The sequence below is a fragment of the Streptomyces sp. NPDC034049 genome, assembly GCF_055575575.1.
This window is the reverse complement of sequence record NZ_JBVISJ010000001.1, coordinates 341,388-567,708: the sequence shown is the minus strand read 5'-3', so window position 1 is coordinate 567,708 and position 226,321 is coordinate 341,388. Positions and strand designations below refer to the sequence as shown.

The window sequence follows — 226,321 nt, the reverse complement described above, 5'->3', positions numbered from 1 at the left end:
CGTGCGCGGCGGCGGCCAGCTCACGCACCGGCCAGATCTCGCCGGTGACGTTGGAGGCTCCGGTGACGCACACCAGCGCCGGCCCGTGCGGGTCGCGCTCGGCGAGGGCGGTCTCCAGGGCGGCCACGGCCTCCTGCGGCGAACGCGGCGCGTCCAGGTACGTCACCCGCGCGTCGCGCCAGGGCAGCAGCGAGGCATGGTGCTCGGTCTCGAAGACGAAGACCTGGCAGTCGGCGGGGAGGGCGGCGGCCAGCAGGTTCAGCGAGTCGGTGGTCGACCGGGTGAACACGACCTGGTCGTCGGCCCGGCAGTCGAGGAACTCCGCGACGGTCCGGCGGGCGTTCTCGAAGAGGTCGGTCGACAGCTGGGAGAGGTAGCCGGCGCCACGGTGGACGCTGCCGTAGTAGGGGGCGTAGGCCGCCACGTCGTCCCAGACGCGCTGGAGGGCGGGGGCGCTGGCCGCGTAGTCGAGCGCGGCGTAGGTGACCTCGCCGCCGGTGACGAGCGGGACGGTGACATCCCGGCCCAGAACGGGCAGCGGGGTGCAAATGGACTGGGCGGCGGCAAGGGTGGAGACAGACATGGGGAACTCCCGTGAGGAGGCATGCGGAAAGAAGGCATGCGGAGGAGGAGAAAGCAGAGAAAGGGGTGCGCGGAGGCGGGGCTCGGCGGCCCTATCGCATTCGCTTGCTCACGGAAGACTCCCTCGAAGCCGCGCTTGCCGTAGACCTCGCTGCCTACGGCCCGGTCTTCACCCGGGGCACCCCGCCACGGAAGGAGGGTTGCCGGACAGCCAGCCGGGGCTATGGGCTGTCACTCATGACCTGAACCCGAACGTACGTGAAGTGATCGCCGCGCCGCAACTCGTGTCCGGACTGCGGGATGGGGCGCGTGAGGGGTTGGGGGTGCTTGTTTCGTCGGCGGGTGCGGGTCGGTGGGGGCTTCTCGCGCAGTTCCCCGCGCCCCTAAAAGACCAGGCCCCTGCGGGCCTGAAAAGCGAGGGGGCTGTAGGCCTGAAAGGCGAGGGGGCCGTAGGCCTGAAAGGCGAGGGGGCTGCCGGATGAAAAGCGCGGGGCGCAGCCCCGGCTTTTCAGGGGCGCGGGAAACTGCGCGAGAAGCCCCACCGGAGCCGCACCCGACAACTCACCCGCGCCCACCCGACGGAACTACCGGTTCGTCGCCGCGACCCACCGCTCGAGAACTCCCCGCGCCGCCCCGGAGTCGATCGATTCGGCCGCGCGCTCCATCCCGCCCCGCAACTGCTCCGCCAGCGAGGCGGACGACGGCTCCAACGCCACCAGCGCCGCCGCCGAGTTCAACAGCACCGCGTCCCGCACGGGTCCGGTCTCCCCGCCCAGCAACCGTCGCGCGACATCCGCGTTGAAGGACGCGTCGGCCCCCCGCAGCGCCTCCACCGGCACCAGCTCCAACCCCACGTCACGCGGGTCGAAGCTCTCCTCGGTCACCTTGCCGTCCCGTACGACCCACACGCGCGAGGTCGCCGTGGTGGTCAGCTCGTCCAGCCCGTCGTCGCCGCGGAAGACCAGCGAGGAGTTGCCGCGCTCGGCGAAGACGCCGGCCATGATCGGTGCCATACGGGGATCCGCGACGCCGACCGCCTGGGCCCGTACCTTCGCGGGGTTGGCCAGCGGACCGAGCGCGTTGAAGACGGTCCTGATGCCCAACTGTCCACGCGCGGCGGCCACATGACGCAGCGCCGGATGGAACTTCACCGCGAAGCAGAAGGTGATCCCGGCCTCCTCGGCGACCTCGGCGACCCGCTGCGGCGTCAGCTCCAGATTGACGCCGAGCTTCTCCAGCACATCGGACGCCCCGGACGCCGACGACGCGGCCCGGTTGCCGTGCTTGACGACCTTCGCGCCCGTACCGGCGACGACGATCGACGACATCGTGGAGATGTTGACCGTCTTGGCGCCGTCCCCGCCCGTACCGACGATGTCGACGGTCCTCCCGGACACCTCGATCACCTTGGCGTGCTCGTACAGCGCCTCGACGAGACCGGTGATCTCCTCGACGGTCTCCCCCTTGGCCCGCAGGGCCACCACGAACCCGGCGATCTGCGCGTCCGTCGCCTCGCCGCGCATGATCTGGTCCATCGCCCAGAAGGTGGCACCGGAGTCCTGGTCCTGCCCGGAGAGCAGCGCGTTCAGGACGACGGGCCAGGAACGGCCCGCCGCGGTGTCGCCTCCAGCGGGGGTCACAGCGCTCATAGCCGCTCCTGGGTGTCGTAGCGCGCGAGATGCCGCGCGATCCGCGAGATCAACGATGTTCTCCCACCCTATCCAGGTCGGGGCACGGCGAAGGGCCCCCGTCCGAAGATCGGACGGGGGCCCTTCGACCGTGGTGTGGCGAAGCGAAGCGATCAGTGGTGGCCGTGGCCGCTCGTGATCTCCTTGTACTCCTCGACGGTGGGCTTGGCGATCTGGCTGTCCTCGCCGTAGTAGCCCTTGCTCAGCTTGACGCGGACCTTCTCCAGGCGCGAGACCTTGCGGGCGACACCGTTCTCGTCGACCGCGGGGCCGATCTCGGCCGGCTTGTACTGCTCGTGCGCCGTGAGCGTGTGCAGCTGCTCCTGGCTGAGCGGCTCGTGGACCTCGATGAACTCACCGTGCGGCAGGCGCTTGATGATGCCGGTCTCGCGACCGTGCAGGATCTTGTCCTTGTCCCGGCGCTGCAGGCCGAGGCAGATGCGCTTGGTGACGACGAACGCGACGACCGGGGCCACGAAGAACGCGATCCGGACGAACCAGGTGATCGAGTTGATCGACAGGTGGAAGTGGGTCGCCCAGAGGTCGTTTCCACCACCGATCAGCAGGACCATGTACCAGGTGATCCACGCGACACCGAAGGCCGTACGGGTCGGGGCGTTGCGCGGGCGGTCCAGGATGTGGTGCTCGCGCTTGTCGCCGGTGACCCAGGACTCGATGAACGGGTAGACCGCGATCGCGACCAGGACCAGCGGGAAGATCACCAGCGGGATGAAGACGCCCAGCACGAGCGTGTGACCCCAGAAGTTGATCTCCCAGCCCGGCATGACACGGATCAGACCCTCGGAGAAGCCCATGTACCAGTCGGGCTGTGCGCCGGTGGAGACCTGGTCGGGCCGGTAGGGGCCCATGGTCCAGATCGGGTTGATCGTGGCGATCGCCGAGATGATCGCGATGACGCCGAAGACCAGGAAGAAGAAGCCGCCGGCCTTCGCCATGTACACGGGGAGCAGCGGCATGCCGACGACGTTGTTGTTCGTCTTGCCGGGGCCCGCGTACTGCGTGTGCTTGTGGTAGAAGACCAGGATCAGGTGCGCCACCACCAGGCCGAGCATGATGCCCGGCAGCAGCAGGATGTGGACCGAGTAGAAGCGGGCCACGAAGTCGCCGCCCGGGAACTCTCCGCCGAAGAGGAAGAACGACAGGTACGTGCCGACGATCGGCACGGACAGGACCGCGCCCTCCATGAAGCGGACACCGGTGCCGGAGAGCAGGTCGTCCGGGAGCGAGTAACCGGTGAAGCCGGTGAACATGCCGAGGACGAACAGCAGGAAGCCGAACAGCCAGTTGACCTCACGCGGCTTGCGGAACGCACCCGTGAAGAACACGCGCATCATGTGCACGAACATGCCGGCGAGGAAGACCAACGCGGCCCAGTGGTGGATCTGCCGGATCAGCAGACCACCGCGCACCTCGAAGGAGATGTGCATGGTCGAGTTGAACGCCTCGGACATCAGCTGGCCCTGCAACGGGACGTAGCTGCCGTGGTACTCCACCTCGTTCATCGACGGGTGGAAGAACAACGTCAGGTACACACCCGTGAGGATGATGATGATGAAGCTGTACAGGCAGATCTCACCCAGCATGAACGACCAGTGGTCGGGGAAGATCTTGCGCATGTTGGCCTTGGCCAGGGAGTAGATCCCGAGCCGGCCGTCGGCCCAGTCGGCGACGCGCTCGCCGGCCGGGGCCTTGTCACGCTTGCCGCGTGCGTCGGTGCTGGTCGTAGTGCTCATCCGCGCTCCCAGAAGGCAGGACCGACGGGCTCTTCGAAGTCGCTGACCGCTTCGAGGTAGCCGTCTTCACCGACGGTGATCCTCAGCTGCGGAAGGGCGTGACCCGCGGGGCCGAAGATGACCCGGCCGCCGTCGGCGAGGTCGAAGGTGGACTGGTGGCAGGGGCAGAGCACGTGGTGCGTCTGCTGCTCGTACAGGGAGATCGGGCAACCGACGTGGGTGCAGATCTTCGAGAACGCCACGATGCCCTCGTGGGACCACTCCAGCTCGCGCTTGTCCTTGATGTCGTCCGGCTGGATCCGGACGATCATCAGGGCGTCCTTGGCGATGTTCTTCTGGAAGTCGTGGTCGTGCTCGTCCAGGCCGTCCGGCATGGCGAAGGTCAGCGACCCGACCGCGACGTCCGAGGGGCGCAGCGGCTCGTTGGTGTTCATGTTGACGAGCTTCTTGCCCTTGGCCCAGGTGGTGTGCCGCAGCTTGGTGCCGGGCGCGGGGCCGAGGCCGCCGAGCAGGAAGACACCGGAGAGCGGGAACAGGGTCAGCGCGCCGAACATGGTGTTGCGGATCAGCTTGCGGCGACCGAGCGCGGACTCCTTGGCACCCTGCTTGAAGTCGGCCAGCACCTTGGCCTTGACCTCGGGCGAGGCCTCGATCGGGTGACGCTCGTCGGCGACCTCCACGTCCGACATCAGCGTGCGGGCCCAGTGGACCGCGCCGGCGCCGATGCAGAACAGCGACAGGCCCAGCGTCACGCCCAGCGCGAAGTTCAGCGCGCTGATGTGGCCGATCGGCCAGACGTAGATCGACTTGTCGACGTCGATCACCAGGTACGAGGCGATGAAGGCGACGGTGGCCAGCATCGACACCGTGAACAGCAGGGCGACCGTGCGCTCGGACCGCTTGGCGGCCCGCTCGTCGATGTCCTGGACCCGGTGCTCGTGGGGCGGCAGGCCGGGGTCCGCGAAGGGGTTCTCCTCGTCCGCGACCTTCACCGCGCCGTGCGCGTCCTGCTCGGTGGGCAGGTTCTCTTCTGGAATCTCTTGGCTACTCATGACTTCTTGGCCTTTGCGGTCCGAGCGGCGACCCAGACGGCGACGGCGATCAGCGCGCCGAGCCCGAACACCCAGCCGAAGAGGCCTTCGCTGACCGGGCCGAGCCCGCCGAGGCTGAGGCCACCGGGCTCAACGGTGTCGTCGCTGTTGACCGCGTCGAGGTACGCGATGATGTCCTTCTTGTTCTCCTCCGACAGCGTGGTGTCGGGGAAGGACGGCATGTTCTGCGGGCCCGTCTGCATGGCCTCGTAGATGTGCTTCGGGTCGACACCCTCAAGGGACGGCGCGTACTTGCCCTCGGACAGCGCACCACCCTTGCCGGTGAAGTTGTGGCACTGAGCGCAGTTGGTCCGGAAGAGTTCGCCACCCTCGGCGATGTCCGCGCCCTCGGGGTTGTACTCGTTCTCGGTCGGGATCTCGGGGCCGGCGCCCAGGGAGGAGATGTACGCCGCGAGCTGGTCGATCTCGGCCTGCGAGTAGACGACCGGCTTCTTCGGGATCTGCGCGCCCGGCTGCTGGGCCGGCATACGGCCGGTGCCGACCTGGAAGTCGACCGCCGCCGCGCCCACACCCACCAGGCTGGGACCGTCGGAGGTGCCCTGACCGCCGGTGCCGTGGCAACTCGCGCAGCCGACGGCGTAGAGCTTCTTGCCCTCCTCGATGGTGAGGGTCTGCGCGGTTTCTTCGGCCACCGCCTTGTCCGCGGGCGCGAAGGCGGTGTACAGCCCCGCGCAGGCCGCCAGCGCGATGGTTAGGACGACGAGCGCCGCCAGCGGATGGCGTCGTCGTGCGGAGAGCTTTTTCACGGATTACCCCGGTGTCAGGATCTTCTGCGTCGGTGCTTCTGGAAGGGTCGTTCTCGGTTCGAGGCAGGCGTACGGTCCGCCCGGCCCGGTCGCCCGGTCTACTTGATCATGTAGATCGTGGCGAAGAGGCCGATCCAGACGACGTCGACGAAGTGCCAGTAGTAGGACACGACGATGGCCGCGGTCGCCTGCTCGTGGGTGAACCTCTTGGCCGCGTAGGTGCGTCCGAGGACCAGCAGGAAGGCGATGAGACCGCCCGTCACGTGCAGGCCGTGGAAGCCGGTGGTCAGGTAGAACACCGAGCCGTACGGGTCGGACGAGAGCGACAGGCCCTCGTGCTTGACCAGCTCGGTGTACTCGAAGACCTGACCGCCGATGAAGATCGCACCCATCACGAACGTGACGATGAACCACATCCGGAGCTTCTTCACGTCCCCGCGCTCGGCGGCGAACACACCGAGCTGGCAGGTGAGCGAGGAGAGCACCAGGATCGTGGTGTTCGTCGCCGAGAACGGGAAGTTCAGGGTGCTGGCCTTCTCGTGCCAGAACTCCGGACCGGTCACCGATCGCAGGGTGAAGTACATCGCGAAGAGGGCCGCGAAGAACATCAACTCGGAACTCAACCAGATGATGGTTCCGACGCTGGTGAGGTTCGGCCGGTTGACCGACGGGTGCGCGTGCCCGGTTTCTACTGTCGTTGCTGTCGCCACGACCGACATTATGTCGGTCGCTTATCCCGCCCTCACTCCGGGGGGTGCCGTTCGGAGTGTTGCTGCCTTCCGTACCGGTGCTGACGTGGTGTTCGAGGGAGTAGCATCCGCGCATCGGGCCTGTCCTTAAGACGCTGACGTCACGGAGGAACAATGCAGCCGACCGCCACGGTGCTGGTCTACAGCGACGACTCAGGCACCCGCGAACAAGTTCGGTTGGCGACGGGACGCCGTCCGGCACCGGATGTCCCCCAGGTGGAGTTCGTGGAGTGCGCGACCCCCGCCGCCGTCGTCAAGGAGCTGGACAAGGGCGGGATCGACGTCTGCGTCCTCGACGGCGAGGCCGTGCCCATGGGGGGCATGGGGGTGTGCCGGCAGATCAAGGACGAGATCTTCGAGTGCCCGCCCGCGCTGGTGCTGATCGGACGGCCGCAGGACGCGTGGCTCGCCACGTGGAGCCGGGCGGACGCGGCGGTGACCCTGCCGGTGGAGCCGGTGGAGTTCGCGGCGGCCCTGGCCTCCCTGCTCCGCAGCAGGCGGGCGCTGAGCGCCTAGCTAAACGGACTCCGGCCTCAGGCGCGCCTGCACCTGGGGCCCGGGGACCTCCTGGGTGCCGCCCACCAGGGCGCTGCCCTCGCGCCAGTTCTTCCAGTCGAGGTTCCAGTCGCCGTAGCCGTTGCCGAAGGGGGCCATGGTGTCGCCGGCCGAGTTGACGACCTCGACGATGTCGCCCTCGTTGATGGTGTCGTAGAACCACTGGGCGTTGGCCATGCTCATGCCGGTGCAGCCGTGGCTGACGTTGGCGTAACCCTGGGAGCCGGTGGACCAGGGGGCGGCGTGGACGTACTCGCCGCTGTTGGTGACCCTGACGGAGTGGTGCACGGTCAGGTCGTAGAAGTCCGACGCGCCTATGCTGGCGCTGGTCATGCGAACGGTGCCTTCCTTGGCCAGCACCACTTTGACCCCGTTGCGGGTGTCGTAGCCGGGCATGCCGGTGGTGACGGGTATCTGCTTGATCACCTCGTCGTTCTTGTAGACGGTCATCCGGTGCGCGGCGGCGTCCGTGACGGCGACTATCTTGGCGCCGGTCGTCAGCTCGATGGGCTCGGCCTTCCCGCCCCAGAGCCGGTCGCCTATCTTGAGGCCCTCCAGGTTGCTGTGCACCCGGACGGTGGCCTCGGCGGGCCAGTACTCCTTGGGCCGGTAGTGCAGCTTCTTGTCGTCCACCCAGTGCCAGGCGCCCTCCGCGGCGGGGGTGGAGTCCACCTTGAGCGCCCGTTCGACGACGGCCCGGGCGGCCTTGTCCTTGACCGGCCGGCTGAGCTCGGCGGTGACGGGCTGGCCGACGCCGTACCTGCCCTCCTTCGGTCCGAAGGTGACGTTCAGGCGCTTCTTGGTGAGCGGGCGGCCTGTGTCGAAGGCGACGGTCTCGCGGCCGGGGGCGCCGTCCTCGTCCTCGGTGCTCACGTGGACCGTGTAGCGGGCGTTGGCGGCGAGGGGTGAGGTGGAGTGCCAGCGATCCCCGTCGGCGGAGAGTTCGCCCGCCACATAGCGTCCTGCGGCGTCCACGGCGGTGACGTCGGTGATGCGTCCGTCGTCCTCGGCGGTGACTTCCAGCGGCTTGTCCGGGTCGGCCTTCTCGCCGTCGCCGGTGGGGGTGTTGAAGGAGACGTGGTCGGCCGCGTCGTAGGGCGTGCCCGAGAGGGGGTGGCCGCCGGACCCGCAGGCGGCGACGCCCGCTCCCAGGGAGACCACCAGCAGGGTGCAGCCGACGACTATGCGGTTACGGGGTGATGTGCTCATGGGTTCAACGTAGGAACGGCGGTCGTGCGCGGCGCGCCGGGTGACCCGTGTGGGCTACGTACGCCATGGCGAAAGGGGGAAGCCCGGACCTCCTGTCGGAGTGTCCGGGCTTCCGTGCGCGCGGTGCGTGCTAGGGGCGCGTGCTACTGGTTCTGGTTCTCGCCGCGGTAGTACTCGAAGACCCAGCCCCACAGACCGATCAGGATGATCGGGGTGGAGAAGTACAGCAGCCACCAGCCGAAGACGACGCCCATGAAGGCGAGCGCGCCACCCACGCCGAGGGCGAGGGGCTGCCAGCTGTGCGGGCTGAAGAAGCCCAGCTCACCGGCGTCGTCCGCGACGTCGGCCTCCTTGTCGTCCTGCGCGCCCACGTCGACCCGCCGGGCCGTGAAGGCCAGGTAGTAGCCGACCATGATGCACAGGCCGAAGGCCAGGAAGAGCGCCGTGGTGCCGGCCGGCTCCTTCGACCACACGCCATAGACGATCGCCATGGCGAGGACGAAGACGCTCAGCCAGATGAACATCTTGCCTTGGACCTTCACTTGCCGGCCTCCTTGCCGCTGGCAGCGAGCTCGCCTGCCGCCGGGCCGCCGTGCGCGAGCTGCTCGAGCGCGGCGATCTCCGGGTGGTGCAGGTCGAACGCCGGGGATTCACTGCGGATCCGCGGCAGGGTGAGGAAGTTGTGCCGCGGCGGCGGGCAGGAGGTCGCCCACTCCAGGGAGCGGCCGTAGCCCCACGGGTCGTCGACGCCGACGGGCTTGCCGTACTTGGCGGTCTTCCAGACGTTGTAGAGGAACGGCAGGATCGACAGACCGAGCACGAACGAGGCGATCGTGGAGATCGTGTTCAGCGCGGTGAATCCGTCGGCCGCGAGGTAGTCCGCGTACCGGCGCGGCATGCCCTCGGCGCCCAGCCAGTGCTGGACGAGGAAGGTGCCGTGGAAGCCGATGAACAGCGTCCAGAAGGTGATCTTGCCGAGGCGCTCGTCGAGCATCTTGCCCGTCATCTTCGGCCACCAGAAGTGGAAGCCGGAGAACATCGCGAACACCACGGTGCCGAAGACGACGTAGTGGAAGTGCGCCACCACGAAGTACGAGTCGGAGACGTGGAAGTCCATCGGGGGCGAGGCCAGGATGACACCCGTCAGACCACCGAAGGTGAAGGTGATCAGGAAGCCGGTGGCCCAGAGCATCGGTGTCTCGAAGGACAGCGAGCCCTTCCACATCGTGCCGATCCAGTTGAAGAACTTCACACCGGTCGGTACGGCGATGAGGAACGTCATGAAGGAGAAGAACGGCAGCAGCACACCGCCGGTGACGTACATGTGGTGCGCCCACACCGTCACGGAGAGGCCGGCGATCGCGATGGTCGCGCCGATCAGGCCCATGTAACCGAACATCGGCTTGCGGGAGAAGACCGGGATGACCTCGGAGATGATGCCGAAGAACGGTAGCGCGATGATGTACACCTCTGGATGGCCGAAGAACCAGAAGAGGTGTTGCCAGAGCAGGGCGCCGCCGTTGGCCGCGTCGAAGACGTGCGCACCGAACTTGCGGTCCGCCTCCAGGGCGAACAGCGCGGCCGCGAGGACCGGGAAGGCGAGCAGGACCAGGACACCGGTCAGCAGCACGTTCCAGGTGAAGATCGGCATGCGGAACATCGTCATGCCGGGCGCGCGCATGCAGATGATCGTGGTGATGAAGTTGACCGAGCCGAGGATCGTGCCGAAGCCGGAGAAGGCCAGACCCATGATCCACATGTCGGCGCCGATGCCCGGGCTGCGGACCGCGTCCGACAGCGGGCTGTAGGCGAACCAGCCGAAGTCGGCCGCGCCCTGCGGGGTGAGGAAGCCACCGACCGCGATCAGCGAGCCGAAGAGGTACAGCCAGTACGCGAACATGTTCAGCCGCGGGAACGCCACGTCGGGCGCGCCGATCTGCAGCGGCATGATCCAGTTGGCGAATCCGGCGAACAGCGGCGTCGCGAACATCAGCAGCATGATCGTGCCGTGCATCGTGAACGCCTGGTTGAACTGCTCGTTCGACATGATCTGCGTACCCGGGCGGGCGAGCTCGGCGCGCATCAAGAGCGCCATGACGCCGCCGATGCAGAAGAACGCGAACGACGTGACCAGGTAGAGCGTGCCGATCGTCTTGTGGTCGGTGGTCGTCAGCCACTTGACGATCACCTCACCACGCCGCTGGCGCCGGACGGGCAGCTCGTCCTGGTAATGGGACCCAGCTGCCTCGGCACCCTGAGGTTCGTTGAGGATGCTCACAGTACGTTCGACTCCCGGTTCTTCTCGTGCTGCGTCTGCTCGATACCGGCCGGGACGTAACCGGTCTGTCCCTTCTCCACGAGCGACTTGAGGTGCTCCTCGTAGCGCTCCTGGGAGACGACCTTCACGTTGAAGAGCATCCGCGAGTGGTCCACGCCGCAGAGTTCGGCGCACTTGCCCAGGAAGGTGCCCTCCTGGTTGGGGGTCACCTGGAAGGCGTTGGTGTGGCCCGGGATGACGTCCTGCTTCATCAGGAACGGCACCACCCAGAAGGAGTGGATGACGTCACGCGAGGTGAGGACGAAGCGGACCGTCTTGCCCTCGGGGAGCCAGAGGGTGGGGCCGGGGTTGCCGGTCTGCGGGTTCTTGTCACCAGGGATGCCGCAGGTGTAGACGCCGCCGGCGTTCGCCGGGAAGTCCTTCTTGTACCGGTCCGGGATCGCGGCCAGGTTCTCGTCGGTGGCCGCGTCGCCGGTGGAGCCTTCGACGTTCTCGATGTAGTTGAAGCACCAGCTCCACTGGAAGCCGACCACGTTGACCGTGAGGTCGGGCTTCTTCGACGTGTCGAGAAGCTTCGACTCGTCGCGGGCGGTGAAGTAGAAGAGCACCGAGACGATGATCAGCGGGACGACCGTGTACAGCGCCTCGATGGGCATGTTGTACCGGGTCTGTGGGGGAACTTCGACCTTGGTGCGGCTGCGCCGGTGGAAGAAAGCACTCCACAGGATCAGGCCCCACACCAGCACGCCCGTGGCGAGCGCGGCCGCCCACGACCCCTGCCACAGGGAGAGGATCCGCGGAGCCTCTTCCGTGGTCGGGGTGGGCATACCCAGGCGGGGGAAGTCCTCCCATGTGCAACCGGTGGCGGTCGCCAGGACCAGGCCTGCGGTCATTGCCTGCAGCAGCTTCCGCCGCATCGGGCGCCGCGGCGAGCGGTCGGAGCCGTTGGGACTCACGTAGCGCCTTCCCGAGAGTCTCGCCCGCGCGGTATGGCTGCGGCCTTCTCGCTGGTCGGTCGCCGCCCTGCGACGGGCAGGGGTTTGGATGTTTATGCGGACCAAACCCTACTGGACGCGTTTTGGGGTCGCGCGGGGAGGGGGGGCCAACTCGCCGGGGGTCACGCCGGGCGCCTAATAGCTCGGGGGTTCGGGTGATTTGGCGGGTGCGCGCGCGTTGTGGCCGTTCGCGCAGTTCCCCGTGCCCCTGTGTCCTCGGCCCGAGGCTTTAGCGTTGACCCGTGGCCTACTTCGACTCCGCTTCCTCCGCTCCCCTTCATCCCGTCGCGCGGCAGGCGCTGATGGCTTCGCTGGACGAAGGGTGGGCCGATCCCGCGCGGTTGTACCGGGAGGGGCGGCGGGCGCGGCTGCTGCTGGACGCGGCCCGGGAGGCCGCCGCCGAGGCGGTCGGGTGCCGGGTGGACGAGTTGGTCTTCACCTCGTCGGGGACGCGGGCCGTGCACACCGGGATCGCGGGGGTGCTGGCCGGCCGGCGGCGGGTGGGGCGCCACCTGATCGTGTCGTCCGTCGAACACTCTTCGGCGCTGCACGCGGCGGACGCGCACGAGACCGCGGGCGGGACGGTCACCCAAGTGGCGGTCGACCGCACCGGGTCGGTCGCGCCGTCCGGCTACGCCGAGGCCCTGCGCCCCGACACCGCGCTCGCCTGCCTCCAGTCCGCCAACCACGAGGTGGGGACCGAGCAGCCGGTGGCCGAGGTGGCGGCCGTATGCCGGGAGGCCGGGGTGCCGCTGCTGGTGGACGCGGCGCAGTCGCTCGGCTGGGGGCGGGTGAACGGGGACTGGTCGGTGTTGACCGCCAGTGCCCACAAATGGGGCGGGCCGTCCGGCGTCGGACTGCTCGTGGTCCGCAAGGGAGTGCGGTTCGCGGCGCAAGGGCCCGCCGACGAGCGGGAGTCGGGGCGCGCCGCCGGCTTCGAGAACATCCCGGCGATCGTGGCGGCCGCCGCCTCGCTGCGGGCCGTACGGGCGGAGGCCGCCGAGGAGGCCGTACGGCTGCGGGAGTTGACCGAGCGGATCCGGGCTCGGGTGCCGGCGCTGGTGCCGGACGTGGAGGTGGTGGGTGACCCGGAGCGCCGGCTGCCCGGAGTGGTCACCTTCTCCTGTCTCTATGTCGACGGGGAGACATTGCTCCACGAACTGGACCGCGAGGGCTTCTCCGTCTCCTCCGGGTCCTCCTGTACGAGCAGCACGCTGACGCCGAGCCATGTGCTGCGGGCGATGGGGGTGCTGAGCGAGGGGAACGTCCGGGTGTCGCTGCCGGCGGGGGCGGCGGCCGAGGACGTCGAGCGGTTCCTGTCCGTGCTGCCGGGGGCGGTCGCGGCGGTCCGGGAGAAGCTGGGGGCGCCGGTGAGCACCACCGTGTCGGCCGTGCGGGAGGACACCCTCGTGGTGGACGCGCTCGGCAGGCGGTGCCCGATCCCCGTCATCGAGCTGGCCAAGGTGATCGGGGACGTCCCGGTCGGCGGCACCGTCCGCGTCCTCTCGGACGACGAGGCGGCCCGCCTGGACATCCCTGCGTGGTGCGAGATGCGGGGCCAGGAGTACGTGGGGGAAGAGCCGGTGGAACGGGGTTCGGCGTATGTGGTGCGTCGGGTGAGCTAGCGGACGACGCGCCCCTGAGGTGAGGCCTTCGGCCTCACCTCAGGGGCGCGGGGAACTGCGCGACCAGCCACGTCGAACCCGCATCCGGCAACGCACCGAACCCGGCGGACGAGTGGTCGCGGCGCGTCAACCGCCGAGGTGCTTCTTCACTTCCGCCGCCGCCTCGTCCCCGTACGCCTTCTCGAACCGGTCCATGAAGTGCGCCCGCCGCAGCTGGTACTCCTGCGTCCCCACCGTCTCGATCACGAGGGTGGCGAGCATGCAGCCGACCTGCGCCGCCCGCTCCAGCGGGACACCCCAGGCCAGCCCGGAGAGGAAGCCCGCGCGGAACGCGTCGCCGACGCCCGTGGGCTCGGCCTTGCGCTCCTCCTCGGGGCAGCCGACCTCGATGGGGTCCTCGCCGGCCCGCTCGACGCGGACGCCGCGCGAGCCCAGCGTGGTCACGCGGTGGCCCACCTTCGCGAGGATCTCCTCGTCCGACCAGCCGGTCTTGGACTCGATGAGGCCCTTCTCGTACTCGTTGGAGAAGAGGTACGTGGCGCCGTCCAGCAGTATCCGGATCTCGTCGCCGTCCATGCGGGCGATCTGCTGGGAGAAGTCCGCCGCGAACGGGATGTTCCGGGAGCGGCACTCCTCGGTGTGGCGGAGCATCGCCTCCGGGTCGTCCGCGCCGATGAGGACGAGGTCGAGGCCGCCGACCCGGTCGGCGACCGTCTTCAGCTCGATGAGGCGGGCCTCGCTCATCGCACCGGTGTAGAAGGAGCCGATCTGGTTGTGGTCGGCGTCCGTGGTGCAGACGAAGCGGGCCGTGTGCAGCGTCTCGGAGATGCGCACGGAGGCGGTGTCCACCCCGTGCCGGTCGAGCCACGCGCGGTACTCGTCGAAGTCGGCACCGGCGGCGCCCACCAGGATCGGCCGCGTGCCGAGCTGCCCCATGCCGAACGCGATGTTGGCGCCGACACCGCCTCGGCGTACGTCGAGCTGGTCGACGAGGAAGGAGAGGGAGACCGTGTGCAGCTGGTCCGCGACGAGTTGGTCGGCGAAGCGGCCCGGGAAGGTCATCAGATGGTCGGTGGCGATGGAGCCGGAGACTGCGATACGCACGGCGAGGACACACTCCTGCGAAGGGAGGGGGATTGACAGTTCACGCTACCGGGTCGCCCGCACACGCTGAAGCAGGCGAAACTACCCGATAGTAGGTCTTTCTTCGTGGGGTTTCCGGTGCGTACGGTGCCGTTATGACGAACCCCAAGATCCACGGCACCGTCCCGTTCGACCCGGACGGCGGCCTCGCGGCGCTGCGTGGCGACTGCGCCCGCATGGTTCCGCACTGGGCGGCCCCCGCGAAGGTCATTACGGCTCCGGTGTCTCCTTCGCTCATTCACGGGGTGACGGTGCCTGCGACGTCCGCGCGGCTGGTGGACGCGATGCCGGAGTACGGCGACTGAGGGAACCGTCGGCTCCTCCGCCGCGTCCCATCGCTGTCCCCCGTATAGGGGAGGCGGCGTACGACGTGCCGAAGGAGCGATGCGGTGAACCCCGAGCGACCCGACACCCCCGAGAACCCGGACGAGGGCCCCGAGCCCGAGGCCGCCGAGGAGTTCGGGGCTGCCGGGGACGACGTCACCGAGGCGGACGGGCCCGATGCGGCCGACGTCACCGAGGCGAACGGGACCGATGAGGCCGAAGGGACCGATGAGGCCGCGGTGACGGCTGACTCCGAGGCCGCGCCCGCGCCCCCGCCTGCGCCTGCACCTGCACCTGCACCTGCACCTGCGGCGAGTGACGGGGTCGACCATGGCGAAGCCGCCGACGGCGACGGCGGTGACCCCGGTGGTGGCGCCGAGGTCGTGGCCGGTGGCGGTGCCGAGCGGCCGGGCCGGCGGCGCTCCCGGGTGGTCGTCGCGTCCGTGGCCGCCGCCGTGCTGGTGGTCGGGGGTGGCGGGGCGCTGCTCGCCTCGTCCTCGTCCGGTGGGTCCGGCGGGGCCGGCGGCGGATCCGGCTCGCCCGGCGGTGACGGCACTCCCCCGCCGCTCGCGCTCGACGGGTACCCCGGCGGTGGTTCGAACGGCATCGCGCCCGGTGAACCCGACCCCCACGGGGTGACGTACCGCGCGGACGGCGAGCTGCCCGACGGCCCCGGCTCCGCCGCGGTCCACACGGTCCGGGGCGACGTCACGGCAACGGAGGTCGCCCGGCTGGCGAAGGCGCTCGGCATCGAGGGCGCGCCGACCGCCGAGGGCGAGACCTGGCAGGTCGGGGCGGCCGGGGACGGTTCGGGTCCGGTGCTGCGGGTGAACAGGCAGGCGCCCGGGAGCTGGACGTTCAACCGGTACACGCCCGTCACCGACAACTGCCAGAAGGTCGACGTCTGCACGTCGGGCACCGCCGAGAGCGGGGACCCGGTGAGCGAGGCGGTCGCCAGGAAGGCGGCGGCACCCGTCCTCAAGGCCGTCGGCCAGGACGACGCCAAGCTCGACGCCGGTCAGCTCATGGGCGCCGTACGCGTCGTGAACGCCGATCCCGAGGTGGGCGGACTGCCCACGTACGGCTGGTCGACCGGCATCCAGGTCGGCGCCGACGGCCGGGTGGTCGGCGGCAGCGGCAACCTGAAGTCGCCGGTGAAGAGCGACACGTACCCCGTCGTCGACGCGGAACGGGCGCTGGAGCTGATGAACGGCTCGGGCCAGGGTGTCGGCACCGAACGCGGCGGCATCGGCGGCTGCACCGGTCCCGTACCGCTGGCGGGCGAGAACGGCACGGCCGGCGAGAACGGGACGGCCGGGGAGAACGGGACGGTCGTGGACAGCGGGACGGTCGTGGCGGACGAGACGCCGTGCGAGCGGATGACCGGGTCGCCCGAGCGGGAGACGATCACCGTCGAGGGCGCGGTGTTCGGGCTCGCGTCGCATCCGGTGGCCGGCCGCCCGGCGCTGGTGCCGTCGTGGATGTTCGAGGTGCGGCCCACGGGCGGCGGCGACAGCTACACGGTGACGCATCCGGCGGTCGACCCGGCGTTCCTGGCCGCCCCCGAGCCCCGCTCGGAGCCGACCGAGCGGCCCGGCGGGCCCGGTGACACCCCGCCGACCGGTCCGTCCTCGCACGAGGTGGAGGTGCAGGGCTACACGGTCGACGGGGACGAGCTGACCGTGTCCTTCTGGGGCGGCGTGTGCAGTGACTACTCGGCCTCGGTGAGCGAGAAGTCGGGCGAGGTGAAGGTGACCGTGACCGACACCCCGTGGGAGGGCAAGGTCTGCATCATGATCGCCAAGGTGGTGGAGCGGACGGTGACGCTGGACGAGCCGCTGGGCGACCGGAAGGTGGTCGGGTCGGACGGCAAGGCGATCCCGGAGGGCGGCATCGCGGAGCTGAAGCCCCGGTAGGGCAGGTGGTACGACGAAGGCGGCGACCCCTCGGAGGGGGTCGCCGCCTTCGTCGTACCACTGGCGCGCGAGGCGCCACCGCGCGGGCGGGGCTCAGCTGAAGGAGTCGCCGCAGGCGCAGGAACCCGTCGCGTTCGGGTTGTCGATCGTGAAGCCCTGCTTCTCGATGGTGTCGACGAAGTCGATGGTGGCGCCGCCCAGGTACGGGGCGCTCATGCGGTCGGTGACGACCTTCACACCGTCGAAGTCCTTCTCCACGTCGCCGTCGAGCGAGCGCTCGTCGAAGAAGAGCTGGTAGCGCAGGCCGGAGCAGCCGCCGGGCTGAACGGCGACGCGCAGCGCCAGGTCGTCACGGCCTTCCTGGTCGAGCAGGGCCTTGACCTTGGCCGCGGCGGCGTCGGTCACGATGATGCCGTCGGTGACGGTGCCGGTCTCGTCCGATACGGACATCTACATCTCTCCCGGGTTGTACGGAGACTGCTTGCCGACGATTGCAACCGCCGGAGCCCCGGATTCATTCCGGGCCGCGCGGAATTCGTGCGCGTCTCTCTTCATGCTCGCACATGGCCGGTGGAACCTGTCCCGAACTCCGCGCCGGGATTCATGTCACATAGACGCTATGGCCGTCGTCAACGTGACGTGAAGCGGTTATGATAGATAACGTCAATTCGACGAAAAGGATAGCCCGGATGTCCCGCCGACCCTCCCCCGGGCGGCGAGCCGCAGAACAGAAAGGGTGCGTGTCGTGACCACCGCCCAGACCCAGGAGCTCGACGTACAGCCGACGCCCCTCGCCCTGCTGCTGCTCGGCCGCGAGGCCGACCCGAGGAGCGAGCGCGGTGTCGAGTGCCCGGGTGATCTCCCCTCCCCGTCCGACCCCGACCTCGTCGAGCGCGCCCGCGCGGCCAAGGAGAAGCTCGGGGACAAGGTCTTCGTGCTCGGCCACCACTACCAGCGCGACGAGGTCATCCAGTTCGCGGACGTCACCGGCGACTCCTTCAAGCTGGCCCGCGACGCCGCGGCCCGCCCCGAGGCCGAGTACATCGTGTTCTGCGGTGTGCACTTCATGGCCGAGTCGGCGGACATCCTCACCGGCGACGAGCAGAAGGTCGTCCTGCCGGACCTGGCCGCCGGGTGCTCCATGGCCGACATGGCCACCGCCGAGCAGGTCGCCGAGTGCTGGGACGCGCTGACCGAGGCCGGCATAGCCGAGCAGGTCGTGCCCGTCTCGTACATGAACTCCTCCGCCGACATCAAGGCCTTCACCGGCAAGCACGGCGGCACGATCTGCACCTCCTCGAACGCGAAGCGGGCCCTGGACTGGGCCTTCGAGCAGGGCGAGAAGGTCCTGTTCCTGCCGGACCAGCACCTGGGGCGCAACACCGCCGTGCGGGACATGGGCATGTCGCTCGACGACTGTGTCGTCTACAACCCGCACAAGCCGAACGGCGGCCTGACCGTCGAACAGCTGCGGGCGGCGAAGATGATCCTGTGGCGCGGCCACTGCTCGGTGCACGGCCGCTTCAGCCTGCAGTCCGTGAACGACGTGCGGGAGCGGATCCCGGGCGTCAACGTGCTGGTCCACCCCGAGTGCAAGCACGAGGTCGTGGCGGCGGCGGACTACGTCGGGTCGACCGAGTACATCATCAAGGCCCTGGAGGCCGCGCCCGCCGGTTCCAAGTGGGCGATCGGCACCGAGCTGAACCTCGTGCGGCGGTTGGCGAACCGTTTCGCGCCCGAGGGCAAGGAGATCGTGTTCCTCGACCGCACGGTCTGCTTCTGCTCCACGATGAACCGCATCGACCTGCCCCACCTGGTGTGGACCCTGGAGTCCCTCGCCGAGGGCACCCTCGTCAACCGCATCGAGGTGGACAAGGAGACCGAGGCGTTCGCGAAGCTGGCGCTGGAGCGGATGCTGGCACTGCCGTAGCCCTCTCGCGGCCGTGCCCCTGGGGACGGCCGTCCCGCACGGAGCAGGCGCTCACCCCGACTCGGCGGGTTCCCGGTCGGGGTGGGCGGGGTCGAGGGAGAAGAGCGTGCCGTCGGCGACGGCCACCACCAGCGCTCCCTCCTGGGGGCTCGCCCAGGGAGTGCCCTGGATGGACCAGGTCGGCGTGGTCCGGGGCAGCGTCTCCCACAGCAGGGTGCCCTTGACCCTGTCGAGCGCCGCGACCCTGCCGGTGTCGCTGACCAGGTAGAGGGTGCTCGTCGCGGCGTCGTACGCGGGCGCGCCCGGCCGTTCCAGACTGGTCCTGGTCCGCCACAGCAGCTCGCCCGTGTGCGGTGACACGGCGGTCACCTGGCCGCCGGACCGGGTGAACACCAGCACGCCGTCCGCCAAGGCCACCCGGCCCCGTCCGTCTTCGCCCGTCTTCGTCACCACACGGGTCCCGGTCTCCAGGTCCACGAGCAGGGTCCTGTCGTACGCCGGGTCGCTGCCGGGGCCCGCGTCGGTGCGCTCGGTGTCCTCCGTGACCAGGACCAGATCTCCCTGCCGCACGCCCAGGAGGACGCTCTCCAGCGGCACCTTCACGGTTCTCGCCGAGCCGTCGACGCGGTCCACCACGAGGACCCGGGACTCCGCGTTCGCCGCCTTGGCGTCCCGGGTCACCGGACGGCAGTGCGCGTACGTGCCCGCTCCGGCCGTCGTGAACACGCAGTGGTGGCCGGCGGGCATCGGCAGGGACCAGCGCTCGGCGCCCGTGCGCGCCGAACGGGCCGTGACCGTCCGGCCGTCGGGTTCGGCGGTGACGACGAGGTCGCCGATCACGGCCGGGTCGAGGTCCGTGCTGCCCACCCGGCGCGTCCACAGCCGCTCACCGGTGTCCGCGTCGAGGGCGACGAGATCGACCGGGTCCACCACGGGTTCACCGCTGAAGACGGTCTGCTGCACGAGGACGGTGCCGTCCCGGACACCGAGGATCCCGGCGTAGTACCGGTCCCGCACGGTGGTCGTCGGCGCGATGCTCGCGCGCCAGATGGTCCTGCCGGTCCGGCCGTCGACGCGGACCGGGAGAACGCCCGAGCCCCCGCAGTAGACGTCCTTCCCGTGCACCTGGCAGGAGGGGGCGCCGCCGTTGTTGCCGTCCTCCGCGGGCAGCGCCCGGCGCGCGCCCGCCGCCGCCGTCGCGAACAGCGTCGTCTGCCAGGGCTTCCAGCCGCTGGGCGGTGGCGTCCAGCGGGAGGTCGGGGACGGCGCGGGTGTCGCCGCGTCGCCGCCGCGCGCCTGACCGGGGCCCAGCAGGTAGGCGGTCAGCCCGAGGACCAGCGCGCCGACGGTGCCGGTCGCGGCGAGCAGGGCGCGGAGACGGCGGCGGGTGGGGGGCGGGGTCGGCGCCGGGTCCGCGCCGGTCTCCAGGTGGGTCTCCGTGGCGACGGCAGCGGCGTCCTCGCGCCGGGTGACCGCCGGCAGGGACCCCGGCTCCGGCTCCGGCAGGACGGCCTCGAACTCCCGCGCCAGTTCGTCGAGTCCGGGCCGGTCGGCGGCCTTCTTGGCGAGACAGCGCGTCAGTACGGCGCCCAGCCGCGGGTCCACCCCGTCCAGCAGCGGTTCGTCGTTCATCACCCGGTAGGCCGTCAGATAGGGGCTGTCCGCGTCGAAGGGGCCCCGCCCGGTGAGGGCATACACCAGCAGCGTGCCCAGTGAGAACACGTCCGAGGCGGGGCCCGCCGTACGGGCGTCGGTGAGCTGTTCCGGGGACATGAACGGCGGGGTGCCGATCATCTGGCCGGTCTCGGTCAGGGAGAGGTTCTCCGCGGCGCGCGAGATGCCGAAGTCGATGACCCGGGGGCCGTCGTCCGCCATCAGCACATTGGCCGGCTTCAGGTCCCGGTGCACCACACCGGCCCGGTGGATCTCCCGCAGCGCCTCCACCAGCCCCAGGGCCAGGGGGCGCAGTTCGGTGTCACGGAGCGGGCCGTGGTCGCGGATCCGCTGGGCGAGCGAGCGGCCGGGCACGTACTGGGTCGCCATCCAGGGGCGCTCCGCCTCCGGATCGGCGTCCACGACCGCCGCGGTGAAGGCGCCGCTGACCTTGCGGACGGCCTCGATCTCCTGGCGGAACCGGCTGCGGAAGACGGAGTCCTGCGCGTACTGGGCGTGCACCACCTTCACGGCGACCTCGCGGCCGGAGCGGGATCTCGCCCGGTAGACGACACCCATGCCGCCGGTGCCGAGCCGGTCGACCACTTTGTACCCGCCGACCGATCTGGGGTCGTCGCTGCGCAGCGGCACGCCCTGGTCCCTCCCCCCGACAAGCAGCCCGACTAACGGTGAGAGGCACAGGATACGTATGGGCGACGCGCGGCGGCCGGGCCGCGGACCCCATGGTTCCGCGACCCGGCCGTCTGGACCTCACGGGGTGTCAGACCCCGGCGGGCTCCGGCTTCTCCGCCTCCGAGCCGGACTCCGGCTTCGTCGGCCCGGATGCCTTGCCCGCCCGCTTCAGGGCCTTCTTCTTCGCCCGGCGCTCCTTGCGGATCTCGATCATCGTGTAGAGGGTCGGGACCAGCAGGAGCGTCAGCAGCGTCGACGTGATCAGACCGCCGATGACGACCACGGCCAGCGGCTGGGCGATGAAGCCGCCCTCACCGGTGATGCCGAGCGCCATGGGCAGCAGCGCGAAGATCGTCGCCAGTGCCGTCATCAGAATCGGGCGGAGGCGGTGGCGACCGCCCTCGATGACCGCCTCGACGGTGCCGTAGCCCTGGCGGCGGTACTGGTTGATCAGGTCGATCAGCACGATCGCGTTGGTCACCACGATGCCGATCAGCATCAGCATGCCGATCATCGCGGGGACACCCATCGGCGTGCCGGTGACGATCAGCAGGCCGATCGCGCCGGTGGCGGCGAACGGGATGGAGACCAGCAGGATCAGCGGCTGGACCAGGGACCGGAAGGTCGCCACCAGCAGCATGAAGACGATCGCGATGGCCGCGAGCATCGCGAGGCCGAGGGAGGCGAAGGCCTCGTCCTGGTCCTCGGAGACACCGCCGATGGACGCGGTGGCGCCCTCGGGCAGCTTCAGGGCGTTCAGCTTGGCGGTGAGGTCGGCGCTGACGGCTCCGGTGTTGTCGCCCTTGGGCTTCGCCGTGATCGTCGCGGCCCGCTGGCCGTCGATCCGGGTCATGGAGACCGGGCCGTCCACCAGTTCGACGTCCGCGATGTCGGCGAGCTTCACCGGGCCCAGCGGCAGGTCCCGCAGCTCCTCGACGGTCTCGGCGGGCTTCGCCGACCTGATGACGATGTCCCGCTCGGTGTCGTCGAGGATCGCCCGGCCGCTGGTCGTGCCGCGGACGGCCTGCGCGACGGCGGCGCCGAGGGTCTGGTCGTCGAAGCCGGCCGCGGCCGCCTTGTCGGTGGCCCGCACCGAGATACGCGGCACGCTCTGCGCGAGGTCGCTGGTGACGTCCGAGACGTTGTCCATCGTCGAGACCGCGTCACGGACCTGCTCGGCGGCCTTGCGCAGGACGCCGCCGTCGGCGGCCTTGACGACCACGCTGAGGTCCTGGCTGCCGAAGGCGTCGCCGACCGCGACGGTCGTCGTACCGATCCCGGAGAGCCCGGCGAGGCCCTTCTCGATCGTGGCCTGGACGCCCGCGGCGTCGGCCGAGTCGTCCAGCATCACGCTGTACGAGGCCTGGTTGGTGTCGGTGCCCCCGCCGAACGCGGCCATGAAGCCGGAGGAGCCGACGGTGACCTGGTAGTCCTTGACGCCCTTCGTGCCGGCGAGCAGCTTCTCGACCTTCTTCGTCTGCTCGTCGGTCGCCGCGAGGCTGGTGCCGGGCTTCAACTCCTGCTTGAGGCTGAGGACTTCCTGGTCGCCGGGGTCGAAGAAGTTCGTCTTCAGCAGCGGGGCCATGCCGAACGTGCCGATCAGGACGACGGCCGCGATGACGAGGCTGGTCACCCGGCGGCGGGTGGCGAAGCGCAGGACGGGGACGTAGAAGCGCTGCAGACGGCTCCTCGCCTCCTTCTCCTCGGCCTTGCGGCGCGCCTCGTCGGCGTCCGCGGGCGTGCCCTTCGGCGCGCGCAGGAACCAGTACGACAGCACCGGGACCACGGTCAGCGAGACCACGAGGGAGGCCAGCAGCGCCGCCGTCACGGTCAGCGAGAAGCTGCCGAACAGCTCGCCGACCATGCCGCCGGTGAGGCCGATCGGGAGGAAGACCGCGACGGTCGTCAGGGTGGAGGAGGTGACCGCGCCGGCGACCTCGCGGACCGCCTTGAGGATGGCCTCCTCGCGCTCCTCGCCGTAGCCGAGGTGCCGCTTGATGTTCTCCAGCACCACGATCGAGTCGTCGACGACCCGGCCGATGGCGATGGTCAGCGCGCCGAGGGTGAGCATGTTGAGGGAGAGGTCCCGGGTCCACAGCACGATCAGCGCCAGGACCACCGACAGCGGGATGGAGACCGCGGTGACGAGGGTCGAGCGGATCGACGCGAGGAAGACCAGGATGACCAGGACCGCGAAGACCAGACCGAGGGCGCCCTCGGTGGTCAGTCCGTCGATGGACTTGGAGACCGCCGGGCCCTGGTCGCTGACCACGGTGACGGTGGCGCCGGAGCCCAGGTCGCGGCGCATGTCCGCCAGCTTGTCCTCGACGGCCTCGGAGATCGCGACCGCGCTGCCGTTCCGGTCCATGGTGACCATGACCGCGAGGCTCGGCTCACCGTTCGTGCGGGTGACGGAGTCGGCCTTGGCCTGCTCCTCCTTGACCGTGGCGACGTCGGCGAGGCGTACGGGCTTCTTCGTGCCCTCGCCGCGCACCATCAGGTCCTCGATCTGCTCCAGCGAGGTGTAGCCGCCGCCGACCTGGACGGTGCGGTTGGCGCCGTCCTCGTCGAAGGAGCCCGCGGGGACGGTGACGCCGCCGGCCTGGAGGGCCTGCGAGAGGGCCATCGTGGTCAGGCCCGCCTTCGCCAGCTTCGCGTCGTCGGGGGTGACGGTGACCTGGAGGTCCCGTACGCCGTCGACGGTGACCTGGCCGACGCCGTCGATGCCCTCCAGCGTGGGCACCACGGTCCGGTCGAGCCGGTCGGCGAGGGCCTGCTGGTCCTCGCCGGAGGAGACGGCGAGGACGACGGTCGGCATGTCGTCCGTCGAGCCCGCGATCACCTGCGGGTCCACGTCGTCCGGCAGCTGCGCCCGGACCCGGTTGACGGCCTGCTGCACGTCGGCGACGAGCTGGTCGGTGCCGGGGCCGTAGTCGAAGGACGCCATGATCAGGGCGTTGCCCTCACTGGCGGTGGAGGTGACGCCCGTGATGCCGTCGACGCCTTCGAGGCTGTCCTCGATGGGCTCGACGACCTGCTTCTCGACCACGTCCGGGGACGCGCCCTGGTAGGGAGCGAGCACGGACACCATGGGCAGTTCGATGGTGGGCAGCAGCTGCTGCTTGAGCTGGGGTATCGCGATCGCCCCGAAGACGAGCGCGATGATCGACATCAGACCGACGAGGGCCCGTTGTGCGAGGCTGAACCGGGACAGCCAGGACATGGGTCAGGGTCTCTCTTCTGTGGCGTGAGCGGGTGACGAACGCCCATGCCACATGCGGCGTGCTTCCCCCCATGTGTCGCCCGTGTGAAGCGGATGTGAGCGCTCACCTCATACCTTGGGCCATCGGGACCCCTGTTCCCTCGCTCCCCAGGGCCATTTCCTTATGCCGCGCATACTCCGAGTGGAGTAGTCCCCGGTGGCTGTCAGTCCACCCTCGGTCGTACCAGGCCCGACTCGTACGCGAAGACCACCAGCTGGGCCCGGTCCCGGGCGCCGAGCTTCGCCATGGCCCGGTTGACATGGGTCTTCACGGTCAACGGGCTCACCTCCAGCCGCTCGGCGATCTCGTCGTTGGAGAGCCCGCCGGCGACCTGGACGAGCACCTCGCGCTCGCGGCCGGTCAGGGTGGCGAGCCGCTCCGAGCGGGCGGCGGCTCCGCCCTCGCCGTCGGCCGAGTCGTCCGGCTGGGCGAGGAACCGGGCGATCAGGCCCTTGGTGGCGGTGGGCGACAACAGCGCCTCGCCGCCGGCGGCCACCCGGATCGCGTTCAGCAGTTCGTCCGGCTCGGAGCCCTTCCCGAGGAAGCCGGAGGCCCCGGCGCGCAGCGACTGCACGACGTAGTCGTCGACCTCGAAGGTGGTGAGGATGACGACACGGACCTGGGCGAGCGTCGGATCGGCGCTGATCATGCGGGTGGCGGCGAGGCCGTCCGTGCCGGGCATCCGGATGTCCATCAGCACGACGTCGGCCCGCTCCTCCTTCGCGAGCCGCACCGCCTCCGCCCCGTCGGAGGCCTCCCCGACCACCTCCATGTCCGCCTCCGAGTCGACGAGCACCCGGAACGCGCTGCGCAGCAGCGCCTGGTCGTCGGCGAGCAGGACACGGATCGTCATACGGGGTCCCCCGGTGCGCTGGTCACGGTCGTACGGCCGCCGCCCCGACCGTGCGGCTCACGGTCGTACGGCTTCCGCGGTGGTCGTTCGGGTCGTGAGCGGCAGGATCGCATGGACCCGGAAGCCGCCGCCGTAGCGGGGGCCGGTGGTGAGGGTGCCGTCGAGCGCGGCGACGCGTTCGCGCATACCGAGCAGCCCGTGCCCGCCCCCCTCGGGGGTCTCGGGGTTCCCGTCGTCCGCCGTCGTCCGTCCGGTGCCGTTGTCGAGGACGGTGATCTCCACGTTCGGGCCGACGCGTACGACGCTGACCTCGGCCTTGGCCGCCTCGCCGGCGTGTTTGTGCACATTGGTGAGGGCTTCCTGGATGACGCGGTACGCGACGAGGTCGACGGCGGCCGGGAGGCTCACGCACTCGTCGGCGCGGACCACCTCGACCGCGAGGCCCGCGCTGTGGAAGGTGCCCACGAGTTCGTCGAGCCGGACCAGGCCGGGGGCGGGTTCGGTGGGCGCCTCGGGGTCGCCGGACTGGCGCAGCAGACCGACCGTGGCGCGCAGTTCCCCGAGCGCGGAGCGGCTGGCCTCGCGGACGTGGGCGAGGGCCTCCTTGGCCTGGTCGGGCCGCTTGTCCATGACGTGGGCGGCGACCCCGGCCTGCACATTGACGAGGGCGATGTGGTGGGCGACGACATCGTGCAGGTCACGGGCGATGCGCAGGCGTTCCTCGGCGACCCGGCGGCGGGCCTCCTCCTCGCGTGTCCGCTCCGCGCGTTCGGCGCGCTCCCTGATGGCGTGCACGAAGGCGCGGCGGCTGCGGACCGCGTCCCCGGCGGTGGCGGCCATGCCGGTCCAGGCGAAGATGCCGATGTTCTCCTGGGCGTACCAGGGCAGCGGCCCGGCGAGCATGGCCGTGCCCGTCAGCACGGTCATCGTGAGCAGGCCGACGCGCCAGGTGGTGGGGCGGTCGGTGGCGGAGGCGACCGTGTAGAGGGCGATGACGGCGGACATCGCGACGGGGGCGCGCGGGTCACCGGTCACCAGTTCGGCGACGGTGAGCGCGCAGGTCGCCGCCAGCACGGCCATGGGGGCGCGGCGGCGGGCGACGAGGACGGCGGCGGCCGGCACCATCAGCGCGATGCCGAGGGCGTCGGGGGTGCGGGCGCCCCACTTCTCGCCGTGGGCGGCGTGGGGGTCGACGAAGGCGCCGGCGACCATCGCGACGAGGACGCCGAGGGCGAGGGCGGCGTCCAGCGCGAGGGGGTGCGCGGTCAGCCAGGTCCTGGCCCGGTGGAGGGTGCTCACGACTGTTTACGGTACGGGGCGGTCGGTGGCGGCGGAACGGGTGGTGGGGAACCGGGGGTGGGGGTGCCTTCGGGGTGGGCAGGGCATTGGTCGCCCCGCCGCCCCTACCCGTCCCATCCGTACAAGGGGCTGCGCCCCCTTGACCCCCAGGCGTCCGTCCGGTGGGGGCGTCTCGCGCAGTTCCCCGCGCCCCTGAAAGAGGCCTGCGGCCCTTCGGGCGGTCCAGCTGCCCTCAGCCCGGGATCAGGCCGTCGTCGCTCAGCATCTGTTGGACCTCTTCCAGCGTCGCGTCCGGCGCCGGGAGGATCAGTTCGGACGGTTCCAGGGAGTCGTCGGGCAGGGGGGTGCCCAGTTCGCGGACCTTGTCCAGGAGGGCGTGGAGGGTGTGGCGGAAGCCCGGGCCGTCGCCCACCTCCATTTCCGCCAGGAGTACGTCGTCCAGCTTGTTCAGCTCGGCGAAGTGGACGTCGTCCAGCCTCACCTGCCCCTCCCCCATGATCCGTACGATCATGTCGCCCTCCTCGGGACGAGAGACGCCTGGTCGGCTACTTGTCGAAGCGCGGGGTGTCCTGGCGCTGGGACTGCTGCTGCGGCGCCGACTGGCCGGTGCCGCCCTCGATGGCCTGCTGCTGTGCGGACGGGCCGCCCGCCAGCTCCGCCTTCATGCGCTGGAGCTCCAGCTCGACGTCCGTACCGCCGGAGAGGCGGTCCAGCTCGGCCTGGATGTCGTCCTTGTGCATCCCGGAGGGGTCGTCGAGGGCGCCGGAGGCGAGCAGCTCGTCGATGGCGCCGGCGCGGGCCTGGAGCTGGGCCGTCTTGTCCTCGGCGCGCTGTATGGCGAGACCGACGTCGCCCATCTCCTCGGAGATGCCGGAGAACGCCTCGCCGATCCGGGTCTGGGCCTGGGCGGCGGTGTACGTGGCCTTGATCGTCTCCTTCTTCGTACGGAAGGCGTCGACCTTGGCCTGCAGGCGCTGGGCGGCGAGGGTGAGCTTCTCCTCCTCGCCCTGGAGGGTGGAGTGCTGCGTCTCCAGGTCCGTCACCTGCTGCTGGAGCGCGGCACGGCGCGAGAGGGCCTCGCGGGCCAGGTCCTCGCGGCCGAGCGCGAGCGCCTTGCGGCCCTGGTCCTCCAGCTTCGAGGACTGGGACTGGAGCTGGTTGAGCTGAAGCTCCAGGCGCTTGCGGGAGGTGGCGACGTCGGCCACACCCCGTCGCACCTTCTGGAGCAGCTCCAGCTGCTTCTGATACGAGTAATCGAGGGTTTCGCGCGGGTCCTCGGCCCGGTCAAGGGCCTTGTTCGCCTTCGCGCGGAAGATCATCCCCATACGCTTCATGACACCGCTCATGGGCTTCGCGCGCCCCCTTCTGACGGACTCCAGCTCACAGGTCTGCGACAGAACCCACAGTACGGGCCCTGCATCCATTACCGCACTGTTCGGGGACGGATGCGGTCATCCCCAAGGACGACTGTGTACGGCGCCGCTCCGGCGTAGGGAGTAGGTGTTCCCCGGGGTCATGTACGGGCCGACCCCCGGTACCGCCTCAGCCACACCACGGACGAATCGTCGCCTCGCTCCCCCTTTTCCGATTTTCTCCGGCTTTACGGGTCTCCCCGTCCACTGTCGCCCCAGCTCTGTCTCCAGTACGGACGCCGGGTGTTGCCGGATCGTTCCCCACTCGGCTGGGGTCCATGCCCCGGCACCCCGTACCCTTGGGCTTTGTGTTCCGAAGCCGCGCCAAGAGCGAGAAGGAATCGGCCGCCGACAAGGCGCCGGTGACCGACTCCAAGCAGACCCGTCACCCGCAGGCCCCCAAGGGGCGCCCCACCCCGAAACGGAGTGTGGCCCAGGGGCAGCGCCGTAGCGTCGCCAATACGCCGACGACCCGCAAGGAGGCCGCCAGGCGCTCCCGCGACGAGCGCCGTACCGCGATGGAGAAGCAGCGCCAGGCGCTGGCGACCGGTGACGAGCGGTATCTGCCGGCGCGGGACAAGGGCCCGGTCCGCAGGTTCGCCCGTGACTACGTGGACTCGCGATTCCACATCGCGGAGTTCTTCCTGCCGCTGGCCGTCATCATCCTCGTGCTGAGCATGGTGCAGGTGCCCTCGCTGCAGAACATCGCGCTTCTGCTGTGGCTGTTCGTGATCGTGCTGATCGTGGTCGACTCGATCAGCCTCGGGTTCCGTCTCAAGAAGCAGCTGAACGCGCGCTTCCCCGACGCGAACAAGAAGGGCGCCGTGGCCTACGCCCTCATGCGCACGCTCCAGATGCGTCGCCTCCGGCTGCCCAAGCCGCAGGTCAAGCGCGGAGAGCGGCCCTGAGCACGACCCCTTTCTCCGAAGGTGCCGCGCAGGCATGGCTGAACCGACTGGGCACCCTGCGTGAGGTCGTACGACAGGAGCTGGTCTCCCGTCAGGTCGACGAGCAGATAGCCGGACGCTTCCCCGTGGGGCAGCGGCTCCGGGTGCTCGACGTGGGCATGGGGCAGGGCACACAGGCACTGCGGCTGGCCCGTGCCGGGCACGCGGTGACCGGGATCGAGCGGGAGCCGAAGCTGATCGCCGTGGCCCGGGAGGCGGTCGCCGCCGAGCCCGAGGGCATTCGCGGGCGGATGCGGATCGTCGAGGGCGACGGCCGGGACACCGGGGTGCACTTCCTGCCGGGCAGTTTCGACGTGGTGCTCTGTCACGGGGTCCTTATGTACGTCGAGGAGCCCGACGCGCTGCTGGCCGGGCTGGCGCGGATGCTGGCGCCGGGCGGGCTGCTGTCGCTGCTCGTGCGCAACGGCGACGCGCTCGCGATGCGGGCGGGGCTCGCCGGGGACTGGGCCGGGGCGCTGGCCGCGTTCGACACCACCGCGTACCGGAATCGGCTCGGGCTGGAGGTGCGGGCGGATCGGCTGGGGACGTTGACGGACACGCTCGCGGGGATCGGGGCGCCGTTGCGCGCGTGGTACGGGGTGCGGGTGTTCACGGATCTGGCCGCGGATGACGCGGGGGTGCCGGAGGGGGTGGGGGATCTTGATGTGCTGCTCGCGGCGGAGGAGCGGGCCGGGCGGACGGATCCCTATCGGCAGGTGGCGGCGTTGTTGCACCTGTGTGGTGTGCGCGGCTGAGCCTTTCTCGCCCCCGCCGCCCCTACCCGTCCCATCCACCAGGGGCTGCGCCCCTTCGACCCCCAGGCGTCCCTTCGGTGGGGGCGTCTCGCGCAGTTCCCCGCGCCCCTGAAAAAGCAGGGGCTGCGCCCCGTGCTTTTTCGGGCCGGAAGGCCGGAGGCCTTTCAGGGGCGCGGGGAACTGCGCGAGAAGCCCCACCCACCCGCACCCGTCGACGCACCCGCACCCCCGAGTTCTGCCGCGGGGATCGGGGCGGAGCCCCGGACAGGAGACCCCGCCCACCGCGGAGCGCTACGCGTCCTGCGCGTGCAGGCTCATCGGGCCGTAGATCTCCGTCGTGTCCTCGAAGAGGCGGACCTGGTCGGCGCCGCCCTCCAGGAGCGCTTTCCAGTGTTCTCCGATCCACGACTCGGCATCCCCCTGGGTCGTGAACTCCTCGGGCTGGACCGCGGGCTGGACCTCCGTCCCGTCGGCCTTCTCGAAACGCCACGTCCATGCCGCCATGTGAGCCTCCGTAAGTACCGGCCCGGCACCGCACTCGGCGCCGAGCAAGATCCGGTTCCCCCCTGAGCCTAGTCGGACGCGCAAGACCTGCGGGTGTTCATCGGGACGCGGGAAAATCGTCGGTGTGGAACTGACATTGCTCGGCACCGGCGCCCCCGCGGGACTCCCCCGCCCCGACTGTCCGTGCGCGGTGTGCGCGACCGCGCTCGGTGAGGCCGCGCGCGGGGCGACCGCGCTGCTCGTGGACGGCACACTGCTGCTCGACCTCACGCCCGGCGCGGCCCTCGCGGCCGCGCGCGCCGGGCGCACGCTCACCGGAGTGCGGCAGGTACTGCTGTCGCACCCGCACGACGGGCCCGCCGTGGAGGTGCCGGCGGGCCTGCCGCAGCCGGTGCGGGTGCCGGACGGGCGGGAGTTGGCGCTGCTGACCGGGCACCGGGTGCGGGCCCGGGCCCTGGACGCGCCCGGCACCGGGTACGCGGTGACCGGTCCGGGCGGACAGCGGCTGCTGTATCTGCCGCCGGGGGGCGCGCCCGCCGGCATGGAGGGGCCCTCGGAGCCGTACGACATGGTCGTCCTCGATGTGCTGGGGCGGCCGGACGCGCTGGCGCGGCTGCGCGCGGTGGGGGCGGTGGCTCCGACGACCGATGTGGTCGCCGTGCACATCGACCACGACGTGCCGGCGGACGGCGAGTTGCCCCGTCGGCTCGCGGCGGCGGGCGCGCGGACCGTGCCGGACGGGACGACGCTGGCGGTGGGCGCCTCCGAGGACGGGCCCGACGTGCCGCGCCGCACGCTGGTGCTCGGCGGGGCGCGCTCGGGGAAGTCGGTGGAGGCGGAGCGGCGGCTGGAGGCGTTCCCGGACGTGCTGTACGTGGCGACCGGTGGGACGCGCGGCGGCGACGGCGAGTGGGCCGAGCGGGTCGCCGCCCACCGTGAGCGGCGACCCGGTTCCTGGCGCACGGTCGAGACCTGCGACCTCGTCCCGCTGCTGAAGGACGACGACGGGGCACCGCTGCTCATCGACTGTCTCTCGCTGTGGCTGACGGACGCCATGGACGCGGTGGGGGCGTGGGACGACGCGGAGTGGGCCGGCGGCGGGGAGCGCGCGCTCCGGGCGCGTGTCACCGAACTCACCGACGCCGTACGGCACACGCGCCGCACGCTGGTCGCCGTCTCCAACGAGGTCGGCTCCGGCATCGTCCCCGCCACCGCGTCCGGCCGCCGCTACCGCGATGAACTCGGCCGTCTGAACGCGGCCTTCGCGAACGAGTGCGAGCACGTGCTGCTGGTGGTGGCGGGGCAGGCCCTGACGCTACGGGGTTGAGGGGTCCGCCGGTTCGGCCTCCGGCGCTCGGGGGGTTGCGGGGGCGTCCGGGGGCGCGGCGCGGCGCGCGAGGATGCGGTGCGCGCGGGGCGGGAGAGGGGTGCATGGGCGGGCCGTGAGGATCTCGAAGCCGAGGGAGCGCAGTTCGGCGAGCAGGTTGCGCAGGGGCACGAGGTGCAGGGGACGGGGGCGGTCGTGCGGCTTCCACAGGCGGCGGTTCCTGCCGGGCAGCGCGCCGAACGGGCGGGCCGGGTCCGGGACTTCGAGGAGAAGATGGCCGCCGGGGCGCAGCACCGCGCGGGCGGCGCGCAGCTCCTCGCGGGGATCCGCGGTGTGTTCGAGGTGGTGGAACATGCTCACCACGTCGTAGCGGGCGCGCAGCCGCGCGGTGATCGCGGGGTCGGTGAGCAGGCCCCGGTACGCCTCCTCCACCCGCCCGGCCTCCCACGCCCGGTCGACGCGCGGGGTCGGGTCGAGGCCGTCGAAGGAGGTGTACGGGTGGATCTCGCGCGCGACCTCCGGGAAGTGGCCGTGGCCGGTGCCGACGTCGAGCCAGCCCTCCGGTTCGGGGTACGGCAGCAGCGCGCGGGCGGCCCCCCGCAGGTGTCGGCGGCGTCGTCGTCCGACGGCGTCGGCGCCGAGGCCGTCCTCGCCGGTGTGCCGGTGATACCGGAGCAGCAGTCCGTCCGCCGTGGGGCGGGGGTTCTGGAAGGAGTGCGCGCAGTCCCGGCACTCGTCCACCACGAACGTGCCCGGCGTGCGCCGTTGACCCTCCGGCGCGCGCACCCGCGTACGCAACTGCCGCGAGCCGCACCACGGACAGTCGTCCCGGCGCGGTTCGTGGAAGGGGTCGACTCCCTCGGGTGGGCCGGGCTCCGGCCGCGGGGTGGGGGGCATGGCGGCTCCTGGGGACGAGGTGGGAACATTCGCCCCAAAAAGGTACGTACGTGAGCCTGGTCCCCGGCGCAATGACGTGCCGGTGGCGCGGTGGGACGTTCGTGCGTCGCGGGGTCACGGTGTGGCGCCGTCGTGTTCGATCCCTGCCGGTACTGTTCGGCGAATGAGCTCGCTTAATCTCGACGACTTCACCGATCTGATCGAGCGCCCCGACGGTGGGGTGCGCCGCGACGCCGAGGCGCGGCGGGAGAGGCAGATCGTGCCGCCCGGGGCGCTGGGCCGCCTCGACGAACTGGGTGAGTGGCTGGCGGCGGCACAGTCGGCCGTTCCGGTGCGGCCGATCGAACGGCCCCGGGTGCTGCTGTTCGCGGGTGACCACGGGATCGCCGAACTCGGCGTCTCCGCACGGGCCGCGGGTACCGCGGACCAGCTGGTGCGGGGTGTCCTGGACGGCGGCAGCCCGGTGGCGGTGCTGGCCCGGCAGCTCGGCGTACCGGTCCGCGTGGTGGACCTCGCGCTCGACTGCGACCCGGAGGCGTTGCCCGCCGAGGTCGTACGGCACCGGGTGCGGCGCGGGTCCGGCCGTATCGACGTCGAGGACGCGCTGACGGCGGAGGAGGCGGAGGCCGCGTTCCGGGTGGGCGTCGCCCTCGCGGACGAGGAGGCGGACTCCGGGACCGACCTCGTCGTCCTCGGTGATGTGAGTGTCGGAGGGACCACGGCGGCGGCGGTCCTGGTCGCGGCGCTGTGCGGGACCGACGCGTCCGTCGTGACCGGGCGGGGCGGGCGGGCGATCGACGACCTGGCGTGGATGCGCAAGTGCGCGGCCGTGCGGGACGCCCTGCGGCGGGCCCGGCCGGTGCTCGGGGACCAGTTGCAGTTGCTGGCGGCCGTGGGCGGGGCGGATCTGGCCGCCATGACCGGGTTCCTGTTGCAGAGCGCGGTGCGGAAGACGCCGGTGATCCTGGACGGTGTGGTGTCGGCGGCGTGTGCGCTGGTCGCCCAGCGGGTGGCGTTCCGGGCGCCGGACTGGTGGCTGGCCGGACAGAACAGCGGGGAGCCGGCGCAGGCGAAGGCGCTGGACCGGATGGCGATCGAACCGCTGCTCGACCATGGGGTGAAGGTCGGGGAGGGGGCGGGGGCGCTGCTGGCGCTGCCGTTGGTGCGGGCCGCGGCGGGGTGGGCGGCGGAGCTTCCCGAGGGCGAGGGCGCGGGGGAACCGGCGAAGTCGGGCACCGAGGAGAAGAACCTCGGGGAGGAGTACGACGCGACCTAGGTCCGGGGTCGGGGGGTGCGTTGTCGGGTGCGGGTGCGTGGGGCTTCTCGCGCAGTTCCCGCGCCCTGAGAAGCAGGGGCCGCACCCCGAGCTTTTCATCCCCTCACCCACCCGCACCCGACACCGAACCCGGAGAGAGCGGGATCACTCGGGCGGCGCTCAACTTCCTTCTTCTTCGGTCGGTCTTCGGACGTGGCGGTGGCCTCACCGCACGTACCGGAGTCGCACGGAGCACGGCGTGGGGATGAACCAGACGCAGACGGGCCGGGCCCTCGGATGGGCCCGCGCCGAGTGGGGGCTGCTGTACGCCACCGTGCGCCCGCCCCTCGTCCGCCGCCGGCTGCGGGCGGTCCCCATGACGGCCGCCGCCGTCTGCCTCGCGGCCGCCGTCCACCTCACGCACCGGCAGTCCTGGGGCTACCGGCTCGTCGAGCACACCGGCGCCGTACGGGCGGAGGACCCGCTGTGGACGGCGTTGGCGCGGACGCCGCTCTCCCTGTTCGTACCGGCGCTGGACCTGCCGGTGTGGGGCGCGCTGGCGCAGATACTGATCGTCTTCGGCATCGCGGAGATCTCGCTGGGGCGGCGGCGGACCCTGGCGATCGCGTACCTGGCCACCCTGGCCGGCACGCTGTACGCGCGCGTGGGCGTCGCGCTCGGCCCGGACGTCCCCCTGCTGGGCCTGCCCGCGTCGGACGCGCGCGTCGTGGACACCGGACCGTCGGCGGCCGTGGTCGGGCTCGCGGTGTACGTCGGATGGCGGTACCGGGCGTACGTCACGGCGGGCGCGGTGGTCGTGGCGATGGCCGTCGAGGTGCTGGTGAAGGAGAACCTGGCGGGCAAGGAGCATCTGGCGGCCATCGCGGCGGTGCTGGTGGTGTGCGCGGCGACCGCCGCCCGTCAGCGGCGCTCCGCGGTCGCGTCCGGGGTCGCGTCCGATGTCGCGTCCGGCGTGCCGCCGATCCAGTCCTGGAGGCGGCGGCTGGGGATCGCCCAGCGGCGGTCGTGGCGGTAGGAACGCTTCCAGGCCCGAGCGCGGGTGCGCGGTCTGCGGCGGTAGAAGCGGCGGGCCCAGGCGGAGGTGGGGCGGGCCAGTCGGACGGCGCCGACGACGGCGACGATCGGGATGACGACGCCGAAGATCGCGGTGCGGGCCTTGCCCTTGGCGAGGGCGACCAGCGCGATGAGGAAGTTCGTCCCCATGCTGACCATGACGGCTCCCCGGTCCTGGAGTTCCTCCTCGTCGAGGTCGTTGACGCCGAAGGGCAGGAAGCCGACCAGCATCAGCCCCACCAGGGCGGCCGTCAGCACGACCACCTCGACGCTCTTGCGGCCGGCCTCGCTCCAGTACACGTCGTCCAGGTGCAGGATCAGCGCGAACTCGTCCAGCACCAGACCCGCGCCCATACCGAACAGCACGGCGGAGATCAGCGCGCCGGAACCGTGCCCGTCACTGGCCACCGAGCCGAAGCCGCCGACGACGGTGAGCACGACACCGGGGACGACATGGTGGATGTGGACGCCGCCACTGCCGCTGATGTTGCGGAACGGCCCCTTGCCCGCGCGGATGAGACGGGTGACGATCCGGGTGATCAGGAACGTCAGGACGAACGCGGCGAGTGCGAGCAGCAGGGGCAGTTTGCCCGGCTCGATGACGTTCCGTTCCCACCAGTGACCCATATGCGAACTTTATCCAGGACTGCTCCAGGCCGCCGCCGAGCCGGTCCGCCGCGGCGGGTAGCCTGCGCCGGTGTCCACGCCACCCGAGCCCTCCGTCCCGCCCGGTCCGACGCTCGCCGACGGTCTGCGTTTCGCCTTCGGCACCCTGACCGTGCTGCCGGTGACCGTGCGCCGCTGGGACCGTGAGGCGGCGCGCGCCGGGATGCTGTGCGCGCCCGTCGCCGGGCTGGTCGTCGGCCTGGGCGCGGCCCTGCTCGGCGGTCTCCTGCTGCTCCTGGGTGCCGGGCCGCTGCTGGCCGCCGTGGCCTCCGTCGCCGTACCGGCCGCCCTCACCCGGGGCCTCCACCTGGACGGGCTCGCCGACACCGCCGACGGCCTCGGCAGCGGCAGGCCCGCCGAGGACGCCCTGCGAATCATGAAGCGGTCGGACATCGGGCCGTTCGGGGTCGTCACCCTCGTTCTCGTCCTGCTGGCCCAGGTCGCCGCGCTCACCGAGGCGTACGGGGAGTCGTGGGCGCTGGGCGCGCTCGCGGCGGCCGTCGGCGCGACCGCCGCCCGGCTGGCCCTGACCCTGGCCGCGCGGGCCGGTGTGCCCGCCGCCCGGCCGGAGGGGCTTGGGGCGGCCGTGGCCGGGGCCGTTCCGGTGCGCGGCGCGCTGCTCGCGGCCGCCCTGACCGGATGCGCGGCGGCGGGCGCGGGGGCGCTGTTCGGGCCGTACGGCATCGGGCGTACGGTCCTCGCGGTCGTTCTCGCCTGCGGGGCCGCCGAGCTGCTGCTGCGCCACTGCGTACGGCGGTTCGGGGGCGTCACCGGGGATGTGTTCGGCGCTCTCGCGGAGACGGCGACCACGGCGGCGCTGGTGGCGTTCACCCTGGGCTGAGCCGGCCGCCCGCCTCCTCCGCGCCTCCCGGGGGGGTCAGCAGGCCTCGCGCCAGGCCCCCAGCTCCCACTTCTTCAGCAGCGAGCTGAGCTCCAGACGGCGGGCCTCGGGGCAGAAGTCGCCCGTCTCCCTCTCGTACTCGACGTGGAAGACGGCCTTGCCGGCCTCGATGAACGGCGTGAGGTCCTCGCACTCGTCGTACTGGGCGCACTGCTCGTTGACCGCGAAGTCGAAGTCGTCGACGAGTTCGGGTATCTGGTCGAGGTCGTTCTTCAGGCCGACCGCGAGGCCCCGTTCGTGGGCGAGGCGGGCGACGAGGCGGTTGTAGCGGAGCTGGTCGGCGGCCGTGAGGGGGAAGCCGGTCCGGTTGCGGTAGCCGTCCATGTTGTCGGGCTCGACCGCGTCGAAGCCCTTCTCCGCGCACATGTCGATACGGGCGGCCACCAGGGGTTCGAGGACGTCGGTCGCGCGGATGTCGAGCCAGCGTTCGCCCTCCCAGCCGTTGCCCCTGCCTATGACGGACTTCGGGAACTCGTCGGCGTCCGGACGCCAGTCCTCCCAGGCGCCGGTGGAGAGATAGCAGATGACCTTGCGGCCGTCGTCGTGCAGTTCGGCGACCGTGTCGGCCGACTGGTCGAAGCCGTCGATGTCGTACACGGGGACGTCGACGGAGGTGTCCAGGCGCCCGCTGAGCTGCCACTGCCACGCCGTTCCCGGCTCCGGTCGCCAGCGGGCGGCCTCGCCCGTCCCGCGTCCGGTGCCCGGCCCGTCGTCGGGGGCGCTCGTGCACCCCGCGACCAGCAGGAGGAGGGGCAGCAGGGCGCTGCGGGCGAGGGCGCGGCTCATCGTCGGGGCTCCAAGGCGTGCGGCAACGTACCCCAGGGATGATCCCCCACTCCGGGCACCGCGCAGTGCACGGTGGCGCCCCGGGCGTGGGCGACGCCCGCGACGTCGATGCCCGGCGGCACCCCGTGCACCAGATGGCACACCCGCGCCCCGAGACCGGCGCTGCCGCCGGGCCAGGGCTCGGGCGGCTGGTCCCGGTACGTCTCCCAGCCGCCCTCGAAGGTGACGACGAGGTCGGCGATCCGCGCGTACGCGGGGTGCGGCGGGGTGCCGGGGTTGAGCGCGAGGGTGGCGGTCCCGGCGCCCCAGACGGCCGCGGCGAGCCGTCGGTAGTGGTCGAACGCGCCGAGTTCCGCGGCCACTTGGTCGAGGAAGGCCCCGTCGGTGCCGTACCAGGCGTGGTAGCGGGTCAGCTCCCGTACGACGTCGGTGACGGGTCTGCGGCCGTAGGCGGTGTCGGCGTACCCGAGGAGGCGTACGCCGGCCGCCCGCAGCCGGCCCGCGACCCGGATGAACGCCGGGTCGGGGCCGTCGCCGGGCCCGTTCGCCGGGTTGAGGACGACGCCGTAGAGGAGGGGCGCGGCGTCGACGAGGGCGTCCCATTCGGCGGGGCGGTCGCGGGGGTGCTCGTAGTAGGGGACGAGGAAGGAGGGGCGGGAGGGGTGGGTCGCCGGGGCCGGCTCCGGGCGCGCTGTCGCGTGTGCGGTCATCGGTGCGCCGTCGCCCTTCCCAGCAGGCCGCAGACCAGGCCCCCTTGGAGGGCGGCGGCGACGCCGTACACGAGCAGGCCGGTGCCGTGGGGGTCGCCCGGGTGCGTCGCCAGGGCCAGGGTCTGGGCGGCGGCGGTGGCGCAGCAGACGACGGCGGCGCCCGGGACCGCGCCGAAGGACTGGAGCAGCAGGCCGGTCCAGAGCACCGCGCCCAGCAGGAGCAGACCGGCGAGATGCAGGCCGTCGAGGTCCGGGGCCTGCGGCCACAGGTGGGCGGTGGCGTGGGCCAGGACCAGCAGGGTGGCGAGGTAGCCGGCCAGGCACTGGACCAGGGTCACGGAGGCGGCCCGCCAGAAGGCGCCCGGTGTGCTGGTGGAGCGCAGTCCGGCGAGGCCTCCGCTGCGGAAGCGGTACAGCAGCCATTCGGCGGGGCCCATGCTGAGGGTGAGCGCCACGGCGGCGGGCGCGGCGGCGGTGCCGCCGCCGTGGGCGAGGACCTCGCCGAGCGTCGCGTACAGCACGAGCACACCGGTGCCGAGTCCGAAGAGGGCGTACGGGAGGGAGGCGGCGAGCCTGGGCGTGGCCGGGCCCCGCCCCGGGATCCCGGCGGGCCCGCCGGGCGCGCCCAGGAGAGCGGCGCCGAGTCCGGGCTCCCACAGGGCGGGCGCCACTTCGTGGACGGCGAGGAGCACGACCGCCACCAGGGAGGCGGTCAGCAGGGTGAGCCCGGCCCAGTCGGGCACCGGCCGGACCAACGCGAACAGCGCTCCCGCGGTCATGGGCGACAGACAGTGCAGCAGGGCCCGTTCGCGGCCGAGGACGAGCAGGACGGTCGCCGCGCCCAGGTAGCAGGCCTCGCCGGCGGCGAAGGCCACCGCGCCCGGGTCGCCCCCGCCGGCCGCCAGGCAGGCGACCGTCGTGCAGAGCAGGGCGCCCACCGGGGCCGCGCGGGCCAGGCAGCGGCGGCAGGCGTCGCGGTCGCCCCACGCCAGCCAGGAGTACGCCCGGTGGGCGAGCCCCTGGTTCCACATCCAGCCGCACAGGGCGCCGGCCAGCAGCGGGACCGTACCGGCGGGCAGGCCGAAGGCGTCGCGGGGGCCTGTCAGGAGGGGCGCGCCGAGGACGTAGGCGAGGCCGGGGAGGGCGAAGACGACGCCTCTGAGGAGGCAGCCGAGCAGGCCGATGCGCCAGGGGTCGGGCGCGGGTCCGGCCGGTTCGGGGTGGGCGCGTTCGACGCGTTCGTACAACTCCTCGGCGAGGGCGAAGGAGTTGCGGCATCCGTAGCGTGCGCGGGTCCGGTCGTCGGAGATGCCGTCGGACTCCAGCAGGGCGGCGATCTCGTCCGGATGGACGGCGGCGGCGATGAACTCCCGGTGCTGTTCGGCCAGTCGGTCGATGGGATCCGGCTCGGCCCGGCGCGGGCGGGGGACGGCGGGCAGCCGGGCCGGCCGGGCGCCCGGGGGCGGGGTCGGGTGGCCGCTCACCGGTCGGTTCCGTCCGTCGTGCCGCCGGTCCGGTACCAGGGGTCGCGCAGTTCGGCGGTCCAGTCGGCGACCGTCGCCGGCGCGGGCGCGTAGACGATGTCGTCCCGGCCCGCGAGTTCCTGGTAGATCAGGCGGAAGGCGTCCACGGAGCGGCGCAGGGTGAACCGGTCGATCACCCGTCGGCGTGCCGACTCCCCCAGTGCGCGGCGGCGTTCGTCGTCGAGGAGGAGACCGAGCGCGGCGTCGGCCATCGTCTCCGGGTCGCGGGGCGGCACGACGATCCCGGTGTCGCCGACCGCCTCGCGGACCCCTCCGACATCGGTCGACACGGTCGTACGGCCGCAGGACATGGCCTCGATCAGGGAGTACGGGAAGCCCTCCGAGATCGAGGACAGCATCACGACGTGCCCGGCGGCGTAGGCCCGCCACACCTCGCCGATGCGGCCCTCGAAGGTGAGCCCGCCGGTGACGCCCAGTTCGGCGGCGAGCTTGTCCAACTCGGTGCGGTACGCCTCGCCGCCCGGTGGCACGGGCCCGAACAGCCGGAGTCTGGTGCCGGGGAGTTCGGCGCGGACCAGGGCGTAGGCGTGCAGCAGCGTCTCCAGGTCCTTGATGGGGTCGACGCGTCCGCACCAGGTGAGGGTGGGCACCTCGGGTTCGGGGCCGGCGTGCGGGAAGGCGGCCGGGTCGACACCGTTGTAGACCGTGCGGATCCGGGCGGTGTCGGCGCCTCCGCGCTCCTCCCAGCGGCGGTTGTAGCGGTTGCAGGGGGTGATGAGGTCGGCGGCGCGGTAGCCGAGCCTGGTCAGCTCGCGGTGGAAGCCGAGCATGAAGGCCTTCACGGGCCAGCGCTGGTCGGCGGCGCGGTGGCCGAGGTAGCGCTCGCGCAGATAGATGCCGTGCTCGGTGAGGAGGAACGGTACGCCGTCCAGTTCCCGGGCGGCGAGCGCGGGCAGGGTGGCGAGGCCGCCGCTGACCGCGTGGGCCACACAGTCCTCGGGGATCCGGGCGCAGAGCGGCCGCAGGGAGTGTTCCAGCAGATCGGTCGCGGTGAGCGCGTCGTGGACCGTGGGGTGCGCGGCGGCCGTCGGAAGGTGGGGCATGGTCCAGATCCACATCAGCGAGCGGAGCGCGGACTCGGTGCGCAGGGCCGCCGACAGGCGTCCGTCGCGGGCGAGTCGGGCCAGCTCGTACAGGGCCTCCTCGAAGCCCCGGGGTGCGCCGGGGTCGAGGACGGAGAGCAGCAGCCGCTCGTAGGAGTCGGTGAAGCGGCGGCGGGCCGCGCCGTACGGGGCGCGGGCGCGGCCGGGGCGCGGGCCCCAGGTCGGTACGGAGGTGTGCCGGTACACGTTCGGCGGCAGGTCCCAGGTCACGGGTTCGCGGCCGGTTCCGGTGAGCGACACGAGGTGGAACTCGACGTCGGGCATGCCGCGGACGAGCTGGTCGCACCAGGTGCTGACCCCGCCGTGGACATGTGGATAGGTGCCTTCGGTGAGCATGGTGACGTGGCGGCCGTTGCGCATGGCTGTGCCGCTCCCCCCGTTGCTGTTGTGCGGATGATGTGCGGGGAACCGCGGGCCCGGCCCCCGGCTGCGGGTCGGTGGGGGCTGGTCGCGCCCCGCGGCGGAGCCGCATGTCCGATACGGCCCCGCGCCCCTTTCGGGGCGCTCTACGGGAGCTTGAGTTTCAGGGCGGACCGCAGCGGTGCCGGCGTGGTCCAGGCCGAGCGGGCTCCCGCGTACGGGGTGCCGAACGTGGTGGTACCGAGCGGGAGTTGCGTGACGGTCCCCTTCGGTGCCGTCACCGGGATCTCGGTCCCGGACGGTGCCTTCACGGTCACCGTCGTGCCGATCCGGTACGCCGTGACCGTGCCGTTCGCCACCGCCGTCTGCCAGGCGGCCCGGCGCTGGAGCTCGGTGCCGATCGCGGCCTGCCGGGGGTTCTCCAGCGGGGTGTCGGAGGAGAAGAGGGACCGGTAGTCGGCGAGCAGCCGGTCCAGGACCGGGTAGAGCAGCCGCTCCTCGGCCAGGTTGGACTGGTGCGCGTAGTGCGGTCGCGGGTCGTTGCCGACGGCGTGCAGCAGGGCCGTGCGGACCTCCTGCGGGACGATGTGCGTCGGGTACCCCGTGGCCGGGTCCAGCGGCGCGGCCAGACAGGTGGAGGACGCGTTGTTCTCGCACAGCCCGCTGCCGCCGTCGGCGGCCGAGGTGTAGACCCAGTTGTACTCGTCGACCATCTCCGCGGCCGTGCCCACGTTGTAGTAGACGTTCATCGGGTGGCGCGGCACGGTCAGCGCGGCGCCGACCGGACGCTGCGCCGGTTCGCGGGAGTTGTCGGAGGCGATCCATCTGACACCGTTGTCGGCGAGGGCGCCCGCGAGGTGGGGGTTGTCGTCCGGCTGCTGCGGCAGTGTCCGCAGGCCCGAGTGTTCGCCCGTCACCAGTTCGTCGCGCCGCACGGGCAGTCCGCGCGCGACGGCCCAGGCGTGGTTGTCGCGGATCTGCGCGGCGACGGCGGCGCGGCTCAGATAGCGGGTGGTGCCGTCGGGGTTCTTGGCACAGCTCCACGGGACGGTCGAGGTGTCCTGGACGCAGCCGAGGTACTGGTGGGTATAGGTGTGGTTGATCCAGCGGTACGCGTCCCGGTCGGCGAGCAGCCGGTCGGCGAGGGCGTCGGTGCCGCCGTGCGCCTCCTTCCACTCCTCGCCGCTGCCGCCGTTGTAGACCAGGTCGAGGGTGAGGCCGCTGGACCGCTGCCACTGCTCGGCGTACTCGGCGTCGGCGGCGGTCATCCGGATGGGCACGCTCTGTGTGCCGTCCCCACCCCCGCAGTCGAAGCCGCCGGGCGTGCAGTCGTGCTCGGTGTCCCAGCGGCTGTCGGGTGCGAAGACGTCGTCGATGTGGACGCCGAAGTAGTTCCGGCTCCGCCCGAGGTGCACGCCGTCCGTCAGCCACTCGACGATGCCCCGGGCCAGCACCCGGAACTGCCGCTGGTGCTGGTTGTAGGCGAAGGTGACGACCAGTTCGCGGCGCCCGTCGTGGGCGTACTCCCCGACCAGGCTGCCTCGGCCCGCGCCGCCCGGCACCGGGAGGTCGACATAGCTGGTGTAGCCGGGGCGGGGCCGGGCGACGAAGCCGTAACTCTCCTGTGTGGAGGCGGAGTTGTCCTCGAAGGCGAACTGCCCGTCGAGATAGCCGAAGCGGCCCGCACGGCCGGCGTCGGTGACCGTGACCTCGCGGCCGTCGAGGGAGCCGGCCCAGCCGCCCTCGCTGGAGTAGTCGAGCCCGACCCCGGGGTGCGCCCAGGTGTAGGCGTCGACCTGCGGGATCCCGTACGTCCGCTCGTACGTCTCCAGGGCGGTCTGCTCGGCCGAACCCGGGCCGAACGGGGCCTCGTTGGACAGGACCACGCCCTGGAACCTGGCGCGCGGGGTGCCGCCGGCCGTGTCGCTCAGGAAGGCGGCGTCGATCGTCGGGCGGTTCGCGTCGCCCAGGTTCACGAGGGTGTACGGGACGCCGGTGCTCCTCAGCTCCGCGGTGACGGCCCGGACGGGGCTGTCGCCGTTGTCCACCACCAGCACCCGCAGATCGACGCGGGCCGCGGCGGCGGCCGACGCTCCCGGTGTACCGAGGCCCGCCACCAGCAGGCCGGTCGTCGCCGCGACGGCGGCGGCGCTCCTCCAACCGGTCCGTCCGGGCACGTTGTGCGCCATGTTCGCCCCTTCCCCCGAAGAGATCCCCCGGGGCCGGACTGAACGGCCGCACCGAGGGGAATCTGTGGAAATGATGCAGGCCGATGAGCTGATCACTCATCGGGCGGGACGAGTGTCACCCAGGTCAGGGCACATGAGGGCATGAAAATGACCATGAAGCCACATAGGGGTGAACGTCCGCAGGGGTGATCGAAATCGACGGCCGACGCTACGCGCGCAGACCGCCGACGCCACGCGCGAGGACGATGGATGTACGCGCCAGGAGCCGCGACAAGGGATCCCCCTATGCCTCAGTCATGGGGATCTCCCTGCACGTCGGCGACGGAAAGTCGGGGAGGCTGGTCGCAGCGGACGCCATGCGGACGGCGCGGCGCAACCGGCCGACGCCCCAGGTCCGATGGGCCGAACAAGGGCCTAGGCTCGTTCCCGGCACGTCGACCCATCCGTTCGACCACCGAAACTCAACCGGAAGCGAGATTTCACCACCGTGACTGCTCTCACTCTCAGCACCGCCGCCGCGTCGGGCCTCCGGGCCGACGCGATCGTGGTCGGGGTCGCGAAGGGCCCTGCATCCCGGTCCGGGGACCTGGTCGTAGCGCCGGGTGCCGAGACCGTGGACAAGGCGTACGACGGCAAGCTGGCCGGCCTCCTCGAGACCCTCGGCGCCGCCGGCGCCGAGGGCGAGGTGACGAAGCTGCCCGCGCCGTCCGGCTTCAAGGCGCCGCTCGTGGTGGCGGTGGGCCTGGGCGCGGTGCCCGAGAAGGACGGCGCGTTCGGCGCGGAGACGCTGCGCCGCGCGGCCGGTGCGGCGGCCCGCGCCCTGACCGGTACGAAGAAGGCCGCGTTCGCGCTGCCCGTCGCCGACGCCGTCGCCGTGGGCGCCGTCGCCGAGGGCGCGCTGCTCGGCGCGTACTCCTTCGACGCCTACAAGGAGCAGGGCAAGGAGGCCAAGGCGAAGAACGGCAAGGGGCCGCTCGCCGATGTCGTCCTGCTCGGCGCCAAGCCCCGCGACCGGGCCCACAAGGCGGCCGTCGAGCGCGCCGTCGCGGTGACCGAGGAGCTGAACCGCGCCCGCGACCTCATCAACACCCCGCCGAACGACCTCGACCCGGAGGCCTTCGCCGCCGTCGCGCAGACCGCGGCCAAGGAGCACGGCATCAAGGTGACCGTCCTCGACGAGAAGGCACTCGCCAAGGGCGGCTACGGCGGCATCCTCGGCGTCGGCGCCGGCTCCGCCGCCACGCCCCGGCTGGTGCAGCTGTCGTACACCAGCTCCAAGGCGAAGAAGCACCTGGCGTTCGTCGGCAAGGGCATCACCTACGACTCGGGCGGCATCTCGCTGAAGCCCGCCGGGCACAACGAGACGATGAAGTGCGACATGAGCGGTGCCGCCGCCGTGTTCGCCGCTGTCGTCGCCGCCGCCCGGCTCAAGCTGGAGGTCAACGTCACGGGTTGGCTCGCCCTCGCCGAGAACATGCCGTCCGGCTCCGCCACCCGCCCGGGTGATGTGCTGCGCATGTACAGCGGCAAGACGGTGGAGGTGCTCAACACCGACGCCGAGGGCCGGCTGGTGCTGGCCGACGCGCTCGCCAAGGCGTCCGAGGACAAGCCGGACGCGATCGTCGACGTGGCGACGCTGACCGGCGCGATGATGCTGGCGCTGGGCAACCGGACGTTCGGGATCATGGCCAACGACGACGCGTTCCGCTCCGCGGTGCACGAGGCCGCCGAGGAGTCCGGGGAGCCGGCGTGGCCGATGCCGCTGCCGGACCACCTGCGCAAGGGAATGGACTCGCCGACCGCCGACATCGCGAACATGGGCGAGCGGTACGGCGGTGGCCTGGTGGCCGGCCTGTTCCTGAAGGAGTTCGTGGGCGAGGGGATCACCTGGGCGCACCTGGACATCGCGGGGCCGGCGTTCAACGAGGGCGGGCCCTTCGGGTACACGCCGAAGGGGGGCACCGGGACCGCGGTGCGGACCCTGGTGCGGCTCGCCGAGCGGGCTGCCTCCGGCGACCTGGGGTGACGATCGCCCAGGAGCTCGGCACCTGAGGGGCGCGGGCGACTGCGGGCCGTCCGTGGCTGGTCGCGCAGTTCCCCGCGCCCCTTCAGGGCCCGGCCTCGTCACATCTGAGCGTGTGGTGTCTCACACCCCGGCCCGGCGTCTCGTTCGCCCGCGACAAGTGCGAAGATGGGGCTCGGCAGGACAGGGCCCCCACCACAGGGCCGAAGAAGAGCGGCCGGACACCAGCCGCCGCGCGGGTCTCGGACGACCGGCGTACGGCGCACATGCATGGAGGACGTGACGTGGCGAACGACGCCAGCACCGTTTTCGACCTAGTGATCCTCGGCGGTGGTAGCGGTGGTTACGCCGCGGCCCTGCGCGGGGCTCAGCTGGGCCTGGACGTCGCCCTGATCGAGAAGGACAAGGTCGGCGGCACCTGCCTGCACCGGGGATGCATTCCCACGAAGGCCCTGCTCCACGCGGGCGAGATCGCCGACCAGGCCCGCGAGAGCGAGCAGTTCGGTGTGAAGGCCACCTTCGAGGGCATCGACATCGCCGGGGTGCACAAGTACAAGGACGGCGTGATCTCCGGCCTCTACAAGGGTCTGCAGGGTCTCGTCGCCTCCCGCAAGGTCACCTACATCGAGGGTGAGGGCCGTCTGTCCTCCCCGACCTCCGTCGATGTGAACGGCCAGCGCGTCCAGGGCCGTCACGTCCTGCTGGCGACCGGCTCCGTGCCGAAGTCGCTGCCGGGCCTGGAGATCGACGGCAACCGCATCATCTCCTCGGACCACGCCCTCGTCCTGGACCGTGTGCCCAAGTCCGCGATCATCCTGGGCGGCGGCGTCATCGGCGTCGAGTTCGCCTCCGCGTGGAAGTCCTTCGGCTCCGACGTCACCGTCATCGAGGGCCTGAAGCACCTGGTCCCCGTCGAGGACGAGAACTCCTCCAAGCTCCTCGAGCGCGCCTTCCGCAAGCGCGGCATCAAGTTCAACCTGGGCACCTTCTTCTCGAAGGCCGAGTACACCCAGGACGGTGTCAAGGTCACCCTCGCCGACGGCAAGGAGTTCGAGGCCGAGGTGCTGCTGGTGGCCGTCGGCCGCGGCCCCGTCTCCGCCGGTCTCGGCTACGAGGAGCAGGGCGTCGCGATGGACCGCGGCTACGTCCTGGTCGACGAGTACATGCGCACCAACGTCCCCACCGTCTCCGCCGTGGGTGACCTGGTCCCGACGCTCCAGCTCGCGCACGTCGGCTTCGCCGAGGGCATCCTGGTGGCGGAGCGTCTGGCCGGACTGAAGACCGTTCCGATCGACTACGACGGTGTCCCCCGGGTGACGTACTGCCACCCCGAGGTCGCCTCCGTGGGCATCACCGAGGCCAAGGCCAAGGAGATCTACGGTGCGGACAAGGTCGTCGCTCTGAAGTACAACCTCGCGGGCAACGGCAAGAGCAAGATCCTGAACACCTCGGGCGAGATCAAGCTCGTCCAGGTCAAGGACGGTGCCGTGGTCGGCGTCCACATGGTCGGCGACCGCATGGGCGAGCAGGTGGGCGAGGCCCAGCTGATCTACAACTGGGAAGCCCTCCCCGCCGAGGTCGCCCAGCTGATCCACGCCCACCCGACGCAGAACGAGGCGCTCGGCGAGGCCCACCTGGCCCTCGCGGGCAAGCCGCTGCACTCGCACGACTGACCCCTCGGTCGACGAAGCGACGATCCAGACTTCCGCAATCGTTAAGGAGCAACAGAAACCATGGCGGTTTCCGTAACCCTTCCGGCGCTCGGCGAGAGCGTCACCGAGGGCACTGTCACCCGCTGGCTGAAGGCCGAGGGTGAGCGCGTAGAGGCCGACGAGCCGCTGCTCGAGGTCTCGACCGACAAGGTCGACACCGAGATCCCCTCCCCCGCCGCGGGCATCCTGGCCTCCATCAAGGTCGCCGAGGACGAGACCGTCGAGGTCGGTGCCGAGCTGGCGCTGATCGACGACGGCACGGGCGCGCCCGCCGCCGCCCCCGCCCCGGCCGCCGAGGAGGCTCCGGCCCCGGCCCCCGAGCCCGCCGCGGCCGCGCCCTCCACCGAGCAGGAGGCCCCCGCGCCGGCCCCGACCGCCGAGGCGGCCACCGGCGGCGGCTCCGCCGAGGGCACCGACGTGGTCCTCCCGGCGCTCGGCGAGTCCGTCACCGAGGGCACCGTCACCCGCTGGCTGAAGGAGGTCGGCGACTCCGTCGAGGCCGACGAGCCGCTGCTCGAGGTCTCCACGGACAAGGTCGACACCGAGATCCCCGCGCCCACCTCCGGTGTGCTGCTGGAGATCACGGTCGCCGAGGACGAGACGGCCGAGGTCGGCGCCAAGCTGGCCGTCATCGGCGCCCCGGGTGCCGCTCCGGCGGCCGCCCCGGCCGCACCGGCTCCGGCGCCCGCCGCCGCTGCCCCGGCCGCCCCCGCGCCCGCCCCGGCCGCCCCCGCGGCTCCGGCCCCCGCGCCGGCCGCCCCCGCCGCACCGGCTCCGGCGCCCGCCGCCGCCGCGCCGGCCGCGCCGGCTCCCGCGCCCGCTCCGGTCACCCCGGCCCCGGCCGCCGCGCCGGCCGCGTCGGCGGCCACCAAGGCCACCGACGAGGGCGCCTACGTCACCCCGCTGGTGCGCAAGCTCGCCGCCGAGAACGGTGTCGACCTGGGCTCCGTCAAGGGCACCGGCGTCGGCGGTCGTATCCGCAAGCAGGACGTCATCGCCGCCGCCGAGGCCGCGAAGGCCGCCGCCGCTGCCCCGGCTCCGGCCGCCGCCGCCCCGGCCGCCGCCCCGAAGAAGGCGCCGAGCCTGGAGGCCTCCCCCCTCCGTGGCCAGACCGTCAAGATGCCGCGCATCCGCAAGGTCATCGGCGACAACATGGTCAAGGCGCTGCACGAGCAGGCGCAGCTGTCGTCGGTCGTCGAGGTCGACGTCACGCGTCTGATGAAGCTGCGTGCCCGGGCGAAGGACTCCTTCGCGGCCCGCGAGGGCGTCAAGCTCTCCCCGATGCCGTTCTTCGTCAAGGCCGCGGCCCAGGCGCTGAAGGCGCACGCGCCGATCAACGCCAAGATCAACGAGGGCGAAGGCACGATCACCTACTTCGACACCGAGAACGTCGGTATCGCGGTGGACTCCGAGAAGGGCCTGATGACCCCGGTCATCAAGCACGCGGGCGACCTCAACATCGCCGGTATCGCGAAGGCCACGGCGGAGCTGGCCGGCAAGGTCCGCGCCAACAAGATCACGCCCGACGAGCTGTCCGGCGCGACCTTCACGATCTCCAACACGGGTTCGCGCGGCGCGCTCTTCGACACGATCATCGTGCCGCCGGGCCAGGTCGCGATCCTCGGCATCGGTGCCACGGTCAAGCGCCCGGCGGTCATCGAGACCGAGGAGGGCACGGTCATCGGCGTCCGCGACATGACGTACCTGACCCTCTCCTACGACCACCGTCTGGTCGACGGCGCCGACGCGGCCCGTTACCTGACGGCCGTCAAGGCGATCCTGGAAGCAGGCGAGTTCGAGGTCGAGCTCGGTCTGTGACCTCTCTGACCAGGGGCTTCTGAACAGAGGCCGCTGATCTCGGTACGACGGTGCCCCGTCCGGAGTCCTCCGGGCGGGGCACCGGTGCGTCGGCGCCGACCGCGGCCGGGCGGGGAACCGCCGTCGAGCGTGGCCGGTACCGGTCTTTACAAACCGGCCTCCAGGGGGCGTGTAAGTCTCGTCTCACCTGCGCGAAAGCACCCCCGTGCGCCTCTCCACCGGAGGGCCGCGGCTTTATTGTCTAGAGGTCAACGCCCTTGGGGTTCTGTCCCCCGCCGAAGGAGCCCGCATGACCACCGCGCCCGTCGTCCACTCGCTGCGCGAACAGATCCGCGAGCACATCGTGGAGGGGATCGTGAGCGGGCGGTGGAAGCCGGGCGAGCGGATCGTGGAGCGGCGGATCGCGACGGAGCTGGAGGTCAGCCAGACGCCCGTGCGGGAGGCGCTGCGCGAGCTGGAGTCGCTGCGGTTGATCGAATCCGCGCCGAACAAGGGCGTACGCGTGCGGAACCTGACGGCGGCCGACCTGGAGGAGAGCTACCCGGTCCGGGCGGGCCTGGAGGCGATCGCGGCGGAGCTGGCGGCGGAGCGGCTGGCGGAGGACTGCTCGGCGCTGGAGCCGCATGTGGCCGCGCTGTACGAGGCGGACCGGAACGCGGACGGTACGTCCCAGGTGCGGCACACGGTGGCGTTCCACCGTGAGCTGGTGCGGGCGGCGGGGAACTCGGTGCTGCTGCACACGTGGGAGGGGCTGGGGATCGAGGTCTTCACGGCGCTCTCGATCCGGTGGCTGGGGACGGTTCAGCAGTCCTATGCGGAGGAGCACGAGGAGCTGGTGGCGGCGTTCCGTCGACGTGACCCTCGGATCGCGGACCTGGTGAAGGCGCATGTACTGGGCTGCGCCCCGCACACTGACGACGAGCCGGAGTAAGGGCGCGACGAGCCGGAGTAAGGGCGCCCAGTAGCTCGGGGGTGCGGTTGGAGGCTGCGGGTGCGTGGGGCTTCTCGCGCAGTTCCCCGCGCCCCTGAAAAGCAGGGGCTGCGCCCCATGCTTTTCAGGCCCGCAGGGCCTGGTCGTTGTCTTTCAGGGGCGCGGGGAACTGCGCGAGAAGGCCCACGCGCCGGCAGCCGCCCACGCACCGCACCCCCCACCCCTTGAGCGAACACCCGCTCAAACGCCGCCCCACCTGCACAAACCCGGGATCACCACGGCACCCGGTGTCTCCGCCGGAGGCACCCCGTGCCGACTTTCTCGTGATCAAGATATTTTGCCCGCAACCCTTTGATCGATCATCGATCAGCGGGTTACAGTCGCCGACGGGCTTCCACCGAAGCCCCAGCCCTGTCCTGCCAAAGACCAAGGGCACCCCCGAACCCTTACCGATGAGGGAACCCCCTTCGACTGAGGAAGGCGGCGCAATGACCGACTCCCACGCCATCCAGCCGAGCGCGCTCGACCAGCTCCCCGACCGGGACCCGGAGGAGACCGCCGAATGGCAGGCCTCGCTGGACGCCGTCACCAAGGCGGCCGGCCCGCACCGCGCGGCGTACCTGATGCGCCGCACCCTGGAGCGTGCGGAGGGCAACGGCATCGCGCTGCCCAAGCTGCTCGAGACGGACTACGTCAACACCATCCCCACCGCCGCCGAGCCGGGCATCCCCGGTGACGAGGCGATGGAGCGTCGTATCACCGCGTGGAACCGCTGGAACGCGGCCGCGATGGTCACCCGTGGCTCCAAGTACGGCGTCGGCGGCCACATCGCCACCTTCGCCTCCGCCGCCTGGCTCTACGAGACGGGCTTCAACCACTTCTTCAAGGGCAAGGAGGCCGACGGCTCGGGCGACCAGCTCTACATCCAGGGCCACGCCTCCCCCGGCATCTACGCCCGCGCCTTCCTCGACGGCCGGCTGAACGAGTCCCACCTGGACAACTTCCGCCGTGAGTCGGGCGGCGACGGCCTCCCGTCGTACCCGCACCCGCGCCGTCTGCCCTGGCTGTGGGAGTTCCCGACGGTGAGCATGGGCCTCGGCCCCCTCTCCGCCATCTACCAGGCGCGCTTCAACCGCTATCTCACCAGCCGCGGCATCAAGGACGTCTCGAACTCCCACGTCTGGGCGTTCCTCGGCGACGGCGAGATGGACGAGCCGGAGTCGACGGCCGCACTCGCGCTGGCGAGCCGTGAGGGTCTCGACAACCTGACCTTCGTCATCAACTGCAACCTGCAGCGCCTCGACGGCCCGGTCCGCGCCAACTTCAAGATCGTGCAGGAGCTGGAGGCCCAGTTCCGGGGCGCCGGCTGGAACGTCGTCAAGACGCTCTGGGGCTCCGCCTGGGACGAGCTGTTCCAGCTCGACACGACCGGCGCGCTCGTCCGCCGCCTCCGCGAGGTACCGGACGCGCAGGTGCAGACGTACCAGACCCGCGACGCCGCCTACATCCGCCAGGACTTCTTCGGCAAGGACCCGGCGCTCGTCGAGATGGCGAAGCTGCTCAGCGACGACAAGATCCTGGAGTGCTTCCACCTCTCGCGCGGTGGTCACGAGGCGCGCAAGGTGTACGCCGCGTACAAGGCGGCCGTCGAGTTCAAGGGCGCGCCGACCGTCATCCTGGCCCAGACCGTCAAGGGCTTCACGCTCGGCGAGGGCTTCGCGTCGAAGAACGCCAACCACCAGATGAAGAAGCTGTCGACGGACGAGTTCAAGCAGATGCGTGATCTGCTCGAACTCCCCATCAAGGACAGCGACTTCGTCGACGGGGTCGTGCCCTACGGCCACCCGGGCGCCGACTCCCCCGAAGTCCGCTACCTCCAGGAGCGCCGCGCCGCCCTCGGCGGTCCCGCCCCGGCCCGCCGTACGCACGCGCTGGCCCCGCTGCCGGCCGCCGCCGACAAGACCTTCGCCTCCTTCGACAAGGGCTCCGGCTCGCAGAACGTGGCGACGACCATGGCCTTCGTCCGCCTGGTCAAGGACCTGGTCCGCGACAAGCAGACCGGGCGGCGCTGGGTGCCGATCGTCCCCGACGAGGCGCGCACCTTCGGTATGGAGTCGCTCTTCCCGTCCCTCGGGATCTACTCCCCCAAGGGCCAGACGTACGAGCCGGTCGACCGCGACCAGCTGATGTACTACAAGGAGGCCAAGGACGGCCAGATCCTCAACGAGGGGATCACCGAGGCCGGTTCCATGGCCGACTTCATCGCCGCCTCGACGTCGTACGCGACGCACGGCGAGGCGATGATCCCGTTCTACATCTTCTACTCGATGTTCGGCTGGCAGCGCACGGCCGACCAGATGTGGCAGCTCGGCGACCAGCTCGGCCGCGGCTTCCTGGTCGGCGCGACGGCCGGTCGTACGACCCTGACGGGCGAGGGCCTCCAGCACGCCGACGGCCACTCGCCGGTGATCGCGGCGACCAACCCGGCGGCGCTGACGTACGACCCGGCGTTCGCCTACGAGGTCGCGACGATCGTCAAGGACGGTCTGCGCCGGATGTACGGCGAGGCCGCGCCGGACGAGGACCCGAACGTCTTCTACTACCTGACCGTCTACAACGAGCCGCTGCCGCAGCCCGCGAAGCCGGCCGCGGCCGGGGTGGACGAGGGCATCGTCAAGGGCCTGTACCGCTTCAACACGGCCGAGTCGGCGGGGCTGTCCCCGGTGGCGAACGCGCCGCGTGTGCAGCTGCTCGGCTCCGGTACGGCGATCCACTGGGCCCTTCAGGCGCAGAAGCTGCTCGCGGAGGAGTGGGGTGTGGCGGCCGACGTCTGGTCCGCGACGTCCTGGAGCGAGCTGCGGCGGGACGCGCTGGAGGCCGACGCGGCGCTGCTGCGCGGGGAGGAGCGGGTGCCGTTCGTGCGGCAGGCGCTGCAGGGGGCGGAGGGGCCGGTGCTGGCGGTCTCCGACTACATGCGGCAGGTTCCCGACCAGATCGCGCAGTGGGTGGAGCAGGACTACTCGTCGCTGGGGGCGGACGGGTTCGGGCTGTCCGACACGCGTGAGGCGGCTCGTCGGCACTTCGGGGTCGACGCGCAGTCGATCGTGGTGGCGGTGCTGGCGCAGCTCGCGCGCCGTGGAGAGGTCAAGGCCACGGCGGTGAAGGAGGCGCGGGAGCGGTACGGGTTGTAGGGGGCGGGCGCCGCCTTATGGCTCGGGGGGCGCGGGTTCGTCGGCGGGTGCGGCTCCGGTGGGGGCTTCTCGCGCCGCTCCCCGCGCCCCTGAAAAGCAGGGGCTGCGCCCCGTGCTTTTCATCGAAGGGCCGAAGGTTCCTTCAGGGGCGCGGGGAACTGTGCGAGAAGCCCCCACCCACCCGCGCCCGAAGAACGCACCCGACAACCCACCCCCTTTTGTCACCCGGACCGGCATCATGGCCGCATGCGTGCTGCCCGGCTGATCAAGATGGTGTTGTTGCTTCAGTCCCGGCCCTCCATGACCGCCGCCGAACTCGCGCGGGAGCTGGAGGTGTCCGAGCGGACGGTGACGAGGGACGCCCAGGCGCTGTCGGAGGCGGGGGTCCCGGTCTACGCGGACCGGGGGCGGGCCGGGGGCTATCGCCTGATCGGCGGATACCGCACCCGGCTGACGGGACTGGCCCGCACCGAGGCCGAGGCGTTGTTCCTCAGCGGTGTGCCGGGCGCGCTGCGGGAGATGGGGTTGGAGGACGCGGCCTCCGCCGCCCGGCTGAAGGTGTCGGCCGCCCTTCTCCCCTCCCTGCGTGACGCGTCCCGCACGGCCTCCCAGCGGTTCCACCTCGACGCGCCGAGCTGGTTCAAGGAGCCGAAGACACCCGAGCTGCTGCCCACCGTGGCGGACGCGGTCTGGGACGACCGCCGGATCGTCGCGCGGTACCGCAAGCGTCACACCGAGGTCGAGCGCGCCCTGGAGCCGTACGGTCTCGTGCTCAAGGCGGGCGTCTGGTACCTGTGCGCCCGTGTTCCCGACGCGGAACCGCCCTCCGGCCCCGGCGCCCGGCCGGGTGCGGGGGTCTTCCGTACCTACCGCATCGATCGCTTCACCGGCGTCGACACCGTCGACGAGCGCTTCACCCGTGACGAGGCGTTCGATCTGCCGGCCCACTGGGACGAGCAGGCGGAACGATTCGCCAGGTCGATCCTGCGCGCCGAGGTCGTCGTGCGGCTGTCGGCGGAGGGAGTGCGGAGGCTGCCGCACGTCGTGGATCCCGTCTCGGCCCGCGACGCGTTGAGCGCCGTGGCCGACACCCCCGACGAGCACGGCCGGGTGACCGTGGCCCTCCGCGTGGAGTCGGAGGACGTGGCGTACACCCAGCTCACCGCGTTGGGAGCGGAGGTCGAGGTGCTGGCTCCCTCCGCGCTGCGGGAGCGCTTCGCGGACGACGCGCGCCGGCTGGCCGAGCTGTACGAGGCTTCGTGACCCAAGAATGGGTCGTTCTCCACGTGCGTCCCACCCGCCCAGGCCCGATGCTGGACCAGTGATGGACGAGACGGAGTTCTGGGAGTTGGTGGACACGGCCCGCGAGGACGCCGAGGGCGATCCCGAGGACCAGGCCGACCTGCTCGTGGAACGGCTCGGCCGGCTGGACCCGGAAGCGGTCCTGGACTTCGCCCGGCACTTCGAGTCCCGCTACAACCGCGCGTACACCTGGGATCTCTGGGGCGCCGCCACGGTGTTGCTGGGCGGTGCCAGTGACGACGCGTTCGACTTCTTCCGGTGCTGGCTGATCGGCCAGGGCCGGGAGGTGTTCGAGGGGGCGGTGCACGACCCCGACGCGCTCGCCGATCTGCTGGACGACTTCGACGAGGAGATCGACGGGGACGCCGAGGAGCTGGGGTACGCCGCGGACGAGGCGTACGAGCAGCTCACGGGTGTGGTCGCCCCGGACCTCGGCATCCCGCCCCCGCCCGGCGAACCCGAGGGGACCCCGCTCGACTTCGAGGACGACTCCGCGCTCGCGGAACGCTGCCCGAAGCTCTGGGAGCGCTTCCGGCCCTAGGCCGGCCGGGGACCCTCGGGGTCAGACGCGCAGTCCGCGGTGCGGCGTGCGTGGCAGGTAGGCGTACTGCTCGGTGGTGTACGGGCCGCCGTGGTGGCGTCGCTCCTTGCCCGGGGCCGGGTGTTCGGGGGCCGAGGCCCCGTGCGGGGGCGCTGAGTTGGCGCGTTCCAGCGCGGACGCGGTGACGGCGGACGGGCCGAGCACGACGACGACGGTCGCGCAGGCCACCGTCCATGGGCTCCGCAGGGCCGAGGCCCAGGACTTCTTCGCGTCACGGGACGTGTTCTTCGTACGGCTGCCGATCATTTTCCCCACCTCCGGTCGGTGTGACGACCATGAAGGTAGGGCGCGGATCTGGGAGAACTCTGTGAGGCGGGGGCGCGCTGTCTGTGAACCTGATGAGCGATCGGGCGAACAGAGGGGTCAGGGGCGGCCCTGGAGGCGGGCCGCCAGTTCACGGATCGCGGGGAGGCGCTCGGCGAGGGCCTCCCCGGGGCAGCTGGTCATGTAGCCGTCGCTGTGACCCGCGAGGGTGGGCAGCAGGACCGTGGTGCCGGCGGCGTAGCGGCTGAGGCTGTTGCTGGAGGTGAGCCGGACGCTGCCCCGGGGGTCGATGTCGGAGAGTCCCAGCTTCCAGGCGGCGAGCGCGGCGATCGCGTCGGTCATGGCCTGCGGGACGGGGACGCCCGCGGTGAAGGTGCCGAGCGCGGCGATACCGGAGGTGCGGTGGTTGAAGCCCTGGGTGTGGGCGCCGACGACGGGGCGGTCGACGCCGCCCGCGCGGCCCTCGTAGATGGTGCCGCAGCGGTCGACGAGGAAGTTGTAGCCGATGTCGTCCCAGTGCTTGGCGTCGGTCTGGCCGGTGTAGAGGCCGCGGATGATGCGGGGCGCGTCGGCGCAGTCGTAGCCGTTCGGGGAGTCCGTGTGGTGGATGAAGACGGCGGCGACCTCGTCGTCGTAGCGGGCGGCCGGCCGGCTGGGCGCTTCCTTCTCCAGCCAGCGGGCCCTGGGCACGATGGGGGGCCGGGGCGCCCGGTGCGGCGGCGCGGGCTCGGCCGCGGCGGGCCCGTCGGTGCGCCCGGCCGAACGGTCCGCGCCGATCGCGTACAGCACCAGGGCGAGGACGGTCGCCAGCACGGGCAGACAGGCCAGCAGCATCAGGACGGGCCGGGGCAGGTCCACACGCTCCCGGGCCAGGCGCATCCGCTCCCGCACCCGGCGCGCACGCTCGCGGGCCGGTCGCGCACGCTCGCGGGCCGGTCGCGTGCGGTCGTGGGCCGGTCGCGTGCGGTCGTGGGCCGCGCCCGGGGCCGGGCCCGTGCCGTCGGCGGCCGGGCCAATGCCGTCGTGGGACCGGCGCGGCCGCCGCCGGGACGGGTCCGGGGCGCGCGGGGTCCGTGTGCGGCGGCGCCCCGCACGGAGCAGCCGCCGTATTCGCGCCCCCCGCGACATCCGGAACACACGCATGGCCCCAGAGTCACCCGGATGTACGCCGGCCGCGATGTGGAGTGGGCCACCCGGTGGAAGCGGAAGGAACCAACGCCGTGGTCCGGGGCGTTTTCACTCTTCGGGGCACACGCGGCACGGTGGTGGCCGGTTCGCGCGGCCCCACCCGGGGTGCGGTGCGCTCACAGCTGATCACTGCACCCGTGCCGCGCGTACTACAGGGTCCCTAGAGAGAGGCGGTCGGAGTGGACGTGCTCGACATCCTGCTGATGCTGGTGATCCTGGCCTACGCGGCGTCCGGTTACCGTCGCGGCCTGGTCGCGGGATGTGTGTCCCTCGCCGGTTTCGTGGGCGGCGCGGCGATCGGTGTCTGGGTGCTGCCCTGGATGATGGAGCTGGTGGAGGCGGGCACCCCGGCGGCGACGGTCACGGCGGTGCTGACGGTCCTGGTCCCGGGAGTGATCGGGCACGAGCTGGCCGGCCGGCTGGCGCTGCGGCTGCGCCGGGAGATCGACCGCAGTCCGCTGCGGGTGGCCGACGGTGTCGGCGGGGCCGCGGCCAACACGGTCGCCGTGCTGATCGTGGCGTGGGTGGCCGCGAGCGTCCTCGCAGCCTCCTCGTCGGCGGTGGTGACCAACTCGATCCGTAACTCCGCGCTGCTCGGCGCCGTGCAGAACACCATGCCGGAGACCACCCCGGCCTGGTTCTCCGACGCCACCTCGGCGCTCACCGAGGCCGGCTTCCCGCAGGTCTTCAACCCCTTCGAGAACGAGGCGACGGCCGAGGTGGCCAAACCCTCCGGCGACAGCGTCACCGCGGCCGCGACCGGCGCCGCCAAGCGCAGCACGGTGAAGATCGAGGGCGTGGCGGGCACCCAGGGCCGCGAGGGCAGCGGCTTCGCGTACGCCACCGAGCACGTGATGACCAACGCCCACGTGGTGGCCGGCATCGACGAGCCGAGCGTGCGGGTGGGCGGTGTGGGCAAGGCGTACGAGGCGAAGGTGGTGCTGTTCGATCCGGACAAGGACGTGGCGGTCCTGTACGTCCCTGGTCTGAGGGCCCCGCTGCTGCGCTTCGACGACAGCGCAGGGCGCGGTGACGCGGCGGTGGTGGCCGGTTATCCGGAGGACGGCGGCCTGGACCTCCAGGCGGCCACGGTCGCCAGCCGTATCGACGCGACCGGCCGGAACATCTACAACACCGACTCGGTGACCCGCGACATCTACTCCATCCGCTCCACCGTGCGCCCCGGCAACTCCGGCGGCCCGCTCCTGACCACCGACGGCCGGGTCTTCGGCGTCGTCTTCGCCCGTTCCACCTCGGACGCGGAGACGGGTTACGTGCTCACCGTGGACGAGGTCCTCCCCGACGCGGAGCGCGCCGCGAACGCGACGGCGGCGGTGGACACGGGCGAGCTCGTGACCTCGTGACGCGGTCACGTCTGAGCGGGGCTGTTCAGAGCCGACGGCCCATCAGCACGTCGTCCACGTAGGCCCCGTCGATCAGGAACTCCTCCGGCAGGACGCCTTCCACGACGAAGCCCTCGGACTCGTAGAGCTTCCTGGCGGGGGTGTTGTGGCCGAGGACCCGCAGGGTGAGCCGGCGGGCGCCGCGTCGGCGGGCCTCGTCCTGCGCGGCGCGCAGCAGGGCACGGGCGACCCCCGAGCCCCGCGCCTCGTCCGCGACGGCCAGACCCTGGATCTGGCGGACATGGGCGTGGCAGGCGAGTCGGGAGGGCAGGGCGAGGCGGATGTACCCGACGACGTCGCCGCCGATCTCGGCCACCAGATGGTCGTGGGGGCCGTAACGCTCGTTGAAGAACGGCTCGTGCGGCTGTGTGGGTCGTTCCTGGACGGAGTGCAGGGTGGACCAGGTCTCGCGGTCGAGACGACCGAGCGTGTCCTCGTCGTCCGAGGTCGCGAGGCGTATGTGCGGAACGGGCATGGCGGTCACTGTACGACCGTGGCACGGCGGCCGGGCGGCCGGTTCGCGCCGGTGCGGTCGCCCCGGTCCCACGCCCGCGCCGTCCGCCGGGCAGGATGGTGGGCATGACCGATGAATCGCCCGTTCCGCCCGGTTCTCGTATCGCGATCGCCGGTGCGTCCGGCCTGATCGGTTCGGCTCTGGACCGTTCCCTCACCGCCGACGGCTACGAGGTGCTCCGGCTCGTGCGACGGGAGCCCCGGGCCCGGGGCGAGGTGCGCTGGGACCCGGACGCGGGCCGGGTCGACAGGGCGGGGCTCGCGGGGTGCGCGGCCGTCGTGAACCTGGCCGGCGCGGGGGTCGCGTCCCGCCGCTGGACGGACGCGTACAAGGCGACGATCCGCGAGAGCCGGGTACGCGGCACCCGGACGCTCGCCGAGGCCGCCGCCGCCCTCGACACCCCGCCGAGCGTGTTCGTCAACGGCAGTGCGATCGGGTTCTACGGCTACACGGGTGACCGGGTGGTGGACGAGTCGGCGGAGCCGGGGGCGGAGTTCCTGTCCGCGCTGTGCGTGGAGTGGGAGGGGGCGGCCGGGGTCGCGCGGGAGGCCGGGATCCGTACGGCGTTCGCCCGTACGGGGCTGGTGGTGGCCCGGGGCGGGGGTGCCTGGGGTCCGCTGTTCCCGCTGTTCAAGGCCGGGTTGGGCGGGCGGATGGGGGACGGCCGCCAGTACTGGAGCTTCATCTCCCTGCACGACGAGGTCGCGGCGCTGCGGCACCTGCTCTTCACGCCGTCCCTGTCCGGGCCGTTCAACCTGACGGCGCCGACCCCGCGCACCAACCGGGAGATCACGGCGGCGATGGGGCGCGTGCTGCGCCGGCCCACCCTGTTCACGGTGCCGGCGCCCGCGCTGCGGCTCGCCCTCGGGGGCGTCGCCGGTGATGTCCTGGGCAGCACGCGGGCGGTTCCGAAGCGGTTGCTGGAGTCGGGCTTCACGTTCACGTATCCGGAGATCGACGACGCGATTCGGGTGGCGGCCGGGGGGTAGTGGGCGGCGGGGGTGCGTTTCCGGCTGCGGGCCCGGTGGGGTCTGGTCGCGCAGTTCCCCGCGCCCCTGAAAAGGCGGGGCTGCGCCCCTGCCTTTTCGGCCCGAAAGGGCCGTAGGACCTTGAGGGGCGCGGGGAACTGCGCGAACGGCCCCCACCCAGCCGCACCCGCCCGACAACCGCCGCCCCCCGGACGCCCGGCGCACGAACCCCCCGCCCATGCCCCCGTGCGAGGTCACACGCTCCTTCCCCGGGACCCGCCCCCACCTTCACTCTCGTGCCGAACTCAGGTATTTCAGATGGGTGTTGGGGGCATAACGTCCCCGCAGCCGCGCGACCTCGGGAGGGGCACGTGCTTGAGTCGGTGCACCAGTCGGCGTACCAGGCGGACACGCGGGACGTGGACGTCATCGTCGTAGGAGCCGGCGTGGCCGGCCTCGCTGCGGCCGGACATCTGACCAGGGCGGGTCTGCGGACCCTCGTCCTGGAGGCCGCCCCCGCCGTCGGCGGCCGTATGTCGACCGAGAAGATAGACGGCTTCCGTCTCGACCGGACGACGCATCTGCTGTCCACGTCGTACCCGGAACTGCGGCGTACCCCGGGCATGGAGATGCTGCCCTTGCGCCCGTTCGCCCCCGGCGTCCTGCTGCACTCCGACGGGCGCCATCAGCGGGCCGGCGCCACCCCCGTCCTGCGAAGCGCGAGGGGCGCACTCACGGCCGCGCGCGCCCTCGCAAGCGCCCCCAGGCTCCCCAGGAACCAGGGCCGCGCGCAGGCCCGTTCCACGGGCACCCGACCCGGCCGGCTGGGCGCCCCCGCCGATCAGTCCCGGCTGGCCATGGCGCTGGCCCGGCTCGCCGCGACCGCGCCCGAACGGCTCCTCGCCCGCGCGGAGGTCCCGGCCTCCCAGGCCCTGGCGACCCGGGGTTTCCCGCCCCGGACGATCGACGGTTTCGTCCGTCCCCTGCTGACCGCGCTGCTCGCCGACCCGGCGCTGACGACCTCCAGCCGCTGCGCCGATCTGGCCCTGCACACGTACGCGACCGGCCGGCTCTGCGTCCCGGAGGGCGGCGCCGACACCCTGCCCGAACTCCTCGCGGCCGCGCTGCCCCCGGGCTCGGTCCGCACGGGGGTGCGGGCGACCGCCATCAGCACGACCTCGGTGACCACGGCCGACCACGGTGAACTCGCCTGCCGGGCCGTGGTGCTGGCCACGGACGCCCGGTCCGCCGCCGCTCTGCTCCCCGGTCTGCGCGTGCCGGGGTTCCACCCGGTGACGGTCCTGCACCACGCCACGGACGAGCCCCCGTCGGCCGAACCGGCGCTGCTCCTCGACGCCGACCGCAGCGGACCCGTCTCGCACACGGCGGTGATCAGCCAGGTCGACCCGAGCCGGGCTCCGGCGGGCCGCGCCCTGATCACCTCCACGGTCCTCGGCACTCCCCCGGACGCCGCGCACCTCGACGCCACGGTCCGTGCCCAACTGGCCCGTCTCTACCGGACGTCCACGACCCGCTGGGAGCTGCTCGCCGCGTACCACGTCCCCGAGGCGGTCCCCGCGATGCCCGCGCCGCACGATCTGCGGCGTCCGGTGCGGCTCCTCGCCGGTCTCTACGTCTGCGGCGACCACCGCGACACCAGCACCGTGCAGGGCGCGCTGCACTCCGCCCGCCGGGCCGCCCACGCCGTCCTGACCGACCTGGACGCCCACCCCACGTTCCTGGAGGAGCCGCTGGAAACGGCCGCGTGAGACCGCGCGGGGCCACCGGGGCCACCGGGGCCCATGGGGGCCCGTGGAGACCCGTCCACGGCCCCAGGAGCCTCGTGGGGCGGCGTGGACGGCTTGAACGGCACAGGGGCGCCCGGAGTTTCCGCCGGGCGCCCCTGTCGTCTGCCGCGCGCCTACATCAGCGCCGCCACCTTGTCCCGGTAGCCCCGGACCGGGGCGGCGTCCCGGTACGGCTCCAGGCGGCGTTCGAAGTCGCGGACGTACTCCACGGCCCTGACCGACCGCATCTCCGCGGCCTGGCCCGCGGCCTCCGCGCCGAGCTGGCAGGCCTGGTCGAGTTCGCCGAGGCCGAGGCGGGCGGAGGCGAGGACGACCCGGCAGAAGAGGCGGCTGCGGGCGTAGGCGGGAGCCCGCAACTGCAGGGAGCGCTCGGCGTGTTGGGCGGCCGCCCGGTACTGCTGGAGGTCGCGGTGGCTGTGGCCGAACTCGTCGGCGAGCTGCGCCTCGTCGAAGAACCGCGCCCAGTACGGCACTTCGTCCCCGGGGCGGGCCGTCTCCAGGGCGCGTTCGGCACGGACCAGCGCGGCCGTGGAGGCCCGCACCTCGCCCAGCACCGCGTGCCCGCGCGCCTCGACGGAGTGCAGCAGCGACTGCACCACCGGCGGCACGGCCGACCCGACGCCCTGCTGGGCGACGCGCGCGAGCTGCACGGCCTCCCGCCCGTGCCCCAGGTAGACCGCCTGCCGGCTCATCGTGACGAGCACGTACGCCCCGTACGCCCGGTCCCCCGCCGCCTGCGCCAGCCTGAGCGCCTGCACGAAGTACCGCTGGGCGAGCCCGTGCGCGCCGATGTCGTACGAGGTCCAGCCGGCCAGCCGGGTCAGGTCGGCGGCGGCCGCGAACAGCCGTCGGCCGATCTGCTCGCCGTAGGCGCCGCGCAGCATGGGCTCGGCCTCGTGCTCCAGGTAGCGCACGAGGGCCTGGCGGGCGTGGCCGCCGCCGTAGGCGTCGTCGAGGGCGCGGAACAGCTCGCCCACCGAGCGGAGGGCGGCGATGTCCCCGCCGGTGACCTTCTGGCCGGGGCCGCGCTCGGTCTGGCTGCGCTGCCGGGGGACGGCCGGGCGGCCCTGCGGGGGGACCCGGGTGGCGCCCGGATCACCCCGGCCCACCCGGTCGTCGGCGCGGCCGATCAGCCAGTCGCGGCTGGGGACGACCAGCCCGGCCGGGGTGAACGCGATCTTGCGGAGTTCGGCGTGGCTGCCGGAGTCCTTGCGCCACAGGCCGCCGACGATGTCGATGGCCTCCTCGGGGGTCGCGGCGAACTCCAGGCCCGCGTAGACCGGGGCGCAGGCGTCCAGTCCGAGATCCTGGGCGGTGAGGCGGCGGCCGAGGCGGCGGGTGAACACCTCGGCGATGAGTGCGGGTGTCGTCCCCCGGGGCTGCTGACCACGCAGCCAGCGGGTGACCGACGTCTTGTCGTATCTGAGGTCGAGGCCGTGTTCGAGACCGAGCTGGTCCACACGGCGCGCTAGTCCCGCGTTCGAGAACCCCGCTTCTGCGATGAGGGCGGCGAGCTGGCGGTTGGGGGTGCGCTGCGCGGGTCGTTCCGTCATCTGCGGTGCGGTCTCCTGCCTTCCGGGTGTCGGCGGGGTTTCCCGGATTGCCTGGTGAGAAGCCTTTTGCGGCCTGGTGAACGGCGCGAATGTAGCGGAGAGTAAGCACCCGATCGCACACTTCCGCAACCATTCATCCGATCGTGTGAGGATTTGCCGCACGGCTGACGTGGCCGGTCTCCGACATGCGCCGGCTGAGCCCCTCGTACGCCCGGCGGCCACGACGTACGACGAGCGTCGGCCCGCACCCCCGCGCCCCGTACGACGGCCGGCGGAGACCGCTCGAACAGGTCGCGGTCGTACGGTCGTACAGTGGCTTGGGCGCGTCACGCGCCTGACAGAGCCACAGGGCTATCGCGGTGCCGCCGCTCGGCGGTACCGCCGAGGGAGGCGCTTGCCGTGAGTGGGTTGCGGTTCGTCCGCATGGGGTTCGGTACGGAGGCCGTCGAGTACCAGGCGGCCTGGGACGAGCAGCGCCGGGTGCACGCGGCGCGCTTCGCGGACGAGGTCCCCGACACCGTGCTGCTCCTCGAGCACCCGCCGGTCTACACGGCCGGGCGGCGCACGGCCGACAACGAGCGCCCCCTCGACGGCACCCCCGTGATCGACGTCGACCGCGGCGGCAAGATCACCTGGCACGGCCCGGGGCAGCTGGTGGGCTACCCGATCCAGAAGCTGCCCCGGCCGGTGGACGTGGTGGCCCATGTGCGCCGTCTCGAGGAGGCGTTGATCCGTACGTGCGCGGAGTTCGGCGTCGAGACGACCCGGGTCGAGGGCCGCAGCGGGGTGTGGGTGCTCGGCGATCCGGTCGAGCAGCGGCTCGGCGGGCTGTCGCTGCACCTCGACCCCCGGCTGACCGACGACGAGTTCGACCCCCGGATGAACGGGCCGGAGTACGCGCCCTCCAACGCCGGGCAGCGGCGGGAGGACCGGAAGATCGCGGCGATCGGGATCCGAGTCGCGAAGGGGGTCACCATGCACGGCTTCGCGCTGAACGTGAACCCGGACAACAAGTGGTTCGACCGGATCATCCCGTGCGGGATCCGGGACGCGGGGGTGGCGTCGCTCGCGGGCGAGCTGGGGCGGGACGTGACGATCGCCGAGGTGCTGCCGGTGGTCGAGCGCCATCTGCGGGAGGTGCTGGAGAACGCGGACCTGAAGCCGCGGGTGGTGGAACGGGCGTCGGCGTAGCCGGGGCCAGGGCGGGGCCGAGGCGCGTTGTCGGGCGCGGGCCCGGTGGGGCTTCTCGCGCCGTTCCCCGCGCCCCTGAAAAGCCGGGGCTGCGCCCCGAGCTCTTCGCCCGAAACGGCGAGGGAATGTCACCCCGAAGCCGAAGGTTGCCCACCCCGGGGACCGAGAACCGTACGGGCGTACCCTGGTGGACGCCGAAGAATCGAAGCACAGGGAGCCGATGTGTCCGCAGTCGCACCCGACGGACGCAAGATGCTGCGCCTGGAGGTCCGGAACAGCCAGACCCCCATCGAGCGCAAGCCCGAGTGGATCAAGACCCGGGCGAAAATGGGCCCCGAGTACACGAAGATGCAGGGCCTCGTGAAGAGCGAGGGGCTCCACACCGTCTGCCAGGAAGCCGGATGCCCCAACATCTACGAGTGCTGGGAGGACCGTGAGGCCACGTTCCTGATCGGCGGGGACCAGTGCACCCGGCGCTGTGACTTCTGCCAGATCGACACCGGCAAGCCCGAGGCGCTGGACCGCGACGAGCCCCGCCGCGTCGGCGAGTCCGTGGTCACCATGGACCTGAACTACGCCACCATCACCGGCGTCGCCCGCGACGACCTGGAGGACGGCGGCGCCTGGCTGTACGCCGAGACCGTGCGCCAGATCCACCAGCAGACCGCGCAGCGCGCGGACGGCCAGACCAAGGTCGAGCTGCTGGCGCCCGACTTCAACGCCGTCCCGGAGCTGCTGGAGGAGGTCTTCGCCTCCCGCCCCGAGGTCTTCGCGCACAACGTGGAGACGGTCCCCAGGATCTTCAAGCGCATCCGCCCCGGGTTCCGCTACGAGCGCTCCCTGAAGGTCATCACCGAGGCCCGTGACTACGGTCTGGTCACGAAGTCCAACCTGATCCTCGGCATGGGCGAGACCCGCGAGGAGGTCAGCGAGGCGCTCAAGCAGCTGCACGACGCGGGCTGCGAGCTGGTGACCATCACCCAGTACCTGCGCCCGAGCGTCCGGCACCACCCCGTGGAGCGCTGGGTCAAGCCACAGGAGTTCGTCGAGCTGAAGCAGGAGGCCGACGAGATCGGCTTCTCCGGTGTGATGTCCGGACCGCTGGTCCGCTCCTCGTACCGTGCCGGCCGGCTGTACCAGATGGCCGTCGAGAAGCGCGGCACGTACGTCGCGTCGCAGGCCGTCTGACCCCGCTCGCCGCCCCTTCCAGGCCCGCCCCTGGCCGTTCCTGACCCCTTCCAGGCCTGCTCCTGGCGCTAGGCCGAATGGCACGGAGTGCCACCCGATTCGTGTGAATCTGAGCACAAGGGGCTACTCGTCGGTAATGGCCGATTGACCGCGGTCCTGACCGTCCTCGCAGATAGAGGGCAGCGTCAGGGCCGCGTCGAGGTTTAAAGGCCGCGCAGCAAGGCTTCACTGGCGTTTGACCGGTCGGTCATGCCCTGGTAACACCAATGAGTGACCCTGGTTTCACGCCCGGTACAGGGTCCTAGCCAGAGCAGCCATCCCGAGGGGGGACCTCCCATGCAGGCCGCACCCGTTCGTGCCACAGCGATCCCGTCGTTCACCGATGCACTCCGTGCCGTCGAGTCGCTGCTCATGAGCAGTGGTCAGCGCACCGCCCGTCGCAATGCCTGGACCTCCGTCCTGGAGGACCGCCGCCGCGCCAAGGACCGCGTCGAGACCGAGCGCGTCCTCGAGGCGGCCGTCGCCTCGCGCACCTCCTGACGACGGCCGCCGCACCACGCCGGCACCGCCGCCGCCCGGCGCCGCTTCCCCAGCGCAGCCGCCGGTCCCCGGTCCCCACCGGCACCGCCGTCGTCGTCGCTTCCCCGGACACGTAGACTTCGTGCCATGGCGAGGAAGGAACCCGCAGCGGACGCTGCGAACCCCGGGCGACTCAAGCAGATCGCTCTGACGTACAAGATGACCCGCAGGGCCGACAAGAAGATCGGTCTTGTACTCGCGGCTGTCGGAATCATCACCTTCGGTGTCTTCCTCGCGATCGGTTTCTTGATCGGTCACCCCATCTATCTCGGCATCCTGGGCCTCCTGCTCGCCTTCCTCGCGACGGCGATCGTGTTCGGACGGCGGGCCGAGCGGGCCGCGTTCGGGCAGATGGAAGGCCAGCCGGGTGCCGCGGCAGCGGTCCTGGACAACGTGGGCCGTGGCTGGACCACGACGCCCGCGGTGGCGATGAACCGCAGCCAGGACGTGGTGCACCGGGCCGTCGGCAAGGCCGGCATCGTCCTGGTCGCCGAGGGCAACCCGAACCGGGTGAAGAGCCTGCTGGCCGCCGAGAAGCGGAAGATGGCCCGCATCGTGGCGGACGTCCCGGTGCACGACCTGGTCGTGGGCACCGGCGAGGGCCAGACCGAGCTGAAGAAGCTCCGCACGACCATGCTCAAGCTGCCGCGTGTCCTCTCCGGCCCCCAGGTGACCGCCACCAACGACCGGCTGCGCGCCATGGGCGATCTGATGAGCAACATGCCGCTTCCCAAGGGCCCGATGCCCAAGGGCATGCGCATGCCGAAGGGCGGCCCGAAGGCCCGCTGACGACATGAGTACGACGATGGGGGGCGCCCGGATCAATCCGGGCGCCCCCCATCGTCGTACGCGTGGTCGTACGTGTGACAGTCGTATGTGCGCGAGAGCCTCAGATCCTGACCTCGACCGTGCGGGCCAGCCGGTCGTGCAGGCCGCGGCCGTCGCGGTCCCAGACCAGGGCCGGGACGGCGAGGCAGAGGAGGGCGGTGCGGACCAGGGCGCGCCAGGGGTTCACCGTGCCGGTGTCCTGGGCGACGACGCGCAGGCCGAAGAGGCGCTTACCGGGTGTGAAGCCGACCGTGCCCAGCGTCAGGGCGTGGAGCAGGAAGAAGATGAGCAGGGCCCAGTTGCTGGTGGCCTGGTCGTAGCCGTCGGTGATCAGGCCGTATGCGATCAAGAGGCACAGACCCCAGTCGACGGCCAGGGCACCGAGACGGCGGCCGGGGCGGGCGATGGAGCCGGACCCCTCCTCCGGCAGACCGAGCTGCTGCCCCCTGTATCCGAAGTCGACTCCGGCCGCCTCCGCGGCGTCGCGGGGGCCGGAGAGCCACGATCCGATTGCTTGCCTCTTGTCCACCCGACCACGGTACTGCGACCGTTCTGCCATACGGACAGGTGGGGTGCGGGGCGGGATGTCCGGTTAACTTGTGCGAAACAAATGGGTCACGTACGAGAAATCACCCGTCCCTAGTGTCGTGACCAGCGTGTGCCACCGCACTGGCAGCACGAACGAACTACCACCCCGGCAGGTGACGTCGGGAGTAGGAGGAGCTGGATGTTCCAGAACGCCGACGAGGCCAAGAAGTTCATCGCGGACGAGGACGTCAAGTTCGTCGACGTCCGCTTCTGCGACCTGCCGGGTGTGATGCAGCACTTCACGATCCCGGCCGAGGCCTTCGACCCGGCCGAGGAGCTCGCGTTCGACGGCTCCTCGATCCGCGGCTTCCAGGCCATCCACGAGTCCGACATGGCGCTCCGCGCCGACCTGTCGACCGCGCGCGTCGACCCGTTCCGCCGTGACAAGACGGTCAACATCAACTTCTTCATCCACGACCCGATCACGGGCGAGCAGTACTCCCGTGACCCGCGGAACGTGGCGAAGAAGGCCGAGGCGTACCTCGCGTCCACCGGCATCGCGGACACCGCGTACTTCGGTCCCGAGGCCGAGTTCTACGTCTTCGACAGCGTGCGCTTCAAGACCTCGGAGAACGAGTCCTTCTACCACATCGACTCCGAGGCGGGCGCCTGGAACACCGGTGCGCTGGAGGACAACCGCGGTTACAAGGTCCGCTACAAGGGCGGCTACTTCCCGACCCCGCCGGTCGACCATTTCGCCGACCTGCGCGCGGAGATCTCGCTGGAGCTGGCCAAGTCCGGCCTCCAGGTCGAGCGCCAGCACCACGAGGTGGGCACCGCCGGCCAGGCCGAGATCAACTACAAGTTCAACACGCTGCTCGCCGCGGCCGACGACCTCCAGCTCTTCAAGTACATCGTGAAGAACGTGGCCTGGCGCAACGGCAAGACCGCCACCTTCATGCCGAAGCCGATCTTCGGTGACAACGGCTCGGGCATGCACGTCCACCAGTCGCTGTGGACGGGCGGCTCCCCGCTCTTCTACGACGAGGCCGGTTACGCGGGCCTGTCGGACACCGCCCGCTACTACATCGGCGGCATCCTCAAGCACGCCCCGTCGCTGCTGGCCTTCACCAACCCGACGGTGAACTCGTACCACCGTCTGGTGCCGGGCTTCGAGGCCCCGGTGAACCTGGTGTACTCGCAGCGCAACCGCTCCGCGGCCATGCGTATCCCGATCACGGGTTCCAACCCGAAGGCCAAGCGTGTCGAGTTCCGCGCGCCCGACTCCTCCGGCAACCCGTACCTCGCCTTCTCGGCCCTGCTCCTCGCGGGCCTCGACGGCATCAAGAACAAGATCGAGCCGGCCGAGCCGATCGACAAGGACCTCTACGAGCTGGCCCCCGAGGAGCACGCGGGCGTCCCGCAGGTCCCGACCTCGCTCCCGGCCGTCCTCGACTCGCTGGAGCGCGACCACGAGTTCCTCCTCCAGGGCGACGTCTTCACGCCGGACCTGATCGAGACGTGGATCGACTACAAGCGCACCAACGAGATCGCCCCGCTCCAGCTGCGCCCGCACCCGCACGAGTTCGAGCTGTACTTCGACGTGTGATCGACGCGTAGTTCGTAGGTTTTCACGGCGGCGCCCCCGTTCCCGTTTCTCGGGACGGGGGCGTCGTCGTATGGTTCTGGCACGACTGTTCGAGAGACGACGGGGAGACATGGGGATGCCCGAACAGGACGACGACGAGCGGGAGTTCGACATCAAGTGGGCGGACGGGGCCGAGCACAAGGAGCCCTCCGCGCGGGCCCGGATGCTCGCGGCCCGCTGGAAGGAGAACCCGCCCGCACCGCAGCCCTTCCGCGCCGATCCGGGGCCCAGGACGCCGCGCCGGTCGTCCTGGGTGTCGACGGTGATCGTGTTCGGGTGTGTGGCGGGGCTGATCGCGCTGATCGGCTACGTCAACTATCGGTCCTCGTACTGAGCCTTTGCGGCCTTTGCCCTGCTGAGGGGCGATCCGGACCGCCGCGTGACCTCCTCATGGGGATCCCCGGGCGCACAATGGAAGCGGGACGAGCTGCTGCCTGAGTGCGGGGTGGTACGGATGTCTGAGCGGTTCCGGAGTGATCCCCGGCTGGCCGTGCGGATGACGGTCACGATGTTTCTGCTCGGGTTGCTCTATGTCGTGTTCGTGGCCGTGCTGATCGCGCTGCTGCGGTCCTGGGTGCTGGTCGTGGTGATCGCCGCGGGGCTGCTGGGGGCGCAGTACTGGTACTCCGACCGGGTCGCGCTCTACGCGATGCGCGGGCGGATCGTGGAGCCGGAGGCGTATCCGCTGCTGCACGGGGTCGTGGACCGGCTGTGCGCGGTCGCGGACGTGCCGAAGCCGCGGGTCGCCGTGGCCGACATGGAGATGCCGAACGCGTTCGCGACCGGGCGGAACGCCGACCACGCCGTGGTGTGCGTGACGACCGGGCTGCTGCGGCGGCTGGAGCCGGACGAGCTGGAGGGCGTGCTCGCGCACGAGCTGTCGCATGTGGCGCACCGCGATGTCGCCGTCATGACGGTCGCCTCGTTCCTCGGGGTGATCGCCGGGCTCGTCGTACGGGCCGCGTTCTACTCGCACATGTTCGGCGGGCGGCGGGACCAGAACACCGCCGTCGTGTTCAGCGTGATCATGGGCGTCTCCGCCGCGGTGTACGTCCTGAGCTTCCTGCTGATCCGGGTGCTGTCCCGGTACCGCGAGCTGGCCGCCGACCGGGCGGGCGCCCTCCTCACCGGGCGGCCCTCGGCGCTGGCCTCCGCGCTCACCAAGGTCACCGGCGACATCGCGCGCATCCCCACCCGGGACCTGCGCACCTCGCAGGCCTTCAACGCCTTCTACTTCACCCCCGCGCTCGGCGACCACCCCCATCTGGCCCACTTCTTCGCCACCCACCCGCCACTGGAGCAGCGGCTCGACCAACTGGCCCGCGTCTCGGCGGAGTTGGATGCCGCTGCCACGCCGGGGTCCGGTGGGTCCGGGAAGGAGGGCTGAGCGGGCATGGGGCTGCTGGACGTCCTCCTCGGCCGTACGAAGCCGGTCGCGCCCGACCTCGACCGGCTCTTCGCCCTCCCCTCAGCGGCCGTCGCGCTGGAGGCGGCCGTCTCCCTCACCCCGACCGGCACGGGCGCGGTGTGCTTCGCGACGGTCGAGGGCGCGGCCTTCGACGGCGTACGGCGAGAGGTGCGGGCCCTGCTCGACGCGGACGCGGGGCGGACCGGGCCGCCGGTCGGGATCGAGCGGGACGAGTACGGCTACTCGTGGCTGGTCTCCCGGCGCGCTCCGCAGGACCTGCCCGCGCTGGTGAGCGATCTGCACGCGGTCAACAGCGCCCTGGAGAGCGGCGGCTTCGGGCCGCAACTGCTCTGCTCGGTCGTCGGGTTCCGCCGTACGGGCGAGGACGGGGGCGAAGGCGGGGGCGGGGAGGTCGGTGCGGGTGGCGGTGGCGGGGCGCGGCTCGGGGTCGTCTATCTCTACAAGCGTGGGACGTTCTATCCGTTCGCGCCGCTGCCGGGTGGCGGGCAGCGGCGCGACAACGCGCTGGAGCTGCGGGTCCGGGCCGTGCTCGGGGACGAGCTGCGGGTCGAGCCCGAGCTGAGCCGGTGGTTCCCGATCTGGGGCGCCCCGGGGCTGTGACCTCGGCCCCGGGACGCCGTCACGCGCTGCTCCTGGTCGCTGCTCATGACTACTTCTTGCTCTTGTCGCGCTCCTGCCGACGGGTCTCGAAAGGCCGTTCGCGGCGGTAGCGGCGCTCCCACTTCGCCTGCTGGTCACGGCGATCGCGGTACGCGCGGTAGGAGGCGGGCTGGGCCGAGCCGCCGGCCGCCGGGGGGCCCGACGGCGCCGAGCCTCCCCCCGTGCGACCGTGGCGGACGTACAGGTAGAGCAGGGCGACTGCGGCCAGCCAGAGGATGTTGTCGGAGAAACCCATGACGACCAGAACCGCGGTCGCCGAAAGGATCACGGTGCCCATGACGGGACTCCTCGGGGCGTGGCGTGGGTGATGACCTGCGGGGAAGAGTGGTCCCGGGGCCGGAGGGCGGTGCCCGTCGTGCACGGGCCCGGCGTTCCGGGGGCCTTCGCTCCGCGTTTCCAGGATGCTCGTGCGGCGGGTGCCGGGGCATCCCATTTATCGGGGAGGCCGGCGCCCCTCGTCGGCGATGCTGGCCGCATGACATTCGATGATCAGGAGTGGGCGGCGACCCGTGCGTGGGTGGCCGAGCGGCTCCCCGCGGGCCGCTCCGTGCGGAACTGGACCGATCTGCGCGGCGGTTGGACGTCGCGGATGCGTCGGCTGGAACTCGACGACGGGACGGATCTTGTCCTGCGGTCGTTCGTGAGACCGTTCTTCCGGCTGCACGCGCCGGGGCTGCTGCGCCGCGAGGCCGACATGCTCACCCTGCTCGCCCCGTACGACGGCATTCCCACGCCCCTCCTGCACGCCGTCGACCCGACGGCCGAACTGGCCGACCACCCCTCGCTGTTGATGTCCCTGCTGCCGGGGTCCGTGCGGATCGCGGAGGACGCGGACCTGGAGAGCCGGCTGGACCTGCTCGCCGGGCAGCTCGCCCGGATCCACGCGGTCGTACCGGAGGAACGGCCTCGCACCTACCAGGCCTGGACCTCGCCCGAACGGGTCACCACGCCCGGCGGTCCGCTGTGGGAACGGGCCGTGGACGTGATCCGGCGAGAGGCGCCCGCGTACGAGGGGTGTTTTCTGCACCGGGACTTCCATCCGGGGAACGTGCTGTTCACAGGCGCGGGCGCCTGTGGTGATCTGCGGGTCGGCGGGGTGGTGGACTGGGTGGAGACCTCGTGGGGGCCCGCCGATCTGGATGTGGCGCACTGCTCGACGGCGGTGGCGCTGCTGTACGGGGCCGCGTACGGGACGGGGTTCCGGGCGCGGTACGAGGCGCGGGGCGGGCGCCGGCTCTCGCGGGACCGGGACCACGTGTACTGGCTGCTGCTGGACGCGCTCGCGTACGCGCCCGACGCGGAGAAGCTGGCGGGGCCGTGGCGGGAGCTGGGGCGGACGGATCTGACGGCGGAGGTGCTGGGGGCGCGGCTGGAGGCGTATGTGGGCGGGGTGCTGGAGCGGTACGCGTAGGGAGGCACCCGGAGCGCCGCGCGTTGTCAGTGGGGGGCGGGAGGATGGGGGTGGAGGGCCCGGGTCCGGCGGTGTTCGAGGCTCTCGGCGGATGTGACGGGCTCGCGGGAGCGCCGGGGACGCGGGGCTTCCCGGGCGGGACGCGGCGTGCGGGTGGAGGCGGTCGGTATGGGTGACGGGCGACGGTACGTCGGGGCGGACGAGCGGCGCGTGCGGTTGGGACTGCGGCAGCGGTTGGCCGGATCGGCGCGGGCGGCGGGTCCCGAGGAGGTGGCCGACGCGCTCGTCGCGCTGCACGGCTCGGATCCCGCGACGGTGTTCCTGGCCGTGGGCGCGCGGCTCGCCGACGCCGCGCGGACGGTGACCGAGACCGAGCGGGCGCTCTACGCGGACCGGACGCTCGTGCGGATGCACGGCATGCGGCACACCGTGTTCGTGTTCCCCACGGAGCTGACCGCCGTCGTGCACGCTTCGACCGGCCTCACGGTCGCCGCGCGGGAGCGGGCCGCGCTGCTGAAGGACATGGCGGCGGCCGGAGCCCCGGACGCGGCCTGGCTGAAGGATGTCGAGGAGTCGGCGCTGGCCGCGCTGGCCCGCCGGGGTCAGGCCACCGCGTCCGAACTCGCCGAGGACGAACCGAGGTTGCGGGAGCGGTTCGTGTACGCGGCGGGCAAGAGCTACGAGGGGACGCACACCGTCTCCACCCGGCTGCTCAGGGTGCTGGGGGTCGAGGGCGGAGTCGTACGGGGCAGGCCGCTCGGCTCCTGGACGTCGAGCCAGTTCCGTTGGGCCGTGGCCCCCGCCCATCCCGAGCTGGACGTGGCCGAGGCCCAGGCGTCGCTGCTGGGCCGGTGGCTGGCGGCCTGCGGTCCGGCGACCGAGGCGGACCTCAAGTGGTGGACGGGGTGGAAGGTCACCGAGGTGCGGCGGGCGCTGGCGGCGATCGGGGCGCGGGCCGTGACGCTGGACGAGGGCACGGGGTTCGTGACCGCCGAGGACGAGGAGCCGGTCCCCGACTCCGGTGAGTCCTGGGCCGCGCTGCTCCCGGCGCTCGATCCGACGGCCATGGGCTGGCGCGAACGCGACTGGTACCTCGCCCCCGGTATACGGCCCGCCCTGTTCGACCGCAGTGGCAACGTCGGCCCGACGGTGTGGTGGAACGGCCGGGTGGTGGGCGGGTGGGCCCAGCTGGCGGACGGCGAGGTCGTGTGGCGGTTGCTGGACACGGGCGGGGTGGGGCGGGAGGCGGAGGAGAGGATCCGCGAGGAGGCTGCGCGGCTTCGGGGGTGGGTGGGTGGCACCCGGGTCACGCCGCGGTTCCGGACGCCGCTGGAGAAGGAGTTGGCGGCGGGCGGGTGAGGGGGGCGCCTGGTAGCTCGGGGGTGCGGGTTTCGTCGGCGGGTGCGGGTGCGGGTGAGGGGTGGGGCGCGTGATGACTCGGGAGTGCGGGTTCGTCGGCGGGTGCGGGTGAGGGGGGCTTCTCGCGCAGTTCCCCGCGCCCCTAAAAGCATCAGGCCCCTGCGGGCCTGAAAGACCCCGGCCCTGCGGGCATGAAAGGCAACGGGGGCTGCGGGCATGAAAGGCAACGGGGCTGCGGGCCTGAAAGGCAACGGGGCGCAGCCCCTGCTTTTCAGGGGCGCGGGGAACTGCGCGAGAAGCCCCACCGGGCCCGCGGACGAAACACCGGCCCGAACGCCGGGTGCCCGCACAGCGACGGGGCACCCGGCGTCACGGCTCACGCCTCGGGGCACTCCTTCCAGGCCAAGTGGTAGATCGTGCTGATGTCGCCGTCCGTCGAGTCCATCGTCATGAAGCTCGTGCTGCTCGCCGGCGAGGACCCCCGGTTGACCCGCAGCTCGGTGTTGATGTTGAAGTTGCGCTCGACCCCGCAGGGCGCCCAGACCAGTTGGGCCCAGTCGGTCTCGTCCGTGGCCTGCCAGTTGTCCTCGATCGGGCCGTTGAACGTGTGGGTCCGGGCCGCCGTGTCGGGGGATCCCTGGAAGTAGTACGAGGCCTTCTCCACACCGCTCGCGCCGCGCTGGAGGGAGGCGAAGCCTCGGTAGTCCACGCTGGCGATGGCGTAGGTGAAGCCGCCGGGCACATGGACGATCAGGTTGAGCTGGCAGTTCTTGCGGAACGCGGTGGACGGGGCGCCGCCGCCGACCTGGGCGAGGTAGTCGCTGTAGGTCACCGTGAACGCGGTGTTGTCCGGTGAGACGGCGACTGCGGCCGTGCCCTGGGGACAGCCGGAGCCGTTCACCGTGGCGACCTTGATGACGATCTTGTCCGGGGGCGGGTCCTCGAACGGGGACTCGGCCTGCGCGGGTAGCGCACTGGTGAACAGGGCGGCCACTGCGCCACCCAGGAGGAGACCACGAACCATGGGGGGTTCTCCTATCAGAGTCATGCACATGTCAACAAACACGTGCGAGGACCCCACGGTCCGTGAGAGCACAGCCATGCGGGCTCAGCCTGTGAAACACCTGTGAAGACCGGGGGGCGACCGCATCGTATGGACCCGGAGCGGGCAGGGCTAGGGCGATCTCCGGCCAACCCTGGCGGCCGGAGATCGCCCCTTTTCCGGGGCGGCGTCAGCGGTCGTACCGCGTCGGCCGCCCCACCGCGTCAGCGGCTGTAGCGCATCAGCGCCCGCACCATGTGGCACGTGGTGTCCGACGGCGGGTGCACCCCGATGACCTCCGCCGTGCTCCGGATCGTCTCGTTGCGTGCCTGGTTCGGCATGTGGACGCCGGAGTCGAGCAGGGCGATCGCGAGGCGCATGGCCTTCAGACGCCGGTTGTGGGTGATGTACCACTCGCGCGGACGGCCCGGCGGCAGCGTGTGCTTCACCACCGGTGCGTAGGGCAGGTCGAGCAGTACGGGGTGCTGGACGGTGGACTGGGTGGGCAGCGGCTTCGACTTCAGTGCGGCAGCGGGCAAGACATCCTCCTGTCGCGGTCTGGGCGCCGCCGGAATCCCCCGTCGGCAACCCTCGAACACTGCTTCTATTTTACTACCCACCACTGACAATCGCCCCTGGCCAGAAGGGATCTGAGGCGTCCTGTGACAGGGGTGGAACACGGGTTTTCGGGCCCGGTTGGCTACGGTGGGCGGCATGGAGATCTGGATCAATCCGGCCTGTTCCAAGTGCCGCAGCGCGATCAACCTGCTCGACGCCGAGGGCGCCGACTACACCGTCCGCCGCTACCTGGAGGACGTCCCGAGCGAGGACGAGATCCGTGCCGTACTGGACCGGCTCGGGCTCGAACCCTGGGACATCACCCGCACCCAGGAGGCCGCCGCCAAGGAGCTCGGTCTGAAGGAGTGGGCCCGGGACGCCGGTACGCGCGACCGGTGGGTCGAGGCGCTCGCCGCGCACCCGAAGCTCATCCAGCGGCCCATCATCACCGCCGACGACGGCACCGCGCTGGTGGCCCGCACGGACGAGGCCGTGCGGGACGCCCTGTCCAGGTAACTCCAGTGTGATGTGCGTTACTTGAGAGTTCGCTGTGCCCGTTGAGTGGCCTCGTTCGGGATCTCGTACATAGCGGCGTACTCGTTCCGATCCGGTGGCCCGGCGAGGGTCACCGGGAACAGGAGGCGCGCATGTCGCGTAGGAGAACGCTCGGCACGAAGAAGAGGGTCGCGTTGTTCGTGACCGCGGCGGCGGTGGCGGGAGGCGGGGCCTTCGCCATGGCGGCCACGTCGAACGCGGCACAGAGCGCGGCGGATTCCAGCGTCTGTCAGGGGCTGGCCACCGCGCTCGGCAACAACGAGCGGTTCATCGCGGACCAGAAGGCGAAACCCGACGCCCAGTCGGCGGCCCGGATCGCCAACCGCGAGGCGGTCATCGCCCAGATCAAGGTCCAGCAGGAGGCGTCGGACTGCGTCGTCGGGGAGTCGGCTCAGGGCTCCCAGGCGGCACAGCCCGCACAGCCGTCCGCGCCGGCCGCGGAGACCGGGGGGTCGACTCAGGACCCCCAGGGCGACGAGGCCGCGGGGAACGCGGGTGGCGCCGGAGACGCGGCCGGCGGGAACACGGGGAACGCCGGTGCGGGCGAGCAGGTCTGCAACGGCTCCACCGTCACCCTCTCCGGCGAGGGCGGCGCCCCGGCCGCGTCCAGCAACCAGTTCCCGGCCGGCACGAAGCTGCGGGTGACCAACCTGGACAACAACAAGTCCACGACCGTGGAGGTCACCTCGGTCTCCGGCAGTTGTGCCCTGCTGAACAACGCGGCCTTCGAACAGGTCCGGGAACCCGGCAAGTTCCTGATCCGCCGCGCGCTGATCGAGAAGGTGGGGTGACCCGGGCCGGACCGGTCGGGGTTCACCCGCTCGTTACGGTGAGGTGAAGGGCAGGCGATCGCCGCCCAGGGAGGCCGGCCCCCACGCCCAGCGGTGGCCGGCCTCCCCCGCACGTGCCACCAGCGCGTCCTCCGAGGCGTGAGTCGCACCACAGCGGCACCAGGTAACACGGGGTTCACATTCGAGCAATGACCGGGAAATCGCAGGTTGACAGGCTGCCCGGCATCAGCGGCGTTTCAGTGCCGCAGCGCCGCAGCACCCGCACATGCGCCTAGTGACCCACCCCGAAGGATGTGTCCCGTGACCTTCAAGGCTGAGTACATCTGGATCGACGGCACCGAGCCGACGGCCAAGCTCCGCTCCAAGACCAAGATCATCGCGGGTGAGCCCGCCGGTCTGGACGCGCTGCCGATCTGGGGCTTCGACGGGTCCTCCACCAACCAGGCCGAGGGGCACTCCTCGGACCGTGTGCTCCAGCCGGTCTTCACCTGCCCGGACCCGATCCGCGGCGGCGACGACGTCCTCGTTCTCTGCGAGGTCCTCAACATCGACATGACGCCGCACGAGTCCAACACCCGTGCCGCGCTGCGTGAGGTCGCCGAGAAGTTCGCCGCGCAGGAGCCGATCTTCGGCATCGAGCAGGAGTACACCTTCTTCCAGGACGGCACCCCGCTCGGCTTCCCCAAGGGCGGCTTCCCGGCCCCCCAGGGCGGCTACTACTGCGGTGTCGGCGCGGACGAGATCTTCGGCCGTGACATCGTCGAGGCCCACCTGGAGAACTGCCTGGCCGCCGGTCTCGGCATCTCCGGCATCAACGCCGAGGTCATGCCCGGTCAGTGGGAGTTCCAGGTCGGCCCGCTGTCCCCGCTGGAGGTCTCGGACCAGCTGTGGGTGGCCCGCTGGCTGCTCTACCGCACCGCCGAGGACTTCGACGTCGCCGCCACCCTCGACCCCAAGCCGGCCAAGGGTGACTGGAACGGCGCCGGTGCGCACACCAACTTCTCCACCAAGGCGATGCGCGAGGGCTACGACGCGATCATCACCGCGTGCGAGTCGCTGGGCGAGGGCTCGAAGCCGCTCGACCACGTCAAGAACTACGGCGCCGGCATCGACGACCGCCTGACCGGTCTGCACGAGACCGCCCCGTGGAACGAGTACTCCTACGGTGTCTCCAACCGTGGCGCCTCGGTCCGTATCCCGTGGCAGGTCGAGAAGGACGGCAAGGGCTACATCGAGGACCGCCGTCCCAACGCCAACGTCGACCCGTACGTCGTGACGCGTCTGATCGTCGACACCTGCTGCACCGCGCTCGACAAGGCCGGCCAGGTCTGATCCGCGGCAGCCGCACTGCGTTTCCCGTGAGGGCGTCCACCGGTTCGGTGGACGCCCTCACGGCGTTGTCGGTGGGGCATGCCAGGGTGGGGACATGAAGAACGATCAACTGGCCGTCAAGGTCGGCACGGAGAACGGGGAGAGGCACGCCCGGATCACGCCGGAGCGGCTGCGTGAACTGGTGCGCCGGATCGGGGACCGGGACGACCGTTTCCTGGTCACGCAACGGATACCGGACGTGCCGGACGTCTTCGTCCAGGTCTGGCACCAGCGGGCCGACGACGGCACCGACGGCGAGTACCAGCTGGAACACCGCGAGGGCCGCGACCGGTTCTTCGGGGCCGTGCTCACCGACCCCGAGCGGGTCGCGGACGCCATGACCGGCTGGGCGCGACGGGCGGAGGGCTGGGACGCCGGCATCGAGTGGACCCCCGTCGAGCACGACGCCCCCGAGGAGGTGCCGGAGCTCGACGGCGACGTACGGGAGCAGATCGAGGAGCGGGTGCGGGAGTTGCTGCGCTGCGGGTACGACGACCGGGCGCGGCTCACCGAGACCGCCGAGGAGTACTTGGTGGAGGGCGACCACCGGCCGGTCTCCCCCGCGCAGGCCCGGCAGCTCGTCGACCGGCTCTGGGTGGAGCGGCTCGCAGAGCAGGACACCTGGGACGGGGTCACCGACCCCGAGCGGCTCACCCGCGCCTTCGAGGCCCTCCAGGGGGCCCACGGCATCACGGCCCGGGAGAACTTCACGTGCTGCCGCAGCTGCGGTACCAGCGAGATAGGTGCCGAAGGCCCGCCGGACGCCCGGGGATTCGTGTTCTTCCACTCCCAGTGCACCGAGGGCGCCGCCGCCGGGCACGGACTGATGCTGCTCTACGGCGGGTTCGACGGATCCGCCGAGGCCACGGCGGCGGTCGGACGGGACGTCGTCGCGGCCCTCGACGCGCAGGGGTTGTCCACCTTGTGGGACGGCGATCCCGGCACGGCCATCACCGTCACCCCGCTGGACTGGCGGAAACGCCTGGTCGGCTGAGGTCATGACGGGTTCTTGTCGGGCCCGGGAGGTGTCCGAGCAGTGAGAGGAGACTGCTGCCGCGGGCGTGTGTCTGCTTCAATGGATCCATGGCCAGCTTCCAGAACCGACGTGCGACGGGTCGCCATGACCTCGAGCCCTTCTGGCCTTCCCGTCAGCACCACGACTTCGACCGGGTGTGTTGCCGCGCGATGAACGCGCCGGCCCTCTAAAGCCGTACACCCCGGCCTTCGGTCGGCGCGGAAACGACGTACGTCCCTCGGCGGGTCACCGACCACGAACTCGGTCGCCGAGGTCTCCCGGACGAACCTCTCGCGCGAAAGAGCTGACCTCTCATGGCGAACACCCGTTCCCTCTCGACCGCCGCCCCGCTGACCGCCGCGTCGGGCTCCGCCACCGCCCCGGTCGCCGTCCCCTCCCCAGGGCCCTCGCCCCGCCACCGGCTGCGTGCCGTGGGCCGGGACGAGGTCGTGGACATCACCGAGTTCCTGCCGCCGGGCGCCACCTGGCTGCCCGCTCCCCAGCACGCTCTGCCCACGCTGCCGGGCCGGCCGCCGATGATCGGCTACCTGGTGCTCGTACCGGCCGACCAGCAGGGTCAGGCACCGACCTTGCCGCAGGTACCGCCCGTGCCGCCCGTGCCGCAGGCCGAGAGCGGGCAGGACGAGCTGGTGCGGGTCGACACCGCGCAGCGCACCGCGCGGGTCGGCGGACGGCCGCTCGACCTCACCTACCTGGAGTTCGAACTCCTCGCCCACCTGGTCGCGCACCCGGGCCGGGTGCACACCCGCGACCAGTTGGTCACCACGGTGTGGGGCTACGGGCATGTGGGCGACGGGCGGACCGTCGACGTCCACATCGCCCGGCTGCGCCGCAAGCTCGGGGCGGAGTACCGCCAGGCGATCCAGACGGTACGGCGGGTCGGGTACAAGTACACACCGCCGCTGGGCCGTTGACCGCGGATCTTCTGAGAGCAGATTCCCGTCCGTAGCCGCCGCCCGGCGGGCAGAGTCGGCGGTATGAGACTTCTGATGTTGGGTGGTACGGAGTTCGTGGGCCGCGCCGTCGTGGAGTCGGCGGTGGCCCGCGGCTGGGAGGTGACCGTCTTCCACCGGGGACGGCACGCGCCTCCGGCCGGGGTGCGGTCGTTGCTGGGCGACCGCACCGCGCCGGACGGGCTCGCGGCGCTCGCCGACGCCTCCACCGCCGGTTCCGGTTCCGGCGGGGGCGGGTGGGATGTCGTCGTCGACACCTGGTCGGCGGCGCCGCGAGCCGTTCGGGACACCGCGCGGCTGCTGGCCGACAAGGTCGAGCGGTATGTGTACGTGTCGAGTTGCTCGGTGTACGCCTGGCCCCCGGCCGCCGGGTACGACGAGCGGGCGCCCCTGGTGGAGGGCGCGTCGCCCGACGCGGAGCAGACCGACTACGCCCGCGACAAGCGGGGCGGCGAGCTCGCCGCGGTCGAGGCGTTCGGCGCCGACCGCTCGCTCCTCGTGCGCTCCGGGCTGATCCTCGGACCGTACGAGAACATCGGCCGGCTGCCCTGGTGGCTCAACCGTGTCGCCCGGGGCGGACCGGTCCTGGCGCCCGGCCCCCGGGACCTGCCCCTCCAGTACGTCGATGTCCGCGATCTCGCCGACTGGGTGCTCGGCGCGGCGGAACGAGGGCTGAGCGGCGCCCGCAATCTGGCCGGTCCCCCGGGCACGACCACCATGGGCGAACTGCTCGACGCGTGTGTGCGGGCGACCGGCGGGGCGGCCGAACTGCGGTGGACGGAACCGCAGTCGATCCTCGACGCCGGGGTCGAGCCGTGGACGGAGCTGCCGGTGTGGGTGCCCGAAGGGAGCGACCTGCACGACGCGCTGCACCGGGCGGACGTGTCGCGGGCCGTCCGGGAGGGGCTGCGCTGCCGGGACGTGACGGAGACCGTGCGGGACACCTGGGAGTGGCTGACGGGACTCGGAGGCGTCGCACCGCACCGGCCCGACCGGCCACCGGTGGGTCTGGACCCGGCGGTGGAGGCGAAGGTGCTCGGCCGGTAGCGCCGGGGGACGGTTCGGCGGCAGAACGGGCAATCGGCGCGCGGGCGGCGGTTCCCGCGTTTCTTGACCAGGGCCGCCGAAACGTTCCCTTCATGGACCCGGTCCGGGAGCCGCACCGCGCACACGCCGTAGACGGGCGACAACTCCCGGTGTTCCACGGGGCGTTGAAACCAGTTTGTCCCACGAATCTCTCATCAATTTCTGAGTCGTCTGAACACTCCTGGGACTCACCGCGTACTTGATGGAGCCGCTTCACTCCTGTCGGGCGCCTCGATGCCCCGCAAGGAAGTCAGAGGAGTTCCATGGGACGCAACACACGCAAACGACGTTCGCCGCTGGCCGTCCGGGCCATTGCCGCATCCGCGGCGCTCGCGGTCGCGGGCGGCGGCCTGGTCTGGGCGAACTTCTACGCCTCAGCGGGTGAGTCGAAGTCCGGTCAGAACAGCACGCTGGCCTCCGCGCAGGTGGCCACGATCGACTGCCCTGACGTCGGCCAGCAGCTGACGAACGTGCCCGAGCGGGCGCGCAAGGGAGTCGCCAAGGAACTGGCCCTGCTGGACCAGCAGATCACCGAGGCCTACAAGCGCCTCGCTGACACGCGCCAGGCCCAGGCGGGAGACGCCGGCTTCGTCAACAACGCCATCATCAGCCCGCTCCAGTCCAAGCGAGTCGCCACCCTCGACCGGATCGGCATCAACATCCGGAACGCGGGCGGGCAGGTTCCGCAGGGCATGGACCAGCTCGCCGGCTGCAAGGGCGTCGCCGACCCGAACCAGACCAACGCGGGTGAGGGCCAGGACCAGGGCGGCAACAACGACGGCCAGGACCAGAACCAGGGCGGCGACGGCCAGAACCAGGGCGGCGACCAGAACCAGGGCGGTGACGGCCAGAACCAGGGTGACGGTCAGAACCAGGGCGGCGACGGTCAGAACCAGGGTGGCAACGGCCAGGGCGGCAACGGTCCGGTCGCGGGCGACTTCATCGACATCAACCAGGTCCAGCCGAACGGCGGCCCGAAGGGTGTCGGCGGCAACGGCCTCGCGGCCAACGGCGACGGCGGTTCGACGGGTTCCTTCACCACGAACTGCGGCACCAACGAGAACGAGCTCCGCAACTCGGACAACGTGATCGTGGCCCCCGGTGTCAGCAACGGTGCCCAGCACCAGCACGACTACGTCGGCAACCAGAGCAACAACGCCTTCGCGAGCGACCAGGACCTGGCCAACGCGCAGACCACCTGCCAGAACCAGGGCGACAAGTCCTCCTACTTCTGGCCGGTCATCCGTCTGCAGGACGGCACGAACGACATCGACGCCAACGCGCCCGGCGGTGGCCAGGACGGCAACGTCGGCAAGATCGTCGAGCCGAGCCAGGCCGAGCTGAAGTTCGTCGGCAACAAGCAGGGCGACGTCGTCGCGATGCCGACCGCGCTGCGCATCATCACCGGTGACGCGAAGTCCTTCGTGAACGGCCTGAACAACGCCAACACGAACTGGAGCTGCACCGGCTTCGAGGACCGTGTGGTGACGGACAAGTACCCGATCTGCCCGCAGGGCAGCTCCGTGGTCCGGACGTCCTTCTTCCAGAGCTGCTGGGACGGCCAGAACATCGACAGCGCCAACCACCGCACGCACGTCGACTTCGTCGAGCAGGACGGCAGCTGCTCCAACGGCTTCCAGGCCATCCCGCAGCTCCAGGTCCGCCTGGTCTACGACATCCCGGCCCCGTCCGTCCAGAACGGGCAGCTGCAGAACGCGTACGCGATCGACTCCTTCCCGGACCAGCTGCACAAGGCCATCACCGACCACAACGACTTCATCAACTTCTTCGACGAGAACACGATGAACCAGGTGGTCGACTGCATCAACAGCGGCCAGGACTGCCAGTAGTCCTGAAGCAGTCACCGTCATCCTGAAGCGGTGACGAGGAAGCCGGCGGTGGGATTCCCACCGCCGGCTTTCGTTTTCCCTCGCGGTCGGTCAGCCGCTGTGGCTGCCGTTGTTGTGGCTGCCGCCGGGGTTCATGTGCGCGGACCCCTCCTGCACCTCTCCGCCGAGCGTGCCCTGCAGCCCGCCCACGGTCTTCTTCTCCCCGACGGCGACCCACTTGCGGCCGACGAGGTAGTACCCGCCGTAGTCCTTGGCGCCGGCGAGCCACTCCGCCTGGCCCCGGTCGGTGGCGAAGGTCGCGAGGACGAACTTGCCGTCGAAGTCGCCGTCCTTGTTGGTGCAGAGGGCCTGCCGGATGGTGTCCGCGTCCGTCTGCATGTCCGGCTTGCAGCCGACCTCGCCCGCGATGTGCTCCAGCGTCCCGGTCGCCGTCTTCGGGACGGCGGCCTCGGCGTCGTCGCCCGAGCCGCAGCCGGTCAGCAGCAGCAGGGCGGCGACCGCGCCGGCCGCGCTCCCCGCAAGGCTCTTCCTCGTCAAACTCATCCGTACCTCCGGGTCCATTCCGGCGACGTGAACTCGCCAGCTCCGTGCGCACCGTTGTTCACGGACGGTCGCCCCGTTAGCGTGCCGCCACTGTCGACACAGGGGGCACACAGACATGAACAGTCCGTCGCGACGCACGGTGCTGGGCTCGGCCGGTGTCATCGGCCTCGGAACCTACCTGCAGTGGTCGGCCCCGGCCCACGCCGCAGAGAGCCCCGGCGAGGGCCCCGCCTTCGATACGGCTCCCGCGCGCTCCGCGCTCAATCGGCTGCTGCCCGGGCACGCCGGACAGTTCCGGCTCAGTCTGCTCGACCGCAGCGGAACCGTCGACCGGTTCCGGGTCACCGGCACCACCGGGAGCATCCGGGTCCAGGCCACGACTCCGGCCACCCTGCTCATGGGCGTCCACTGGTACCTCAAGTACGTCTGCGGGGCGCACCTCGCCTGGAACGGCAGCCAGCTCGACCTGCCGAAGCGGTTGCCGGCACCCGCCCGCCCCCTGGAGAGATCCACCGCCCTCCCCCACCGCTTCGCGCTCAACGACACCAACGACGGCTACGCCGCCCCGTACGCCGACTGGCCCTACTGGGAGCACCAGATCGACCTGCTGGCGGCGCACGGCTGCAACGAGGTGCTGGTCATCGCGGGGATGGAGGCCGTCTACCACCGGCTGCTGAAGGACTTCGGCTACTCCGACGAGGAGTCCCGGGCCTGGCTGCCCGCGCCCTCGCACCAGCCCTGGTGGCTGCTGCAGAACCTCTCCGGCTACGGCGGCCCCCTCTCCCCCGAGCTGATCGCCCGCCGGGCCGCCCTGGGCCGGCGGATCGCCGACCGGCTGCGCGACCTGGGCATGTCGCCGGTGCTGCCCGGCTACTACGGCCATGTCCCCAAGGAGTTCGTCCAGCGCAACGGCGGTGACGCGCACGTCGTCCCGCAGGGCATCTGGCACGGCTTCGAACGCCCCGACTGGCTCGACCCGCGCACCGACTCCTTCGCCCGCGTCGCCGCCTCCTTCTACGGCCACCTTCAGGACGTCTACGGCAAGGCGTCCCACTTCAAGATGGACCTGCTGCACGAGGGCGGCACCGCGGGCGACGTGCCGGTGCCGGACGCGGCCCAGGGCGTGGAGCGCGCCCTCCAGAAGGCCCGTCCGGGCGCCACCTGGGTGATCCTCGGCTGGCAGGAGAACCCGCTGCCCGAACTCCTGGACGCCATCGACCGGTCGAAGATGCTGATCGTGGACGGTGTCTCCGACCGCTACAGCAGCGTCACCGACCGCGAGCGGGACTGGGGCGGCACCCCGTACTGCTTCGGCACGATCCCCAACTTCGGCGGCCGGACGACCATCGGGGCCCGCGCGCACCTGTGGAACGACAAGTTCTTCGCCTGGCGGGACAAGGCGGACAGCGCGCTCGTCGGCACGGCGTTCATGCCGGAGGCCACCGACCGCGACCCGGCGGCCTTCGAGCTCTTCTCCGAACTGGCCTGGACCCCGAAGAAGATCGACCGGGCCGCCTGGTTCTCCTCGTACGCCGACTTCCGCTACGGCGGCCGCGACGACGGTGCCCGCAAGGCGTGGCGGGCGTTGCACGACACCGCCTACCAGCAGCGGGCCGTGGAGCGCAGCGACCCGCACGACTCCCTGTTCTGCGCCCGCCCCGACCTGGCCGCGGACCGGGCCGCCGAGTACGCGCCGCGGACCCTGACGTACGACCCGGGCCGCTTCGACGCGGCCCTCGCCGGGCTGCTGGGCGTGGCGGGCGGGCTGCGCCGCAGTCCGGCGTACCGGTACGACCTGGTGGACGTGGCCCGGCAGGCGCTGGCGCACCGCGGCCGCCAGTACCTGCCGCAGCTGCGGGCGGCCTACCGGCGGGGCGATCTCGCGACGTTCCGGGCGCTGTCCACGCTCTGGCTGCGGCTGATGCGGCTGTCGGACGAGGTGACGGGGACGAACACGGCGTTCCTGCTCGGGCCGTGGGTGAACGACGCGCGGGCGATGGCCACGAACGACGCCGAGCGGGCGGAGTTCGAGCGGACGGCGAAGGTGCTGATCACGGTGTGGGGCGGGCGGGCCACGTCCGACACGGGGAATCTGCACGAGTACGGCAACCGGGAGTGGAACGGCCTCATGGCCGACTTCTACGTGCCGCGCTGGCAGAAGTGGCTGGACGCGCTGGAGGACGCGCTCGCCACGGGGACCGCTCCGGCGGCCGTGGACTGGTTCGCGTTCGAGGAGCCGTGGACGCGGGAGCGGAAGGACTATCCCGCGCGGCCGGTGGGGGACGCCTACCGCACGGCGGCGCGGGTGCGGGACGTGCTGGCGCGGGCGCCGTACCAGGGGTCGCTGACCGTCACGGCCGAGCCGCCGGTGCTGCCGCCGGGCGGGCGTGCGCGGCTGTCGGCGGTCCTGCGCAACGTCAACGGGCTGCGGGCCACCGGGCGGGTGGACTTCGCCCTGAGTGGCTTCGCCGGGACGGCCGAGCCGGAGGGGCCGACATCGTTGGCGAGCGTCCCGGCGGCGGGCTCGGGGACGGTGCGCTGGCGCGCGGACGCGCCGGACGCGCCGCTCGACCGGCCGCTGCGGCCACTGCCGTACACGGTCACGGTCACGTACGGGCCCCGGGGTGAGGACCGGGTCGAGGGGCGGTTCGACGGAACGCTCTTCGAGGCGGGGGCGCTGGGTTCCGGGTGGCGCACCTACACCAACAACGGGGCGGTCTTCGGGCAGTTGGGGGGTCGGTTCGGAATCGACGGGGCCGGGGCGGACCTGTGGCGGGGGACGTCGGAGTTCGGCACGCTCTATCGCGCGGGGGCGCTGCGGGACGGGACGACCGTGACGCTGCGGGTCGACGCCCAGGCGGCGACCGGGAACTGGGCCCGGGCCGGGATCGTGGTGCGCAACAGTCTCGGTACGGCCGGGTCGGCGGGGTTCCTGAATCTGGCGGTCACTCCGGCGAACGGGGTGGTGTTGTCGTACGACAGCACGGGGGACGGGACCCTCGACACGTATCGGCGGATCACGGGGGTGAAGGCGCCGGTGCTGTTGCGGTTGCGTCGGACGGGGGTGGGGGCGTTCACGGGTGAGTGTTCGACCGATGAGGGGGCCAGCTGGCGGGTGGTGGCGTCGGTGGTGGTGCCGGGGGCGGGTGCCGAGGGGCAGGATGTGGGGCTCTTCATGAGCGCGACGAACGGGGGGAGCGGGGCGCGGGGGTTGGTCGAGTTCAGCGGGTGGTCGCTGGGCTGACGGATGTATGTCGGCTGCGGGTGGGTGGGGCTGGTCGCGCAGTTCCCCGCGCCCCTGAAAGGCCTCCGGCCTTTCGGTCCGAAAAGCACGGGGCGCAGCCCCTGCTTTTCAGGGGCGCGGGGAACTGCGCGAGAAGCCCCACCCACCCGCAGCCTCCGACGAAACAGGCGCCCCCTCCCCCCTGGGCGCCCCGGCGCACCCCAGTGGAACGCGTGGTGACCATCTGACCTATCGCTCGTTTTGCTGAACGTGCAGTCACAGGATGTCGCCCCGCGCCCCGCAGCTTCCCGTGCTCAGGAGTCGGTCGTGGACGTCGAGCAGGCGGAGGCCGCGCTCGTCGAGCACTACCCGCGTCTGGTGCGGCTCGCCTATCTGACGTTGCCGCCGAGCCTGGGCCGCAACCGTCGAGTGCTGACGGCGCACGCGTTGACGCAGCGGGCGCTGCCGAGGGGCCGCGCGTCGGCCCCGCTGATCCCGGCCCAGGCGACGGGCACGGGCACCGCGGCGGGCCGGGAGCGCAACCCCGGGTACGCCTACGTCCGGCTCCAGGTGGTCCGCACCGCCCTGGAGGCCGGTCTCCCGCTGCGCCGCAGGGCGTGGCCGAAGCGCTCCCAGTTGCCGCCGCTGCTTCCGCGGGTGTGGGGGCTGCGGCTCTTCCCCCGCTCGGGCGGCGCCGACGAACTGGCCCTGGACCAGCGGCTGTCGGCGCTCTCCCCGGCGGCCCGCGCCGCCTATGTGCTGCGGGGCCTGGAGAAGCTGCCCGACCCGGCGGTCCGGGCCCTCCTCGACGAGGCCGGCGTCGGTGATCCGGCCGCCGCGCTGCGGGAGGCCGACTCGGTGCCGGCCCAGCAGCAGGCGTTGCTCCTCTCCCCCGAGTACGACCCCTGCTCGCTGCACGCCCGGCCCACCGATCTGGTGCGCCGCCGCCAGCACACGAAGGCCGCGATGGCCGCCACCGCCGCCGTGGTGGCGTGCGGGGCGCTCCTCGGCCTGCCCGGGGACGGGTGGGGTCCGGACGGCGCCGCGGCACCCCCGTACGCGCGCAATCCGGCGGCGCAGGCGGCCCTCGATCCGGGCAGGTTGACGACGGCGACGGCCACGGCGTGGCGGGAGACGGGGCGGACCGACTTCAGCACCTGGCCCGCGCGCGGCGGTCTCGTCAAGGACGAGGCCCTGCTGCGGCGGGCCCTCGCGGTCTGGGCCCGCCCCGGCAAGTCCGTGCAGTTGGCGGTCACCCTCGGCACCCAGGCCGGTCCCCCGCCCGGCCCGCCGCACCTGCTCTACGCGGGCGAGGTGGACAACCTCCGGGTCGTCCTGCTCCACGACGGCCTGCGGATCGCCCGGTACGCCGAGCCGCTCGACGACCCGGACATGGCGGCCCTCGACCTGACCCGGGTGGACGGGGCGACCGGCGCCGGCGCGAGCGCCCTGGTGCTGGGCCGGGTCGACGGCAACGTCCGCTATCTGACGGCCCCTTGGGTGCGCGAGGCGGCCGTACGGGATCTGGCGAAGGCCGACGGGCGGGTGCGGCGGCTGGCGCTGGCGAAGGACGGGACGACGGCGCCGTTCGCGAGCCCGGCGGTGCGCGGCGGGAACTGCACGTCGTGGGACGTCCTTCAGCTGACCGACGCCACCGGAGGTACGCGGCTGTTGAGCGATCTGTCCGAGGTGGTGCCCGCGCATCTCACCGTCGGCCGCCCGACGACCGTGCCCGCCCGTGACGCGTCCGCCGCGCCCGCGGCCTGGGCGCCCTTCGCCTGTTCCCTCGCCGCCGTGCGCTCGCAGGGTGTGCGGACCGTCAACGCCTGGCGGTTCGCCCGTCAGCCGCTGCCCGACGGCAGCGGCACGGCCGACTGGGTGTGCACCCGCACCGAGACCTGGCGGGGCGCGGGCACCCGGGCGATGACCCAGTTCGCCACCCCGGCCGGCGCGTATGTCACGGCCGCCGCCGACGAGGTCCCCGCCTGCGGCCCGGCCGACCCCCATGTGGTGGCCGCCGCTCCCTGGAAGTCCGCGGCCGGTGTCTCCTATCTGCTGGCCGCCGGCGGCAGGGACACCGTCTCCGTCGAACTGAGCGGCGGGGCGAGCGGGTCGGCTCAGGGCAATCTGCTCGCCGTACCGGCCGAGGAGGGCGCGCAGGCGGAGTTGAAGGGCACGCTGGCGAACGGCCGGGAGATCGGCGGACTTCAGCCCGCCCGGTGACCGCGAGCCGGTCGGCGCGTGACCGGTGACCGCGAGGCTCGAACACCTATACGCTATCCAGCCGATGTCCGGCTGAAATGAATCGGTAAGGTGTTCGTATGCGAACCGGTGTGCGCCGCAGGATGAGTGTGGAGGAGCGGCGGCAGCAGTTGATCGGGGTCGCCCTTGACCTCTTCAGCCGGCGCTCCCCCGACGAGGTCTCCATCGACGAGATAGCGTCGGCGGCGGGCATCTCGCGCCCGCTCGTGTACCACTACTTCCCGGGCAAACTCAGCCTGTACGAGGCCGCGTTGAAGCGTGCCTCCGACGATCTGGCGAACCGTTTCGTGGAACCCCGCGAGGGCCCGCTCGGCGCCCGGCTGCTCCGGGTCACCCACCGCTTCTTCGACTTCGTCGACGCGCACGGCCCTGGGTTCTCGGCCCTGATGCGGGGCGGCCCGGCCGTCGGCTCGTCGCGTACCAACGCCCTCGTCGACGGCGTACGGCAGGCTGCCTATGTCCAGATCCTTTCGCACCTGGACGTCGACACCCCGCCGGCCCGCCTCGAACTCGTCGTCCGCTCCTGGATCTCGCTCGCCGAGTCCACGGCCCTCATCTGGCTGGACGGCCGCCGCATCCCGAGACACGAGCTGGAGATCCAACTCGTCCACGACTTCGCGGCCCTGGCGGCCGTGAGCGCGGCGCAGGACGCGGAGATGGCGGCCCTGCTGCGCGGCATGCTCGCCGACGAGCCGGTGGACGGCCCGTTCAGCGAACTGGCGGGACGCCTGGTGGCTCTGGCCCGCGGCTGATCCTCGCCTAGACCTCGAACTTCCGGTACGAGGGATCGAGGTCCCGTACCTCCGCCGACGCGTGGAACGCCAGCCCCTCCCCCACCTTCACGTACTCCCGGAGCAGCTCCAGCACGTTCTCCGTCAGCGTCACCTTCGTCTCGTCGGTCCGGCCCGCGAGCAGTCCGAGGGTGACGTGCACGATGGCGTGGCCGTCGATGTCGGGTCCGACGACCGTGTCCTCGGTGGCCCGGAACTGCGTCTTGCAGGCCTCCGGCTTCGCGGCGGCGGTCCGCACGACCTCCTCGTGCAGGGCCTTGGCGAACGCGGGCCGGTCGAAGCCGTCGGAGAGGACGGCGGAGTAGTCAACAGTGATCTGCGGCATGAGGTCACCCTAACCGCAGCCGCAACGCCAGCATCGCGATGTCGTCCTCCCGGTCCCGGCCGAAGCAGTGCAGCAGGGTGTCGCACAGCGCGACCGCCCCGTCCGGGGCGTCCGCGGCGGCGGCCCGGAGTTGCTCCATGGAGAGCGAGAGATCGATGCCCCGGGTCTCGACGAGGCCGTCGGTGACCATGAGCAGCCGGTCCGTCGGCCACAGCACCGTCTCCGTCGGCTCGGGCCGTTCGAGGCCGAGCCCGAGGAGCGGCCCGGCGGCCTTCACATACGCGGCCTCGCCGGAGTCGCGGACGATCAGCGGCGGGATATGGCCCGCGTTGGCGACCCGCACCCGCCCGCTGTCCGGCTCGACGAGGGCCAGACAGACGGTGGCGGTGACGTCGGGGTGGTAGTGCTGGAGCATCCGGTCGAGCCGCCCGGCGAGCGCCGCGGGATCGGACTGCTCCACGCAGTAGGCGCGCAGGGCGTGCCGGATCTCCACCATCACGGTGGCCGCTTCCAGGGAGTGCCCGACGACGTCGCCGACGGCGGTGAGGACGCCGCCGGGGGTGGACAGGGCCGCGTAGAAGTCACCGCCGATCTCGGTCTGCCGGGACGCGGGCACATACCGTACGACGACTTCGAGGCCGGGGAACTCGGGCACCCGCTTGGGCAGGAAGCTGTGCTGGAGGGTGAGCGCGACATGGCGTTCGACCTGGTACATCAGCAGGGGTTGCGCGGCCAGCGCGGTGGCCTGCGCGAGGCGGGCGACCAGCCCCGAGGTGTCGGACGCCGTGCGCCGGGTGTCGTGCTCGGGGGTGGCGACGCAGACGGGCGTGCCGCTCTCGGTGCGGGCGAGGACGAGGCGGGCGTCCTCGGTGACGCCGGGCCGGAAGAAGCCGGCGGGCCACAGCGGCGCGGGGACGACGGTGTCGCGCGGGCCGGGGTCGCCGTCGGTGACACGGCGGATGAGCCGGGCCACGGCCTCGTGCGCGCCGGCGTCGGGCAGAGTGGTGCGGGCCCTGGCGCGGGAGGTGCCGCTGTAGAGGTGGCCGTCCTCCCCGAGCACGAACACGGCGGCGGGCGACCGGGTGAGCCGGGCGGCTCCCTCGGCGGCGGCCCCGGCCAGCTCCGTGAGGGTGCGGGCGGCCTGGACGTCGACGATGGTCTCGGAGAGCAGGGTGAGCCGTCGTACGAGGGCCTCGGCGCCGTTGCGCATCCGAGCGCCGCGGACGGCCGCGCGGACGACCGCCTGGATCTCCTCGGGTTCGGCCGGGACCGTCAGATAGGCCTCGCCGCCCGCGTCGAGGCCCCGGCAGCGGTCGCCGGGGGCGACGGAGGCGGCGGAGAAGTGGACGACGGGCAGGGCGGCCGTCGGGGGCTGCGCCTTGAGCCGGCGGCAGAGTTCGAACCCGCTCATGTCGGGGAGGCCGACGTCGACGAGGGCCACGTCCGGCAGGACCCCTGAGCGGAGGCGCACGTCGAGTTCGGCGAGGGCCTCGCCGGCGCTGGCGACGGGGACGACGCTGTGCCCGGCTCTGCGCAGCACCGCGCCCATCGCGTACCGGCTGGCGGCCGCGTCGTCGACCACCAGGACCGTGGTGCTTGCTTCGTCGGCCATCAGGCTCATGAGGCTCTCGTCGTCGCCGGCGCACGGATGGTGCGGGCCGGATTCCCCTCCGCCCGCACCATCCAAGCTAGCGCCCTACCGGTCGGACCGGGCGAATACCGCGACGGTCCGCCCCGGAACGGCGAACGTCCCCGATTCCGCTTCGTACGACGCCCCGCGGACGATAGGGTCCGCGCCCGACGCCTGCGCCCGGTGCAGGGCGTAGGACGTTCCGGCCAGGTCGTGCACCGTCTGCTTCCGCTCCTCGGGGGTGGCGTTGAGGACGACGACGAGGTCACCGAGTTCTATGGTGATCACGCCCGGGGTCTCGTCCTTCCCCGACAGCGGGAACGACAGCTTCGACTGGACCTGTTCCGCCGTGTCGAGGGAGAAGACGTCCTCCGTCGTACGGATCCGCAGCAGGTCCCGGTACGCGGCCGAGGCGCCCTCGATCTGCTCGCAGCCGACCTTCACCGAGGTCAACAGGGGCTTGGCGTAAGGCCACTTGGACCGGTTGTCGGCCGCGAGGGGCAGACCGCGGCCGAAGCCGTTGCCGTCCCGGCAGTCCCAGTGGATCGCGTTGAACCAGTCGCCGCTGTCGTAGGAGTTGCGGTCGAGGGACTTGGAGCGCAGCAGGTCGGTGCCCGCCTGGGAGAACGCGGGGCCCTGCGAGAGGACGGCCGTCGCCATGGCGAGGACCTGCATCCGGGCCCGGTCGGCCGCGTTCGTCGAGGCGGGCAGCTTGAAGGCGAGCGCGTCGAACAGCGACTCGTTGTCATGGGCGTCGACATAGGCGAGGGCGTCGCCGGGGGCGTCCGCGTATCCAGCGGGGGCCCCGTTGTAGTCGACGTCGGAGCCCTTGACCTCCTTGCCGTCGGTGTCGGTGAACCGGTAGTTCGCGAGGTTGCCGCTCAGACCGACCTTGATGAGGTCCTGGTAGTGCAGCAGGCGGGCCTTCTGCTCGGCGGGAGTGCCGTTGTCCTCGGAGGAGTTGGGCTCGGTGTGGAGGCCGGACGCGAAGCCCTGGACGCCCGGATCCTCGTCGAAGGGGCCGCCGCCGCGCACCGCGTCACGGGCCCGGTCGGAGAAGGTCGCGATGCCCGTCCCGGCCATGTTCTTCTGGGTGGCCTGGACGAAGCGCGCGTCGTCGGCGACCTCGCCGAAGTTCCAGCCCTCCCCGTAGAGGATGATCCGCTTGCCGTCGACGCCGTCCTTCTCGAGGGTCAGCGCGTCGAGGGCCTTGCGGACGGCGAGGATGTTGGCCTTCGGGTGGTGGCCCATCAGGTCGAAGCGGAACCCGTCGACCTTGTACTGCCTGGCCCAGGTGACCATCGAGTCGACGACCAGCTTGCCCATCATGGTGTTCTCGGGGGCGGTGTTGGCGCAGCAGGTGGAGGTGGCGACCGAACCGTCGGCGAGGAGCCGGTGGTAGTAGCCGGGGACCACCTTGTCGAGAACGCTCTTGTCGGCCTGGCCGCCGGCGGGCGTGTGGTTGTAGACCACGTCGAGCACGACGCCGAGGCCGTCGTCGTTGAGCGCCTTCACCATCTTCCGGAACTCGACCGTGCGCCGTGTCCCGTCCGGGTCGGTGGCGTACGAGCCCTCCGGCACGGTGTAGTGGTACGGGTCGTAGCCCCAGTTGAAGGCGTCCTTCGCGGCGACCTTCGCCACGCACTCCTGCTGCTGGTCGGAGTCGGCGGCGTAGGAGCCGAGGTCGCAGCCGACGCTCGCCTGGTCGGCCTTGCGCTCGGGGATGGTGGCGATGTCGGCGACGGGGAGCAGGTGCACGTACGACGTCCCGGCCTTCGCCAGTTCCCGCAGGTGCTTCGAGCCGTCGCTGCCCTTGTCGGTGAAGGCTAGGTAGGTGCCCCTGTCCTTCGCCGGCACGGTGCCGTCGCCGATGGAGAAGTCGCGGACGTGGAGTTCCTGGATCTGCGCGTCCCTCAGCGGGACGGCCTTGGGCTTGGTGTGGGACGACCAGCCCTTCGGCGCCAGGGCCTTGTCGGCGAGGTCGACGACGAGGCTGCGCTCGGAGTCGGCCGTCAGGGCGACGGAGTAGGGGTCGGTGACCTTGTTGGTGACGACCTCGCGGACGCTGGGCGCCCACACCTTCACGACGTACCGGTAGGGCTTGTTCTTCCAGGACTTCTCACCGGTGACGGACCAGACGCCGGTGGCGTCGTCCCGCTTCATGGGGAGGGTCTTTCCGTCGAGGTCGAGCCGCACCGACTGTGCCGTGGGGGCCCAGACGGAGAGCGTCGGACGGCCCTTGGTGAACGTCGGGCCGAGATCGGCGGCCGACCCGTCGTAGAGGTCGTCGAGCACGCCGGCGATCTGCACCCCGGTCGCCGCGAGCACGGCGCCGTTCGCCGCGCGCTGGGAGGCGACCAGCTGGCCGCGCAGGGCCGCACGGACCCGGTCGCGGTCGCGGGGGTCGACGGTCCACGCGGTGTACGACCTCAGGTGCGGGAACCTCGCCTTCTGGGCGTCGGTGAGGGCCGACTCGGTCAGCCGCAACCATCGCTCGTCGGTGCTGGTCAGCGCGCCGTCCTTCGCGGTGATGGAGCCGGTGCGCGAGTACAGCAGCTGGGTGGAGGCGGCGGTGTCGTTCCCGTTCCAGACGACGGTGTTCCGGTCGATCCAGACGGCCTTGGAGGTGGTGAGGTCGAGGGCGGCGGCGGAACCGGCCGGCTGCGGGAGCAGGTACTTCTCCTGCCCGTTCAGCAGCCACACCTCGGGCCCGTGGGTCTTGAGGTCGAGGGCCTGGTCGGCGGAGAGGTCCTTCTCGTCGCCCTTGTGGATGATGTAGCTGAGGCTGGTGGCCCCGTCGGTGAGGGGCACCTCGAAGACGGCGCCGTAGGCGTCGGTCCGCACCGGCTCCAGGGGCTCGGCCCAGTCGGTGGGGTTCGCGGCGCCGGACCAGACGTGCAGGCCCCAGCCGTCGTAGTTCCCGTCGGCGCGGTGGTAGTGCAGGACGGCCTTGGACGGGTCCGGGGCCGGAAGGTCGGGCTTCTCCGTCAGGACGGCCTCCTTGCCCTGCTCGACCCAGATCTCGCCCGTCCGCGTGACGTCGATCGAGCGGTCGGCGGAGACGTCCTTGGTGCCGTTCTTGTCGATGACGAGGTAACTGACGTTCGAGGCACCGGGCTTGAGCTTGACGTAGGCGAAGGCACCGTACGCGTCCCGCCCGATGAAGTCGTGGCCGTCCGGCCAGGTCGTCCCTTCGCCCTCGGCGATGTCGCCCCAGGCGTAGAGCCGCCAGTCGGTGTAGTCGCCGTCGGCGCGCCGGTAGTGGACGATCGCGTGGTCGCGTGAGGAGGCGGTGGGGGCCTCGGGGGCGGGCGGGGCGCCCGTGGTGGAGGTCGCGGTGGCGCTCGCCGTACGTCCGGTTCGGTCGATCACCACTGCTTTGTACCGCAGGACGGTTCCGGCGGGTACGTCCTCGCCGAGGGTCTGGGTGACCTTGTACGGGGCGTGGTCGGCGGAGCCGAGGGTCTTCCACTCGCCGTTGCCGACCTGGGCGGCGAAGACGACCCGGTCGAGCTGTCCGCCGTCGACATCGGCACCGACCTCCACGGTGCCGGTGGCGCCGGCGGCCGGGGCTTCGAGGGTGAGGGTGGGCTCGGTGGCGGGCTTCGCGAGGGGGCCGTCGGCCTTGAGGACGATCGAGGAACCGGCGGGCACGGTGACGGTGACCTTCTTGTCGGCGCCGCTCCTCACCTTGCCGTCGGTGCCGTAGACGCCTTGGAAGGTCATGCCGGCCGAACCGGTCGCGAAGGTGGCCGACTTGGCGTCGTCCGCGTTGTTGAAGGCGACGACGTACTCGGTGCCGGTGCGGGCGTCGGTCCGTGAGAGGGCGTAGACGCCCGCGCCGTCGTCCGCGTGGCGCTCGGTCTGCACGCCGTCGGCGAGCGCGGGGTGGGCCTTGCGGAGCCCCGCGAGCGCGCGGATCTGTCGGTAGAGCGGCGCGTCCGTGTCGTACGCGTCCGTGGCGTGCGTACGGTCCGTGCCGAGCAGGTCGTCGTCGAGGTAGTCGGCGGTCTTCGAGGCGAACATCGTCTGGCGGGCGTCCTTGTCGCCGCCCGCGCCGGTGAAGCCCTGCTCGTCGCCGTAGTACACGACCGGGTTGCCCCGGCTGAGGAACATCAGCTCGTTGGCGAGCCGGTCCCTGGCGAGCAGTTCGGCGTCGGTGGCCTTCGGGTCGTCCTGCTTCAGGAAGGTCCCGATGCGGCCCATGTCATGGTTGCCGAGGAAGGTGACCTGCTCGTACGCGTTGGCCTTGTCGGTCGTGTACTTGTAGTCGTCCCCGAAGACCTGGGCCAGCCGCTGCGCGCTGCCGCCCTGGGAGGCGTACGACCGTGCCGCGTCCTGGAAGGGGAAGTCGAGCGTGGAGTCGAGGCGCCCCTGGGTGACGTACGGGGAGGTCACGGAGGTGTCGGCGGAGTAGACCTCGCCGAACATGAAGAAGTCGTCGCGGCCCTTCCTCGCGGCGTAACGGTCGAGCGCGGTGGCCCACTGGGTCCAGAACTCCATGTTCACGTGCTTCACGGTGTCGATCCGGAAGCCGTCGATGTCGAAGTCCCTGACCCACCTCTCGTAGATCTTCTCCATGCCGGAGACGACCTCGGGGCGTTCGGTCCACAGGTCGTCCAGCCCGACGAAGTCGCCGTGGGCGGCGGACTCGCCGGCCCAGGTGGAGTCGCCCCGGTTGTGGTACATCGTCGGGTCGTTGAGCCAGGAGGGGACCTTGGCGTTCTTCTTCGCGGCCGGGACGACGGGTGTCCGGGGGAAGGAGTCCCGGTCGACGGACGGGAAGTTCTCGCTCCCGGCCGCGTGGTCGGTGTCGTCGAAGGGCTTTCCGTCCCTGGTCAGATAAGGGAAGGCGCCTTTCGACAGGTAGTCGTAGGACTTCTCCTCGTAGTCGACGACGTCGGCGGTGTGGTTGGTGATGACGTCGAAGAAGACCTTCATGCCCTTGGCGTGGGCCTTGGAGATCAGGGTCTCCAAGTCCTCGTTGGTGCCGAAGTGCGGGTCGACCCGGGTGAAGTCGGTGATCCAGTAGCCGTGGTAGCCGGCGGAGGCGTTCGTGCCGGTGCCCTGGACGGGCTGGTTCTTGAAGATCGGCGCGAGCCAGATGGAGGTCGTGCCCAGGCCCTTGATGTAGTCGAGGCGCTGGGTGATGCCCTTGAGGTCGCCGCCCTGGTAGAAGCCCTTGTCGGTGGGGTCGTGGCCGGTGGCGAGGCGCGAGCCGGTGAGTCCGCCCTTGTCGTTCGCCCTGTCCCCATTGGCGAAACGATCCGGCATGACGAAGTAGAACTGCTCGCGGGTGAGGTCGTGACGGGCGGCGCTCTTCGCCAGCTTCGCGTCGGACGGCGGTGGGGGCGCGGTGGCGGCTCCGGCGGCGAGGGGCTGGACGAGCGCCGCGGTCAGCGCGGTCACGGTGACCGCGCCGACCACGGCGGTCCGTCCGGCGTGGGTGGTACGGCGCCTCGACGGCGTCGGCCATCTCGGTATCACAGAGGGACTCCTAGCGATGACGGCTCTGGTGGGTCCGACCCCGCGTGACCGTATCGCCGCCGAAAGCGTTTCAGCAAGAGTCTTGAAAATAACGGTAAGGGCTTACAACACCGTCAGCAGCTGGACTTGCCCGCGTAGATCGCGAGGGCGGTGTTGGCGCCGAGGGTCGCGGCGAACTGGCCGGAACCGTTCACGGTCACCGTCGTGTTGTTCTGCACGTCGCAGTAGGTGCCGGCCGGGAGGGAGGTCTGGTACGTGCGACCGATGCTGCCCGACTCGTGGTTGATGGCCACGAAGCCCTTGGCTCCGCGGCCGAAGGCGATCGCGTCGCCCCCGTTGTCCCACCAGTCGGTGACGGCCTCGCCGCGGGTGGCGTTGCGGAAGGGGACCATGCGCATGATCTCCGGCCACGCGTGCTGGCACTTCCAGCCGTTCTGCCAACAGGCGTTGACCGTACCGCCGTTGGGCGGGCCCGCGTCGTGGTCGGTGAACTCGTAGCCGGAGTTGATGTCGGGCGCGCCGTACGGGTGGGCCAGCATGAAGACGTTCGCCAGCGTGTAGTTGGCGCCGTCCTTGTAGCTGAGGGTGGAGCCGTTGCGCTCGGTGTCGTGGTTGTCGACGAAGACGCCGGCGACCGAGCTTTTCATGTAGCCCCAGCCCTCGCCGTAGTTCTTCAGGTAGGCGAGGTTCTCGTTGTTGAAGACCCGCTTGAGGTCGAAGGCGTAGCGGAACTCCTGCACGTCCCCGTTGCCGGTGTACTCGCTCGGCTGCACGGCCTCCCCTGAGCCGAAGATGGCCTCCTGCTTCCAGTACACGGAAGGCTTGGTCAGCCGCGACTTGATGTGGGCGAGGTCGCCGGCGGGGATGTGCTTGGCCGCGTCGATCCGGAACCCGTCGACGCCGTACCCGAGGAGGCTGTTCATGTACCCGGCGATGGCCGACCGCACGTACTCCTCGCCGGTGTCGAGGTCGGCGAGCCCGACGAGCTCGCAGTTCTGGACGTCGGCGCGGTTGGTGTAGTCGCCGATGGTCGCGGTGCAGTCGTCGAAGTCGAAGGAGGAGTAGAGGCCGGGGTAGGTGTACTTGGTGTACGACGAGCCGCCGGTTCCCGTGCCGCTCCCGGCCGACATGTGGTTGACGACCGTGTCGACGACGACCTTGACGCCGGCCGCGTGACACGTGTCGATCATGTTCTTGAAGGCGGTGGCGTCCCCGAGCCGTCCGGCGATCCGGTAGCTGACCGGCTGGTACGACGTCCACCACTGCGAGCCCTGTATGTGCTCGGCGGGCGGTGAGACCTGGACGTAGCCGTACCCGTTCGGGCCAAGCCTGTCGGTGCACTCCTTGGCGACGGAGGCGAAGTTCCACTCGAACAGGACGGCGGTCACGTCCTTGGTGCCGGGAGGCGAGGCGTACGCGGTCGTCGTGGGCACCGCGAGCGCGATCGACGCGCCGGCCGCGAGAGCGAGCGCGCCGGAGAGGGTTCTGCTGACCATGTGGGGTCCTTCTCCGTTGAAGGGGTCCGAAGGGGAGGTGCGTGGGCCATGGACGGGCCCGTGCGGCAAGGCCGTTGCGGATTCTTGCTGCAAGATGGCTGAAAACTTTCAGCCGGAAGGAAGGTACGAGTCGCTCGTCAAACGGTCAACCCTCCGGACACACCTTCTTCACGCGGGCGAAATCTCTTCACAGGCAAGGGCGTTGAGGGTGGGCGCCCCGTATGCCGCCCCCGTCGCGGAGTGCCGTGTACGCGGACCACGCGTCCAGCAACGGAGGGGTCACCGAACCTCGTCGGCCGGGGCCATGGGTGAGCGCGTAGCGTACGGCCGCCGGAGTGGCCCGTGGGAACGCCGAGCGCAGCAGGGCGACGGTGCCCGTGACGAAGGGCGCGGCGGCGCTCGTGCCGCTCAGGACGAGGGGGTGGCCGTCGGTGACCGGGCCCGGGACGCGGTCACCGGGGGCGCCGACGCCGTTGCGGCCGACGGACCTACCGAGGTTGGACTGGGGCATGGGGTGCCCGGCGCGGTCGTACGCGGTCACGGGGACGACCCACGGGTGGTCGGTGAGGACGGAGGAGCCGATCCTGCTCTGGTTCCCGGCGGCGACCACCAGGATCACCCCCCGGGCGGCGGCGTGGTCGAGGGCCTGCTCCAGCGCGTGGTCGCGGATCCCGGAGGGCGCCGGCTGGGCCATGCTCAGGTTCACGACATGGGCGCCCGCGTCGACGATCTCCGTGAGCGCCCGGGCCAGTTCCCCGGTCCGTACGCCGGACAGGCAGGTCGCGGGGCCGCCGTCGGCCGGACGGTCCGTGAAGAGGGGCCGTGACAGCAGAGTGCAGCGGGGGGCGACGCCCCCGTCGGCGACGAGGATCCCGGCCACGGCGGTGCCGTGCGCGCAGCAGACGTCGGTGCGGCGGCAGCTTCCCGTGTCGGTGCCCGGCCCCAGTTCCCGCACCGAGCGGGCCGCGAAGGCGGGGTGGTCCGGGGCGACGCGGCCGTCGATCACACCGATGACGACCTCGGGCCGACCCGAGGTGCGCGCCATGAGCGGCGGAAGGCGCACCAGTTCCAACGGGTCCATGGCACGCCCCTCTCCGCGGCCGTCCGACGGGACGGCCGGACTCACTCGCGCACGGGCTCGGGCGGGCCGCAGGTGCCGAGACAGTCCGCCGCGCAACGGTTCAGACAGTCGCCCGCCGCGTAGGACGGCACGTCCCGGCAGACGTCGGCACAGAGCTGGGAGCACAACGTGTCGCAGTACATGTCGAGTTGGGCGTACAGCCGGTCACCGGCCCCGCCCCGCCGGGCGAGCGGGACGGGAGCCGCCGGGACGAAGCCGGGAACGGTCATGTCGGCTCATAGGGGCCGTAGCAGTTCTCCGCGATGCACTCCCGCACGCAGGCGGCGGGGTTCCAGGCGCGCCTGCACTGAACCCGGCACACCCCTCCGAGCTCCTCCTCACAGGTGATGAACTGGGGCACGACCCGGTCACCGGCCGGGGCGGGCGGGTCCGTCGTGGTGAATCCTGGCAGGCTCATGTCGGATCACCTCTCCCACTTCTCCTCGCAGAGCTGCGCCACGCACTTCCGCACGCACGCGCCGGGGTCGTGGGCACGGCGGCAGCGGTGGCGGCAGACCGGCCTCAGTTCCTCCTCGCAGGTGAACTGCTGAGAAACCATCAGGTCACCGGCGTGCGCTCCGGTTGCCGTCGGTCCGACGGCGAATCCGGGGATACGCATGTCCCTTCGCCTCTTTCCTCTCTTGTCTCTCTCGTGTCCTTGTGTCGCTCACCGGGTGTAGTAGCGCTGGATGGGGGTCACCCGGAAGGGGAAGAGCCCCGCGAGACCCACGCGGACGAACCACTTCTCGGTGACGTTGGTCTGGCGGTGGGTGTACGAGAAGACGACCGTGATGACGGTCTGCGACCCCACGCTGAGCCGGGAGAAGTCCGCCTCCACCGCGGACAGGACGAAGCCCTCGGAGCGCATCTCACTGGTCTTGCGGTAGATCTCCTGCTCCCGCACCGTCAGGTAGTTGAGAGCCCGGTGGGCCGGGTCGAGGCCCGCGTTGTTGTTGAGCTGGAGCACCCGGTCGAGGACCTCCCTGGCGGTCTTCTCGAACCCCTTGCGGGAGGTGTCCGCGGGGCGGTCGATCGCCTCGATCAGCTCCCGGCTGTCGAAGGCCCAGATCTTCTCGACATGGACGACCGGCACGGAGAGTCCCTGACAGGCGCCCGGCGGCAGAAGGGGGCCGAGGGTGCCGACGACTACGGCGAGGTCGCGGTAGTCCCGGACCGGGCGCAGGGCCTCCACGAGGTCGTCCAGGTCGGCCGGGTCCACGGGTTCCAGGACGTAGGTGTCGACTCCCTGCACGGACAGGACGTAACACATCTGCCGGGCCAGGTAGCGGTTCTCGGGTGCGGACAGGACGCGGTGGACGGCGTCGGCGTCACTGGCGTCACGGGCTCCTCCGGCGCCGGCCGCCTGCAAGAACTCGTGCTGGACTGAGAGATCGGGAAAGACGGCGCGCACCTGGCCGAGGACATACACGTAGCCGGGGGTGGTGTCCGCGCCGTGCCCCGCTCCGCCGCCGTCGTGGGAGCCGGACCCGGCGCACCCGCAACAGGCCTGTGTGACGCCGGACTCGACGGGCAGCGGGTGGGGGTCCGGATCGAACGACGCGGGGGGCGCGGCGGGCACGGTCCGTGTCCCGGTGCCGGTGTCCGGCGGAGGGCTCGCGTCTGTGGCGCCGTCTGTGATCTCGGGGTCCATGGGTCGGTCACTCCTCACGCGGGCTCTGTAGGACTCCCGGTCCGGAGCGGTCGCGCACCGGGCCGCCTGGTCGTGCACGCGCCGTGCGCGCTGCTCAGCGTTCGCGCCCGCCACCGATCGTCATCCACTGGTTCAACGCCTCGGCCCGGCGGCCACAGCCGCCGCAGGGCCGGATCCCCATCGCGGTGGTCACCCGGGCGACCGCGTCGCCCAGTCCGATCTCCGCGTCGTCGTGGGCGAAGCCGGGGATACGGACGCGGTGGCGGGACTTGCCGTGACGGGACTCCCGGCCGCTCGTTGCGCCGTCAACCATCTAGCTCACATCCCGGTGTTGACCGATCTCACTCGGCGCCCCCGACACGTCCCCACCCCCCTTCCACTGTCCTCCTGCGGTTCCTGGGACGCACCTCGACCGGACAGCCCCGGCGCCGCCCCGCCCACGGCGGACGCGGCAGGGCCCGCCACCCCGGGCTGGGGTGGCGGGCCCTGAAGGTCGACCGCGGCGGCCTCGCTGCCGCCGCTCACGGAAGGTCAGCCGGTCGTCCACCACACGGTCGTGTCCCCCGGCAGCTTCGCCTCGTCGTCGGCCACCGTCAGTTCGCCGCTGGCGACCAGGACGCGACCGTACGCGGGGATCCGTACCGCCTCGCTCGTGGTGTTGGCGACGCACACGACGTCTCCCCGGCGGAAGGCCAGGACGCCGGCGGGGGCCTTCAGCCACTCCACCGAGTCGCCCGCGCCGAGGGCGCGCTGTTCGCGGCGGACGGACAGGGCCGTGCGGTACAGCTCCAGGGTCGAGTCCGCGACGCCCGTCTGGGCCTCCACGCTCAGCTCGGCCCAGTCGGCGGGCTGCGGCAGCCAGGAGCCGCCGGAGCCGAAGCCGTACGACGAACCGGCGCGGGTCCACGGGATCGGCACCCGGCAGCCGTCGCGGAAGCCGTCCTGGCCGGCGCCCCGGAAGTACGCGGGGTCCTGGCGGACCTCGTCCGGGAGGTCGACGACGTCGGGGAGGCCGAGTTCCTCGCCCTGGTAGACGTAGGCCGAGCCGGGCAGCGCCAGCATCAGCAGCGAGGCGGCGCGGGCGCGGCGCAGCCCCAGGGCGCGGTCGCCCGCGAGGCGGATCTGCGTGCCGAGGCCCGGTTCGTTGGCGAAGCGCGTCGCGTGCCTGGTCACGTCGTGGTTCGACAGCACCCACGTCGCGGGGGCGTTGACCGGGCGCATCGCGTCCAGGGTGCGGTCGATGACGGCCTTCAGCTCCGCCGCGTCCCAACTCGTGCTCAGATACTGGAAGTTGAAGGCCTGGTGCAGCTCGTCGGGGCGGACGTAGTTCGCGGTGCGTTCGACCGTCGGCGTCCATGCCTCCGCGACGAAGATGCGGTCCCCCGCGTATTCGTCCAGCACCAGGCGCCATTCGCGGTAGATCGCGTGGACGCCGTCCTGGTCGAAGAAGGGCATGACATCGTTGCCCAGCAGTTTCAGCTGGTCGTGGGCGCCGAGGTCGGGCAGGCCGTCCGCCTTGACCAGGCCGTGGGCGACGTCGATACGGAAGCCGTCGACGCCGATGTCCAGCCAGAAGCGGAGGATGGAGCGGAACTCGTCGCCGACCGCCGGGTGCTCCCAGTTGAAGTCGGGCTGCTCCGGGGCGAAGAGGTGCAGGTACCACTCGCCCGGGGTGCCGTCCGGTTCCGTGACCCGCGTCCATGCCGGCCCACCGAAGATGGACTCCCAGTCGTTCGGCGGGAGTTCACCGCTCGCTCCCTTGCCGGGGCGGAAGTGGTAGCGCTCGCGCAGCGGTGAACCGGGACCCTCCGCCACCGCCCGCCTGAACCACTCGTGCTGGTCGGAGGAGTGGTTGGGGACCAGGTCGACGATGATGCGCAGGCCCAGCTCGTGGGCGTCGCGGATCAGGGCGTCCGCGTCCAGGAGCGACCCGAACATCGGATCCACCGCGCGGTAGTCGGCGACGTCGTACCCGGCGTCGGCCTGCGGGGAGGCGTAGAAGGGGCTGAGCCACACGGCGTCGATGCCGAGGTCGCGCAGGTACGGGAGTCGGGACCGCACGCCCTCCAGGTCGCCCATGCCGTCGCCGTTGCTGTCGGCGAAGCTGCGCGGATAGACCTGGTAGATCACCGCGTCGCGCCACCAGTCGCTGCGCGGGGTGGTGGCGCGGGCAGAGGTCGGGGCCGGGTCGGCTGCGGAGTGCTGCTGGCTCATGGCGTCCTTGGTGCGTAACGGGGTCATGTGGTCAGAAGGTCTTGGGATCTGCGGTGCCGGGGTACCGGCGTTCCGGCGAGGCGGTCGCGGTGGCAGCGGGGTCGGATGGCCACCGCGACCGCCTCGGGTCTTTGGGCGCCCCTGTAGGGGCGCGGGGAACTGCGCGAGAAGCCCCACCGGAGCCGCGGACAGCAGACGGCCGACGCCGACGCCATCTCGCGGCCCGGCCGGGCGGTCAGCCCTTCGTGCCGCCCGCGGTCAGTCCGGTCACCAGGTTCTTCTGCACCAGGTAGAAGAACGCGGAGACGGGGATCGCGACCAGCACGGCGGTGGCCGCCATCAGGTTGCGCTGGGCGTCGTGCTCGCTGACGAAGCTCTGCAGACCGACGGCGAAGGTGTACTTCGTGTCGGACAGCATGAACGTCGAGGCGAAGGCGACCTCCCCGAACGCGGTGATGAAGCTGTAGAACGCGGCGACCGCGAGACCCGGCTTGGCCAGCGGCAGGATCAACCGGGCGAAGGTGCCGAAGGGGGAGAGTCCGTCCACGCGGCCCGCCTCGTCGATCTCGAAGGGGATCGTGTCGAAGTAGCCCTTGAGCAGCCAGGCGCAGTACGGCACGGCCGTCGAGCAGTAGACGAGGACGAGGCCGAGGTAGCTGTCGACGAGCCGCAGTTCCGAGAGGATCTCGTACATCGGCACCATCAGGACGGCCACGGGGAACATCTGCGTGACCAGAAGCACCCACATGAACTTCCGGTAGCCCGGGAAGCGCATGCGGGAGACGGCGTAACCGGTGGTCGCCGCGATCAGGACCCCGATGACGGTGGTGCCGAGCGAGACGACGAGGGTGCTGACCAGCCAGTCGAAGAACGGTGTCTCCTGGAGCACGTGCGAGTAGTTGGCAAAGGTCATTTTGCCGAAGATGCGCCCAGGATGCAGGTAATCGTCCTTGTCCGGTCCGAGGGACAGGAAGACCAGCCAGGCGATGGGGAAGAGGGCGGCCAGGCTCGCCACGACGAGGATCGTGTGCGCGGCGAGAGAGCCGGCGAGGCTGTTCTCGCCGCGCCTGCGGGTCCTGCGCGGGGCGGCGGTTGTCGGCGTCGCGTCCGCCGGAGCCTTGGTCTCAACGGTGGTCGTACTCATGGGGGCTCCTGCCTCAGATCGCGAGCTGCTGCTCATCGCGGTTCAGCCAGCGGCGGTAGACGGAGGTGAAGACGATCAGGATGGCCAGCAGCAGGATGCCGTAGGCCGCCGACTGCGCGAAGTCACGCGGCTGCTGCCCGAAGCCGAGGTAGTAGGCCCAGGTCACGAGGATCTGCGCCTCGGGCGCGGTGTCGCCGAACAGCAGGAAGATGACGGCGAACTGGTTGAACGTCCAGATCACGCCGAGGAGGACGACGGTGGAGCTGACCGAGCGCAGGCCCGGCAGCGTGACGTAGCGGAAGCGCTGCCAGGGGCTCGCGCCGTCCATCTCCGCCGCCTCGTAGAGCGAGGAGTCGATGGACTGCAGCCCGCCGAGCAGCGAGACCATCATGAACGGCACGCCGCACCAGGTGTTGACCATGATCGCGGCGAACCGCTGCCAGAAGGTGTCCTCCAGCCACAGCGGGGTCGGCAGGTGCAGTGCGTCGAGGCCTGCGTTGATCACACCGCCGTCGGCGAGCATGAACCGCCAGCCGAACACGGTGACGAAGGTGGGCACGGCCCACGGCAGGACCAGGATCAGCCGGTAGAAGGTGCGGCCGCGCAGCTTCTGGTTGAGCAGCAGCGCGAGGCCGAGTCCGATGACGTAGTGCAGGGCGACGCAGAGCGCCGTCCAGACGATCGTCCAGATGAAGTGCGACCAGAAGCGGTCGTACGACGTCGGGCCCCACAGGATGTCGGCGTAGTTGTCGAAGCCGATGAACTCGTAGGTCGCCTCGATGTGGTTGGCGCCGATCGTGCGCGCCGAGTTGAGGCTGTTGGCGTCGGTGAGGGTGAGGTAGAGGCCGCGCGCCAGCGGATACAGCACCAGGACGCCGAGCACGACGACCACGGGGGCGATCATCGCGTACGCGTACCAGTACCGCTGGTACGACTGCCTCAGACGCGACAGCGGGCCCGGGCGCCCGCCCGGTTCACCTCGGCGCTTGCCGGTCGCTCGGTCGATGGCGACTGTCATCGTTCGACACCTTCTGGAAGATCACGGGAAGATCGGGGGCGGGCCTGCGGGGGCCGGGCCGCTCGGCGGCCCGGCCCACGGCATCACTTGCTGTAGTCCGGGACCAGCTTGGCGATCGCGGTCTCCGCGTTGCCGAGGCCCTTGTCCAGGGACTCCTTGCCGCCGGCGATCGCGAGCAGCTCGGTGTCGAGCGGGCCCCACAGCGAGCTGTACTCGGGCAGCTCGGGGCGCGGCTGGGCGGCGGCGAGGACGGTCTGGTAGCCGGCGATGCCCGGGTCGGCCTTCACCTCGGCGGTGTAGGCGTCGTCGCGCGTGGGCAGCGTGGAGTTCTTCAGGGCGATGGTCTCCTGGGACTTCGCCGAGGTCATGAAGTCGACGAACTTCAGCGACGCCTCCTGGTGCGCCTTGTCCGAGCCGGCGTACACGGAGAGGTTGTGGCCGCCGGTCGGGGCGCCCGCCTTGCCGGTGGAACCGGCCGGGACGGTGGCGATGCCCAGGTTGGCCTTGTCCTTGAACGCCGAGCCCTTGTAGAAGTTGGTGATCTCCCACGGCCCCTGGACGATCGAGGCGACCTTGCCGTTGACGAAGGCGTCCTGGATGTGGGCGTAGGCGTCGGCGGTGGTGTCCGCCTTGTGCAGGCCCTTGCCGTCGAAGAGGTCCAGCCAGGTGCCGTACGCCTTCTTGGCCTCGGCGGAGTTCACGGTGATCTTCTTCTGCGCGACGTCGACGGTGTCGGTGCCCTCGCCGTGGAGGAAGGACTGGGCGTAGTAGGCCTGGGTGGAGCCCCAGTAGCCGTCGACGCCGGTCTTGTCCTTGACGGTGGCGGCGGCCTTCTTCAGGTCGTCCCAGCTCTTGGGGGCCTCGGTGATGCCGGCCTTCTCGAAGAGCGCCTTGTTGTAGACGAGCGCGAGGGTGTCGGTGACGAACGGGACGCCGTAGGTCTTGCCGTCGTACTGGGCCTGCTTGATCAGGTTGGGCTGGAACTTGTCCTGGTCCTTCAGGGCCTCGGTGCCGTCCAGCGGCAGGAAGAAGCCCTTCTTGGCGAAGGCGGGGGTCCAGCCGACCTCGGAGCGCAGGATGTCCGGGGCGCCCGTGGCACCGGCGGCGGTGTCGAACTTGTTCTGCGCCTGGTCGAACGGCACGTTGACGTACTTGACCTTGATGTCCTTGTTGGCGGCCTCGAACTCCTTGACCAGGGCCTTGTACGTCGGCGCCTCGTTGGTGGCGTTGGAGGTGTCCCACCAGGTGATGGTGACCGGACCGTCGGCCGAGTCGCCGCTGTCACTTCCGCCGCAGGCCGTCGCCGCGAGGGCGATCGACGCCACCAGCGCGGTGGCCGCTATGCCACGCCGCATGAGATCTCCTTGAGGGTGAAAGCCCGTGTGCTGGGCGGAGGGCCCCGTCCGCCGCTCCTGCCGAGTTCCGGCCGCGCCATCGCCGCCGCCGGGCGAGGCCGAACGTAACAGCGTTGTAAGCGCGACGAAAGACCTTGCTGCAAAAAATTGCAACGGTGGGGGATGGTTACCGGCCCGTGACCTGTGCTCGACTTGGCCGAAACCTGATATCAGGGCCGCTCAGCGGGGGTTCACGAGGCTGTGCAAGACTCTGCAAGCTCTTGCCACCACCGGCAGGGGCGGCCATCATCACCCTGTCAGCGCCTTGCGAAGGTCATCCCTTGCGCACGCGGGGCGCCTCCACGGACACCGACCAGAATCACGAGGGACCGCGATGACGCAGCAGCCCGCGGTGGGCCGCATCCCCGCCCGCCCGCGACGCCGGGCCGGTGGGCAAGCGCAGGTCCGGCCGGTACAGTCCAGTGCTGTGACCACACGGCTTGCCGACATCGCAGCCCAGGCGGGGGTCAGCGAGGCGACTGTCAGCCGCGTCCTGAACGGGAAGCCGGGCGTCGCCGCGACCACTCGCCAGTCCGTTCTGGCCGCCCTCGACGTGCTGGGCTACGAGCGGCCGGTCCGGCTGCGGCAGCGCAGCGCCGGCCTGGTGGGCCTCATAACCCCGGAGCTGGAGAACCCCATATTCCCGGCCCTGGCGCAGGTCATCGGCCAGGCGCTGACCCGGCAGGGGTACACCCCGGTGCTCGCCACCCAGACCCCCGGCGGATCCACGGAGGACGAGCTGACGGAGATGCTCGTCGACCGGGGGGTCGCCGGCATCATCTTCGTCTCCGGTCTGCACGCCGACACCTCGGCCGACATGCAGCGTTACGAGCAACTGCGGGCCCAGGGCGTGCCGTTCGTCCTCGTCGACGGTTTCTCGCCGAAGGTGCAGGCCCCCTTCATCTCGCCGGACGACCGGGCGGCGATGTCCCTGGCGGTGACGCATCTGGTGTCGCTGGGGCACACCCGGATAGGTCTGGCGCTGGGCCCGAAGCGCTTCGTGCCGGTGCAGCGCAAGATCGAGGGCTTCGTCCGCACGATGCAGGACCAGCTGGGGCTGGCGGCCGCGACCGTGGAGTCCGAACTCGTCCAGCACTCCCTCTACACCCTGGAGGGCGGCCAGGCGGCGGCCATGGCACTCATCGACCGGGACTGCACGGCGGTGGTGTGCGCCAGCGACATGATGGCGCTGGGTGCCATCCGGGCGGCCCGGCAGCGGGGACTGGAGGTCCCGGACGACGTCTCGGTCGTCGGCTTCGACGACTCCCCGCTGATCGCCTTCACCGACCCGCCGCTGACGACCGTCCGCAAGCCGGTCCCGGCGATGGGACAGGCGGCGGTGCGTACGCTGCTGGAGGAGATCGGTGGGACTCCGGCACCGCACAGCGAGTTCGTGTTCATGCCGGAACTGGTGGTGCGGGGGTCGACCGCCTCGGCGCCCGGGGACCGGTCTCGTACCTGAGACGGAGACATGGGGGGACGATGCGGTACGTACGGAGGAGAGGGCTCTCGGCACTACCCCGACGAACGTGCGTGATGAACCCGACCAGAGGATGATCGGTGGGGTACCGGATTTCTGGCAGACTCTGTGCCCATGGGTGAAACGACCGTGACGACACTGGAGGAAGGCCGGGAGCAGGCCGCTCCGCGGTCCGTCACGGACGCGCCGGAGCAGAGGCTCCTGCACCGGCTGAGGGTTCCCCGTAGGCCTCGTATCTGGTTCGAGATCCTGCTGATCGCGGTGAGTTACTGGACGTACTCCCTGATCCGCAACGCGGTCCCCGAGCAGAGGACGCAGGCGCTGGAGAACGCCGACTGGATCTGGAGGATGGAGCACCACCTCGGGATCGCGGTCGAGGAGACGATCAATCACTCCGTGAACTCGGTGACGTGGCTGATCGTCGGCATGAACTACTACTACGCGACCCTGCACTTCATCGTCACGCTCGGTGTCCTCGTGTGGATCTACCGTAGTCATCCGGGGCGTTACGCGGCGACGCGTCTGGTCCTCTTCGCCACCACCGCCGTGGCCCTGGTCGGCTACTACTTCTATCCGCTGGCCCCGCCCCGCCTGATGACCGGCGAGAGCTTCATCGACACCGTCGTCGTCCATCAGACCTGGGGCTCCATGGCCTCGGGCGACCTGAAGAACATGTCGAACCAGTACGCGGCGATGCCGTCCATGCACATCGGGTGGTCGCTGTGGTGCGGGCTCACGATCTTCGCGCTGGCGTCGGTGCCATGGGTGCGGGTGCTGGGCCTGCTCTATCCCACGCTGACGCTCGTGGTCATCGTCGCCACCGCCAACCACTTCTGGCTGGACGCGGTCGGCGGCATGCTCTGCCTGGCCTTCGGCTTCGCCGTGGCCCGGATCTGGTACGGCGCCCTGCCGTACGCGCTGCCCCGCCAGGTGACGGGGGGCATCCGGGAACCGGAACCGGACCCGGCACCGGTCAAGGCGTAGCGCCGGCGGCTTCCCTGAGGGCCCTGACGAACGTGCGCAGGGCGGGCTGCGGGGGAGCCGTCCCGCGTACGGCCGCGTGGATGGAACGCAGGGGTTCCGGGCCCGTGAAACGGCGAACGACCACGTCCGGGTGGGTGCTGCCGAGGCCGAGCCGGGGGATGAGACCGACGCCGAGCCCCGCTGCCACGAAGCCCTGGGCGGTCGCGTAGTCCTCGCTCTCCACCACGAAGCGGGGCCGGAAGCCGGCCTCGGCGCACGCCTCCAGCTGGGCGTCCAGGCACGGCCCCGGCCATTCGCTGCCCACCCACGGCTCGTCGGCGAGGTCGGACAGGGCCAGCTCCGGCCGGTCGGCGAGGGGGTGCGCGGCGGGCAGGACGGCGGCGTAGGTGTCGTCGAGCAGGTGCAGCAGCCGTACGCCGTCGGGGTCGGCGCCGCGCGGCCGTACGACGAGCGCGAGGTCGGCCCGCCCCTCCCGGACCGCCGGGAGCGGGTCGTCGGGGTCGATGAGCTTCAGTTCGACACGGACGCCGGGGTGCTCGGCGCGCAGCCGAGCGACGGCGGGGGCCACCAGGGAGGCCCCGGCCGTGGCGAAGTACCGCACGGCCAGTCGCCCCGTGCGCCCGGTCCGCAGATCGGCCAGGGCGGCCTCCGCCTCGGCGACCTGCCGCCCGATCGCCCCCGCGTACTCGGTGAGCACCAGCCCGGCCTCCGTGGGCCGCACCCCCCGCCCGACCCGCTCCAGCAGGGCGATCCCGGTCTCCTTCTCCAGGGCGGCGATCTGCTGGCTGATCGCGGACGGGGTGTAGCCGAGGGCGCTCGCCGCGGCCGTCACCGAGCCACTGGTCACCACGGTCCTGAGCACCTGCATCCGCCGCACATCCATCATGTAGCTCAGCTTAAAGGTGTCCGCACCATTCTTCGCTTGTCCTTATGTGTCTCGGTGCCCGACCGTGGAGCACATGCCTCTCGCGTCCACGCTCCGTATGGCCCTCCTCGCTCTGCTCTGGGGCTCGGGCTTCCTCTGGATCAAGCTCGCCCTCGACCACGGCATGTCCCCGCTCCAGATCACGGTCGCGCGCTGCGCGCTGGGCGCGGCGGTCCTGCTGGCCCTCGCCCTGGCCGCCCGCCAGCGTCTGCCGCGCGACCGCCGGACCTGGGCCCATCTACTGGTCGCCGCCTTCTTCTGCAACGCCCTGCCGTTCGCGCTCTTCGGCATCGGCGAGCAGACCGTCGACTCCGGCACGGCGGGTGTCCTCAACGCGACGACCCCGCTGTGGGCCCTGCTCCTCGGCCTCGTCCTCGGGACCGACCGGCCCCTCTCCCCCGCCCGCGTCGCCGGTCTCCTCCTCGGTTTCACCGGCGTCCTGCTGATCTTCGCGCCCTGGCAGCAGGCGGGTCTGATGACCGGGGGCGCGCTCGCCCTGCTCGGGGCGGCCGTCAGCTACGCGGTGGCCTTCGCGTACATGGGCCGCCATCTGACGGGCCGCGACGCGCCGCTCGCCGTCTCCGCCGCGCAGCTGCTGACGGCGACGGGGTGGGCGGCGGCCGGGTGGGCGACGACGGGGTGGGCGGCGGACGCCCGGCCCGCGGGGGCCGCCGGTGCGTCCGGGGCGGATCCGACCGCCCTGCTCGCGGTGGCCGTCCTGGGGATCTTCGGGACGGGGATCACCTTCTACCTCAACTACCGCCTGATCGCGGACGAGGGAGCGACGAGCGCGGCGACGGTCGGCTATCTGCTGCCCGTGGTGTCGGTCGCGCTGGGGGCGCTGTTCCTCGACGAGCGGGTGGGCACCCGGGTGATCGTGGGGATGGCGGTGGTCCTGGCGGGGGTGGCCCTGACCAGGCCGCGCCGAGCCGCCGGGCCCGCCGGCGGTGAGGGTGCCGACCTCACCGCCGGGGACGAGGGTGCCGACCTCACCCCCCGTAGAACAACTCCTCCACCACGCCCCGAGCCCGTCGGGTGATCCGGCGGTAGTCGTCGAGCATGTCGCCCACATGCCCCGGGCCGTACCCCAGGTACCGGCCGACGGCGGCGAGTTCGCGGCCGTGGGAGGGGAAGGTGTCGCCCGCGCGGCCCCGGACGAGCATCACGGCGTTGCGGACGCGGGTGGCCAGCACCCAGGCCTCGTCCAGGGTGGCCGCGTCCTCGGCGCTCACCAGGCCGGCCTCGCGGGCGGCGGCCAGCGCCTCGCGGGTGCGGGTCGTGCGCAGGTCCGGCTCGCGGTGGCCGTGCTGGAGCTGGAGGAGCTGGACGGTCCACTCGACGTCGGAGAGGCCGCCGCGGCCGAGCTTGGTGTGCAGCGTCGGATCGGCACCGCGCGGCAACCGCTCCGACTCCATACGGGCCTTGATGCGCCGGATCTCGCGCACCGCGTCGTCACCGAGCCCGTCCGCCGGGTAGCGCAGCGGATCGACGAGGTCGACGAAGCGGCGGCCCAGCTCCATGTCCCCCGCGACCGGTTCGGCGCGCAGCAGGGCCTGCGACTCCCACACCAGCGACCACCGGCGGTAGTAGGCCTCGTACGACTTCAGCGTCCGTACGAGCGGGCCGGTCTTGCCCTCGGGTCGCAGGTCCGCGTCGATGAGGAGGGGCGGGTCGGCGCTCGGCGCCTGGAGCAGCCGGCGCATCTCGGAGACGACCGCGTTCGCGGCGCGGGCCGCCTCTTGTTCGTCGGCGCCCTCCCGGGGTTCGTGGACGAACAGCACGTCGGCGTCGGAGCCGTAGCCCAGTTCGTGGCCGCCGAAGCGGCCCATGCCGATCACCGCGAAGCGGGTGGGGAGGGCCTCGCCCCAGCCCTCGCGGACCACGGCCCGCAGGGTGCCCGCGAGGGTCGCGGCCGTGAGGTCGGAGACCGCGCCGCCGACGAGATCCACCAGGGCACCCTGGTCGGCGGTCACGGGGGACGCCTCGGTGCCGTAGGAGCCGACGATGTCCAGGGCGGCCGTACGGAACAGCTCCCGGCGGCGCACGCCACGCGCGGCCGTGACACCCTGCTGGGCGCCGTCGGCCCGGCCCACGGCGGCGAGGATCTCCTGTTCCAGCAGGACGCGTCCACGGGGTTCGAGACCGCCCGCGCCCCCGGCGACACCGTCCCCGTCGCCGAGGAGGGAGACCGCCTCGGGAGCGCGCATGAGGAGGTCGGGGGCCAGGCGCCCCGCGGAGAGCACCCGGGCCAGGTTCTCCGCCGCCGCGCCCTCGTCGCGCAGCAGCCGGAGATACCAGGGCGTTCGGCCGAGGGCGTCGGAGACCTTGCGGAAGCCCAGCAGACCCGCGTCCGGGTCGGCGGAGTCGGCGAACCAGCCCAACAGGACGGGCAGCAGCGTGCGTTGGATCGCGGCCTTGCGGGAGACACCGGAGGCCAGGGCCTCCAGGTGGCGCAGGGCCGCGGCGGGGTCGGCGTAGCCGAGGGCGACGAGGCGTTCGCGGGCCGCGTCCGCGCTCAACCGGGTCTCCCCCGGGGCGAGTTGGGCGACGGCGTCGAGGAGCGGACGGTAGAAGAGCTTCTCGTGCAGTCGTCGTACGACGGCCGCGTGGCGCCGCCACTCTCGGTTCAGCTCGGCGATCGGGTCGGTGCGCAGGCCGAGCGAACGGCCGATGCGCCGCAGGTCGTCCTCGCCCTCGGGGACGAGGTGGGTGCGGCGCAGCCGGTAGAGCTGGATGCGGTGCTCCATGGACCGCAGGAAGCGGTAGGCGGCGTCGAGCTGGGCCGCGTCCGCCCGGCCCACGTACCCGCCGGCGGCCAGCGCGCCCAGCGCGTCGAGGGTGGTCCCGCTGCGCAGCGACGTGTCGGCGCGTCCGTGCACGAGCTGGAGCATCTGGACGGCGAACTCGACGTCCCGCAGCCCGCCCGGACCGAGCTTGAGCTGACGGTCGACCTCGGCGGCGGGGATGTTCTCGACGACCCGGCGGCGCATGCGCTGCACGTCGGTGACGAAGTTCTCCCGCTCGGCGGCCTTCCACACGAGCGGTTCGAGCGCGGCGACGTACGCCTCGCCCAGTTCCAGGTCCCCCGCCACCGGCCGGGCCTTGAGCAGCGCCTGGAACTCCCAGGTCTTCGCCCACCGCTGGTAGTACGCCAGATGGCTGCTGAGCGTCCGAACGAGCGGGCCGTTGCGCCCCTCCGGCCGCAGATTGGCGTCGACCGGCCAGATGCTGCCCTCGACGGTCGTCTCGGAGCAGACCCGCATCATGTGCGAGGCGAGCCGGGTGGCGGCCCGGATCGCCTTCTGCTCGTCGGCCCCGTCCGCCGTCTCCCCGACGAAGATGACGTCGACGTCGGAGACGTAATTGAGCTCGTGGCCACCGCACTTGCCCATCGCGATCACCGCGAGCCGGCACAGCGCCGCGTCCTCCGGCGCGGCGGCGCGGGCGATCGCGAGGGCGGCGCGCAGGGTGGCGGTGGCGAGGTCGGCCAGTTCGGCGGCGGTCTGGGCGACGTCCGTCGTGCCGCAGACGTCACGGGCGGCGATGGAGAGCAGACAGCGGCGGTAGGCGACCCGGAGGGAGACGGGGTCGTCGGCCTCCGCGAGCCCCCGCTCGAACTCCTCGACACCCGGATGCAGATCCCGCGGCTCGTACGTCACGAGCGCCTGCCAGTCCTGCGCGTGCCGGGCCAGATGGTCACCGAGCGCGGCGGACGCGCCGAGCACCCCCAGCAGCCGGTCCCGCAGCGGCTTGGCCGCTATCAACGTGTCCAGCACCGCCCGCCGGGACGTACGGTCCGGCTGCGCCTCCAGCAGCCGGACGAGGCCCAGCAGCGCGAGGTTCGGGTCGGCGGTCGCCCCGAGCGCGTCCAGCAGGACCGGGTCGCCTCGTACGGCGGACAGTTCCTCGCTCTCCAGCAGCCGCTCGGCAGCGCCGGCGTCGGTGAAACCGTGCCGCAGCAGTCGCGAGAACGTGCTGCTCCTGCGCCCCGGCGCCGTCATCCCAGGCCTCCCGTCGGATCAAGCCCGCTCGTCCACTCGTCCGCCCACCCGATCGCCCGACTCCGCCGATCAAGGTCGTACGGCACGAGCCTAACCGCAGTGCCTGGCCGAAGCGCCGGTCGGCCGGGGGCGGGGGCGGGTTCGGCGGCGTCGGCGGCGTCGGCCGATCCCCGGGGCCCGGGGCGGGCCGGCGGTCTGTACTCCGGTCCGCCGCCGCGGGTCGGTACTCCGATCCGGACCGGTCGCGTCCGCCGGGCCCGCGGCTACCCTGCGGAGGTGGCCGGTCGACAGGACGCGCAGGACGGTGGGGACGGTGCCGTGCGGCGTCCTTCGTGGGGTTCGGTGATGGCGTCGGAGCCGGTGGTGACGACCCTGCTGCTGGAGGCCGTCGGTCTCGTCCTCGCCGGGCTCGTCGTGCTGGTGGGGTGGCCCTTCGGGTGGCTGCCCGATCCCGGTCTCTTCGCCACGGTGGTCGCCATGACCTCGTGCGGGCCCGCGGTCGAGCTGTTCGGCGCGGGACGACCGCCGCGCGGGCTCGCGGCCGCCGCCGCGTTCCTGACACTGGGAGCGGTGGCCCTGCCGGTGGCCGCGGCGGTGAACTGGGCCCTTCCCCCGGCGGCCGACCAGGGCATCGGACTCGTCGTCGGCTGTCTGGTCGGGATACCCGCCGGTGTGGCCGTGCTGGCACGGCGGCTCGGCACGGTGGACAGGGACTGAGCCTCCGGAAGTACGGCGGTTCTCGGCTCTTCGACGTACGCGACGGCTGGTTTCGGCACGGTGCGGGGCGGGCTTTCGTCTTCTCGGTGGCGCCCGGCACGGTTTTCGGCTTCGGTTGGGGAGAGCCGTCCGGCCGGACGCGGTGGCGGTCCGGCCGAGGCGGAGAGTCAAGGGCGACTTGGAGGACCAGGGATGCAGTACACGCTCGAAGTGATTCCACTGCCGGTGAGCGACATCGACCGGGCCCGGGACTTCTACCGGGACAAGGTCGGTTTCCACGTCGACATCGACCAGGAGGTCATGCCGGGCATGCGGATCGTCCAGCTGACTCCCCCGGGCTCCGGCTGTTCGATCGCCCTCGGCGACGCCATCTGGGACATGGCCCCGGGTTCCAAGCCGGCCCCCGGCTCGTACCAGGGCCTTCAGCTCTGTGTCGCCGACATCAAGGCCGCCCACGCCGAACTCCTCGAACGCGGCCTCGACGTCTCCGAGCCCGTCCAGTACGCCCCCGACGACGGCGCCACCTTCATGTACTTCAAGGACCCGGACGGCAACGGCTGGGCGATCCAGGAGTACCGGCGCCGCGTCACGGAGCCGCTGCACCAGGTCCTGGCCGACCTGGCGGGACAGCAGTAGTCCGACGGCGGTCCGACGGGACGGCGGCGGCCGAGGGGACGGCGGCGGCTCCACGGGGAATTCGCTCGCGGCTCCCGCCCCGGGGGTGACAGGGTGCCGCGCATGGCTCCCCCGTACGAGATCCGCGCCGACCACGACGCCCGCACGATCGTGGTGTACCAGGCGTACGCACCCGCGATCGCCGACGCGGCGCTGCGGGCCGGCCGTTTCGTCGAGCCGTTCTCGTTCCGTCGGATGACGTGGCTCAAGCCGTCGTTCCTGTGGCTGATGCACCGCAGCAACTGGGCCCGCAAGCCCGGCCAGGAGCGGGTGCTCGCGGTACGCATCACCCGTGAGGGGTGGGAGGAGGCGCTGTCGCGAGCCGTGCCGACGACGGCGGATCCGGCGGCGGTGGCCCGGGCCGACGTCCACGTCCAGTGGGACCCGGAGCGCTCGGCGCGCGGGGCCGCGCTGAACCACTACAGCATCCAGGTGGGCATCGGCCGCCGGCTGATCCGCACCTTCACCGACGAGTGGGTCGTCGGCCTCACGGACCTCACCCCTCAGGTCCACAAGGCCGCGGCCCTGGTGCGGTCCGGGCAGACCGCGAAGGCCCAGCGCCTGTTCCCGTCCGAACGCGTCTACACGCTGCCCCCGGCGCTGGACGGCCTCCGCACTCCGCGCCCCGGGACGAGCCGCCTCCCGAACCGGTGAGGGGAGCGGTCGGCGTCCGGTGGCCGTACTGTCGGATCCGTCACCGAGGAGGCTCCTGATGCGCAGCGTGACCTATTCGATGAACGTCTCCCTGGACGGCTACATCGTCGGGCCGGACGGCGATTTCGACTGGCCGGGGTTCGACGAGGAGATCTTCCGCTTCTGGATCGACGAGATCCGGGACGTCGGCGTCCACCTGATGGGACGGCGGCTGTACGAGACGATGCTGTACTGGGAGACCGCCGCCCAGGACCCCGCGCTCGGCGAGGCGGAGCGGGAGTGGGTCGCGCTCTGGAACCCGCTGCCGAAGGTGGTGTTCTCCAGGACGCTGTCGGCGGTGGAGGGCCGGGCCCGCCTGGCCTCCGGCGGCCCGGCCGAGGAGATCGAGCGGTTGCGCGCGGAGCCGGGCGAGGGCGAGATCGCGATCGGCGGCGCGACGCTCGCCGCCCAGGCGTCCGACGCGGGCCTGATCGACGAGTACCGGGCCATGGTCTACCCGGTGCTGGTCGGCGGCGGCACCCCCTTCTTCCCCCGCCACGAACACCGGCTGGACCTCGAACTGGTCGAGACCCGCACCTTCGCCTCGAAGGTCGTCTACCTCCGCCACCGCGTGGTCCGCTAGGGAGTGCTTGCAACGGGGCGAAGTGGCGTGCGTCCGTCCCCGAGCGGAGAATTTTCGGAGGGACGTCTCTGCCGTGCGGAGGTGCCATGACGGATCCGCTCACCCTTCTGTGGCAGGCACGCCGGGGTCCCGTGCCGGCCGACTGGCGTGTGTTCACCAAGAGGCGGGGCAAGCTGTCCGGCTTCTTCCACGGCACATCGGACGATCCGGACCCGCTGCTGGTGATCACGCCGGACTGCGCCGTCGAGTACATCAGCGAACGCAAGCCCCTGAAGATCGTCGTCTTCCAGGACGTGGCCGAGATGAAGCTGCGGGTGGCCAGTTCTGATTCGTCGGCCGCCGTCTCCACGTGGGTCGACCTTCGCTACCTCGACGGCAACAAGGCGAAGTGGCGGTCCCCCGGCTTCGACCTGGAGGCGATCCAGGGCTTCATCGAGGCCTACGGCGTCCACAAGGCGTACCACGGGTACGCGTGAGCCTGCGGGAATCCACGAGGTGGGCCCGATCCCGTCCGAAGCGGCCGCGACGGGGACGGGGCCGGCGGTCGACAACCGCGGGCCCCGTTCACTCGCCGCCACAAAGGGCTCGGCCCTGCCCCTACAGCACCGGCAGGTTCTTCCGCAGCTCGAAGGCCGTGACCTCGCTGCGGTACTCCTCCCACTCCTGGCGCTTGTTGCGCAGGAAGAAGTCGAAGACGTGTTCGCCGAGGGTCTCGGCGACGAGGTCGCTGCGTTCCATGAGGGAGAGCGCCTCGCCCAGGTTCTGCGGGAGCGGCTCGATGCCCATCGCGCGGCGTTCCGCGTCCGAGAGGGCCCAGACGTCGTCCTCGGCGCCCGGCGGCAGCTCGTACCCCTCCTCGATGCCCTTGAGGCCGGCGGCCAGCAGCATGGCGTAGGCGAGGTAGGGGTTCGCGCCGGAGTCCAGGGAGCGGACCTCGACCCGGGCCGAGCCCGTCTTGCCGGGCTTGTACATGGGGACGCGGACCAGGGCGGAGCGGTTGTTGTGGCCCCAGCAGATGTACGACGGGGCCTCGCCGCCGGCGCCGGCGGTGCGCTCGGAGCCGCCCCAGATGCGCTTGTAGGAGTTGACCCACTGGTTGGTGACGGCGGCGATCTCGGCGGCGTGCTTCAGCAGGCCCGCGATGAAGGAGCGGCCGACCTTGGAGAGCTGGTACTCCGCGCCGGACTCGTAGAACGCGTTGCGGTCGCCCTCGAAGAGGGAGAGGTGGGTGTGCATGCCCGAGCCCGGGTGCTCGGAGAACGGCTTGGGCATGAACGTCGCCTGGACGCCCTGCTCCAGCGCCACCTGCTTCATGACCAGGCGGAACGTCATGATGTTGTCGGCGGTGGAGAGCGCGTCGGCGTAGCGCAGGTCGATCTCCTGCTGGCCGGGGGCGCCCTCGTGGTGGGAGAACTCGACCGAGATGCCCATGGACTCCAGCATGGTGATCGCCTGGCGGCGGAAGTCCATGCCGACGTTCTGCGGGGTGTGGTCGAAGTAGCCGGAGTTGTCGGCCGGGGTCGGGCGGGAGCCGTCGACCGGCTTGTCCTTCAGCAGGAAGAACTCGATCTCGGGGTGGGTGTAGAAGGTGAAGCCCAGGTCGGAGGCCTTCGCCAGCGACCGCTTCAGCACGTACCGGGGGTCCGCGAAGGACGGGGAGCCGTCCGGCATGAGGATGTCGCAGAACATCCGGGCAGTGCCGGGGGCCTCCGCGCGCCACGGCAGGACCTGGAAGGTCGACGGGTCCGGCTTGGCGATCATGTCGGACTCGTACACCCGGGCGAAGCCCTCGATGGCCGAGCCGTCGAAGCCGATGCCCTCGTCAAACGCCTGTTCCAGCTCGGCAGGGGCCACGGCCACCGACTTCAGGAAGCCCAGCACGTCCGTGAACCACAGGCGTACGAAACGGATGTCGCGCTCCTCCAACGTACGGAGCACGAACTCCTGCTGCTTGTCCATCTTCCGCTTCCACCCATTCCTTGCTGGTCAGGCCGCCTGGCTCCCGAGCCACGGGAGGCGGTCGGGCACCTGAGCATCCCACCACAACACCATTTCGCGCGCGTTGCGCACCTTGATCGGCATTCGGACGTCCCGCGGAACGCCCGGCGTACGGCAGGTGTACCGCTCGCTCCGCCGCTCAACCGCTCTGCCGCCCATCTTGCCTGCTCGCGCCGACATCCGTAACGCCCACGTGGACGGACATCCGCCGGGCGTCCGTCACGCCTGCCCCGAAAGTCGGGCGGCATCCGTGGCCTGGGGGCAGCATGGGAGACGGGATCCCTCGTTTACGAGAGGGAGCGGATCAACTTACGATCAGTCGATCCGACCGTCCCATCCGACCCATCCCCCACTAAGGACACATCCCATGGCCGCCAAGACCAACAGCAGCGGGGACCGCAAGGCGCGCATCGAGGCGATGCGCCGTGCCGAGCGCTCCCGTGAGCGCCGGAACCGGATCCTCACGATCGGCGCCAGCGTGCTGATAGTCGCCGGCCTCGTCGTGGGCGGGACGGTCCTGATCCGCTCGCAGTCCGACGACAACGGCGGCGACAGTGTGGCCAGTGACTCCAAGTCGAAGGGCAAGTGGGAGACCGGCTCGGACGGCGTGAAGACCTGGAGCACCAAGCTCACCCAGAACCACGTCACCAAGTCCGTGACGTACCCGATGGAGCCCCCGGTGGGCGGCGACCACAACCCGGTCTGGCAGAACTGCAACGGCGACGTCTACGACAAGGCGATCAAGAACGAGAACGCCGTGCACTCGCTGGAGCACGGGGCGGTCTGGGTGACGTACAACGACAAGGCCTCCGAGGCCGACGTCAAGGCGCTCGCGGAGAAGGTCAAGAAGACCCCGTACACGCTGATGAGCCCGGTCGAGGACCAGAAGGACCCGATCATGCTCAGCGCCTGGGGCCACCAGCGCACGGTGACCGGCGCGAAGGACCCGAACGTCGACAAGTTCTTCGCGAGCTACGTCCAGGGCGAGCAGACGCCCGAGCCGGGTGCCGCCTGCACCAACGGCATCTCCTAGCGGCGACGGCACTGGCACAGTGGGAAGCATGAAGCACATCGGTTGGATCGCCTCCGGGGCCGCGGCGGTGCTCGTCGCTGCCGGGGCGATCACTTACGCGGTCGCCGACGGTGACGACTCCGGTCTGAAGGCCCCCGCCGCCGACTCCGCCGACGCGGGGTTCGCCCGGGACATGGCCGTCCACCACCAGCAGGCCGTCGAGATGTCGTACATCGTGCGCGACCGGACGGACGACGAGGAGGTCCGGCGGCTCGCGTACGACATCGCGCAGACGCAGGCCAACCAGCGCGGCATGATGATCGGCTGGCTCGACCTCTGGGGTCTGCCGAAGGTGTCGTCCGAGAAGCCGATGGCCTGGATGGGCATGGGCGACATGGCCTCCGGCGAGGACGGCTCGCTGATGCCGGGGATGGCGACCGATGCGGAGATGGAGAAGCTCGGCAAGCTGAACGGCAAGCAGGCCGAGATCTTCTTCCTCCAGCTGATGACCGACCATCACAAGGGCGGCATCCACATGGCGGAGGGCTGTGTCTCCGCGTGCACGGTCGGCGTCGAGAAGAAACTCGCCCAGGGCATGGTGAACGCCCAGGAGTCCGAGATCTCCTTGATGACGGGCATGCTCAAGGAGCGGGGCGCCGCTCCGCGGTCCTGACGGTCCGTCGCCGTTCGCGCGGCCCCGGGGGCGTATGGCCGCGATTCCCTTGCGCATACGGTCCCTTGGGGCGGCGATACATGCGCTTGACGGGTTCTTTGGGCAGCCGTGCCCCGTGGCATTCCCTGGCATGAACGGTTCATCGCGAGAGTTGCGATCAACCGCATTCCAGGGGGTCATCCATGCGAACCAAGAGGTCCGGGCGTGCCGCGCTGCTCGCCGCCGGTGTGCTCGTGCTCGGCATCCCCGCCGCACACGCCTCGACCGTCTCGACCGGCCCCGGCCGGGACACGCTGAAGGGCACCAGACCCGCGTGGGCCACGGCCGAGGCCGACGCGGGGGCCACCACGAACAGTTCCGAGGTCTCCGCGCGCGTCTATCTGGCCGGCCGGGACGCCGCCGGGCTCTCGGCGTACGCCGAGGCCGTGTCCGACCCGTCGTCCCCGTCGTACGGGAAGTTCCTGAGCGCCGCGCGCACGCAGGCGCGTTTCGGGGCCACCGGGGCGCAGGTGAAGGCGGTGACGGCATGGCTGAAGGGCGCCGGGCTGACCGTCACCGGCACGAATCGGCACTACCTGTCGGTGACCGGTGACGTCGCCGCCGCCGAGCGCGCCTTCGGCACCCAGCTGCACAACTACCGCAAGGGCAAGCACACCTACCGCGCCCCGGCGAAGGCCGCCTCCGCGCCCGCCGGCCTGAACGGCGCCGTGCTGACCGTGACCGGTCTGGACACCGCACCCCACCGGGCCACCCACGACGATCAACTGCCGCCGCCGGACACGGTGTTCCGCAACGCCGGGCCCTTCTCCTCGTACTACGGCTCGAACACCGCGAGCACGCTGCCCGACGCCTACGGCACGAAGATCCCGTACGCGGTGAAGGGGTACACGGGCAAGCAGCTGCGGGCGGCGTACGGGGCGGGGAACCGTACGGGCAAGGGGGTGCGGGTCGCCATCACGGACGCGTACGCCTCGCCGACCATCGCCTCCGACGCGGCCACCTACGCGAGCCGGCACGGTGACGCGGCCTACCGGGGCGGGCAGTTGCGGCAGGTGCTGCCGAAGACGTACACGGCGACCGAGGAGTGCTCGGCGTCCGGCTGGTACGGCGAGGAGACCCTCGACGTCGAGGCCGTGCACGCGGTCGCGCCGGCCGCGGACATCACCTACGTCGGCGCCGCGTCCTGCCACGACGACGATCTGCTCGACGCGCTCGGGAAGATCGTCGACGGGCATCTCGCCGACCTCGTCTCCAACTCCTGGGGCGACATCGAGGCCAACCAGACCCCTGACCTCGCCGCCGCCTACGACCAGGTCTTCCAGCTGGGCGCGGTCGAGGGCATCGGCTTCTACTTCTCCTCCGGGGACGACGGCGACGAGGTCGCGAACACCGGCACCAAGCAGGTCGACACCCCGGCGAACTCGGCGTGGGTGACGGCGGTCGGCGGCACGTCGCTGGCGGTCGGCAAGGGCGACGCGTACCTGTGGGAGACCGGCTGGGGCACCCTCAAGGCCACCCTGGCGGACGACGGCGGAAGTTGGACGGACTTCCCCGGCGCCTTCACCTCCGGCGCGGGCGGCGGGACCAGCCGGACCGTGCCTCAGCCCTTCTACCAGCGGGGCGTCGTACCGAAGGCGCTCGCGACAGCGAACGGGGCCGTGCCGATGCGTACGGTGCCGGACGTCGCGGCGGTCGCCGACCCGAACACCGGGTTCCTGATCGGGCAGACGCAGTCGCTGCCCGCGGGCGGGCAGGCGTACGACGAGTACCGGATCGGCGGCACCTCGCTCGCCGCCCCGGTCATGGCGGGTGTGCAGGCGCTGGCCCAGGAGGCCCACGGCGGCCGTCCGCTGGGCTTCGCCAATCCGGCGATCTACGCCCGGTACACGGCCTCGGGGTACGGCGCGAAGGTGTTCCACGACGTCACCGACCACCCCACGGGCGGCACCGGGCTCGCGGTGGCCCGGGTGGACTTCGTCAACCAGCACGACGCGGGCGACGGGCTCGCCACCTCCGTCCGCACGCTGGGCGCCGACAGCTCGCTGCACGCGGTGCGCGGGTACGACGACGTGACCGGGGTGGGGTCGCCGGCCAAGGGCTACGTGGAGTCGTACCGCCGGTAGATCGGCGACGGGGGTGTGGGGCGCCGCGAACGTGGGGCGCCCCACACCCCATTGCGTCGCTCTGACGATTACACTGGGCCGCGTGCCTCAACTTCGTCTCGCTTTGAATCAGATCGACTCGACCGTCGGCGATCTCGCCGGGAACGCCGAGGCGGTGGTCCGGTGGACCCGGCACTCAGCCGAGCAGGGAGCGCATCTGGTGGCGTTCCCGGAGATGGTGCTGACCGGGTACCCCGTCGAGGACCTCGCGCTGCGCCAGTCCTTCGTGGAGGCCTCCCGCGCCGCGCTGAAGGCGCTCGCCGCGCGGCTCGCCGACGAGGGCTTCGGGGAACTGCCGGTGATCGTCGGCTACCTCGACCGTTCCGAGTCCGCCGCGCCGAAGTACGGCCAGCCGGCCGGGGCGCCCCGGAACGCGGGCGCGGTGCTGCACCGGGGCGAGGTGGCGCTCACCTACGCCAAGCACCACCTCCCCAACTACGGCGTGTTCGACGAGTTCCGCTACTTCGTGCCCGGCGACACCATGCCGGTGCTGCGGCTGCACGGCATCGACATCGCCCTCGCCATCTGCGAGGACCTCTGGCAGGACGGCGGCCGCGTCCCGGCCGCCCGGTCCGCCGGGGCCGGGCTGCTGCTCTCCGTCAACGCCTCGCCGTACGAGCGCGACAAGGACGACACCCGGCTCGAACTGGTGCGCAAGCGGGCCCAGGAGGCCGGCTGTACGACCGCCTATCTGGCGATGATCGGCGGCCAGGACGAGCTGGTCTTCGACGGTGACTCGATCGTCGTCGACAAGCACGGCGAAGTGGTCGCGCGGGCGCCGCAGTTCGCGGAGGGGTGCGTGGTCCTCGACCTGGACCTCCCGGCGGCCGCCGCCGAACCGGTCACGGGCGTCGTGGACGACGGGCTGCGCATCGACCGGCTCGTGATCTCCGAGGAGCCGCTGCCCGCGTACGAGCCGGAGCTGACCGGCGGGTACGCGGACCGCCTCGACGACGACGAGGAGGTGTACTCGGCGCTGGTGGTGGGCCTGCGGGCGTACGCCGCCAAGAACGGCTTCTCGTCCGTCCTGATCGGGCTCTCCGGCGGCATCGACTCGGCGCTCGTCGCGGCGATCGCGTGCGACGCGCTGGGCGCGCAGAACGTCTACGGCGTGTCCATGCCGTCGAAGTACTCGTCGGACCACTCCAAGGGCGACGCGGCGGAGCTGGCGCGGCGGACGGGGCTGAACTTCCGCACGATCCCGATCGAGCCGATGTTCGACGCGTACATGTCGTCGACCGAGCTGACGGGGCTGGCCGAGGAGAACCTCCAGTCGCGGCTGCGCGGCACGCTGCTGATGGCGATCTCCAACCAGGAGGGCCACATCGTCCTCGCGCCCGGCAACAAGTCGGAGCTGGCGGTGGGGTACTCGACGCTGTACGGCGACTCGGTGGGCGCGTACGGCCCCATCAAGGACGTGTACAAGACGTCGATCTTCCGCCTGGCGGAGTGGCGCAACCGGGCGGCGGTCAAGCGTGGCCAGACCCCGCCGATCCCGGAGAACTCCATCTCCAAGCCCCCGAGCGCGGAACTGCGCCCCGGCCAGGTCGACACGGACTCCCTCCCGGACTACCCGGTCCTGGACGCGATCCTCGCGCTGTACGTCGACCGCGACCAGGGCGCCGACGCGATCGTCGCCGCCGGCTTCGACCGGGACCTGGTCGTCAAGACGCTGCGCATGGTCGACACCGCCGAGTACAAGCGGCGCCAGTACCCGCCGGGCACGAAGATCTCTCCCAAGGGCTTCGGCAAGGACCGCCGGCTGCCGATCACCAACCGCTGGCGCGAGCAGGCGTAGGCACCGGGCCGGGGCCTGGGGGCGGGTCCCTCAGGCCCCGGGGTCACTCGGGCCCCGGAGTCCCTCAGGCCTCCGCGTCCCTCAGGCCTCCGGGTCCCGCAGGCCGACGCAGTCGAAGGCCCAAAAGACGTCCGAGTAGACGAAGGTGCCCGTCATCCACGGCTCGTGGGCGGAGAGACGGGCGACCTGGAACGCGGCCTCGGGGATGCGCAGCGACGGCGAGCGGAAGCCCGCCGCGACGGCGCCCTCGAAGCCGCGTGTGCCGTAGTAGTGCGGAGACCCCTCCAGGAAGACCAGCGGCACCCCCTGGCCGTCCGCCGCCGCGAGGGCGTGCGCGACGAGCCGGGTTCCGATGCCCTGACCCTGGAACTCCGGGAGCACGCCGAGCGGCGACAGGGTCAGCACGTCCACGATCCGGCGCGGGGCGTCCAGGCGCGCCGCGCTCAGCAGGACGTGGCCGACGACCCGGTCGTCCACGGTGGCGACGAAGGAGAGCGGCGCCCTCGCGGCGACCGTGGCGCGCAGCGCCTCCACGAGCCCGGGGACCCGCTCCTCGTCACCGAAGGCGCGCGCATGGACCTCGCGCACCCCTCGGTGGTCGTCGGCGGTCTCCTGCCTGATCACCGGCCCCGCACCACTCGAAGCGAACGGCGGCCGGTCGGACGTGTCGTGTGCGGTCATGGCCGCGAGCGTAGATCCGGAGGCGTCCCCCGGGCGAGGCGATTACGCCCCCAGCCGCACCGTCTCCGACTCCCCCGGCACATGGGACGCCACCACGCGGCCGCGGTGCGGGGCGGGGGTGGGTGTCCGGCGGGTGTCGACGGCGTAGGACACCGCCGCGACCGCCAGGCCGATCACCGCGAGGCCCGCGCCCGCCAGCGCAGGGGCCGTCGTGCCGAGGCCGGCGGTCAGGGCGAGGCCGCCGATCCAGGCGCCGCCCGCGTTGGCGAGGTTGAAGGCGGCCTGGTTGGCGGAGGAGGCGAGGGAGGGGCCGCCGGCGGCCTTCTCCATGACCATCAGCTGGAGCGGCGAGCCGGTGGCGAAGGCGGCGACGCCGAGGAGGAGGACGGCCAGGGCGGCGCTCCACTGCGCGGCCATGAGGACCGGGAAGAGGCCGAGGACCAGGATCAGGGACGCCAGGCCGCCGAAGAGGGTGCCGCGCAGGGAGTGGTCGGCGAGGCGGCCGCCGGCCAGGTTGCCGATGGTCGCGCCGACGCCGAACAGCGCGAGCAGCATGGTCACGCTGGTCTCGGCGTACCCGGCGGAGTCCGTGAGCATGGGCGTGATGTAGCTGTAGGCGGAGAAGAGGGCGCCGAAGCCGGCGACGGTGGTGCCGAGGGCGAGCCAGACGGGCAGGGAGCGCAGGGCGCCCAGTTCGCCGCGCAGGCCCGAGGAGTGGTGCTCCGCCCGGTCGTCCGGCAGCAGGAGGGCGAGGGAGGCGATGGCGGCGAGGCCGATCGCGCTGACGCCGAGGAAGGTGATCCGCCAGCCGAAGTGCTGGCCCACGAGGGTCGCGGCCGGGACGCCGGCGACGTTGGCGATCGTCAGGCCGAGGAACATCAGCGAGACGGAGCGGGCCTTGCGCTCCGGCGCCACGAGGCCGGTCGCGACGACCGCGCCGACACCGAAGAAGGCGCCGTGCGGCAGACCGCTGAGGAAGCGGGCGGCGAGCAGCCAGTGCTCGTCGGGGGCGAGCGCGGAGAGGGCGTTGCCGGCGACGAAGAGGAGCATCAGCCCGATCAGCACCTTGCGGCGGGGCATCCGGGCGGTGGCCGCGGCGAGCAGCGGGGCGCCGATGACGACGCCGAGCGCGTACGCCGAGACGAGGTGACCGGCGGCGGGGATCGTGATGCCGAGGTCGGCGGCGACCTCGGGGAGCAGGCCCATGATGACGAACTCGGTCGTGCCGATTCCGAAGGCGCCTACGGCGAGAGCGAGCAGGGCCAAAGGCATGGCGGAGAGACCTTTCAAAGGGTGCGGGAGGACAGGAGGAAGGAAAGGAAGGAATCGGTTCCGTTCCATCGTATGTTCATTGACGGAACAAACCCGAACCGGGGCCTATTCCTCTGTCCCGCTCCCCCCACCCCACCTGCGCCGTCGGCCTCCGGGCGTGTCGATCGTCACCCGCATCGGCCTCGCGCCGTCAGCCGCCCGACGTCTCCGTCGTCACGCGCGCCGCCACCGGCAGGTGGTCGCTGCCGGTCTCCGGCAGGGTCCAGGACGCCTTGGGTTCCATGCCGCGGACCATGATCTGGTCGATCCGGGCCATCGGGAACGACGCCGGCCAGCTGAAGCCGAAGCCGCTGCCCGCCGCGCCCTGGGTGGAGCGCATCTGGGCGGTGACGGCGTTCAGGGCGCGGTCGTTCATGGTGCCGTTGAGGTCGCCGAGGAGGACGACCTGCTGGATCGGCTCGTCGGCGATGGCCTCGCCGAGGGCGTCGGCGCTCTTGTCGCGCTGGCGGGCGGTGAACCCGGCCTCCAGCTTCACCCGCACCGAGGGGAGATGGGCGACGTAGACGGCGACGGGCCCGCCGGGTGCCGCCACCGTCGACCGCATCGCCCGCTCCCAGCCGAGCTTGATGTCGACGGCCTCGGTGTCGCTCATCCGGTACTTGCTCCACAGCCCGACCGTGCCGACGACCTCGTGGTACGGGTAGGTCGCCGCGAGCGCCTTCTCGTACACCGGCACCGCGTTCTCGGTGAGTTCCTCCAGCGCCACCACGTCCGCGCCGGAGGCGGCGACCTCGCGGGCCGTGCCGGACGGGTCGGCGTTGTCCGCGTTGACGTTGTGGGTGACGACGGCGAGGTCGCCGCCGGTGCCGGTCTTGCTGGTGACCAGTCCGCCGAAGATGTTCAGCCAGACGACGGTGGGCACCAGGAGCGCGACGAGCGCCGTCGCCGACCTGCGCACCAGGGCGAGGACCAGTAGCACCGGGATCGCGAGACCGAACCAGGGCAGGAACGTCTCGGTCAGACTGCCCAGGTTGCCCACGGTGTTGGGGACCTGGGCGTGCAGCACCATCACCAGGGCGACGAGTACGGCGAGGACCGCGAGGACGATGCCGCGCCGCCAGATCCGCCGGTCTCCTCTCCACCCACCGAAGAGGCGGCCGAACAGGCGCCGGAACCGGGATCGTTCGCGGCCCTGCCCTGCGCCGCCGCCCGTCTCCGTCATGTACGCCTGCGCCATACCGTCGCCTCACTGCCTGCCGTGCACTTCGTCCCCCCGCGCTCTCAAAACCCTAGGGGATGATCGCCGTCGTTCCCGCCGTCACCGGGCGGTCGTACGGGAGCAAGGACGCCCAACCCGCTGTTCGGAGTTCCGAACCGGCGGACAGGGCCCGACGTCTGTAACGAAACGCGCACATCGCTGTGACTCACTTCGCAGGCCGCCGGCGGTCCGACGGTCAGTCAGGAGGGCGGAGCCCTTCGAGGACCGTGTCGACGATGCGCTCCGCGAGGTTCTCGGGGAGCGGGGCGTCCGGGCGCATGACGGTGCGGACCAGCATGGGGCCGAAGACCAGGTCGCCGACGAGGTCGATGTCCACGTCCGGGCGGAGTTCGCCGTTGTCCCGGCCCCGGCGCAGGACGTCGGCGAGGGCCCGGCGGCGGGGGGCGACGACGTCCGCGTGGTAGGCGTCCCAGATCTTGGGGCTGCTCTTCATCTGGGCGATGACGTTGTGCAGGATCGCCGAGGGCCGGTTGAGCAGCCCGCGCCGGCGTGCCGCCTCCAGGAAGACGACCAGGTCGTCGCGCATCGAGGTGCCGGGCAGCACCGGGTCCGGGGGTTCGGCGGCCCGCAGCACGTCGACGAAGAGCGCCTCCTTACCGCTCCAGCGGCGGTAGATGGTCGCCTTGCCGACGCCGGCGGTGCGGGCCACCCGCTCGATCGACAACTCCGCGAGCGGCACGCCCTCTTCGAGGAGCTTCATGACGCCCTCGATGATGGACCGCTCCACGGCCTCGCTGCGGGGCCGTCCGCGTACGGGGCGCCCGTCCCGGACCCGCCCGTCTCCGGCGTGGCTCTCGGCGAGGCTCAAGGTCGACTCCGTCTCTCGTGTGCTGGTCCGGCTCACTCGTGGTCCTGTTCGACCACTCGCGTGTCGGTCCGATTCTCCGTCAGTGGTCGGCGGCCACCAACTCCGTCTCCTCCTCGCCCTCTTGGCCGCCCTTCGGCCGTCCCGGCAGGAACACCGCCATGGCCACCGCGCCGAGGAGGGCGATGCCGGCTCCGCACAGGGCCGTCACGTGCATCGCGTGCAGGAAGGCGTCGTGGGCCGGGGCGACCAGGGACTCGCCCCGCTCGCCGAGCCGGGCGGCGAGGCCGAGGGTGGCCTCGATGGACTCGGCGGCGGCGTGCGGGGCGCCGGCGGGCAGGTCGCCCTCGATGCCGTGCCGGTAGGCGGTGGAGAGCACCGAGCCGAGGACGGCGATACCGAGGGCGCCGCCGACCTGCCGGAAGGTGTTGCTGAGCGCGGACGCCGAGCCGGCCTTCTCGCGGGGCAGGGCCTGCATGACGACGACGCTCAGCGGGGTCATCACATGCGCCATGCCGACACCCATGAAGAAGAAGACGACTTCGAGGATCCAGATCGGGGTGTCCCCGTCCAGCACGGCGAACGCGGCCAGCATCGCGGCGATCAGCGTCATGCCGGCCGTGCACACCGCGCTGTTGCCGAACCGGTCGACGACGAGGCGGGCGCGGGGCGCGAAGACGAGCTGCGCGACGGCCAGCGGGAGCATCAGCAGGCCGGTCTGGAGCGGGGAGTAGCCGCGGACGGTCTGGGTGTAGAAGACGGAGAAGAAGGTGACGCCCATCAGTGCGAAGAAGACCAGACCGATGACGCCGATGGCGGCGGAGAACACCTTGTTCTTGAAGAAGTCCATGTCGATGGACGGGTGGTCGCTGCGCTTCTCGAAGACCACGAAGGCGGCGAGGACCGCGAGGCCGGCCAGGCTGGGCGCGAGGACCGTGGCGTCGGTGAAGTCGGCGAGCTGGCCGCCGCGGATGATGCCGTAGACGAGGAGGACGAGGCCGACCACGGAGAGCAGGACGCCGACGGGGTCGACACGGCCGGGGTTCGGATCCCGCGAGTCGGGGACCAGCCAGATCATCAGGCCGAGGGCGAGGGCGACGATCGGCACGTTGATCAGGAAGACCGAGCCCCACCAGAAGTGGTCGAGCAGGAGGCCGCCGGTGATCGGGCCGATGGCGATGGCGAGGCCGACGCCGCCCGCCCAGATGCCGATGGCCTTGGGCTGCTCGTCGCGTTCGAAGACGTTCATCAGGACGGCGAGGGTGGCGGGCATCACGAAGGCGGCGCCGAGACCCATGACCGCGCGGAAGGCGATCAGCTCGCCCGGGGAGCCCGACAGGGCGGCCAGCGCCGAGCCGATGCCGAAGACGACGAGCCCGCCGAGCAGCACCTTCTTGCGGCCGAGGCGGTCGCCGAGGAGACCGGCGGAGAACAGCAGCCCCGCGAAGACCAGCGTGTAGGCGTTGATCGCCCACTCCAGCTCGCTCTGGGTGGCGCCGAGACCGGTGGGCTCCGGGGTGGAGATCGTCTTGATGGCGACATTGAGGATCGAGTTGTCGAGCACCACGATCAGCAGGCTCAGCATCAGCACGCCGAGGATCACCCAACGGCGCCGGTGCACCGCCGCCGGTATGCGGGAGTCAGGGACTGCGGTAGTCATGTCGTCGACCCTAGACCTATTTCGATACGGGACCGTCTCGTATCGTAAATCTTTTACCCGGCTCTTACGTGCCGTATGCCTGCACGGTCACATGTACCCGCTCTGGCCCTGTCCCGTCCTAGGTGCCACCATGGGACGTGGTCCGGGGACACCGTCAGGGTGCCTCGAGATGACATGAAGGAGCTGGAGCGATGACGCAGCTTTCGGCTGCCCAGACGAAGCCCTCCGACGGCAGCAAGGCGCTGTACGGGGGCAAGGGCACACGCCGTATCACGGTCCGGGACATCGCCCTCGCCAAGGAACGCGGCGAGAAGTGGCCCATGCTCACCGCCTACGACGCGATGACCGCGTCCGTCTTCGACGAGGCCGGCATCCCGGTGATGCTCGTCGGCGACTCCGCGGGCAACTGCCACCTCGGGTACGAGTCGACCGTGCCCGTCACCCTCGACGAGATGACCATGCTCTCCGCGGCCGTCGTACGGGGCACCAGCCGCGCCCTGATCGTCGGCGACCTGCCCTTCGGCTCCTACCAGGAGGGCCCGGTGCAGGCGCTGCGCTCGGCGACCCGGCTGGTCAAGGAGGCCGGGGTCGGCGCGGTCAAGCTGGAGGGCGGCGAGCGGTCGCACCGCCAGATCGAGCTGCTGGTCGAGTCCGGCATCCCCGTGATGGCCCACATCGGCCTCACGCCGCAGTCCGTCAACGCGATGGGCTACCGCGTGCAGGGGCGCGGCGAGGAGGCCGCGCAGCAGTTGCTGCGCGACGCCAAGGCCGTCCAGGACGCGGGCGCGTTCGCGGTGGTCCTCGAGCTGGTTCCGGCGGAGCTGGCGGCTGAGGTCACGCGGGTGCTGCACATTCCGACGGTCGGCATCGGTGCCGGGGCCGAGACGGACGCGCAGGTGCTCGTGTGGACGGACATGCTGGGGCTGACGGGCGGGCGGGTGCCGAAGTTCGTCAAGAAGTACGCGGATCTCCGTACGGTCATGGGGGACGCGGCGAAGGCGTTCGCCGAGGACGTCGTGGGCGGGACGTTCCCGCTGGAGGAGCACTCCGTCCACTAGGCGGAACCCACGGGGGTGGGGGCGCTGGGGGGTGCGTTGTCGGGTGCGGGTGCGTGGGGGCTGGTCGCGCAGTTCCCCGCGCCCCTGAAAGCTTCAGGCCCCTGCGGGCCTGAAGGACCACGACTCTGCGGGCCTGAAAAGCAAGGGGCGCAGCCCCTGCTTTTCAGGGGCGCGGGGAACTGCGCGAGAAGCCCCCACGCACCCGCAGCCGCACCCGCAGCCGCACCCGCACCCGCACCCGCAGCCGCAGCCGCAGCCGCCGACGAAACCCTCACCCCCGAGCTGTCAGGCGCCGTCGGTCGGCCATCGGCCGTGTCGGCGGGCTGTCGGTGGTTTGTCGGTGGGGGCTGGGACCGTCGTCCGCATGACACGAATCGACAAGAACGCCAGCGGCGCGAAAGGCGCTGTCGCCGTGCGGGGGCTGGTCAAGCACTACGGGGAGACCAGGGCGCTGGACGGTGTCGACCTCGACGTGCGAGAAGGCACCGTGATGGGCGTGCTCGGCCCCAACGGGGCCGGCAAGACCACCCTCGTACGGTGCCTGTCCACACTGATCACACCGGACGCGGGCCGGGCGACCGTGGCCGGGTACGACGTCGTACGGCAGCCGCGCCAGCTGCGCCGGGTGATCGGCCTGACCGGCCAGTACGCCTCGGTGGACGAGAAGCTGTCCGGCTTCGAGAACCTCTACATGATCGGCCGGCTGCTCGACCTGCCCCGGAAGGAGGCGAGGAGCCGCGCGACCGGCCTGCTGGAGCGGTTCTCGCTCACCGAGGCCGCCGGGCGCCCGGCGGGGACGTACTCCGGCGGTATGCGGCGGCGCCTCGACCTGGCCGCGTCCATGATCGGCAGCCCGGCCGTGCTCTACCTGGACGAACCGACGACCGGCCTGGACCCGCACACCCGCAACGAGGTGTGGGCCGAGGTGAAGCGGATGGTCGGGGACGGCGTGACCGTGCTGCTGACCACCCAGTACATGGAGGAGGCCGAGCAGCTGGCCTCCGAGCTGACCGTGATCGACCGGGGGAAGGTGATCGCGGGCGGCCGGATCGAGGAGCTGAAGGCGCAGGTCGGGGGGCGTACGCTCCGGGTCCGGACGGCCGATCCGGTGCAGCTGCGCCCACTGGCCGCGGATCTGGACGGCCTGGGGATCACCGGGCTCGCCACCACCACCGTGGACACCGAGACCGGCACCCTCCTCGTCCCGATCCTCAGCGACGAGCAGTTGACCGCCGTCGTCGGCGCGATCACCGCGCGCGGCGTCACCATCGCCTCCATCAGCACCGAACTGCCCAGTCTGGACGAGGTGTTCCTGTCGCTCACCGGCCACAAGGCCAGTGCCCCGCAGGACGTCGACCTGTCCCCCGCCTACGAGGAGGTCGCCGTATGAGCTCCCACCCGTCACCCACCGCCACCCTGAACGAGGCGCTACGCGCCGCCCCTTTGAACACCCTGCCCACCACGGGCGAGGCCGACGGCCGGATCGGGCTGCGGGCCCACGCCCGGCACACCGGGGCGCTCGTCCGGCGCAATCTGCTGTGGATCCGGCAGGACCCGGAGTCGATGTTCGACGCGGTGCTGATGCCGATCGTGTTCACCCTGCTCTTCGTGTACGTCTTCGGCGGCTCCATCGGGCAGGCGCTCGGCGGCGGCCAGGAACAGTACGTGCAGTACGTGGTGCCGGGCCTGATGGCGATGATGGGCATGAACATCGCCATGGGCGTCGGCACGGGCTTCAACGAGGACTTCCAGAAGGGCGTCATGGACCGCTTCCGGTCCCTGCCGATCGGCCGGTCCTCGGTGCTGCTCGCGAAGATCTCCGTCGAACTGCTGCGCATGCTGGTCGCCACGACCATCCTGCTGACCGTCGGTGTCCTCATCGGCTTCGACATCACCAGCTGGCCGGGGCTGCTGGGCGCGGTCGGTCTGGCCGTCGTCTTCGGCTCGTCCCTGATGTGGATCTTCCTGGTGCTGGGCGTGACCATGAAGAACGCGCAGTCCGTACAGGCCATGGGCTTCCTGGTGCTGTTCCCGCTGCAGTTCGGCTCGTCGATCTTCGCGCCGACCGGGTCCATGCCGGGCTGGCTCCAGACCTTCACGGACTACAACCCGCTGTCCTCCCTCGCGGACGCCGCGCGCGGCCTGATGACGGGTGGGCCCGTCGCCCACGACCTGCTGGTCACCCTCGGCTGGTCGGTGGCCCTGACGGCGGTGATGGCGCCCATCGCGATCCACAAGTTCAAGACGAAGAACTGACCTCAGACGAGGGCGGCGGCCTCCTCACGGGAGAGGGCGCCGCCCTCGGCGTACGCCCGCTCGTAGGCCGCGTCGTCCAGCAGGGCCCGGACCTCGCGCTCGGCCCGGGCGCGGCCCTCGACCTCCCACGGGCCGGAGACATGGCCCGGCGGCAGATGCGCGTCGGCGGCGCCCAGCAGGCGGGCCGCGTCGAGGACGCGGGCTCCGCCGTCGACCCCCGCGACGGACAGGGCGGCGACGACGAAGTGGAGGGAGGGCATATGGGGCGTGACCACCAGGGACAGCTTGTCCAGGCTTCGCTCCAGCGCCTTGCGGATCAGCCGCAGCGCCTCCTCGTGGCGTCCGTACGCCCCCTCCAGCCAGCCCTCGACACCGAGGAAGTAGCCGGCGAAGAGCACGAAGTCGGCGGCTTCGAAGTTCTCGCGCAACAGGGCGAGTTGACGACGGGCCTCGGCCTGCCGTCCGGTGCGGCCGAGGCGGATCGCGAGGAAGAGACGGGCCGCGGGCACCGCCTCACGGGCGGCGTGACGCCCGGCGTCCAACACGTCGAACAGCAGTTTCTCGCCCCGCTCGCCCTCGCCGCCCTCCACGAGCACACTGCCGAGCCGGACGCCGAGGATACCCAACTGGGCGTTGGTGCCGAGCCGTTCGGCGTACTCGATGGCCCGCTCGAAGTCCGCCGCGGCGGCCGCGAACTCGCCCTGGCGCTCCCTGGCCTCTCCGCGCGCGGAGAGCGCCTCGGCGGCACCCCAGGCGTCCCCGAGCCGGTCGAAGATCTCCAGCGACTCGTCGGCGTCGACGGTGGCGTCGCCCGCCCAGTCGCTGCGGTTGGCGAGGATGTTGGCCCTCATCTGCAGGGTCTGCGCCAACTCCCAGGTGTAGCCGAGTTCGCGGCAGGTGCGGATGTTGGCGTCCAGGATGGCGCGGAGCCGGTCCATGTCGCCGGTCAGCAGGACGGCGTAGAACCACATGAAGCCGGGGAAGCGGCAGGTCTGCGGCTGGCCCGGCCGGTAGGTCTCGCTGATGACCCGCAGCCGCTCCTGGCCCGCGGACGTCTCCCAGGCGGGCAACTCCATGTCCATACAGGCCAGATGGACCAGGTGCGCGCCCCGCCGGGCCTCGTCGAGGACGTCCGGGCCCATGGGCGGCGGCCGGTCGACGGCGCGTCCGGGCACGTCCGGCACGGGGCGCGCGGGGGCGGTGAAGGGATCCGGGCCGAGGTCCTTGACCTGGGCGGACCAGTGCCGCGCCTCGGACTTCAGGTCGCGCATCTGCCAGTACCAGCACAGCGACAGGGTCAGACAGAGCGCCTCCTGCTCGTCCCGCTCGGCGACGGCGCGTCTGAGCGCGGTGCGGATGTTCTCGTACTCCAGCTCCAGCAGCTCGATCGCGGCGCGCTGGCCGGAGCCGCGCAGCAACGGGTCGGTGACACGGACGAGTTCGCGGTAGTACGTGAGGTGCGCGCGTTCGGCGGCGGGGCGGGTGCCCGTCTCGTCCAGGCGCTCCCCGGCGTACTCGACGACGGTCTCCAGGAGGCGGTAGCGCATCTCGGCGCCGGCGGAGCCGCCGGCGCCCGGGCCGTCGGCGCCCGGGCCGTCGGCGCCCGTCCCGGTCACGGGGGCCGCCACGACGAGGGACTTGTCGACGAGGGAGCCGAGCGCCTCCAGCGCGGCGGGGCCGCAGACCGCCTCGGCGGCGGCCAGGTCGCAGCCGCCGGCGAACACCGACAGCCGCCGCAGGACGTCCCGTTCGTCCTCGTCGAGGAGTTCCCAGGACCAGTCGACGACCGCACGCAGGGTCTGCTGGCGGGGCAGCACCGTGCGGCTGCCGGAGGTGAGCAGCCGGAAGCGGTCGTCGAGACGGTCGGCGATCTGCCGGGGCGTCAGCATCCGCAGCCGGGCCGCCGCCAGCTCGATCGCCAGCGGCAGTCCGTCGAGACGGCGGCAGATCTCGGCGGCCGCCTCCGGGTCGGCGTCGACGGTGAAGCCGGGCCGGGCGGCCGCTCCCCGGTCGGCGAGCAGGCGCAGCGCGTGGGGTTCCGTCAGCGGTTCCACCGGGCGCAGCAACTCCCCCGGTACGCCGAGGGGTTCACGGCTGGTGGCCAGGACGGTCAGCCCCGGGCAGTGCCGGAGGAGGTGGTCGACGAGGTGGGCGGCGGCGTCCACGACGTGTTCGCAGTTGTCGAGGATCAGCAACATGCGGCGGCCGGCGCAGTGCTCGGCGAGGCGGACCATGGCGTCGTCCTGGCGGTCCGCCGCGACGCGCATCTCCTCGGCGCCGGCGCCCCTCAGCACGGTCTTGCGGGCGCCGAGGGCGGTGAGGACGGCCTCCGGGACGTCGGCGGGGTCGTCGACGGGGGCGAGTTCGGCGAGCCAGACACCGTCCGGCACGGCGTCGGCGACCGCGTCGCCGGCCTCCTGGGAGAGGCGGGTCTTGCCTGCGCCGCCGGGGCCGAGGAGGGTCACGAGGCGGGTGGCGGTGAGGTCGTCGCGGATCGTGTCCAGGTCGGTGTCGCGGCCCACGAAGGAGGTGAGGCGGGCGCGGAGGTTGCCCGGGGGGCGGGTGGGGTGGGGGTGCCGGTGCGGGTTTTCGCCCCCGCCGCCCCTTCCCGTCCCATCCTCCAGGGGCTGCGCGCCTTCGACCCCCATCCGCGGGCCCGGTGGGGGCTGGTCGCGCAGTTCCCCGCGCCCCTGACGGGGCGCGGTTTCGTCCGACCACAGGAGTTCTGTGTGCAGTCTGCTGAGCACCGGGCCCGGGCTCGCGCCCAGGCGGTCCGCCAGGAGACGGCGTATCTGCTCGTAGGCGGCCAGGGCCTCCGCCGTGCGGCCGGTGTCGCGGAGGGCGCGCAGGCGGAGGGCCTGGAGGGGTTCGTCGAGGGGGTGGGTGTCGCAGAGGGCGGTGAGGTCGGGCAGCGCGGTGTCGGGGCGGCCGAGGGCGAGGGCGGCGGTGAGGCGGGTGCGGTGCGCGTCGAGGCGACGGGTCTCCCAGCGGGCGGCCTCGGCGGCGCGGTCGGGGAGGTCGGCGAGGGGCGGGTCCTGCCAGAGGGCGAGCGCGTCGTCGAGGACGTCGGCGGCCTTGGCCGGGTCACCGTCGGCGAGCGCGCGGGCGCCCTCGTCCGCGAGGCGGTCGAAGCGGTGCAGGTCGACGTCGTCATGGGTGGCCGTGAGCCGGTAGCCGCCGTTCACCGAGGCGACCGCGTCCGGGCCGAGCGCCCTGCGCAGCCGGCCGACCAGCGCCTGCAGCGCGCCTGGCGCGTCGGCGGGCGGATCGTCGGACCACACCTCGTCGACGAGGACGGCCGCAGGCACCGTCCGCCCCGGCCGCAGCGCGAGCACGGTCAACAGAGCACGCAGCCGCGCGCCCCCGACGGGGACGGGGGTGCCGTCGGACTGCAGGGCCTGGGTGGTGCCGAGGATGCGGTAGCGCACGAGGTCCATTGTCTCTGTCGGGATCGAGAACCGGGTCGGGGTTCGGGTGTCCGGCGTATCCCCCCACCTTGCTAGGAACTCGGAGGCGATCGCGAGACGTTTTCGCCGTGCGCCCGGTACCGTCGGGGCGTCCATACGAGTGATCGAGTCGCATCGACCCAGCTAGGAGTTCCATGACCACCGCCGCATCCCGCCGGAGCGACCGGAGGATCAGCCCCGTGTTCGTGGGGATCGTGGCCGTCATGGCGGTCACGGGATGGGCCACGTGGACGGGGTTCGCCGAGCAGCCCGGCCTCGCCGTCTTCCTGTTCGTGACCTCGGCGTGGATCGTGTCGCTGTGTCTGCACGAGTACGCCCACGCCCGTACGGCCCTGCACAGCGGTGACATCTCCATCGGCGCCAAGGGCTATCTCACCCTGAATCCCCTGAAATACACCCATGCCCTGCTCAGCATCGTGCTGCCCGTCGTCTTCGTGATCATGGGTGGGATCGGGCTGCCCGGTGGTGCGGTGTTCATCGAGCGGGGGCGGATCCAGGGCCGCTGGAGGCACAGCCTGATCTCGGCGGCGGGTCCGCTGACGAACGTGCTGTTCGCGGCCGTCTGCACCGCGCCCTTCTGGCTGGGCGTCACCGACGGGGTCCCGGTAGCCTTCCTCTTCGCCCTCGCCTTCCTGGCGATGCTCCAGGTCACGGCGGCGATCCTGAACTTCCTCCCGGTGCCCGGCCTGGACGGGTACGGCGTCATCGAGCCCTGGCTGTCGTACAAGATCCGTCGCCAGGTGGAGCCGCTGGCGCCCTTCGGGCTGCTGCTGGTCTTCGCGGTGCTGTGGATCCCCGCGGTGAACGGCGTGTTCTGGGACGTGATCGACGCGTTCATGCGGGGCCTCGGGATCGAGGACCGGCTGTCCGACTGCGGCTACTGGCTCTACCGCTTCTGGCGCGCGGACAGCGACATCTGCCTCACGGGGATGTGACGGCCGCGTGATCAGCCGGTGGAGCGCTCCAGCTTGGCCTTGCGCACGTAGTACCAGGTCATGTTGGACGACAGGCCGGCCATCAGCACCCACACGACACCCAGCCAGCTGCCCCGGCTGAAGGAGACCACGGCCGCGGTGACGGCGAGCAGGCAGACGACGAGGGCGTACACGGCGAGGCGGGGCATGGGGGTCGGCTCCTGACAGGGCGGTCCGGTCGGACGAGGCGGTACGGCCTCCAGTGTCCCCCATGCCCGGGGGCTCTCGTGCCTCGCCCGCGCATCGGGCCGCCCGTCGGCTACACGTCGGTCAGGCGGACGCCCGCGTGGGCCTTGTAGCGGCGGTTCACGGAGATCAGGTTGGCGACCAGCGACTCGACCTGGTGGGCGTTGCGCAGCCGGCCGGCGAAGATGCCGCGCATGCCGGGGATGCGGCCGGCCAGCGCCTGCACGAGCTCGACGTCGGCCCGCTCCTCGCCGAGGACCATCACATCGGTGTCGATCTCCTCGATCTCCGGGTCCTCCAGGAGGACGGCGGAGAGGTGGTGGAAGGCGGCGGTGACCCGCGAGTCGGGCAGCAGGGCGGCGGCCTGCTCGGCGGCGCTGCCCTCCTCCGGCTTCAGCGCGTAGGCGCCCTTCTTGTCGAAGCCGAGGGGGTTCACGCAGTCGACGACGAGCTTGCCGGCCAGTTCCTCGCGCAGTGACGTGAGGGTCTCGCCGTGCCCGTCCCACGGCACGGCGACGATCACGATGTCGCTGCGGCGGGCGGTCTCGGCGTTGTCGGCGCCCTCGACGCCGTGTCCGAGGTCCTGGGCGACGCCCTGCGCGCGGTCGGCCGCCCGCGATCCGATGATCACCTTCTGGCCTGCCTTGGCGAGCCGGTAGGCGAGGCCCTTGCCCTGCGGACCGGTGCCGCCGAGCACGCCGACGACGAGCCCCGAGACGTCCGGCAGGTCCCAGGGGTCCTTGGCGGGGGCCTTCGCGGGAACCTGCGCGGCGGACTGCTGTGCACTGTCAGTAGAGGTCATGGGCCGACTTTACGTGCGGGTCCGGGGCGGGCGACGGTCAGGTGAGCGCGGTCACGGGGATCCGGCGGAAGGTGATCGTCTCGTACGCGCCGAAGTCGCCGGTCTCGTAGAGCAGTCCGACGGTGTCGCGGTCGACGCGCACGAGGTCGGAGTACGCGGCGGGCAGCCCGTCGACGGTGTGGACGGCGCGCCAGGTGACGCCGTGGTCGGTGCTGGCGCGGACGGTCATCAGGGCACGGAAGCCGGGGTCGGCGGGGCCGGAGTGGAGGAGCAGGTCGGGGTCGCGGAGTTGGAGGACGCTGCCCTCGACGACCGGGCCGACGATGCCCGCCTGCGGCCGGAACGGCTTGACGAGGGTCTCGCCGCCGTCCGCGGAGTGGGCGTCGGCGCGGGTGCCGGGGGACGGGGAGTCGTTGCGGGTGTTGAAGTAGACCCGGCCGTCGGGGAGTTCGGCGGCGGTGGTCTCGTTGGCGTTGACGTAGCCGTCGGTGTTGTCGTCGACGTACCCGATGCGCCAGGTGGCGCCCGCGTCGTCGCTCAGCAGGCAGTGTCCGCCGTTGTACCTGCCCTCCGTGCCGTTGTCCGTGCCGGCGGGCGGGAGGGAGTGGTTGGCGGGGACCACGACACGGCCGGTGGTGAGCCGGAGCGCGTGGCCGGGGGTGGTGGCGTACCAGCGCCACTCGGGCTTCTTGGTCTGCTGGGTGATCTCCCTGGGGCCGGACCACGTCCGTCCCTCGTCGTCGCTGTGCCGCACCCAGACGCGGCGGCCGTCCGCCGCGCTCACCTCGCCGCGGCGGATGGCGTCCTCGGTGGCGTGGGCGGCGTTGCGGACGTGGACCAGCAGGACGCGTCCCGTGTCGAGGACGACGGGGGCGGGGTTGCCGGCGAGGCCGTCACCGTTCGTGGCGGCGACCTGGAGCGGGCCCCAGGTGAGGCCGCCGTCCGTCGACCGCTTCATGACGATGTCGATGTCGCCGAAGTCCTCCCGCCCGCCGACCCGGCCCTCGCAGAAGGCGAGCAGGGCGCCGGGGGTGGCGACGACGGCCGGGATCCGGAAACTGGCGTAGCCTTCGCGGCCTGCGCGGAAGGGGACGCTGGACTGGGGCACGGCGGGCATGGGAGCTCCTGACGTGGGGGGCGGCTCGTGCACGACGGGGTCGTCGTTCGGCCTGCGTGCCCGGCTCGGGCCACATCCGGGTGAACACCGGGTCACGAGTGTCCGGTTGCGGCAGGATGCGTGCGCATGGATGCCGTACGGGTCGCGTTGTTGCGTGAGGTGCTCGCCGGGACGGAGTGGCTGGGGGCCACGCGGCGGTTCGCGGGGGCGTTGCGGGGATCCGTGGTGTCGTACGGCGGTGGGCTGCTGCTCGTCGGCACGGCGTCCTACGAACCGTGGCACCTCGCGGCCCACCTGGTCGACGAGGCGGCCTGGTCCGGTACTCCGGAACTCTCGCCCACGCTCGTCCGGCATGCCGCGCGGGCCTCGGATCCGGCACATCTGGCGGTGGGGCTCGGCCGGGTGTCGGCGGCGCGGCGGGGCGAGACCCTGCTCGTGGTGGCGCCGTCGGAGCCGGGTGCGGCCCTGTTGGAGCGGGTGCACGACGCGCGGCGGGCCGGGGTGACGGTGCTCTCGCTGGACACCGGTGACCGGGAGCTCGGGGCGCTGGCCCACGAGGCGCTGGCGGCGCCCGCCGTGCCCGAGGTCGATCTGGACACGGTGCAGCATCTGGTCAGCGCGGCCGCCGGGGAGAACACGCTGCCGTCGCCGAGGGGGCGACGGCGTTTCCGGGACCGCCTCTCCCGTCTCACCGACCAGCTGACCTCCCCGCCGCCCAGCCACTGGTGATCCTGTCGGCCACCGGGGCGGTTCCCCGTCGGGGCGGCGTCGACGCTCCCGCGTGGCAGCGGGCTCCGTACGACGACCGCCCCTCGGCTCCCGCGGCGTGGTGAGGAGGCGTTCGGCGGGTCAGGCGCCGGGCTCCCCGGGTCGGGTGTCGTGCCACCGGGGGTCCGTCTCCCACTCCGCGTTGCGCTCCTGGGCCGTCTCCATGGCCCGGGCGGCTTCCTGGCGGGAGGCGTAGGGGCCCATGCGGTCCTTGCCGGGGCAGTCGGGCCCCTCTTCGACCCTCTTGTGCTCCAGGCAGTAGAACCACTCACCGGGCTTGCCGGCCGTACGCCGTTTGAACAGGGGCATGAGCTGAGTTCCCTTCGCCAGTCGTCACCGACATGGTCCCCCACCACCGCTGGTTAAACTCGCTGGCATGTCTGGCCAGTCGCTGCTCGCACCGGGGAAGCTCTCCCCCGCCCGCCCCGTACCGGGGAACATCCGCCGTCCCGAGTACGTGGGCAAGCCCGCCCCGACTCCGTACACCGGGCCGGAGGTGCAGACCCCGGAGACGATCGAGGCGATGCGGATCGCCGGCCGGATCGCGGCCCGCGCGATGGCCGAGGCCGCCAAGCACATCGCCCCCGGCGTCACCACGGACGAGCTGGACCGGGTCGCGCACGAATACATGTGCGACCACGGGGCCTACCCCTCGACGCTCGGCTACCGCGGCTTCCCCAAGTCGCTGTGCACCTCGGTCAACGAGGTCATCTGTCACGGCATCCCCGACTCGACCGTGCTGAACGACGGCGACATCGTCAACCTGGACGTGACGGCGTACATCGGCGGCGTCCACGGCGACAACAACGCCACCTATCTGGTGGGAGAGGTCGACGAGGAGTCGAGGCTGCTCGTCGAGCGGACCCGGGAGTCGCTCGCCCGCGCCATCAAGGCGGTCAGGCCGGGGCGGCAGATCAACATCATCGGGCGCGTCATCGAGTCGTACGCGAAGCGGTTCGGGTACGGGGTCGTGCGCGACTTCACCGGGCACGGGATCAACTCGTCGTTCCACTCCGGGCTGATCGTCCCGCACTACGACTCCCCGCACGCCACCACCACCATCCAGACCGGGATGACCTTCACCATCGAGCCGATGCTCACGCTCGGGTCGTACGACTACGACATGTGGGACGACGGCTGGACCGTCGTGACGAAGGACCGCAAGCGGACCGCGCAGTTCGAGCACACGCTGGTGGTCACGGAGACCGGCGCGGAGATCCTCACGCTTCCTTAGCTCCGCCTCAACCCTGACGCGAGGAAAGAACCCGCCGTCGGCCTCCGGTCGGCGGCGGGTTCTTTCGTGCGCGGATTCGATGTGGGGGCGGTGGGAATCCGGGGTACCGTTTTACCGACAGGGAGTCGGGAACCTGTTGACTTAGGTAAGCCTAACCATAGAAAATGACGCCAGGTTCTCGTCCATCCCCCTCGTCACCGGAGGCCTCCATGAACGCGTCGGTCACCTCGGACACGGCGTTCTCCACGCTCATCCGCACCGCCTCGCACGAGCAGCACACGGAGGCGGAGACCACGACGTTCATGGGCGACATGCTGGGCGGCAAACTCGGCGTCGAGGCGTACACGCGGTACACCGAGCAGCTGTGGTTCGTGTACGAGGCGCTGGAGAGCGCCGCTCCGGCGCTGGCCGACGACCCGGTCGCGGGCCCGTTCGTCCAGCCCGAGCTGATGCGGCTCGGCGCGCTGGAGCGGGACCTGGAGCATCTGCGCGGCCCCGGCTGGCGGGCCACGCTCACGGCGCTGCCGGCGACCGAGGAGTACGCGGCGCGGGTCGCCGAGTGCGCGCGCACCTGGGCCGGCGGGTATGTGGCCCACCACTACACGCGCTACCTCGGTGACCTCTCCGGCGGGCAGATCATCCGGGACCGGGCCGAGAAGACGTGGGGCTTCGCCAAGAAGGGCGACGGCGTGCGGTTCTACGTCTTCGAGGAGATCACCAACCCGGCCGCGTTCAAGCGGGGTTACCGGGAGCTGCTGGACCGGGTGCGGGCCGACGATCTGGAGAAGCAGCGGATCGTGAGCGAGTGCAAGCGGGCGTTCGCGCTTAACACCGCGGTCTTTCTTGCTTTGGGGGACGAGTTTCCGTTGAGCGCGTGAGCGCTCCGCCGGGGGGTCGATTGTTCGCTGCGGGTGGGTGGGGGCTGGTCGCGCGGTTCCCCGCGCCCCTTAAAAGCAGGTGCCCCCTGCCTTGAAAGCTCCCTAGCGCTCCAGGAACACCCTGCCGCCGACCTCGACCCAGCCGTGCGGCTGGGGGGCTGTCAGGAGTTGGGAGCCGGTGCCCTGGGTGATGTTCAGGGCTCGGCCCAGTTGGGCGGTGAGTTGCAGGGCGGCCGCGCCGGTGGCCTCGTCCTCCTCGATGCCGTCGCCGCGGCCGGGGAAGGCGCGGGCCCGGACACGTCCGGCGGCCTCGTCCTCCCACGCCCAGGCGTAGATCCCCCAGACTCCGTCCGGGGGTACCCCCATCTCGCTTCGCTCGCCGGGCGGAGGCACACGCAGGTCGTCGACCTCGGCGGCGGAGGCGTACTGGCGCAGGGTGCGGGGCGGGGCCCACTCCGGCAGGGCCTCGATCCAGCTGAACTCACCGTCGAGCCGGGCCCCGACCAGCCCGGCCGGGGTGACCAGTTCGGGCACGTCGAGCAACCAGGCCGCGCCCACACAGGGGTTACCGGCGAAGGGCAGGCGCTGCGAAGGGGTGTAGATGTCGATGACACCGCGCTCGGGGTCGTCCACGAACACGGTCTCGCTGAAGCCGAGTTTGGCGGCGAACTCCTGGCGCTCGGCAGCGTCGGGCATGACGGAGCCCTCGCGGACGACGCCCAGTTCGTTGCCGTATCCGCCGCGGGGTCCGCAGAACACCCGCAGCACATCGAAGTCGGTCACCCCCGCATTGAAACATCAACCAGGCCCCGGGTCGTACCAGGTCACCGCAGTGCCGGGGATCGACCGGGCAGGGCCGCCCCCACCCTTGAGAGGACCAAGTGACCGTACTGGACGAGCCGGTCGAGCCGGAGAGGGCCGACGGGACCGGCGGGGCGGAAAGGGCCGGCGAGGTGGGCGGGGGTGTGACGGGTCGCCCGGAGAAGGGCGGCCCGCAGACTTCCGGTGCCGGGCGCCGGCGTGCCCCGCTGCTCCTCACCGCCGGCCTCGTCGTCGCGCTGTTCGTTCTGATCCCGGTCGCGGGCGGGCTCGGGGCCTATCCGATCCCCACCGGTGACGTGGTCTCCTCGGTCGCCCACCGGCTCGGGCTCGGCGGGGCGGAGCTGGCGCGCGTTCCCGAGTCGGTGCTGTGGAACGTGCGGTTCCCGAGGATCGTGCTGGCGCTGCTGATCGGCGCGTCGCTCGGGTGCGCGGGGGCGCTGATGCAGGGCGTCTTCGGCAACCCGCTGGCGGAGCCGAGTGTCATCGGGGTCTCGCTGGGCGCGGCGGTGGGCGCGGTCGCGGCGATCGCGTTCGGGATCACGTTCCTCGGCACCTGGACGGTGTCGGTCCTCGCGTTCGTCGCCGGGCTGATCACCGTGTTCGTGGTGTACGCGATGTCGCGGTCGGGCGGCCGGACCGAGGTCGTGACGCTGATCCTGACCGGTATCGCGGTGAACGCCTTCGCGGGCGCCACGATCGGGCTGTTCATCTTCCTCGCGGAGGACACGGCGGCCATCAACCAGATCACGTTCTGGCAGCTGGGCTCGCTCGCGCAGTCGACGTGGCCGAAGGTGCTGGCCGTGCTGCCGTGCGCGGTGATCGGGCTGGCCGTGGCGCCGTTCTACGCGCGCCAGTTGGACCTGCTCGCGCTGGGTGAGCGGCCGGCACGGCATCTCGGGGTGGACGTGGAGCGGCTGCGGGTCGTGCTGATCCTGGTCGTCGCGCTGCTGACCGCCGCCGCCGTGAGCGTGTCGGGCGTCATCGGGTTCGTGGGGCTCGTGGTCCCGCATCTGCTGCGGATGGCGGCCGGGCCGGGGCACCGGTTCCTGATCCCGGGCAGCGCGCTCGCCGGGGCGGTCGTGCTGCTGGCGGCGGACCTCGCGGCCCGCACGATCGTCGAGCCGGCCGAGCTGCCGCTGGGTGTCCTCACCGCGCTGATCGGCAGCCCGTTCTTCTTCTGGCTGCTCCGCAGGACCCGTCGCAAGCAGGGAGGCTGGGCATGAGGGTCACATCGGGCACGGGGTCCGCGTCGGGCACAGGGTCGCTGCGTGCGCTGCTCCTGGGGCGACTGCGTTCGGGGGCTCCCGCTCCCCCGCCTCCGTCGGGCCCCGGTGACGTCCTCGCCGAGGCCGACGGCGTCACCGTCCGCCTCGGTGCGCGCGAGGTCCTGCACGGGGTGTCGGTCGCGGCCCGCGCGGGTGAGGTGCTCGCGCTGGTCGGGCCCAACGGCGCGGGCAAGTCGACGCTGCTGGGCGCGCTGGCGGCCGACCTGCCGGTGACCGGCGGGGTCGTACGGGTGCACGGGCGCCCGGTGGGTGACTGGTCGGCGCCCGAACTGGCGCTGCGGCGGGCCGTGTTGCCGCAGGCCGCGACGCTGTCGTTCCCCTTCACCGTGGAGGAGGTCGTACGGATGGGGCGGGCGCCCTGGGCGCGGCAGCCGGACGGGGGCGGCCGGGAGGACTCCGACGACGTGGCCGTGGCGGAGGCGATGGCGCTGACCGAGGTCACCGGGTTCGCGGCGCGGCCCTTCTCCGCGCTGAGCGGCGGCGAGCGCGCCCGGGTGGCGCTGGCGCGGGTGCTCGCGCAGCGGGCGCCGCTGCTGATGCTGGACGAGCCGACGGCCGCGCTGGACCTCAGGCATCAGGAGCTGGTGCTGCGGGTGTGCCGGGAGCGGGCGCGGGCCGGGGACGCGGTGGTCGTCGTCCTGCACGATCTCGGGCTCGCGGCGGCGTACGCGGACCGGGTGGCCGTGCTGCGCGACGGGCGGATCGCGGCGGACGGACCGCCGGCCGGGGTCTTCGAGGCGGGGCTGCTGTCGGAGGTGTACCGGCAGCCGGTGGAGGTGTTCCCGCATCCGCGGACGGGTGATGTCCTGATCACACCGAAACGGGGTTCTTGACCGCGGAATGGCTCTCTTGACCCGCTCTTGACCGGATGATGAGGGCTGTTTTGAGCCACCGTGATCGGACTGTGCTCGTACGGCTCCGAGGAGCGGGATTCACTGGGGGTACGGCGTTTGGTGAGGTAAGCCTCAGATAACTTGTGGCGGCCTCACCTTCTCTGTGTGTCCCCTGTGTCCTTCCTTGGAGCCGAAATGCGCCCCCTCAGACTCTCCGTCGTCACCGCCGCCACGACCGTGGCGGCCCTGACCGCCGTCACCGGCTGCACCGAGAAGAGCAGCGCGGGCGCGGACGGGGTCATCGCGGTGACCGCGACCGACACCTCGTGCGAGGTCTCGAAGAAGGAGTTCCCGGCGGGTCACGTCGAGCTGGCCATCGAGAACAAGGGCTCCAAGGTCACCGAGGTCTACGTCCTGTTCCCGGACGACCGGGTGGTGACGGAGCGCGAGAACATCGGCCCCGGCACCAAGCAGAAGGTCACCGCCGAGGTGAAGGAGGGCGAGTACCAGATCGCCTGCAAGCCCGGCATGAAGGGCGACGGCATACGGCAGGCCGTGACGGCCACCGGAAGCGGGAAGATCGCCGAGCGCGACCCGCGGCTCGACAAGGCGGTCGCCTCGTACCGCAAGTACGCGCAGGCGCAGGCCGACGAGACCATTCCGCTGGTGAAGGTGTTCGCCGAGGCCGTGAAGGCCGGGGACGTCGAGGCCGCGAAGAAGGCGTACGCGCCCTCCCGCATCGGCTGGGAGCGCACCGAGCCGGTCGCCGAGTCCTTCGGTGACATCGACCCGAAGGTGGATGTGCGCGAGGACGGTCTGGAGGAGGGCCAGGACCCGGAGAAGGACTGGACGGGCTGGCACCGTCTGGAGCGCTCGCTGTGGCAGGACGGCAAGCTCACCGACCGCGACTCCGAGCTGGCCGACCAGCTGGTGACCGACCTGGAGGACTGGCGCGAGCGGGTCGGCAAGGCGGAGATCACCCCGACCTCCATGGCCAACGGCGCCAAGGAGCTCCTCGACGAGGTCGCCACCGGCAAGGTCACCGGCGAGGAGGAGCGCTACTCGCACACCGACCTTGTCGACTTCAAGGCCAACGTCGAGGGCGCCGAGGAGTCGTACGAGCTGCTGAAGTCCGTCGCCGCCGAGAACGACCCGGAGCTGACGAAGGAACTCGACAAGCAGTTCGCGGCGTTGAACACGCTCCTCGACAAGTACCGGGCGGACAAGACCGGATACGACTTCGTCTCCTACGACAAGGTCGGCAAGGCCGAGCGCAAGGAGCTGTCGGACGCGGTCAACGCGCTCGCCGAGCCGCTGTCGCAGCTCGCCGCAGCGGTCGTCAAGTAACCGGTTCGGTACGGGAGTCGACTGATGACGGAAGCGACGGAAGCGGACAGCAACGCCCAGGCGCCCAGTCGGCGCGCGCTGATCGGCTGGGGCGGTGCCGGGCTCGCGCTCGGTGCCGCCGCGGCCGGCGGCGCGGTCGCCGTGGCGCGCACCGGCGACGACGCGGCCCCCACGGCCGGGGCGGCCGTCGCCTTCCACGGCGCGCACCAGGCCGGGATCGCCACGCCCGTGCAGGACCGGCTGCACTTCGCCGCGTTCGACGTGGAGACGGACGACCGCGACGAGTTCGTGGCGATGCTCAAGGACTGGACGGCCGCCGCGCGCCGGATGACGGCCGGGAAGGCGGTCGGCGACGGCGCGTACGGCGGCCTGCCGGAGGCCCCGCCGGACGACACCGGCGAGGCGCTGGGGCTGAAGCCGTCCCGGCTGACGCTGACGATCGGGTTCGGGCCGTCGCTGTTCGAGAAGTTCGATCTCGCGGGGCGGCGCCCGGAGGCCCTCGTGGACCTGCCGCAGTTCGCCGGCGACAACCTCGATGGGGCCCGCAGCGGCGGGGACCTGTGCGTCCAGGCCTGCGCGGACGATCCGCAGGTGGCGGTGCACGCCGTCCGCAACCTCGCCCGCATCGGCTTCGGCAAGGTGTCGGTGCGCTGGTCGCAGCTCGGGTTCGGCAAGACCTCCTCGACGACGCCCGAGGCGCAGACCCCGCGCAACCTCATGGGGTTCAAGGACGGCACCCGCAACATCGCGGGCACCGAGACGGACCGGCTGAAGAAGTTCGTGTGGGTGGGCGAGAAGGACGTCGACGCGGACTCCGCCTGGATGACCGGCGGTTCGTACCTGGTCGCCCGCCGCATCCGGATGCACATCGAGCCCTGGGACCGCACCTCGCTGCGGGAGCAGGAGGACATCTTCGGCCGCGACAAGGGCGAGGGCGCGCCGGTCGGCAAGGCGAAGGAGCGGGACGAGCCGTTCCTGAAGGCGATGCTGCCCGACGCCCACGTCCGGCTCGCGCACCCCGACTCCAACGGCGGGGCGACGCTGCTGCGGCGCGGCTACTCCTTCACCGACGGCACGGACGGCCTCGGCCGGCTGGACGCGGGCCTGTTCTTCCTCGCGTACCAGCGTGATGTGCGCCGGGGGTTCATCCCGGTGCAGCGCAATCTGGCCACGGACGCGCTCAACGAGTACATCCAGCACGTGGGTTCGGCGATCTTCGCGGTGCCGCCGGGCGTCCGGGACGCGGACGACTGGTGGGGCCGGGCGCTGTTCTCCAAGGAGGCCTAGGCCGTGTTCGCGAACTATCTGATCGGTCTGCGGGAGGGCCTGGAGGCCAGTCTCGTCGTCTGCATCCTCATCGCCTATCTGGTGAAGACGGACCGCCGGGACGCGCTGAAGCCCATCTGGATCGGTATCGGGGTCGCCGTCGGGCTGGCCCTCGCCTTCGGCTGCGTCCTCGAATTCGGCTCCCAGGAGCTGACGTTCCAGGCGCAGGAGGCGCTCGGCGGCTCCCTGTCGATCATCGCGGTGGGCCTGGTGACCTGGATGGTCTTCTGGATGCGGCGCACCGCCCGGCATCTCAGGGCCGACCTGCACGGCAAGCTGGACGCGGCTCTGCGGATGGGCACGGGCGCGCTGGTGGCGACCGCGTTCCTGGCGGTGGGCCGGGAGGGCCTGGAGACCTCGCTGTTCGTGTGGACCTCGGTGCGGGCGTCGAGCGACGGCACCGAGGGCCCGCTGATCGGCGTCCTGCTGGGCCTGGCGACGGCGGTGGTGCTCGGCTGGCTGTTCTACCGGGGCGCGCTGCGCATCAACCTCGCGAAGTTCTTCACCTGGACCGGCGGCATGCTGGTGGTGGTCGCGGCCGGTGTCCTCGCGTACGGCTTCCACGACCTCCAGGAGGCCGACTTCGTGCCCGGTCTGACGGACAAGGCGTTCGACATCTCCGGGACGATCCCGCCGGACAGCTGGTACGGCACGCTCCTGAAGGGTGTGTTCAACTTCCAGCCCGACCCCACGGACCTGCAAGTCACGGTCTGGCTCCTCTATCTGATCCCGACGCTCGCGCTGTTCCTCGCCCCGGTAGGGTTCGCCTCCGGGAAGGGGAAGGTGAAGATTCCTGATGAGCAGGGTGCGCGGGATTCGGAGCCCACTGAGGCTTCGTGAGGTTCGTCCGGTTCGTACGGGCGGGAGGTTCCTCGGGATGCTTCGCCGGGGCGGGCTGCGCGCGTACGGCCGTGCCGCGCTGGTGACCACGGCGGTGACCGCGCTGTCGTTGACGGCGAGCGGGTGCGTGGTGGTCCGGGGCGATCTGGAGGTCCTCCCCACGGCGACCCGGGCGGAGGCCGAACGCGCGCTGCAGGACTTCACCACCGCGTACAACAAGGCGGACAAGGCCAACGACCAGTCCCAGGACGCCGCCCGGGTCACCGGCGCACTCGCGGACATCGACGGCGGCAAGCTCCGCTCGGGCGCGAAGATCAACCCGGGCGGCAACCCGAACCATGTGCCGCTCGAGCTGGCCGACATCACGTACACGATCCCGGAGAAGGCGGGCTGGCCGCGCTGGTTCGTCGCCGACGCCACCGCCAACAAGGGCAACAAGACGGACCGTTGGCTGTTCGTGTTCACCCGGGACGGGCTGACGGATCTGTGGGAGGTCTCCTTCCTCACCATCGTGCCCGCCGCCGACATGCCCGAGTTCAAGAAGGACGCGGACGGTCACGCCCAGGCGGTGCGGCCCGACGACACCGAACTCTCCGTGGAGCCCGCGCAGTTGCCCGACCGGTACGTGACGTACCTGAGGGAGGACAGCGCGCTCTTCGCGGACGGCCCGTACACCTCCGAGGAGCGTGCGCGGCGCCAGCGGAACGCGGAGAAGCCGGGCCTGGCGCGGCAGTACATCGACGAGGCCCTCACCAACGGCGACTACGCGCCGGTCGGTCTGCGCACCACGGACGGCGGGGCGCTGGTCTTCTTCACCACCCGCCACTACCAGAAGCAGACCGCCGCGCAGGGGGTGAGCATCCCCGTCAACGACGCGGCCGTGCGCGCCCTGATGACAGGTGAGCCGAAGCAGTCGCTGACCCTGGAGTTCGTGAACAACCAGGCCGTCCTCGACCCGGCGAAGACGCGGTCCGACCAGCAGGTGCGGGTCGTGAGCCAGGTGGGCGGGCTGACGGGCGCCAAGGGCGAGTAGGGACTGACCCGCCGGGCGGTCGCTCGGGAGCGTCAGCCCCGGGAGGGCCAGGCAGCGTTCGCGTGGTCCGGCTGCTCCCCCACATGGCGCGAGCAGGCGTCGGTGAGGATCTCCAGCAGGGTCAGCGGGTCCGGCAGCGGGTGCTCGGGGCCGCGCACCCAGTGGACGCCGAGGTCACCGGGGAGCCGGGCCGGCGGAACGAGGACGTAGGACCCCCGGCAGTGCCAGCGCAGTCCGGGGTGCTCGTCCATGGTCTCGGGGTGACAGTCCAGCTCGCAGGGCCACCACTCGTCCTCGTCCTCGGGGGTGCCCCGGGTGAGGGTGAAGAAGAGGAGCCGTCCCTCGCCGGACTCCGACTCGGACTCCGCGACGGGGCCGACCTCGATCCCGGCGGCCAGCAGCCGCTCCAGGGCCTCGCGTCCGGCGGCGAGCGGGACGTCCAGCACGTCGTGGACCATGCCGGTCGCGGTGATGAAGTTGGCCTGCGGCTGGTGCCGGGCCCAGCGCTCGATCTGGCCGCGGTCGGTGGTGGACTGCGTCTGCCAGGCGAACGACACCGGGTGCCGGGCGGGGGTGGGACAGCCGACGCGGTCGCACGAACACCGGTAGCCCGAGGGGTACGCGGCGGGCGCGAGCGGGAGTCCGGCGGCGGCCGAGGCGAGCAGCAGCTCCTCACGCCCGGTGTCGTCGGCGGCCGGATCGAGCGGGCGGCCTGGACGACGGGCACGCAGCCACTCGGAGAACCTGCCCTGCCGACCGCTCCGGCCGCCGAACGTCGCGCTCATCTATCGCCTCGCCTCGCTGTGGTGCGGACAGCATGTCCCCATGGTCCCACCATCCTGCGCGGCGGGTGGCCGGAGCCCACATCCGGGGTAGGTGGGGCGATGCCGGAGCGCGGACAGGAATGGTGGGCTATCCCGTGTTTTGAGGGGATTTACCGCCCGCACCCCGGCCCCGCTTGATCGACACCGGGTCGCCTTGGTCACACTCGGGCGGGCCGGCCCGGTCAGCGGGGTGCGAGGCCGTACAGGGCGTACTCGACCAGGGCGTCCGTGTACTCGTACGAGAGGGGGCCCGTGTACTGCAGCCAGCGCTGGGCGAGCGGGGAGACGAAGAGTTCCAGGGCGATGCGCGGGTCGACGTCGGGGCGTACGGCGCCCTGTTCCTGGGCCGCGCGCAGCCGCTTCACGTACAACTGGAGCTGGGGTTCGAGCAGTTTGCCGACGAACTCGACGCCCAGCTCGCGGTTGATCACCCCCTCGGCGGCCAGGGCGCGGGAGGGGACCTCGAACTTGGGGTCGAGGAGTTCGTCGACGGTCGCGCGCAGGACTGCCTTGAGGTCGGCCTCCAGGTCCCCGGTGTCCGGGATCTCGTACGCGGCCCGCTCCCCGATCACCTCGGGCCGGGCCGCGGCGTCCGCCGCCTGGGCGCTCAGATCGATGAACGCCTCCAGCAGCACCTCCGCCTTCGAGGACCACCACCGGTAGATCGTCTGCTTGCCGACGCCGGCGCGGGCGGCGATGCCCTCGATCGTCGTCTTCTGGTACCCGACCTCGCCGATGAGGGCGAGGGCGGCGTCGTAGATGGCGCGACGCGACTTCTCGCTGCGCCGGGCGGAATCGGGGGCGGTCTTCTTGGCCATGCCCCGAATTTATCAGGTTGACAAGACGGTACGTCTCGCCTCATGGTGGAGTCACGAACAACGAGACGAATCGTCTCGTCACGCGAAGGGAGACCGTCATGACCCGAGGTGGAGCAGGAAACATGCTGGGAGTGGGCGGCGCCCGCCGGAACCTCGGCCGCCAGGCCCTGCGCGGCGCCCACGGGAGCGGCCGCGTCGGCGGCGGCCTCGACCCCCAGGCCCAGAAGCGGGAGCTGCTGCGCAAGCTCCAGGAGAAACGACAGGAGGGACGCGCGGGGGAGGGCCGTACGTCGCGAGGGGGTGCGGCGGAGGACCGTACGGCCGACGGGGCGTCGTGAAGCGAGGGGGCCGCTGCCTCAGCGGTCCCCGGGTCGGCAGAACCGGACCACCCGGAGGGTGAGCCCCTCCGGGCTGGTCAGGCGTAATTCGCCACGGAACCGAGGCGGGACGTCATCCGGTCGGCCCCGGGCCGGTCGACGCCGCTTCGGTCGGCTCCGGCTGGGTCGACTCCGCTCCGATCGGCTCCAGTACGCCGACCGTCTGGCCGCCGCTGGTCTCGCCCGTCGTGCGGAAGCCGAGGCCGAGGTAGAAGTTCTCCGGGCCGTCGGGGCCGGGGTGCCAGGTGACGAAGAGGCGGTCGCCGCCCCGGCGGCGGATCTCGGCGGCCACGGACGCGACGGCGAAGCGGCCGAACCCCCTCCCCTGCTCGTCGGCGGCGATGTTGAGCCGCCAGAGCCCGGAACGGATGTCGGTGCCCGAGCCGTCGCCCTTCCAGTCGATGTCGAGGAAGGCCATCAGGAACCCGACCGCGCGCTCGCCGTCCATGATGAGCCGGGGCCAGGCGACCCCGGGGTGGACGTACGCCTCGGCCAGCGACTGCGCGACCGGCTCGACGAGGTGTTCCTGATCGGGGCGGACGCGGACGCCGAGCGCGGCGGCGAGGTTGGCGGGGGTGATCTCGGCCAGGTGCGGGGTGGTGGACATGATCGATGAGATAGCCGCAGACCGTGGGGGCTGCGCAACTTCTTTTTCGTCGGACCGGACCGCGCGCCGGGCCGCGCCGGGGACCGCGCGCCGGGCCGCGCCGGGGACCGCGCGCCGGGCCGCGCCGGGGACCGCGCACCGGGCCGCGCCGGGGACCGCGCGCCGGGCCGCGGTCGAGGTCGGAGAGGTCAGGACGTCCGGTCGTCGTCCCCGGGCGGCGGCGGCCAGCTGTCGCCCCAATCCGCGTCGCGCGCGGCCCGGTACAGCGGGCCGTGGCGCTTGGTGACCGTGGTCCGGGTGAGGGCCGGCTCGGGTGCGCAGAGGTCGAGGAGGACCTGGCCCTTGCGGATCTGGGGCCTGCGGACGATGCGGGAGGAGGCCGGGGCCGGGGGGAAGCGGGTGGCGGCGACATAGCTGAACTTCTCGTCCTCGTACGACAGGGAGCCGCCCTTGACCTGGCGGTGCAGGGAGGAGCGGCTGACCCGGGCCGAGAAGTGGCACCAGTCCTCGCCGGGGACGATCGGGCAGGCGGCGCTGTGCGGGCAGGGGGCGGCGACGTGGAAGCCGGCGGCGATCAGGCGGTCGCGGGCCTCGATGACCCGGGCGTAGCCGTCGGGTGTGCCGGGCTCGATGATCACGACGGCCTGCGCGGCGCTCGCGGCCGCCTCGACGACGGCCGTGCGGTCGGCCGCGGTCAGCTCGCCCAGCACGTAGGAGACGGTGACGAGGTCGGTGCTGTCGATGGTGAGCGCCGAGCCGATGCGGGAGCGCTGCCACTCGGCGGCCTTCAGTTCCGGGTGGGCGGCGGCGATCTCCCGGCCGAGCGCGAGCGCCGGTTCCGCCCAGTCGAGCACCGTGACCGGCCGCGCGCCCTCCCAGGTCGCGTTCACCGCCCAGGTCGCCGCGCCCGTGCCCCCGCCGATGTCCACATGGCCGCCGGGCGCCCACCCGGGCACCGCCGCCGCGAACGCCTCCAGCGCCGAGCACACCGCCTCGAACGTCGCCGGCATCCGGTAGGCCGCGTACGCGACGACGTCCGACCGGTCCCGCAGCACGGGCGCGTCCGTCGGTGTCCGCCCCCGGTAGTTCGTGATAAGCCGCTCGACCGCCTGGGTGGCCGACTTCGGCGGCAGCCCGTCGAGCAGACCGGCGAGGGCGGCGCGGAGGGCGTCGGCTGAGGAGGAGGCGGAGGCGGGGGCGTTCACGGGGCGATTCTACGAGGGGCGTGAGCGTGCCGGCCGCCTCGGCGCCGGTCCCCGGGCCGGGGCGGAGCGTAGGGTGCCGGGATGATCGAGGTACCCGATGCGTTCGTACGGAGCACGGTCGAGCGGGAGGGCGAGCCGGGGGCGGCATGGCTCGCCGAACTGCCGCGCGTCGTGGGCGAGTTGCTGGAGCGGTGGGGGTGTGTGCCGGACGGGGACGTCGTGCACGGCGGTGTCGGGGTGATCGTCCCCGTGGCGCGGCGGGGAGAGCCCGACGCCGTCCTGAAGGTGTCGTTCCCGCACCCGGGGAACGTCCATGAGCCGGACGCCTTCGAGGCCTGGGGCGGGTGCGGGGCCGTACGGCTGTACCGGCGCGACGACGAGCGGTTCGCGATGCTGCTGGAACGGGTCCGGCCGTCGACGCTGGCGGACCTCGGCGACGAGGACGAGATCGTGACCGTCGCCGGGCGGCTGAGCCGGCGGCTGGCCGTGCCCGCGCCGGCCGGGCTGCCCCGGCTGCGGGAGCGGACCGGCGCCTGGGCGGAGGAACTGCGCGCGGACGCCGGGGAGCTGGCGCACGCGCTGCCCCGCCGCACGGTCGACGCCGCGCTGGCCACCCTCCGTGAGCTGGGGCCCGATCAGCCGGACACCGTCGTGCACGGCGATCTCCACGCCCGGAACATCCTGCGGGCCGAACGTGAGCCGTGGCTGGCCGTCGACCCCAAGGGGCTGGCGGGGGACCCGGCCTACGACGGCGGCACGCTGCTGAAGTCACGGGCGCCGAGCCTCCTCGCGGCGGACGACCTCGGCGCGGCCGTCCGCCGGGTGCTGGACGTCTTCGCCGAGACCGCGGAGGTCGACGGGGAACGGCTGCGGCGATGGGCGCAGGTGGAGGCCGTCCGCGCCGCGTTTCACGCCCGGCGCCACGGGTTCCGGGTGGCGCGCGGCGGCCCCCGCCTGGAATGGCTCATCGCGTTCGTGGACCACCTGGCGGAGTGGCTGACCGCCCCGGCCCACCTTCGCTGAACCACGACACGAGCAGCCACCGGCCGCGCACCCGGCTTCAGGGCTTCGGCCGGTCACCTCCCCCGTACCGCCCGCGCCAGCCGGGTCCCCGCCGCCGCCCGGGCCCTGTTGACCGGGTCGCGGCGGCGGGGGTGGACGGCGTTGGTGAGGAGGACGAGGAAGGTGTCCGTCGCCCGGTCCAGGACCAGGGACGTGCCCGTGAAGCCGGTGTGGCCGGCCGCTCCCCGGCCCGCCAGCTCGCCCATGAACCAGGGCTGGTCGAGGGCGAAGCCGAGGCCCGGCGGGGTCAGCATCAGCTCGACGAAGTCGGGGCCGAGTATGCGGGCCGGGCCGTAGGAGCCGCCCGCCAGCAGGGTGCGGCAGAAGACGGCCAGGTCGCGGGCGGTGGAGAAGAGACCCGCGTGGCCGGTGACACCGCCGAGGGACCAGGCGTTCTCGTCGTGGACCACACCGCGGACCATGCCCCGGTCCGCCTTCGCCCAGGGCCGGCGCTGGTCCTCGGTCGCCGCGGCCGCCGGGCAGGGGCCGAAGGTGGTCGACACCATGCCCAGGGGGTGGGTGATGCCGTCGCGGATCAGCACGTCGAGGGTCCGGCCGGTGAGGCGTTCCAGGACGTGCTGGAGGAGCAGGAGGTTCAGGTCGGAGTAGACGTGGGCCGTGCCCGGGGGCGCCGTCGGGGCCTCCGCGCGGAGCATCGCCAGCCGGGCGGCCGACGAGGGGCAGTCGTACAGCGGGAGTTCGGGGCGCAGCCCGGAGGTGTGGGTGAGGAGGTGGCGGACGGTGAGGCCGTGCGCGGCGGCGCCCGTGAAGTCGGGGAGGTACGCCGCCACCTTCGCGTCGATGCCGAGGGTGCCGCGCTCCAGTTGCTGGACGGCGGCCACGGCGGTGAAGAGCTTGGTGAGGGAGGCCAGGTCGAAGGGGGTGTCCGGCCGCGCCGGGATCCGGGCGGCGGGCGGCAGCTCCACTCCGGTGTCGGCGCGCTCGTCGTAGGCCTCGTAGCGGACGGCCCAGCCCGCGGCCTCCTCGACGGCGACGACGGGGCCGCGGCCGGCGAGGACCACGGCGGCGGGGGCCAGGGGGCGGTCGCCTTCCGTCAGCGCGTGCACCTCTCGTCCGAGACGGCGCAGTTCCTCGGGGTCGAGTCCGGCCCGTTCCGGGGTGTCCGTGCGCAGTCTCGGCGCGCTCAGCTCTCCGCTCCCTCCACCGTCGTACCCGTCGAAGTACCCACTGCCGTACGCCTGTTCCAAGGACGGCACAGTGCCACGAAGCAGACCGCGGCCACCAGTGTCGCGGACAGCTGGACGACGGCCATGGGGACGGCCGTGTCCTCTCCCGCGACGCCGACCAGGGGGGACGCTATCGCGCCGATCAGGAAGGACGAGGTACCCAGCAGGGCCGACGCGGAACCCGCCGCGTGGCGTACCCGCATCAGGGCGAGCGCCTGGGTGTTGGGCAGGGTGACGCCCATCGCGGACATCAGTACGAACAGGGCGGCCGACACCGGGGCGAGGCCGACCTCGCCGAAGACGCCCAGGGACATCAGCAGCAGCGCGGTCGCGGAGACGGCGACGACGGTGAGGCCGACGGTGAACACCTTGTCCAGGCTGACCCGGCCGACCAGGATCTTGCCGTTGATCTGGCCGACGATGACGAGGCCGACGGAGTTGACGCCGAAGAGCAGGCTGAAGGTCTGCGGGGAGGCGCCGTAGATCTCCTGGATCACGAACGGGGAGGCGCTGATGTAGGCGAAGAGGGCGGCGAAGGCGAAGCCGCCGGCGAGCGTGTAGCCCATGAAGACCCGGTCGGCGAGCAGGCCGCGCATGGCGTGCAGCGTCTCGCCGATGCCGCCGCCGTGGCGTTCGGCGGGGGCGAGCGTCTCGGGGAGCCTCGCCCAGACGACCGCGAGCAGGGCGAGGCCGATGGCGATGAGGACGACGAAGACGCCCCGCCAGTCGGTGACACGGAGGATCTGGCCGCCGATCAGCGGCGCGACGATCGGGGCCACTCCGGAGACCAGCATCAGCGTCGAGAAGAACCGGGCCATCGCGTCGCCGTCGTACAGGTCGCGGACCACCGCCCGCGCGATGACGATCCCGGCCGAACCGGCGAGGCCCTGCACCAGGCGGAAGGCGATGAGGGTCTCGATGGTGGGGGCGAGGGCGCAGAGGGCCGTGGCGACGATGTAGACGGCGAGGCCGAGGAGGAGGGGGCGCCTGCGGCCCCAGCGGTCGCTCATCGGGCCGATCAGCAGCTGGCCGAGCGCCATGCCGGCGAGGCAGGCGGTGAGGGTGAGCTGGACCGTCGTGGCGGGGGCGTGGAGGGAGGTGGTGACCTCCGGCAGGGCCGGGAGGTACATGTCCATCGCGAGCGGCGGCGTGGCGGTGAGCCCGCCGAGGATGAGGGTGACGAGGAGCCCGGTGCGGCGAAGGGCGATCTGGCCCGGCCGCGGCTGCGGCTTCCCGGGGGAACCCGCCGCTGCCGGAGAACCGGCCTGTCCGGAGGGAGCGCCCTGCGTGGAGGAAGCGGCCTGTGCTGGGGAGACGGCCTGGGCGGGAGAAGCGCCCCGCCCCGGCGTCCCGGGCCGGCCCGGCCCCGTGTGCCCGGCCGCCTGTGCCCCCGTGTTCGACTCGGCCGGTGCCGAGCCGGGTATGTGCCCCTCGGGCATGCGCCCCTCCCTCTTCGTCGTTTCCGCCACCTATGCTCTCAGCTCGTACGACGTGGGTGGGGTCACAGTCCCGCCCCGGGGCCGAGGACAGGGGTGGCGATGTCGAACGACGGGCGTGTGCGGTGGGGGATCCTGGCGACCGGAGGGATCGCCGCGGCCTTCACGGCCGACCTCGTCGACCTGCCGGACGCCGAGGTCGTGGCGGTGGCCTCGCGCAGCGAGGACTCCGCGAAGACCTTCGCGGAACGGTTCGGGATACCGAGGGCGTACGGCGACTGGCGCGCGCTCGCCGAGGACGCGGACGTGGACGTGGTGTACGTCGCGACACCGCACTCGGCGCACCGGACGGCCGCCGGGATGTGCCTGGAGGCCGGGCGGCACGTGCTGTGCGAGAAGCCGTTCACGCTGAACGTGCGCGAGGCGGAGGAACTGGTCGCGCTGGCGCGGGAGCGCGGGCGGTTCCTGATGGAGGCCATGTGGACCTACTGCAACCCGGTGGTGCGCCGGCTCGCGGCGATGGTGCGGGACGGCGCGATCGGTGAGGTGCGGACCGTCCACGCCGACTTCGGCATCCTCGGGCCGGTCGCGCCGACGCACCGGCTGCGGGACCCGGCGCAGGGCGGGGGCGCGCTGCTCGACCTGGGTGTGTACCCGATCTCCTTCGCGCATCTGCTGCTCGGGGAGCCCTCGGACGTGACGGCGAAGGCGGTGCTCTCGAAGGAGGGCGTCGACCTCCAGACGGGCGCGCTGCTCTCCTGGGAGACCGGTGCCCTCGCGTCGGTGCACTGCTCCATCGTCGGCGGCACCGCCACCAGCGCGTCGGTCACCGGCTCCGAGGGCCGGATCGACATCCCGGACGGCTTCTTCTTCGCGGACCGTTTTGTCCTGCACCGGGTGGGCCGCGAGCCGGAGGTCTTCACCGCGGACCCGGCCGACGGCCCCCGCAACAGCTTCCGTCACGAGGCCCGGGAGGTGATGCGGGCCCTGCGCGCCGGCGAGACGGAGTCCCCGCTCGTCCCCCTCGACGGCACCCTCGCCGTGATGCGCACCCTGGACGCGATCCGCGACCGCATCGGAGTGCGCTATCCCGGCGAGGACGGCCACCTGGGCGACGCGCTGGTGACTACACCGGCGTGAGCCCCGGCTTGCCCGCCTCCACCGCGAACGACGCGACCGTGGAGATCCCGGCCCCGGTCGTCGTCACGTAGGGCACGGCCTTGAAGTCGGCTCGGGCGGACTCGCGGTCGAGGGCGACCGTGAGGTAGCCGCGCCGGCCGTTGTAGAAGCGCATGTGGGGGTTGGCGGTCATGTAGGTGTTCCAGTTCGCGGGCTTGTCGGAGCCGTTGCCGCCGCTGCTGACGGAGGTGGCGACGAGCTCCGTGCCGACGGTTCGGGACGCGCGGTCGTCGAAGTCGCGCTTGATGTCGAAGGCGTAGCCGACGTGGACGTCGCCGGTGAGGACCATCAGGTTCTCGACGCCGGCGGCCTCCGCTCCGGCGAGCAGGCGTTCGCGGGAGGCGGTGTAGCCGTCCCAGGAGTCCATCGACACCTTGTAGACGTCGCCGACGGCGTTGCGGCGCTGGGAGAAGGTGACCTGCTGGGGGACGACGTTCCAGACCGCGTCGGACCGGTCCCAGCCGTCCAGGAGCCAGCGCTCCTGGGTGGCGCCGGTCATGGTGCGCGCCGGGTCGGCGGACTCCGGGCCGGGGATCTGCCAGCCGTCGCCCTGCGCCTGGTTGGAGCGGTACTGGCGGGTGTCGAGTATGTCGAACTGGGCGAGGCGGCCCCACCGGAAGCGGCGGTACAGCTTCATGTCGGGCCCGTCGGGGCGCTGGGGGCGGCGCAGCGGCTGGTTCTCCCAGTACGCGCGGTAGGCGGCGGCGCGGCGCAGCAGGAACTCCTCGGAGGGCTCGCCGCCGTCGGGGTTCTCGCCCGCGTAGTTGTTCTCGGTCTCGTGGTCGTCCCAGGTGACGACGAAGGGGTGCGCGGCGTGGGCGGCCCGCTGGTCGGGGTCGGTCTTGTGGAGGGCGTAGCGCAGTCGGTAGTCCTCCAGGGTGACCGTCTCGTGGTTGAAGACGTCGGGCAGGACGCGGTCGGTGTAGTTGCGGGCGCCTCCGACGGAGTTCACCGCGTACTCGTAGAGGTAGTCCCCGAGGTGGAGGACGACATCGACGTCCTCGTCGGCCAGGTGCCGGTAGGCGGTGTAGTAGCCCTGGTCGTAGCGCTGGCAGGAGACGGCCGCGAAGGACAGGCCGGTGGCGCCGGTCAGGTGGCCGCGGCCGGGGGCGGTGCGGGTGCGGCCGGTCTCGCTGATCCAGGTGCCGGTGCGGAAGCGGTAGTAGTAGACGCGCCCGGGGGCGAGGAAGTCGACCTCGACGTGGACGGTGTGGTGGAACTCGGGGTGGGCGGTGGCGGTACCGCGTCTGACGACCCGTCGGAATCTGTCGTCGAGGGCCAACTCCCACCGTACGTCTACCCGTTCGGCGGGGAGTCCGCCGTCCGGCTGGTACGGGGCCGGGGCGAGCCGGGTCCACAGCAGCACGGAGGTGGACAGCGGGTCGCCGGATGCCACGCCGAGGGTGAAGGGGTCCTCGGTGATCCGCCGCGCGTCGAGCGTGGCGGCGGCCGCGGCGCCGGCCGCGGGCAGGTTGGTGGCGAAGGCGAGCGCGGCGGCCGCCCCCGTGACGGTCAGGAAGCGGCGGCGGTCGAAGTGGCGTGCGGCGGCGCGGAGTTCGGCCGCGTGGGACGAACGGGACGGCGTCGGCCACGGGGAGGCGTTCTGGGCTGTGGGTGTCATCTGACCCTCGTCTGACGGGAGTTGTCTCTTGGCATTGGAGTGGCCAGGTTCGACGATCTTCTGTCACGTACACAACACCCAGATGGCGGACGAATGAGTTCCGCATGGCGGGCGCTTTCTGCGCGGCCCGGTGCGCCCCCTCCTTTACGCTGCGGGGCCATGAACGCTATGCGAACCAAGATCGCGATCGTGACGGGTGCGGGCTCCGGCATCGGCCGTGCCGTGGCGGTGGAACTGCTCCGCACGGGCTGGTCGGTGGCGCTCGCGGGCCGCCGCGAGGACAAGCTCGCCGAGACCGCGGCCGAGGCCGGCGCCACGACGGACGCGGGCACCGGCACCGGCGCCGGCACCCCGGAGGCGCTGTGCGTCCGTACGGACGTCTCCCGCCCCGGTGACGTGGACGCGCTCCTCACCGCCGTGCGCGACCGGTTCGGACGGCTGGACCTGCTGTTCAACAACGCGGGCACCTTCGGCCCGGGCGGGGTGCCGGTGGAGGAGCTGGACTACGCGGCCTGGCGGCACGTCGTGGACACCAACCTCAACGGGGCGTTCCTGTGTGCGCAGGCGGCGTACCGGCAGATGAAGGAGCAGGACCCGCGGGGCGGGCGGATCATCAACAACGGCTCCATCTCCGCGCACACGCCCCGCCCGCACTCCGTCGCCTACACCGCGACCAAGCACGCCCTGACCGGCCTGACCAAGTCGCTCTCGCTGGACGGGCGGCCGTACGGCATCGCGGTCGGCCAGATCGACATCGGCAACGCGGCGACGGACATGACCGAACGCATGGCGAGCGGAGTCCTCCAGGCGAACGGGCAGCTCGTGCCGGAGCCGGTGATGGACGTGCGGGACGTGGCCCGGACCGTGCGGCACATGGCGGATCTGCCGCTGGAGGCCAATGTGCAGTTCGCGACGGTGATGGCGACGACGATGCCGTACGTCGGGCGGGGCTGAGACAGCCGACACGGGTGTACACCACACTCGTCCACGGCTCAACCTGCACAAACGGAAGCTGATGCTCCGCCCCATAAGAGCACGTGGCGGGCATATGCTCAGGACGCGTCTCCACGAGAGCTTCACACTTGGAGGCAATGGCTTCCGCGTCCAACCCGAGGGGGAGGCGGCAGCCGTTTCCGCGGTCCGGGAGGGGGCGGACCTCGCGTGGGACCGCGAGGTAAGCACCGGAGCGCGGAACGGCTGCCACCACATCGGGTCGCCGCCCCGTCACATCGGCGCCGCCACCCCCGCCGGCATCCGGTCCCCGACTCGCCCTACGGCCTCGGCACGGACAGGGCGTCGAAGCCGGAGCGACGGCCGACGCTCACCGCCCCAGGACGCGATCGATCTCGGCGAGCTGGTCCGCGGTGAGCGGCCCCTGCGCGAGGGCGCCCGCGTTCTCCTCGGCCTGGGCGACCGAGCGGAAGCCCGGGATGGGCACGGTCAGGGGGCTGCGGGCCCAGATCCAGGCGAGGGCGCCCTGCGCGAGCGTACGGCCCCCGGCGGTGAGGATCTCGCGCAGCGCCTCGACCCGGCCGAGCCACTCCGGGTCGGCGCCGCCGTCCGCGGTGAAGCCGGGCAGCCAGGCGGGCGGAGTCCTGCGGATGTCACCGGCCTCCAGGGCGCGTCCGCCGGTGTGCTTGCCGGTGAGCAGACCCATGGCCAGGGGGCTGCGGTTGATGCTCGCGAGGTTCGACTCCGCGCACAGCGCGAGGAGTTCGGGCGCGTCCTGGAGGAGGTTCAGCCGGTGCTGCACGGCCGCGCAGTGCGGGCCCTCGGCGAACACGGCGGCGCGCTCCGGGTCGTCGGTGCTCCACGCGTACGCCCGGATCAGCCCCTCCCGTACGAACTCCTCGCAGGTCTCCCGGAGTTCGGCCGCGCGCTCGGGGTCGGCGTCGGAGAGGTGCAGCTGGTACAGGTCGACGTGGTCGGTGCCGAGGCGGTCCAGGGAGGCGGTGAGGGCGCGGCGGGCGTGGGCCGGGGTGTCGTCCTGGCCGGTGAGGGTGCGGGTGGCCTCGTCGAAGAGGTTGCCCCACTTGGTGGCCACGACGACGTCGGAGCGGCGCTTGCCGAGGGCCCGGCCGAGGACGCGTTCGCTGTGGCCGGCGCCGTAGGTGTCGGCCGTGTCGAAGAAGGTGACGCCGAGGTCGAGGGCACGGTGGACCGCCCGTACGGACTCCTCGTCGTCCACCTTGCCCCAGCCGAGCGGCCGGCCGTCGGTGTCCTGCCACTCACCGCCGATCGCCCAGCAGCCGAAGCCGAGGGCGCTGACCTGGATGCCGCTGCGGCCCAACGGCCTCGTGTACGTGTTCGTCTCCATGCCCACGGACGCTACGAGTTGGAGTGCACACGAACGCAAGCCCCCCAACCGTCCGGACCGCCCCGGGCGTTATGCCTGGCCCGTCTCGAACCGGCTGATCCTGCCGTCCTCCGACACCGTGAAGCGCCACGCGGTGCGCATCTCGCCCCAGGTGTCGTTGCGGTAGTTGGCGACCAGGGCACGGCCGCCCGCGGACTCCCGCTGGACCTCGATGTGGCCGTGGGAGGAGAAGATCTCCCGGTCGGTCCAGTCCGCGAGGTCACGGTCGGAGCCGTCGTCCGACATCGTCGCGTCCTCCGTGAGCAGCGCGAAGAACGCGTCCTCGTCATGGGCGTTCACCGCGGCGACGAAGGCCCGGACGGCCGGGTCGCTGAGTTTGGCGGGTGCGATCGTCATGGCGGCCAGCCTCACACCGTTGCCGGGGGTGCGCCACCGGAGGCGCGCCACGGATCCGGGGCCACCCGAACGGCGGCCCGCGCGGGCCGGGCAGGTGTGATCGGTGCGACGGTGGATACGCGGGAGGGGACCCAACGCACCGGCTGCCCGGGAGTTCTCATGACCTCATTCGACCGACGCGATCTGGGACTGCTGCTCCTGCGGCTGGGCACGGGCGGTGTGCTCGCCGCGCACGGCACGCAGAAGCTGTTCGGCTGGTTCGGCGGGCACGGCATCGAGGGCACCGGCGCGTTCATGGAGTCCGTCGGGTACGCGCCCGGCAAGGCCAGCGCCACCGCCGCCGGCCTCGCCGAGACCGGCGGCGGCGCGCTGCTCGCGCTGGGCCTCGCGACGCCCGCGGCCGGTGCCGCCGCGGCGGGCGCGATGGGCGGCGCGGCCGCGATCCACGCGCCCAACGGCTTCTTCAATGCCGAGGGCGGCTACGAGTACGCCGCGACCCTGGGCCTGGCCGCCGCGGGCCTCGCCGTCGCCGGGCCCGGCCGGCTCTCCCTCGACCACGCGCTGCGCCATGTCGTCGACCGGGGCTGGATGGTCCCGGTGGCGCTCGCCGGTACGGCCGCGGTCACCGCGGTGGTCGTGGGCCTGCGCAACCAGCGGGTGCGCAAGGAGAAGGAGGGCGAGCAGGAGGCGTTGTTCGAGGAGTGAGCTTCGAAGAGTGAGCTTCGAGGAGTGAGCGTCGCCGTTCCGGCGGATCGGGCATCGTCGTCACCGCTGTCACAGGGGCATGGCAAGCTGCGCCCATGAGCGAGCAGAACCACTCCCCCGACGACCTCTGGCAGTCCGTCGCCGACCTGCACGCCTGGCTTGAGGCGGACCAGCCGTACGGTGGCCGAGAGGGCCTGCTGCTGCGGATGTTGAAGCTCCAGGAGGAGGTCGGCGAGGTCGCGCAGGCGGTGATCGGCGCGACCGGGCAGAACCCGCGCAAGGGCACCACCCACACCTGGGACGACGTGCAGTCGGAGCTGTGCGACGTGGTCATCACCGCCCTGGTGGCGCTGCGCACCCTGACGCCGGACGCCCGCGCGGTCTTCGCGTCCCACCTCGCCGGGGTCACCGCGCGCTCGCTGGGCCCCCGCCGTGGCTGACAACGCGTTCTGGATCGCCGCGCTCACCGCCGGCACGGCCGTGCTGGCGAGCTGGGTGACCAGCCGGGGGACGGCGCGCGCGGCACGCATACAGGCGGACACGACGGCGGGCGCGCAACGGGTGGAGCGGCTGCGGGAGGCGCGGCGGACGGCGTACGCGGGCTTCATCGAGCAGGCGCAGCGGCTGAACGACGTGCACTGGAAGGTGTCCGACGTGGTCCGGGGCGCCGAGGGCGGGCTCGGGCCGGAGCAGGTGGAGGAGCTGCGGGTGCTGCGGGAGCGGCAGCGGGACGAGTACGCCACGCTGCGCAACCTCACATGGATCGTGTCGCTGGAGGGGCCCGAGGAGGTCGCCGACCTCGCCAACACGGTCCGGCGGGCGACGAGCCCCTTCCACCGGGCGATCGAGGCGATGATCGAGGGCGACGCCGGTGCCGTGGCGCGCTTCGACGCCTGCTACACGCCGTTCTGGGACGCGCTGAAGGTCTTCATCAGGGCCTCCCGCGACACCCTGCACACCATGTAGGCCGACGGTGCGTCCTCCCCCGGCCGCCGCCGGTCATACCCCGGGGTGATCCGGCGCCGGGGTCGTACTGCGTTCTGAGTACCCGGGATTGTCGGCAGCCGCACGACGACGGGACAGGGGCCCCGACGGGAGTCTTGGCACACACCCGAGACCTCTGACGTGGAGACCTGCGACCCATGGCAACCTTCCTTCATCGGCTGGGCCGACTGGCCTTCCGCAAACGCTGGTACGTCGTCCTGATGTGGCTGGCGGTCCTGGCCGCCGTCGGGGTCGGCGCCCTCAAGGCCCCGGGAGCCTCCGACGAGGGGTTCGCCATGCCGGGCATCGAGTCCCAGAAGGCGTTCGACCTGATGGAGCAGCGCTTCCCCGGGGTCACGGCGGACGGCGCCACCGCCCGGGTCGTGTTCGTCGCCCCGAGCGGCGAGAAGGTGACCGCCGCCGGGAACAAGAAGGCCGTCGAGGAGACGGTGGCCGATCTGGCGGACGGTTCCCAGGTGGCGAGCGCCGTCGACCCCTTCCAGGCCGGGGCGGTGAGCAAGGACGGCACCACGGCGTACGCGACGGTCACCTACAAGGTCACCGCGAACGACCTCACCGACGCCAGTAAGGCCCATCTGGAGGACACGCTCCACGCGGCGCGGGACTCCGGGCTGACCGTCGAGGCCGGCGGGACCGCCATGGCCGAGCAGGGCGGCGCGGGCGGCATGGCGGAGGTGATCGGTGTCGCCATCGCCTCCGTCGTGCTGCTGATCACCTTCGGGTCGCTGGCCGCCGCCGGACTGCCGCTGTTGACCGCGCTGGTCGGCGTCGGCGTCAGCATGGCCTCGATCCTCGCCCTGTCCGAGGCGCTCGGCCTGTCCACCACGACGGGCACCCTCGCGATGATGCTGGGTCTCGCGGTCGGCATCGACTACGCCCTGTTCGTCGTCTCCCGCTACCGCGAGGAGCGCGCGGGCGGCCGTACGCCCGAGGAGGCCACCGCCCTCGCCACCGGCACGGCCGGTTCGGCGGTCGTGTTCGCCGGGCTCACCGTCGTCATCGCGCTGGCCGGACTGTCCGTGGTCGGCATCCCGATGCTGACGAAGATGGGGCTGGCCGCGGCGGGCGCGGTCGTCGTGGCGGTGCTGATCGCGCTGACCCTGGTCCCGGCCGTCCTCGCCTGCTGGCCGAACGCGGTGCTGTCCCGCAAGGTGCGCAGGAGCGGCCGGATCGAGGGCAGCGCCCCGGACAACGGCGGCACGCGCTGGGCGCGGTTCGTGCTGCGCCGTCCGCTTCCCGTGCTGCTCCTCGGTGTCGTCGGCCTCGGCGCGCTCGCGGTGCCGATGACCGACCTCCAGCTGGGCATGCCCGGCGACGAGGCCAAGGCGACCTCCACCACCGAGCGGCGGGCCTACGACGCGCTCGCCGAGGGTTTCGGGCCCGGTTTCAACGGGCCGCTGACGATCGTGGTGGACGCCGAGGGCGCCGCCGACGCCAAGGGCGCCGCCGACACGATCGCGAAGGAGATCGGGGCCACCGAGGGCGTCGTGTCGGTCTCCCCCGCGCGGTTCAACGAGGCCGGTGACACGGCCGTCTTCTCGGCGGTGCCGACCACCGCGCCGACCGACGAGAAGACCAAGGACCTGGTGACCGTCATCCGGGACGAGCGGCCCGGCCTGGAGTCCGAGACGGGGGCCACGTTCGAGGTCACCGGCACCACCGCGCTGAACATCGACATCTCCGCCAAGGTGCAGTCCGCGCTGGTGCCGTATCTGCTGGTCGTGGTCGGTCTGGCCGTCATCCTGCTGCTGGTCGTCTTCCGCTCGCTGCTGGTCCCGCTCAAGGCGGCCGTCGGGTTCCTGCTGTCGGTGCTCGCCTCGCTCGGTGTGGTCGTCCTGGTCTTCCAGCAGGGCCACGGCGCGGAGCTGCTGGGCGTGGAGCAGACCGGTCCGATCATGAGCCTGATGCCGATCTTCCTGGTGGGCATCGTGTTCGGTCTGGCCATGGACTACGAGGTGTTCCTGGTCTCGCGGATGCGGGAGGCGTACGTCCACGGCGACCCGGCCGACGAGGCGGTCACCAGCGGCTTCCGGCACAGCGCCCGGGTGGTCGTGGCCGCCGCCCTGATCATGATCGCGGTGTTCGCCGGGTTCATCGGCGAGAGCGACTCCATGATCAAGATGATCGGTTTCGGGCTGGCCTCGGCGGTGCTGTTCGACGCGTTCGTCGTACGGATGGCGATCGTGCCGGCCGTGCTGGCGCTGCTCGGCGACAAGGCGTGGTGGCTGCCGAAGTGGCTGGACCGGATGCTGCCCCACGTCGATGTGGAGGGTGAGGCGCTGAGCCGCCGCGCCGATCCGGAGGCGGCCCCGGCCCCGGCCGAGACGGCCGAGCTGGAAGTGACGCGCACCTGATCCGACCGCCCACCCCCACCGGGGGCCGTCCGTGGCGAAGGACACGGGCGGCCCCCGGGGGCGTCCACCCCCGCGTCGACCACGATTGGTCCCAGTCCACCGACCGGAGTCACCCATGACACTCAGCAGCCCCAGCCGGGAACGGCGCTACGCGGACCGGCTGGAGGAGTTCTCCGACCGCCACCACTTCCTCGTCGACCTGGTCCTGGTCTCGGCGCTGCTGGGCTGCGCCTGCCTGGGCAGCGCGCTCACCCTGCCCGGCGCCCGGCCTCCGGACCAGGACAGGGTCGGCATGGCTCTCATGGGCGTGTCCTGTCTCGCGCTGCTCAAGCACCGCACCCATCCGCGCTCCGCCCTCGTCGTGACCGCGATCTGCACCGTCGTCACGGTCGCCCTGGGCTACCTGCTCACCCCCCTGCTACTGGCGCCGATCATGGCGGCGCTGTACTGGCTGGCCTCGCTCACCGACCGCAGGACCACCCGCGCCTACGGCTGCACCACCATCACGGCGATGACCCTCGCGGCCGTGGTCTCCGACTCCATGGACCATCTGTCGCTGCTGCTCAGGACGATCGGCCCGGTCTTCTGGCTGCTACTGCCGCTCGTCGCCGGCCGAGGCACCCAGGTGCGCCGCGCCTACCTGAAGTCGGTGCAGGCCCGCGCCGAGCACGCCGAGCGCACCCGGGAGGAGGAGGCACGCCTCCGGGTCGCCGAGGAACGGATGCGCATCGCCCGCGATCTGCACGACGTGGTCGCCCACCATCTGGCGCTCGCCAACGCCCAGGCGGGCACCGCCGCGCATCTGACCCGTACCGACCCCGAGCAGGCCCACCGCATCCTCACCGATCTGACGGCCACCACGTCGTCGGCGCTGCGGGAGCTGAAGGGCACGGTCGGGGTACTGCGCCGTCCCGACGACCCCGAGGCGCCGCTGGCCCCCACGCCCGGACTGCACCAGCTCCCGGAGCTGACGGCGGCGTGCGAGTCCGCCGGTCTCACGGTCACCGTCACCGCTGACGGGGTCCCGGGGCCGCTGGACCCCGGTGTGGACCTGACCGCGTACAGGATCGTGCAGGAGGCCCTCACCAACGTCAGCAAGCACGCCGGCGTGGACGCCGCGCGGGTCAGCCTCGTCTACGAGGACGCGCGTCTGACGATCACGGTCACCGACGACGGCGCCTCCCGCCCGCGCGGCACCCCCGAGCCCGGCCGCGGTTTCGGCCTCATCGGCATGCGCGAGCGCGCCCGGTCGGTCGGCGGCTGTCTGAGCGCCGGCCACCGTCCCGAAGGCGGCTTCGAGGTCACCACCGACCTGCCGCTGCGGCCGTACACCTCTCGCCCCACCGCACCGGTACCGGACCCGGAACCGGCCCCCGACCAGCGGATCTAGCCGCCGGCCACACCCTGTGGACCCGGTCGCCGCCCCCGACCAGCGGAAGTAGCACAGCCCTCATGACCATTCGCGTCCTGCTCGCCGACGACCAGGCCCTGCTGCGGGCCACCTTCCGGATCCTCATCGACTCCTGCCCGGACCTGGAGGTGGTCGCCGAGGCCACCGACGGCCGGGAGGCGGTCGACCTCGTGCGGGTCCACCGCCCGGACGTGGTCCTCATGGACATCCGGATGCCCGGCACGGACGGGCTCACCGCCACCGCCGTGATCTGCGCCGACGAGGAGCTGGCCGACACCCGCGTGCTGATCCTCACCACGTTCGAGATCGACGAGTACGTGGCGCAGGCGCTGCGCTCCGGGGCCAGCGGCTTCCTCGGCAAGGACGTCACCGCCGACGCGCTCCTCGACGGCATCCGCGCGGTGGCCGCCGGCGACACACTGCTCTCCCCCGCCGCGACGCGGACGCTGATCACGCGCTTCCTCGCCTCCCCCACCCCCGGCAACCGTCTCGCCGCCCCCGAGCAGCTGACCATCCTCACCACCCGTGAGCGTGAGGTCATGTCGCTGGCCGCCGAGGGGCGCTCCAACGACGAGATCGCCGAGAAGCTGTACGTGAGTCCGCTGACGGTACGGACCCACGTCCACCGGGCGATGACGAAACTGGGCGCCCGCGACCGGGCCCAACTGGTCGTCATGGCGTACCAGTCGGGCCTGGTGCGGGTCACCCCGCCGGAGTGATCCGGCGGGGCTCCCGTCTCTTCTTGCTCTTCCTACGGAACCGTCTACTCCTTGTAGAAGGTGGCGTCCTGCTGGTCGAGGGTGGTGCTGACCGGCTGGGTGTAGAGCAGGTTGTTGTAGTGGCGGATGTACCGGCCGGGGAAGTTGTACGACTCGTACGAGACGCCGTCCGCCGTGTCGGCAAGGCCGGCCCGCTGGAAGAAGGAGGCGTCCGCGTCGAACAGGGCCGTGCCGTCGTCCTTCTCCACCCACAGCTCGTTGTTCTTGTGGCGGAGGTAGTAGCCGGGGAAGTTCGCCGACTCCAGCGAGACCGTGCCGCTGCCCGTCAGCCCGGTGACGATCCGGAACTGCGAGTCGGCGAGGTTGGTGACGTTGCTCTCCAGCTTGGCGCGGTACTCCCAGTGCCGGATGAACTTGCCCGGGTAGTTGAAGGAGGAGAGCCGGACCGGGGTCGCGCCGTCGGCGACGGGGATGCCGAAGTTGGGCGTGCCGTCGGCGTTCCAGTACAGCTTCTGGTAACGGGTGCGGCGGTTGGGGTCGTTGAGCGGGTCGCCGCTGATGTCCTTGTAGTTGCGGTCGTGGTAGACGAGGATGTCGGACTTTCCGTCCTCGGAGACCGTGAAGGTGTTGTGGCCGGGGCCGTACTGGCCGGTGGCGGCGTTGCTCTTGAAGACCGGGTTGGGGGTCTTGGCCCAGGAGGCCGGGTTCATCAGGTCGGCCGAGTCGCTGGCGGTCAGCAGGCCGAGGCAGTAGTTGGCGTCGGTGGCGGCGGCCGAGAAGGTCATGAAGACCTTGCCGTTGCGCTGGATGACCGCCGGGCCCTCGTTGACGGTGTGCCCGACCTTCTCCCAGGCGTTGGTCGGCCGGGAGATCATGACCGGACTGCCGCTGATGGTCCAGGGGTTGGACATCTTCGCCAGGTAGATGTTGGTGCCGTCGCCGACGGCCGGGTCGTTCTGCGCCCAGCTCAGGTAGCGGGTGCCGCCGACGGTGAAGGTCGTCGCGTCGAGCGAGAAGGTGTCGAGCGGGAGGGCGATGCGGCCCTTCTCGGTCCAGGTGCCGGTGATCGGGTTGGCGGCGCTGGTCTCCAGGACGTACGGGCGGATCTTCCAGATGTCGTTGGAGGAGCCGGCGGTGAAGTAGATGTACCACTTGCCGTCGATGAAGTGGATCTCCGGCGCCCAGATGTGGGCGCCCATCTCGCCGCTGGCGTGCTTGGTCCAGATGGTGGTCTCCGTGGCCGTGGCGAGGCCCTGGAGGGTGGTGGCCCGCCGCATCACGATCTTGTCGTAGGCGGGGACGGTGGCGGTGAAGTAGTAGTAGCCGTCGGTGTGCTTGAAGATGTGCGGGTCGGCCCGCTGCTCGGCTATCGGGTTGGTGAAGGTGACGGCCGGGGACGCCGGGACGGCTGCCTGGGCGGGGGTGGTCATGGTGGTGAAGACGGCGAGCGCGGCCGCCACGGCCACGACGGCCCGTCTGGTGAGGTGTCTCATGTTCTGTCTGGGCCTTTCGGGATCAGGCGGTGGTGGGGACGAGGCGCCACTGCTGGCAGTTGTTGTTGAGCCAGGACCACTGGCGGACGTCGGTGCCGTTGGCGGTGCCGCAGTCGGCGACGTCCATGACCTTGCCGGTGGCGGCGTTGACGATCCGGACGTAGTCGCCACCGAGGTAGACCATGCGGAACTTCTGGCAGGTGTTGTCCAGCCAGGACCACTGCCGGATGTCGGTGCCGTCGGCGCTCGCGCAGTCGGTGACGTCGGCGACCTTGCCGGTGGCGACGTTCACCAGGCGGCTGGTGTCGTCGGCGCGGTCCTCGATCCGCCACTTCTGGTTGGCCCCGCCGTTGCAGGTCCACTGGGCGATGTTGGTGCCGTCGGCCGTGCCGCCACCGGTGACGTCCAGGCACTTGCCGCTGTTGCGGTTCACGATGGTGTACGCGGTCGGGGTCGTCGCGGTCTCGCCGGAGGGGCCGGCGATGGTGGTCCCGAGGGCGACCGGGGTGCCGAAGTTCGGGGTGCCGTCGGCGTTCCAGGTGAACTTCTGCGCACGGGTCGTCCGCCCGTTGTCGCAGCCGTCGCCCGCCGCGTCGTTGGCGTGGTAGACGATCCAGTTCTCGGTGCCGTCGGGCGAGGTGAAGAACCCGTTGTGACCGGGTGCGTACACGCTGTTGGCGTCGCTGCGCTGGAAGACCGGGGTCTGCTTCTTCGTCCAGGAGGAGGCGAGCAGCGGGTCGGACCCGGTCAGCTCCAGCTGGCCGAGCTTGTAGTCGGGGCCCCAGCAGGCGCTGGCGGAGTAGATCAGGAAGGTACGGCCGTTCCGGTACAGCGGCTCGGGACCTTCGTTCACTTCACCGCTCTGGGTCTCCCAGCTCAGGGTGGGGCTGGAGATGACGGTGAAGGTGGTGGAGGCGAGAGTGTACGGGTTGCTGAGCGGCGCGATGACGAGGCTCTGCTTGCTGCCGTTCACGGAGCCGCTGCCCGCGAGGTAGAGCTTGTTGTTGTACTTGAGCACACTGGCGTCGATCAGCCAGCCGCCCGGGTTGAGGTTGGACCCGGCGAGCTGGTTCTTGAAGGTGTACGGCCCCATCGGGTCGGACCCGGCGCTCTCCAGCACGTAGGTGCGCTGGTCGTCGCAGCAGGCGGAGGCGCGGGGCCCGGCGGAGTAGTAGAGGTACCACTTGCCGTCGAAGAAGTGGATCTCCGGGGCCCACATGTTCCAGTTGCGGGTGGAGGTGCTGTCCGACCACACCTGCACACTGGGCGCGGTGCTCAGCCCGGCGAGCGTGGGCGACTTGCGCATGGTCAGCTCACCGGTGAAGGAGGTCGTCACCAGGTAGTAGTTGCCGTTGTAGTACTCCAGCCACGGGTCGGCGCCCTTCTGCGACTTGACCGGGTTGGTATAGGGCTTGCCGTCGGCCGCGGCGGCGGGCGAGGCCGGCTGGACGGCGAGGAGTGACGCGAAGAGGGCCAGCAGCGCGGCCCCCATCGTCACCCAGTGACGGACTTGAATGCGGAACACGGCAAGTCCCTTCAGGGAGCGGCTCGAGAGGGGGATTGTCGAGGGGGATCGTCATGGGAGCAGATTGTTCGATATTGCGAACGTTGTGCGTAACTTCGGCCAGAAGTTAAGGCTGAGGCAGGAGGGACGTCAATGGATGCGACACGATTGATGTCGACGGATCGCCCGGAATAGATCGCCAAGGCGAACTGGTTGGCGTTTGCATGGCCAAAGAGAACAGCGTGGGACGGTACGGCATCTGGAGCGTCGGTCTGCGGGCCGAGGACCCGGCCCGGAGGAATGAACTGGGCGAAGCCGCGACTGAGCTGGAGGAACTCGGCTTCGGCGCGATCTGGCTCGGCGGCAGCCCGTCGGTCGGGCACGCCGTGCCCCTCGTCGAGGCCACGTCCCGGATCACCGTCGCCACCGGCATCCAGAGCATCTGGCAGCACGAGCCCGCCGACACGGCCGCCCGTTTCGCCGAGCTGGACGCCACCCACCCCGGCCGATTCCTGCTCGGCCTGGGCGTGAGCCACGCGAAGCTGGCGGAGCAGTACCGGCGCCCGTACGCCGCGATGGTCGACTACCTGGACGCCCTGGACGCGGCCGGGGTCCCCGCCGACCGCCGGGTGCTGGCCGCGCTGGGCCCGAAGATGCTCCGCCTCTCCCGCGACCGGGCGGCCGGCTCCCACCCGTACCTGGTGACGCCGGAGCACACGGCACAGGCCCGCGAGGCGCTGGGCACGGGCCCGCTCCTGGCCCCCGAGCTGAAGGTGATCCTGGAGTCCGACGCGGACCGCGCCCGGACGATCGCCCGCGCCCACCTCGCCTTCTACCTGACCCTCCCGAACTACACGAACACCTTCCTCCGCCTCGGCTTCACCGAGGCGGAGCTGGGAGGCGGGGGCAGCGACCGCCTGATCGACGCGGTGTATGCGTGGGGCGAGGACGAGCGGATCCGGGCGCGGGTGGACGAGTACCACGCGGCGGGAGCGGACCACGTGGCGCTGCAGGTACTGGACGGGCGGGAGGGCGACGCCCTGCCGAGGAAGGAGTGGGCGCGGTTGGCCGGGGTGGTGGGGGCGCTCCGGGCTACGGACTGAGGGCGGACCCCACGGCGCGGACGAACACATCCCCGATCAGGTTGTTGTCCTCGGGGACGAGCCCGGGGTAGTACGACTCGAAGACGACCGTCGACTCGTCCCCGCTCAGCGCCGCGTCGCCGACGGTGACGGGCTTGCCGTCCTGCCCCGGTGACAGCAACTCCTCCTGCCCGGTGCGCAGATCGCGCAGGATCAGCCCGAGGGACGTACGCTTCGCGTCCGCCGTGTTGAGCAACACCTTGGACCCGTTGCAGGACAGGTCGGACAGCAGAGTGAGGTCGGTGGGGGCGTGGCCGTCGTACCGCTGGAGCGTGCCGGTGCGCAGATCGCGGACGAAGGCGTTCCAGCCGTCGTTGGTGTCGGCCTGCGGGACCAGGTTGGTGGCCAGCGAGTTGAAGCCGACCTTGGAGCCGTCGGCGCTCAGCACGGGACCGATTGCCGAGGTGGTGGCCGGGGCCCCGTCATGGGTGGCGTCGGCGTGCACGGTACGCCCGCTCTTCCGGTCGTAGACCAGGATGTCGCCCTGGTCGCCGGTGGCGGGCCCGGTGTACCCCTCCAGGTAGGCGACCTTGCGCCCGTTCGCGCTCATCGCGACCTGCTCGCACCGGTGGTAGGTCTTGGAACCGTCCGGCTCCCGACTGACCCGCCGCACCTCCCGCGTCGTGCGGTCGAGCAACATGACCCGGCAGGCGAAGGCTCCGTTCGGGTCGACGGCGGGCCGGGCGACGAAGGCGATGAACCGCCCGTCGGCGCTGATCGGCGCGATGCCGTACGACACCTGGTAGCCGTCGTCCATCGCGGGCGCCAGTCGCTCGACGGTGCCGGTGCTCAGATCCATGAGGTGGACGGAGGAGGTGGCGGTCGCGGTCGAGTACGACCCGAAGGTCAAGTACCGCCCGGACTCGGACAGTTGAGGCGTGGAGGTGGTCTCCCCCGGCACGACCACCCGCTGCAACGGCTCCCCGGGCCCCGTCCGGTAGTAGACGCTGTTGCGCACATCGGTCGTCGGCCCCAGGTTGGTCGCGGACGACACGAAGGCCACGACACGTCCGTCGGCGCTGACGACCGGGTCGGTGGAGTGGCTGTTACCGCCGGTGACGCCGTCCGGGGCCACACTGATCCGCTGGGTGGTCGGTACGGCGCCCGGTGACTCGTCCTGGGCGACGGCGGACGCGGACGACACGGACGTCACGCCCACAGCCACCAGCACGGAACCGACGGCATGCGCCAGCACACGTAACACAGGTCTCTTCACTGGTTTCCCCCTTCAACAGGAGCACGATGAAAGCGCGCTCCCGGCGAAGGGTCAATGCTTTGAACTACCTTGCGGGGGTGGACCTTTTCGCAGCTTCCTGGGCAGCGTTGCGCGCGGCGGTGGCCGACCTCACGGACAAGGACTTCGAACAGTCGTCGGGCTGCGGGGGCTGGCTGGTGAGGGACCTCGTGTGCCACCTGGTCATCGACGCCCAGGACGTCCTGATCACGCTGGCCACCCCCGCCGGCACCGCGCCCCTGACGGCCGACGCGAGGACGTACTGGCAGGTCACGCACGAGCCCCCGACCGGCGAGGACCCCCTCGCCGCCCTGACGGTCCGCCTGGCGGCGGCGTACGAGGACCCGGCCCTCCTGAAGTTCCACCTGGACGACGTGGGCGCGGCGGCGGGCCGAGCGGCCGAACTCGCCGACCCCACGGCCCGGGTGACCACCCAGGACAAGGTCCTCACGGTCGCCGACTACCTCACGGCGTACGTCCTGGAATGGACCCTCCACCACCTGGACCTGACGGCCCACTTCCCTACGACCCACCTCCCGACGGTCCCCGGCCCGTCCCCGGAGAGCCTGGCCCACTCCCGCACGGCCCTGGAGAACATCGCGGGCACGCCGTTCCCCACCTCCTTCACCGACCGTGACGCCCTACTGATCGGCACGGGGCGCAGGACACCGACGGACAGGGAACTCACGAAGCTGTCCGAACTGGGCTCCCTGGCAACGAGGTTGCCGCTTGTCCTCGGCTGACCGTCGCCCTCCGGCCCAACCGGCCGACCCGCCCGAGCCTGCCCGCAGGCACGCGTGAACGGCTCGGCACGAGCCGAGCCGTTCACGTATACCGAGGGACGAGTGCCCTCGTCCGACCCTCGCCGGTCAGCCTCCGACGTACCAGGTGAAACCGCCGTTGGACGCGGCCACGGCGATCAGCACCGCGAAGATGATCAGGTCCACGACCCCGAGGACGATGCCGGCCTTGGCCAAGCCGCCGCCGCCCTTCACCCCCGCCTGCCGCAGGCCGACGGCACCCAGCACGATGGCCAGGGGCCCGAGGACCACATTGAAGAAGAAGATCCCGATGATTCCGCAGACAAGGCTGGCTATGGCCAGACCATTGGTGCGCGATCCGGAAGTGGCAGAAGAACTGCCGTAACTCGTCATCACATTCCCCTGATGTAGGCGTACCTGATGATGGAGCTTCATCCGCCGGGCACTCAGCGCCCCGCGCTTTCCAGAAATCCGAGTGCCCCCGGACTCCGGCTCTACTCGGGACGGCCAAAGTTTCCTGCCGGTGCGGCGCTGCCCGCGCCCCTCCCTCACGCACACGGGCGCTTCCCACCTGATCATCAGCGTCTACCGCCTCGATGGAGACGGGCGCCGGGTCGGTGTGGCGCCAGCCGACCGCGTACGCACCCGGCGCGGCCACGCCTCCGCCAGTGTCCCGACGATCCAGGAAGCGGAAGAGGCGTACCTGCGGTACAGGAGGAGGAAGCGGAGCGCTGCGAGCGCCGTCGACGACCTCAGGAAGCCTCAAGCAGGGGCTCGGCCTTTCGCCGGAGGAAAGGAAGGAGAGCGAACAGGGCACTGCCGGGCTCCTGTTCGAAGTGCGCGCCTACCGCCCCGCCGAAGTCCGAAGCGCCAGCGCATGACGCAGATGGCGGTGGCGGCGATCGAGGAGTAGGAGTGCCATGTCTGAGCCCCGGATGGTGAGGGAGCAGGAACTCGAACCCGAGGTGGATTTCTACGGGATGTGCCTACAGGACGCGGAGTCTGTCCAGGTCGCGTATCCAGGTGGCCGCGACATGGACGAGGGTGTGTTCGTAACCGCTCACCCTGGGCGGGTCGATATCGAGAGTGCTGGTCATACTCACACGCCGACGATGACCGCTCAGGTGTGGAACGGTGAACCGCCCGTGGACACCGGTCGCGTGTGGGACCAGCGAGCCGACACCACCGTGCGGTCCGCGACGGGCACCCTGGAGGTGTGGGCGGTGGCGTACGGCCCGATCGAGGATGTGATCGAGTTGGGGGCCTCCGGCCGGGACTGGCATGTGCGGGTCTACTGCTCGGGCCGAGATGAGGTGGCTCGCGTCCTCGAGGAGGAAGGGATCGCTGAGGGCGTCGAGCGCTACCTCGTGCAGTTCTGGCCCCAGCAGACGTGAGAGTGGGCCCTGGGGAGCGTACGCCCCCCGAGGGCTACCCGGCATTTACTCCGCTATTTGATGGTGACGTAGAAGCAGTCGTCGTCGCCGTCGAGAATGCGATTGAGCGTCATGAACTGTCCGAGCAGATTACCGGCGTTACCGTTGTCCTTCTTCGCCAGCGGCAGGACGGAGAAGTTGTTCTTCGGGGCGGAGGGCTCGTACGTTTTCTGAGCGCAGCCCTCGTAGGTGGTCGCGAAGGGGTACTCGTCGCACTCCTTCCCACCCTTGGCATAGTCGTTGCCGAACGCCTTCCCGTCCGTCAGCCATCGCCCACATCACCGCGAACGGCTTTCAGGGGTCCGTCATTCCGTGACGCAACGCCGAAACCCCGGAGAGGATTACGCCGGCCGATACACAGCCTGGCCGGGGTCCGGCCTCACGACGAGGCCCTCGTCAGCCAGCTCCCGCAGGACGCGGCGGGCCTCTTTGCCGGCTGCCTCGCCGCTCGTCGGCTCGTACCCGGCGACGCGCAAGGCCAAGACAGCGCGTTCGGTGTCCCAGGTGCCGGCCAGCGCCGGGATCACCGCGGCGAGCGCCTGCTTGTGCGTCAGCGCCTTCTCGGTCATCTCACCCTCCCCTTCCGGAAACCGCGACAGCATGGCACACGGTGGCAGGGCTCCCGCCTGCCGGACCAGCGAAAACGGAAGCCGACACGAAGCAGAGGCCGAAGAGACCGCCTTCCGGGAAGTGGCCCGGCTACAGCGAGGGCTTGAACCCGGGCACCCACTCGAAGCCGAAGCCGTAGGCACGGTCGATGAGTTCCTGGTTCGACGACCAGGCATCGGCTGTGAACCAGCGCACTTCGCGCCGCAGGTCGAGGGTGTCATGTCCTGGGGTCAGCAACGCGATGGCACACGAAGTGGCGCCGGCCGGGGAGTCGTCGAGGTGGATCCGCCAAGTGCCGCTCGGCGCGCTGATGGTGACGACGCCGCCCAGTGTCCGGAAGTCGACTGCGCCCTCGTAGATGTACACATAGACGAGGAGCTTGGTGAACTGGCGCCGATGCTCCAGGCTGATCCGCAGCGTCTCCCCGTCCGAGGTCTCGCCGGTCCGGTCGTCCTGGTCGATGCTGACGTAGGGCCAGGCGTCCAGATCGCCGAACGTCTCCCCGAGGGGCTGCACAGCGGCTCCCATGCCGTCGCCGGTGAGAACCAGGCAGCCCAGATCGAGATCGGCCTCGGAGGTGACCGACCAGTTGAGGTTCACCTGGAGGACTCCCCGGCCCACGATCTCGGCACGTGGCGTCCGTCGCGTGAGTTCCACCGCAACCGGACGCGGCGGCCGCGCCGTCTCTCGCGGCGTGTGCCTCTCAGTATCGGCGGGAGGCCCGCCACCGCCCAGGTGGATGACACCCCGTCGTCTACCGTCACCACTCAAGTAGGCCCCCAGGTTCAGCAGATCGCTTGATACCGCTTCGTGACACCCATCCGCTGATGCGATTGTCGTCTAGTATGGCGCGCCTGGTGAAGAAGATGTAAAAGTCTCCACCAGTTCGTTCTGCGCTGCGGGGGGCAAGCGCCACTGGGGCAAGCCTGACCCGTTGCCGCGCTTGATCGGCGAGTACGTCCCGGCGTGCACCGGGCAGGGGTGGGAATGTTCGCGGGGACACAACTGGATCATGGGGTGACGGCACGTCACCTCGAAGACATGGCGCAGGACCCTGCGCTCGCACCGCGCGCCGAGGAACTGCGCGCACTGGCACAGGCGCTCGGCTCGACCGACGCGCAGGCTCTCGACGCGTGGGCCGACCTGGATCTGATGACACACTTCGCCCGGCCCGAGAGCATCGCCGAGCCGGCGGTCGACAGCCGAGGCGCGCGGTTCAACTCGGCACTGGACTGGATCCTGGGGGCCCTGGTCTTCCTGCCCCTGCTCTTCACCTGGTTCGGCCTGTGGCAGGCGTCCAGCGCGTACGGGGCGCTCACGGGCGACGATCCCAAGGCCGCCGGCCGGCCCTTCCTCCAGCTGTGGCAGTCCGGGTTCGACGGGCACCTGGGTGAGGCCTTCCGGTTCGGGCACGTCGCTGTCTTCGGTTGCCTGAGTCTCGCGATGCTGTTCGTTCTGACCGCCGTGCACGGCTATCGGCGCACCGCTGCCGAACGTGACGAGGAGCAGGCGCGCGTACGCACCCGAGCGACCCTCGCCCGCCTGGCCCCGGTCCTTACCCGGGCCCAACTCGCACTGAACGCACACCGATTCGCGTCCCCGCAACGCTTCGCCGCAGAGCTCAATTCGGCGGCGGGCCGACTGCAGCGCATGCAGACCAAGGCCATCGCCACACAGGAAGAACTCACCCGGGCCGCCCAGGTGGTGGGCGAGGCCATGGACAAGGCGGAGCAGCGCCTCGCCCAGGCGGAGTCGTATGTGCGGCCGATCGAGCAGGTCGTGCTGCGCATGGAGGAGACCGTGCGGGACAGCGGGACGGCGATCCAGACCGCCGTGCAGGGCCTGGACGCCCCGGTGACGCAGGCCGGCCGGCGACTGGCCGACGCCGTCAGCGGACAGACCGGGGTGCTCGACAAGGCGCTGGAGGAAGTGCGGGTGGCCGGGGACGGGATGCGCGATCTCCTCGCCCGGACCGCGGATCGACTGGAGGCGGCGGTCGGCGCCAACGGCAGCAGCGTCCACCAGGCGCTGTCGGACGCGGCGCAGCAGGTCGAGGACTCCCTGACCGTACTGGCGGCGTCGCAGCGCGGGTTCACCACCGGCGTCGAGGTCGTCGCGGATGTCAACGGCCGACTGCTCAACGACCTCGGCGCGGTGGCCGAGCGCACCGGTGAGGCCGCGGACGTCTCCCGCGAGGCCCTGCTCGGCATCGAGGCCCGCAGCCAGGCCCTTCACGAAGCGGCCGACCGCTTCACCGGCGTCACCGACGCCCTGGTGCGGGCGCTGCGCGAGACCGAGACGGCCCGCGCCGAGACCGAGACGGCGCGGAGCGAGGCGGAAGCGGCGCGGGCCGGAGCCGAGGCCGCCCAGAAGCGGGCCGAGGACGAACTGCGGCAGGCGAGGGAGCTGCGGGCCGGAATCGGATCCGCACGGTGAGCCCGGTGAGAAGGGGGTTCCGCTTCACCCCGCTGCATCTCGCCGGGTGGCTCTTCGCCGACATGCTGCTCGTGCTCGCCCTCGTGTCCATGGGGGACCGGGGCGATCCGCTGGCCGCGCATGCCGCCACCCGTCCTTCTCCGTCCGCCTCGTCCGCCTCGTCCGCCGACGGCGAGTCGTCGCCCACACCGAGTCCGACTCCGCAGGGCCCCCGGTCGGTGGAGCGCAAGCCGGTGAAGGTCCACGTGACGGCTGCGGTCGGTGACAGGACACGGATGGTGAAGCAACTCCGTTCGGCCACCGCCCGCTACGAGGGTCGGTCCGCCGCCTTCGTGATGACCTTCGGCCATGCCGTCGAGCCCAGTGACGGTCAGGCGTACGCGCGCGAGATCAACAAGGCTCTGCGCAAGGCGCGACCGGACATGTTCACCGACACGACGACGCGGGACTTCTGGAACGGCGGTTCCGCGGGCGCTGCCGACCTGGAGATCTACTTCTACACCCGTTGACGTTCCTACTCGTTGACGGCTGCGCCGTCACCCACTCCCACGCTCAGGAGAGCTCATGCAGATCCTGCCCTTCTACATGGTGTGCGACGAGTCCGGTTCCATGGCGGGAACCGGGGTCGACGCCATCAACGACGCTCTGCCCGACCTGCACCACGAAATCAGCACGAATCCGAGTGTCGCGGACAAGACCCGTTTCGCGCTGATCGGGTTCTCCACTCAGGCCTCCGTGCTGCAGCCGCTCGCGGACCTGAGCGAGCTGACGCAGCTGCCGTCGCTCTCGGCCGGAGGAGTGACCTCCTTCGGAGACGCCTTCACTCTGCTCAAGGACACCATCGAGAAGGACGTCTCGGCACTGAAGGCGGACGGCCACGACGTGTACCGGCCCGTGGTCTTCTTCCTGTCCGACGGCAACCCGACGGACAACGGCTGGCGTACGGCGCTCAAGGAGCTGAACGCGTTCCGCTACGCCCCGAAGATCATCGCCTTCGGGATCAGCGCCGCCGACGCCGCCATCATCACGGAGGTGGCCAACTTCAAGGCGTTCATCCAGCAGGACGCGTCCATCACGCCGGCCGTCGCGCTCCGCGAGTTCGCCTCCAGTCTCACCCGGTCCATCGTGAGCTCGGCGACCAGCATGTCCGCACAGGGTGGGGACGGGTTCCAGCTCCAGGTCGACGAGCAGGTGCCCGGCTTCACCAGCCTCTCCCTCGACAAGCTGTGAGCGGCCCGATGAACCACGACGCATCCCACAACGTGTACGGCGATCCGGGTCATAACCCCCACCGCACGGGCGGACCCGCCGATCCCGACGGCCTCGACGCGCACATCGCGGGCCTGCCGTACGGCGTCATGGCACCCGAGATCCTTCCTCGGGTCCCCGAGGCCGCCGTGCCCACGGCACCGTCGGCCCCCCAGGCACATGAGGTTGCCGTGCCGTTCACGGAGCCGGAGACGAAGACTGAGCCGGAGACGGAGACGGAGACGGAGCGTCTGCGAGGAATGCCGGCGCACATCGGCAATCGCCCGCCCAGCTATCCGCCCCATCCGCTGGGACGCCCCTCCGTGCGGGACTCGGACCTTTTCGCACCCTTCTCCCCCGTGGCCGTGCTGGACGGGGCTCAGATCGGGAGGCTGACCGTGCGTGCCGCCTCGGTGCGGGGCGACTCCCACAACTGGGAGGGCAGTTGCCGCCAGGACGCCATGGCGGTGACGCGGATCGGCCCGCCGGAGGCGGAGCTGCTTCTGCTGGCCGTCGCTGACGGCGTGGGTTCCGCCCTGTACTCACATGTGGGCTCCTACCAGTTCTCGCGCCTCACAGCCGTCTACCTGGACCGGGAGGCCGAGAACATTCACGCGGCCCTGTGCGCTCGCGACGGGGAAGAGCTACGGGTCCTGGCGACCAAGGCCGTCGCCGGTGCGGCCGCCGAACTGCGCTCCGGGTGGGCGCGCACCGCCCAGCACCAGCCCCGGCCCTATGCCGATCAGGACTACGCCACCACGCTGCACGTCCTCCTGGTCCCCACCGACGCGCGCATCCGTGACCGTGTGCTGTTCAGCGTGGGCGACGGCGGCCTGTTCGTACTGCGTGACGGCCGCTGGGAGCAGGGGGATCCGGAGGGGGGCGAGGATCTCCTCGACACCCGCACCGAGGCTCTCCCGCACGCCTACCGCAGCGTCAAGGCCACGGTGCTGCGTACCGCGCCGGGTGAGGTTGTTCTGTTGGGCACCGACGGCATCACCAACCCGCTCACCCAGAAGGACCCGGAGTTCGCGCGCCACCTCGCCGCGGCCTGGGGCGGGCCCGAGGTCCCTTCCCTGTCCGACTTTCTGTGGCAGGCGCAGACCCGGGCCAAGTCCTACGACGACGACCGGACCGTCATCTGCGTGTGGGAGGAGCAGGGATGAGTTCGCAGGACGGCGGCGACGTCGCCCGCTCGTCGCTCACGCTGGGGAACCGGGTCGGCAGCGGTGGCCAGGGTGACGTGCACGCCATCGGTGATGGATCACTGCTGTACAAGGAGTACAAGGACCCGTCCAAGGTCAACGGGCATGCGCTCGCGGACCTGGTCTCGTTCCGGCAGGGGCTCGGCCAGGCCGATCGGGTCCGCTGCGACGAGCTGGCCGCTTGGCCGCTGTGCCGGGTGGTCGACGGGGGCCGGACGCTCGGTTTCCTCATGCGGCGGGCCCCGTCCTCCATGACGTGGCGCACCGCGACCGGGACGACGAAACTCCTGGAGTTGCAGTACCTGATCAGACCCCCGAAAGTGGCCTGGCAGGAGGTGTCGCAGCCGACGCCCGACCAGCGCAGGACCCTCGCCCTGGCCTGTGTCGAGGCCATCGGCTGGTTCCACGACGCCGGCCTGGTGATCGGGGACATCTCGCAGGCCAACGTCCTGTGGTCCCTCACACCTGAACCCGCCGTCCACTTCCTGGACTGTGACGGCTTCCGGCGGGTGGGGCGAGACGCCGTCCAGGCACAGGCCGCCACTCCCGACTGGAACGATCCGCTCGCCCCGTCCACCGAGGCGAGCGTCGACACGGACGCCTACAAGACGGCCCTCACCGCGGGGCGCATCCTCGCGCAGGATCCGTATGCCAGACCGGACCAGCAGCTGCGACCCGTCGCCGGCTGCCTCAACGAGCGCCAGACCGCTGCGGCCGGAAGGCTTTTCGCCCAGGCCGCGGGCGAGCGCGGAACACGGCCACGCCCGAGCGAGTGGCAGACCGCGCTCAGCCACCGTGGCACCATCACGCTCACCGCAGCCGCGCCCAGACCCCGGCCCGCTGTCGACCACACCGTCCTGGACGGGTTGCGCGACCGGAGGCCGATCAATCTGCGGGTACCGGGACAGTAGAGAGCTGTCCGCTCACCCGAGGGCATGTGAGCGGTGGCCGATCGGCGCCGTGCCCCCGCAGCTGCCGGCATGCCGGGGGCCGATGCAGCGGGAGCCGCCCCCAAGGGACCTCTTCGCACAGACATTCGCGGAACCAGGCAACCCCTACGAGGAGAGGTTCGCCGCACTGGCCAAGGCACTCGACGAGGGCCCAGCGACTGAAGGGGGTCCTTTTCCACGGCGAAGCCGCATGGGGCGGCAGACGAGTCGGGCTGTACGCCGGGTTCTGTCACCCGACTGCCTCGCGGCGGCCGGGGAGACGGCCATCCATCTAGGGCCGGCGTTGCCGCCGGCCTCGTGCGGTCTACCCGCGGACTCGGGCGGGCAGCCCTCGAACGTCCGCGCAGGGCCGCTTTTCACGGCGGCCCCTCTTGACCTTGCTCCGGGTGGGGTTTACCTAGCTGCCCAGGTCACCCTGGGCACTGGTGGTCTCTTACACCACCGTTTCACCCTTACCGAGGACCGAGGTCCCCGGCGGTCTGTTTTCTGTGGCACTGTCCCGCGGGTCACCCCGGGTGGCCGTTAGCCATCACCCTGCCCTGTGGAGCCCGGACGTTCCTCGGGAAGCCCCCTAGGGGGACTCCACGCGGCCGTCCGCCCGGCTCGTCTGCCGTGTCGACCATGCTACCCGGCGGGAGCGAGGGGTCCGTCCCGTCGACGCCGTCGCCAGGAACGAGCCCGCCAGGATCAGGGCGAAGGAGGCGGCGATCGCGGGGGTGAGGCGCTCGTCCAGGAAGAGGGCTCCCGCCGCCACCGCGACCGCCGGGTTGACGTACGTGAAGACCGTCGCGCGGGTCGGGCCCACCTCTCGGATCAGCTCCAGGAAGGCCACGAAGGCCAGGGCCGTGCAGATCACGCCCAGGGCAGCGAGAGACACCAGCGCCGAGGTCGACGGGAGGGTGGACGGGCGGGTCAGGGCCGCCGCGGGGGCATAGACCAGCGCCGCCAGGAGCAGTACCGGGGCTATCAGCTGGAGCGTCGGGACCTGCTTCAGGTGGCGGGCCATGATCAGGGGTGCGGTCGCGTAGCCGATCACCGTGATCAGGACCTCGGTGAGGGAGAGGACGTTTCCGCCGGTGAGGTGGGGGACCGTGAGGACCGCCACGCCTCCCAGGCCCAGGGCCAGGCCCGTCATCCGGCGGACTCCGAGGTGTTCCGTGGCGCCGAAGAAGCGGGCCAGGAGCACGCTCACGATCGGCACGCCCGCGATCAGGAGGCCGGCCGTGGAGCTGGAGAGATGGCGTTCCGCGTCGGTCAGGGTCCACCAGGGGCCGATGACCTCGATCACGGCGAACGCGAGCATCGGGCGCCAGTGCTGTCGGACCACGCGGATCAGGTTCCCCTGGCGGATCGCGAAGGGGAGCAGCAGGGCCGCGCCCAGGGCACAGCGTACGAAGACGACCGTGGACGGGGAGACCTCGTCCACAGCCACTTTGATCATCAGATAGGGGATGCCCCAGAGGACTCCCATCAGGGAGAAGAGGAACCAGCCGCGTGCAGTCATGGGATGAGTCTCGGGCAGATCAGCGACGTAGGTCTTGAACGCTGTTGCGGTACGCCGCCGGCGTCACTCCCAGCACCTTCCTGAACCAGCGCGTCATGTGCGCCTGGTCCGCGAACCCCACCTGGCCCGCCACGTCCGCCGGGCGCGCGCCCGCCTCCAGCAGGCCCCGGGCCCGGCTCACCCGGTGCTGGGCCAGCCACGCGTACGGGGGCATGCCCATCGTCGTACGGAAGGCTCGCAGGAGCTGGTAGCGGGAGAGGCCCAGGTCCGTGGCCAGGTCGGCGAGGGAGGGCGGGGAGAGGAGTTCGTCCGCCAGGCGGTCGCGCACGGCGAGGGCGATCGTGTCGGCGCCGGGGAGTCTGTCGGAGGTGAGGAACGAGGTCGAGTGTCGGCGGGCCAGGGCTGTGAGCAGCCACGGGAGGCGGGACTCGGATTCCAGCGGGTCGGGGCAGGTGCTCAGGTCGGTGTGGGCGGTGCGCAGGGCGGCGGCGAGTTCGGGGTCGTGGACGACGGGGTCGCGGAAGTGCGGGGTGCCGCCGAGGATGCCGTCGGTGAGGAGGGCGGGGGCCGGGTAGAGGGCGCGGTAGGCGTAGGTGCCGAAGGCCGACTCGCCGGTGTGGACCTCGCCGGGGGCCAGGACGACGATCGAGCCCTCCCCCACGGTGAGGGCGCCGCCCCGGTAGTCGATGCACGAGGCGCCCTGGACGCAGATGCCGATGCTGAATTCCTCGTGCGTGTGCGGGGCGTAGCGGTGGCGGTCGAAACGCGCGGTGAGGAGGTCCAGGGGGTGGTCCGGGCGGCCCAGGGTGGTGCGGGTCCAGCGGGTCTCGCCGTGTGTGCTCACCGCTGCCGCCCCCGCTCCGCTACGCCCCCGTCGGTCTTCAGGCTACGCCCGGCGGGGACGGGTGCGGGTCAGAGAAAGTCGGAGGTCTCCAGGTCGAAGGCGAAGGGTTCGGGGAGGGGGAGCGGCTCGCCGAAGGCGCGAGTGCGGTTTGCGCGGTAGTCGTCCTTCGCCGGCCTGCTGAAAAGTGTGACCTGGGACGCCTCACGATCAGCCAGCAGATGGAATGGGATGCCGCTGCGGGCGTAGCAGCGGCGCTTGGCCTCCCGGTCGGCCGCGGGCTTCGTGGACGTCACCTCTACGACCATGGCGACACCGTCGCAGGGCATCCAGCACCGGGCGCCCCCGAAGAGGTCGAGTTCGATGGGTGCGAAAGTGGCATCCGGGACCACGTGGTTCTTGGGGCAGGCCTCTCCGCTCCTCAGGATCAGCCCCTTGTTCCCAGAGAAGTCCATGTCGGTGCGAGATCGTTTGATCACCTGCCTCACGATCCGGCTGATGCACTTCTCGTGTTCGCCGTCCGGCGGCGGTGTCGCAACGATCTCCCCCTCGATCAGCTCCGCCCGGAATCCCTCCGGGGTGTCCAGGGCGAGAAAGCCCTCCAGCAGCAGGTCTTCCTGCGAGAGCGGCTCGTGGGCCATGGCAGTCATGTCACGCCCCTCCTTCTTCGGGCGCTCGCCGGACTGGGACATCGGCTGATCACCTGGCCCTGAGATCGGGAACCGTTCCCTCGATCGTGGCACATGACCCCGGTCACCGTCAGTCGCGGCTCCTCACCGCATCCGTCGCTTGACCCTGCCGCAGCGTCAACGTTTCTACTGGGCGTATGCGGATCGGAGAACTCGCCGCGGCCGTCGGGGTCACCCCGCGTGCCGTGCGGCACTACCACCATCTCGGGCTGTTGCCGGAGCCGGATCGGCTGGCCAACGGGTACCGGGACTACACGTTGCGGCACATGGTCGTGCTCGCGCGGATCCGGCGGCTGACGGAGCTGGGGCTCGGGCTGGCCGAGGTACGGGACGTGCTCGCGGACGACGCCGGGCGTGAACTCGTCGACGTGCTGGGCGAGTTGGACGAGGATCTGGCCCTCCAGGAGGACGAGATCCGGGAGCGGCGGGGGCGGTTACGCGTCCTGATGGAGGAGGCGCGCGCCGGGCGACTGCCGGCCGAGGGGCCCGTCTCACCTGAACTGGCCACCCTCTTCGGCAAGTTCGGGCACACGCCGCATTCCCCGATGGCCGCCAAGGACCGGGAGGTGTTCGCCCTCCTGGAGACCACCGCGACGCCCGAGGTCCGGGCGGAGATGATCGCGGGGCTGGAGAGCATGATGTCGGCTCCGGGCGCGGTGGAGCGGGCGCACGAGGCGTACGCGCTGCTCGACGCGCTCGCCGACGCCGAGCCCGACGACCCCCGGGTGGCGGAGGCCGCCCGTGTACTGGCCGGCCTCATCCCGCCGGAGATGGTCCCGCGGGACACCGGCATCGACCTCGACGACAGCGGGGGCGGGGGCGACGGCGGCAGCGGCAGCTTCCTGCGTGCCTTCTACGCCGACTTCGCCCCGGCCCAGGCGGAGGCCATCCGCCGCACGCTCCGGACACTGGGGGAGGACCGCCCGTGAGGATGATCGGGATCATCAGGAGGAGCAGCGGCCACAGGATCGCCCGCTCCCTCGTGCGTCATGAACTCGTGCTGCTGGCAAGCCTGTTGCGCTGGATGGCGCGGCGGCCGCACGGGGTCGGGGAGGAGGGTGCGCGGGCGTACGGGTACGCGCGGGGGCAGGGCGCCATGATGTTCGGGTTCGGTTTCGTGTGCGTCGTCGAGACCGTGACCATGTCCGTCCTGCTGCGCGACTTTCCGCTCGTGCACTCGGTCTTCCTCGTCCTCGACCTCTACACGGTCCTCATCGTCGCCGGGCTCCACGCCGCCTCCGTGACCCGCCCCCACGTCCTCACCGCCACCACCCTGCGGCTGCGGCGGTTCGGCACCGTGGACCTGTGTGTCCCGCTGAGCGCCGTCGCCTCCGTCCGCCGTGAGCTGCGTACGACGCACGAGAAGCGGGACGGCGAGCTCGACATGGAGATCGGGTCGCAGACCACCGTGACCATGGAACTGAAGGAACTGGCCGATCCCGTCGCCTACCTGACCTTCTTCGGCCGTCGCAGGGAGGTACGCCTGGTGCGCTTCCACGCCGACGAGGCCGAGCAACTCGTCCGCACCATCAGCGAGGAGTTGCGGTCCACCAGGCGGCCCGATGGAGCCGTGCAGGGGGCGTAGGGGGCGGCGACGGCGGAGGGCGTGGTGATGTCGGTCGGCGCCAGGGCGACGGGCGGCGCACGACAGCGGCGGCGTCCCGGGAGCAGATGGCCGGGACGTCATCGGTCGGTCGTCCACCCCGTACGCTGTCGCGGAGCCCCGAGAACAAGGAGTACCCGTGCTCGTCCTGCTGCCCCCGTCCGAAGGCAAGGCACCCTCCTCGGGTGGCGCTCCCCTGAAGCTGGAGGGGCTGTCGCTGCCGGCGCTCACCGAGGCGCGGGAGGCGGTCATCGGTGAGCTGGTGGAGTTGTGCGCCGGTGACGAGGACAAAGCGCGCGAGGTGCTCGGGCTGAGCGAGGGGCTGCGCGGCGAGGTCGCCAAGAACGCGGAGCTGCTGACGGCGGGCACGCGGCCGGCCGGGCAGGTCTACACGGGCGTGCTGTACGACGCCCTCGGCCTGGCCACCCTGGAGACCGCCGCGAAGCAGCGGGCGGCGCGTTCCCTGCTGGTCTTCTCGGGGCTGTGGGGCGCGGTCCGGGTGACGGACCGGATCCCCTCCTACCGTTGCTCGATGGGTGTGAAGCTCCCCGGCCTCGGCGCGCTCGGCACGCACTGGCGTACGCCGATGGCGGCGGCGCTGCCCGAGGCCGCCGGTGACGGGCTCGTCCTCGACCTGCGGTCCTCCGCGTACACGGCCGCCTGGAAGCCGAAGGGCGAGGTGGCCGGGCGGACCGCGACCGTACGGGTGCTGCACGCGCCCACGCGGAAGGTGGTCAGCCACTTCAACAAGGCGACCAAGGGGCGCATCGTACGGAGCCTGCTGTCCGCCGGGATCGCGCCCAAGGGACCGGCGGAGCTGGTGGAGGCGCTGCGGGACCTCGGTTACGTGGTGGAGGTGGCGCCTCCGGCTGGGGCCGGGCGGGCGTGGACTTTGGATGTGCTGGTGGACGAGGTCCACTGACACCTTCCGCAATGCCATTGCAGCATGCGCAACGTGCGTTGTGCATGCTGTTGGACCCGGGCAGGATGACGGCATGTCCTCGTCGTCGCCCCCGACGCCCCTGCCCTCGTACTCGCGCCTCTCCGTCCTCGACCTGGCGCCCGTGCTGCCCGTGGTCGTCGTCGACGACCCCGCCGACGCCGTGCCGCTCGCGCGGGCGCTGGTCGCCGGCGGGTTGCCGGCGATCGAGGTGACCCTGCGGACGCCGGGCGCGCTGGACGCCGTACGCGCCATCTCGACGGAGGTTCCGGGGGCGGTGGTCGGCGTGGGTACCGTCATCACGCCTCCGCAGGTGGCCGAGTCCGTCGCGGCGGGCGGGCGGTTTCTGGTCAGCCCGGGGTGGACGGACATGCTGCTGGGGGCGATGCGGGCGTCCGGGGTGCCGTTCCTGCCGGGGGTGTCGACCGCGTCGGAGGTCGTGGCGCTCCTCGAACGCGGCGTGCGGGAGATGAAGTTCTTCCCGGCCGAGGCGGCGGGCGGTACGACGTATCTGAAGTCGCTCGCCGGGCCGCTGCCGCACGCGAGGTTCTGTCCGACGGGTGGGGTCGGGCCGGGCAACGCGCCCGAGTACCTCGCCCTCCCCAATGTCGGCTGCGTGGGCGGCACTTGGATGCTGCCGCCCGATGCTGTGGCCGCGCGGGACTGGGCGCGGATCGAGAGGCTGGCGCGGGAGGCGGCCGGCCTCGGCGACCGTCGTTCAGCGCAGGTGTGACGTGTCGTTGAGGAGGCGGAGGGTGGCGTTGCCGTCGGCGTAGTAGGCGAGGGCCGACAGGGAGGCCGCCGAGAGTTCCATGCGGAACAGGGACTCCGGGGGTGCGCCGAGGGCCAGGCGGACGAGGGTCTTGATCGGCGTGACATGGCTGACGAGCAGGACGGTACGGCCCCGGTGCGCCGCGGCCAGCTCGTCGCGGGTGGCCGCGACGCGGCGTGCGACGGCCGCGAAGCTCTCACCACCGCCGGTGGGTTCGGCGTCCGGGGAGGCCAGCCAGGCGTTCATGTCGTCCGGGTAGCGCTCCCGCACCTCGCCGAAGCTCAGGCCCTCCCACGCGCCGAAGTCCGTCTCCCGCAGCCCGTCCTCGACGGTGACGCGCAGCCCCAGGCGGGCCGCGACGATCGCCGCCGTCTCCCGGCAGCGGGCCAGCGGCGACGACACGACCTCCTGGATCGTGCCGCGAGCGGCGAGCGCCGCGGCGACGCGCTCGGCCTGGTACCGGCCGACGTCGGAGAGGGACGGGTCCGAACCGCCGCTCCCCGAGAACCGCTTCTGGGGAGTGAGAGGCGTCTCCCCGTGCCGCAGCAGCACGAAGGTGGCGGGGGTGCCGAGATCGGGGGCGGCGGACGCGGCGGAGGCGACGGAGGCGACGTTCCTGGCGGCGCGGAGGTCGGCGACGGCCTTGACGGTGGGGATGTCGGCGACGGCCTTGAGGGCTGGGTCGGCGACCGCCTCGGCGGCGGTCTTCGCAGCCGGTGCTGCGGCGGTCTTCGCGGCCGGTTCTGCGGCGGCCTCGGCCGTCAGGTCAGCAACGGCCTTGACGGTCGTGTCGGCAGCGGTGTGGGCGCCCGCCTGACTCGCACCCACCTGGCTCGCCCCCACCTGGCTCGCCCCCGCCAGTGCGGCCCGCACCTTCGCCGCACCCGCCGCCGCGTCCCCCGGCGGGCCCGACGGCTCGGGCGCGGCGGCGGCGACAGCGGCCGCGGCGGATCGTCCCGCACGCGTGTCCAGGTCCGCCGTGGACGTGGCGGCCGACCACTGTTCGCCCCGCTTGCCCGCGTCCATCGCCTCGTTGGCGAGGCGGTCGGCGTGCTTGTTCTGGTCCCGCGGCATCCACTCGTACGTCACACGACCGGGCGGGAGGACACGCGCGGCCTCGGCGGCCAGGGGCTTCATGTCGGGGTGCTTGATCTTCCAGCGGCCCGACATCTGCTCGACGACGAGCTTCGAGTCCATCCGGACCCGGACGGAGGCCTCCGGGTCCAGCTCCCGCGCCGCCTTGAGGCCCGCGATCAGGCCCCGGTACTCGGCGACGTTGTTCGTGGCGACCCCGATGTACTCGGCGGCCTCCACCAGCGTCTCGCCCGTCACCGCGTCGAGGACGACGGAACCGTAGCCCGCGGGCCCCGGGTTGCCCCGGGAACCGCCGTCGGCCTCGACGATGAACTCCCGCACGCCGAAAGCCCCTTGCCGCCTCTAGAGACCCGACTCGGACGTACGCACCAGGATGCGGCCGCAGTTCTCGCAGCGGACGACCGTGTCGGCGGCGGCCTTGCGGACGTCGTTGAAGTCGGTGATCGACAGCTCCTGGCGGCAGCCCTGGCAGGTGCGCTGGTACAGCTTGGCCGCGCCGATGCCGCCCTGCTGGTCGCGCAGCTTGTCGTAGAGCTTGAGGAGGTCCGCGGGGACCGACGCCGCGATGACCTCGCGCTCCTTCGTCACCGTCGCCATCTCGCCGTCGATCTCCTCGAACGCGGCGTCCCGGCGGGCGGTCGCGTCGTCGACCTTCCCCTGGACGGCCCCGACCCGCTCGGTCAGCTCGGCGACCCGCTCCTGCACGGACTCCCGGCGCTCCATGACCTCCAGGACGATGTCCTCCAGGTCGCCCTGCCGCTTGGCGAGCGAGGCGATCTCGCGCTGGAGGTTCTCCAGGTCCTTCGGGGAGGAGACCGCGCCCGAGTCCAGGCGCTGCTGGTCGCGGACGGCGCGCTGGCGCACCTGGTCCACATCCTGCTCGGCCTTGGTCTGCTCGCGGGCGGTGTCGCTCTCCTCGGTCTGCGCGGCCACGAGCAGGTCGCGCAGCTGGGTGTGGTCCTTCGTCAGCGACTCGATCTCGGCGTGCTCGGGCAGCGACCTGCGCTTGTGCGCGAGCTGCTGGAGGCGTACGTCCAGGGCCTGGACGTCGAGGAGTCGGATCTGGTCGGCGGGCGCGGCGTTCAGTTGGGGGCTCCCAGTGATTCGGTGGCGGTGGCGGACGCCGCGTGGGCGGTCCAGGGGTCGGTGACCGTCTTGGAGACGTGGACGCGCAGGTCCCAGCCCTCCCGGTCGGAGATCTCGTCGAGCTGGGCGGCGGCCAGCTCGCACCAGGGCCACTCGGTGGCCCAGTGCGCGGCGTCGAGCAGCGCGAGAGGTGTGTGGGCGGCTTCCGAGGTGCGGGCGACGGCCTCGGAGGCCGGGTGGTGGCGCAGGTCGGCGGTGAGGAAGGCGTCGACACCGGCCGCGCGTACGTCGTCGAAGAGGCTGTCGCCGGAGCCGCCGCTGACCGCGACCGTGCGGACGAGCGCCTCGGGGTCGCCGGCGACCCGGATGCCCTGCGCGGTGGCGGGCAGCCGCTCGGCGGCCCGCGCGGCCAGCTCCCGCACGGTCAGCGGGTGGTCCAGCTCGCAGACCCGGCCGAGACCGCGCCGCCCGGCGGGGTCGGCGGGGTCCGGTACGAGGGGGCCGACGACCCGGAGGTCCAGCGCGCCGGCGAGGGCGTCGCTGACCCCCGGGTCGGCGGTGTCGGCATTGGTGTGGGCGACGTGCAGCGCGATGTCGTGCTTGATGAGGGTGTGCACGACACGGCCCTTGAAGGTGGAGGCCGCGACCGTCGTCGTACCGCGCAGATAGAGGGGGTGGTGGGTCACCAGCAGGTCGGCGCCCAGCTTCACCGCTTCCTCGACGATCTCCTGGACCGGGTCCACGGCGAACAGGACACGGCCGACCTCTTGGTCGGGGTCGCCGCAGACCGTGCCGACCGCGTCCCACCCCTCGGCCCTCTCGGGTGGCCAGAGGGCGTCGAGCGCGGCGATGACTTCAGACAGACGGGGCACGCACAAAGGCTACCTGCACTCCTCCCGTCCCCGACCGGCCACGGGTCACTCGACCGTCCGCCCGTCGACCAGCACATCCGTCGCCGTTCCCTCAGGCGAATCGCCGGACGAACACCCTTATGTGTGAAGGGGGTGCGGGTTGTCCCACGTCTGTGCGTACGAAAACTAGCTTCGTCGCCGGAGGTGATCGAAACATGACGGCCTGTACACCCCTCTCCCCCACCACGGGCCACGGGAACGACGCGGGACGGGAGAACGACGGGACGAACACCGACTCGGACGGCGGAGATCGCGGTGGGAGCGGTGGAAGCGGTGAGAGTCACGGGAGCAGTGGAAGCGGTGAGAGTCGCGGGAGCAGCGAGGGCGGTGAGTACGGCGCGGACGGCGAGAACCGTGAGAGCGGCGGCGTGCGCGCGTGCGGTGGCGGCGGTGGCGGACGACACGGGTACGACACCAGCGGCGGCGGTGCGGGCAGAGGCGTCGGAAGCGACGAGCCCCCGCCGCCCGGCTGTGTGATCACCGCCGACGGGACGTACGCGGCACGGCTCGCGCTCGACGGCGAGTCCTGGTTCCCCGAGCGCTGGACCCTCGACGGCCACGAGCCGTACGCCGTCCCGCTGCCCGGCAACCAGCCGGAGGAGCCCGGCACCGAAGTGCTCCCCCTGACCGACGGCCGGGTCCTCATCCACCGGGTGGCCGCCGACCTGCACCTGTTCTCGCTCCTCTATCCCACCGGACCCGGCACCGGCGAACTCCCGCTCGGCGCCGTCGAATGCGGCATCCCGACGACCCGGATGCGCCTGCTGCCGCCCTCGCCGTGCGGGGAGCGGGCGTACGCCCTCGCCCTCGGCCGGACGGCGACCGCGGTGTGGCTGGTGGCAGGCGGAACGTTCGGGCCGGAGCTGGTGGCGCAGCTGCCGGGCCGCTGCTCGGGCGGCGTCTGGCTGGACGCGGCGGGCCGGCTGCTCGCCCTGGACCAGGAGTCGGCCGGCCGGACGAAGTCGGTGGTCGTCGATGTGGAGCAGGGCGGCGTGGTCTCGCCGCTGTTGCAGATCGCGGACGACAGCAACGACCGGGTTTTGCTCGCCGACCCCGACAGCGGACTGCTCCTGATCCGCTCGGACGCGCCCTCCCCCGGCCACGACCGGCTCGGCTGGGGCGTGTTGGGCAGTACGCTCCCGGTCCGCTTCCCGGAGTGCCTGCGGGTGCCCGAGGGCCATCGCATCACCCCCTTCGCCATCCAGCCGGGCCAGATCCTCACCCCGGAGAGCTGCGCGGTCGCGCTGCGCGTGGACGGCCCGCGCGGCAGCTGGGTGGGGGTCTGGCGCCCGTCCGCCCGCCGGATCCTCCATCTGCCCGCCCCCGAGGGCTGGTTGACCGGGGCCGGGCTCTGGAGCCGGGAGGGCGTGCTGCACCTGCCGTACGCGACCGGGGTGGTGCGGTGCGGGGTGGCTCGGGTGGGGGTGCCTTGGGGGGAGGAGCCGCAGGACGCTCCGGAGGAGTCTCGGGAGGAGGCGTCGCGTCCCGGTACCGGGACACGGGGTGCGGGGACGGTGGGCGCGGGGCCGTCGGGCGCCGAAAGCTCGGGCGCCGACCCGTCGGGCTCGGCCGGGGTCGTCAGGCGGTCGGTCGATGAGCAGTCGGTGGATGGGCGGTCGGTCGATGAGCAGTCGGTGGATGGGCGGTCGGTCGATGAGCAGTCGGTCGATGGGCGTCCGGCCGATGGGCGTCCGGCCGATGGGCGTCCGGCCGATGGGCGTCCGGCCGATGCGGAGCCGTCCGTGCCGGTCGTCGTCGCCCGGCCGGTGCCGTTGCAGCAGGCGCCGTTGGAGGGACGAGTGCCCGAGGAGATGACCGTCGGGTGAAGGGGGTGTGGGGGCCGCGGGCCAAGTGGACGCGACGCGGGCGACACGCGCTCGGGCGGCTTCGGGGCGAGCAGCGTGGCCCGTTAAAATCACCCGCCGATAAGAAGATCATTCGACGGGGAACACTTCCAATGAGCGACGTGCACACAACCCAGCCGCCCACTGCCTACCCCCACGAGGCGGAAGGCCACGGCCGGCACCGGGGCCAGATCTCGGCCCACGAAGCCGAGAAGACGAGCCCTCGCGGACGCCACCGCAAGCCGGCCGAACACCCGGAGACGACGACGTCCGCCTGATCGGTGACGAAGTCCTTGTGGTCACCTCTGGAGAAACGTCAATTCGACACCGGAACCGACCACCACGATGGCACCGGCCCCGCCCGACACCAACGGGCGGGGCCGGTGCCGTTCCAGGCGCGGGCATGGCTGACGGCTGCTGCCCCCTGACGGCTGACGGCAGACAGCTGACCCTGACCCCTGACCCCTGACCCCTGACCCCTGACGGCTGACGGCTGACGGCTGACGGCTGACGGCTGACGGCTGACGGCTGACGGCGTGGTACTGCGCGCCCTATCCGGCCTCGGCCCCCTGCCCGTGCCGCAGGCCCAGCACCTCTGCCGCCGCGAACGTCTCCCCCTCCGGCCGGTCGACGTAGTACGGCGTGAGCAGGCCGTCCAGCTCGTCGTATGTGAAGGCTTCCTGCTTGGTGTCGAACTTGGCCTGGACGCGCGGGCGTTCGACGATCGCGACCATGCCGCCGTGGACGACGAAGAGCTGACCGTTCACCCGGGCTGCGGCGGGCGAGGCGAGATACCCCACGAGGGGGGCGACGTGCTCGGGGGCGAGGGGGTCGAGGCCGGCCTCTGTGCCGTCGGGCGCGCCCGGCAGACCCGCGAACACGTCCTCGGTCATCCGGGTGCGGGCGCGCGGGCAGATGACGTTGGCGGTGACGCCGTACTTGGCGAGGGCGAGGGCCGTGGAGGTGGTCAGCCCGACGATCCCGCCCTTCGCGGCGGCGTAGTTGGGCTGGCCCGCGGACCCGGCGAGGAAGGCCTCGGAGGAGGTGTTCACCACCCGCCCGTACACCGGCCCGCCCTCGCCCGACTTCGCCCGGTCCCGCCAGTGGGCGGAGGCGAAACGGATCGTGTTGAAGTGGCCCTTGAGGTGCACCCGGACGACCGAGTCCCACTCCTCCTCGGACATGGAGAAGACCATCCGGTCGCGCAGGATGCCCGCGTTGTTGACGAGGATGTCGAGCTTGCCGAACCGGGCGACCGCCAACGCGACCAGTTCCCGGGCCTGTTCGTGGTCGGAGACGTCCCCGGTGTGCGCCACCGCCTGGCCGCCGGCGGCGCGGATCGACGTCGCGACCTCCTCGGCGGGACCGGTGGACGCCTCACCGGAACCGTCCCGACCCGGCCGCCCGTAGTCGTTGACCACGACGGCTGCGCCCAGCCGGGCCAGTTCCAGCGCCTCGGCCCGGCCGAGCCCCCGCCCCGCGCCGGTGACGATCGCGGACAGTCCTTCAAGAGGCAATGCCACTGCCGAGTCCTTCCGCCGAAGCCGCTTCATTCGCGAGCCGGAGTCACGAGTCATGGAGCCACTGGTTGTGGAGCCACTGGTTGTGGAGTCCTTCGGCCCCTGGGCCCTGGGGCACGGGTCACGGGTCACGGGCCACGGGCCACGGGCCACGGGCCACGGACCGGACGGTCGACGTCGTCCGCCCGGCTCCGTGATCGTCCCGCTCCGGAGCTGTCAGATCTCGATGCAGGTGCGGAGCGCCACGCCCGTCCGCATCTGGTCCAGCGCCTCGTTGATGTCGGTGAGCGGCACCCGGTGGGTGATCAGCCCCGCCAGGTCGATACGGCCGGCGCGCCAGAGGGCGATGGCCCGCTCGTAGGAGCGCAGGACGTCTCCCCCGCCGTACATGGAGGGCAGGATCCGCTTCTCGTCGAAGAACAGCTCGAACATGCTGAGTTGGAGGAAGTCGTCCAGCGCGCCCGCGCCGACCACGACGAGGGTGCCGCCGCGCCGGGTGGCCTCGTAGGCGGTGCGGGCGGTGGTCGAGCGTCCGACGACCTCGAAGACGTAGTCGAATCCCTCCCCGCCGGTGACGGACTGCTTGGCGTCGGCCAGCTCCTCCGGCGAGATCGCCTTGGTGGCCCCGAACCTGAGCGCCGCCTCGCGTCGTGAGACCACCGGGTCGACGGCGACGATCTCGGCCGCGCCCTTGAGCCGGGCCCCCTGGATCGCCGAGATGCCGACCCCGCCGCAGCCGATGACCGCGACCGACGAACCGGCCTCCACATCGGCGGTGTTGAGGGCGGCGCCGAGTCCGGTGGTGACGCCGCAGCCGATGAGGGCGGCGATGTCGAAGGGCACGTCGTCCGGTATCGGCACGGCACAGCCCGCGTCGACGACGACCTCCTCGGCGAACGTACCGGTGCCCGCGAAGCCGAAGACGTCCCCGGTGGGCCGTGTGAAGTTGGGCGTGCCGGCGTTGAGGAATCCGGCGAGGCAGAGCTGCGTCTGGCCGCGCTTGCAGGCGGGGCAGGTGCCGCAGGCCGGGAGCCAGCACACGACGACGCGGTCGCCGGGCTTCAAGTGGCTGACGCCTTCCCCGACTTCGACTATCTCGCCGGCGCCCTCGTGCCCGGGGACGAACGGTCCGGGCTGCGGCAGCACCCCTGCCATGGCGGACAGGTCCGAGTGGCACAGCCCGGTGGCCCGCACCCGGATCCTGACCCTGCCCGGCCCGAAGCCCACCGCCTCGACGTCGTCGAGCACGTCCAGCTTGTCCTGGCCGATCTCGTGCAGTACGGCTGCGCGCATGGTGCAGCTCCCCTCAGGAGTACCTGTGATCCGCTGATTCGCTGCTCATGCGTGGGCGACGAGCGTGTCCGCGAGGACCGGGGCGTCGTCCCTCCCCCACTCTCGGCTTCGCTCGAGCGGGGGGACCCCCATGCCGGCGGTCACCGTCACCCGCACCGCGTGGTCGTCCGCCCGCCACATCCGGATCCGGAGGGTCTCGCCCGGGAAGACGACGCCCGCGAAACGCGTCCCGTAGGAGCGGACCCGGCCGACGTCCCCGCCGAGGACCGTGTCCACCACGGCCTTCAACGTCATCCCGTACGTGCACAGCCCGTGCAGGATCGGCCGGTCGAACCCGGCGCGTCCCGCGAACTCCGGGTCGGCGTGCAGCGGGTTCCAGTCGCCGGAGAGGCGGTACAGCAGTGCCTGGTCCTCGCGGACGGTCCGCTCCACCTCCTTGTCGGGCGGGGTCGTCGGTGGTTCCCGCCGGGCGGACGGGCCGCGCTCCCCGCCCCAGCCGCCCTCTCCCCGTACGAAGATCTCCGCCTCGTTGACCCACAGCGGGCCGTCGGCGTCGGCGACCTCGGTCCGCATCACGAGGACGGCCGCCTTCCCCTTGTCGTACACCGCCACCACGCGTGAGGTCGCCGTCGCCCGCCCCTCGACCGGGATCGGCCGGTGGAGCTCGACGCGCTGGCCGCCGTGCAGGACCTTGGCGAGGTCGACGTCGACACCGGGTGCGTTCAGTCCGCCGATCACATCCGGTGAGCCGGCGCCCGCGACGGTCGCGAAGCTCGGCAGGACGTGCAGCCGCGACTCCAGCGTGTAGCGCAGTTCGTCGGGGTCGGTCGCGGGGGTGCCCGCGCCGATACCGAGGTGGTAGAGCAGGACGTCCTTCCGGGTCCACGCGATCTCAGCGGAACGGGGGTCTGCCGCGAGCGCCTTGGCTGCGTCGATGGGCATGGGGCTCCTGGGCGGTCCGGGGCGGGTGGCGTGGGCTGAGGAACCTCGGTACGGCCGTCCGCACCAGCGGCCGCACCGAGGTCGTCACGGCCGACCCGGAACCCGCCCACCTAGAACGCGTTCCAGTCCGGCGACCCTCTGTATAGCCCAGCCTCGTGCACATGTGAAGGCTCCTGACAGTACGTCAGATCCTGACGGAGAGGAGAGAGGGACGGAAGAGAGCCGGGGGCACCGGGCTCATCGCGTCACTTGCGCCGACTCGTACTCGACCCCCTCCGGCGCCAGCGCCACGAACCAGCTCGCCCGGGCGCCCTTCGGGTGGACTATGCGGGGGTTGCGCAGGTCCGCGTGCCAGCCGTCGTCCCTGTTCCGCCGCACGTCGACGGAGGTGCCGTCGGACCAGGTGACGCGCACTTCCTGGGCGGTGGGGGCGACCTGGCCGATGACCAGGCGCTTCGAGGTGTCGCCCGTGCCCTCGTCGCCCGTGCCCTCGTCGCCGGTGGGCAGGACTGTGGCGAACACCTCCAGGTCCGAGCCGGAGAACGGGTCCGCCTCGCCGTCGAGCACCGTGACCGTCCTGTCCTCGTCCACGGTCAGATGAACGAAGTGCCAGCTCTTGCCCACGAGGTCGGCGGCACCGTGCACGCCCGTCGGCACGTCCCCGAAGAGGCCCGCCGCGGCGAGCTGCCGGGCGGCCTCCCCCCTGTCTCTCGGCGCCTCCCAGACGTCTATCGCCACCCGCCAGACCGCGCCCTGGTCCCGCCCCTCCGCCAGCGTGCTCCGCCAGGGTTCGTGCACCTTACGGGCCTCGGGGGTCGCCGGGGTCGCCGCGGGCACCACGCGTCCCCCGCCGTCACCGCCGCCCGGCGCCCCGGCCAGCGCGAGCGTGCCCGTGGTGCCCGCGATCACCACGGCCGCCGCGGCGGCCACCGCCCAGCGACGGGCTCTGCGGCGCCTGCCACCCCGTACGACCGCCTGATAGGGAGCCATGCCGACCTCGACCTCACGGGCCGCGTCCGCGAGGAGCAGGGCGATGTCTCTCTCGAGAGGAGTGGCGCAGGTCAGATCGTGGGCGGTGAGGCCGCCGTGGGTACGGTCGCGGTGCGCGAGGTCGCCGTCCATGCCGTCACCGCGCATGCTGCCGTCGCCCATGCCGTCGCCGTGCGTTCCGTCGCCGTGCTTCATCTGCTGCTTCGCCTTCCCGTCCAACCAACGGTCTGTGCCGCCCGCGCCGCCTCCGCTGCGTCCCGCACCTCTCACGTCCCTCGCATCCCTCGCATCCCTCGCATCTCTCTCGCCCCTCACGTCCGGCTCCCCTGTGTCGCCATCTCGATCAGTCCCGGTATGGCCCGGAGCTTCGCCAACCCCTTCGACGCGTTGCTCTTCACCGTCCCCACGGAACAGCCCATCGCCTCGGCCGTCTGGCTCTCGCTGAGGTCTTCCCAGTACCGAAGGACGACGGCTTCGCGCTGACGCGGAGGGAGCTGCGACAGGGCCGTCAGCAGGGCTCCGCGATCATCGGCCTGGGCCATGCGGTCACCGCTGTCGGGGAGCTCCGGCACGAGGTCCGTGTCGCTCCGGGGGGCCAGGAACTCCTTGAGGCGTCTGCGGTGCCGGCGCGCGTGGGCGTTGATCATCACGCGCCGGACGTAGGTGTCCGGGTCGTCCGTGGAGCCGACGCGGCGCCAAGCCACGTACACCTGCTCCAGCGTCGTCTGGACCAGGTCCTCCGCGGCGTGCTGCTCCCCCGTGAGCAGGAACGCCGTCCGCATCAGCCGAGGCCAGCGGCCGACGAGGAAGCTCTGGAACCCTTCGTCCCGAGCGTCCCTGGCCTGCTTCCGATCCCCCATGAGCACCTCCTAGATGCTTTTAACAGTCCATGAGGGCTCAGATTCGTTGCCTCGACCAGCGAGAAGATTCCGGTGGCCTCGGCCAGGGAGAAGATTCCGGTGGCCTCGGCCAGGGAGAAGGTGCCGGACACGGCAACGGCGGCACGGCCGACCCTTGACGCCTCGTCACTTCCCCATGGCCAGGTCAAGGATTCGTTAGTCGCTCGAAACAACGGAATAGTTGCCCAGGCGCACGAGGTTCAGATGGCACACACCTTCGCCCGGCCAGGAGGCCCCGCTCCATGACTCAGCAGCACACACCGTCACCGCCGACCCTCGAAAGGCGCACCCCGCGAGCCGGCGGAGCGATCGTCCCGGTGCTGGCCTTCGCGGGGATCGTGGTCGCGGTGATGCAGACCCTGCTGGTCCCGGTGATCAAGGATCTCCCCCAGCTGCTGGACACCTCGGCGAGCAACGCGACCTGGGTACTGACCTCGACCCTCCTCGCCGGCGCGGTGTCCACGCCGATCATGGGTCGTCTCGGAGACCTCTACGGCAAGCGCCGCATGCTGCTCGCCAGCCTGGCCGTGATGGTGGTCGGCGCACTGATCAGCGGTTTCACCAGTGCGCTCGTTCCGATGATCGTGGGCCGTGCGTTGCAGGGCTTCGCCATGGGCGCGATCCCGCTGGGCATCGGGCTGATGCGCGACGGGCTGCCGCGCGAACGGCTCGGCTCCGCCATGGCCCTCATGAGCTCGTCCATCGGTGTCGGCGGCGGACTCGCGCTGCCGATGGCCGCCGCGGTCGCGCAGAACACCGACTGGCACGTCCTCTTCTTCGGCGCCGCCGGCCTCGGGGTGCTCGCCATCGTGCTCACCCTCGTCGCCGTACCGGAGACGAAGACGCGCGCGGAGGGCACCTTCGACCACCTCGGCGCGGTCGGTCTCTCCCTCGGCCTCGTCCTCTTCCTCCTGCCGATCACCAAGGGCAGTGACTGGGGCTGGACCTCCGCGACCACGCTCGGGCTGTTCGCCGCGTCGGCCGTGGTCCTGCTGCTGTGGGGGGTGCTGGAGCTGCGTATCGCCGCGCCGCTGGTGGATCTGCGGACCACCGCCCGCCGCGAGGTCCTGCTCACCAACCTCGCCTCGATCATGGTCGGGGTCTCCTTCTACGTCGTCTCCCTCGTCCTCCCGCAGCTCCTCCAGCTGCCCACCGCCACCGGTTACGGCCTCGGGCAGTCGATGATCGTCGCCGGTCTGTGCGTGGCTCCGCTGGGCCTGACGATGATGTTCACCGCGCCCGTCTACGCCCGGATCTCCGCCAGGTACGGGCCGAAGAGCACGCTGATCCTGGGCCTGCTGATCATCGCGATCGGGTACGGGGCCGGGCTCGGCCTGATGAGCGCGGCGTGGCAGACCGTGGTGGTGTCGGTGGTGCTGGGTGCGGGTATCGGCCTCGCCTACTCCTCGCTCCCGGCGCTGATCATCGGTGCGGTCGATCCGTCCGAGACGGGGGCGGCCAACGGTCTCAACACCCTCATGCGGTCCATCGGAACGTCGGTGTCCAGCGCCGTCGTCGGCATGGTGCTGGCGAACACGGCGAACGAGGTCGGTGGGGTCGCGATCCCGACCATGCACGGCTTCCGTGTCTCGTTCCTCATCGCCACGGCCGCGGTGGCCGTCGGCCTTCTGCTGGCCCTGTTCCTGCCGAGCCGACGTCCGACGCTGACGCTTCGTGCGAGCGGTGAAGGTGGGGCCGGTGGGGCCGACGCGGTCTCCGGGGAGGGGCAGGCCGTCCTCGCCTCCCGTTAGGACGGCCTGGGCCGGGCCCGTGTCGTGACCACCTGATCGTTTCGAGACTGCCGCGTGGCCGTGGCGATGGCATCTGCGGGTCCGGTGGGGGCTGGTCGCGCAGCCCCCGCGCCCCTGAAAAAGCAGGGGCTGCGCCCCATGTTTTTCGGGCCGAAAGGCCGGAGACCTTTCAGGGGCGCGGGGAACTGCGCGAGAAGCCCCACCGGACCCGCACCCGGCAACCCACCCGCTCCCCCGTCCACCCGCCCGCCCGCGGACTACCGTGCATGGCAGCATGGGCGCCCCGGACGGCTTACGGCCGAGCACTTGTACGACCACACGGAGGACCCATGTCCGCGGCACCCACCTCGAACCCGGCCGTGCCGGCGCCCAAGCCGGAGATTCTCGAGGCCTTCGAGGGGGCCAAGGGGTTCATGCCGCTCGAAGAAGGGCTGGCGCTGTACGCGGCGGCGGTCGAGGCCGGGCGTCTGGGGCTGCCGTTGCTGGAAGTGGGGACGTACTGCGGTCGGTCGACGATCCTGCTGGCCGACGCCGCCCGTGAGGCGGGGGTCACGGCGATCACGGTCGACCACCACCGGGGCAGCGAGGAGCAGCAGCCCGGCTGGGAGTACCACGACGAGTCCACCGTCGACCCCGAGGTGGGCCGCATGGACACGCTCCCCACCTTCCGCCGCACCCTCCACCGCGCGGGTCTGGAGGACCACGTCGTCGCGATCGTCGGCCGTTCCCCGCAGGTCGCCGCCTTCTGGGGCACCCCTCTGGCCTTCGTCTTCATCGACGGCGGTCACACCGACGAGCACGCCACCGCCGACTACGAGGGCTGGGCCCCGCACGTCGCCCCGGACGGCCTCCTCGTCATCCACGACGTCTTCCCCGACCCCGAGGACGAGTTCACCGGCCAGGCCCCGTACCGCGTCTACCTCCGCGCACTGGCCTCCGGCGCCTTCACGGAGGTGTCGGCCACGGACTCCCTCCGGGTGCTGCGACGGACGGCGGCGGGGACGGAGAGGACCGAAGCGGGGACGGCCGCGCGGGACTGACCCCGCACCGGTCCTACACCGCCCACCACCACGCCACCACTACGCCACCTCTATGCCGTAGTCCTGGACCAGTTCCTCCAGGCCGCCCGCGTACCCCTTCCCCCCGACGACGAAGTCCCAGTCGCCGTTGGCGCGGCGGCGGAAGGAGCCGAGGGTGAGGGCCGTTTCGGCGGGGCGGCCGTCGGAGACGTCCAGGCGGCCCTGTTCGGCGCGGGAGGGGTCCAGCAGGCGGATCCCGGCGTCGGTGAAGCCGGAGAGGTCGGCGTCGGGGTTCGCGGCCGGGTCGATCGCGGCCACCAGCACGAGACGGTCGGCCTCCGCCGGCAGCGCGTCGAAGGAGACCCGGATCGCGGCCTTGTCGGGCGCGGTCGGCGGGACGGCGCGGACCGTGCCGTCGGGGGTGCGGAGGTTGTTGTAGAACACGAAGTGGTCGTCGCTGAGGACCCGGTTGCCGTGGCAGACGAGGGCGCAGACGTCCAGCGCGACGCCGCCCGTCCAGTACATGCCGAGCACGCTGTAGTCCTCGGACGAAGGCGCCGGGTCCGGAGCCGAGGCCGGGGCCGGGGCCGTCACTGCCGTCATGTCCACCAGGGTCCGCTGGGCGGGCAGCATGGGCAGCACCACCGTCGGATCGGTCGGCGACACCGTCGCGGGGCGCTCGCCGGTGCCCAGGCGCCCCCGCAGCCCGTGCCGGTGGAGCAGGTCGACGAGTTCGCGGCCCGAGATCAGTTCCAGCGGTTTGCCGTTGGCGAAGGTGTGCGAGCCGGGGCCGAACTTGGACGTCGTCACCAGGACGCCCTTGTTGGCGCCGGCGTCCTGGACCGTGCCGTAGAGGTCGCGGACGGCGCTCGGCGGGACGGTGTTGCGGTAGCGCTTGACCTGGACCACTATCTTGCCGCCGCGGATCGGTGTCGGGTCCAGGGCGTCGACGTCCACCCCGCCGTCGCCCGAGCGCTGGGTGGTGACGGCCTGCATGCCCATGGCCCGGAACAGCTCCGCGACGAGCGACTCGAAGGCGAGGGGGTCCATCTCCAGGAGGTCGGGCTCCTCCTCGCCGCCGTGGGTGACGACGCCGTCGCCCACGTCGTCGGGCCGGCGTCCGGGGCGGACGGGGGTGCGCTGGTCCGGTCGGGCCGACAGCTGGCCCCGCAGGCCGTCCGTCAGGCAGTCGACGGCGCTCACCTGCGCCAGGTGCAGTGCGGCGAAGACGGGGCGGGGCACCGTGACGGTCGCCAGGAACAGTTCGGCGCGGCGTCCGGTCACCGGGTCGTGGTCGTCCACGAAACCGTTCAGGACGACCGACTCCAGCGCGCCGAACTCGTCGGCGGCGAACAGCTCGTGGAGCACCAGGAGGGTGCACTGGGCGAGGACGTCGCGGTAGAGGGCCCGCCGCTGGGTGGCCGGGCGCGGGCGCTCCTTGTCCTGGTCGACACTCGGCATGTAGACGACGTTCTTCGCCTCGGGAACGACGTCGTACCTGGGCAGCTCCCAGTCCAGGACCAGTTGCCGTGCCGCCGGGTCGTAGGCGGCGCGGACGCCGCGGGGAAAGCCCTCGGGCCAGGCGGACGAGGCGTAGAGGGCGGCGGAGAAGTAGTCGACGGCGGCTTCGGGGTCGCCGTCGCGCAGTGCGGTCGCCATCTGGGCGAGTCCGGCGTTGTGCCGCCGGATCTCCGACCGCTGTTCTTCCGCCCACTGCTCGTACTGCCGCTGGTACTGGGCCAGTTGCTGCTGCCGCTGGGCCTCGGCGGCCTGCGCGGCGTGCCAGTCGTGCTCGAACCGGGCCCGTGCCTCGGCCTGGGCGCGCCGCTGGGCGCCCAGGCCGCCCTGCGCCTGATAGTGGTTGGGGTCCGGCATGGGTACGGGCCGGCCGAGCGGGCCCGGCGAGAACGGCTCCAGGCGCTCGGAACGGGTGAGGGAGGCGGCCCGGAACGCCGGGGCGCGGCAGCCCTCGGCCAACAGGCCCTCCAACGCCCGTACGCGCGCGTCCAGTTCCTCCGTACGCCGACGTGCCTCGGCCTCGCGCTGCTGCCGGTACGCCGTCTGCTGCTCGCGTTGGCTGCGGGCCACCTCCCGCTGATACGCGCGCTGTTGTCGCTCGTACTCGCGCTGTTGCCTGGCCCGCTCCTCCGACTGACGCTGCTGTTGGCGTTGTGCCTCGGCCCAGATCCCGACCAACCCGTTGGAGCGACGACTCATGCGCTACAGGCCCTCCCACCGGGACCCCGACCGCTCGCGAGGCCCCGCCCCCACACAACCGGACGTAATCGCACGACTTTATCCCGCGATGGCGCGCACGCCTACCGCACGCGGACCGCAGGCCGGCCGGTGGGTGGTCCCCGGCGCCGCGCAGCGGAAACGGAATGGGAAACGGCTCCCCGACGCCTAACCCATGTACCGGACGAGCAGGTAGACCGCCGCCGCCACGATCACGATCACCGCGACGACCGCCGCACGGTACGCAGGAGTCGGGAGGGGACGGGGCGGCGGGGTGGCCTGGCGCGGCGAGGGCGCCTCCCCGGCGGGAAGGCCCGCGGGTGGTCGGCCGCTGAGCAGGGGGACCGGCAGGGGCCCGACGATCGGGGGGACGGGCGGCTGCCAGTCCGTCCCGTCGCCGGTGCCGGACGCCCACGGCTGGAGCTGGCCGGTGGCCAGGCGGCGCCAGCGGTTGCCGGAGGAGTCGGTGAACTCGACGGAGCAGAGGAGGGGTGAGGGCGATGAGGCGCCGGCGGAGGTCATCGGGAGGTCGACGGTGAGCCGGCCGCCGGCCGGCAGGATCTCGCGGCCGTCGAGGCGTACGCCGTCGTAGTGGACGGCGACCTGCACGAGCGGCTGGTTGCTGGTGTTGACCGCTTCGAGGCGCCACCGCGCGTACCCGTCCGCGAGCACCGAGGGCCTGCTGTCCATGGTGACGTGCAGCATCGACGACTGGATCAGCTTCTCCCGCTGGTCCGCCTCGCGTTCGCGGTCCTCGACACGGCGCTCCCGCTCGGCGAGCCGGCCGGCCTGACGGACGTTGTGACGGTGTCCGGCGACACTCACAGCGAGCGCCGCAGCCCCCACGACGGCCCCGAGGACCGCGATCACCACCTCGATCATGCTCGTACTCTGGCCTGCCGACGGGCGGCCGGTCCAGCCCGTACCGCGGCGCGGGCGTGCCGCTCGGCGGGGGCGTCCCGCCGGTGCGCGCCCGGCCCGTGGCAGGGACGTCCCGCCGGTGTGTCACCCGACCCGTAAGGTGGCAGGCGTGTCGTACGTAGGCCCGGACTTCGATCCGCCCCAGCCCCGCCGTTCCGCTCTGCGCCGTCCGCTGACCGTGGCGGTGGCCGCGGTCGTGGTGGGGGCGGTGGCCGGGTGGGGGGTCTGGCAGGTCGCCGGGGATTCCGGGGGCGGCGGCGGGTCGGACAGCGCGAAGGTGCCGCAGACGCGGTCGGCGACCACGCCCCCGGCGAGCGGGGACCCGACCACGGACGCCGGCAACGGCGAAGCCGGCGGCGGTGGCAGCGACAAGAAGGACCGCGACGGGGAGAAGGCGAGCCCCTCGGGTGCCGCCTCCGCGCCGGCCGCGACCGGGCCGCTGAAGGGCAAGGTCGTCGTCATCGACCCGGGCCACAACCCCGGCAACTTCCAGCACACCGCCGAGATCAACCGCAAGGTGGACATCGGGACGCACGCGAAGGAGTGCGACACGACGGGGACGACCACCAACGACGGTTATCTCGAAGCCGAGTTCACGCTGGACGTCTCGCGCCGACTGCGCACGCTCCTCCAACAGGAGGGCGCCACGGTGAAGTTCACGCAGGATGACGACCGTGCCTGGGGGCCCTGCATCGACGAGCGGGCGCGGATCGGCAACGAGGCGGAGGCGGACGCGGTGGTGTCGATCCACGCGGACGGTTCGGCGTCCGGCAACCGCGGCTTCCACGTCATCCTTCCGGGCTCGGTGCACGAGGGCGCCGCGGACACCCGGCCCATCGTCGCCCCGTCCCGCGATCTCGGCGAGCGCATCGCGGGCTACTTCGTCCGCGCCACCGGCAGTGCCCCCTCCAACTACGTCGGCGACGGCACCGGCCTCGTCACCCGCACCGACCTCGGCGGCCTCAACCTCTCCACCGTCCCGAAGGTGTTCATCGAGTGCGGCAACATGCGCGACAGCAAGGACGCGTCCCTGCTCACCAGCGGCACCTGGCGCCAGAAGGCGGCCCGGGGAATCTCGGACGGCATCACGAGCTTCCTGAAAAATTGAACAACTTTCCCTTTCGGGGAAACACACGGGACTTCGGACTCGGGACTCGGGACTCGGGACTGCGGACTTCGGGCACAAAGCCGCAGTGCCACGGAATGACGTGCGCGCGGTCTCAATCTGTCAACGGTTCCCTCCGAGTTCGTCGGGTGCGCGGCGATACGCGATATCCATGACGAGGCTCCGCTGACCAGCGGTGCCCGGCGGCCAGGAAGCGGGCAGGGGAACCTCTGAGGGATTCGTGAGTTTTCTGCGCGGGTAGGGGGCGGGTCGTGATCACCGCAGTGATCCCGGCGGACACCCACGTCGGTCGGACGATAAGGTCGTCCCTACGATGAGGGGCCACCCCCGCGCTTCCCACCACGGCCTGACGGCGACATGGTGACGGCGACGCCTCCACCGATGACGAGACGACTGACGAAGGACCTGAAGTGAATATCCGCTCCCTCACCAGAGGCGACGGCGTCGTGATCGGAGCAGCGGTATTGCTGTTCATCGCGTCGTTCCTCGACACGTTCGACGGCTCCGGCGACGACATCCCCAATGCCTGGGACAACCTCGGCTTGGTGATGAGCATGTACGTCGGCGGCATCATCGGGGCGGTGCTGATCGTCATCGCCCGTGCGCTGCCGCAGCCGCCCAAGGTCATCGGCCTCGACCTGGGCCAGCTCGGGGTGGCCCTGACGATCTTCGCCGCGTGGACCTCGTTCTGGTCGATCATCGACCCGCTGGGCGCGATGGAGGAGTTCTTCGGCGGCCTCGGGGGCTCGGAGCCGGATTCCGGCGCCGGTCTCATCCTCGGCCTCATCGCCGCGCTGCTGCTGGCCGCCGCCGCCATCGCCACCCCCCTCGTCCCCGCTCTCAAGGCCGCTCTCGTCGGTGCTCCGCGGCCTGCCGCGCCGCAGCCGTACGGGGCTCAGCCGCCCGGTGGTTACGGGTACCCGGGCGCCGGTGCGCCGGGGCCGTTCGGCGCGGGGCAGCCGCAGCCCGGGCAGCCGGGGCAGCCGGGTCCCGGGGCGCCGTTCGGTGGTGCTCCGCAGCAGCAGGCCGCGGCGCCGCAGCCGCCGGCCGGTGACTTCTCGCCGTTCTGGTTCGCGGTGCCGGTGGCCCGTCCGCTGTTCGCGGAGGACGGTTCGCAGTCGGCGATCGCCGAACTGGCGCCGGGCACCTGGTACCTGGCGGTCGAGCAGCGCGGTCCCAGCCTGGTCGCCCAGACGCAGGACGGCCGTCGTGGTGTCCTCCAGGACACCAGCGGTATCCAGCGCGGCTGAGCCACACCTCGCCAGACAGTCGTACAGCCGTACAGCGGCCCCTCGCCCTTCCGGGCGGGGGGCCGTTGTCGTACAGTCGCCTCCCTGCACATACAACTGACGCACCGTCAGGAGGCAGGCACATGCGGCTCGGTCTGGCACTCGGTTACTGGGGGCGCGGCCCGTCGGCGGAGCATGTCCCGCTCGCCCAGGCGGCGGAGCGGCTCGGCTACGACTCGGTGTGGACCGCCGAGTCCTGGGGCTCGGACGCCTTCACGCCGCTCACCTGGATCGCGGCGCACACCTCCAGGATCAAACTGGGCACGGCGGTCGCGCAGATGGCGGCCCGGTCGCCCACCACCACCGCGATGCACGCACTGACTCTGGACCACCTCTCCGGTGGGCGGGCGTTGCTCGGGCTCGGGCTCTCCGGGCCACAGGTCGTCGAGGGCTGGTACGGGCGGCCGTTCCCGAGATCCCCGCTGACCGCGACCAGGGAGTACGTGGACGTCGTACGCCAAGTCCTCAGCCGCGAGAGGCCCGTTGAACTCGACGGGCGTTTTCACCCCCTCCCCTACGACGGCCCGGACGGGACCGGCATCGGCAAGGCGCTGAAGCCCATCACCCACCCGCTGCGGGGCGACCTTCCCGTCCTGCTCGGCGCGGAGGGGCCGAAGAACATCGCGCAGACGGCCCGGATCGCGGACGGCTGGCTGCCGTTGTACTGGTCGCCGTCGCGGACCGATGTCTACGAGGCCTCGCTGACCGACATGCCCGACGGCTTCCTCATCGCGCCCATGGCCCGGGCGAAGGTCTGTGACGACGTCGCCGAGGGGCTGTTGCCCGTGAAGGCCATGCTCGGCTTCTACATCGGCGGGATGGGGCACGCCCGGCGCAACTTCCACGCCGATCTCATGGCCCGCATGGGGTACGAGGAGGAGGCCCGGCACATCCAGCGGCTCTTCCTCGACGGGCGGCGCGAGGAGGCCGTGCTGGCGGTGCCGGACGCCTTCGCCGACGAGATCTCGTTGGTCGGGCCGCGCGAACGGATCGCGGAGCGACTGGAGGCGTGGCGGAAGGGGCCGGTGACGGACCTGCTGGTGCTGGCCCCCGACCCGCACACGCTGCGGGTGCTGGCGGAGCTCAACTCCTAGGCCGCGAGGCCGCGTTCGGGGGGCGCGGGCGGGAGGCCGAAGGGTCGTCGAGGGGGCTTGCGGAGGCGGGGCGAGGTTTGGCCTGGGGTTCACGGGCAACTCGTCAGGCATGTCTCGATATAGCGGTTCCAATCAGGCGGGCCGGGTCATCGCGATCGTCGCCGATGTCATGGCGTTCATCCTCGGCCTGTGGATCCTGATGTACCTGCTGGGCGCGAACGGCACGAACGACTTCGTGCAGTTCGTCCATGACGCGGCCCGCTGGCTCGCCGGCTGGTCGCACGACCTGTTCACGTTCGACGAGCAGTGGGCGCGGGTGGTGGCCGGCTATGGCCTCGCGGCCGTCGTGTACCTGTTCGTGGGCCACGCCATCGCCAATCGGATGCACCGCCACTGAGCGAGTGCGGCTCCGGTGGGGGCTGGTCGCGCAGGTCCCCGCGCCCCTGAAAAGCCGGGGCTGCGCCCCCGTGCTTTTCAGGCCCGCAGGGCCTGTTCTTTCAGGGGCGCGGGGAACTGCGCGAGAAGCCCCACCGGCCCGGCAGTCGACGACGGACCCCCCGGCTCAGCGGCGCTCAACAGCACTCCGCGTCCAGCCCGCGCGGCAGGCGCTCCCCGCCGAAGACCGTGCACGTCGCCTCGTCTCCGCCCAGCGCGGCCACGGCCAGCAGGAGCGAACCCGCGGTCCAGGAGGTCAGTTCCTCGGGCCAGACGGCCCGGTCCTCGAAGACATAACCCGTCCAGTACAGGCCGGAGTCGGGGTCGCGGAGGTGCTGGATGGACTGGAGTATCTCCAGCGCGCGGTCGGACTCGCCCATCGCCCAGAGCGCCAGGGCGAGTTCGGCCGATTCGCCGCCGGTCACCCAGGGGTTGGGGACGACGCAGCGGACCCCGAAGCCGGGGACGACGAAACGGTCCCAGCCCTCCTCGACACGGGACTTGGCCTCGGCGCCGGTGAGCGCGCCGCCGAGCACCGGGTAGTACCAGTCCATCGAGTAGCGGTCCTTGTCGAGGAACCGCTCGGGGTGCCGGCGGATGGCGTGCCGCAGCGCGCCGACCGCCAACTCCCAGTCCGGCTGCGGCTCTTCCCGCTGCTCGGCGATGGCGAGCGCGCAGCGCAGCGCGTGGTGGATGGACGAACTGCCCGTCAGCAGGGCGTCGTTCACCGGTGTGCCGTCGTCCTCGCGCTTCCAGCCGATCTGGCCGCCGGGCTGCTGGAGCCGCAGGACACATTCGATCGCCGCGTAGACGGCCGGCCACATGCGGTCGAGGAAGGTGTCGTCGCCGGTGGCCAGGTAGTGGTGCCAGACGCCGACGGCTATGTAGGCGACGAAGTTGGTCTCGCGGCCCCGGTCGGTGATGTCGTGGGCGTCGCCGTCGGCGTAGGCGGCGTACCAGGAGCCGTCCTCGTTCTGGTGCCGGCGCAGCCACTCGTAGGCGCGCTCGGCGGCCTCGTGCTCACCGGCCGCGTCCAGGGCCATGGCCGCCTCGGTGTGGTCCCACGGGTCGAGGTGGTGTCCGCGGAACCAGGGGATGGCACCGTCCGCGCGCTGCACCGCGAGGATGCCCCGCACGGTGGCGGCGGCCTCCTCGGCGGTGAGGACCCCGGGCAGGACCAGGTGTTCTGTCCGGGGGGTCGTCACTTGGCGTCCGCCGGGGCAGCGGCGGCGGTGGCAGCGGCAGCAGCGACCGGCAGGTGCGGCTTGGTCGCGTACGCCACGAAGCTCTTGCCGATCAGCGGGTTCAGCGCCTCCTCGGCGACCCGCGTGGCCAGGGGCTTCTTCATGATGTCCCAGACCAGCAGCTTGTGGTACGCCCGCACGGGCAGCGCCTTGTCGTTGTCGACGCCGAACGCGCACTTCAGCCACCAGTACGGCGAGTGCAGGGCGTGGGCGTGGTGGGTGCCGTACGGCTTGAGGCCCGCCTCGCGGATCTTGGCGAGGAGTTCGTCCGCCTTGTAGATGCGGATGTGGCCGCCCTCGACCTCGTGGTACGCGTCGGAGAGCGCCCAGCACACCTTCTCGGGGCCGTAGCGCGGCACGGTGACGGCTATCCGCCCGCCGGGCTTGAGCACCCGGACCATCTCGGCGAGGACGCCCTTGTCGTCGGGGATGTGCTCCATCACCTCGGAGATGATGACGACGTCGAAGGACTCGTCGGGGAACGGCAGCGCGAGGGCGTCGCCCTCCATCGCGGTGGCGGTGGCGCCCTCGGGGGCCTCGCCGGCCTCCTTCATCGCCGCGAACCACTTGGCGACCTCGCGGATCTCCTCGGCGTTCTGGTCGAGGGCCACGACCTGGGCGCCGCGCCGATAGCACTCGAAGGCGTGCCGGCCCGCTCCACAGCCGAGATCCAGGACCCGGTCCCCCGGGGCGAGCGGGAACCTGGAGAAATCGACGGTCAGCACGTGGCCCTGCTTTCGCGGTTGGCGCTTTCGCGGTTTGCTTCGACTGCTTCTTCGACGGCATCGACGGTGTCGGCGGCTCCGGCCCGTCCGGCGGCCCTGCGGGCGATCGCCTCGCGGTAGTGGGCGACCGTGCCCTCGGCCGCCCTGGCCCAGGTGAACCGGCTCAGTACGCGCTCGCGCCCCGCGCGGCCGAGCCGCCGGCGGAGGCCGGGGTCGCCGAGCAGGCGGCCGAGCGCGGTGGCCAGGGCTCCCGGGTCGCCCGGGGGGACCGCGAGGCAGGTCTCGCCGTCGGGTCCGGCGACCTCCGGTATGGCTCCGCCCGTGGTGGCGACCAGCGGCGTACCGGTGGCCATGGCCTCGGCGGCGGGCAGCGAGAACCCCTCGTACAGCGAGGGCACGCAGGCGACCTCGGCCGAGCGGACCAGGTCGACGAGTTCGGCGTCGGAGATGCCCTTGACGAACTCGACGGCGCCTTCGAGGCCGTACCGCTCGATCGCCTGGGCGACCGGGCCCTCGGTGGGCCGCTTGCCGACGACGACCAGGTGGGCGGCGGTGTGCTCGGTGCGCACCTTGGCGAGCGCCTCGACGAGGAAGACGAGGCCCTTGAGCGGCACGTCCGCGCTGGAGGTGGTGACGATCCGGCCGGGCACCTGCGGCACGGCAGGATTCGGCGAGAAGAGGTCGGTGTCGGCGCCGATGTGGACGACGTGCATCCGGTCGTCGCGTACGCCGAGGTGGTCGACGATCTCCTGGCGGGAGGTGCCGGAGACGGTGAGCACGGACGGCAGCCGCCGCGCGACCCGCTTCTGCATGCGCGTGAAGGCGTACCAGCGGCGTACGGACATCCGGCGCTGCCGGCCCTCGGCGGCGTCCAGCTCCAACTGCCGGTCGACGGTGATGGGGTGGTGGATGGTGGTGACCAGCGGGGCCCCCACGTCGCCCAGCAGCCCGTACCCGAGGGTCTGGTTGTCGTGGACGACGTCGAACTCGCCGCGGCGGGCGCGCAGATGGCGGCGGGCGCGCAGGGAGAACGTCAGGGGCTCCGGGAAGCCGCCGGTCCACATCGTCGCCACTTCGAGGGCGTCGATCCAGTCGCGGTACTCGCCCCGCTTCGGGGTGCGGAAGGGGTCGGGCTGCCGGTAGAGGTCGAGGCTGGGCAGCTCGGTGAGGGAGACCCCGCCCGGTCCGTCGGCGGGGACGGCGTCCTCGTCGAGCACGGGATAGGGCTGGGAACCGATCACCTCGACCCGGTGGCCGAGACGGGCCAGCTCACGCGAGAGATGCCGTACGTAGACGCCCTGGCCCCCGCAGAACGGGTTCCCTTTATAGGTGAGGAGCGCGATGGCGAGCGGTCGCCCGCCGTCGGCGGCAAGGTCACGTCGGGACCCCGCCCGACTGGCCTCATCGGTCACTCCTGGCCCCCTTCTCACTGCGATTTCCCCGTGAGATTACGACGAGACGGTAATCTAGAACAAGTTTCAGAGTTGATCGTTCAAGAGGCTCCGAATCTACCGGCTGGTAGTAGCGCTGTGAGAGATGGATCAGGTGATTCACGCCACGGCTTCCGCCCTGGCATGCTCTGTGATCGCATATCCTCACCGACCGTCACGACCGTCACGGAACGAGAACCATGCCTGCGGAAGCCAAGGTGGAGACCAAGCTGGAGGCCAAGGTGGATGCCGGCAGCACGCGACCGGACTCGCCGCCCCTCACGGAGCGCCAGGAGGCCCGCCGGCGCCGCATCCTGCACGCCAGCGCCCAGTTGGCCAGCCGGGGCGGTTTCGACGCCGTACAGATGCGGGAGGTCGCGGAGTCCTCGCAGGTCGCCCTCGGGACCCTCTACCGCTACTTCCCCTCCAAGATCCATCTGCTGGTCGCCACCATGCAGGCCCAGCTGGAGCACATGCACGGCACGCTCCGCAAGAAACCCCCGACCGGCGAGACGGCCGCCGAGCGCGTCGCCGAGACGCTGATGCGCGCGTTCCGGGCCCTGCAGCGCGAGCCCCATCTCGCCGACGCCATGGTGCGGGCGCTCACCTTCGCCGACCGCAGCGTCAGTCCCGAGGTCGACCAGGTCTCCCACCAGACCACCGCGATCATCCTCGACGCGATGAGGCTGGCCGACCCGACCGCCGAGCAGCTCTCCGCCGTCCGCGTCATCGAGCACACCTGGCACTCGGCCCTCATCACCTGGCTCTCCGGCCGTGCCTCCATCGCCCAGGTGAAGATCGACATCGAGACGGCGTGTCGCCTGATCGACCTGACGGCCCCGGAGCGGCGGAACCAGGCGTAGGAGAGCGGGCCACGACCGGAAGCAGGGGAGCGGGCGCGCGAAAAGACCTACGAGACGGGTTCCCTGCGCCGGTATTACCCGGATCAGGTGCTGGGGGTCGCCTTCCGGCCCTGTCCTGCGGCCTTCCGGCCTCTCAGCCCGACCGTCGACGTCGGCACCGGCGGATCTGCTACCTCGCGCCCATGTCGGCTACTCCGGTCGACTCCCTCACTCGCCTCGTAGGCTGATTTCTACGATAGAACGCCCATGCGAGAACACAACCCCCAAAAGGGATTTTTTACCCTTCGGGAGGTGATCCTCGACCCCTGGCCCCGTGCCCTCGGCTCCATGGCCCTCAGCCCATGATCTCCAGGCCGCTCCAGCTGCGCCCGATCGCCTTCTCGCCCGCCCACAGGTCCAGCAGCCGTCGGGCGTCCTCCTCCGGCGCCCCGAGGCGGACGTACTGGGCACCCGTGCGGGTCGGAATGTGCTCCTTGTGGATCGTGCCCTCGCTGCAGCAGGCGCAGTGCACGGTGACGCTGTCGGCGGTCTCCGCGCCGAAGCCGTGGGCGCCGAAGAGGGCGACCAGGGCCTCCAGGTCGGCGCCCTCCCCCACCGCGACCGTCACCTGGAGGGTGGACAGGCCGGACGCCTCGAAGAGCAGCAGCTCGTCGAAGACGGGGTACGTCGAGCCGTCGACGACGCGTTCGCCGTTGGGCTGACCGTCGTGGAGGACGATCTCGCCGTAGCGGCGGCCGCCGGTCACGGGGACGTTGACCACGCGGCCGCGCGTCGGGCACAGCCGCTCGATCCACACCACCTCGCGTTCGCCCCCGGTGTCCAGACGCACACAGGCATGGCCGAAACGGCCTTCGATCGCGCCCTCGCCGGCCGGGACGTCGAGGCCGAAACCGGCCCAGGCGTCGCGCGCGACGGCCCAGTCCCGGCGGATCGTGGCCGCGATACCGAGGTTCCAGAACGCGGGGTCGCCCTCGCCGCGCGGCGCCCGGGCGGCCGCCTGGACGCCCAGCTCGTACGCCTTGTCCCAGTTGCGCAGGAACTTGTGGCCGAGCGCGGCGTCGTACCACCACTCCGCGCTCGGCCCCTCGTCCGGGAAGTGCGCGAGCACCTGCTCGTAGAGGTCGGCGGCGCGCTGCCACTCCTCGGCGTCCCAGGCCGCGTACGCCTGCTCGATCAGCCCCTCGGCCTCGGACTTCCCCACTTCTTCCCCGCCCCGCGTGTGTTGTCGTTCGTGTGCCGACCGCAGAGCGTAGGCCCCTACTCCTCCGGCGGGAACACCGGCTCCCCGCTCCCGAGCAGGGCGATGGAGATCGCCTCCACCGGGCAGCCCTCCGCCGCCTTCAGGACGCGTTCGTGGGCGTCGGTCTCCGGTTCGGCGGGGTGGGACTGCATGGCGGAGTCGAGGCGGAAGGCGTCCGGGGCGAGGTGGACGCACTGGGCGGAGCCGATGCAGAGGGCGCGGTCGACCTCCACGTGCCAGCGGTCGCCCATCACCCGACCCCCTCGCCCTCGGCGGCGCCGGCGGGCGGCTCGTATCCGGCGGGCAGGTGGATCATCTTGTGCTCCAGGTACTCGCCGTAGCCCTCGGGGCCGAACTCGCGCCCGAGGCCGGAGTTCTTGTAGCCGCCGAACGGGCCGAACATGTCGAGGCTGAAGGTGTTGACCGAGTAGGTGCCGGTACGGACCCGGCGGGCGACGTCGATGCCGCGTTCGTCGTCGGCGGTCCAGACGCTGCCGCTGAGCCCGTACTCGGAGTCGTCGGCGATACGGACGGCCTCGTCCTCGTCGCCGTAGGGCAGGAGGCAGATGACCGGGCCGAAGATCTCCTCCCGGGCGATGCGCATGGAGTTGTCGACGTCGCCGAAGAGGGTCGGTTCGACGTACCAGCCGCGCTCCAGGGCCGCCGGACGGCCGCCGCCGGTGAGGATCTTGGCGCCCTCCTCCTGGCCGATGCGGATGTAGTCGAGGCTGCGGCGCTGCTGCCGGGCGGCGACGAGCGGGCCGAGTTCGGTGGCCGGGTCCAGGGGGTCGCCGATCTTCAGCGCGGAGGCGTACGCCGCGAAGGCCTCGGCGAACTCGTCGTAGCGGGCGCGCGGGACGAGGATGCGGGTCTGGGCCACGCACGCCTGGCCGTTGATCATCCAGGCGAAGGGGGCGATGCCGTTCACGGCGGTCTGCGCGTCGGCGTCGGGGAGGATCACGGCCGCCGACTTGCCGCCCAACTCCAGGGTGACGCGGGTGAGGTTGCGGGCGGCGACCTCCATGACACGTTTGCCGGCGGCGACCGAGCCGGTGAAGGAGACCTTGTCGACGCCCGGGTGCCCGACCAGGTACTCGCTGACCTCACGGTCGGCGGGCAGGATCGAGAGCACACCCTCGGGCAGACCGGCCTCGGCGGCTATCTCCGCCAACAGATAGGCGTCCAGGGGGGTTTCGGGCGACACTTTCAGAATGACCGGGCAGCCGGCGAGAAGGGCGGGGGCGAGCTTGGCGGCGGCGGTGAACTGCGGCACGTTCCAGGGGACGACCGCCGCGACCACCCCGACCGGCTCGCGCAGGACGAGGAGCCGGCCGAGCACGCCGGCCCGCTGCTCCTCGTAGGTGAAGTCGCGGGCGGTGGTGATCGCCGCGTCCCACACCATCATCGACGCGAGGGCCTGCACCATCACGCTGGAGGTGAACGGGGTGCCGTTCTCGGCACTGATGATCCGGGCGAACTCCTCGTGGCGCACCGCGAAGGCGTCCTTGATCCGGGCCACGACCTCGATCCGCTCGTCGAGGGTCGTCCGGGGCCAGGGGCCGTGGTCGAAGGCTCGGCGCGCGGCGGCCACGGCCCGGTCGACGTCCGCGCGCGAGGCGTGCGGGACGCGGCCGATGACCTCCTCCGTGTGCGGCGAGACCACCTCGATGACGTCCGTGCCCAGGGGGTCGGTCAACTCCCCGCCGATGAACAGCTGTCCGTGTTCCACGAGTTCGGTCATGGCCGTTGCCTCCCGGAGCCACTTCTCTGACATGCCGTCAGTTTCGAATAGGGAACTGATACCAGTTCCAGGGGAAGGAGTCCATGTCATGCGTCGGCCGGTGGGGCGGTCGCGGGTTCCCGCACCCACTTCTGGTGGAACTCGTTCTAGTTATAGTGACTTCATGACACAGGTGACCGATCACGGCGGAGGCGTACGGTCCATCGAGGTCCCCATCCCGGACAACCCGCTCGGCCACACCCTGGTGTACGTCGTGGACACCGACCGCGGGCCGGTCCTCGTCGACACCGGCTGGGACGACCCGGCGTCCTGGGACACGCTCGCCGCGGGCCTTCTCGCGTGCGGTACGTCGGTCGCGGAGATCCACGGGGTCGTGATCACGCACCACCACCCCGACCACCACGGGCTGTCGGGGGCGGTGCGCGAGGCGTCCGGGGCGTGGATCGCGATGCACGCGGCGGACACGGCGATCGTGCGGCGAACGCGGGGGACCGGCCCGGAGCGCTGGTACTCCTACATGACGGACAAGCTCACGGCGGCGGGGGCGCCCGAGGAACACCTCGCGCCGCTGCGGGCGCCGCGCGGTCCGCGCGCGCTGCCCGGTTTCTCCCCCGCGCTCCCCGACCGCGAGATCGTGCCCGGCGAACTCCTCGACCTCCCCGGCCGCCGGGTCCGCGCGATCTGGACACCGGGCCACACGCCGGGGCATGTCTGCCTCCACCTGGAGGAGGCGCACCCCGCCCGACTCCCGGGTCACGGACGGCTGTTCTCCGGCGACCACCTCCTGCCCGAGATCAGCCCGCACATCGGGCTCTACGAGGACCCGGACGACGACACGGTCACCGACCCCCTCGGCGACTACCTCGACTCCCTCGAACGCGTGGGCCGCCTCGGCGCCGCGGAGGTCCTTCCGGCGCATCAGTACGCGTTCACCGATACCGCCGCGCGCGTACGGGAGTTGCTGGCCCACCACGAGTCCCGCCTCGCCGACCTGCTGGTCCTTCTCGCCACCCCCCTCACCACCTGGCAGCTCGCCGCACGCATGGAGTGGAACCGCCCCTGGTCCGACATCCCCTTCACCTCCCGCAACATCGCGGTCTCCGAGGCGGAGGCCCATGTACGCCGCCTGGTGAAGCTGGGCAGGGCGGAGCCGGTACCGGGGAGCGATCCGGTGCGGTACGTGGCGGTTTGAGGGGGCCGGCCGTACGGCGCGGGGCACCGACCTGGGAGAGCGAGGGAGGTGCCCTCCGCCGGCGCCACGCCACTTCGACCTCCGTCCGCGGGTCCGGTGCGGCTTCTCGCGCCGTTCCCCGCGCCCCTGAAGGCCTGCGGCCTTCTCAGGCCTCCGCCCCCGCCGACACGACCCGGCGGATCAACCGTTCCGCCCGACCCAGGAGTTCGATCTCGCGGGACGACATGGTCGGGGTGGATGCCCGGCGGCGGGTCGCTTCGGTCAGGTCGTGGGGCGTCAGGGTGTCGGCGGGGCGGCGGTGGAGGAGCGAGGTGAGGATGGCGTGGGCCAGGGGGGCTCGGGGGTCGGCCGGGTCGACGGCCACCTGGGCGAGGATCGTCGCGGAGACACCCCAGTCCAGGCCGGGCGGCCCCTCCTCGGTGTTGTTCCAGTCGATGACCTGCGGGCCGTGCGGGGTGAGGACGACGTTCTCCGGGTGCAGGTCCAGATGAAGCACCCGGGCCCCGGGGCGGTGTCGGGGCGGGACGGTGTGGAGGGCGTGCAGGAGGTGGGCCAGGGTGGCGCCGGCCTGCGGTGGGGCGATCCGGCCGGCGGTGCAGGCCTCCAGCAGGGTCGGGCCGGACAGGTGTTCCAGCACCATCTCCGTGCGGGTCGCCGAGCGCACGCGCGGAACGGGGTAGCCATGGCCCCGTACGTACTCCATGACCTCGGCCTCGGCGGCCGCGTCCCCCCACCCGTCCCGGTAGCGCCGCAGCACCCAGGCGCCACCCCCGCGTTCGGTACGCCCGTCGCCACCCCCGCGTCCGGTGGGCCTGTCGGCTCCGTCACGGTCCGCGGCGCCGCCCGGGGCCGCGGTCCCGGTCTCCGCGCCGAGGCCACCGGGACCGTGCGGCCCGGACTCGCCCTCGTCGGCGTGGAGTTCGTACACGTCGGCCGTGCGGCCCGCGCCCAGCAGTCTCCCCGTACGCATGGCCCGAACCTATCGCGGCCCCCGGGCGACCCTCAGAATCCCGGCTACCGGCAGGTAGAGTGACCGCGTCGTCATCACACCCGTACAGGGGGAAGCCGGTGCAAATCCGGCGCTGACCCGCAACCGTGAGCCGGCCTCGGCAGAGGCGGCGAGCCGGACTGCCCTGGACGCAAGCGTGACCGGCTCGCGTCACCGGCGGCCCGCCGGTGCACGGCACCGTCGAGGAATACGGAGCCGAGCCGCCCGGCGCTTCGCCGTGCCGCCCGGCTCCCCGTCAGGGAGAGGCAGCCGCCGATCATGAATGTCCGCCGCAGCGCCGCGGTCGTCGCCGTACTGGCCGCCACCGCCACAGCCGGACTCGGCACCGGACTCGGTCTCGCGCCGGCCGCCCTCGCCGACGACACGGCCTCCGAGGCGTCCACCGCTCCCTCCGCCTCGCCCTCCCAGGCGATACCCACCGGTCTGTACGGCTCCACCGACCCCACGTACGACGGTGTCTGGCGGCAGTCGCTCACCCTGCTCGCCCTGCGCACCGTGGGTGAGAAGCCCGGTGCCGGGGCCGTGGAATGGCTCGTCGGGCAGCAGTGCGCGAGCGGGGCGTTCCCGGCGTACCGCGCCGACGCGACCGCGAAGTGCGACGCCGCGACGGCCGTCGACACCAACAGCACGGCCGCCGCGATCCAGGCGCTCGCCGCGGTCGGCGGGCGGGACGCCGAGGCGGGCCGGGCGGTGCGGTGGCTGAAGGACAACCAGAACGGGGACGGCGGCTGGGGCTACACCGCGGGCGGGCCCAGCGACGCGAACTCGACGTCCGTCGTGATCGGCGCGCTGACCGCCGTGGGCGACACCCCCGGGAAGCAGCAGAAGGACGGCAACTCCCCCTACGACGCCCTCCGTTCCCTCGCCCTCCCCTGCGGCGACGACGGTGCTTCGAAGGACGGCGGGGCCTTCGCCTACCAGCCCGACAAGAAGGGCGGTCTCGCCGCGAACGCCGACGCCACGGCCGCCGCGGTGCTCGGCAGCCTGGGCGCGGGATTCGCGGTCGAGGCGGGGCGCGGCGGCGAGGGGAAGGACGCGGCCTCGTTCGACACCTGCGCCTCGGGCGACTCGCCGGCGGCCCTCGCGCACAACGGGGCCGTCCATCTGGCCGGCGCCCTCACCGCCGACGGCTATCTGAAGTCCTCCCTCGCCGGCGCGAAGGACCAGCCCGACCACGGCAACACCGCCGACGCGGTCGTCGCGCTCGCCGCCGCCGGGGACGTGGACGCGACCGAGAAGCCGCTCGCCTGGCTGGAGAAGAACTACGGGGTGTGGGCGGCCAAGGCGGGGCCCGCCGCGTACGCCCAGCTCGTCTTCGCGGCGCACGCCTCCGGTGCCGACCCGCGTGACTTCGGTGGCGCGGACCTCGTGGCGCAGTTGCGGGAGACCGGCCCGGCCGGGGACGTGGACGACTACTCCTCGGTGCCGGCCGACGACACGGCCGCCGGGGACGAGGCCGACGGGTCCGGCGACGGTCTCGCGGCGGGTGCGTGGTGGGTGATCGGGCTCGGGCTGATCGTGGTCACGGCCCTGGTCGGGTCAGCGCTGGTGCGGGGCGGCCGGAAGCGGCCGGAGGCGTGACCGGGCGTCGGCCAGGGGATGGAGCGGTCGCGCCACGGGGCGAGGTGCCCCTGCGGAGGGGTGGTGCGCCCCGGTCGTGGGGTGGTGCGCCCCGGCTGTGGCGTGCGGTGCCGGCCGCCTTCCTGAGCGGTCTGTTGCTCGTGCTGGGGAGTTCGGCGCAGGCCCATGCCGCCGCCTACCGCTACTGGTCCTTCTGGGAGCGGGACGGTTCCGCCTGGGCGTACGCCACGCAGGGGCCGTCGACCGCGCGGCCGACGGACGGGACCGTGCAGGGCTTCCGGTTCGCCGTGAGCCGGGACTCGTCGGACGCCGTCCAGCCGCGCGGTGCCGCCGACTTCGCCGCGATCTGCGGGGACACGGCCGCGCGGGACGGGCAGAAGCGGGTCGCGCTGGTCATCGACTTCGGTACGGCGGCGGACGCGCCGGAGGGCGAGACGCCTCCGGCGGCGCGCACGGCCTGTGCGCGGGTGGCGGACGACGCGACCACGGCCGAGGCGTTGGCGTCCGTCGCGAAGCCGCTCCGGTACGACACGAACGCGCTGCTCTGCGCGATCGGCGGCTATCCGGGCCGAGGGTGCGGCGAGGCGGTCGCCTCCGACGCCGGGTCGGCCTCCAACGGCCTTACAGGGAGCCCGAGTTCGTCGGCCGGCGGCGCCTCCGAGGAGGGGGCGGGCCCGTCCGTCGGGCTGTTCGTGGGTGCGGGTCTGGTCGCCGTGCTGGGGGCCGCCGCGCTGTGGCGGGCGCGGCGGAGCCGGGGGTAGGGCGGCGCGATGCGGTGGTTCACAGGACGCCCGGGGTCGGGGCCAGGGTCGGTCGGAGGCGGGTCCCCCGACACGGCGGCGCCGCACCGGCTCGGCGCGGGGTCGCGCCAGGGCCCGGTGCACCCTCTCGCGTGGTGGGCCTGGGCGCTGGGGCTCGGGACCGCCGCCTCGCGCACGACCAACCCCCTGCTCCTCGCCCTGCTCGTCGCGGTGGCCGGCTACGTCGTAGCCACGCACCGCACCGACGCCCCCTGGGCCCGCTCGTACACCGCGTTCGTGAAGCTCGGGCTGGTGGTGCTGGGCGTCCGGCTGGTGTTCGCGGTCGTGCTGGGGTCGCCCGTCCCCGGCACGCACACCCTGATCACGCTGCCCGAAGTGCCGCTTCCCGCCTGGGCGCAGGGGATCCGGCTGGGCGGCCGGGTCACGGCGGAGGGGTTCCTGTTCGCGCTGTACGACGGGCTGCGGCTGGCCACCCTGTTGATCTGCGTCGGCGCCGCGAACGCCCTGGCCGACCCGGCCCGCCTCCTCAAGTCCCTCCCCGGCGCCCTGTACGAGGCCGGCGTGGCCGTGGTGGTGGCGATGACGTTCGCGCCGCACCTGGTGGCGGACGTACAGCGGCTGCGGGCGGCGCGGCGGCTGCGGGGCCGGCCGGACCGGGGCCTGCGGGGGCTGCTGCACGTCGGACTCCCGGTGCTGGAGGGCGCGTTGGAGCGGTCGGTCGCGCTCGCCGCCGCGATGGACGCGCGGGGCTACGGCCGTACCGCCGAGGTCCCGGCACCCGTCCGCCGTACGACCGCCGCGCTCACCCTCGGGGGGCTGCTCGGCGTCTGCGCGGGAACGTACGGCGTGCTGACCGCCGAGGGCGGCGGCTACGGCCTCCCCGTGCTGCTCGCGGGGGTCGCCGCCGCGCTGGCCGGGCTGCGGCTGGGCGGCCGTCGCTCACCGCGCACCCGGTACCGGCCCGACACCTGGGGGGCGCGGGCGTGGCTGGTGGCCGGGTCCGGGGTGGCCGTCGCCGCGCTGCTGATCGTCTCCGCCGGGTACGACCCCGCCGCCCTGCACCCCGTCGTCGTCCCCCTCACCTCGCCCGACCTGCCCCTGCTGCCCGCCGCCGCGATCCTGCTGGGCCTGCTCCCGGCGTTCGCCGTACCCGCGCCGACGGCCGCCCCGTCCGAGGAGGAGACCTCGTGATCCGCTTCGAGGATGTGTCCGTGACGTACGACGGGGCGGCCGAACCGACCGTCCGGGGCGTGGACTTCGAGGTCCCGGAGGGCGAACTCGTGCTGCTGGTCGGGCCGTCGGGGGTCGGGAAGTCGACCGTGCTCGGGGCGGTGAACGGGCTCGTGCCGCACTTCACCGGGGGCACCCTGAGCGGCCGGGTGACGGTGGCCGGGCGGGACACGCGTACCCACAAGCCGCGTGAACTCGCCGACGTGGTCGGCACGGTGGGCCAGGATCCGCTGGCGCACTTCGTGACGGACCGGGTCGAGGACGAACTCGCGTACGGAATGGAGTCGTTGGGGCTCGCTCCGGACGTCATGCGGCGCCGGGTGGAGGAGACGCTCGACCTGCTGGGGCTGGCCGGCCTCCGCGACCGGCCCATCGCCACGCTCTCCGGCGGCCAGCGGCAGCGCGTCGCGATCGGGTCCGTGCTCACCCCGCACCCCCGGGTGCTGGTCCTCGACGAGCCGACCTCCGCCCTGGACCCGGCCGCCGCCGAGGAGGTCCTGGCCGTGCTCCAGCGGCTCGTGCACGACCTGGGCACGACCGTGTTCCTGGCCGAGCACCGCCTGGAGCGGGTCGTCCAGTACGCCGACCGGGTCGTCCTCCTCCCGGCCCCGGGCGCGCCGCCGGTCCTGGGCACCCCGGCCGAGGTGATGGCCGTCTCGCCCGTGTACCCGCCGGTGGTGGACCTGGGCCGTCTGGCGGGCTGGTCCCCGCTGCCCCTGACGGTCCGGGACGCCCGCCGCCGCGCGGAACCACTCCGAGAAACCCTCGCCCTCAAGGGGCGCGGGGAACTGCGCGATCAACCACGACCCGCCCGCACCCCGCACACGACAGAAGCCCCCGAGCTCTCCCCGGCCCCGCGCTCCCCCCTCCTACGACGCCTCCTGGCCAAACGCTCCCCCCTGCGCGCCCCCTCGCCCCCGGCCGGCCCGACCACCCCGGCCGCCCCGGCGACGGTGACCACCCTCTCCGTCCACCACGGCCGCGTCCACGCCCTCACCCGCGTCACCCTCACCGTCACCCCGGGCGAGACGATCGCCCTCATGGGCCGCAACGGCGCCGGCAAGTCCACGCTGCTGTCCGCACTGGTCGGGCTGGTGGCACCGGCGGCCGGATCGGTGCGGGTGGGCGGGCTGGTCCCGCACCGGACGGCGCCCCCGGACCTCGTACGCCGCGTGGGCCTCGTACCGCAGGAGCCCCGCGACCTGCTCTACACGGACACGGTCGCGGCGGAGTGCGCGGCGGCGGACCGGGACGCCGGAGCCGGGCCGGGCACCTGCCGGGCCCTCGCCGCCGAACTGCTGCCCGGCATCGCGGACGACACACACCCGCGCGACCTGTCGGAGGGGCAGCGGCTGGCCCTCGCGCTCGCGGTGGTCCTCACGGCCCGCCCGCCGCTGCTCCTGCTCGACGAACCGACCCGGGGCCTCGACTACGCGGCCAAGGCACGCCTGGTCACGCACCTGCGCGCCCTCGCGGCCGACGGGCACGCCATCGTCCTGGCCACGCACGACGTGGAACTGGCCGCCGAGCTGGCCCACCGTGTGCTGATCCTCGCCGACGGGGAGGTCGTGGCCGACGGGCCGACCGCCGAGGTGGTCGTCGGCTCCCCGTCCTTCGCGCCGCAGGTCACGAAGATCCTCGCCCCGCAGCCCTGGCTGACCACGACCCAGGTACGACGCGCCCTGCGAGCGACGGCCCCGGCAGCGGCCCCCGAGGAGCATGCATGAGCGGCAGCCCAGGAGGAGCGCCCATGAGCGGCGGCCCCGGAGCGGCTCCCCCGAGCGGCAGCACCCCGCCGCCCCTCCGCCGCCCCCGCCCGGTCCCCCTCTCCCCCCGTACCGTCGCCGCGCTCGTCCTCGTCAGTGCCGTCGGGGCCGCGGCGTTCGGCTGGCCCTTCGTCGCGGATCCCGGTTCGCGGGTGACCGCGCACGCGCAGGACGCGCCCTGGCTGTTCGCCGGGTTGCTCGTGCTGCTGGTGGGGGTCGTCGGCGCGACGCTCTCCGAGGCGGGGCTCGGGGCGAAGGCGGTGGCGATGCTCGGGGTGCTCGCCGCCGTCGGCGCGGCGCTGCGCCCGATCGGGGCCGGGACCGCCGGAATCGAGCCGATGTTCTTCCTCATGGTGCTCAGCGGGCGGGTCCTCGGCCCGGGTTTCGGCTTCACGCTCGGCGCGGTGACGATGTTCTCGTCGGCGCTGCTCACGGGGGGTGTGGGCCCGTGGATGCCGTTCCAGATGCTGGCGATGGGCTGGTTCGCGATGGGGGCCGGGCTGCTGCCGGGCGCCCACCGGCTGCGCGGGCGCGCCGAGCTCGCCCTGCTCGCCGGCTACGGCTTCGTCGCCGCCTTCGCGTACGGCACGGTCATGAACCTCTACGGCTGGCCCTTCATCGACGCCCTCGCCTCGGCCGTCGCCTACGACGCGGACGCGGCCCCGGCCGCCAATCTCGCGCGTTTCGTCGCGTACTGCCTGGCCACGTCCCTCGGCTGGGACCTGGGTCGCGCGGTCGTCACGGCCGTCCTGACCCTCGCCCTCGGCGCCCCGGTCCTCAAGGCGCTGCGCCGGGCCACCCGCAGGGCCGCCTTCGAGAGCGCGGTCACCTTCACCCCGCCCGCCCGGTGACTCTCCGGTACCCCACAACGCACCGTCCGTCGCGCGAGCCGTGAACCACCCCACAGGGCCCACGTCACATACGAACCGGGTTCGTAGATCGAAGTGCTTGACATGCCCACGGCCTTAGGGGTGCTGACCTGGGCTTTGAGAGCCACGTCACAGAGGGGGCCCGATGCACGGATACGACTACCACTAGCAAAAGGGGTCATTGCGGACGGCCGTTCCGGCTGTTTCTCTGGATGAGTCGCAACGGCGCCGACGAGCCCGCCCGGGCCTCGGCGCCGACGTACGCCCCCACCGCACCTCAGGTGGTGAAGGCATGCCCGCGACGACCACGTCCCCGAAGAAAAGGATCCCCGTGACCCTCTCCGCTCTCCGTCGCATCGCCTCCCCGAAGAAGGCCCTCGCCGGTGCCACCCTGGCCGTCGCCGCCACCGGTGCCGTACTCGCCGCCGCGCCCGCCCAGGCCGCGTCGGAGGCTTCTCAGGCACAGGCTGTCGCGAAGAAGATGATCGGGGACTCGGCGCAGTACACCTGCTTCTCCAAGATCGTCGACCACGAGAGCGACTGGGACGTCAACGCGACGAACGCGTCCTCCGGC

Annotated in this window: 202 protein-coding genes, 1 other RNA gene, 1 pseudogene and 1 riboswitch (2 of these 205 only partly in view); of the genes and pseudogenes, 104 read left to right on the top strand and 100 right to left on the bottom strand. The window is 71.7% G+C overall.

Translation table 11 applies throughout. From position 1 onward, the window contains the following. The 6 genes from ACZ52C_RS02505 to ctaE all read right to left on the bottom strand — a co-directional run. Positions 1 to 583, bottom strand: partial view of an aminotransferase class V-fold PLP-dependent enzyme gene (locus tag ACZ52C_RS02505; RefSeq protein ID WP_469073026.1) — the 5' portion only. 779 nt of this gene lie to the left of the window's left edge; 583 of the gene's 1,362 nt are visible here — the first part of the coding sequence; the start codon lies at positions 581 to 583; its stop codon lies off the left edge, out of view. A 126-nt stretch (positions 584 to 709) separates the two neighbouring features. After that, a riboswitch (SAM riboswitch) is annotated at positions 710 to 825 on the bottom strand. A 341-nt stretch (positions 826 to 1,166) separates the two neighbouring features. After that, positions 1,167 to 2,231 carry an anthranilate phosphoribosyltransferase gene (trpD, locus tag ACZ52C_RS02500; RefSeq protein ID WP_469073025.1) on the bottom strand — a complete coding sequence of 355 codons (1,065 nt, stop codon included), beginning with the start codon at positions 2,229 to 2,231 and terminating at the stop codon, positions 1,167 to 1,169. A gap of 152 nt (positions 2,232 to 2,383) precedes the next feature. Then, a complete protein-coding gene (qcrB, locus tag ACZ52C_RS02495) occupies positions 2,384 to 4,024 on the bottom strand; it encodes a cytochrome bc1 complex cytochrome b subunit (protein WP_469073024.1) in 1,641 nt (546 codons plus the stop codon). Continuing rightward, positions 4,021 to 5,076 (bottom strand): cytochrome bc1 complex Rieske iron-sulfur subunit, encoded by a 1,056-nt coding sequence (gene qcrA / locus ACZ52C_RS02490; protein ID WP_469073023.1) that lies wholly within the window; start codon positions 5,074 to 5,076, stop codon positions 4,021 to 4,023. The genes qcrB and qcrA overlap by 4 nt, the downstream gene beginning before the upstream one ends. Next, complete coding sequence (qcrC, locus tag ACZ52C_RS02485) at positions 5,073 to 5,882, bottom strand: cytochrome bc1 complex diheme cytochrome c subunit (RefSeq protein WP_060884990.1); 810 nt, start codon at positions 5,880 to 5,882, stop codon at positions 5,073 to 5,075. The genes qcrA and qcrC overlap by 4 nt, the downstream gene beginning before the upstream one ends. 98 nt (positions 5,883 to 5,980) lie before the next feature. After that, the gene (gene ctaE / locus ACZ52C_RS02480; protein WP_037727920.1) at positions 5,981 to 6,601 is read right to left on the bottom strand and encodes an aa3-type cytochrome oxidase subunit III; all 621 of its coding nucleotides are present in this window, start codon (positions 6,599 to 6,601) and stop codon (positions 5,981 to 5,983) included. Between the two features lie 144 nt (positions 6,602 to 6,745). Between ctaE and ACZ52C_RS02475 the strand changes: the two genes are divergently transcribed. Further along, complete coding sequence (locus tag ACZ52C_RS02475) at positions 6,746 to 7,147, top strand: response regulator (protein WP_469073022.1); 402 nt, start codon at positions 6,746 to 6,748, stop codon at positions 7,145 to 7,147. On the opposite strand, the gene ACZ52C_RS02470 is transcribed toward ACZ52C_RS02475, so the two are convergent. From ACZ52C_RS02470 to ctaC, 4 genes are all read right to left on the bottom strand, one after another. After that, positions 7,148 to 8,395: a L,D-transpeptidase gene (locus ACZ52C_RS02470; protein WP_469073021.1), complete on the bottom strand. Its 1,248-nt coding sequence runs from the start codon at positions 8,393 to 8,395 to the stop codon at positions 7,148 to 7,150. It lies immediately after the preceding gene. 143 nt (positions 8,396 to 8,538) lie between these two features. Then, complete coding sequence (locus ACZ52C_RS02465) at positions 8,539 to 8,937, bottom strand: cytochrome c oxidase subunit 4 (protein WP_033528182.1); 399 nt, start codon at positions 8,935 to 8,937, stop codon at positions 8,539 to 8,541. Beyond that, a complete protein-coding gene (ctaD, locus tag ACZ52C_RS02460; RefSeq protein WP_469073020.1) occupies positions 8,934 to 10,673 on the bottom strand; it encodes an aa3-type cytochrome oxidase subunit I in 1,740 nt (579 codons plus the stop codon). The genes ACZ52C_RS02465 and ctaD overlap by 4 nt, the downstream gene beginning before the upstream one ends. After that, complete coding sequence (gene ctaC, locus ACZ52C_RS02455) at positions 10,670 to 11,629, bottom strand: aa3-type cytochrome oxidase subunit II (RefSeq protein WP_086797529.1); 960 nt, start codon at positions 11,627 to 11,629, stop codon at positions 10,670 to 10,672. Before ctaC ends, ctaD begins: the two co-directional genes overlap by 4 nt. 281 nt (positions 11,630 to 11,910) lie before the next feature. Between ctaC and ACZ52C_RS02450 the strand changes: the two genes are divergently transcribed. After that, positions 11,911 to 13,293 carry an aminotransferase class V-fold PLP-dependent enzyme gene (locus ACZ52C_RS02450; protein ID WP_469073019.1) on the top strand — a complete coding sequence of 461 codons (1,383 nt, stop codon included), beginning with the start codon at positions 11,911 to 11,913 and terminating at the stop codon, positions 13,291 to 13,293. A gap of 126 nt (positions 13,294 to 13,419) precedes the next feature. On the opposite strand, the gene ACZ52C_RS02445 is transcribed toward ACZ52C_RS02450, so the two are convergent. Further along, complete coding sequence (locus tag ACZ52C_RS02445) at positions 13,420 to 14,397, bottom strand: carbohydrate kinase family protein (RefSeq protein WP_469073018.1); 978 nt, start codon at positions 14,395 to 14,397, stop codon at positions 13,420 to 13,422. A 134-nt stretch (positions 14,398 to 14,531) separates the two neighbouring features. Here ACZ52C_RS02445 and ACZ52C_RS02440 point away from each other — a divergent pair, with 134 nt between their 5' ends. Together ACZ52C_RS02440 and ACZ52C_RS02435 are read left to right on the top strand one after the other, a co-directional pair. Then, on the top strand, positions 14,532 to 14,741 hold the full coding sequence (locus tag ACZ52C_RS02440) for a hypothetical protein (protein ID WP_033528187.1): 210 nt from the start codon (positions 14,532 to 14,534) through the stop codon (positions 14,739 to 14,741). A gap of 84 nt (positions 14,742 to 14,825) precedes the next feature. Next, positions 14,826 to 16,676, top strand: a complete 1,851-nt coding sequence (locus tag ACZ52C_RS02435) for a hypothetical protein (RefSeq protein ID WP_469073017.1) — start codon at positions 14,826 to 14,828, stop codon at positions 16,674 to 16,676. A 93-nt stretch (positions 16,677 to 16,769) separates the two neighbouring features. Here the strand turns inward: ACZ52C_RS02435 and ACZ52C_RS02430 are convergent, their stop codons facing one another. Next, positions 16,770 to 17,126, bottom strand: a complete 357-nt coding sequence (locus ACZ52C_RS02430; protein ID WP_059080740.1) for a HesB/IscA family protein — start codon at positions 17,124 to 17,126, stop codon at positions 16,770 to 16,772. 295 nt (positions 17,127 to 17,421) lie between these two features. On the opposite strand from ACZ52C_RS02430, the gene nadA reads away from it, so the two are divergent. Beyond that, complete coding sequence (gene nadA / locus ACZ52C_RS02425) at positions 17,422 to 18,606, top strand: quinolinate synthase NadA (RefSeq protein WP_469073016.1); 1,185 nt, start codon at positions 17,422 to 17,424, stop codon at positions 18,604 to 18,606. 51 nt (positions 18,607 to 18,657) lie between these two features. On the opposite strand, the gene ACZ52C_RS02420 is transcribed toward nadA, so the two are convergent. The 6 genes from ACZ52C_RS02420 to ACZ52C_RS02395 form a co-directional block, all read right to left on the bottom strand. Then, entirely contained in the window at positions 18,658 to 20,910 is a 2,253-nt protein-coding gene (locus tag ACZ52C_RS02420; RefSeq protein WP_469073015.1) for a protein kinase domain-containing protein, read from the bottom strand. Positions 20,911 to 21,040: 130 nt separating this feature from the next. Continuing rightward, on the bottom strand, positions 21,041 to 24,175 hold the full coding sequence (locus tag ACZ52C_RS02415; RefSeq protein ID WP_469073014.1) for an efflux RND transporter permease subunit: 3,135 nt from the start codon (positions 24,173 to 24,175) through the stop codon (positions 21,041 to 21,043). Positions 24,176 to 24,378: 203 nt separating this feature from the next. Further along, the gene (locus ACZ52C_RS02410; RefSeq protein ID WP_319100117.1) at positions 24,379 to 25,068 is read right to left on the bottom strand and encodes a response regulator transcription factor; all 690 of its coding nucleotides are present in this window, start codon (positions 25,066 to 25,068) and stop codon (positions 24,379 to 24,381) included. A 57-nt stretch (positions 25,069 to 25,125) separates the two neighbouring features. After that, positions 25,126 to 26,367 (bottom strand): sensor histidine kinase, encoded by a 1,242-nt coding sequence (locus tag ACZ52C_RS02405; RefSeq protein WP_469073013.1) that lies wholly within the window; start codon positions 26,365 to 26,367, stop codon positions 25,126 to 25,128. Between the two features lie 232 nt (positions 26,368 to 26,599). Beyond that, positions 26,600 to 26,878, bottom strand: coding sequence for a PspA-associated protein PspAA (gene pspAA / locus ACZ52C_RS02400; RefSeq protein WP_469073012.1), 279 nt, complete (start codon positions 26,876 to 26,878; stop codon positions 26,600 to 26,602). Positions 26,879 to 26,912: 34 nt separating this feature from the next. Continuing rightward, on the bottom strand, positions 26,913 to 27,713 hold the full coding sequence (locus ACZ52C_RS02395; protein WP_060884980.1) for a PspA/IM30 family protein: 801 nt from the start codon (positions 27,711 to 27,713) through the stop codon (positions 26,913 to 26,915). 344 nt (positions 27,714 to 28,057) lie between these two features. Between ACZ52C_RS02395 and ACZ52C_RS02390 the strand changes: the two genes are divergently transcribed. Further along, on the top strand, positions 28,058 to 28,687 hold the full coding sequence (locus ACZ52C_RS02390; RefSeq protein WP_469073011.1) for a DUF3043 domain-containing protein: 630 nt from the start codon (positions 28,058 to 28,060) through the stop codon (positions 28,685 to 28,687). 158 nt (positions 28,688 to 28,845) lie between these two features. After that, positions 28,846 to 29,481, top strand: a complete 636-nt coding sequence (locus tag ACZ52C_RS02385; RefSeq protein ID WP_469073414.1) for a class I SAM-dependent methyltransferase — start codon at positions 28,846 to 28,848, stop codon at positions 29,479 to 29,481. 291 nt (positions 29,482 to 29,772) lie between these two features. Here the strand turns inward: ACZ52C_RS02385 and ACZ52C_RS02380 are convergent, their stop codons facing one another. Beyond that, positions 29,773 to 29,985: a hypothetical protein gene (locus ACZ52C_RS02380; RefSeq protein ID WP_033528198.1), complete on the bottom strand. Its 213-nt coding sequence runs from the start codon at positions 29,983 to 29,985 to the stop codon at positions 29,773 to 29,775. A 124-nt stretch (positions 29,986 to 30,109) separates the two neighbouring features. On the opposite strand from ACZ52C_RS02380, the gene ACZ52C_RS02375 reads away from it, so the two are divergent. Beyond that, positions 30,110 to 31,312 carry a bifunctional adenosylcobinamide kinase/adenosylcobinamide-phosphate guanylyltransferase gene (locus ACZ52C_RS02375; RefSeq protein WP_469073010.1) on the top strand — a complete coding sequence of 401 codons (1,203 nt, stop codon included), beginning with the start codon at positions 30,110 to 30,112 and terminating at the stop codon, positions 31,310 to 31,312. On the opposite strand, the gene ACZ52C_RS02370 is transcribed toward ACZ52C_RS02375, so the two are convergent. Beyond that, positions 31,301 to 32,209, bottom strand: a complete 909-nt coding sequence (locus ACZ52C_RS02370; RefSeq protein WP_469073009.1) for a class I SAM-dependent methyltransferase — start codon at positions 32,207 to 32,209, stop codon at positions 31,301 to 31,303. The genes ACZ52C_RS02375 and ACZ52C_RS02370 overlap by 12 nt on opposite strands. A 163-nt stretch (positions 32,210 to 32,372) precedes the next feature. Here ACZ52C_RS02370 and cobT point away from each other — a divergent pair, with 163 nt between their 5' ends. Together cobT and ACZ52C_RS02360 are read left to right on the top strand one after the other, a co-directional pair. After that, positions 32,373 to 33,485, top strand: coding sequence for a nicotinate-nucleotide--dimethylbenzimidazole phosphoribosyltransferase (gene cobT, locus ACZ52C_RS02365; RefSeq protein WP_469073008.1), 1,113 nt, complete (start codon positions 32,373 to 32,375; stop codon positions 33,483 to 33,485). Between the two features lie 244 nt (positions 33,486 to 33,729). Beyond that, positions 33,730 to 34,500 (top strand): hypothetical protein, encoded by a 771-nt coding sequence (locus tag ACZ52C_RS02360; RefSeq protein WP_469073007.1) that lies wholly within the window; start codon positions 33,730 to 33,732, stop codon positions 34,498 to 34,500. On the opposite strand, the gene ACZ52C_RS02355 is transcribed toward ACZ52C_RS02360, so the two are convergent. Continuing rightward, entirely contained in the window at positions 34,386 to 35,165 is a 780-nt protein-coding gene (locus tag ACZ52C_RS02355; RefSeq protein WP_469073006.1) for a hypothetical protein, read from the bottom strand. The genes ACZ52C_RS02360 and ACZ52C_RS02355 overlap by 115 nt on opposite strands. Positions 35,166 to 35,235: 70 nt before the next feature. Here ACZ52C_RS02355 and ACZ52C_RS02350 point away from each other — a divergent pair, with 70 nt between their 5' ends. Next, positions 35,236 to 36,045: an adenosylcobinamide-GDP ribazoletransferase gene (locus tag ACZ52C_RS02350; RefSeq protein ID WP_469073005.1), complete on the top strand. Its 810-nt coding sequence runs from the start codon at positions 35,236 to 35,238 to the stop codon at positions 36,043 to 36,045. A gap of 36 nt (positions 36,046 to 36,081) precedes the next feature. Here ACZ52C_RS02350 and ACZ52C_RS02345 read toward each other — a convergent pair whose 3' ends face one another. The 5 genes from ACZ52C_RS02345 to ACZ52C_RS02325 form a co-directional block, all read right to left on the bottom strand. Then, positions 36,082 to 36,891: an endo alpha-1,4 polygalactosaminidase gene (locus tag ACZ52C_RS02345; RefSeq protein ID WP_469073004.1), complete on the bottom strand. Its 810-nt coding sequence runs from the start codon at positions 36,889 to 36,891 to the stop codon at positions 36,082 to 36,084. After that, entirely contained in the window at positions 36,888 to 37,601 is a 714-nt protein-coding gene (locus tag ACZ52C_RS02340; RefSeq protein ID WP_469073003.1) for a spherulation-specific family 4 protein, read from the bottom strand. Before ACZ52C_RS02340 ends, ACZ52C_RS02345 begins: the two co-directional genes overlap by 4 nt. Then, positions 37,598 to 39,085, bottom strand: coding sequence for a hypothetical protein (locus tag ACZ52C_RS02335; protein ID WP_469073002.1), 1,488 nt, complete (start codon positions 39,083 to 39,085; stop codon positions 37,598 to 37,600). Before ACZ52C_RS02335 ends, ACZ52C_RS02340 begins: the two co-directional genes overlap by 4 nt. Further along, entirely contained in the window at positions 39,082 to 40,608 is a 1,527-nt protein-coding gene (gene pelF, locus ACZ52C_RS02330; protein WP_469073001.1) for a GT4 family glycosyltransferase PelF, read from the bottom strand. Before pelF ends, ACZ52C_RS02335 begins: the two co-directional genes overlap by 4 nt. Positions 40,609 to 40,754: 146 nt before the next feature. Beyond that, a complete protein-coding gene (locus ACZ52C_RS02325; RefSeq protein ID WP_469073000.1) occupies positions 40,755 to 42,797 on the bottom strand; it encodes a hypothetical protein in 2,043 nt (680 codons plus the stop codon). A gap of 487 nt (positions 42,798 to 43,284) precedes the next feature. On the opposite strand from ACZ52C_RS02325, the gene ACZ52C_RS02320 reads away from it, so the two are divergent. From ACZ52C_RS02320 to ACZ52C_RS02290, 7 genes are all read left to right on the top strand, one after another. Next, complete coding sequence (locus ACZ52C_RS02320) at positions 43,285 to 44,823, top strand: leucyl aminopeptidase (RefSeq protein WP_469072999.1); 1,539 nt, start codon at positions 43,285 to 43,287, stop codon at positions 44,821 to 44,823. A gap of 281 nt (positions 44,824 to 45,104) precedes the next feature. Continuing rightward, on the top strand, positions 45,105 to 46,493 hold the full coding sequence (gene lpdA, locus ACZ52C_RS02315) for a dihydrolipoyl dehydrogenase (protein ID WP_469072998.1): 1,389 nt from the start codon (positions 45,105 to 45,107) through the stop codon (positions 46,491 to 46,493). Positions 46,494 to 46,553: 60 nt separating this feature from the next. After that, a complete protein-coding gene (gene sucB, locus ACZ52C_RS02310) occupies positions 46,554 to 48,350 on the top strand; it encodes a 2-oxoglutarate dehydrogenase, E2 component, dihydrolipoamide succinyltransferase (protein ID WP_469072997.1) in 1,797 nt (598 codons plus the stop codon). A gap of 289 nt (positions 48,351 to 48,639) precedes the next feature. Continuing rightward, positions 48,640 to 49,281: a GntR family transcriptional regulator gene (locus ACZ52C_RS02305; RefSeq protein WP_469072996.1), complete on the top strand. Its 642-nt coding sequence runs from the start codon at positions 48,640 to 48,642 to the stop codon at positions 49,279 to 49,281. 488 nt (positions 49,282 to 49,769) lie between these two features. Continuing rightward, positions 49,770 to 52,472, top strand: coding sequence for a pyruvate dehydrogenase (acetyl-transferring), homodimeric type (aceE, locus tag ACZ52C_RS02300; protein WP_469072995.1), 2,703 nt, complete (start codon positions 49,770 to 49,772; stop codon positions 52,470 to 52,472). A gap of 246 nt (positions 52,473 to 52,718) precedes the next feature. Then, positions 52,719 to 53,735 (top strand): helix-turn-helix transcriptional regulator, encoded by a 1,017-nt coding sequence (locus ACZ52C_RS02295; RefSeq protein WP_469072994.1) that lies wholly within the window; start codon positions 52,719 to 52,721, stop codon positions 53,733 to 53,735. A gap of 61 nt (positions 53,736 to 53,796) precedes the next feature. Beyond that, complete coding sequence (locus tag ACZ52C_RS02290; protein WP_469073413.1) at positions 53,797 to 54,315, top strand: DUF4240 domain-containing protein; 519 nt, start codon at positions 53,797 to 53,799, stop codon at positions 54,313 to 54,315. Between the two features lie 21 nt (positions 54,316 to 54,336). Here the strand turns inward: ACZ52C_RS02290 and ACZ52C_RS02285 are convergent, their stop codons facing one another. Together ACZ52C_RS02285 and ACZ52C_RS02280 are read right to left on the bottom strand one after the other, a co-directional pair. Further along, positions 54,337 to 54,621, bottom strand: a complete 285-nt coding sequence (locus ACZ52C_RS02285) for a hypothetical protein (RefSeq protein ID WP_469072993.1) — start codon at positions 54,619 to 54,621, stop codon at positions 54,337 to 54,339. Between the two features lie 117 nt (positions 54,622 to 54,738). Beyond that, positions 54,739 to 55,518, bottom strand: coding sequence for a peptidoglycan recognition protein family protein (locus ACZ52C_RS02280; protein WP_469073412.1), 780 nt, complete (start codon positions 55,516 to 55,518; stop codon positions 54,739 to 54,741). Positions 55,519 to 56,006: 488 nt separating this feature from the next. Between ACZ52C_RS02280 and ACZ52C_RS02275 the strand changes: the two genes are divergently transcribed. Next, positions 56,007 to 57,191, top strand: coding sequence for a MarP family serine protease (locus ACZ52C_RS02275; RefSeq protein ID WP_469072992.1), 1,185 nt, complete (start codon positions 56,007 to 56,009; stop codon positions 57,189 to 57,191). 25 nt (positions 57,192 to 57,216) lie between these two features. Here the strand turns inward: ACZ52C_RS02275 and ACZ52C_RS02270 are convergent, their stop codons facing one another. Then, a complete protein-coding gene (locus ACZ52C_RS02270) occupies positions 57,217 to 57,705 on the bottom strand; it encodes a GNAT family N-acetyltransferase (RefSeq protein WP_469072991.1) in 489 nt (162 codons plus the stop codon). A gap of 104 nt (positions 57,706 to 57,809) precedes the next feature. Between ACZ52C_RS02270 and ACZ52C_RS02265 the strand changes: the two genes are divergently transcribed. Together ACZ52C_RS02265 and ACZ52C_RS02260 are read left to right on the top strand one after the other, a co-directional pair. Beyond that, a complete protein-coding gene (locus ACZ52C_RS02265) occupies positions 57,810 to 58,733 on the top strand; it encodes a TIGR01777 family oxidoreductase (RefSeq protein WP_469072990.1) in 924 nt (307 codons plus the stop codon). A gap of 350 nt (positions 58,734 to 59,083) precedes the next feature. After that, positions 59,084 to 60,481 (top strand): NAD(P)/FAD-dependent oxidoreductase, encoded by a 1,398-nt coding sequence (locus ACZ52C_RS02260; RefSeq protein WP_469072989.1) that lies wholly within the window; start codon positions 59,084 to 59,086, stop codon positions 60,479 to 60,481. Between the two features lie 152 nt (positions 60,482 to 60,633). Here ACZ52C_RS02260 and ACZ52C_RS02255 read toward each other — a convergent pair whose 3' ends face one another. After that, positions 60,634 to 62,073, bottom strand: coding sequence for a regulator (locus tag ACZ52C_RS02255; protein ID WP_469072988.1), 1,440 nt, complete (start codon positions 62,071 to 62,073; stop codon positions 60,634 to 60,636). A gap of 399 nt (positions 62,074 to 62,472) precedes the next feature. Here ACZ52C_RS02255 and lipB point away from each other — a divergent pair, with 399 nt between their 5' ends. The 4 genes from lipB to ACZ52C_RS02235 all read left to right on the top strand — a co-directional run bounded on the left by lipB (position 62,473) and on the right by ACZ52C_RS02235 (position 65,820). Then, positions 62,473 to 63,264, top strand: a complete 792-nt coding sequence (gene lipB / locus ACZ52C_RS02250; RefSeq protein WP_469072987.1) for a lipoyl(octanoyl) transferase LipB — start codon at positions 62,473 to 62,475, stop codon at positions 63,262 to 63,264. 222 nt (positions 63,265 to 63,486) lie between these two features. Continuing rightward, a complete protein-coding gene (gene lipA / locus ACZ52C_RS02245; protein ID WP_469072986.1) occupies positions 63,487 to 64,452 on the top strand; it encodes a lipoyl synthase in 966 nt (321 codons plus the stop codon). Between the two features lie 336 nt (positions 64,453 to 64,788). Further along, complete coding sequence (locus ACZ52C_RS02240) at positions 64,789 to 64,992, top strand: SCO2195 family GlnR-regulated protein (RefSeq protein WP_033527460.1); 204 nt, start codon at positions 64,789 to 64,791, stop codon at positions 64,990 to 64,992. A 126-nt stretch (positions 64,993 to 65,118) separates the two neighbouring features. Next, a complete protein-coding gene (locus ACZ52C_RS02235; RefSeq protein ID WP_033527459.1) occupies positions 65,119 to 65,820 on the top strand; it encodes a DUF4191 domain-containing protein in 702 nt (233 codons plus the stop codon). Between the two features lie 100 nt (positions 65,821 to 65,920). Here the strand turns inward: ACZ52C_RS02235 and ACZ52C_RS02230 are convergent, their stop codons facing one another. Further along, complete coding sequence (locus ACZ52C_RS02230) at positions 65,921 to 66,388, bottom strand: RDD family protein (protein ID WP_469072985.1); 468 nt, start codon at positions 66,386 to 66,388, stop codon at positions 65,921 to 65,923. A gap of 198 nt (positions 66,389 to 66,586) precedes the next feature. Between ACZ52C_RS02230 and glnA (ACZ52C_RS02225) the strand changes: the two genes are divergently transcribed. The 4 genes from glnA (ACZ52C_RS02225) (at position 66,587) to pspAB (ending at position 70,064) form a co-directional block, all read left to right on the top strand. Continuing rightward, positions 66,587 to 67,996: a type I glutamate--ammonia ligase gene (gene glnA / locus ACZ52C_RS02225; protein ID WP_045555412.1), complete on the top strand. Its 1,410-nt coding sequence runs from the start codon at positions 66,587 to 66,589 to the stop codon at positions 67,994 to 67,996. Between the two features lie 115 nt (positions 67,997 to 68,111). Then, positions 68,112 to 68,369 carry an SCO2583/SCO2584 N-terminal domain-containing protein gene (locus ACZ52C_RS02220; protein WP_045555415.1) on the top strand — a complete coding sequence of 86 codons (258 nt, stop codon included), beginning with the start codon at positions 68,112 to 68,114 and terminating at the stop codon, positions 68,367 to 68,369. A 120-nt stretch (positions 68,370 to 68,489) separates the two neighbouring features. Continuing rightward, positions 68,490 to 69,422, top strand: a complete 933-nt coding sequence (gene htpX, locus ACZ52C_RS02215) for a zinc metalloprotease HtpX (protein WP_469072984.1) — start codon at positions 68,490 to 68,492, stop codon at positions 69,420 to 69,422. Positions 69,423 to 69,428: 6 nt separating this feature from the next. Beyond that, positions 69,429 to 70,064, top strand: a complete 636-nt coding sequence (gene pspAB, locus ACZ52C_RS02210) for a PspA-associated protein PspAB (protein WP_469072983.1) — start codon at positions 69,429 to 69,431, stop codon at positions 70,062 to 70,064. Between the two features lie 49 nt (positions 70,065 to 70,113). On the opposite strand, the gene ACZ52C_RS02205 is transcribed toward pspAB, so the two are convergent. Next, positions 70,114 to 70,401, bottom strand: coding sequence for a hypothetical protein (locus tag ACZ52C_RS02205; RefSeq protein WP_192364363.1), 288 nt, complete (start codon positions 70,399 to 70,401; stop codon positions 70,114 to 70,116). 198 nt (positions 70,402 to 70,599) lie between these two features. Between ACZ52C_RS02205 and ACZ52C_RS02200 the strand changes: the two genes are divergently transcribed. Together ACZ52C_RS02200 and ACZ52C_RS02195 are read left to right on the top strand one after the other, a co-directional pair. Beyond that, positions 70,600 to 71,535 (top strand): phosphotransferase family protein, encoded by a 936-nt coding sequence (locus ACZ52C_RS02200; RefSeq protein ID WP_469072982.1) that lies wholly within the window; start codon positions 70,600 to 70,602, stop codon positions 71,533 to 71,535. Positions 71,536 to 71,703: 168 nt separating this feature from the next. Continuing rightward, entirely contained in the window at positions 71,704 to 72,894 is a 1,191-nt protein-coding gene (locus ACZ52C_RS02195) for a winged helix DNA-binding domain-containing protein (protein WP_469072981.1), read from the top strand. A gap of 376 nt (positions 72,895 to 73,270) precedes the next feature. Here ACZ52C_RS02195 and ACZ52C_RS02190 read toward each other — a convergent pair whose 3' ends face one another. Continuing rightward, complete coding sequence (locus ACZ52C_RS02190; protein ID WP_469072980.1) at positions 73,271 to 73,918, bottom strand: DUF4360 domain-containing protein; 648 nt, start codon at positions 73,916 to 73,918, stop codon at positions 73,271 to 73,273. Between the two features lie 242 nt (positions 73,919 to 74,160). Next, complete coding sequence (locus ACZ52C_RS02185; RefSeq protein ID WP_045555419.1) at positions 74,161 to 74,475, bottom strand: hypothetical protein; 315 nt, start codon at positions 74,473 to 74,475, stop codon at positions 74,161 to 74,163. Positions 74,476 to 74,650: 175 nt separating this feature from the next. On the opposite strand from ACZ52C_RS02185, the gene ACZ52C_RS02180 reads away from it, so the two are divergent. The 7 genes from ACZ52C_RS02180 to ACZ52C_RS02150 all read left to right on the top strand — a co-directional run bounded on the left by ACZ52C_RS02180 (position 74,651) and on the right by ACZ52C_RS02150 (position 82,136). Further along, a complete protein-coding gene (locus ACZ52C_RS02180) occupies positions 74,651 to 75,010 on the top strand; it encodes an arsenate reductase family protein (RefSeq protein WP_469072979.1) in 360 nt (119 codons plus the stop codon). 131 nt (positions 75,011 to 75,141) lie between these two features. Further along, positions 75,142 to 75,840: an RlpA-like double-psi beta-barrel domain-containing protein gene (locus ACZ52C_RS02175; RefSeq protein WP_469072978.1), complete on the top strand. Its 699-nt coding sequence runs from the start codon at positions 75,142 to 75,144 to the stop codon at positions 75,838 to 75,840. 300 nt (positions 75,841 to 76,140) lie between these two features. Continuing rightward, complete coding sequence (glnII, locus tag ACZ52C_RS02170) at positions 76,141 to 77,172, top strand: glutamine synthetase (RefSeq protein WP_469072977.1); 1,032 nt, start codon at positions 76,141 to 76,143, stop codon at positions 77,170 to 77,172. A gap of 94 nt (positions 77,173 to 77,266) precedes the next feature. Then, a complete protein-coding gene (locus tag ACZ52C_RS02165) occupies positions 77,267 to 78,205 on the top strand; it encodes a DUF6891 domain-containing protein (RefSeq protein ID WP_469072976.1) in 939 nt (312 codons plus the stop codon). A 335-nt stretch (positions 78,206 to 78,540) separates the two neighbouring features. After that, on the top strand, positions 78,541 to 79,161 hold the full coding sequence (locus tag ACZ52C_RS02160; RefSeq protein WP_469072975.1) for a winged helix-turn-helix domain-containing protein: 621 nt from the start codon (positions 78,541 to 78,543) through the stop codon (positions 79,159 to 79,161). A 63-nt stretch (positions 79,162 to 79,224) separates the two neighbouring features. Continuing rightward, positions 79,225 to 80,247: an SDR family oxidoreductase gene (locus tag ACZ52C_RS02155; protein ID WP_469072974.1), complete on the top strand. Its 1,023-nt coding sequence runs from the start codon at positions 79,225 to 79,227 to the stop codon at positions 80,245 to 80,247. A gap of 302 nt (positions 80,248 to 80,549) precedes the next feature. Continuing rightward, positions 80,550 to 82,136 (top strand): DUF1996 domain-containing protein, encoded by a 1,587-nt coding sequence (locus tag ACZ52C_RS02150; RefSeq protein WP_469072973.1) that lies wholly within the window; start codon positions 80,550 to 80,552, stop codon positions 82,134 to 82,136. Between the two features lie 90 nt (positions 82,137 to 82,226). Here ACZ52C_RS02150 and ACZ52C_RS02145 read toward each other — a convergent pair whose 3' ends face one another. Beyond that, entirely contained in the window at positions 82,227 to 82,679 is a 453-nt protein-coding gene (locus tag ACZ52C_RS02145) for a hypothetical protein (protein WP_045555812.1), read from the bottom strand. 115 nt (positions 82,680 to 82,794) lie between these two features. Between ACZ52C_RS02145 and ACZ52C_RS02140 the strand changes: the two genes are divergently transcribed. The 3 genes from ACZ52C_RS02140 to ACZ52C_RS02130 all read left to right on the top strand — a co-directional run bounded on the left by ACZ52C_RS02140 (position 82,795) and on the right by ACZ52C_RS02130 (position 88,916). Then, the gene (locus tag ACZ52C_RS02140) at positions 82,795 to 85,923 is read left to right on the top strand and encodes an alpha-N-acetylglucosaminidase (RefSeq protein ID WP_469072972.1); all 3,129 of its coding nucleotides are present in this window, start codon (positions 82,795 to 82,797) and stop codon (positions 85,921 to 85,923) included. Positions 85,924 to 86,172: 249 nt separating this feature from the next. Continuing rightward, positions 86,173 to 88,125: a hypothetical protein gene (locus ACZ52C_RS02135; protein ID WP_469072971.1), complete on the top strand. Its 1,953-nt coding sequence runs from the start codon at positions 86,173 to 86,175 to the stop codon at positions 88,123 to 88,125. Positions 88,126 to 88,223: 98 nt separating this feature from the next. Beyond that, positions 88,224 to 88,916: a TetR/AcrR family transcriptional regulator gene (locus tag ACZ52C_RS02130; protein WP_469072970.1), complete on the top strand. Its 693-nt coding sequence runs from the start codon at positions 88,224 to 88,226 to the stop codon at positions 88,914 to 88,916. Between the two features lie 7 nt (positions 88,917 to 88,923). Here the strand turns inward: ACZ52C_RS02130 and ACZ52C_RS02125 are convergent, their stop codons facing one another. The 14 genes from ACZ52C_RS02125 to ACZ52C_RS02060 form a co-directional block, all read right to left on the bottom strand. After that, complete coding sequence (locus ACZ52C_RS02125; protein WP_469072969.1) at positions 88,924 to 89,280, bottom strand: 5-carboxymethyl-2-hydroxymuconate Delta-isomerase; 357 nt, start codon at positions 89,278 to 89,280, stop codon at positions 88,924 to 88,926. A 4-nt stretch (positions 89,281 to 89,284) separates the two neighbouring features. After that, complete coding sequence (locus ACZ52C_RS02120) at positions 89,285 to 90,892, bottom strand: SpoIIE family protein phosphatase (RefSeq protein WP_469073411.1); 1,608 nt, start codon at positions 90,890 to 90,892, stop codon at positions 89,285 to 89,287. Positions 90,893 to 90,976: 84 nt separating this feature from the next. Beyond that, a complete protein-coding gene (pulA, locus tag ACZ52C_RS02115; protein ID WP_469072968.1) occupies positions 90,977 to 96,397 on the bottom strand; it encodes a pullulanase-type alpha-1,6-glucosidase in 5,421 nt (1,806 codons plus the stop codon). Positions 96,398 to 96,510: 113 nt separating this feature from the next. After that, entirely contained in the window at positions 96,511 to 97,893 is a 1,383-nt protein-coding gene (locus ACZ52C_RS02110) for an alpha-amylase (protein WP_469072967.1), read from the bottom strand. Between the two features lie 187 nt (positions 97,894 to 98,080). Further along, entirely contained in the window at positions 98,081 to 98,974 is an 894-nt protein-coding gene (locus tag ACZ52C_RS02105; RefSeq protein WP_469072966.1) for a S8 family peptidase, read from the bottom strand. A 41-nt stretch (positions 98,975 to 99,015) separates the two neighbouring features. After that, positions 99,016 to 99,243 carry a hypothetical protein gene (locus ACZ52C_RS02100; protein WP_469072965.1) on the bottom strand — a complete coding sequence of 76 codons (228 nt, stop codon included), beginning with the start codon at positions 99,241 to 99,243 and terminating at the stop codon, positions 99,016 to 99,018. Then, entirely contained in the window at positions 99,240 to 99,431 is a 192-nt protein-coding gene (locus ACZ52C_RS02095) for a hypothetical protein (RefSeq protein WP_469072964.1), read from the bottom strand. The genes ACZ52C_RS02100 and ACZ52C_RS02095 overlap by 4 nt, the downstream gene beginning before the upstream one ends. A 6-nt stretch (positions 99,432 to 99,437) precedes the next feature. Then, the gene (locus ACZ52C_RS02090; RefSeq protein ID WP_469072963.1) at positions 99,438 to 99,632 is read right to left on the bottom strand and encodes a hypothetical protein; all 195 of its coding nucleotides are present in this window, start codon (positions 99,630 to 99,632) and stop codon (positions 99,438 to 99,440) included. A gap of 48 nt (positions 99,633 to 99,680) precedes the next feature. Further along, a complete protein-coding gene (locus tag ACZ52C_RS02085) occupies positions 99,681 to 100,664 on the bottom strand; it encodes a cyanobactin maturation protease PatG family protein (protein WP_469072962.1) in 984 nt (327 codons plus the stop codon). A gap of 94 nt (positions 100,665 to 100,758) precedes the next feature. Further along, positions 100,759 to 100,977, bottom strand: coding sequence for a hypothetical protein (locus ACZ52C_RS02080; RefSeq protein ID WP_469072961.1), 219 nt, complete (start codon positions 100,975 to 100,977; stop codon positions 100,759 to 100,761). A gap of 218 nt (positions 100,978 to 101,195) precedes the next feature. Further along, positions 101,196 to 102,878, bottom strand: a complete 1,683-nt coding sequence (locus ACZ52C_RS02075) for a glycoside hydrolase family 13 protein (RefSeq protein WP_469073410.1) — start codon at positions 102,876 to 102,878, stop codon at positions 101,196 to 101,198. Between the two features lie 235 nt (positions 102,879 to 103,113). Further along, positions 103,114 to 104,022, bottom strand: a complete 909-nt coding sequence (locus ACZ52C_RS02070; RefSeq protein ID WP_469072960.1) for a sugar ABC transporter permease — start codon at positions 104,020 to 104,022, stop codon at positions 103,114 to 103,116. A 13-nt stretch (positions 104,023 to 104,035) separates the two neighbouring features. Further along, a complete protein-coding gene (locus ACZ52C_RS02065) occupies positions 104,036 to 105,040 on the bottom strand; it encodes a carbohydrate ABC transporter permease (RefSeq protein WP_469072959.1) in 1,005 nt (334 codons plus the stop codon). Between the two features lie 83 nt (positions 105,041 to 105,123). Beyond that, the gene (locus ACZ52C_RS02060) at positions 105,124 to 106,395 is read right to left on the bottom strand and encodes an extracellular solute-binding protein (protein WP_469072958.1); all 1,272 of its coding nucleotides are present in this window, start codon (positions 106,393 to 106,395) and stop codon (positions 105,124 to 105,126) included. 466 nt (positions 106,396 to 106,861) lie between these two features. On the opposite strand from ACZ52C_RS02060, the gene ACZ52C_RS02055 reads away from it, so the two are divergent. Both ACZ52C_RS02055 and ACZ52C_RS02050 read left to right on the top strand, forming a co-directional pair. Next, positions 106,862 to 107,896 (top strand): LacI family DNA-binding transcriptional regulator, encoded by a 1,035-nt coding sequence (locus tag ACZ52C_RS02055; protein WP_045562851.1) that lies wholly within the window; start codon positions 106,862 to 106,864, stop codon positions 107,894 to 107,896. A gap of 132 nt (positions 107,897 to 108,028) precedes the next feature. Next, on the top strand, positions 108,029 to 108,898 hold the full coding sequence (locus ACZ52C_RS02050) for a phosphatase PAP2 family protein (protein ID WP_469072957.1): 870 nt from the start codon (positions 108,029 to 108,031) through the stop codon (positions 108,896 to 108,898). Here ACZ52C_RS02050 and ACZ52C_RS02045 read toward each other — a convergent pair. Continuing rightward, positions 108,888 to 109,784, bottom strand: a complete 897-nt coding sequence (locus ACZ52C_RS02045; protein WP_469072956.1) for a LysR family transcriptional regulator — start codon at positions 109,782 to 109,784, stop codon at positions 108,888 to 108,890. The two genes, ACZ52C_RS02050 and ACZ52C_RS02045, sit on opposite strands and share 11 nt — an antisense overlap. Positions 109,785 to 109,857: 73 nt before the next feature. On the opposite strand from ACZ52C_RS02045, the gene ACZ52C_RS02040 reads away from it, so the two are divergent. Beyond that, positions 109,858 to 110,862, top strand: coding sequence for a DMT family transporter (locus tag ACZ52C_RS02040; RefSeq protein WP_469072955.1), 1,005 nt, complete (start codon positions 109,858 to 109,860; stop codon positions 110,860 to 110,862). Here the strand turns inward: ACZ52C_RS02040 and ACZ52C_RS02035 are convergent. Next, positions 110,813 to 113,824, bottom strand: coding sequence for a bifunctional [glutamine synthetase] adenylyltransferase/[glutamine synthetase]-adenylyl-L-tyrosine phosphorylase (locus tag ACZ52C_RS02035; RefSeq protein WP_469072954.1), 3,012 nt, complete (start codon positions 113,822 to 113,824; stop codon positions 110,813 to 110,815). The two genes, ACZ52C_RS02040 and ACZ52C_RS02035, sit on opposite strands and share 50 nt — an antisense overlap. A 276-nt stretch (positions 113,825 to 114,100) precedes the next feature. On the opposite strand from ACZ52C_RS02035, the gene ACZ52C_RS02030 reads away from it, so the two are divergent. The 5 genes from ACZ52C_RS02030 (at position 114,101) to ACZ52C_RS02010 (ending at position 116,968) form a co-directional block, all read left to right on the top strand. Beyond that, positions 114,101 to 114,541 carry a hypothetical protein gene (locus ACZ52C_RS02030; RefSeq protein ID WP_469072953.1) on the top strand — a complete coding sequence of 147 codons (441 nt, stop codon included), beginning with the start codon at positions 114,101 to 114,103 and terminating at the stop codon, positions 114,539 to 114,541. 192 nt (positions 114,542 to 114,733) lie between these two features. Then, positions 114,734 to 115,177 (top strand): VOC family protein, encoded by a 444-nt coding sequence (locus tag ACZ52C_RS02025; protein WP_469072952.1) that lies wholly within the window; start codon positions 114,734 to 114,736, stop codon positions 115,175 to 115,177. A 102-nt stretch (positions 115,178 to 115,279) separates the two neighbouring features. Continuing rightward, positions 115,280 to 115,870 carry a DUF4291 domain-containing protein gene (locus tag ACZ52C_RS02020; RefSeq protein ID WP_469072951.1) on the top strand — a complete coding sequence of 197 codons (591 nt, stop codon included), beginning with the start codon at positions 115,280 to 115,282 and terminating at the stop codon, positions 115,868 to 115,870. Between the two features lie 58 nt (positions 115,871 to 115,928). Next, a complete protein-coding gene (locus ACZ52C_RS02015; RefSeq protein WP_469072950.1) occupies positions 115,929 to 116,492 on the top strand; it encodes a dihydrofolate reductase family protein in 564 nt (187 codons plus the stop codon). Between the two features lie 86 nt (positions 116,493 to 116,578). Then, positions 116,579 to 116,968: a hypothetical protein gene (locus ACZ52C_RS02010; RefSeq protein ID WP_469072949.1), complete on the top strand. Its 390-nt coding sequence runs from the start codon at positions 116,579 to 116,581 to the stop codon at positions 116,966 to 116,968. 121 nt (positions 116,969 to 117,089) lie between these two features. On the opposite strand, the gene glnA (ACZ52C_RS02005) is transcribed toward ACZ52C_RS02010, so the two are convergent. Further along, positions 117,090 to 118,451, bottom strand: coding sequence for a type I glutamate--ammonia ligase (gene glnA, locus ACZ52C_RS02005; RefSeq protein ID WP_239753628.1), 1,362 nt, complete (start codon positions 118,449 to 118,451; stop codon positions 117,090 to 117,092). A 406-nt stretch (positions 118,452 to 118,857) separates the two neighbouring features. Here glnA (ACZ52C_RS02005) and ACZ52C_RS02000 point away from each other — a divergent pair, with 406 nt between their 5' ends. The 4 genes from ACZ52C_RS02000 to ACZ52C_RS01985 all read left to right on the top strand — a co-directional run bounded on the left by ACZ52C_RS02000 (position 118,858) and on the right by ACZ52C_RS01985 (position 124,135). Beyond that, a complete protein-coding gene (locus ACZ52C_RS02000) occupies positions 118,858 to 119,523 on the top strand; it encodes a DUF3105 domain-containing protein (RefSeq protein WP_469072948.1) in 666 nt (221 codons plus the stop codon). Positions 119,524 to 119,551: 28 nt separating this feature from the next. Beyond that, entirely contained in the window at positions 119,552 to 120,175 is a 624-nt protein-coding gene (locus ACZ52C_RS01995; RefSeq protein ID WP_469072947.1) for a DUF305 domain-containing protein, read from the top strand. A gap of 182 nt (positions 120,176 to 120,357) precedes the next feature. Further along, the gene (locus ACZ52C_RS01990; RefSeq protein WP_469072946.1) at positions 120,358 to 122,298 is read left to right on the top strand and encodes a S53 family peptidase; all 1,941 of its coding nucleotides are present in this window, start codon (positions 120,358 to 120,360) and stop codon (positions 122,296 to 122,298) included. An 82-nt stretch (positions 122,299 to 122,380) separates the two neighbouring features. After that, positions 122,381 to 124,135 carry an NAD+ synthase gene (locus ACZ52C_RS01985; protein WP_469072945.1) on the top strand — a complete coding sequence of 585 codons (1,755 nt, stop codon included), beginning with the start codon at positions 122,381 to 122,383 and terminating at the stop codon, positions 124,133 to 124,135. Positions 124,136 to 124,216: 81 nt separating this feature from the next. Here the strand turns inward: ACZ52C_RS01985 and ACZ52C_RS01980 are convergent, their stop codons facing one another. From ACZ52C_RS01980 to ACZ52C_RS01960, 5 genes are all read right to left on the bottom strand, one after another. Beyond that, positions 124,217 to 124,816 carry a GNAT family N-acetyltransferase gene (locus tag ACZ52C_RS01980; RefSeq protein ID WP_469072944.1) on the bottom strand — a complete coding sequence of 200 codons (600 nt, stop codon included), beginning with the start codon at positions 124,814 to 124,816 and terminating at the stop codon, positions 124,217 to 124,219. A gap of 42 nt (positions 124,817 to 124,858) precedes the next feature. Beyond that, positions 124,859 to 126,088 carry an MFS transporter gene (locus tag ACZ52C_RS01975; protein ID WP_469072943.1) on the bottom strand — a complete coding sequence of 410 codons (1,230 nt, stop codon included), beginning with the start codon at positions 126,086 to 126,088 and terminating at the stop codon, positions 124,859 to 124,861. Positions 126,089 to 126,278: 190 nt separating this feature from the next. Further along, positions 126,279 to 127,325, bottom strand: coding sequence for an endonuclease/exonuclease/phosphatase family protein (locus ACZ52C_RS01970; RefSeq protein WP_469072942.1), 1,047 nt, complete (start codon positions 127,323 to 127,325; stop codon positions 126,279 to 126,281). Positions 127,326 to 127,542: 217 nt separating this feature from the next. After that, positions 127,543 to 128,175, bottom strand: a complete 633-nt coding sequence (locus ACZ52C_RS01965) for a TetR/AcrR family transcriptional regulator (protein ID WP_469072941.1) — start codon at positions 128,173 to 128,175, stop codon at positions 127,543 to 127,545. A gap of 79 nt (positions 128,176 to 128,254) precedes the next feature. Further along, entirely contained in the window at positions 128,255 to 129,832 is a 1,578-nt protein-coding gene (locus ACZ52C_RS01960) for an MFS transporter (RefSeq protein ID WP_469072940.1), read from the bottom strand. A gap of 191 nt (positions 129,833 to 130,023) precedes the next feature. On the opposite strand from ACZ52C_RS01960, the gene panB reads away from it, so the two are divergent. The 3 genes from panB (at position 130,024) to ACZ52C_RS01945 (ending at position 133,146) form a co-directional block, all read left to right on the top strand. Next, the gene (gene panB, locus ACZ52C_RS01955; RefSeq protein ID WP_045562832.1) at positions 130,024 to 130,890 is read left to right on the top strand and encodes a 3-methyl-2-oxobutanoate hydroxymethyltransferase; all 867 of its coding nucleotides are present in this window, start codon (positions 130,024 to 130,026) and stop codon (positions 130,888 to 130,890) included. Positions 130,891 to 131,254: 364 nt separating this feature from the next. Further along, positions 131,255 to 132,280 (top strand): ATP-binding cassette domain-containing protein, encoded by a 1,026-nt coding sequence (locus ACZ52C_RS01950; protein WP_469072939.1) that lies wholly within the window; start codon positions 131,255 to 131,257, stop codon positions 132,278 to 132,280. Then, complete coding sequence (locus ACZ52C_RS01945) at positions 132,277 to 133,146, top strand: ABC transporter permease (RefSeq protein ID WP_469072938.1); 870 nt, start codon at positions 132,277 to 132,279, stop codon at positions 133,144 to 133,146. The genes ACZ52C_RS01950 and ACZ52C_RS01945 overlap by 4 nt, the downstream gene beginning before the upstream one ends. Before the next feature lie 2 nt (positions 133,147 to 133,148). On the opposite strand, the gene ACZ52C_RS01940 is transcribed toward ACZ52C_RS01945, so the two are convergent. Next, complete coding sequence (locus ACZ52C_RS01940) at positions 133,149 to 136,583, bottom strand: AfsR/SARP family transcriptional regulator (protein ID WP_469072937.1); 3,435 nt, start codon at positions 136,581 to 136,583, stop codon at positions 133,149 to 133,151. Between the two features lie 164 nt (positions 136,584 to 136,747). Here ACZ52C_RS01940 and ACZ52C_RS01935 point away from each other — a divergent pair, with 164 nt between their 5' ends. Further along, positions 136,748 to 137,548, top strand: coding sequence for a site-2 protease family protein (locus tag ACZ52C_RS01935; protein ID WP_469072936.1), 801 nt, complete (start codon positions 136,748 to 136,750; stop codon positions 137,546 to 137,548). Positions 137,549 to 137,559: 11 nt separating this feature from the next. Here the strand turns inward: ACZ52C_RS01935 and ACZ52C_RS01930 are convergent, their stop codons facing one another. From ACZ52C_RS01930 to ACZ52C_RS01920, 3 genes are all read right to left on the bottom strand, one after another. After that, positions 137,560 to 137,736 carry a hypothetical protein gene (locus tag ACZ52C_RS01930; protein WP_469072935.1) on the bottom strand — a complete coding sequence of 59 codons (177 nt, stop codon included), beginning with the start codon at positions 137,734 to 137,736 and terminating at the stop codon, positions 137,560 to 137,562. Between the two features lie 110 nt (positions 137,737 to 137,846). After that, positions 137,847 to 138,575 (bottom strand): NADPH-dependent F420 reductase, encoded by a 729-nt coding sequence (npdG, locus tag ACZ52C_RS01925; RefSeq protein ID WP_469072934.1) that lies wholly within the window; start codon positions 138,573 to 138,575, stop codon positions 137,847 to 137,849. Positions 138,576 to 138,612: 37 nt separating this feature from the next. Continuing rightward, positions 138,613 to 139,692, bottom strand: a complete 1,080-nt coding sequence (locus ACZ52C_RS01920) for a sialidase family protein (protein ID WP_469072933.1) — start codon at positions 139,690 to 139,692, stop codon at positions 138,613 to 138,615. A gap of 126 nt (positions 139,693 to 139,818) precedes the next feature. On the opposite strand from ACZ52C_RS01920, the gene ACZ52C_RS01915 reads away from it, so the two are divergent. After that, on the top strand, positions 139,819 to 140,421 hold the full coding sequence (locus tag ACZ52C_RS01915) for a hypothetical protein (protein WP_469072932.1): 603 nt from the start codon (positions 139,819 to 139,821) through the stop codon (positions 140,419 to 140,421). A 120-nt stretch (positions 140,422 to 140,541) separates the two neighbouring features. Here ACZ52C_RS01915 and ACZ52C_RS01910 read toward each other — a convergent pair whose 3' ends face one another. Next, positions 140,542 to 140,769, bottom strand: a complete 228-nt coding sequence (locus tag ACZ52C_RS01910) for a hypothetical protein (RefSeq protein ID WP_469072931.1) — start codon at positions 140,767 to 140,769, stop codon at positions 140,542 to 140,544. 67 nt (positions 140,770 to 140,836) lie between these two features. Between ACZ52C_RS01910 and map the strand changes: the two genes are divergently transcribed. Together map and ACZ52C_RS01900 are read left to right on the top strand one after the other, a co-directional pair. Further along, positions 140,837 to 141,694, top strand: a complete 858-nt coding sequence (map, locus tag ACZ52C_RS01905; protein WP_045562825.1) for a type I methionyl aminopeptidase — start codon at positions 140,837 to 140,839, stop codon at positions 141,692 to 141,694. A gap of 209 nt (positions 141,695 to 141,903) precedes the next feature. After that, positions 141,904 to 142,572 (top strand): biliverdin-producing heme oxygenase, encoded by a 669-nt coding sequence (locus tag ACZ52C_RS01900; protein WP_045562824.1) that lies wholly within the window; start codon positions 141,904 to 141,906, stop codon positions 142,570 to 142,572. A 102-nt stretch (positions 142,573 to 142,674) separates the two neighbouring features. Here the strand turns inward: ACZ52C_RS01900 and ACZ52C_RS01895 are convergent, their stop codons facing one another. Next, positions 142,675 to 143,355 carry a PhzF family phenazine biosynthesis protein gene (locus ACZ52C_RS01895; RefSeq protein ID WP_469072930.1) on the bottom strand — a complete coding sequence of 227 codons (681 nt, stop codon included), beginning with the start codon at positions 143,353 to 143,355 and terminating at the stop codon, positions 142,675 to 142,677. A gap of 245 nt (positions 143,356 to 143,600) precedes the next feature. On the opposite strand from ACZ52C_RS01895, the gene ACZ52C_RS01890 reads away from it, so the two are divergent. From ACZ52C_RS01890 to ACZ52C_RS01865, 6 genes are all read left to right on the top strand, one after another. After that, the gene (locus tag ACZ52C_RS01890; protein WP_469073409.1) at positions 143,601 to 144,617 is read left to right on the top strand and encodes a FecCD family ABC transporter permease; all 1,017 of its coding nucleotides are present in this window, start codon (positions 143,601 to 143,603) and stop codon (positions 144,615 to 144,617) included. Next, on the top strand, positions 144,614 to 145,513 hold the full coding sequence (locus tag ACZ52C_RS01885; protein WP_469072929.1) for a heme ABC transporter ATP-binding protein: 900 nt from the start codon (positions 144,614 to 144,616) through the stop codon (positions 145,511 to 145,513). Before ACZ52C_RS01890 ends, ACZ52C_RS01885 begins: the two co-directional genes overlap by 4 nt. A gap of 195 nt (positions 145,514 to 145,708) precedes the next feature. Further along, a complete protein-coding gene (gene efeO / locus ACZ52C_RS01880) occupies positions 145,709 to 146,860 on the top strand; it encodes an iron uptake system protein EfeO (RefSeq protein ID WP_469072928.1) in 1,152 nt (383 codons plus the stop codon). Between the two features lie 24 nt (positions 146,861 to 146,884). After that, the gene (efeB, locus tag ACZ52C_RS01875) at positions 146,885 to 148,147 is read left to right on the top strand and encodes an iron uptake transporter deferrochelatase/peroxidase subunit (protein ID WP_469072927.1); all 1,263 of its coding nucleotides are present in this window, start codon (positions 146,885 to 146,887) and stop codon (positions 148,145 to 148,147) included. A 3-nt stretch (positions 148,148 to 148,150) separates the two neighbouring features. Next, positions 148,151 to 149,026, top strand: coding sequence for an iron uptake transporter permease EfeU (efeU, locus tag ACZ52C_RS01870; RefSeq protein ID WP_045562820.1), 876 nt, complete (start codon positions 148,151 to 148,153; stop codon positions 149,024 to 149,026). After that, on the top strand, positions 148,983 to 150,059 hold the full coding sequence (locus tag ACZ52C_RS01865) for an SCO2278 family lipoprotein (RefSeq protein ID WP_469072926.1): 1,077 nt from the start codon (positions 148,983 to 148,985) through the stop codon (positions 150,057 to 150,059). Before efeU ends, ACZ52C_RS01865 begins: the two co-directional genes overlap by 44 nt. A gap of 32 nt (positions 150,060 to 150,091) precedes the next feature. On the opposite strand, the gene ACZ52C_RS01860 is transcribed toward ACZ52C_RS01865, so the two are convergent. Both ACZ52C_RS01860 and ACZ52C_RS01855 read right to left on the bottom strand, forming a co-directional pair. Next, positions 150,092 to 150,844, bottom strand: a complete 753-nt coding sequence (locus tag ACZ52C_RS01860) for a bifunctional DNA primase/polymerase (RefSeq protein ID WP_469072925.1) — start codon at positions 150,842 to 150,844, stop codon at positions 150,092 to 150,094. Between the two features lie 221 nt (positions 150,845 to 151,065). Continuing rightward, positions 151,066 to 151,701, bottom strand: a complete 636-nt coding sequence (locus ACZ52C_RS01855) for a TetR/AcrR family transcriptional regulator (protein ID WP_469072924.1) — start codon at positions 151,699 to 151,701, stop codon at positions 151,066 to 151,068. A 98-nt stretch (positions 151,702 to 151,799) separates the two neighbouring features. On the opposite strand from ACZ52C_RS01855, the gene ACZ52C_RS01850 reads away from it, so the two are divergent. Beyond that, positions 151,800 to 152,039 (top strand): DUF6243 family protein, encoded by a 240-nt coding sequence (locus ACZ52C_RS01850; protein WP_469072923.1) that lies wholly within the window; start codon positions 151,800 to 151,802, stop codon positions 152,037 to 152,039. Between the two features lie 112 nt (positions 152,040 to 152,151). Here the strand turns inward: ACZ52C_RS01850 and ACZ52C_RS01845 are convergent, their stop codons facing one another. After that, positions 152,152 to 152,685 carry a GNAT family N-acetyltransferase gene (locus ACZ52C_RS01845; RefSeq protein WP_469072922.1) on the bottom strand — a complete coding sequence of 178 codons (534 nt, stop codon included), beginning with the start codon at positions 152,683 to 152,685 and terminating at the stop codon, positions 152,152 to 152,154. A gap of 188 nt (positions 152,686 to 152,873) precedes the next feature. Next, on the bottom strand, positions 152,874 to 153,890 hold the full coding sequence (locus tag ACZ52C_RS01840; protein ID WP_469072921.1) for a small ribosomal subunit Rsm22 family protein: 1,017 nt from the start codon (positions 153,888 to 153,890) through the stop codon (positions 152,874 to 152,876). 81 nt (positions 153,891 to 153,971) lie between these two features. Here ACZ52C_RS01840 and ACZ52C_RS01835 point away from each other — a divergent pair, with 81 nt between their 5' ends. After that, complete coding sequence (locus tag ACZ52C_RS01835; RefSeq protein WP_469072920.1) at positions 153,972 to 154,913, top strand: aminoglycoside phosphotransferase family protein; 942 nt, start codon at positions 153,972 to 153,974, stop codon at positions 154,911 to 154,913. Positions 154,914 to 154,966: 53 nt separating this feature from the next. Here ACZ52C_RS01835 and ACZ52C_RS01830 read toward each other — a convergent pair whose 3' ends face one another. Continuing rightward, positions 154,967 to 156,169 (bottom strand): serine hydrolase domain-containing protein, encoded by a 1,203-nt coding sequence (locus ACZ52C_RS01830; RefSeq protein WP_469072919.1) that lies wholly within the window; start codon positions 156,167 to 156,169, stop codon positions 154,967 to 154,969. Beyond that, the gene (locus tag ACZ52C_RS01825; RefSeq protein ID WP_469072918.1) at positions 156,097 to 157,578 is read right to left on the bottom strand and encodes a multidrug effflux MFS transporter; all 1,482 of its coding nucleotides are present in this window, start codon (positions 157,576 to 157,578) and stop codon (positions 156,097 to 156,099) included. Before ACZ52C_RS01825 ends, ACZ52C_RS01830 begins: the two co-directional genes overlap by 73 nt. A 99-nt stretch (positions 157,579 to 157,677) precedes the next feature. Here ACZ52C_RS01825 and ACZ52C_RS01820 point away from each other — a divergent pair, with 99 nt between their 5' ends. Then, complete coding sequence (locus tag ACZ52C_RS01820) at positions 157,678 to 158,715, top strand: Gfo/Idh/MocA family protein (RefSeq protein WP_469072917.1); 1,038 nt, start codon at positions 157,678 to 157,680, stop codon at positions 158,713 to 158,715. On the opposite strand, the gene ACZ52C_RS01815 is transcribed toward ACZ52C_RS01820, so the two are convergent. Further along, positions 158,702 to 160,375, bottom strand: a complete 1,674-nt coding sequence (locus tag ACZ52C_RS01815) for an alkaline phosphatase D family protein (protein ID WP_469072916.1) — start codon at positions 160,373 to 160,375, stop codon at positions 158,702 to 158,704. The two genes, ACZ52C_RS01820 and ACZ52C_RS01815, sit on opposite strands and share 14 nt — an antisense overlap. 159 nt (positions 160,376 to 160,534) lie before the next feature. Between ACZ52C_RS01815 and ACZ52C_RS01810 the strand changes: the two genes are divergently transcribed. Continuing rightward, complete coding sequence (locus ACZ52C_RS01810; RefSeq protein ID WP_469072915.1) at positions 160,535 to 161,329, top strand: SDR family oxidoreductase; 795 nt, start codon at positions 160,535 to 160,537, stop codon at positions 161,327 to 161,329. Positions 161,330 to 161,696: 367 nt separating this feature from the next. Here ACZ52C_RS01810 and ACZ52C_RS01805 read toward each other — a convergent pair whose 3' ends face one another. Next, the gene (locus tag ACZ52C_RS01805; protein ID WP_469072914.1) at positions 161,697 to 162,692 is read right to left on the bottom strand and encodes an aldo/keto reductase; all 996 of its coding nucleotides are present in this window, start codon (positions 162,690 to 162,692) and stop codon (positions 161,697 to 161,699) included. A gap of 69 nt (positions 162,693 to 162,761) precedes the next feature. Further along, complete coding sequence (locus tag ACZ52C_RS01800; RefSeq protein WP_184894851.1) at positions 162,762 to 163,088, bottom strand: nuclear transport factor 2-like protein; 327 nt, start codon at positions 163,086 to 163,088, stop codon at positions 162,762 to 162,764. A gap of 159 nt (positions 163,089 to 163,247) precedes the next feature. Between ACZ52C_RS01800 and ACZ52C_RS01795 the strand changes: the two genes are divergently transcribed. From ACZ52C_RS01795 to ACZ52C_RS01770, 6 genes are all read left to right on the top strand, one after another. After that, positions 163,248 to 163,793, top strand: a complete 546-nt coding sequence (locus ACZ52C_RS01795; RefSeq protein WP_045562807.1) for a DoxX family membrane protein — start codon at positions 163,248 to 163,250, stop codon at positions 163,791 to 163,793. Between the two features lie 95 nt (positions 163,794 to 163,888). Next, positions 163,889 to 164,233, top strand: a complete 345-nt coding sequence (locus tag ACZ52C_RS01790; protein ID WP_469072913.1) for a MazG-like family protein — start codon at positions 163,889 to 163,891, stop codon at positions 164,231 to 164,233. Then, entirely contained in the window at positions 164,226 to 164,759 is a 534-nt protein-coding gene (locus ACZ52C_RS01785; RefSeq protein WP_469072912.1) for a hypothetical protein, read from the top strand. Before ACZ52C_RS01790 ends, ACZ52C_RS01785 begins: the two co-directional genes overlap by 8 nt. Before the next feature lie 176 nt (positions 164,760 to 164,935). Then, positions 164,936 to 167,152 carry an MMPL family transporter gene (locus ACZ52C_RS01780; RefSeq protein ID WP_469072911.1) on the top strand — a complete coding sequence of 739 codons (2,217 nt, stop codon included), beginning with the start codon at positions 164,936 to 164,938 and terminating at the stop codon, positions 167,150 to 167,152. 115 nt (positions 167,153 to 167,267) lie between these two features. Continuing rightward, on the top strand, positions 167,268 to 168,542 hold the full coding sequence (locus ACZ52C_RS01775; protein ID WP_469072910.1) for a sensor histidine kinase: 1,275 nt from the start codon (positions 167,268 to 167,270) through the stop codon (positions 168,540 to 168,542). Between the two features lie 62 nt (positions 168,543 to 168,604). Beyond that, positions 168,605 to 169,282 carry a response regulator transcription factor gene (locus tag ACZ52C_RS01770; RefSeq protein WP_469072909.1) on the top strand — a complete coding sequence of 226 codons (678 nt, stop codon included), beginning with the start codon at positions 168,605 to 168,607 and terminating at the stop codon, positions 169,280 to 169,282. 44 nt (positions 169,283 to 169,326) lie between these two features. Here the strand turns inward: ACZ52C_RS01770 and ACZ52C_RS01765 are convergent, their stop codons facing one another. Further along, on the bottom strand, positions 169,327 to 170,775 hold the full coding sequence (locus tag ACZ52C_RS01765; RefSeq protein WP_469072908.1) for a family 43 glycosylhydrolase: 1,449 nt from the start codon (positions 170,773 to 170,775) through the stop codon (positions 169,327 to 169,329). A gap of 22 nt (positions 170,776 to 170,797) precedes the next feature. Beyond that, positions 170,798 to 172,267, bottom strand: coding sequence for a family 43 glycosylhydrolase (locus ACZ52C_RS01760; protein ID WP_469073408.1), 1,470 nt, complete (start codon positions 172,265 to 172,267; stop codon positions 170,798 to 170,800). Positions 172,268 to 172,503: 236 nt separating this feature from the next. Between ACZ52C_RS01760 and ACZ52C_RS01755 the strand changes: the two genes are divergently transcribed. Further along, positions 172,504 to 173,382 (top strand): LLM class F420-dependent oxidoreductase, encoded by an 879-nt coding sequence (locus ACZ52C_RS01755; RefSeq protein WP_469072907.1) that lies wholly within the window; start codon positions 172,504 to 172,506, stop codon positions 173,380 to 173,382. Here ACZ52C_RS01755 and ACZ52C_RS01750 read toward each other — a convergent pair. Beyond that, positions 173,372 to 174,592, bottom strand: a complete 1,221-nt coding sequence (locus ACZ52C_RS01750) for a hypothetical protein (protein WP_469072906.1) — start codon at positions 174,590 to 174,592, stop codon at positions 173,372 to 173,374. The genes ACZ52C_RS01755 and ACZ52C_RS01750 overlap by 11 nt on opposite strands. 122 nt (positions 174,593 to 174,714) lie before the next feature. Between ACZ52C_RS01750 and ACZ52C_RS01745 the strand changes: the two genes are divergently transcribed. Beyond that, positions 174,715 to 175,398, top strand: a complete 684-nt coding sequence (locus ACZ52C_RS01745) for a maleylpyruvate isomerase N-terminal domain-containing protein (RefSeq protein ID WP_469072905.1) — start codon at positions 174,715 to 174,717, stop codon at positions 175,396 to 175,398. 126 nt (positions 175,399 to 175,524) lie between these two features. On the opposite strand, the gene ACZ52C_RS01740 is transcribed toward ACZ52C_RS01745, so the two are convergent. Beyond that, on the bottom strand, positions 175,525 to 175,809 hold the full coding sequence (locus ACZ52C_RS01740; RefSeq protein ID WP_469072904.1) for a DUF4190 domain-containing protein: 285 nt from the start codon (positions 175,807 to 175,809) through the stop codon (positions 175,525 to 175,527). A gap of 719 nt (positions 175,810 to 176,528) precedes the next feature. Between ACZ52C_RS01740 and ACZ52C_RS01735 the strand changes: the two genes are divergently transcribed. After that, a complete protein-coding gene (locus tag ACZ52C_RS01735) occupies positions 176,529 to 176,810 on the top strand; it encodes a hypothetical protein (protein WP_469072903.1) in 282 nt (93 codons plus the stop codon). A gap of 53 nt (positions 176,811 to 176,863) precedes the next feature. Here the strand turns inward: ACZ52C_RS01735 and ACZ52C_RS01730 are convergent, their stop codons facing one another. The 3 genes from ACZ52C_RS01730 to ACZ52C_RS01720 all read right to left on the bottom strand — a co-directional run bounded on the left by ACZ52C_RS01730 (position 176,864) and on the right by ACZ52C_RS01720 (position 178,115). After that, on the bottom strand, positions 176,864 to 177,115 hold the full coding sequence (locus ACZ52C_RS01730; protein ID WP_469073407.1) for a NucA/NucB deoxyribonuclease domain-containing protein: 252 nt from the start codon (positions 177,113 to 177,115) through the stop codon (positions 176,864 to 176,866). Positions 177,116 to 177,190: 75 nt separating this feature from the next. Continuing rightward, positions 177,191 to 177,418, bottom strand: a complete 228-nt coding sequence (locus ACZ52C_RS01725) for a hypothetical protein (protein ID WP_469072902.1) — start codon at positions 177,416 to 177,418, stop codon at positions 177,191 to 177,193. Positions 177,419 to 177,548: 130 nt separating this feature from the next. Then, entirely contained in the window at positions 177,549 to 178,115 is a 567-nt protein-coding gene (locus ACZ52C_RS01720) for a tellurium resistance protein (protein ID WP_469072901.1), read from the bottom strand. A 384-nt stretch (positions 178,116 to 178,499) separates the two neighbouring features. On the opposite strand from ACZ52C_RS01720, the gene ACZ52C_RS01715 reads away from it, so the two are divergent. The 5 genes from ACZ52C_RS01715 to ACZ52C_RS01695 are packed head-to-tail and all read left to right on the top strand — an operon-like array spanning position 178,500 to position 183,258. After that, entirely contained in the window at positions 178,500 to 179,894 is a 1,395-nt protein-coding gene (locus ACZ52C_RS01715) for a hypothetical protein (RefSeq protein ID WP_469072900.1), read from the top strand. Further along, positions 179,891 to 180,403, top strand: coding sequence for a hypothetical protein (locus ACZ52C_RS01710; RefSeq protein ID WP_469072899.1), 513 nt, complete (start codon positions 179,891 to 179,893; stop codon positions 180,401 to 180,403). The genes ACZ52C_RS01715 and ACZ52C_RS01710 overlap by 4 nt, the downstream gene beginning before the upstream one ends. Before the next feature lie 55 nt (positions 180,404 to 180,458). Continuing rightward, positions 180,459 to 181,124, top strand: a complete 666-nt coding sequence (locus ACZ52C_RS01705) for a vWA domain-containing protein (protein ID WP_469072898.1) — start codon at positions 180,459 to 180,461, stop codon at positions 181,122 to 181,124. 8 nt (positions 181,125 to 181,132) lie between these two features. Next, a complete protein-coding gene (locus tag ACZ52C_RS01700) occupies positions 181,133 to 182,308 on the top strand; it encodes a protein phosphatase 2C domain-containing protein (protein WP_469072897.1) in 1,176 nt (391 codons plus the stop codon). Continuing rightward, a complete protein-coding gene (locus tag ACZ52C_RS01695; protein WP_469072896.1) occupies positions 182,305 to 183,258 on the top strand; it encodes a hypothetical protein in 954 nt (317 codons plus the stop codon). Before ACZ52C_RS01700 ends, ACZ52C_RS01695 begins: the two co-directional genes overlap by 4 nt. A 238-nt stretch (positions 183,259 to 183,496) precedes the next feature. On the opposite strand, the gene rnpB is transcribed toward ACZ52C_RS01695, so the two are convergent. The 4 genes and pseudogenes from rnpB to ACZ52C_RS01675 all read right to left on the bottom strand — a co-directional run bounded on the left by rnpB (position 183,497) and on the right by ACZ52C_RS01675 (position 186,292). Next, positions 183,497 to 183,903, bottom strand: an RNA gene (rnpB, locus tag ACZ52C_RS01690) — RNase P RNA component class A. Between the two features lie 118 nt (positions 183,904 to 184,021). Continuing rightward, positions 184,022 to 184,738: pseudogene (locus tag ACZ52C_RS01685) on the bottom strand (DMT family transporter); the annotation flags it as partial. Between the two features lie 82 nt (positions 184,739 to 184,820). Then, complete coding sequence (locus ACZ52C_RS01680; protein ID WP_469072895.1) at positions 184,821 to 185,645, bottom strand: helix-turn-helix domain-containing protein; 825 nt, start codon at positions 185,643 to 185,645, stop codon at positions 184,821 to 184,823. A 68-nt stretch (positions 185,646 to 185,713) separates the two neighbouring features. Next, positions 185,714 to 186,292, bottom strand: a complete 579-nt coding sequence (locus tag ACZ52C_RS01675; protein WP_469072894.1) for a Uma2 family endonuclease — start codon at positions 186,290 to 186,292, stop codon at positions 185,714 to 185,716. A gap of 176 nt (positions 186,293 to 186,468) precedes the next feature. On the opposite strand from ACZ52C_RS01675, the gene ACZ52C_RS01670 reads away from it, so the two are divergent. The 4 genes from ACZ52C_RS01670 (at position 186,469) to eda (ending at position 189,607) form a co-directional block, all read left to right on the top strand. Then, the gene (locus ACZ52C_RS01670) at positions 186,469 to 187,260 is read left to right on the top strand and encodes a MerR family transcriptional regulator (RefSeq protein ID WP_469072893.1); all 792 of its coding nucleotides are present in this window, start codon (positions 186,469 to 186,471) and stop codon (positions 187,258 to 187,260) included. A 2-nt stretch (positions 187,261 to 187,262) separates the two neighbouring features. Then, complete coding sequence (locus ACZ52C_RS01665; protein ID WP_469073406.1) at positions 187,263 to 187,916, top strand: hypothetical protein; 654 nt, start codon at positions 187,263 to 187,265, stop codon at positions 187,914 to 187,916. Between the two features lie 157 nt (positions 187,917 to 188,073). Further along, entirely contained in the window at positions 188,074 to 188,856 is a 783-nt protein-coding gene (gene yaaA, locus ACZ52C_RS01660) for a peroxide stress protein YaaA (protein ID WP_469072892.1), read from the top strand. Between the two features lie 73 nt (positions 188,857 to 188,929). Continuing rightward, positions 188,930 to 189,607, top strand: a complete 678-nt coding sequence (gene eda, locus ACZ52C_RS01655; RefSeq protein ID WP_469072891.1) for a bifunctional 4-hydroxy-2-oxoglutarate aldolase/2-dehydro-3-deoxy-phosphogluconate aldolase — start codon at positions 188,930 to 188,932, stop codon at positions 189,605 to 189,607. Here eda and ACZ52C_RS01650 read toward each other — a convergent pair. The 3 genes from ACZ52C_RS01650 to ACZ52C_RS01640 are packed head-to-tail and all read right to left on the bottom strand — an operon-like array spanning position 189,593 to position 192,699. Continuing rightward, positions 189,593 to 191,062: a bifunctional RNase H/acid phosphatase gene (locus ACZ52C_RS01650; RefSeq protein WP_469072890.1), complete on the bottom strand. Its 1,470-nt coding sequence runs from the start codon at positions 191,060 to 191,062 to the stop codon at positions 189,593 to 189,595. The two genes, eda and ACZ52C_RS01650, sit on opposite strands and share 15 nt — an antisense overlap. Before the next feature lie 21 nt (positions 191,063 to 191,083). Continuing rightward, positions 191,084 to 191,827 (bottom strand): zinc ribbon domain-containing protein, encoded by a 744-nt coding sequence (locus tag ACZ52C_RS01645; protein ID WP_469073405.1) that lies wholly within the window; start codon positions 191,825 to 191,827, stop codon positions 191,084 to 191,086. Further along, on the bottom strand, positions 191,824 to 192,699 hold the full coding sequence (locus tag ACZ52C_RS01640) for a Nif3-like dinuclear metal center hexameric protein (RefSeq protein WP_469072889.1): 876 nt from the start codon (positions 192,697 to 192,699) through the stop codon (positions 191,824 to 191,826). Before ACZ52C_RS01640 ends, ACZ52C_RS01645 begins: the two co-directional genes overlap by 4 nt. Positions 192,700 to 192,893: 194 nt before the next feature. Between ACZ52C_RS01640 and ACZ52C_RS01635 the strand changes: the two genes are divergently transcribed. Both ACZ52C_RS01635 and ACZ52C_RS01630 read left to right on the top strand, forming a co-directional pair. Further along, positions 192,894 to 194,564, top strand: coding sequence for a hypothetical protein (locus ACZ52C_RS01635; RefSeq protein ID WP_469072888.1), 1,671 nt, complete (start codon positions 192,894 to 192,896; stop codon positions 194,562 to 194,564). A 140-nt stretch (positions 194,565 to 194,704) separates the two neighbouring features. Continuing rightward, entirely contained in the window at positions 194,705 to 194,860 is a 156-nt protein-coding gene (locus ACZ52C_RS01630) for a hypothetical protein (RefSeq protein ID WP_469073433.1), read from the top strand. Between the two features lie 273 nt (positions 194,861 to 195,133). Here ACZ52C_RS01630 and ACZ52C_RS01625 read toward each other — a convergent pair whose 3' ends face one another. From ACZ52C_RS01625 to ACZ52C_RS01605, 5 genes are all read right to left on the bottom strand, one after another. After that, the gene (locus ACZ52C_RS01625; protein WP_469072887.1) at positions 195,134 to 196,105 is read right to left on the bottom strand and encodes a 3-oxoacyl-ACP reductase; all 972 of its coding nucleotides are present in this window, start codon (positions 196,103 to 196,105) and stop codon (positions 195,134 to 195,136) included. Between the two features lie 213 nt (positions 196,106 to 196,318). Beyond that, complete coding sequence (locus tag ACZ52C_RS01620) at positions 196,319 to 197,395, bottom strand: Zn-dependent alcohol dehydrogenase (protein ID WP_469072886.1); 1,077 nt, start codon at positions 197,393 to 197,395, stop codon at positions 196,319 to 196,321. Positions 197,396 to 197,440: 45 nt separating this feature from the next. Further along, positions 197,441 to 198,337 (bottom strand): MaoC/PaaZ C-terminal domain-containing protein, encoded by an 897-nt coding sequence (locus ACZ52C_RS01615; RefSeq protein WP_469072885.1) that lies wholly within the window; start codon positions 198,335 to 198,337, stop codon positions 197,441 to 197,443. 237 nt (positions 198,338 to 198,574) lie between these two features. Further along, positions 198,575 to 199,546: a hypothetical protein gene (locus ACZ52C_RS01610; protein WP_469072884.1), complete on the bottom strand. Its 972-nt coding sequence runs from the start codon at positions 199,544 to 199,546 to the stop codon at positions 198,575 to 198,577. A gap of 92 nt (positions 199,547 to 199,638) precedes the next feature. Beyond that, a complete protein-coding gene (locus tag ACZ52C_RS01605) occupies positions 199,639 to 200,187 on the bottom strand; it encodes a SigE family RNA polymerase sigma factor (RefSeq protein ID WP_469072883.1) in 549 nt (182 codons plus the stop codon). A 281-nt stretch (positions 200,188 to 200,468) separates the two neighbouring features. Here ACZ52C_RS01605 and ACZ52C_RS01600 point away from each other — a divergent pair, with 281 nt between their 5' ends. Both ACZ52C_RS01600 and ACZ52C_RS01595 read left to right on the top strand, forming a co-directional pair. Beyond that, entirely contained in the window at positions 200,469 to 201,977 is a 1,509-nt protein-coding gene (locus ACZ52C_RS01600; RefSeq protein ID WP_469072882.1) for an MFS transporter, read from the top strand. A gap of 329 nt (positions 201,978 to 202,306) precedes the next feature. Continuing rightward, on the top strand, positions 202,307 to 203,017 hold the full coding sequence (locus tag ACZ52C_RS01595; protein ID WP_469072881.1) for a class I SAM-dependent methyltransferase: 711 nt from the start codon (positions 202,307 to 202,309) through the stop codon (positions 203,015 to 203,017). A 39-nt stretch (positions 203,018 to 203,056) separates the two neighbouring features. Here ACZ52C_RS01595 and ACZ52C_RS01590 read toward each other — a convergent pair whose 3' ends face one another. Both ACZ52C_RS01590 and ACZ52C_RS01585 read right to left on the bottom strand, forming a co-directional pair. Next, complete coding sequence (locus ACZ52C_RS01590; RefSeq protein WP_469072880.1) at positions 203,057 to 205,213, bottom strand: restriction endonuclease; 2,157 nt, start codon at positions 205,211 to 205,213, stop codon at positions 203,057 to 203,059. Positions 205,214 to 205,399: 186 nt separating this feature from the next. After that, positions 205,400 to 206,113 (bottom strand): hypothetical protein, encoded by a 714-nt coding sequence (locus ACZ52C_RS01585; protein WP_469072879.1) that lies wholly within the window; start codon positions 206,111 to 206,113, stop codon positions 205,400 to 205,402. Positions 206,114 to 206,261: 148 nt separating this feature from the next. On the opposite strand from ACZ52C_RS01585, the gene ACZ52C_RS01580 reads away from it, so the two are divergent. From ACZ52C_RS01580 to ACZ52C_RS01565, 4 genes are all read left to right on the top strand, one after another. After that, positions 206,262 to 207,260: an N-acetylmuramoyl-L-alanine amidase gene (locus ACZ52C_RS01580; RefSeq protein ID WP_469072878.1), complete on the top strand. Its 999-nt coding sequence runs from the start codon at positions 206,262 to 206,264 to the stop codon at positions 207,258 to 207,260. A gap of 428 nt (positions 207,261 to 207,688) precedes the next feature. Next, the gene (locus ACZ52C_RS01575; protein ID WP_469072877.1) at positions 207,689 to 208,528 is read left to right on the top strand and encodes a hypothetical protein; all 840 of its coding nucleotides are present in this window, start codon (positions 207,689 to 207,691) and stop codon (positions 208,526 to 208,528) included. Positions 208,529 to 208,650: 122 nt separating this feature from the next. Continuing rightward, positions 208,651 to 209,661: an LLM class F420-dependent oxidoreductase gene (locus tag ACZ52C_RS01570; protein WP_469072876.1), complete on the top strand. Its 1,011-nt coding sequence runs from the start codon at positions 208,651 to 208,653 to the stop codon at positions 209,659 to 209,661. A 109-nt stretch (positions 209,662 to 209,770) separates the two neighbouring features. Further along, complete coding sequence (locus ACZ52C_RS01565; RefSeq protein ID WP_184894776.1) at positions 209,771 to 210,058, top strand: hypothetical protein; 288 nt, start codon at positions 209,771 to 209,773, stop codon at positions 210,056 to 210,058. A gap of 175 nt (positions 210,059 to 210,233) precedes the next feature. On the opposite strand, the gene ACZ52C_RS01560 is transcribed toward ACZ52C_RS01565, so the two are convergent. Genes ACZ52C_RS01560 through ACZ52C_RS01550 form a run of 3 tightly spaced genes read right to left on the bottom strand, consistent with a single transcriptional unit; the run spans position 210,234 to position 213,477 of the window. Further along, on the bottom strand, positions 210,234 to 211,301 hold the full coding sequence (locus ACZ52C_RS01560; protein ID WP_469072875.1) for a prenyltransferase/squalene oxidase repeat-containing protein: 1,068 nt from the start codon (positions 211,299 to 211,301) through the stop codon (positions 210,234 to 210,236). Beyond that, positions 211,298 to 212,065 carry a class I SAM-dependent methyltransferase gene (locus ACZ52C_RS01555; RefSeq protein ID WP_469072874.1) on the bottom strand — a complete coding sequence of 256 codons (768 nt, stop codon included), beginning with the start codon at positions 212,063 to 212,065 and terminating at the stop codon, positions 211,298 to 211,300. Before ACZ52C_RS01555 ends, ACZ52C_RS01560 begins: the two co-directional genes overlap by 4 nt. Then, the gene (locus tag ACZ52C_RS01550; RefSeq protein ID WP_469072873.1) at positions 212,059 to 213,477 is read right to left on the bottom strand and encodes a glycosyltransferase family 4 protein; all 1,419 of its coding nucleotides are present in this window, start codon (positions 213,475 to 213,477) and stop codon (positions 212,059 to 212,061) included. Before ACZ52C_RS01550 ends, ACZ52C_RS01555 begins: the two co-directional genes overlap by 7 nt. Before the next feature lie 218 nt (positions 213,478 to 213,695). Here ACZ52C_RS01550 and ACZ52C_RS01545 point away from each other — a divergent pair, with 218 nt between their 5' ends. Beyond that, positions 213,696 to 214,358 carry a TetR family transcriptional regulator gene (locus ACZ52C_RS01545; protein WP_469072872.1) on the top strand — a complete coding sequence of 221 codons (663 nt, stop codon included), beginning with the start codon at positions 213,696 to 213,698 and terminating at the stop codon, positions 214,356 to 214,358. Positions 214,359 to 214,692: 334 nt separating this feature from the next. Here the strand turns inward: ACZ52C_RS01545 and ACZ52C_RS01540 are convergent, their stop codons facing one another. The 3 genes from ACZ52C_RS01540 to ACZ52C_RS01530 are packed head-to-tail and all read right to left on the bottom strand — an operon-like array spanning position 214,693 to position 217,339. Then, complete coding sequence (locus ACZ52C_RS01540) at positions 214,693 to 215,559, bottom strand: tetratricopeptide repeat protein (protein ID WP_469072871.1); 867 nt, start codon at positions 215,557 to 215,559, stop codon at positions 214,693 to 214,695. A gap of 56 nt (positions 215,560 to 215,615) precedes the next feature. After that, entirely contained in the window at positions 215,616 to 215,849 is a 234-nt protein-coding gene (locus ACZ52C_RS01535) for a ferredoxin (RefSeq protein WP_469072870.1), read from the bottom strand. Further along, positions 215,849 to 217,339: an aldehyde dehydrogenase gene (locus ACZ52C_RS01530; RefSeq protein ID WP_469073404.1), complete on the bottom strand. Its 1,491-nt coding sequence runs from the start codon at positions 217,337 to 217,339 to the stop codon at positions 215,849 to 215,851. The genes ACZ52C_RS01535 and ACZ52C_RS01530 overlap by 1 nt, the downstream gene beginning before the upstream one ends. Before the next feature lie 163 nt (positions 217,340 to 217,502). Between ACZ52C_RS01530 and ACZ52C_RS01525 the strand changes: the two genes are divergently transcribed. Beyond that, a complete protein-coding gene (locus ACZ52C_RS01525; RefSeq protein WP_469072869.1) occupies positions 217,503 to 218,531 on the top strand; it encodes an MBL fold metallo-hydrolase in 1,029 nt (342 codons plus the stop codon). Between the two features lie 145 nt (positions 218,532 to 218,676). Here the strand turns inward: ACZ52C_RS01525 and ACZ52C_RS01520 are convergent, their stop codons facing one another. Beyond that, a complete protein-coding gene (locus ACZ52C_RS01520) occupies positions 218,677 to 219,501 on the bottom strand; it encodes a phosphotransferase (RefSeq protein ID WP_469072868.1) in 825 nt (274 codons plus the stop codon). A 297-nt stretch (positions 219,502 to 219,798) separates the two neighbouring features. Here ACZ52C_RS01520 and ACZ52C_RS01515 point away from each other — a divergent pair, with 297 nt between their 5' ends. The 6 genes from ACZ52C_RS01515 to ACZ52C_RS01490 form a co-directional block, all read left to right on the top strand. Continuing rightward, positions 219,799 to 221,121 (top strand): prenyltransferase/squalene oxidase repeat-containing protein, encoded by a 1,323-nt coding sequence (locus ACZ52C_RS01515; RefSeq protein ID WP_469072867.1) that lies wholly within the window; start codon positions 219,799 to 219,801, stop codon positions 221,119 to 221,121. A 107-nt stretch (positions 221,122 to 221,228) separates the two neighbouring features. Continuing rightward, positions 221,229 to 221,882: an SCO2322 family protein gene (locus ACZ52C_RS01510; protein WP_469072866.1), complete on the top strand. Its 654-nt coding sequence runs from the start codon at positions 221,229 to 221,231 to the stop codon at positions 221,880 to 221,882. Positions 221,883 to 221,891: 9 nt separating this feature from the next. After that, complete coding sequence (locus ACZ52C_RS01505; RefSeq protein ID WP_469072865.1) at positions 221,892 to 223,073, top strand: CbiQ family ECF transporter T component; 1,182 nt, start codon at positions 221,892 to 221,894, stop codon at positions 223,071 to 223,073. After that, positions 223,070 to 224,839 (top strand): ABC transporter ATP-binding protein, encoded by a 1,770-nt coding sequence (locus tag ACZ52C_RS01500; RefSeq protein WP_469072864.1) that lies wholly within the window; start codon positions 223,070 to 223,072, stop codon positions 224,837 to 224,839. Before ACZ52C_RS01505 ends, ACZ52C_RS01500 begins: the two co-directional genes overlap by 4 nt. Positions 224,840 to 224,862: 23 nt before the next feature. Beyond that, positions 224,863 to 225,729: an ECF transporter S component gene (locus ACZ52C_RS01495; protein WP_469072863.1), complete on the top strand. Its 867-nt coding sequence runs from the start codon at positions 224,863 to 224,865 to the stop codon at positions 225,727 to 225,729. 310 nt (positions 225,730 to 226,039) lie between these two features. Further along, positions 226,040 to 226,321 carry the 5' portion of an aggregation-promoting factor C-terminal-like domain-containing protein gene (locus ACZ52C_RS01490; RefSeq protein ID WP_469072862.1) on the top strand. The gene runs 168 nt beyond the window's last position, so only the first 282 of its 450 coding nucleotides appear in the window; the start codon lies at positions 226,040 to 226,042; its stop codon lies off the right edge, out of view.

Coding starts and splice junctions, on each gene's coding strand:
- ACZ52C_RS01675 (WP_469072894.1), bottom strand. CDS start 186,292: ATGACTGCCATGGCCCACGAGCCGCTCTCGCAGGAAGACCTGCTGCTG.
- ACZ52C_RS02470 (WP_469073021.1), bottom strand. CDS start 8,395: ATGAGCACATCACCCCGTAACCGCATAGTCGTCGGCTGCACCCTGCTG.
- ACZ52C_RS01605 (WP_469072883.1), bottom strand. CDS start 200,187: ATGGGGGATCGGAAGCAGGCCAGGGACGCTCGGGACGAAGGGTTCCAG.
- ACZ52C_RS02395 (WP_060884980.1), bottom strand. CDS start 27,713: ATGAGCGGTGTCATGAAGCGTATGGGGATGATCTTCCGCGCGAAGGCG.
- ACZ52C_RS02195 (WP_469072981.1), top strand. CDS start 71,704: ATGGGTGACGGGCGACGGTACGTCGGGGCGGACGAGCGGCGCGTGCGG.
- ACZ52C_RS02235 (WP_033527459.1), top strand. CDS start 65,119: ATGGCGAGGAAGGAACCCGCAGCGGACGCTGCGAACCCCGGGCGACTC.
- cobT (WP_469073008.1), top strand. CDS start 32,373: ATGAGCTCGCTTAATCTCGACGACTTCACCGATCTGATCGAGCGCCCC.
- ACZ52C_RS02345 (WP_469073004.1), bottom strand. CDS start 36,891: ATGAGCCGCGCCCTCGCCCGCAGCGCCCTGCTGCCCCTCCTCCTGCTG.
- ACZ52C_RS02090 (WP_469072963.1), bottom strand. CDS start 99,632: ATGCGTATCCCCGGATTCGCCGTCGGACCGACGGCAACCGGAGCGCAC.
- ACZ52C_RS01765 (WP_469072908.1), bottom strand. CDS start 170,775: ATGAGACACCTCACCAGACGGGCCGTCGTGGCCGTGGCGGCCGCGCTC.
- ACZ52C_RS02145 (WP_045555812.1), bottom strand. CDS start 82,679: ATGAGTTTGACGAGGAAGAGCCTTGCGGGGAGCGCGGCCGGCGCGGTC.
- npdG (WP_469072934.1), bottom strand. CDS start 138,575: ATGACCTCTACTGACAGTGCACAGCAGTCCGCCGCGCAGGTTCCCGCG.
- ACZ52C_RS01935 (WP_469072936.1), top strand. CDS start 136,748: ATGACCACCGCCGCATCCCGCCGGAGCGACCGGAGGATCAGCCCCGTG.
- ACZ52C_RS01695 (WP_469072896.1), top strand. CDS start 182,305: ATGAGTTCGCAGGACGGCGGCGACGTCGCCCGCTCGTCGCTCACGCTG.
- ACZ52C_RS01865 (WP_469072926.1), top strand. CDS start 148,983: ATGAGCAGGGTGCGCGGGATTCGGAGCCCACTGAGGCTTCGTGAGGTT.
- ACZ52C_RS01825 (WP_469072918.1), bottom strand. CDS start 157,578: ATGCCCGAGGGGCACATACCCGGCTCGGCACCGGCCGAGTCGAACACG.
- ACZ52C_RS01980 (WP_469072944.1), bottom strand. CDS start 124,816: ATGACCGCACACGACACGTCCGACCGGCCGCCGTTCGCTTCGAGTGGT.
- ACZ52C_RS02390 (WP_469073011.1), top strand. CDS start 28,058: ATGCCCCGGCACCCCGTACCCTTGGGCTTTGTGTTCCGAAGCCGCGCC.
- ACZ52C_RS02015 (WP_469072950.1), top strand. CDS start 115,929: ATGCGCAGCGTGACCTATTCGATGAACGTCTCCCTGGACGGCTACATC.
- ACZ52C_RS01860 (WP_469072925.1), bottom strand. CDS start 150,844: ATGAGCGCGACGTTCGGCGGCCGGAGCGGTCGGCAGGGCAGGTTCTCC.
- ACZ52C_RS02025 (WP_469072952.1), top strand. CDS start 114,734: ATGCAGTACACGCTCGAAGTGATTCCACTGCCGGTGAGCGACATCGAC.
- ACZ52C_RS01715 (WP_469072900.1), top strand. CDS start 178,500: ATGGCGCAGGACCCTGCGCTCGCACCGCGCGCCGAGGAACTGCGCGCA.
- eda (WP_469072891.1), top strand. CDS start 188,930: ATGTCCTCGTCGTCGCCCCCGACGCCCCTGCCCTCGTACTCGCGCCTC.
- ACZ52C_RS01740 (WP_469072904.1), bottom strand. CDS start 175,809: ATGACGAGTTACGGCAGTTCTTCTGCCACTTCCGGATCGCGCACCAAT.
- ACZ52C_RS02095 (WP_469072964.1), bottom strand. CDS start 99,431: ATGAGCCTGCCAGGATTCACCACGACGGACCCGCCCGCCCCGGCCGGT.
- ACZ52C_RS01795 (WP_045562807.1), top strand. CDS start 163,248: ATGACCTCATTCGACCGACGCGATCTGGGACTGCTGCTCCTGCGGCTG.
- ACZ52C_RS01810 (WP_469072915.1), top strand. CDS start 160,535: ATGAACGCTATGCGAACCAAGATCGCGATCGTGACGGGTGCGGGCTCC.
- ACZ52C_RS01585 (WP_469072879.1), bottom strand. CDS start 206,113: ATGATCGAGGTGGTGATCGCGGTCCTCGGGGCCGTCGTGGGGGCTGCG.
- sucB (WP_469072997.1), top strand. CDS start 46,554: ATGGCGGTTTCCGTAACCCTTCCGGCGCTCGGCGAGAGCGTCACCGAG.
- ACZ52C_RS02285 (WP_469072993.1), bottom strand. CDS start 54,621: ATGATCGGCAGCCGTACGAAGAACACGTCCCGTGACGCGAAGAAGTCC.
- glnA (WP_239753628.1), bottom strand. CDS start 118,451: ATGGACAAGCAGCAGGAGTTCGTGCTCCGTACGTTGGAGGAGCGCGAC.
- efeB (WP_469072927.1), top strand. CDS start 146,885: ATGACGGAAGCGACGGAAGCGGACAGCAACGCCCAGGCGCCCAGTCGG.
- ACZ52C_RS01495 (WP_469072863.1), top strand. CDS start 224,863: ATGAGCGGCGGCCCCGGAGCGGCTCCCCCGAGCGGCAGCACCCCGCCG.
- ACZ52C_RS02280 (WP_469073412.1), bottom strand. CDS start 55,518: ATGCGCCTGGCCCGGGAGCGTGTGGACCTGCCCCGGCCCGTCCTGATG.
- ACZ52C_RS01885 (WP_469072929.1), top strand. CDS start 144,614: ATGAGGGTCACATCGGGCACGGGGTCCGCGTCGGGCACAGGGTCGCTG.
- ACZ52C_RS02040 (WP_469072955.1), top strand. CDS start 109,858: ATGCCTCTCGCGTCCACGCTCCGTATGGCCCTCCTCGCTCTGCTCTGG.
- glnA (WP_045555412.1), top strand. CDS start 66,587: ATGTTCCAGAACGCCGACGAGGCCAAGAAGTTCATCGCGGACGAGGAC.
- ACZ52C_RS02045 (WP_469072956.1), bottom strand. CDS start 109,784: ATGATGGATGTGCGGCGGATGCAGGTGCTCAGGACCGTGGTGACCAGT.
- ACZ52C_RS02085 (WP_469072962.1), bottom strand. CDS start 100,664: ATGGACCCCGAGATCACAGACGGCGCCACAGACGCGAGCCCTCCGCCG.
- ACZ52C_RS01505 (WP_469072865.1), top strand. CDS start 221,892: ATGCGGTGGTTCACAGGACGCCCGGGGTCGGGGCCAGGGTCGGTCGGA.
- ACZ52C_RS01760 (WP_469073408.1), bottom strand. CDS start 172,267: ATGGGGGCCGCGCTGCTGGCCCTCTTCGCGTCACTCCTCGCCGTCCAG.
- ACZ52C_RS01565 (WP_184894776.1), top strand. CDS start 209,771: ATGTCTCGATATAGCGGTTCCAATCAGGCGGGCCGGGTCATCGCGATC.
- ACZ52C_RS01600 (WP_469072882.1), top strand. CDS start 200,469: ATGACTCAGCAGCACACACCGTCACCGCCGACCCTCGAAAGGCGCACC.
- ACZ52C_RS01665 (WP_469073406.1), top strand. CDS start 187,263: ATGATCGGGATCATCAGGAGGAGCAGCGGCCACAGGATCGCCCGCTCC.
- ACZ52C_RS02205 (WP_192364363.1), bottom strand. CDS start 70,401: ATGGGCACCGTGATCCTTTCGGCGACCGCGGTTCTGGTCGTCATGGGT.
- ACZ52C_RS01700 (WP_469072897.1), top strand. CDS start 181,133: ATGAACCACGACGCATCCCACAACGTGTACGGCGATCCGGGTCATAAC.
- ACZ52C_RS02360 (WP_469073007.1), top strand. CDS start 33,730: ATGAACCAGACGCAGACGGGCCGGGCCCTCGGATGGGCCCGCGCCGAG.
- aceE (WP_469072995.1), top strand. CDS start 49,770: ATGACCGACTCCCACGCCATCCAGCCGAGCGCGCTCGACCAGCTCCCC.
- pelF (WP_469073001.1), bottom strand. CDS start 40,608: ATGCGCAACGGCCGCCACGTCACCATGCTCACCGAAGGCACCTATCCA.
- ACZ52C_RS01705 (WP_469072898.1), top strand. CDS start 180,459: ATGCAGATCCTGCCCTTCTACATGGTGTGCGACGAGTCCGGTTCCATG.
- ACZ52C_RS01900 (WP_045562824.1), top strand. CDS start 141,904: ATGAACGCGTCGGTCACCTCGGACACGGCGTTCTCCACGCTCATCCGC.
- pspAB (WP_469072983.1), top strand. CDS start 69,429: ATGGGGCTGCTGGACGTCCTCCTCGGCCGTACGAAGCCGGTCGCGCCC.
- ACZ52C_RS01805 (WP_469072914.1), bottom strand. CDS start 162,692: ATGGAGACGAACACGTACACGAGGCCGTTGGGCCGCAGCGGCATCCAG.
- ACZ52C_RS02355 (WP_469073006.1), bottom strand. CDS start 35,165: ATGGGTCACTGGTGGGAACGGAACGTCATCGAGCCGGGCAAACTGCCC.
- ACZ52C_RS01960 (WP_469072940.1), bottom strand. CDS start 129,832: ATGACTACCGCAGTCCCTGACTCCCGCATACCGGCGGCGGTGCACCGG.
- ACZ52C_RS02305 (WP_469072996.1), top strand. CDS start 48,640: ATGACCACCGCGCCCGTCGTCCACTCGCTGCGCGAACAGATCCGCGAG.
- ACZ52C_RS01915 (WP_469072932.1), top strand. CDS start 139,819: ATGGATGCCGTACGGGTCGCGTTGTTGCGTGAGGTGCTCGCCGGGACG.
- qcrB (WP_469073024.1), bottom strand. CDS start 4,024: ATGAGCACTACGACCAGCACCGACGCACGCGGCAAGCGTGACAAGGCC.
- ACZ52C_RS01910 (WP_469072931.1), bottom strand. CDS start 140,769: ATGCCCCTGTTCAAACGGCGTACGGCCGGCAAGCCCGGTGAGTGGTTC.
- ACZ52C_RS02130 (WP_469072970.1), top strand. CDS start 88,224: ATGCGAACCGGTGTGCGCCGCAGGATGAGTGTGGAGGAGCGGCGGCAG.
- ctaE (WP_037727920.1), bottom strand. CDS start 6,601: ATGTCGGTCGTGGCGACAGCAACGACAGTAGAAACCGGGCACGCGCAC.
- ACZ52C_RS02255 (WP_469072988.1), bottom strand. CDS start 62,073: ATGACGGAACGACCCGCGCAGCGCACCCCCAACCGCCAGCTCGCCGCC.
- ACZ52C_RS02220 (WP_045555415.1), top strand. CDS start 68,112: ATGCCCGAACAGGACGACGACGAGCGGGAGTTCGACATCAAGTGGGCG.
- ACZ52C_RS02415 (WP_469073014.1), bottom strand. CDS start 24,175: ATGTCCTGGCTGTCCCGGTTCAGCCTCGCACAACGGGCCCTCGTCGGT.
- ACZ52C_RS02105 (WP_469072966.1), bottom strand. CDS start 98,974: ATGGACCCGTTGGAACTGGTGCGCCTTCCGCCGCTCATGGCGCGCACC.
- ACZ52C_RS01525 (WP_469072869.1), top strand. CDS start 217,503: ATGACACAGGTGACCGATCACGGCGGAGGCGTACGGTCCATCGAGGTC.
- ACZ52C_RS02440 (WP_033528187.1), top strand. CDS start 14,532: ATGACGAACCCCAAGATCCACGGCACCGTCCCGTTCGACCCGGACGGC.
- ACZ52C_RS01815 (WP_469072916.1), bottom strand. CDS start 160,375: ATGACACCCACAGCCCAGAACGCCTCCCCGTGGCCGACGCCGTCCCGT.
- ACZ52C_RS02080 (WP_469072961.1), bottom strand. CDS start 100,977: ATGGTTGACGGCGCAACGAGCGGCCGGGAGTCCCGTCACGGCAAGTCC.
- ACZ52C_RS01615 (WP_469072885.1), bottom strand. CDS start 198,337: ATGCCCATCGACGCAGCCAAGGCGCTCGCGGCAGACCCCCGTTCCGCT.
- ACZ52C_RS02190 (WP_469072980.1), bottom strand. CDS start 73,918: ATGGTTCGTGGTCTCCTCCTGGGTGGCGCAGTGGCCGCCCTGTTCACC.
- ACZ52C_RS01595 (WP_469072881.1), top strand. CDS start 202,307: ATGTCCGCGGCACCCACCTCGAACCCGGCCGTGCCGGCGCCCAAGCCG.
- ACZ52C_RS02100 (WP_469072965.1), bottom strand. CDS start 99,243: ATGACCGTTCCCGGCTTCGTCCCGGCGGCTCCCGTCCCGCTCGCCCGG.
- ACZ52C_RS02020 (WP_469072951.1), top strand. CDS start 115,280: ATGGCTCCCCCGTACGAGATCCGCGCCGACCACGACGCCCGCACGATC.
- ACZ52C_RS01945 (WP_469072938.1), top strand. CDS start 132,277: ATGAGCTCCCACCCGTCACCCACCGCCACCCTGAACGAGGCGCTACGC.
- ACZ52C_RS01530 (WP_469073404.1), bottom strand. CDS start 217,339: ATGACCGAACTCGTGGAACACGGACAGCTGTTCATCGGCGGGGAGTTG.
- ACZ52C_RS01790 (WP_469072913.1), top strand. CDS start 163,889: ATGAGCGAGCAGAACCACTCCCCCGACGACCTCTGGCAGTCCGTCGCC.
- ACZ52C_RS01850 (WP_469072923.1), top strand. CDS start 151,800: ATGACCCGAGGTGGAGCAGGAAACATGCTGGGAGTGGGCGGCGCCCGC.
- ACZ52C_RS01535 (WP_469072870.1), bottom strand. CDS start 215,849: ATGGGCGACCGCTGGCACGTGGAGGTCGACCGCGCCCTCTGCATCGGC.
- pspAA (WP_469073012.1), bottom strand. CDS start 26,878: ATGATCGTACGGATCATGGGGGAGGGGCAGGTGAGGCTGGACGACGTC.
- ACZ52C_RS01515 (WP_469072867.1), top strand. CDS start 219,799: ATGAATGTCCGCCGCAGCGCCGCGGTCGTCGCCGTACTGGCCGCCACC.
- ACZ52C_RS02385 (WP_469073414.1), top strand. CDS start 28,846: ATGGGGCAGGGCACACAGGCACTGCGGCTGGCCCGTGCCGGGCACGCG.
- ACZ52C_RS02430 (WP_059080740.1), bottom strand. CDS start 17,126: ATGTCCGTATCGGACGAGACCGGCACCGTCACCGACGGCATCATCGTG.
- ACZ52C_RS02065 (WP_469072959.1), bottom strand. CDS start 105,040: ATGACAGTCGCCATCGACCGAGCGACCGGCAAGCGCCGAGGTGAACCG.
- ACZ52C_RS02165 (WP_469072976.1), top strand. CDS start 77,267: ATGAAGAACGATCAACTGGCCGTCAAGGTCGGCACGGAGAACGGGGAG.
- ACZ52C_RS01635 (WP_469072888.1), top strand. CDS start 192,894: ATGACGGCCTGTACACCCCTCTCCCCCACCACGGGCCACGGGAACGAC.
- ACZ52C_RS02110 (WP_469072967.1), bottom strand. CDS start 97,893: ATGGTCAGCAGAACCCTCTCCGGCGCGCTCGCTCTCGCGGCCGGCGCG.
- ACZ52C_RS02175 (WP_469072978.1), top strand. CDS start 75,142: ATGTCGCGTAGGAGAACGCTCGGCACGAAGAAGAGGGTCGCGTTGTTC.
- ACZ52C_RS01920 (WP_469072933.1), bottom strand. CDS start 139,692: ATGCCCGCCGTGCCCCAGTCCAGCGTCCCCTTCCGCGCAGGCCGCGAA.
- ACZ52C_RS02295 (WP_469072994.1), top strand. CDS start 52,719: ATGCGTGCTGCCCGGCTGATCAAGATGGTGTTGTTGCTTCAGTCCCGG.
- ACZ52C_RS02340 (WP_469073003.1), bottom strand. CDS start 37,601: ATGACCGCACACGCGACAGCGCGCCCGGAGCCGGCCCCGGCGACCCAC.
- ACZ52C_RS01845 (WP_469072922.1), bottom strand. CDS start 152,685: ATGTCCACCACCCCGCACCTGGCCGAGATCACCCCCGCCAACCTCGCC.
- ACZ52C_RS01620 (WP_469072886.1), bottom strand. CDS start 197,395: ATGCGCGCAGCCGTACTGCACGAGATCGGCCAGGACAAGCTGGACGTG.
- ACZ52C_RS01735 (WP_469072903.1), top strand. CDS start 176,529: ATGACCGCTCAGGTGTGGAACGGTGAACCGCCCGTGGACACCGGTCGC.
- ACZ52C_RS02050 (WP_469072957.1), top strand. CDS start 108,029: ATGGGTGAAACGACCGTGACGACACTGGAGGAAGGCCGGGAGCAGGCC.
- ACZ52C_RS02200 (WP_469072982.1), top strand. CDS start 70,600: ATGACATTCGATGATCAGGAGTGGGCGGCGACCCGTGCGTGGGTGGCC.
- ACZ52C_RS02325 (WP_469073000.1), bottom strand. CDS start 42,797: ATGGCGCACAACGTGCCCGGACGGACCGGTTGGAGGAGCGCCGCCGCC.
- ACZ52C_RS02070 (WP_469072960.1), bottom strand. CDS start 104,022: ATGAGTACGACCACCGTTGAGACCAAGGCTCCGGCGGACGCGACGCCG.
- ACZ52C_RS02120 (WP_469073411.1), bottom strand. CDS start 90,892: ATGGCCGACGAAGCAAGCACCACGGTCCTGGTGGTCGACGACGCGGCC.
- ACZ52C_RS01950 (WP_469072939.1), top strand. CDS start 131,255: ATGACACGAATCGACAAGAACGCCAGCGGCGCGAAAGGCGCTGTCGCC.
- qcrA (WP_469073023.1), bottom strand. CDS start 5,076: ATGAGTAGCCAAGAGATTCCAGAAGAGAACCTGCCCACCGAGCAGGAC.
- ACZ52C_RS01990 (WP_469072946.1), top strand. CDS start 120,358: ATGCGAACCAAGAGGTCCGGGCGTGCCGCGCTGCTCGCCGCCGGTGTG.
- ACZ52C_RS01570 (WP_469072876.1), top strand. CDS start 208,651: ATGCGGCTCGGTCTGGCACTCGGTTACTGGGGGCGCGGCCCGTCGGCG.
- ACZ52C_RS01780 (WP_469072911.1), top strand. CDS start 164,936: ATGGCAACCTTCCTTCATCGGCTGGGCCGACTGGCCTTCCGCAAACGC.
- ACZ52C_RS02060 (WP_469072958.1), bottom strand. CDS start 106,395: ATGCGGCGTGGCATAGCGGCCACCGCGCTGGTGGCGTCGATCGCCCTC.
- trpD (WP_469073025.1), bottom strand. CDS start 2,231: ATGAGCGCTGTGACCCCCGCTGGAGGCGACACCGCGGCGGGCCGTTCC.
- ACZ52C_RS02475 (WP_469073022.1), top strand. CDS start 6,746: ATGCAGCCGACCGCCACGGTGCTGGTCTACAGCGACGACTCAGGCACC.
- ACZ52C_RS01725 (WP_469072902.1), bottom strand. CDS start 177,418: ATGACCGAGAAGGCGCTGACGCACAAGCAGGCGCTCGCCGCGGTGATC.
- ACZ52C_RS02010 (WP_469072949.1), top strand. CDS start 116,579: ATGACGGATCCGCTCACCCTTCTGTGGCAGGCACGCCGGGGTCCCGTG.
- ACZ52C_RS02075 (WP_469073410.1), bottom strand. CDS start 102,878: ATGAGCCAGCAGCACTCCGCAGCCGACCCGGCCCCGACCTCTGCCCGC.
- ACZ52C_RS01800 (WP_184894851.1), bottom strand. CDS start 163,088: ATGACGATCGCACCCGCCAAACTCAGCGACCCGGCCGTCCGGGCCTTC.
- ACZ52C_RS01755 (WP_469072907.1), top strand. CDS start 172,504: ATGGCCAAAGAGAACAGCGTGGGACGGTACGGCATCTGGAGCGTCGGT.
- ACZ52C_RS02410 (WP_319100117.1), bottom strand. CDS start 25,068: ATGACGATCCGTGTCCTGCTCGCCGACGACCAGGCGCTGCTGCGCAGC.
- ACZ52C_RS01820 (WP_469072917.1), top strand. CDS start 157,678: ATGTCGAACGACGGGCGTGTGCGGTGGGGGATCCTGGCGACCGGAGGG.
- ACZ52C_RS02150 (WP_469072973.1), top strand. CDS start 80,550: ATGGGACGCAACACACGCAAACGACGTTCGCCGCTGGCCGTCCGGGCC.
- htpX (WP_469072984.1), top strand. CDS start 68,490: ATGTCTGAGCGGTTCCGGAGTGATCCCCGGCTGGCCGTGCGGATGACG.
- ACZ52C_RS02265 (WP_469072990.1), top strand. CDS start 57,810: ATGACCGATGAATCGCCCGTTCCGCCCGGTTCTCGTATCGCGATCGCC.
- ACZ52C_RS02240 (WP_033527460.1), top strand. CDS start 64,789: ATGCAGGCCGCACCCGTTCGTGCCACAGCGATCCCGTCGTTCACCGAT.
- ACZ52C_RS02180 (WP_469072979.1), top strand. CDS start 74,651: ATGGAGATCTGGATCAATCCGGCCTGTTCCAAGTGCCGCAGCGCGATC.
- ACZ52C_RS01975 (WP_469072943.1), bottom strand. CDS start 126,088: ATGCCTTTGGCCCTGCTCGCTCTCGCCGTAGGCGCCTTCGGAATCGGC.
- ACZ52C_RS02380 (WP_033528198.1), bottom strand. CDS start 29,985: ATGGCGGCATGGACGTGGCGTTTCGAGAAGGCCGACGGGACGGAGGTC.
- ACZ52C_RS02370 (WP_469073009.1), bottom strand. CDS start 32,209: ATGCCCCCCACCCCGCGGCCGGAGCCCGGCCCACCCGAGGGAGTCGAC.
- ACZ52C_RS01770 (WP_469072909.1), top strand. CDS start 168,605: ATGACCATTCGCGTCCTGCTCGCCGACGACCAGGCCCTGCTGCGGGCC.
- ACZ52C_RS01545 (WP_469072872.1), top strand. CDS start 213,696: ATGCCTGCGGAAGCCAAGGTGGAGACCAAGCTGGAGGCCAAGGTGGAT.
- ACZ52C_RS01970 (WP_469072942.1), bottom strand. CDS start 127,325: ATGGCGCAGGCGTACATGACGGAGACGGGCGGCGGCGCAGGGCAGGGC.
- ACZ52C_RS01940 (WP_469072937.1), bottom strand. CDS start 136,583: ATGGACCTCGTGCGCTACCGCATCCTCGGCACCACCCAGGCCCTGCAG.
- ACZ52C_RS01835 (WP_469072920.1), top strand. CDS start 153,972: ATGATCGAGGTACCCGATGCGTTCGTACGGAGCACGGTCGAGCGGGAG.
- ACZ52C_RS01520 (WP_469072868.1), bottom strand. CDS start 219,501: ATGCGTACGGGGAGACTGCTGGGCGCGGGCCGCACGGCCGACGTGTAC.
- ACZ52C_RS02035 (WP_469072954.1), bottom strand. CDS start 113,824: ATGACGGCGCCGGGGCGCAGGAGCAGCACGTTCTCGCGACTGCTGCGG.
- ACZ52C_RS02270 (WP_469072991.1), bottom strand. CDS start 57,705: ATGCCCGTTCCGCACATACGCCTCGCGACCTCGGACGACGAGGACACG.
- ACZ52C_RS01775 (WP_469072910.1), top strand. CDS start 167,268: ATGACACTCAGCAGCCCCAGCCGGGAACGGCGCTACGCGGACCGGCTG.
- ACZ52C_RS02000 (WP_469072948.1), top strand. CDS start 118,858: ATGGCCGCCAAGACCAACAGCAGCGGGGACCGCAAGGCGCGCATCGAG.
- panB (WP_045562832.1), top strand. CDS start 130,024: ATGACGCAGCTTTCGGCTGCCCAGACGAAGCCCTCCGACGGCAGCAAG.
- ACZ52C_RS02290 (WP_469073413.1), top strand. CDS start 53,797: ATGGACGAGACGGAGTTCTGGGAGTTGGTGGACACGGCCCGCGAGGAC.
- ACZ52C_RS02125 (WP_469072969.1), bottom strand. CDS start 89,280: ATGCCGCAGATCACTGTTGACTACTCCGCCGTCCTCTCCGACGGCTTC.
- ACZ52C_RS01930 (WP_469072935.1), bottom strand. CDS start 137,736: ATGCCCCGCCTCGCCGTGTACGCCCTCGTCGTCTGCCTGCTCGCCGTC.
- ACZ52C_RS01590 (WP_469072880.1), bottom strand. CDS start 205,213: ATGAGTCGTCGCTCCAACGGGTTGGTCGGGATCTGGGCCGAGGCACAA.
- ACZ52C_RS02160 (WP_469072975.1), top strand. CDS start 78,541: ATGGCGAACACCCGTTCCCTCTCGACCGCCGCCCCGCTGACCGCCGCG.
- ACZ52C_RS01855 (WP_469072924.1), bottom strand. CDS start 151,701: ATGGCCAAGAAGACCGCCCCCGATTCCGCCCGGCGCAGCGAGAAGTCG.
- ACZ52C_RS01670 (WP_469072893.1), top strand. CDS start 186,469: ATGCGGATCGGAGAACTCGCCGCGGCCGTCGGGGTCACCCCGCGTGCC.
- ACZ52C_RS02140 (WP_469072972.1), top strand. CDS start 82,795: ATGAACAGTCCGTCGCGACGCACGGTGCTGGGCTCGGCCGGTGTCATC.
- ACZ52C_RS01995 (WP_469072947.1), top strand. CDS start 119,552: ATGAAGCACATCGGTTGGATCGCCTCCGGGGCCGCGGCGGTGCTCGTC.
- ACZ52C_RS02155 (WP_469072974.1), top strand. CDS start 79,225: ATGAGACTTCTGATGTTGGGTGGTACGGAGTTCGTGGGCCGCGCCGTC.
- map (WP_045562825.1), top strand. CDS start 140,837: ATGTCTGGCCAGTCGCTGCTCGCACCGGGGAAGCTCTCCCCCGCCCGC.
- efeO (WP_469072928.1), top strand. CDS start 145,709: ATGCGCCCCCTCAGACTCTCCGTCGTCACCGCCGCCACGACCGTGGCG.